This is a genomic window from Mycolicibacterium rhodesiae (assembly GCF_002086695.1).
Taxonomy (GTDB): domain Bacteria; phylum Actinomycetota; class Actinomycetes; order Mycobacteriales; family Mycobacteriaceae; genus Mycobacterium; species Mycobacterium rhodesiae.
The window spans coordinates 286,862-512,193 of sequence record NZ_MVIH01000002.1 but is presented as its reverse complement, the minus strand read 5'-3'; the positions used below and the strand labels follow the sequence as shown (position 1 = coordinate 512,193).

The 225,332-nt window shown below is 67.3% G+C and carries 233 protein-coding genes, 1 tRNA gene and 1 pseudogene (2 of these 235 running past the window's edge); 120 read left to right on the top strand and 115 right to left on the bottom strand.

Annotated features, from left to right (window positions below; all coding sequences use genetic code 11):
- On the top strand, positions 1-387 hold the 3' portion of the coding sequence (locus tag BST42_RS06360) for a peptidylprolyl isomerase (protein WP_083117710.1). The gene continues 141 nt to the left of window position 1, outside the view; only the last 387 of its 528 coding nucleotides appear in the window; its start codon lies beyond the left edge, outside the window; it ends in the stop codon at positions 385-387.
- A gap of 15 nt (positions 388-402) precedes the next feature.
- Here the strand turns inward: BST42_RS06360 and BST42_RS06355 are convergent, their stop codons facing one another.
- Together BST42_RS06355 and crgA are read right to left on the bottom strand one after the other, a co-directional pair.
- Entirely contained in the window at positions 403-822 is a 420-nt protein-coding gene (locus BST42_RS06355; RefSeq protein ID WP_083117709.1) for a PH domain-containing protein, read from the bottom strand.
- A gap of 155 nt (positions 823-977) precedes the next feature.
- Positions 978-1,259, bottom strand: a complete 282-nt coding sequence (gene crgA / locus BST42_RS06350; RefSeq protein WP_036342287.1) for a cell division protein CrgA — start codon at positions 1,257-1,259, stop codon at positions 978-980.
- A 49-nt stretch (positions 1,260-1,308) separates the two neighbouring features.
- Here crgA and BST42_RS06345 point away from each other — a divergent pair, with 49 nt between their 5' ends.
- Positions 1,309-2,100, top strand: a complete 792-nt coding sequence (locus BST42_RS06345; protein ID WP_083117708.1) for a DUF881 domain-containing protein — start codon at positions 1,309-1,311, stop codon at positions 2,098-2,100.
- A gap of 28 nt (positions 2,101-2,128) precedes the next feature.
- Complete coding sequence (locus tag BST42_RS06340) at positions 2,129-2,848, top strand: aminodeoxychorismate/anthranilate synthase component II (RefSeq protein ID WP_083117707.1); 720 nt, start codon at positions 2,129-2,131, stop codon at positions 2,846-2,848.
- On the opposite strand, the gene pknB is transcribed toward BST42_RS06340, so the two are convergent.
- The 7 genes from pknB to BST42_RS06305 form a co-directional block, all read right to left on the bottom strand.
- Positions 2,832-4,712 (bottom strand): Stk1 family PASTA domain-containing Ser/Thr kinase, encoded by a 1,881-nt coding sequence (gene pknB / locus BST42_RS06335; RefSeq protein ID WP_083117706.1) that lies wholly within the window; start codon positions 4,710-4,712, stop codon positions 2,832-2,834. The genes BST42_RS06340 and pknB overlap by 17 nt on opposite strands.
- A complete protein-coding gene (locus tag BST42_RS06330; protein WP_083117705.1) occupies positions 4,709-5,992 on the bottom strand; it encodes a protein kinase domain-containing protein in 1,284 nt (427 codons plus the stop codon). Before BST42_RS06330 ends, pknB begins: the two co-directional genes overlap by 4 nt.
- A 31-nt stretch (positions 5,993-6,023) precedes the next feature.
- Entirely contained in the window at positions 6,024-7,499 is a 1,476-nt protein-coding gene (gene pbpA / locus BST42_RS06325; protein ID WP_083117704.1) for a D,D-transpeptidase PbpA, read from the bottom strand.
- The gene (locus tag BST42_RS06320) at positions 7,496-8,899 is read right to left on the bottom strand and encodes a peptidoglycan glycosyltransferase RodA (protein ID WP_083117703.1); all 1,404 of its coding nucleotides are present in this window, start codon (positions 8,897-8,899) and stop codon (positions 7,496-7,498) included. The genes pbpA and BST42_RS06320 overlap by 4 nt, the downstream gene beginning before the upstream one ends.
- A complete protein-coding gene (locus BST42_RS06315; RefSeq protein WP_083117702.1) occupies positions 8,896-10,500 on the bottom strand; it encodes a PP2C family protein-serine/threonine phosphatase in 1,605 nt (534 codons plus the stop codon). Before BST42_RS06315 ends, BST42_RS06320 begins: the two co-directional genes overlap by 4 nt.
- Entirely contained in the window at positions 10,497-10,964 is a 468-nt protein-coding gene (locus BST42_RS06310) for an FHA domain-containing protein FhaB/FipA (RefSeq protein ID WP_036342296.1), read from the bottom strand. Before BST42_RS06310 ends, BST42_RS06315 begins: the two co-directional genes overlap by 4 nt.
- A gap of 150 nt (positions 10,965-11,114) precedes the next feature.
- Positions 11,115-12,554, bottom strand: coding sequence for an FhaA domain-containing protein (locus tag BST42_RS06305; protein ID WP_083117701.1), 1,440 nt, complete (start codon positions 12,552-12,554; stop codon positions 11,115-11,117).
- 225 nt (positions 12,555-12,779) lie between these two features.
- On the opposite strand from BST42_RS06305, the gene BST42_RS06300 reads away from it, so the two are divergent.
- The 4 genes from BST42_RS06300 (at position 12,780) to BST42_RS06285 (ending at position 14,988) form a co-directional block, all read left to right on the top strand.
- Positions 12,780-12,862, top strand: a tRNA-Leu gene (locus BST42_RS06300).
- A gap of 105 nt (positions 12,863-12,967) precedes the next feature.
- The gene (locus tag BST42_RS06295; RefSeq protein WP_083117700.1) at positions 12,968-13,255 is read left to right on the top strand and encodes a type VII secretion target; all 288 of its coding nucleotides are present in this window, start codon (positions 12,968-12,970) and stop codon (positions 13,253-13,255) included.
- 102 nt (positions 13,256-13,357) lie between these two features.
- The gene (locus BST42_RS06290; protein WP_083117699.1) at positions 13,358-14,554 is read left to right on the top strand and encodes a hypothetical protein; all 1,197 of its coding nucleotides are present in this window, start codon (positions 13,358-13,360) and stop codon (positions 14,552-14,554) included.
- On the top strand, positions 14,551-14,988 hold the full coding sequence (locus BST42_RS06285; protein WP_083117698.1) for a hypothetical protein: 438 nt from the start codon (positions 14,551-14,553) through the stop codon (positions 14,986-14,988). Before BST42_RS06290 ends, BST42_RS06285 begins: the two co-directional genes overlap by 4 nt.
- On the opposite strand, the gene BST42_RS06280 is transcribed toward BST42_RS06285, so the two are convergent.
- The 3 genes from BST42_RS06280 to BST42_RS06265 form a co-directional block, all read right to left on the bottom strand.
- Positions 14,970-15,269: a hypothetical protein gene (locus BST42_RS06280; protein ID WP_083117697.1), complete on the bottom strand. Its 300-nt coding sequence runs from the start codon at positions 15,267-15,269 to the stop codon at positions 14,970-14,972. The genes BST42_RS06285 and BST42_RS06280 overlap by 19 nt on opposite strands.
- 9 nt (positions 15,270-15,278) lie before the next feature.
- Complete coding sequence (locus BST42_RS06275; RefSeq protein WP_083117696.1) at positions 15,279-16,352, bottom strand: GGDEF domain-containing protein; 1,074 nt, start codon at positions 16,350-16,352, stop codon at positions 15,279-15,281.
- Between the two features lie 232 nt (positions 16,353-16,584).
- Entirely contained in the window at positions 16,585-17,685 is a 1,101-nt protein-coding gene (locus tag BST42_RS06265) for a GGDEF domain-containing protein (RefSeq protein WP_083117694.1), read from the bottom strand.
- Positions 17,686-17,837: 152 nt separating this feature from the next.
- Here BST42_RS06265 and BST42_RS06260 point away from each other — a divergent pair, with 152 nt between their 5' ends.
- Positions 17,838-18,107 (top strand): YdeI/OmpD-associated family protein, encoded by a 270-nt coding sequence (locus tag BST42_RS06260; protein WP_083117693.1) that lies wholly within the window; start codon positions 17,838-17,840, stop codon positions 18,105-18,107.
- Here BST42_RS06260 and BST42_RS06255 read toward each other — a convergent pair.
- Positions 18,104-18,709, bottom strand: a complete 606-nt coding sequence (locus BST42_RS06255) for a TetR/AcrR family transcriptional regulator C-terminal domain-containing protein (protein WP_083117692.1) — start codon at positions 18,707-18,709, stop codon at positions 18,104-18,106. The genes BST42_RS06260 and BST42_RS06255 overlap by 4 nt on opposite strands.
- Positions 18,710-18,785: 76 nt before the next feature.
- Between BST42_RS06255 and BST42_RS06250 the strand changes: the two genes are divergently transcribed.
- Genes BST42_RS06250 through BST42_RS06230 form a run of 5 tightly spaced genes read left to right on the top strand, consistent with a single transcriptional unit; the run spans position 18,786 to position 23,779 of the window.
- Positions 18,786-19,769: a nitrilase-related carbon-nitrogen hydrolase gene (locus BST42_RS06250; protein WP_083117691.1), complete on the top strand. Its 984-nt coding sequence runs from the start codon at positions 18,786-18,788 to the stop codon at positions 19,767-19,769.
- Positions 19,766-21,397, top strand: a complete 1,632-nt coding sequence (locus tag BST42_RS06245) for an amidohydrolase (RefSeq protein WP_083117690.1) — start codon at positions 19,766-19,768, stop codon at positions 21,395-21,397. Before BST42_RS06250 ends, BST42_RS06245 begins: the two co-directional genes overlap by 4 nt.
- Complete coding sequence (locus BST42_RS06240) at positions 21,394-22,737, top strand: APC family permease (protein WP_083117689.1); 1,344 nt, start codon at positions 21,394-21,396, stop codon at positions 22,735-22,737. The genes BST42_RS06245 and BST42_RS06240 overlap by 4 nt, the downstream gene beginning before the upstream one ends.
- On the top strand, positions 22,734-23,477 hold the full coding sequence (locus BST42_RS06235; protein ID WP_237159270.1) for a YqjF family protein: 744 nt from the start codon (positions 22,734-22,736) through the stop codon (positions 23,475-23,477). Before BST42_RS06240 ends, BST42_RS06235 begins: the two co-directional genes overlap by 4 nt.
- A gap of 26 nt (positions 23,478-23,503) precedes the next feature.
- Complete coding sequence (locus BST42_RS06230; RefSeq protein WP_083117688.1) at positions 23,504-23,779, top strand: hypothetical protein; 276 nt, start codon at positions 23,504-23,506, stop codon at positions 23,777-23,779.
- Here BST42_RS06230 and BST42_RS06225 read toward each other — a convergent pair.
- The 12 genes from BST42_RS06225 to BST42_RS06170 form a co-directional block, all read right to left on the bottom strand.
- Entirely contained in the window at positions 23,776-24,657 is an 882-nt protein-coding gene (locus BST42_RS06225; protein ID WP_083117687.1) for a MerR family transcriptional regulator, read from the bottom strand. The genes BST42_RS06230 and BST42_RS06225 overlap by 4 nt on opposite strands.
- 1 nt (position 24,658) lies before the next feature.
- A complete protein-coding gene (locus tag BST42_RS06220; RefSeq protein WP_083117686.1) occupies positions 24,659-26,161 on the bottom strand; it encodes a flavin-containing monooxygenase in 1,503 nt (500 codons plus the stop codon).
- Positions 26,162-26,164: 3 nt separating this feature from the next.
- Positions 26,165-27,085 (bottom strand): reductase, encoded by a 921-nt coding sequence (locus BST42_RS06215; RefSeq protein WP_083117685.1) that lies wholly within the window; start codon positions 27,083-27,085, stop codon positions 26,165-26,167.
- Between the two features lie 8 nt (positions 27,086-27,093).
- Positions 27,094-27,912 (bottom strand): SDR family NAD(P)-dependent oxidoreductase, encoded by an 819-nt coding sequence (locus BST42_RS06210; RefSeq protein WP_083117684.1) that lies wholly within the window; start codon positions 27,910-27,912, stop codon positions 27,094-27,096.
- Positions 27,913-27,914: 2 nt separating this feature from the next.
- Positions 27,915-28,874, bottom strand: a complete 960-nt coding sequence (locus tag BST42_RS06205) for an alpha/beta hydrolase (RefSeq protein ID WP_083117901.1) — start codon at positions 28,872-28,874, stop codon at positions 27,915-27,917.
- Between the two features lie 77 nt (positions 28,875-28,951).
- On the bottom strand, positions 28,952-29,725 hold the full coding sequence (locus BST42_RS06200) for a cyclase family protein (protein WP_083117683.1): 774 nt from the start codon (positions 29,723-29,725) through the stop codon (positions 28,952-28,954).
- 9 nt (positions 29,726-29,734) lie between these two features.
- Complete coding sequence (locus BST42_RS06195; protein ID WP_237159269.1) at positions 29,735-30,568, bottom strand: acyl-CoA thioesterase domain-containing protein; 834 nt, start codon at positions 30,566-30,568, stop codon at positions 29,735-29,737.
- Positions 30,569-30,594: 26 nt separating this feature from the next.
- Entirely contained in the window at positions 30,595-30,936 is a 342-nt protein-coding gene (locus tag BST42_RS06190; protein ID WP_083117682.1) for a GNAT family N-acetyltransferase, read from the bottom strand.
- Between the two features lie 8 nt (positions 30,937-30,944).
- Complete coding sequence (locus BST42_RS06185) at positions 30,945-31,910, bottom strand: pirin family protein (RefSeq protein ID WP_083117899.1); 966 nt, start codon at positions 31,908-31,910, stop codon at positions 30,945-30,947.
- Positions 31,911-31,938: 28 nt separating this feature from the next.
- Positions 31,939-32,358 (bottom strand): EVE domain-containing protein, encoded by a 420-nt coding sequence (locus BST42_RS06180; protein WP_083117681.1) that lies wholly within the window; start codon positions 32,356-32,358, stop codon positions 31,939-31,941.
- Between the two features lie 60 nt (positions 32,359-32,418).
- Positions 32,419-32,700: a hypothetical protein gene (locus BST42_RS06175; protein WP_165760790.1), complete on the bottom strand. Its 282-nt coding sequence runs from the start codon at positions 32,698-32,700 to the stop codon at positions 32,419-32,421.
- 49 nt (positions 32,701-32,749) lie between these two features.
- Entirely contained in the window at positions 32,750-33,349 is a 600-nt protein-coding gene (locus BST42_RS06170; protein WP_083117679.1) for a TetR/AcrR family transcriptional regulator, read from the bottom strand.
- Between the two features lie 57 nt (positions 33,350-33,406).
- Between BST42_RS06170 and BST42_RS06165 the strand changes: the two genes are divergently transcribed.
- The gene (locus BST42_RS06165; RefSeq protein ID WP_083117678.1) at positions 33,407-34,546 is read left to right on the top strand and encodes a 3-ketosteroid-9-alpha-monooxygenase, oxygenase component; all 1,140 of its coding nucleotides are present in this window, start codon (positions 33,407-33,409) and stop codon (positions 34,544-34,546) included.
- 3 nt (positions 34,547-34,549) lie between these two features.
- On the opposite strand, the gene BST42_RS06160 is transcribed toward BST42_RS06165, so the two are convergent.
- Positions 34,550-34,960: a WhiB family transcriptional regulator gene (locus tag BST42_RS06160; protein WP_083117677.1), complete on the bottom strand. Its 411-nt coding sequence runs from the start codon at positions 34,958-34,960 to the stop codon at positions 34,550-34,552.
- A gap of 129 nt (positions 34,961-35,089) precedes the next feature.
- Here BST42_RS06160 and BST42_RS06155 point away from each other — a divergent pair, with 129 nt between their 5' ends.
- Genes BST42_RS06155 through BST42_RS06130 form a run of 6 tightly spaced genes read left to right on the top strand, consistent with a single transcriptional unit; the run spans position 35,090 to position 39,099 of the window.
- Complete coding sequence (locus tag BST42_RS06155; RefSeq protein ID WP_083117676.1) at positions 35,090-35,830, top strand: helix-turn-helix domain-containing protein; 741 nt, start codon at positions 35,090-35,092, stop codon at positions 35,828-35,830.
- Entirely contained in the window at positions 35,827-36,615 is a 789-nt protein-coding gene (locus BST42_RS06150; RefSeq protein ID WP_083117675.1) for a C40 family peptidase, read from the top strand. The genes BST42_RS06155 and BST42_RS06150 overlap by 4 nt, the downstream gene beginning before the upstream one ends.
- Positions 36,616-36,662: 47 nt before the next feature.
- Positions 36,663-37,022 carry a DUF4226 domain-containing protein gene (locus tag BST42_RS06145; RefSeq protein ID WP_083117674.1) on the top strand — a complete coding sequence of 120 codons (360 nt, stop codon included), beginning with the start codon at positions 36,663-36,665 and terminating at the stop codon, positions 37,020-37,022.
- 58 nt (positions 37,023-37,080) lie between these two features.
- Positions 37,081-38,478: a DUF4226 domain-containing protein gene (locus tag BST42_RS06140; RefSeq protein WP_083117673.1), complete on the top strand. Its 1,398-nt coding sequence runs from the start codon at positions 37,081-37,083 to the stop codon at positions 38,476-38,478.
- A 1-nt stretch (position 38,479) separates the two neighbouring features.
- Positions 38,480-38,797 (top strand): ESX-1 secretion-associated protein, encoded by a 318-nt coding sequence (locus BST42_RS06135; protein ID WP_083117672.1) that lies wholly within the window; start codon positions 38,480-38,482, stop codon positions 38,795-38,797.
- A complete protein-coding gene (locus BST42_RS06130) occupies positions 38,794-39,099 on the top strand; it encodes a DUF2694 family protein (RefSeq protein ID WP_083117671.1) in 306 nt (101 codons plus the stop codon). Before BST42_RS06135 ends, BST42_RS06130 begins: the two co-directional genes overlap by 4 nt.
- A 6-nt stretch (positions 39,100-39,105) precedes the next feature.
- On the opposite strand, the gene BST42_RS30285 is transcribed toward BST42_RS06130, so the two are convergent.
- Genes BST42_RS30285 through BST42_RS06100 form a run of 7 tightly spaced genes read right to left on the bottom strand, consistent with a single transcriptional unit; the run spans position 39,106 to position 43,055 of the window.
- Complete coding sequence (locus BST42_RS30285; protein ID WP_264046352.1) at positions 39,106-39,231, bottom strand: hypothetical protein; 126 nt, start codon at positions 39,229-39,231, stop codon at positions 39,106-39,108.
- Between the two features lie 37 nt (positions 39,232-39,268).
- On the bottom strand, positions 39,269-40,522 hold the full coding sequence (gene lipE / locus BST42_RS06125) for a lipase LipE (protein ID WP_083117670.1): 1,254 nt from the start codon (positions 40,520-40,522) through the stop codon (positions 39,269-39,271).
- Positions 40,519-41,004, bottom strand: a complete 486-nt coding sequence (locus tag BST42_RS06120) for a peroxynitrite isomerase (RefSeq protein WP_083117669.1) — start codon at positions 41,002-41,004, stop codon at positions 40,519-40,521. The genes lipE and BST42_RS06120 overlap by 4 nt, the downstream gene beginning before the upstream one ends.
- A 24-nt stretch (positions 41,005-41,028) precedes the next feature.
- Positions 41,029-41,436 carry a VOC family protein gene (locus BST42_RS06115; RefSeq protein ID WP_083117668.1) on the bottom strand — a complete coding sequence of 136 codons (408 nt, stop codon included), beginning with the start codon at positions 41,434-41,436 and terminating at the stop codon, positions 41,029-41,031.
- A gap of 48 nt (positions 41,437-41,484) precedes the next feature.
- Complete coding sequence (locus BST42_RS06110) at positions 41,485-41,892, bottom strand: VOC family protein (RefSeq protein WP_083117667.1); 408 nt, start codon at positions 41,890-41,892, stop codon at positions 41,485-41,487.
- Positions 41,893-41,919: 27 nt separating this feature from the next.
- A complete protein-coding gene (locus BST42_RS06105) occupies positions 41,920-42,561 on the bottom strand; it encodes a class I SAM-dependent methyltransferase (protein ID WP_083117666.1) in 642 nt (213 codons plus the stop codon).
- 53 nt (positions 42,562-42,614) lie between these two features.
- Positions 42,615-43,055: an STAS domain-containing protein gene (locus BST42_RS06100; RefSeq protein ID WP_083117665.1), complete on the bottom strand. Its 441-nt coding sequence runs from the start codon at positions 43,053-43,055 to the stop codon at positions 42,615-42,617.
- A gap of 457 nt (positions 43,056-43,512) precedes the next feature.
- On the opposite strand from BST42_RS06100, the gene BST42_RS06095 reads away from it, so the two are divergent.
- The gene (locus BST42_RS06095) at positions 43,513-44,376 is read left to right on the top strand and encodes a rhomboid family intramembrane serine protease (RefSeq protein WP_083117664.1); all 864 of its coding nucleotides are present in this window, start codon (positions 43,513-43,515) and stop codon (positions 44,374-44,376) included.
- Position 44,377: 1 nt separating this feature from the next.
- Here BST42_RS06095 and BST42_RS06090 read toward each other — a convergent pair whose 3' ends face one another.
- The 4 genes from BST42_RS06090 to BST42_RS06075 form a co-directional block, all read right to left on the bottom strand.
- Complete coding sequence (locus BST42_RS06090; RefSeq protein ID WP_083117663.1) at positions 44,378-44,830, bottom strand: hypothetical protein; 453 nt, start codon at positions 44,828-44,830, stop codon at positions 44,378-44,380.
- Positions 44,831-44,906: 76 nt separating this feature from the next.
- Positions 44,907-45,527, bottom strand: coding sequence for a LutC/YkgG family protein (locus BST42_RS06085; RefSeq protein WP_083117662.1), 621 nt, complete (start codon positions 45,525-45,527; stop codon positions 44,907-44,909).
- Entirely contained in the window at positions 45,524-46,981 is a 1,458-nt protein-coding gene (locus BST42_RS06080; protein WP_207569447.1) for a lactate utilization protein B, read from the bottom strand. Before BST42_RS06080 ends, BST42_RS06085 begins: the two co-directional genes overlap by 4 nt.
- Entirely contained in the window at positions 46,978-47,718 is a 741-nt protein-coding gene (locus tag BST42_RS06075) for a (Fe-S)-binding protein (protein WP_083117898.1), read from the bottom strand. Before BST42_RS06075 ends, BST42_RS06080 begins: the two co-directional genes overlap by 4 nt.
- A 97-nt stretch (positions 47,719-47,815) precedes the next feature.
- Between BST42_RS06075 and BST42_RS06070 the strand changes: the two genes are divergently transcribed.
- Both BST42_RS06070 and BST42_RS06065 read left to right on the top strand, forming a co-directional pair.
- Positions 47,816-49,717, top strand: coding sequence for a potassium transporter Kup (locus BST42_RS06070; RefSeq protein WP_083117660.1), 1,902 nt, complete (start codon positions 47,816-47,818; stop codon positions 49,715-49,717).
- 36 nt (positions 49,718-49,753) lie between these two features.
- Entirely contained in the window at positions 49,754-50,962 is a 1,209-nt protein-coding gene (locus BST42_RS06065) for an FAD-dependent oxidoreductase (RefSeq protein WP_083117659.1), read from the top strand.
- Positions 50,963-51,004: 42 nt separating this feature from the next.
- On the opposite strand, the gene BST42_RS06060 is transcribed toward BST42_RS06065, so the two are convergent.
- A complete protein-coding gene (locus BST42_RS06060) occupies positions 51,005-51,625 on the bottom strand; it encodes a TetR/AcrR family transcriptional regulator (protein ID WP_083117658.1) in 621 nt (206 codons plus the stop codon).
- A gap of 97 nt (positions 51,626-51,722) precedes the next feature.
- Positions 51,723-52,475 (bottom strand): SDR family NAD(P)-dependent oxidoreductase, encoded by a 753-nt coding sequence (locus BST42_RS06055; protein WP_083117657.1) that lies wholly within the window; start codon positions 52,473-52,475, stop codon positions 51,723-51,725.
- A 125-nt stretch (positions 52,476-52,600) separates the two neighbouring features.
- On the opposite strand from BST42_RS06055, the gene BST42_RS06050 reads away from it, so the two are divergent.
- The gene (locus BST42_RS06050; RefSeq protein WP_083117656.1) at positions 52,601-53,611 is read left to right on the top strand and encodes a zinc-dependent alcohol dehydrogenase; all 1,011 of its coding nucleotides are present in this window, start codon (positions 52,601-52,603) and stop codon (positions 53,609-53,611) included.
- On the opposite strand, the gene BST42_RS06045 is transcribed toward BST42_RS06050, so the two are convergent.
- Both BST42_RS06045 and BST42_RS06040 read right to left on the bottom strand, forming a co-directional pair.
- Positions 53,608-54,504: an LLM class flavin-dependent oxidoreductase gene (locus BST42_RS06045; protein WP_083117897.1), complete on the bottom strand. Its 897-nt coding sequence runs from the start codon at positions 54,502-54,504 to the stop codon at positions 53,608-53,610. The two genes, BST42_RS06050 and BST42_RS06045, sit on opposite strands and share 4 nt — an antisense overlap.
- A gap of 35 nt (positions 54,505-54,539) precedes the next feature.
- Positions 54,540-55,085: a TetR/AcrR family transcriptional regulator gene (locus BST42_RS06040; RefSeq protein ID WP_237159267.1), complete on the bottom strand. Its 546-nt coding sequence runs from the start codon at positions 55,083-55,085 to the stop codon at positions 54,540-54,542.
- A 105-nt stretch (positions 55,086-55,190) separates the two neighbouring features.
- Between BST42_RS06040 and BST42_RS06035 the strand changes: the two genes are divergently transcribed.
- The 5 genes from BST42_RS06035 to BST42_RS06015 are packed head-to-tail and all read left to right on the top strand — an operon-like array spanning position 55,191 to position 59,339.
- A complete protein-coding gene (locus BST42_RS06035) occupies positions 55,191-56,432 on the top strand; it encodes a cytochrome P450 (RefSeq protein WP_083117896.1) in 1,242 nt (413 codons plus the stop codon).
- A gap of 14 nt (positions 56,433-56,446) precedes the next feature.
- On the top strand, positions 56,447-56,641 hold the full coding sequence (locus BST42_RS06030) for a ferredoxin (RefSeq protein WP_083117654.1): 195 nt from the start codon (positions 56,447-56,449) through the stop codon (positions 56,639-56,641).
- 3 nt (positions 56,642-56,644) lie between these two features.
- Positions 56,645-57,349: an NIPSNAP family protein gene (locus tag BST42_RS06025; RefSeq protein ID WP_083117653.1), complete on the top strand. Its 705-nt coding sequence runs from the start codon at positions 56,645-56,647 to the stop codon at positions 57,347-57,349.
- Complete coding sequence (locus BST42_RS06020) at positions 57,349-58,572, top strand: cytochrome P450 (RefSeq protein WP_083117652.1); 1,224 nt, start codon at positions 57,349-57,351, stop codon at positions 58,570-58,572. The genes BST42_RS06025 and BST42_RS06020 overlap by 1 nt, the downstream gene beginning before the upstream one ends.
- Before the next feature lie 53 nt (positions 58,573-58,625).
- The gene (locus BST42_RS06015) at positions 58,626-59,339 is read left to right on the top strand and encodes a TetR/AcrR family transcriptional regulator (RefSeq protein ID WP_083117651.1); all 714 of its coding nucleotides are present in this window, start codon (positions 58,626-58,628) and stop codon (positions 59,337-59,339) included.
- Here the strand turns inward: BST42_RS06015 and BST42_RS06010 are convergent.
- The 3 genes from BST42_RS06010 to BST42_RS06000 all read right to left on the bottom strand — a co-directional run bounded on the left by BST42_RS06010 (position 59,287) and on the right by BST42_RS06000 (position 63,273).
- Complete coding sequence (locus tag BST42_RS06010; RefSeq protein WP_083117650.1) at positions 59,287-60,255, bottom strand: enoyl-CoA hydratase/isomerase family protein; 969 nt, start codon at positions 60,253-60,255, stop codon at positions 59,287-59,289. The genes BST42_RS06015 and BST42_RS06010 overlap by 53 nt on opposite strands.
- 127 nt (positions 60,256-60,382) lie before the next feature.
- The gene (locus tag BST42_RS06005; RefSeq protein ID WP_083117649.1) at positions 60,383-62,644 is read right to left on the bottom strand and encodes a molybdopterin-dependent oxidoreductase; all 2,262 of its coding nucleotides are present in this window, start codon (positions 62,642-62,644) and stop codon (positions 60,383-60,385) included.
- Positions 62,645-62,673: 29 nt separating this feature from the next.
- Positions 62,674-63,273: a TetR/AcrR family transcriptional regulator gene (locus tag BST42_RS06000; protein WP_083117648.1), complete on the bottom strand. Its 600-nt coding sequence runs from the start codon at positions 63,271-63,273 to the stop codon at positions 62,674-62,676.
- Between the two features lie 119 nt (positions 63,274-63,392).
- Between BST42_RS06000 and BST42_RS05995 the strand changes: the two genes are divergently transcribed.
- Complete coding sequence (locus BST42_RS05995; protein ID WP_083117647.1) at positions 63,393-64,178, top strand: thioesterase family protein; 786 nt, start codon at positions 63,393-63,395, stop codon at positions 64,176-64,178.
- Between the two features lie 3 nt (positions 64,179-64,181).
- Here BST42_RS05995 and BST42_RS05990 read toward each other — a convergent pair whose 3' ends face one another.
- From BST42_RS05990 to BST42_RS05980, 3 genes are all read right to left on the bottom strand, one after another.
- Positions 64,182-64,565, bottom strand: a complete 384-nt coding sequence (locus BST42_RS05990; protein ID WP_083117646.1) for a PaaI family thioesterase — start codon at positions 64,563-64,565, stop codon at positions 64,182-64,184.
- Between the two features lie 26 nt (positions 64,566-64,591).
- On the bottom strand, positions 64,592-66,718 hold the full coding sequence (locus tag BST42_RS05985) for an elongation factor G-like protein EF-G2 (protein WP_083117645.1): 2,127 nt from the start codon (positions 66,716-66,718) through the stop codon (positions 64,592-64,594).
- A 93-nt stretch (positions 66,719-66,811) separates the two neighbouring features.
- The gene (locus BST42_RS05980; RefSeq protein ID WP_083117644.1) at positions 66,812-68,290 is read right to left on the bottom strand and encodes an adenylate/guanylate cyclase domain-containing protein; all 1,479 of its coding nucleotides are present in this window, start codon (positions 68,288-68,290) and stop codon (positions 66,812-66,814) included.
- Positions 68,291-68,387: 97 nt separating this feature from the next.
- On the opposite strand from BST42_RS05980, the gene BST42_RS05975 reads away from it, so the two are divergent.
- Together BST42_RS05975 and BST42_RS05970 are read left to right on the top strand one after the other, a co-directional pair.
- A complete protein-coding gene (locus BST42_RS05975; RefSeq protein WP_083117643.1) occupies positions 68,388-69,236 on the top strand; it encodes a TIGR03619 family F420-dependent LLM class oxidoreductase in 849 nt (282 codons plus the stop codon).
- A gap of 4 nt (positions 69,237-69,240) precedes the next feature.
- Entirely contained in the window at positions 69,241-70,041 is an 801-nt protein-coding gene (locus BST42_RS05970; RefSeq protein ID WP_083117642.1) for an SDR family NAD(P)-dependent oxidoreductase, read from the top strand.
- Here the strand turns inward: BST42_RS05970 and BST42_RS05965 are convergent, their stop codons facing one another.
- Positions 70,042-70,710, bottom strand: coding sequence for a YoaK family protein (locus BST42_RS05965; protein ID WP_083117641.1), 669 nt, complete (start codon positions 70,708-70,710; stop codon positions 70,042-70,044).
- On the bottom strand, positions 70,707-71,501 hold the full coding sequence (locus BST42_RS05960; protein WP_083117640.1) for an SDR family NAD(P)-dependent oxidoreductase: 795 nt from the start codon (positions 71,499-71,501) through the stop codon (positions 70,707-70,709). The genes BST42_RS05965 and BST42_RS05960 overlap by 4 nt, the downstream gene beginning before the upstream one ends.
- Before the next feature lie 73 nt (positions 71,502-71,574).
- Between BST42_RS05960 and BST42_RS05955 the strand changes: the two genes are divergently transcribed.
- On the top strand, positions 71,575-72,399 hold the full coding sequence (locus tag BST42_RS05955) for a mycofactocin-coupled SDR family oxidoreductase (RefSeq protein ID WP_237159266.1): 825 nt from the start codon (positions 71,575-71,577) through the stop codon (positions 72,397-72,399).
- Between the two features lie 80 nt (positions 72,400-72,479).
- Here BST42_RS05955 and BST42_RS05950 read toward each other — a convergent pair whose 3' ends face one another.
- Complete coding sequence (locus tag BST42_RS05950; protein ID WP_083117638.1) at positions 72,480-74,147, bottom strand: acyl-CoA synthetase; 1,668 nt, start codon at positions 74,145-74,147, stop codon at positions 72,480-72,482.
- A 183-nt stretch (positions 74,148-74,330) separates the two neighbouring features.
- Between BST42_RS05950 and BST42_RS05945 the strand changes: the two genes are divergently transcribed.
- Entirely contained in the window at positions 74,331-75,047 is a 717-nt protein-coding gene (locus BST42_RS05945) for a TetR/AcrR family transcriptional regulator (RefSeq protein WP_237159265.1), read from the top strand.
- The gene (locus BST42_RS05940) at positions 75,040-75,948 is read left to right on the top strand and encodes an LLM class F420-dependent oxidoreductase (RefSeq protein ID WP_083117637.1); all 909 of its coding nucleotides are present in this window, start codon (positions 75,040-75,042) and stop codon (positions 75,946-75,948) included. Before BST42_RS05945 ends, BST42_RS05940 begins: the two co-directional genes overlap by 8 nt.
- Before the next feature lie 7 nt (positions 75,949-75,955).
- Here BST42_RS05940 and BST42_RS05935 read toward each other — a convergent pair whose 3' ends face one another.
- Together BST42_RS05935 and BST42_RS05930 are read right to left on the bottom strand one after the other, a co-directional pair.
- Positions 75,956-77,197, bottom strand: a complete 1,242-nt coding sequence (locus BST42_RS05935; protein ID WP_083117636.1) for an MCE family protein — start codon at positions 77,195-77,197, stop codon at positions 75,956-75,958.
- Positions 77,198-77,372: 175 nt separating this feature from the next.
- Positions 77,373-78,176 (bottom strand): SGNH/GDSL hydrolase family protein, encoded by an 804-nt coding sequence (locus BST42_RS05930; protein WP_083117635.1) that lies wholly within the window; start codon positions 78,174-78,176, stop codon positions 77,373-77,375.
- A 69-nt stretch (positions 78,177-78,245) separates the two neighbouring features.
- Here BST42_RS05930 and BST42_RS05925 point away from each other — a divergent pair, with 69 nt between their 5' ends.
- Positions 78,246-78,890 carry a TetR/AcrR family transcriptional regulator gene (locus BST42_RS05925; RefSeq protein ID WP_083117634.1) on the top strand — a complete coding sequence of 215 codons (645 nt, stop codon included), beginning with the start codon at positions 78,246-78,248 and terminating at the stop codon, positions 78,888-78,890.
- On the opposite strand, the gene BST42_RS05920 is transcribed toward BST42_RS05925, so the two are convergent.
- A complete protein-coding gene (locus BST42_RS05920; protein WP_083117633.1) occupies positions 78,880-79,104 on the bottom strand; it encodes a hypothetical protein in 225 nt (74 codons plus the stop codon). The genes BST42_RS05925 and BST42_RS05920 overlap by 11 nt on opposite strands.
- Positions 79,105-79,249: 145 nt before the next feature.
- Between BST42_RS05920 and BST42_RS05915 the strand changes: the two genes are divergently transcribed.
- Positions 79,250-80,656 (top strand): cytochrome P450, encoded by a 1,407-nt coding sequence (locus BST42_RS05915; protein WP_083117632.1) that lies wholly within the window; start codon positions 79,250-79,252, stop codon positions 80,654-80,656.
- Here BST42_RS05915 and BST42_RS05910 read toward each other — a convergent pair.
- A complete protein-coding gene (locus BST42_RS05910) occupies positions 80,612-81,616 on the bottom strand; it encodes a VWA domain-containing protein (protein ID WP_207569446.1) in 1,005 nt (334 codons plus the stop codon). The genes BST42_RS05915 and BST42_RS05910 overlap by 45 nt on opposite strands.
- Positions 81,617-81,680: 64 nt before the next feature.
- Here BST42_RS05910 and BST42_RS05905 point away from each other — a divergent pair, with 64 nt between their 5' ends.
- Genes BST42_RS05905 through BST42_RS05895 form a run of 3 tightly spaced genes read left to right on the top strand, consistent with a single transcriptional unit; the run spans position 81,681 to position 83,218 of the window.
- Positions 81,681-82,715, top strand: a complete 1,035-nt coding sequence (locus BST42_RS05905) for a VWA domain-containing protein (protein ID WP_237159291.1) — start codon at positions 81,681-81,683, stop codon at positions 82,713-82,715.
- Between the two features lie 51 nt (positions 82,716-82,766).
- Positions 82,767-82,973: a DUF3072 domain-containing protein gene (locus BST42_RS05900; protein WP_083117892.1), complete on the top strand. Its 207-nt coding sequence runs from the start codon at positions 82,767-82,769 to the stop codon at positions 82,971-82,973.
- Positions 82,973-83,218: a hypothetical protein gene (locus BST42_RS05895; protein WP_435406012.1), complete on the top strand. Its 246-nt coding sequence runs from the start codon at positions 82,973-82,975 to the stop codon at positions 83,216-83,218. The genes BST42_RS05900 and BST42_RS05895 overlap by 1 nt, the downstream gene beginning before the upstream one ends.
- On the opposite strand, the gene BST42_RS05890 is transcribed toward BST42_RS05895, so the two are convergent.
- A complete protein-coding gene (locus BST42_RS05890) occupies positions 83,215-84,021 on the bottom strand; it encodes a HugZ family pyridoxamine 5'-phosphate oxidase (protein WP_083117891.1) in 807 nt (268 codons plus the stop codon). The two genes, BST42_RS05895 and BST42_RS05890, sit on opposite strands and share 4 nt — an antisense overlap.
- 120 nt (positions 84,022-84,141) lie before the next feature.
- On the opposite strand from BST42_RS05890, the gene BST42_RS05885 reads away from it, so the two are divergent.
- The 4 genes from BST42_RS05885 to BST42_RS05870 all read left to right on the top strand — a co-directional run bounded on the left by BST42_RS05885 (position 84,142) and on the right by BST42_RS05870 (position 87,987).
- Positions 84,142-85,260 carry an ABC transporter substrate-binding protein gene (locus BST42_RS05885; protein WP_083117630.1) on the top strand — a complete coding sequence of 373 codons (1,119 nt, stop codon included), beginning with the start codon at positions 84,142-84,144 and terminating at the stop codon, positions 85,258-85,260.
- 8 nt (positions 85,261-85,268) lie between these two features.
- Positions 85,269-86,132, top strand: a complete 864-nt coding sequence (locus tag BST42_RS05880) for an ABC transporter permease (protein WP_083117629.1) — start codon at positions 85,269-85,271, stop codon at positions 86,130-86,132.
- A 65-nt stretch (positions 86,133-86,197) separates the two neighbouring features.
- Positions 86,198-86,914, top strand: a complete 717-nt coding sequence (locus BST42_RS05875) for an ABC transporter permease (protein ID WP_276009759.1) — start codon at positions 86,198-86,200, stop codon at positions 86,912-86,914.
- The gene (locus BST42_RS05870; protein WP_083117627.1) at positions 86,911-87,987 is read left to right on the top strand and encodes an ABC transporter ATP-binding protein; all 1,077 of its coding nucleotides are present in this window, start codon (positions 86,911-86,913) and stop codon (positions 87,985-87,987) included. Before BST42_RS05875 ends, BST42_RS05870 begins: the two co-directional genes overlap by 4 nt.
- Here BST42_RS05870 and BST42_RS05865 read toward each other — a convergent pair.
- Positions 87,984-88,661, bottom strand: coding sequence for a Crp/Fnr family transcriptional regulator (locus BST42_RS05865; protein ID WP_110918484.1), 678 nt, complete (start codon positions 88,659-88,661; stop codon positions 87,984-87,986). The two genes, BST42_RS05870 and BST42_RS05865, sit on opposite strands and share 4 nt — an antisense overlap.
- Before the next feature lie 90 nt (positions 88,662-88,751).
- Here BST42_RS05865 and BST42_RS05860 point away from each other — a divergent pair, with 90 nt between their 5' ends.
- The 4 genes from BST42_RS05860 (at position 88,752) to BST42_RS05845 (ending at position 93,306) form a co-directional block, all read left to right on the top strand.
- Entirely contained in the window at positions 88,752-89,240 is a 489-nt protein-coding gene (locus BST42_RS05860) for a GreA/GreB family elongation factor (RefSeq protein ID WP_083117625.1), read from the top strand.
- Positions 89,241-89,247: 7 nt separating this feature from the next.
- On the top strand, positions 89,248-90,222 hold the full coding sequence (locus tag BST42_RS05855) for an NADPH:quinone oxidoreductase family protein (RefSeq protein ID WP_083117624.1): 975 nt from the start codon (positions 89,248-89,250) through the stop codon (positions 90,220-90,222).
- Positions 90,223-90,302: 80 nt separating this feature from the next.
- Positions 90,303-91,577, top strand: a complete 1,275-nt coding sequence (locus BST42_RS05850) for a maltokinase N-terminal cap-like domain-containing protein (protein ID WP_083117890.1) — start codon at positions 90,303-90,305, stop codon at positions 91,575-91,577.
- A gap of 49 nt (positions 91,578-91,626) precedes the next feature.
- Positions 91,627-93,306: a sulfatase-like hydrolase/transferase gene (locus BST42_RS05845; RefSeq protein WP_165760800.1), complete on the top strand. Its 1,680-nt coding sequence runs from the start codon at positions 91,627-91,629 to the stop codon at positions 93,304-93,306.
- Positions 93,307-93,325: 19 nt separating this feature from the next.
- Here BST42_RS05845 and BST42_RS05840 read toward each other — a convergent pair whose 3' ends face one another.
- The 4 genes from BST42_RS05840 to BST42_RS05825 all read right to left on the bottom strand — a co-directional run bounded on the left by BST42_RS05840 (position 93,326) and on the right by BST42_RS05825 (position 98,681).
- Positions 93,326-93,613 carry a DUF3618 domain-containing protein gene (locus BST42_RS05840; RefSeq protein WP_083117889.1) on the bottom strand — a complete coding sequence of 96 codons (288 nt, stop codon included), beginning with the start codon at positions 93,611-93,613 and terminating at the stop codon, positions 93,326-93,328.
- Complete coding sequence (locus BST42_RS05835) at positions 93,600-94,010, bottom strand: phage holin family protein (protein WP_083117622.1); 411 nt, start codon at positions 94,008-94,010, stop codon at positions 93,600-93,602. The genes BST42_RS05840 and BST42_RS05835 overlap by 14 nt, the downstream gene beginning before the upstream one ends.
- Positions 94,011-94,024: 14 nt before the next feature.
- Positions 94,025-94,816, bottom strand: coding sequence for an SDR family NAD(P)-dependent oxidoreductase (locus BST42_RS05830; RefSeq protein WP_083117621.1), 792 nt, complete (start codon positions 94,814-94,816; stop codon positions 94,025-94,027).
- A gap of 73 nt (positions 94,817-94,889) precedes the next feature.
- Entirely contained in the window at positions 94,890-98,681 is a 3,792-nt protein-coding gene (locus tag BST42_RS05825; protein ID WP_237159263.1) for a Calx-beta domain-containing protein, read from the bottom strand.
- 659 nt (positions 98,682-99,340) lie between these two features.
- Here BST42_RS05825 and recC point away from each other — a divergent pair.
- The 3 genes from recC to recD are packed head-to-tail and all read left to right on the top strand — an operon-like array spanning position 99,341 to position 107,630.
- Positions 99,341-102,601 carry an exodeoxyribonuclease V subunit gamma gene (gene recC, locus BST42_RS05820; protein WP_083117888.1) on the top strand — a complete coding sequence of 1,087 codons (3,261 nt, stop codon included), beginning with the start codon at positions 99,341-99,343 and terminating at the stop codon, positions 102,599-102,601.
- Complete coding sequence (gene recB, locus BST42_RS05815) at positions 102,601-105,900, top strand: exodeoxyribonuclease V subunit beta (RefSeq protein ID WP_083117619.1); 3,300 nt, start codon at positions 102,601-102,603, stop codon at positions 105,898-105,900. Before recC ends, recB begins: the two co-directional genes overlap by 1 nt.
- Positions 105,897-107,630 (top strand): exodeoxyribonuclease V subunit alpha, encoded by a 1,734-nt coding sequence (gene recD / locus BST42_RS05810; protein ID WP_083117618.1) that lies wholly within the window; start codon positions 105,897-105,899, stop codon positions 107,628-107,630. Before recB ends, recD begins: the two co-directional genes overlap by 4 nt.
- Here recD and sigI read toward each other — a convergent pair.
- Positions 107,608-108,480 carry an RNA polymerase sigma factor SigI gene (gene sigI, locus BST42_RS05805; protein ID WP_083117617.1) on the bottom strand — a complete coding sequence of 291 codons (873 nt, stop codon included), beginning with the start codon at positions 108,478-108,480 and terminating at the stop codon, positions 107,608-107,610. The two genes, recD and sigI, sit on opposite strands and share 23 nt — an antisense overlap.
- Positions 108,481-108,585: 105 nt before the next feature.
- Here sigI and BST42_RS05800 point away from each other — a divergent pair, with 105 nt between their 5' ends.
- Positions 108,586-109,431 carry an NAD(P)H-binding protein gene (locus BST42_RS05800; protein WP_083117616.1) on the top strand — a complete coding sequence of 282 codons (846 nt, stop codon included), beginning with the start codon at positions 108,586-108,588 and terminating at the stop codon, positions 109,429-109,431.
- Entirely contained in the window at positions 109,428-109,874 is a 447-nt protein-coding gene (locus tag BST42_RS05795) for a nitroreductase family deazaflavin-dependent oxidoreductase (RefSeq protein WP_083117615.1), read from the top strand. The genes BST42_RS05800 and BST42_RS05795 overlap by 4 nt, the downstream gene beginning before the upstream one ends.
- Here BST42_RS05795 and BST42_RS05790 read toward each other — a convergent pair.
- From BST42_RS05790 to BST42_RS29555, 5 genes are read right to left on the bottom strand one after another with little or no spacing between them, the layout of a single operon-like run.
- Positions 109,863-110,687, bottom strand: a complete 825-nt coding sequence (locus tag BST42_RS05790) for an ABC transporter permease (protein WP_083117614.1) — start codon at positions 110,685-110,687, stop codon at positions 109,863-109,865. The two genes, BST42_RS05795 and BST42_RS05790, sit on opposite strands and share 12 nt — an antisense overlap.
- A complete protein-coding gene (locus BST42_RS05785; RefSeq protein ID WP_083117613.1) occupies positions 110,677-111,486 on the bottom strand; it encodes an ATP-binding cassette domain-containing protein in 810 nt (269 codons plus the stop codon). The genes BST42_RS05790 and BST42_RS05785 overlap by 11 nt, the downstream gene beginning before the upstream one ends.
- Positions 111,483-111,899, bottom strand: coding sequence for a MarR family transcriptional regulator (locus BST42_RS05780; RefSeq protein ID WP_083117887.1), 417 nt, complete (start codon positions 111,897-111,899; stop codon positions 111,483-111,485). Before BST42_RS05780 ends, BST42_RS05785 begins: the two co-directional genes overlap by 4 nt.
- Positions 111,900-111,955: 56 nt before the next feature.
- Positions 111,956-112,456, bottom strand: a complete 501-nt coding sequence (locus BST42_RS05775) for a metallophosphoesterase family protein (protein WP_083117612.1) — start codon at positions 112,454-112,456, stop codon at positions 111,956-111,958.
- A 21-nt stretch (positions 112,457-112,477) separates the two neighbouring features.
- Positions 112,478-112,648: a hypothetical protein gene (locus BST42_RS29555; protein WP_165760789.1), complete on the bottom strand. Its 171-nt coding sequence runs from the start codon at positions 112,646-112,648 to the stop codon at positions 112,478-112,480.
- 76 nt (positions 112,649-112,724) lie between these two features.
- Here BST42_RS29555 and BST42_RS05770 point away from each other — a divergent pair, with 76 nt between their 5' ends.
- From BST42_RS05770 to BST42_RS05760, 3 genes are read left to right on the top strand one after another with little or no spacing between them, the layout of a single operon-like run.
- Positions 112,725-113,030 (top strand): hypothetical protein, encoded by a 306-nt coding sequence (locus BST42_RS05770; RefSeq protein WP_083117611.1) that lies wholly within the window; start codon positions 112,725-112,727, stop codon positions 113,028-113,030.
- A 25-nt stretch (positions 113,031-113,055) separates the two neighbouring features.
- On the top strand, positions 113,056-114,270 hold the full coding sequence (locus tag BST42_RS05765) for a CoA transferase (protein ID WP_083117610.1): 1,215 nt from the start codon (positions 113,056-113,058) through the stop codon (positions 114,268-114,270).
- A complete protein-coding gene (locus BST42_RS05760) occupies positions 114,267-115,067 on the top strand; it encodes an acyl-CoA thioesterase (RefSeq protein WP_083117609.1) in 801 nt (266 codons plus the stop codon). Before BST42_RS05765 ends, BST42_RS05760 begins: the two co-directional genes overlap by 4 nt.
- On the opposite strand, the gene BST42_RS05755 is transcribed toward BST42_RS05760, so the two are convergent.
- Together BST42_RS05755 and BST42_RS05750 are read right to left on the bottom strand one after the other, a co-directional pair.
- Positions 115,037-115,702 carry a TetR/AcrR family transcriptional regulator gene (locus tag BST42_RS05755; protein ID WP_083117608.1) on the bottom strand — a complete coding sequence of 222 codons (666 nt, stop codon included), beginning with the start codon at positions 115,700-115,702 and terminating at the stop codon, positions 115,037-115,039. The two genes, BST42_RS05760 and BST42_RS05755, sit on opposite strands and share 31 nt — an antisense overlap.
- An 11-nt stretch (positions 115,703-115,713) precedes the next feature.
- The gene (locus BST42_RS05750) at positions 115,714-117,009 is read right to left on the bottom strand and encodes an acyl-CoA dehydrogenase family protein (RefSeq protein WP_083117607.1); all 1,296 of its coding nucleotides are present in this window, start codon (positions 117,007-117,009) and stop codon (positions 115,714-115,716) included.
- A 111-nt stretch (positions 117,010-117,120) separates the two neighbouring features.
- Between BST42_RS05750 and BST42_RS05745 the strand changes: the two genes are divergently transcribed.
- From BST42_RS05745 to BST42_RS05720, 6 genes are all read left to right on the top strand, one after another.
- On the top strand, positions 117,121-117,945 hold the full coding sequence (locus tag BST42_RS05745; protein ID WP_083117606.1) for a magnesium transporter: 825 nt from the start codon (positions 117,121-117,123) through the stop codon (positions 117,943-117,945).
- Positions 117,942-119,180 carry an NRAMP family divalent metal transporter gene (locus BST42_RS05740; RefSeq protein ID WP_083117605.1) on the top strand — a complete coding sequence of 413 codons (1,239 nt, stop codon included), beginning with the start codon at positions 117,942-117,944 and terminating at the stop codon, positions 119,178-119,180. Before BST42_RS05745 ends, BST42_RS05740 begins: the two co-directional genes overlap by 4 nt.
- 320 nt (positions 119,181-119,500) lie before the next feature.
- Positions 119,501-120,304 carry an enoyl-CoA hydratase/isomerase family protein gene (locus BST42_RS05735; RefSeq protein WP_083117604.1) on the top strand — a complete coding sequence of 268 codons (804 nt, stop codon included), beginning with the start codon at positions 119,501-119,503 and terminating at the stop codon, positions 120,302-120,304.
- Positions 120,301-121,185, top strand: coding sequence for an SDR family NAD(P)-dependent oxidoreductase (locus tag BST42_RS05730; protein ID WP_083117603.1), 885 nt, complete (start codon positions 120,301-120,303; stop codon positions 121,183-121,185). The genes BST42_RS05735 and BST42_RS05730 overlap by 4 nt, the downstream gene beginning before the upstream one ends.
- A 9-nt stretch (positions 121,186-121,194) precedes the next feature.
- Positions 121,195-121,800, top strand: a complete 606-nt coding sequence (locus BST42_RS05725) for a GNAT family N-acetyltransferase (RefSeq protein ID WP_083117602.1) — start codon at positions 121,195-121,197, stop codon at positions 121,798-121,800.
- Between the two features lie 46 nt (positions 121,801-121,846).
- Entirely contained in the window at positions 121,847-122,170 is a 324-nt protein-coding gene (locus BST42_RS05720) for a hypothetical protein (protein WP_083117601.1), read from the top strand.
- Between the two features lie 222 nt (positions 122,171-122,392).
- Here BST42_RS05720 and glgX read toward each other — a convergent pair whose 3' ends face one another.
- From glgX to BST42_RS05695, 5 genes are all read right to left on the bottom strand, one after another.
- Positions 122,393-124,522, bottom strand: a complete 2,130-nt coding sequence (glgX, locus tag BST42_RS05715; protein WP_083117600.1) for a glycogen debranching protein GlgX — start codon at positions 124,520-124,522, stop codon at positions 122,393-122,395.
- A 101-nt stretch (positions 124,523-124,623) separates the two neighbouring features.
- Positions 124,624-125,049: a hypothetical protein gene (locus BST42_RS05710; protein WP_083117599.1), complete on the bottom strand. Its 426-nt coding sequence runs from the start codon at positions 125,047-125,049 to the stop codon at positions 124,624-124,626.
- The gene (locus BST42_RS05705; RefSeq protein WP_083117598.1) at positions 125,046-125,789 is read right to left on the bottom strand and encodes a pyrimidine reductase family protein; all 744 of its coding nucleotides are present in this window, start codon (positions 125,787-125,789) and stop codon (positions 125,046-125,048) included. The genes BST42_RS05710 and BST42_RS05705 overlap by 4 nt, the downstream gene beginning before the upstream one ends.
- 41 nt (positions 125,790-125,830) lie before the next feature.
- Positions 125,831-126,496, bottom strand: a complete 666-nt coding sequence (locus BST42_RS05700) for an HAD family hydrolase (RefSeq protein WP_083117597.1) — start codon at positions 126,494-126,496, stop codon at positions 125,831-125,833.
- Between the two features lie 94 nt (positions 126,497-126,590).
- Positions 126,591-127,283 (bottom strand): TetR family transcriptional regulator, encoded by a 693-nt coding sequence (locus BST42_RS05695; RefSeq protein ID WP_083117886.1) that lies wholly within the window; start codon positions 127,281-127,283, stop codon positions 126,591-126,593.
- Between the two features lie 70 nt (positions 127,284-127,353).
- Here BST42_RS05695 and BST42_RS05690 point away from each other — a divergent pair, with 70 nt between their 5' ends.
- Positions 127,354-128,400 carry a ferredoxin reductase gene (locus BST42_RS05690; RefSeq protein WP_083117596.1) on the top strand — a complete coding sequence of 349 codons (1,047 nt, stop codon included), beginning with the start codon at positions 127,354-127,356 and terminating at the stop codon, positions 128,398-128,400.
- Between the two features lie 16 nt (positions 128,401-128,416).
- Positions 128,417-129,514, top strand: a complete 1,098-nt coding sequence (locus tag BST42_RS05685) for a fatty acid desaturase family protein (protein WP_083117595.1) — start codon at positions 128,417-128,419, stop codon at positions 129,512-129,514.
- Here BST42_RS05685 and BST42_RS05680 read toward each other — a convergent pair whose 3' ends face one another.
- The gene (locus tag BST42_RS05680) at positions 129,515-131,416 is read right to left on the bottom strand and encodes an ArnT family glycosyltransferase (RefSeq protein WP_083117594.1); all 1,902 of its coding nucleotides are present in this window, start codon (positions 131,414-131,416) and stop codon (positions 129,515-129,517) included.
- A gap of 134 nt (positions 131,417-131,550) precedes the next feature.
- On the opposite strand from BST42_RS05680, the gene BST42_RS05675 reads away from it, so the two are divergent.
- Positions 131,551-132,243, top strand: a complete 693-nt coding sequence (locus BST42_RS05675; RefSeq protein WP_083117593.1) for a hypothetical protein — start codon at positions 131,551-131,553, stop codon at positions 132,241-132,243.
- Between the two features lie 166 nt (positions 132,244-132,409).
- Positions 132,410-133,081, top strand: a complete 672-nt coding sequence (locus BST42_RS05670; RefSeq protein ID WP_083117592.1) for a DUF305 domain-containing protein — start codon at positions 132,410-132,412, stop codon at positions 133,079-133,081.
- A gap of 13 nt (positions 133,082-133,094) precedes the next feature.
- Here the strand turns inward: BST42_RS05670 and BST42_RS05665 are convergent, their stop codons facing one another.
- The gene (locus BST42_RS05665; protein ID WP_083117591.1) at positions 133,095-134,273 is read right to left on the bottom strand and encodes a sensor histidine kinase; all 1,179 of its coding nucleotides are present in this window, start codon (positions 134,271-134,273) and stop codon (positions 133,095-133,097) included.
- Between the two features lie 126 nt (positions 134,274-134,399).
- Between BST42_RS05665 and BST42_RS05660 the strand changes: the two genes are divergently transcribed.
- On the top strand, positions 134,400-135,917 hold the full coding sequence (locus BST42_RS05660; RefSeq protein ID WP_083117590.1) for a multicopper oxidase family protein: 1,518 nt from the start codon (positions 134,400-134,402) through the stop codon (positions 135,915-135,917).
- A 15-nt stretch (positions 135,918-135,932) separates the two neighbouring features.
- Here BST42_RS05660 and upp read toward each other — a convergent pair whose 3' ends face one another.
- The 6 genes from upp to BST42_RS05630 form a co-directional block, all read right to left on the bottom strand.
- On the bottom strand, positions 135,933-136,562 hold the full coding sequence (upp, locus tag BST42_RS05655) for a uracil phosphoribosyltransferase (RefSeq protein ID WP_083117589.1): 630 nt from the start codon (positions 136,560-136,562) through the stop codon (positions 135,933-135,935).
- The gene (locus tag BST42_RS05650) at positions 136,562-137,779 is read right to left on the bottom strand and encodes a URC4/urg3 family protein (protein WP_083117588.1); all 1,218 of its coding nucleotides are present in this window, start codon (positions 137,777-137,779) and stop codon (positions 136,562-136,564) included. The genes upp and BST42_RS05650 overlap by 1 nt, the downstream gene beginning before the upstream one ends.
- Positions 137,779-139,053 (bottom strand): GTP cyclohydrolase II, encoded by a 1,275-nt coding sequence (locus BST42_RS05645; protein WP_083117587.1) that lies wholly within the window; start codon positions 139,051-139,053, stop codon positions 137,779-137,781. The genes BST42_RS05650 and BST42_RS05645 overlap by 1 nt, the downstream gene beginning before the upstream one ends.
- An 84-nt stretch (positions 139,054-139,137) precedes the next feature.
- Positions 139,138-139,785, bottom strand: a complete 648-nt coding sequence (locus BST42_RS05640; protein ID WP_083117586.1) for a TIGR03085 family metal-binding protein — start codon at positions 139,783-139,785, stop codon at positions 139,138-139,140.
- Positions 139,772-140,635: an SAM-dependent methyltransferase gene (locus BST42_RS05635; protein WP_083117585.1), complete on the bottom strand. Its 864-nt coding sequence runs from the start codon at positions 140,633-140,635 to the stop codon at positions 139,772-139,774. Before BST42_RS05635 ends, BST42_RS05640 begins: the two co-directional genes overlap by 14 nt.
- Positions 140,632-141,672 carry a zinc-binding dehydrogenase gene (locus BST42_RS05630; protein WP_083117584.1) on the bottom strand — a complete coding sequence of 347 codons (1,041 nt, stop codon included), beginning with the start codon at positions 141,670-141,672 and terminating at the stop codon, positions 140,632-140,634. The genes BST42_RS05635 and BST42_RS05630 overlap by 4 nt, the downstream gene beginning before the upstream one ends.
- A 69-nt stretch (positions 141,673-141,741) precedes the next feature.
- On the opposite strand from BST42_RS05630, the gene BST42_RS05625 reads away from it, so the two are divergent.
- Complete coding sequence (locus BST42_RS05625) at positions 141,742-142,197, top strand: PPOX class F420-dependent oxidoreductase (RefSeq protein ID WP_083117583.1); 456 nt, start codon at positions 141,742-141,744, stop codon at positions 142,195-142,197.
- On the opposite strand, the gene BST42_RS05620 is transcribed toward BST42_RS05625, so the two are convergent.
- The 3 genes from BST42_RS05620 to BST42_RS05610 are packed head-to-tail and all read right to left on the bottom strand — an operon-like array spanning position 142,145 to position 144,471.
- Positions 142,145-143,068 carry a ferredoxin family protein gene (locus tag BST42_RS05620; RefSeq protein ID WP_083117582.1) on the bottom strand — a complete coding sequence of 308 codons (924 nt, stop codon included), beginning with the start codon at positions 143,066-143,068 and terminating at the stop codon, positions 142,145-142,147. The genes BST42_RS05625 and BST42_RS05620 overlap by 53 nt on opposite strands.
- Positions 143,065-144,273, bottom strand: a complete 1,209-nt coding sequence (locus tag BST42_RS05615; protein WP_083117581.1) for a cupin domain-containing protein — start codon at positions 144,271-144,273, stop codon at positions 143,065-143,067. The genes BST42_RS05620 and BST42_RS05615 overlap by 4 nt, the downstream gene beginning before the upstream one ends.
- 12 nt (positions 144,274-144,285) lie before the next feature.
- The gene (locus BST42_RS05610) at positions 144,286-144,471 is read right to left on the bottom strand and encodes a hypothetical protein (RefSeq protein ID WP_083117580.1); all 186 of its coding nucleotides are present in this window, start codon (positions 144,469-144,471) and stop codon (positions 144,286-144,288) included.
- Positions 144,472-144,635: 164 nt separating this feature from the next.
- On the opposite strand from BST42_RS05610, the gene BST42_RS05605 reads away from it, so the two are divergent.
- Both BST42_RS05605 and BST42_RS05600 read left to right on the top strand, forming a co-directional pair.
- Positions 144,636-145,091, top strand: coding sequence for a hypothetical protein (locus tag BST42_RS05605; RefSeq protein ID WP_237159288.1), 456 nt, complete (start codon positions 144,636-144,638; stop codon positions 145,089-145,091).
- A gap of 52 nt (positions 145,092-145,143) precedes the next feature.
- On the top strand, positions 145,144-146,322 hold the full coding sequence (locus tag BST42_RS05600) for a zinc-dependent alcohol dehydrogenase (protein WP_083117885.1): 1,179 nt from the start codon (positions 145,144-145,146) through the stop codon (positions 146,320-146,322).
- On the opposite strand, the gene BST42_RS05595 is transcribed toward BST42_RS05600, so the two are convergent.
- Entirely contained in the window at positions 146,312-146,929 is a 618-nt protein-coding gene (locus tag BST42_RS05595) for a TetR/AcrR family transcriptional regulator (protein ID WP_083117578.1), read from the bottom strand. The two genes, BST42_RS05600 and BST42_RS05595, sit on opposite strands and share 11 nt — an antisense overlap.
- A 109-nt stretch (positions 146,930-147,038) precedes the next feature.
- On the opposite strand from BST42_RS05595, the gene BST42_RS05590 reads away from it, so the two are divergent.
- Positions 147,039-148,370, top strand: a complete 1,332-nt coding sequence (locus BST42_RS05590; RefSeq protein ID WP_083117577.1) for a cytochrome P450 — start codon at positions 147,039-147,041, stop codon at positions 148,368-148,370.
- 76 nt (positions 148,371-148,446) lie between these two features.
- On the opposite strand, the gene msrA is transcribed toward BST42_RS05590, so the two are convergent.
- Together msrA and msrB are read right to left on the bottom strand one after the other, a co-directional pair.
- Positions 148,447-148,956, bottom strand: coding sequence for a peptide-methionine (S)-S-oxide reductase MsrA (gene msrA, locus BST42_RS05585; RefSeq protein WP_083117576.1), 510 nt, complete (start codon positions 148,954-148,956; stop codon positions 148,447-148,449).
- Positions 148,953-149,426 carry a peptide-methionine (R)-S-oxide reductase MsrB gene (msrB, locus tag BST42_RS05580; RefSeq protein ID WP_083117575.1) on the bottom strand — a complete coding sequence of 158 codons (474 nt, stop codon included), beginning with the start codon at positions 149,424-149,426 and terminating at the stop codon, positions 148,953-148,955. The genes msrA and msrB overlap by 4 nt, the downstream gene beginning before the upstream one ends.
- Before the next feature lie 202 nt (positions 149,427-149,628).
- On the opposite strand from msrB, the gene BST42_RS05575 reads away from it, so the two are divergent.
- The 9 genes from BST42_RS05575 to BST42_RS05535 all read left to right on the top strand — a co-directional run bounded on the left by BST42_RS05575 (position 149,629) and on the right by BST42_RS05535 (position 156,454).
- Positions 149,629-150,594: a GGDEF domain-containing protein gene (locus BST42_RS05575; RefSeq protein WP_083117884.1), complete on the top strand. Its 966-nt coding sequence runs from the start codon at positions 149,629-149,631 to the stop codon at positions 150,592-150,594.
- Between the two features lie 79 nt (positions 150,595-150,673).
- Positions 150,674-151,099, top strand: a complete 426-nt coding sequence (locus BST42_RS05570; RefSeq protein ID WP_207569444.1) for a hypothetical protein — start codon at positions 150,674-150,676, stop codon at positions 151,097-151,099.
- A 42-nt stretch (positions 151,100-151,141) separates the two neighbouring features.
- Positions 151,142-151,642 (top strand): nuclear transport factor 2 family protein, encoded by a 501-nt coding sequence (locus BST42_RS05565; protein WP_083117573.1) that lies wholly within the window; start codon positions 151,142-151,144, stop codon positions 151,640-151,642.
- The gene (locus tag BST42_RS05560; protein ID WP_083117572.1) at positions 151,639-152,658 is read left to right on the top strand and encodes an NAD-dependent epimerase/dehydratase family protein; all 1,020 of its coding nucleotides are present in this window, start codon (positions 151,639-151,641) and stop codon (positions 152,656-152,658) included. Before BST42_RS05565 ends, BST42_RS05560 begins: the two co-directional genes overlap by 4 nt.
- 42 nt (positions 152,659-152,700) lie before the next feature.
- On the top strand, positions 152,701-153,060 hold the full coding sequence (locus BST42_RS05555) for a cupredoxin domain-containing protein (protein WP_083117571.1): 360 nt from the start codon (positions 152,701-152,703) through the stop codon (positions 153,058-153,060).
- Positions 153,061-153,099: 39 nt separating this feature from the next.
- Positions 153,100-154,470 (top strand): NAD(P)/FAD-dependent oxidoreductase, encoded by a 1,371-nt coding sequence (locus BST42_RS05550; RefSeq protein WP_083117570.1) that lies wholly within the window; start codon positions 153,100-153,102, stop codon positions 154,468-154,470.
- A gap of 60 nt (positions 154,471-154,530) precedes the next feature.
- On the top strand, positions 154,531-154,908 hold the full coding sequence (locus BST42_RS05545) for a DUF427 domain-containing protein (RefSeq protein WP_083117569.1): 378 nt from the start codon (positions 154,531-154,533) through the stop codon (positions 154,906-154,908).
- A gap of 4 nt (positions 154,909-154,912) precedes the next feature.
- The gene (locus BST42_RS05540; RefSeq protein ID WP_083117568.1) at positions 154,913-155,824 is read left to right on the top strand and encodes a DNA-3-methyladenine glycosylase family protein; all 912 of its coding nucleotides are present in this window, start codon (positions 154,913-154,915) and stop codon (positions 155,822-155,824) included.
- Positions 155,825-155,902: 78 nt separating this feature from the next.
- A complete protein-coding gene (locus BST42_RS05535; RefSeq protein ID WP_083117567.1) occupies positions 155,903-156,454 on the top strand; it encodes a Dps family protein in 552 nt (183 codons plus the stop codon).
- Here the strand turns inward: BST42_RS05535 and aqpZ are convergent.
- Both aqpZ and BST42_RS05525 read right to left on the bottom strand, forming a co-directional pair.
- Positions 156,451-157,215, bottom strand: coding sequence for an aquaporin Z (gene aqpZ / locus BST42_RS05530; protein WP_083117566.1), 765 nt, complete (start codon positions 157,213-157,215; stop codon positions 156,451-156,453). The two genes, BST42_RS05535 and aqpZ, sit on opposite strands and share 4 nt — an antisense overlap.
- A gap of 104 nt (positions 157,216-157,319) precedes the next feature.
- Complete coding sequence (locus BST42_RS05525; protein ID WP_083117565.1) at positions 157,320-158,768, bottom strand: chloride channel protein; 1,449 nt, start codon at positions 158,766-158,768, stop codon at positions 157,320-157,322.
- 204 nt (positions 158,769-158,972) lie between these two features.
- On the opposite strand from BST42_RS05525, the gene BST42_RS05520 reads away from it, so the two are divergent.
- A complete protein-coding gene (locus BST42_RS05520) occupies positions 158,973-160,724 on the top strand; it encodes a chloride channel protein (RefSeq protein WP_237159261.1) in 1,752 nt (583 codons plus the stop codon).
- Between the two features lie 121 nt (positions 160,725-160,845).
- A complete protein-coding gene (locus BST42_RS05515) occupies positions 160,846-161,721 on the top strand; it encodes a sulfite exporter TauE/SafE family protein (protein WP_083117883.1) in 876 nt (291 codons plus the stop codon).
- 75 nt (positions 161,722-161,796) lie between these two features.
- Here BST42_RS05515 and BST42_RS05510 read toward each other — a convergent pair whose 3' ends face one another.
- From BST42_RS05510 to BST42_RS05495, 4 genes are read right to left on the bottom strand one after another with little or no spacing between them, the layout of a single operon-like run.
- Positions 161,797-162,054 (bottom strand): HPr family phosphocarrier protein, encoded by a 258-nt coding sequence (locus tag BST42_RS05510; protein ID WP_036342539.1) that lies wholly within the window; start codon positions 162,052-162,054, stop codon positions 161,797-161,799.
- A 35-nt stretch (positions 162,055-162,089) separates the two neighbouring features.
- Positions 162,090-164,084: a PTS fructose transporter subunit IIABC gene (locus BST42_RS05505; RefSeq protein ID WP_083117563.1), complete on the bottom strand. Its 1,995-nt coding sequence runs from the start codon at positions 164,082-164,084 to the stop codon at positions 162,090-162,092.
- 16 nt (positions 164,085-164,100) lie between these two features.
- A complete protein-coding gene (locus tag BST42_RS05500; RefSeq protein ID WP_083117562.1) occupies positions 164,101-165,078 on the bottom strand; it encodes a 1-phosphofructokinase family hexose kinase in 978 nt (325 codons plus the stop codon).
- Entirely contained in the window at positions 165,075-165,854 is a 780-nt protein-coding gene (locus tag BST42_RS05495) for a DeoR/GlpR family DNA-binding transcription regulator (protein WP_083117561.1), read from the bottom strand. The genes BST42_RS05500 and BST42_RS05495 overlap by 4 nt, the downstream gene beginning before the upstream one ends.
- Before the next feature lie 103 nt (positions 165,855-165,957).
- On the opposite strand from BST42_RS05495, the gene ptsP reads away from it, so the two are divergent.
- The gene (gene ptsP, locus BST42_RS05490; protein WP_110918481.1) at positions 165,958-167,655 is read left to right on the top strand and encodes a phosphoenolpyruvate--protein phosphotransferase; all 1,698 of its coding nucleotides are present in this window, start codon (positions 165,958-165,960) and stop codon (positions 167,653-167,655) included.
- 35 nt (positions 167,656-167,690) lie between these two features.
- A complete protein-coding gene (locus BST42_RS05485; protein WP_083117882.1) occupies positions 167,691-168,662 on the top strand; it encodes a pirin family protein in 972 nt (323 codons plus the stop codon).
- Between the two features lie 49 nt (positions 168,663-168,711).
- Here BST42_RS05485 and BST42_RS05480 read toward each other — a convergent pair whose 3' ends face one another.
- Positions 168,712-170,874, bottom strand: a complete 2,163-nt coding sequence (locus tag BST42_RS05480) for an FUSC family protein (RefSeq protein ID WP_083117559.1) — start codon at positions 170,872-170,874, stop codon at positions 168,712-168,714.
- 4 nt (positions 170,875-170,878) lie between these two features.
- Positions 170,879-171,439 (bottom strand): TetR/AcrR family transcriptional regulator, encoded by a 561-nt coding sequence (locus tag BST42_RS05475; RefSeq protein WP_083117558.1) that lies wholly within the window; start codon positions 171,437-171,439, stop codon positions 170,879-170,881.
- Between the two features lie 136 nt (positions 171,440-171,575).
- On the opposite strand from BST42_RS05475, the gene BST42_RS05470 reads away from it, so the two are divergent.
- The 5 genes from BST42_RS05470 to BST42_RS05450 all read left to right on the top strand — a co-directional run bounded on the left by BST42_RS05470 (position 171,576) and on the right by BST42_RS05450 (position 176,675).
- Positions 171,576-172,976, top strand: coding sequence for an aldehyde dehydrogenase family protein (locus BST42_RS05470; RefSeq protein ID WP_083117557.1), 1,401 nt, complete (start codon positions 171,576-171,578; stop codon positions 172,974-172,976).
- A gap of 309 nt (positions 172,977-173,285) precedes the next feature.
- Entirely contained in the window at positions 173,286-173,921 is a 636-nt protein-coding gene (locus BST42_RS05465) for a TetR/AcrR family transcriptional regulator (RefSeq protein WP_083117556.1), read from the top strand.
- Positions 173,922-174,071: 150 nt separating this feature from the next.
- Complete coding sequence (locus tag BST42_RS05460) at positions 174,072-175,007, top strand: SAM-dependent methyltransferase (RefSeq protein ID WP_083117555.1); 936 nt, start codon at positions 174,072-174,074, stop codon at positions 175,005-175,007.
- A gap of 79 nt (positions 175,008-175,086) precedes the next feature.
- Positions 175,087-175,950 (top strand): SDR family oxidoreductase, encoded by an 864-nt coding sequence (locus BST42_RS05455; protein WP_083117554.1) that lies wholly within the window; start codon positions 175,087-175,089, stop codon positions 175,948-175,950.
- A 2-nt stretch (positions 175,951-175,952) separates the two neighbouring features.
- Positions 175,953-176,675, top strand: coding sequence for a haloacid dehalogenase type II (locus BST42_RS05450; RefSeq protein ID WP_083117553.1), 723 nt, complete (start codon positions 175,953-175,955; stop codon positions 176,673-176,675).
- On the opposite strand, the gene BST42_RS05445 is transcribed toward BST42_RS05450, so the two are convergent.
- The 3 genes from BST42_RS05445 to BST42_RS05435 are packed head-to-tail and all read right to left on the bottom strand — an operon-like array spanning position 176,672 to position 180,509.
- Complete coding sequence (locus tag BST42_RS05445) at positions 176,672-177,523, bottom strand: EamA family transporter (protein ID WP_083117881.1); 852 nt, start codon at positions 177,521-177,523, stop codon at positions 176,672-176,674. The genes BST42_RS05450 and BST42_RS05445 overlap by 4 nt on opposite strands.
- A 27-nt stretch (positions 177,524-177,550) precedes the next feature.
- The gene (gene pntB / locus BST42_RS05440; protein ID WP_083117552.1) at positions 177,551-178,972 is read right to left on the bottom strand and encodes a Re/Si-specific NAD(P)(+) transhydrogenase subunit beta; all 1,422 of its coding nucleotides are present in this window, start codon (positions 178,970-178,972) and stop codon (positions 177,551-177,553) included.
- Position 178,973: 1 nt separating this feature from the next.
- A complete protein-coding gene (locus BST42_RS05435; RefSeq protein ID WP_083117551.1) occupies positions 178,974-180,509 on the bottom strand; it encodes a Re/Si-specific NAD(P)(+) transhydrogenase subunit alpha in 1,536 nt (511 codons plus the stop codon).
- A gap of 164 nt (positions 180,510-180,673) precedes the next feature.
- Between BST42_RS05435 and BST42_RS05430 the strand changes: the two genes are divergently transcribed.
- Positions 180,674-181,159 carry a DUF456 domain-containing protein gene (locus tag BST42_RS05430; protein ID WP_083117550.1) on the top strand — a complete coding sequence of 162 codons (486 nt, stop codon included), beginning with the start codon at positions 180,674-180,676 and terminating at the stop codon, positions 181,157-181,159.
- On the opposite strand, the gene BST42_RS05425 is transcribed toward BST42_RS05430, so the two are convergent.
- From BST42_RS05425 to BST42_RS29550, 3 genes are all read right to left on the bottom strand, one after another.
- Positions 181,148-181,942 carry a tyrosine-protein phosphatase gene (locus BST42_RS05425; protein WP_083117549.1) on the bottom strand — a complete coding sequence of 265 codons (795 nt, stop codon included), beginning with the start codon at positions 181,940-181,942 and terminating at the stop codon, positions 181,148-181,150. The genes BST42_RS05430 and BST42_RS05425 overlap by 12 nt on opposite strands.
- Positions 181,939-183,156: an acyl-CoA dehydrogenase family protein gene (locus tag BST42_RS05420; RefSeq protein ID WP_207569454.1), complete on the bottom strand. Its 1,218-nt coding sequence runs from the start codon at positions 183,154-183,156 to the stop codon at positions 181,939-181,941. The genes BST42_RS05425 and BST42_RS05420 overlap by 4 nt, the downstream gene beginning before the upstream one ends.
- A gap of 200 nt (positions 183,157-183,356) precedes the next feature.
- A complete protein-coding gene (locus tag BST42_RS29550; RefSeq protein ID WP_157838252.1) occupies positions 183,357-183,524 on the bottom strand; it encodes a hypothetical protein in 168 nt (55 codons plus the stop codon).
- Between the two features lie 147 nt (positions 183,525-183,671).
- On the opposite strand from BST42_RS29550, the gene BST42_RS05415 reads away from it, so the two are divergent.
- Both BST42_RS05415 and BST42_RS05410 read left to right on the top strand, forming a co-directional pair.
- Entirely contained in the window at positions 183,672-184,316 is a 645-nt protein-coding gene (locus tag BST42_RS05415; RefSeq protein ID WP_083117547.1) for a response regulator, read from the top strand.
- Entirely contained in the window at positions 184,309-185,514 is a 1,206-nt protein-coding gene (locus tag BST42_RS05410; RefSeq protein WP_083117546.1) for a sensor histidine kinase, read from the top strand. The genes BST42_RS05415 and BST42_RS05410 overlap by 8 nt, the downstream gene beginning before the upstream one ends.
- On the opposite strand, the gene BST42_RS05405 is transcribed toward BST42_RS05410, so the two are convergent.
- The 3 genes and pseudogenes from BST42_RS05405 to BST42_RS30035 form a co-directional block, all read right to left on the bottom strand.
- Positions 185,511-185,978: an acyl-CoA thioesterase gene (locus BST42_RS05405; protein WP_237159259.1), complete on the bottom strand. Its 468-nt coding sequence runs from the start codon at positions 185,976-185,978 to the stop codon at positions 185,511-185,513. The two genes, BST42_RS05410 and BST42_RS05405, sit on opposite strands and share 4 nt — an antisense overlap.
- Positions 185,975-187,123, bottom strand: a complete 1,149-nt coding sequence (locus tag BST42_RS05400) for a low temperature requirement protein A (protein WP_165760788.1) — start codon at positions 187,121-187,123, stop codon at positions 185,975-185,977. The genes BST42_RS05405 and BST42_RS05400 overlap by 4 nt, the downstream gene beginning before the upstream one ends.
- Positions 187,124-187,142: 19 nt before the next feature.
- Positions 187,143-187,250 (bottom strand): annotated as a pseudogene (locus BST42_RS30035) (hypothetical protein); the annotation flags it as partial.
- A gap of 171 nt (positions 187,251-187,421) precedes the next feature.
- On the opposite strand from BST42_RS30035, the gene BST42_RS05395 reads away from it, so the two are divergent.
- Entirely contained in the window at positions 187,422-188,081 is a 660-nt protein-coding gene (locus BST42_RS05395) for a TetR/AcrR family transcriptional regulator (protein ID WP_083117544.1), read from the top strand.
- 18 nt (positions 188,082-188,099) lie between these two features.
- Positions 188,100-188,543, top strand: coding sequence for an SRPBCC family protein (locus BST42_RS05390; RefSeq protein ID WP_083117543.1), 444 nt, complete (start codon positions 188,100-188,102; stop codon positions 188,541-188,543).
- 125 nt (positions 188,544-188,668) lie between these two features.
- Here the strand turns inward: BST42_RS05390 and BST42_RS05385 are convergent, their stop codons facing one another.
- Entirely contained in the window at positions 188,669-189,361 is a 693-nt protein-coding gene (locus tag BST42_RS05385; RefSeq protein ID WP_083117542.1) for a GntR family transcriptional regulator, read from the bottom strand.
- Between the two features lie 170 nt (positions 189,362-189,531).
- Between BST42_RS05385 and fadD5 the strand changes: the two genes are divergently transcribed.
- From fadD5 to BST42_RS05310, 15 genes are all read left to right on the top strand, one after another.
- Entirely contained in the window at positions 189,532-191,157 is a 1,626-nt protein-coding gene (gene fadD5, locus BST42_RS05380; protein WP_083117541.1) for a fatty-acid--CoA ligase FadD5, read from the top strand.
- 230 nt (positions 191,158-191,387) lie between these two features.
- Entirely contained in the window at positions 191,388-192,188 is an 801-nt protein-coding gene (locus tag BST42_RS05375) for an MlaE family ABC transporter permease (protein ID WP_036346725.1), read from the top strand.
- 1 nt (position 192,189) lies between these two features.
- Positions 192,190-193,059 carry an MlaE family ABC transporter permease gene (locus BST42_RS05370; protein ID WP_083117540.1) on the top strand — a complete coding sequence of 290 codons (870 nt, stop codon included), beginning with the start codon at positions 192,190-192,192 and terminating at the stop codon, positions 193,057-193,059.
- Positions 193,060-193,063: 4 nt separating this feature from the next.
- Positions 193,064-194,275, top strand: a complete 1,212-nt coding sequence (locus tag BST42_RS05365) for an MCE family protein (protein ID WP_083117539.1) — start codon at positions 193,064-193,066, stop codon at positions 194,273-194,275.
- The gene (locus BST42_RS05360; protein WP_083117538.1) at positions 194,272-195,312 is read left to right on the top strand and encodes a virulence factor Mce family protein; all 1,041 of its coding nucleotides are present in this window, start codon (positions 194,272-194,274) and stop codon (positions 195,310-195,312) included. Before BST42_RS05365 ends, BST42_RS05360 begins: the two co-directional genes overlap by 4 nt.
- On the top strand, positions 195,309-196,865 hold the full coding sequence (locus BST42_RS05355) for an MCE family protein (protein ID WP_083117537.1): 1,557 nt from the start codon (positions 195,309-195,311) through the stop codon (positions 196,863-196,865). The genes BST42_RS05360 and BST42_RS05355 overlap by 4 nt, the downstream gene beginning before the upstream one ends.
- Positions 196,866-198,494 (top strand): virulence factor Mce family protein, encoded by a 1,629-nt coding sequence (locus BST42_RS05350; RefSeq protein WP_083117536.1) that lies wholly within the window; start codon positions 196,866-196,868, stop codon positions 198,492-198,494. It begins immediately after the preceding gene.
- Between the two features lie 8 nt (positions 198,495-198,502).
- Complete coding sequence (locus BST42_RS05345; protein ID WP_276009777.1) at positions 198,503-199,645, top strand: virulence factor Mce family protein; 1,143 nt, start codon at positions 198,503-198,505, stop codon at positions 199,643-199,645.
- Positions 199,646-199,660: 15 nt separating this feature from the next.
- Positions 199,661-201,223, top strand: coding sequence for a virulence factor Mce family protein (locus BST42_RS05340; protein ID WP_083117535.1), 1,563 nt, complete (start codon positions 199,661-199,663; stop codon positions 201,221-201,223).
- A complete protein-coding gene (locus BST42_RS05335; RefSeq protein ID WP_083117534.1) occupies positions 201,193-201,828 on the top strand; it encodes an Rv1363c family protein in 636 nt (211 codons plus the stop codon). The genes BST42_RS05340 and BST42_RS05335 overlap by 31 nt, the downstream gene beginning before the upstream one ends.
- A complete protein-coding gene (locus tag BST42_RS05330; protein ID WP_083117533.1) occupies positions 201,825-202,820 on the top strand; it encodes an RDD family protein in 996 nt (331 codons plus the stop codon). The genes BST42_RS05335 and BST42_RS05330 overlap by 4 nt, the downstream gene beginning before the upstream one ends.
- Entirely contained in the window at positions 202,817-203,374 is a 558-nt protein-coding gene (locus tag BST42_RS05325) for an Rv1363c family protein (RefSeq protein WP_083117532.1), read from the top strand. Before BST42_RS05330 ends, BST42_RS05325 begins: the two co-directional genes overlap by 4 nt.
- Entirely contained in the window at positions 203,341-204,015 is a 675-nt protein-coding gene (locus BST42_RS05320; RefSeq protein WP_083117531.1) for an Mce protein, read from the top strand. Before BST42_RS05325 ends, BST42_RS05320 begins: the two co-directional genes overlap by 34 nt.
- 21 nt (positions 204,016-204,036) lie before the next feature.
- On the top strand, positions 204,037-204,741 hold the full coding sequence (locus BST42_RS05315; RefSeq protein ID WP_083117530.1) for a YoaK family protein: 705 nt from the start codon (positions 204,037-204,039) through the stop codon (positions 204,739-204,741).
- Between the two features lie 10 nt (positions 204,742-204,751).
- On the top strand, positions 204,752-205,576 hold the full coding sequence (locus tag BST42_RS05310; protein ID WP_083117529.1) for an SDR family oxidoreductase: 825 nt from the start codon (positions 204,752-204,754) through the stop codon (positions 205,574-205,576).
- A gap of 9 nt (positions 205,577-205,585) precedes the next feature.
- Here the strand turns inward: BST42_RS05310 and BST42_RS05305 are convergent, their stop codons facing one another.
- Positions 205,586-206,665, bottom strand: coding sequence for a phosphodiester glycosidase family protein (locus BST42_RS05305; protein ID WP_083117528.1), 1,080 nt, complete (start codon positions 206,663-206,665; stop codon positions 205,586-205,588).
- Positions 206,666-206,903: 238 nt separating this feature from the next.
- Between BST42_RS05305 and BST42_RS05300 the strand changes: the two genes are divergently transcribed.
- A complete protein-coding gene (locus tag BST42_RS05300) occupies positions 206,904-207,182 on the top strand; it encodes a GlsB/YeaQ/YmgE family stress response membrane protein (RefSeq protein WP_083117527.1) in 279 nt (92 codons plus the stop codon).
- A gap of 4 nt (positions 207,183-207,186) precedes the next feature.
- On the opposite strand, the gene BST42_RS05295 is transcribed toward BST42_RS05300, so the two are convergent.
- Together BST42_RS05295 and BST42_RS05290 are read right to left on the bottom strand one after the other, a co-directional pair.
- The gene (locus BST42_RS05295; RefSeq protein WP_110918479.1) at positions 207,187-208,455 is read right to left on the bottom strand and encodes a PQQ-dependent sugar dehydrogenase; all 1,269 of its coding nucleotides are present in this window, start codon (positions 208,453-208,455) and stop codon (positions 207,187-207,189) included.
- Positions 208,436-209,191 (bottom strand): pirin family protein, encoded by a 756-nt coding sequence (locus tag BST42_RS05290; RefSeq protein ID WP_083117526.1) that lies wholly within the window; start codon positions 209,189-209,191, stop codon positions 208,436-208,438. Before BST42_RS05290 ends, BST42_RS05295 begins: the two co-directional genes overlap by 20 nt.
- A 92-nt stretch (positions 209,192-209,283) precedes the next feature.
- Here BST42_RS05290 and BST42_RS05285 point away from each other — a divergent pair, with 92 nt between their 5' ends.
- Positions 209,284-209,733, top strand: a complete 450-nt coding sequence (locus tag BST42_RS05285; RefSeq protein ID WP_083117525.1) for a MarR family winged helix-turn-helix transcriptional regulator — start codon at positions 209,284-209,286, stop codon at positions 209,731-209,733.
- A 72-nt stretch (positions 209,734-209,805) separates the two neighbouring features.
- Here the strand turns inward: BST42_RS05285 and BST42_RS05280 are convergent, their stop codons facing one another.
- Positions 209,806-210,204 (bottom strand): heme-binding protein, encoded by a 399-nt coding sequence (locus tag BST42_RS05280; RefSeq protein ID WP_083117877.1) that lies wholly within the window; start codon positions 210,202-210,204, stop codon positions 209,806-209,808.
- A gap of 489 nt (positions 210,205-210,693) precedes the next feature.
- Here BST42_RS05280 and BST42_RS05275 point away from each other — a divergent pair, with 489 nt between their 5' ends.
- The gene (locus BST42_RS05275; protein WP_083117524.1) at positions 210,694-211,656 is read left to right on the top strand and encodes a hypothetical protein; all 963 of its coding nucleotides are present in this window, start codon (positions 210,694-210,696) and stop codon (positions 211,654-211,656) included.
- A gap of 37 nt (positions 211,657-211,693) precedes the next feature.
- Complete coding sequence (locus BST42_RS05270; RefSeq protein ID WP_083117876.1) at positions 211,694-212,647, top strand: L-lactate dehydrogenase; 954 nt, start codon at positions 211,694-211,696, stop codon at positions 212,645-212,647.
- Positions 212,648-212,674: 27 nt separating this feature from the next.
- On the opposite strand, the gene BST42_RS05265 is transcribed toward BST42_RS05270, so the two are convergent.
- Positions 212,675-213,682: a sigma-70 family RNA polymerase sigma factor gene (locus BST42_RS05265; RefSeq protein ID WP_237159257.1), complete on the bottom strand. Its 1,008-nt coding sequence runs from the start codon at positions 213,680-213,682 to the stop codon at positions 212,675-212,677.
- A gap of 72 nt (positions 213,683-213,754) precedes the next feature.
- Here BST42_RS05265 and BST42_RS05260 point away from each other — a divergent pair, with 72 nt between their 5' ends.
- From BST42_RS05260 to BST42_RS05240, 5 genes are read left to right on the top strand one after another with little or no spacing between them, the layout of a single operon-like run.
- Entirely contained in the window at positions 213,755-214,594 is an 840-nt protein-coding gene (locus tag BST42_RS05260; protein WP_083117522.1) for an alpha/beta hydrolase, read from the top strand.
- A gap of 29 nt (positions 214,595-214,623) precedes the next feature.
- On the top strand, positions 214,624-215,628 hold the full coding sequence (locus BST42_RS05255; RefSeq protein ID WP_083117521.1) for an alpha/beta hydrolase family protein: 1,005 nt from the start codon (positions 214,624-214,626) through the stop codon (positions 215,626-215,628).
- Between the two features lie 49 nt (positions 215,629-215,677).
- A complete protein-coding gene (locus BST42_RS05250; RefSeq protein ID WP_083117520.1) occupies positions 215,678-216,427 on the top strand; it encodes a DUF2786 domain-containing protein in 750 nt (249 codons plus the stop codon).
- Positions 216,424-216,921, top strand: a complete 498-nt coding sequence (locus tag BST42_RS05245; RefSeq protein WP_083117519.1) for a TIGR04338 family metallohydrolase — start codon at positions 216,424-216,426, stop codon at positions 216,919-216,921. Before BST42_RS05250 ends, BST42_RS05245 begins: the two co-directional genes overlap by 4 nt.
- 26 nt (positions 216,922-216,947) lie before the next feature.
- Complete coding sequence (locus BST42_RS05240; protein ID WP_083117518.1) at positions 216,948-217,562, top strand: pyridoxamine 5'-phosphate oxidase family protein; 615 nt, start codon at positions 216,948-216,950, stop codon at positions 217,560-217,562.
- Positions 217,563-217,574: 12 nt separating this feature from the next.
- Here BST42_RS05240 and BST42_RS05235 read toward each other — a convergent pair whose 3' ends face one another.
- The 3 genes from BST42_RS05235 to mspA all read right to left on the bottom strand — a co-directional run bounded on the left by BST42_RS05235 (position 217,575) and on the right by mspA (position 220,709).
- The gene (locus BST42_RS05235) at positions 217,575-218,636 is read right to left on the bottom strand and encodes an FkbM family methyltransferase (protein WP_165760787.1); all 1,062 of its coding nucleotides are present in this window, start codon (positions 218,634-218,636) and stop codon (positions 217,575-217,577) included.
- Between the two features lie 75 nt (positions 218,637-218,711).
- The gene (locus BST42_RS05230; RefSeq protein WP_083117516.1) at positions 218,712-219,869 is read right to left on the bottom strand and encodes a hypothetical protein; all 1,158 of its coding nucleotides are present in this window, start codon (positions 219,867-219,869) and stop codon (positions 218,712-218,714) included.
- Positions 219,870-220,070: 201 nt separating this feature from the next.
- Positions 220,071-220,709, bottom strand: coding sequence for a porin MspA (gene mspA, locus BST42_RS05225; RefSeq protein WP_083117515.1), 639 nt, complete (start codon positions 220,707-220,709; stop codon positions 220,071-220,073).
- Between the two features lie 371 nt (positions 220,710-221,080).
- Here mspA and BST42_RS05220 point away from each other — a divergent pair, with 371 nt between their 5' ends.
- Together BST42_RS05220 and BST42_RS05215 are read left to right on the top strand one after the other, a co-directional pair.
- Entirely contained in the window at positions 221,081-221,734 is a 654-nt protein-coding gene (locus BST42_RS05220; protein WP_083117514.1) for a response regulator, read from the top strand.
- Positions 221,728-222,852 carry a sensor histidine kinase gene (locus tag BST42_RS05215; protein WP_083117513.1) on the top strand — a complete coding sequence of 375 codons (1,125 nt, stop codon included), beginning with the start codon at positions 221,728-221,730 and terminating at the stop codon, positions 222,850-222,852. The genes BST42_RS05220 and BST42_RS05215 overlap by 7 nt, the downstream gene beginning before the upstream one ends.
- Before the next feature lie 17 nt (positions 222,853-222,869).
- Here BST42_RS05215 and BST42_RS05210 read toward each other — a convergent pair whose 3' ends face one another.
- Both BST42_RS05210 and BST42_RS05205 read right to left on the bottom strand, forming a co-directional pair.
- On the bottom strand, positions 222,870-225,092 hold the full coding sequence (locus BST42_RS05210; RefSeq protein WP_083117512.1) for a molybdopterin oxidoreductase family protein: 2,223 nt from the start codon (positions 225,090-225,092) through the stop codon (positions 222,870-222,872).
- Between the two features lie 65 nt (positions 225,093-225,157).
- Positions 225,158-225,332 carry the 3' portion of an IclR family transcriptional regulator gene (locus tag BST42_RS05205; protein ID WP_276009623.1) on the bottom strand. 587 nt of this gene lie beyond the right edge of the window, so 175 of the gene's 762 nt are visible here — the last part of the coding sequence; its start codon lies beyond the right edge, outside the window; the stop codon is at positions 225,158-225,160.

The window sequence follows — 225,332 nt, the reverse complement described above, 5'->3', positions numbered from 1 at the left end:
GAGAACGCGTCGGGCAGTACCTCGGGCCCCTTCTACGACGGCGCCGTCTTTCACCGCGTCATCGACGGATTCATGATCCAGGGCGGTGACCCGACCGGTACCGGCCGCGGCGGCCCGGGCTACAAGTTCGCCGACGAATTCCACCCGGAGTTGCAGTTCGACAAGCCCTACCTGCTGGCGATGGCCAACGCAGGACCGGGCACCAACGGCTCGCAGTTCTTCATCACCGTTGGCAAGACCCCGCACCTGAACCGTCGGCACACGATCTTCGGTGAGATCGTCGACCCCGAGTCGCAGAAGGTCGTCGACGCGATCGCCACCACGGCGACCGATCGCAACGACCGGCCCACCGACGACGTGGTGATCGAGTCGGTCACCATTTCCTGAGCCGTCTCAACACCGTTACTGGCGGCCGGCGAATCCCGCGTCGGTCAATGCGTCCAGAACCTCGACCGGGTCGGTACCCAGATCCCACCGACTGAGCACGATCAACCGATCGGCCGTCGTGTCGATCTCGAGTAGTCGCGTCTTGCGGCCGATGCGGCGGAACTCGGTGATTCGAATCAGCGAGATGTCGGCTCGGCGCAATGTCTGGGCGCGGAACCACCCGCGATACACCAGGGCGTCACCGGTGATAGCCAGCCGGGGTCGCGCTCGCCATGATCCGATCGCGAACGCGATCAGTCCGAGCGCAGCAATCGCGGTGAGAATGCGCCCGGGCACATCTGTGATGGCGGTCACACAGACGATTGCCATCAAAATACCGCCGATCCCCAGAGCTGCGACGGCAGCAGTTTTCGGCGCCCATTCAGTTTGCTGCATAGCTGCCTTCAGTACCTCTACCGCGAGGTATGGAGTTATCCACAGGTGCTATCAACAATGGGGATGAATCACACGCGTGTGATTGGGTGACCAGGAGGTTGCCAGCGTTGGAACGGTGTTCGCACAGCATCGGGCTGCCGAGGGGTCGCCGCCGCTCAGCGCCACCGCATCGTCAGCAACAACCCGGAGATCATGAAGCCGAAGGCGATCGCGTAGTTCCAGGGGCCCAACTTGGCCATCCACTGCAGCGCGCTCGGGGTGTCGTAGCCGGAGGCGGCCAGCTGGAACACCAGCAGCCAGGCCAGGCCGATCAGCATCAAACTGATGAACAGCACCACGAACCACACGCTCGACGGTCCGGCCTTCACCTTGACCGGAGTGCGGCTCACCGGATTGACCGTGAAGTCGTTTTTCTTGCGAACCTTGGACTTGGGCATGGGTACCTTCGGGCCGGGATCTTCTGCGACGATGGTGCGCAGATCGTCTATGAGATTAACGCAGCGGCGCCGTGACCCGACAATTCCGGCGGCAGCAACGACGGGTGCCACGCGCTCGCCGTGGCGGTTCGGTGTCCCGGTGGTGTGCCTGTTGGCGGGCGTTCTGCTGGCCGCCACCCACGGTGTCTCCGGCGGCAGCGAGATCCGCCGCAGCGACTCACCCCGGCTCGTCGACCTGGTGCACGACGCGCAGCAGTCGGTCGACCGGCTCAGTGCCCAGCGCGACGCACTGGCGTCGCAGATCGATTCCACCCACGGCGGCGGGTCCGGCACTGCACTGGCGGCCATGCAGGCCCGCGCCGACGAGCTGGCCGCCGGCGCCGGGCTGAATCCGGTACACGGGCCCGGCTTGGTGGTCACCCTCTCCGATGCCCAGCGCGACGCCAACGGGCGCTTCCCCCGCGACGCCTCCCCCGACGACCTGGTGGTCCACCAGCAGGACATCCAGGCCGTCCTCAACGCCTTGTGGAGCGCCGGCGCCGAGGCGATCCAGATGCAGGACCAGCGCATCATCGGAACGTCCGCTCCGCGCTGCGTCGGCAACACCCTGCTGCTCAACGGACGCACCTACAGCCCGCCGTACACGATCACGGCGATCGGCGACGCGACCGCGATGCAGGCCGCGCTGGCGTCGGCCCCTCTGGTCACGCTGTACAAGCAGTACGTCGTCCGGTTCGGCCTGGGCTACAGCGAGCAGGTCCGCGACGACGTTCAGGTCGCCGGCTACACCGAGCCGGTGCGGATGCGCTACGCCCAGCCGGCGGGCCCGGTGGGCTACTGACCTGCACCACCCCAGGTAACCTGGCCTGATGCAGGTTTTGGTCGTCGACAATTACGACAGCTTCGTGTTCAACCTCGTCCAGTATCTGGGCCAGCTCGGGGTGGACGCGCAGGTCTGGCGCAACGACGATGAGCGCCTGGCCGACGAAGCCGGCGTTGCCGCCCGGTTCGACGGGATCCTGCTCAGTCCCGGGCCGGGGACACCAGAGCGTGCCGGAGCCTCCATCCCGCTGGTTCGCGCCTGTGCCACGACGGGCACGCCGCTGCTGGGTGTGTGCCTCGGACACCAGGCGATCGGTGTGGCGTTCGGCGGGACGGTCGACCGCGCACCCGAGCTGCTGCACGGCAAGACGAGCACCGTCTATCACACCAATATCGGTGTGCTGCACGGACTTCCGGACCCGTTCACGGCGACGCGCTATCACTCGCTGACGATCCTGCCGGAGACCATGCCGGCCGAACTCGAGGTGACCGCGCGCACCGAGGGTGGTGTCGTCATGGCCGTCCGCCACGTCGAACTGCCGATCCACGGCGTGCAGTTCCACCCGGAGTCGATCCTGACCGAGGGCGGCCACCGGATGCTGGCCAACTGGCTTGGCTTCTGCGGACAGGCTCCCGAGGAATCGCTGGTGTGCCGTCTCGAGCAGGAGGTCGCCGACACCGTGCGGCACGCCATCGGCGGGCAGGAGCGCAGCGACCGGGGGATCAATATCGTCGGCGGCGAGTTATCGGCTACGACGCAAAGCTGAGGGTGAGAGAGTCAGTGAACTTGACCGGCGTGCCCGGCGCCGGACTCTGGGTCACCACAGCATGGGACGGCTGACCGCTGTTCTGCACGTCACCGCCCTTGTCGAGTATCCCCGTCCACCCCAACGCCGCTAGCCGCTGTGAGGCGTCGGTCCAGAACATGCCCCGCAGATCCGGCATCACGAACTGATTGCCCTTCGACACCTTGATCTGGATCACGGTGTCCTGAGGGACCGTCTGTCCGTTGGGCGGATCGGTGCCGACCACCTGACCGGACGGCTCCGTGCTGTCCGTCGGAACCGGCAGCGTCTTGACGAAACCCGACGCCGTGAGGATCTGTTGAGCGACGTCGACCGTCTGGCCCGCGACCTCCGGCACCTCGGCGGTCTGCGGCCCGTTGCCGACGACCACCGTGATCTCGTTGGTGATTGCCGACGTCTGGTTGGCAGGCGGAATCGTGGACAGCACCTTGTCCTTGAGGTCCGGCGCCGACGCCGATGCCGTCTGCTTGAACTTGGTGAAGCCGGCGTCCTTGAGTTTCTGGACGCATTCGCCGTAGGTCAGGTTGGTGCAGTCGGGGACTTCGCGCTGCTCAGGCCCGGTCGACACGTTGATGACGACTTCGTCGCCGGCGCTGGCCTGCGAGTTGGCCGCAGGATCGGTGTCGATGACTTTCTCCGGTGGGACGGTGTTGTCCGGCTTCTGCTGGGTGCGGATCTTGAAGCCCTTGTTCTGCAATGCGGCGATCGCGTCGGCCTGACTCTGCCCGCGCACATCCGGGACCTGCAGGTTGCGGGGATTGCCGCTGACCATGTTGATGCCGATGGTCACCACCACGGTCAGGATCGCCAGCACCGCGACGACGATCAACCAGCGACCGATGGAGCCACCTGCCCGGTCGTTCTCGACAAGAGCGCCGTGCCGCGGGATCTCGTCGGTGTCGTCACCGCGCGAGGGCGCCGCCGGCGCCGCGTTGAGCAACGAGGTCCGCTCGGCGGCGCTGAGCACCTTCGGCGCTTCGGGAGCCTCGCCGTTGTGCACCCGCACCAGGTCGGTGCGCATCTCGGCGGCGGTCTGGTAGCGGTTGTCCGGATTCTTGGCCAGCGCCTTGAGCACCACCGCGTCCAGCTCCGGCGAAATGCCCGAATGCTTCTGCGACGGCGGCACCGGATCCTCGCGGACGTGCTGATATGCCACCGCCACCGGCGAATCACCGACGAATGGCGGCTCGCCGGTCAGGATCTCGTAGAGCACGCAGCCCAGCGAGTAGACGTCGGACCGTGCGTCGACCGGTTCCCCGCGGGCCTGCTCAGGCGACAGGTATTGCGCCGTGCCGATCACCGCCGCGGTCTGGGTGACGCTGTTGCCCGCGTCGGCCAGCGCGCGGGCGATACCGAAGTCCATGACCTTCACCGCGCCGGTCTTCGAAATCATGATGTTCGCCGGCTTGACGTCGCGGTGGATGATGCCGTGCTGGTGGCTGAAGTTCAGCGCCTGGCAGGCGTCGGCGATGATCTCGATGGCCCGCCGGTACGGGATCGGGCCGTCAGTGTGGACGATGTCGCGCAGCGTCACGCCTTCGACGTACTCCATCACGATGTACGGCAGCGGACCGTTGGCGGTCTCGGCCTCGCCGGTGTCGTAGACCGCCACGATCGCGGGGTGGTTCAGGGCGGCGGCGTTCTGCGCTTCGCGGCGAAACCGCAGGTAAAAGCTCGGGTCCCGGGCCAGGTCGGCGCGCAACACCTTGACAGCGACGTCGCGGTGCAGACGGGTGTCGCGGCCCATGTGCACCTCGGACATACCGCCGAAGCCGATGATCTCGCCCAGCTCGTAGCGGTCGGACAGGTGCTGTGGGGTGGTCATCGTGGTTTCTCGTCGGTGTGAACAGCCTCGGACAGCGAGCCGACAACATCCATGCTGGCAGCGCTGAATCGGGGTACCCCGATCTGTCCTCCAGGATTACCGGCGATGTGGTGATCCGTCCAACCCGACGGCGCGGCCTGGCTGGTGGGGGTGACGGTGTCGGTGACGGTCTGCTCGACGGGCTTGTTGTCCTTGCGGTCCCGGTCGGCCAGCACGATCAGGATGGCGCTGATGATCGCCAGCGCCCCCAACACGCCGGCCGCCCACAGCAGAGCCCGTTGGCCGGAGGAGAAGGTGCGCCGCGGTGGCGGCGGGCGGTGACTGCCGGTGTTGGCCCGCGGTCGCGTCCCGGTCGGTGGGGCGGCGGCAGGCATCCGCGGCGAACTGCCCGGGATCGACGCCGGGGTGGCGCGGATGGTCGGCGCGGAGTTGGGTCGCGGCGGGCGCCGACCCGCCCGCACGGCGGCGGTCGCGTCGGCGAACTGCCCACCGTTGCGATAGCGCATGCCCGGGTTCTTCACCAGGGTTATCTCGATCAGCTCGCGCACATTGGGCGGCAGGTCGGCAGGCAGCGGTGCAGGCGTCTCCTTGATGTGCTTCATCGCCACCGTCAGCGCACCGTCACCGATGAACGGCCGCTTACCCGAAACTGCCTCGTAGCCAACAACTCCCAACGAGTACACGTCACTGGCGGCGGTGGCGTCGTGACCCAGCGCCTGCTCGGGGGCGATGTACTGGGCGGTCCCCATCACCATTCCGGTCTGGGTGACCGGCGCCGCATCGACGGCTTTGGCGATACCGAAGTCGGTGAGCTTCACCTGGCCGGTCGGCGTGATCAGGATGTTGCCCGGCTTGACGTCGCGGTGTACCAGTCCGGCGGCGTGGGCCACCTGCAGCGCGCGACCGGTCTGCTCGAGCATGTCCAGGGCATGTCGCAGCGACAACCGGCCGGTGCGCTTGATCACCGAGTTCAACGGCTCACCGTTGATCAGTTCCATCACCAGATAGGCGGTGCGGCCTTCGCCGTCCATGTCGGTCTCGCCGTAGTCGTGCACGGCCGCGATGCCGGGGTGGTTGAGCATGGCGACGGTGCGCGCCTCGGCGCGGAACCGCTCGACGAACTCGGGGTCCGAGGAGAACTCCTGCTTGAGGACTTTGACCGCGACCCGGCGTCCCAACCGGCTGTCGACGGCCTCCCACACCTGGCCCATGCCGCCGGTGGCGATCAGTCGCTGCAGCCGGTAGCGGCCGGACAGCGTGACTCCTACGCGGGGGCTCATTGCTTGCCTCGCTTCGCTCGCCTGAGGGGACTCATGACGCCCCCTGCAATGCTGCGGCGATCGTCGCCCGGCCGACCGGGGCAGCCAACGCCCCGCCGGTGGCGTTCAACCGGTCCCCACCATTTTCGATCAGCACCGCGACCGCCACCTTGGGGCTCTGGGCTGGGGCGAAGGCGATGTACCAGGCATGGGGAGGGGTGTTGCGGGGGTCGGTACCGTGCTCCGCGGTGCCGGTTTTGGATGCGATCTGCACGCCGGGGATCGCCCCTTTCTGCTGGGTCATCTGTTCGGCGCCGATCATCAAATCCGTAAGTTTAGCCGCGACCTGCGTCGATACTGCACGCCGTTGCTGAGCAGGTGCTGCGGTGCTGATGCTCGACAGGTCCGGGCCCTTGAGGCTGTCCACCAGGTACGGCTGCATCATCACACCGGAGTTGGCGATCGTCGCCGCCACCAACGCGTTCTGCAAGGGTGTCACCGCCACGTCTTTCTGGCCCATGCTCGACATCCCCAGCGCTGCGGCGTCGGAGACCGGGCCGATGGTCGACTCCGCTACCTCCAACGGGATCGGCGCTGGTGGGCTGTCGAACCCGAACGCCTGCGCGGTGTTGCGCAACGCGTCAGCACCCACCCGGATACCCAATTCCACGAAAGCTGTATTGCACGAGCGGGCAAACGCTTCCCGGAGCGACGCGGTGGGGGCGCTGCCGCACGGTGTGCCGCCGTAGTTCTCCAGCGTGGCGGTGCTGTTCGGGAGCTGGATCCGGGGGGCGCTGGTGAGCTGATCGTTGTCGGTCACCCCGTTCTGCAGCGCCGCCGCGGTGGTGATCACCTTGAACGTCGAGCCTGGCGGGAAGGTCTCGGAGATGGCCCGGTTGGTCAACGGTGAGCCTGGGTCGTCGCGCAGCTGCTGCCAGGCGGCACCCTGTTCCTCGGTGTCGTGGGTGGCCAGCAGGTTGGGGTCGTACGACGGCGAGGACACCATCGCCAGGATCTTCCCGGTGGACGGCTCCAGGGCCACTACCGAGCCGCGGCATCCGCCGGTGCAGCCCCGCTGCATCGCCTCCCACGCGGCTTGCTGGATGCGCGGCACGATCGTGGTGTCGACGTTGCCCCCGCGTGGATCGCGACCGGTGAAGAAGTCGGCCAACCGGCGGCCGAACAACCGCTGATCGGAGCCGTTGAGGATGCCGTCTTCGGCGCGCTCGAGTCCCGTGCTGGAGTAGCGCAACGAGTAGAACCCCGTAATCGGTGCGTAGACAAGGGGATTCGGGTAGACGCGAAGGAATCGATAGTGGCCGTTGGTGGACACCGAGTAGGCCAGCAGCTGGCCGCCCGCGGTGATCTGGCCGCGCTGGCGGGAGTACTCGTCGAGCAGCACACGCTGGTTGCGCGGGTCGGCGCGCAGGCCGTCGGCGCGGAAGACCTGGGTGATCGTCGCGTTGAGCAACAGCAGCACGATCAACGCCATGATCATCACCGAAATGCGGCGCAGGGAAGTGTTCATACGCGCTCGATCACCTCGGTGCTCGACGACGCGATCGACGCATGCGGATTGGTGATGATCGGGCGCCGGGCGGCGTGCGAGATCTTCACCAAGATGGCCAGCAGTAGGTAGTTCGCCACCAGCGACGAGCCGCCGTAGGACATCCACGGCGTGGTCAGGCCGGTCAGCGGGATCAGCCCGGTGACCCCGCCGACGACGATGAACAGCTGGATCGCGAGCGTCGAGGCCAAGCCGGCGGCCAGCAGCTTGCCGAAGCTGTCGCGGACGGCGATCGCGGTGCGGAGCCCGCGCACGATCACGATCGCGTAGAGCATCAGCACTCCGGCCAAGCCGACCAGGCCGAGCTCTTCACCGATCGCGGCGATGATGAAGTCCGTTGACGCGGCGGGCACGGTGCCCGGTTGGCCGTTGCCCAGCCCGGTACCGAAGATGCCGCCGGTGGCAAAACTGAACTGCGACTGCACCATTTGATAGCCGGTGCCCTCGGGGTCCCCGAACGGATCCAGCCAGGTCTGAACCCGCACGCGCACATGCCCGAACAAGTAGTAGGCCACCACGCTGCCCGCGGCGAACAACGTCAGGCCGATGACCACCCAGCTGAACCGCTCGGTCGCGATGTAAACCATCACCAGGAACGAGGCGTACAGCAGAAGTGAAGTGCCCAAATCCTTTTCGAAGACCATGACGCCGACCGAGACGATCCAGGCCACCAGCAGTGGCGCCAGGTCGCGGGGTCGTGGCACGTCGGTGCCGAGGAAATGCTTGCCGGCGCTGGTGAACAGGTCACGCTTGGCTACCAGCACCGCGGCGAAGAAGATCAGCAGCAGGATCTTGGAGAACTCGGCGGGTTGAATGCTGAAGCCGGGGAACCGAATCCAGATCTTCGCACCGTTGGTCTCGGAGAAGTGACTGGGCAGCAGCGCGGGGATCGCCAGCAGCACGAGGCCGACCAGACCGCAGGTGTAGCCGTAGCGGGCCAGGATGCGGTGGTCTTTGAGGAAGACGACCACCAGCGAGAAGCCGAGCACGCCGACCAGCGTCCACAGCATCTGCTGTTCTTCGCTGGGTCCGCGTTGCGGAGCGATGGCGCCGCCGATCAGGTCGAGGCGGTGGATCATCACCAGGCCAAGTCCGTTGAGCAGCGCGACAACCGGCAGCAGGACCGGGTCGGCGTAGGGCGCGAACCGCCGGATAGCCAGGTGAGCGCACACGAACAAGGTGAGGAAGGCCAGCGTGGAACTCGCCAGGTCCCAACTGATGCCCTGCTCTTGGTTGGCCTCGACGATCAGCAGCGCCACCACGGTGATGAAGGTGGCGAAACACAGCAACACCAGTTCGGCGTTGCGGCGGGTCGGTGTCGCCGGCGCCAGCGCGACGGGTGCTTGCGGTTGGGTACTCATGCCGCCGCCCGGCAGTCGGTGCCCGGCTTCTGCGGCGCTGCGGGTAGTTGGGTCACCGTCGGAGCGGGGCTCGGCGCAGGTGCCGGAGCAACCGAAGACGTTGGGGCGGCGCCGCTTTCAGTGGACGACGGGGCCGGGCTCGATGATGCCGACGGCAGCGGTGGCGTGCTCGACGACGGAGCGGGCGCTGACGAGGAGGTCGGTGTGGGCGCCGACGGAGAGGTCGGTGCGACCGTGGGAACGGGCGCCGGCCCCGGCGCGGGAGATGCGCTCGGAGCCGGAGTCGGAGTGGCAGGCGGAGCCGGGGTGGGCGTCGGGGTGCTGGTCGGGGGCGGCGCGCACGGGGGCAGCACCGAGCTGTGCGCCAGTTCCCGCAGTTGCCCGATCGCGTCGTCGAGGGTTCCGGCGGGAAGCCCGGCCGAGACCTGCGCGCGCTCCGAGGGCCGAAGATCCTGTAATCGCATCAGCTGGCAGCCCAGCGAGTCGGTCGGCTGGCCATAACTGATCTGCGACAGCTCGTTGCGGTCGTTGAGGCAGCCCAACAGGTACGGCTCCTGAAGCGGATAACCCAGGATCGAGCCCTGGATACCGCGCATGATCGCCACGGTGCCGTTGTGGGCGCTGACGTAGTAATTACTGCGGATGATCTGCCGGCCGACCGCGAGACCGGCGAGTACCACCAGCAGGACCAGGGCGGCAGCGATGATCATCCGCCGCCGCGAGCGGGGCTTCGGCGGCGGCTCAGGCTCGGCCACAACCCGCTTGGCCGGCGCAGGCCGGGGGTTGAAGGCCGAGGCGCGGCCTGCTGCGGTGTTGGGCGGGGCGACATGGTCGTCGTCCCCCGACACCGCACCGGCCAGGATCGGCTGGGTCTGGCCGCCGTAGTCATGGTCGACGACATCGGCCACCACCACGGTGACGTTGTCCGGTCCGCCGCCACGCAGCGCCAGCTCGATCAGCCGGTCGGCGCTCTCGGCGACGTCGTCGATCTGCAGGGCTTCCAGGATGGTCTCCTGGCTGACCGGATCGGACAGGCCGTCAGAGCACAGCAGGTAGCGGTCGCCTTCCTTGGCTTCCCGCATGATCAGCGTCGGCTCGACCTCGTGACCCGTGAGCGCGCGCATGATCAGTGAACGCTGCGGATGGCTGTGGGCTTCTTCGGCGGTGATGCGCCCCTCGTCGACGAGGGTCTGCACGAAGGTGTCGTCCTTGGTGATCTGGGTCAGCTCGCCGTCGCGCAGCAGATAGCCGCGGGAGTCACCGATGTGGACAAGGCCAAGTCTGTTGCCCGCGAACAGGATTGCGGTCAGCGTGGTGCCCATGCCTTCGAGCTCGGGCTCCACTTCGACGTGTGCGGCAATCGCGGAGTTACCGTCGCGCACCGCGGAGTCGAGTTTGCTCAGCAGGTCGCCGCCGGGCTCGTCGTCGTCGAGGTGTGCCAGCGCCGCGATCACCAGCTGGGAGGCCACCTCGCCGGCTGCGTGCCCGCCCATGCCATCGGCCAGGGCAAGCAGGCGCGCGCCCGCGTAGACGGAGTCCTCGTTGTTGGCGCGGACCAGGCCGCGGTCGCTGCGGGCGGCATAGCGAAGGACGAGGGTCACGGGCGCAACTCGATCACCGTCTTGCCGATATGTACCGGCGTGCCAACCGGAACGCGTACTGCCGTCGTCACCTTCGCCCTGTCGAGGTATGTGCCGTTGGTCGATCCTAGGTCTTCCACGTACCAGTCGGCACCGCGCGGCGACAGCCGGGCGTGCCGAGTCGAGGAGTAATCGTCGGTCAGCACCAGCGTGGAGTCGTCAGCGCGGCCGATCAGCACCGGCTGGGTGCCCAAGGTGATCCGGGTGCCTGCCAGGGCTCCCTCGGTGACCACCAGGTAGCGGGCGGCGTGCCGTTGCTGGCGGGATGGCAGCAGGGTGCCGCGCAGCGCCAAGCCGCGGCGAACCATCACCGCGCCGGTCGGCGCGTAGATGTCGTTGCGCAGGACGCGCAACACAGACCAGATGAACAGCCACAGCAACAGCAGGAAGCCGGCGCGCGTCAGCTGCAGAACTAACCCCTGCATCCGGCGTCCTCTCCGTCCTCGTGCCCCGCTCGCCGTTCCCGCGATACCAGCAGGCACCGGGCCGACTTCGGCACCGTCACGATACTTGGACGCCGGTGGGTACGCGGGTGAAGCCACTCCGCGTCAACCAAGCTGCGACCTTCGCCGACCTCAGTGAACGCGGACGATGATCTCGGAGTGGCCCAGCCGGATGACGTCTCCGTCGGCCAGCTGCCACTCCTGCACCGGGGCGTTGTTCACCGTGGTCCCGTTGGTGGAATTCAGGTCCGACAGCAGCGCGACCTGGCCGTCCCACCGGATTTCCAGATGCCGGCGCGAGACGCCCGTATCGGGCAGCCGGAACTGGGCGTCCTGGCCGCGGCCGATCACATTGGCACCTTCGCGCAGCTGGTAGGTACGTCCGCTGCCGTCGTCGAGCTGCAGGGTGACCGCGTGTCCGGTGGACGGGTAATCACCCTGGGCGGGCGGCTGGGCGTATCCGCCGTAACCGCCTCCGGCGGGCTGGCCGTAGTCGTAGTCCCGCCCGGCGGGTTCGGCGTAGCCGCCCTGCTCATACCCGCGGCCGGCCGGCTGCCCGTAGTCCGGCTGGCCGTATTCCTGGCGGCCGTAGCCGCCGGCCGGCTGGCCGTAGCCCTGCTGCTCATAGCCACCCTGGTCGGGGTAGGCGGGGCGAGGCTCGGGACGGCCGTAGCCGGCGTCTTCGTGCCGGCCCGGACCGCGGCCGTAGTCGTAGTCGCTGGACGGCGGGCCCTGGGGTGCGTAACCGCCACCCTGCGGCGGACCGTAGGAGGGTGCGCCGTATCCGGGCGGCGGGCCCTGCCGGTAGCCCTGGTCGTAACCCTGGCCCTGGTCGTAGCCCTGGCCGCCGTAGCCGCCGGCCGGCGGACGCTGCTCGTGACCCTGGCCGCCGGGATACCCATATCCGCCCTGCTCGGGATACCCCGGCCGCTGGCCGTAGCCCTCGTTGGGCGGGGGGCCATAGCCACCCGGCTCGGGCGGATAGGGGCCACGCTGCTCGGGGGCGCCGCGCTGCTCATCCTGCGGGCGCGGGTAGCGCTCGTCGTAGTAGTCGTCGCCGGGCCGCCCCTGACCCTGGTCGCCTCGGTAGGTGGGGTCGTTGCTCATCGCTGGTACTCCTGGTTCTGCGGTGTACGCCTGGTTCGATTCTGGCGGGGCGGTTGTGGCGAGGGACGGGTGGGGGTCGACGTCCGGGTTGACGACGCCGCGCGCACGGTACTGGCCGGTGTGCAGATTCGGCGACTGCTCGAACCTGACGACCAGATCACCATACGTTTGCCATCCCTGATCACGGATGTAGCCGCCCAAGTGTTTGGCAAAAGTGTCCGTGGTGAGATCGCGATCGGCGCTGACCTTCTCGAAGTCAGCTGGACTGAGCGTAATGACGTACTCATTGGGGGCCAAAAATCGGTCATGTGGAAGCGTTTGCACACCCGCAGAGGCTTCCCGCCGCAGCGCGGCTTCCACCTCTGCCGGGACGATTGATCCGCCGAATACCCGGGCGAACGCGTCGCCCACGGTGTTCTCGAGTTTGCGCTCGATGCGTTGAACCAGACCTCTCTGGTTACTCATCTCACCGCCTAGCTCGAGTACGTGTGCGTGTTGCGTCGACGCTTGTTCACCTTGATGCTATCGGCCCAGGTCGACGCCCCGTCACCATGAGAATTCTGAGAATCGTGTTAGACCAGGTCAGGGCATCGAGGATGGCACCATGACGGGGGCCGCTAGGCTGGTCTGAGCCGCGGGCGCGAGTTGAGGTCCACCCCCTCGACCGTGATACGCTCCCCCGGTTGTTTTGGGCGAGTGGCGGAATGGCAGACGCGCTGGCTTCAGGTGCCAGTGTCCTTCGGGACGTGGGGGTTCAAGTCCCCCTTCGCCCACACAGTGGAGAAAAACCCCGGCTTCCGGCCGGGGCTTTTCTGTTGGCGGCAAGCGCTGCAACAGGCCTATATCCGCGCGGCGCCACAGCCGTTATATTGGCAAGTATGGGTTTGCTGGACGTTGATCCTGCTGGGCTGCAGAGGCTGGTCACCCAGTGTCAGTCATGGTCAGTGGGGGTAGCCGCGAGCGCGCCGTCGACGTCACCGGCTCCGTCGAGCCAGGCGTCGGCGGCAGCGGTCGACCTGGTGCACGCTGATGCTGCGTTGGCGGGAGCTGCCCTGAGTCGGCGCATTCAGTCGGTGGCGACGAGCCTCACCACCGCCGCGGCGGCGTACACCAGGACCGAGGACAATTCCGCGTCCGACCTCGGCGCGCTGAGTAGAAGTCTCTGAACTGGTGGCGGCCACCGCGATGCCCACGTTGTCCCAAGTCCGGAACTGGGACACCGAGCACCTGACGCAGGCCGCAACGCACTGGACTGCGGTGGCCACCGTGTGGGAGGACAACTTCACCCAGCTGTCCCAGCAGATCCGCACCCCGGCGGAACACCGTGGATCGGCAAGGCTGCCGACGCAGCCCAGCAGCAGGCCTACGACGACCGTCTCAAGGTCGTCGGATGGGCCGACCAGCTGCACAACGCGTCGACGGCTGCCAAGACCGGTGCCCAGCGGATCGCCGCGGCACGCAACGCCGTTCTCACCGCGGTGAGCAACGCACAGCAGGCGGGATACACGGTCGGCGAGGACTTCATGCTGTCGAGTCGAGAGACCGGCGACGCCGCATTTCTGGCTGCTCGCCGGGCGCAGGCCGAAGCGCTGGCCGCCGACATCCGCTCCCGGGTCGGCGAGCTGATCGCCGCCGACCAACAGGTCGCGACGACCATCACGACCGCGGCCGACGGCCTCGGCGGCGCGGCCTTCCCCGAGGCGGGTGATGGGAGTGGTGGTGTCAGCGGACTGGACAACCGCACTGGCGCGGGAGACGGCACCGACAAGCCCAAGATCCAGCTGGTCGACCACGAAACCGCCCCTGGTCCGCCGGATGTACCGGGCGTTCCCCCGGACAGCCCTTTTGTCGGTGACACCCGCTACGGGCATTGGCAAGATGTGTCGCCATCTCCCACCGGACCCTATGCCCACGGCGAAACAGGGCGCCTGGCGATCAAGTGGCAGCCGTTCGACGCCGAGAAGCAGGGTGACTTCACCCCGGGTCTCGGGGGCACCACTGGCATGTACACGCCGGGAAAGAACTGGGCCGACCCAGACGCGCCGCCGTGGGCTCAGTATCAGGAGGCCTACCGGTTCCGAGTGGCGGGCTTTCAACCCACCGAGAACACGCGGCAAGTCACCGAGAACGGCCGGACCGTGACCCAGCAGTGGGTGCAGAACACGTACGAATTCCAGCGCAACACCCGGGTGCTGCTGGGCGGTGACGTGTTGGCCGACCGTCCCAGCGATATCGCGGGTCTGAGCCCGCCGCCGCACATCGACCACGACTGGAAGCCGATCACGCTGCCGGAGATCGCCTCGCTGTCGGCGACCAATCCGACGACCACCTATTACGTGCCTAACGAGTGCGGGCCGCAGTCGACCTTCGTCGGTGGACTGCCCGGTGGCGGATACGCCGCACAGCCGACAGTGCCGAGCATGCGGCCCTCGAGCGGCGGCCCGCTGATCCAGGTGCCGGGATGAGCCGGCGCTGGTGGTGGGTCGCGGCAGCGGCCGCCGTGATTGTCGCCGTGGTTGCGGGAACCTGGATCTTTTTGGGCCGCAAGCATTCCGGCGATAGTTGCATCGCCGTCCGCAACATGATCGCGGTTAATCGGGACCACTCGGCGCAGATCGACACTCAGACGAATGCCGGAGTGGAGCCGACGCAGGCCTCCTATGAGCAGTGGGCCAACCGGCTGGATGAACTGGCCCGGGAGATCGACGACCCGACGCTTTCGCCGCATGCGCACCGGATGGCGGATCTGGCCCACCAATCGGTGGCGCTGAACCCGGCGATCCTCGCCGAGCTGTCGGCGCCGCAGCCCGGGGTCGGTCCCGCGGCGACGAAGTACGCCGAACTCAACCAGCAGTTTGTTGCCGAACAGCGCGATCTCGCTCAGGCGTGCCCGGCGTGATTCGTGCCGGACGGCGGGTCGTCGTCGGGATCGATGACGTTGCCGTACTCGTCGACCCACGGGGGCAGAGGCGTTCGGGCGTAGCCGTAGTAGTAGCCGGTCGGCGACCACGGCGGTAGCGGTTCACGCCCGCGCCGTCGGCGCACGAAAGTCACCACGATGGTGACGATTCCCACCACCAGGAATGCGACCAGTGCCGCTTTGGCGACGACGATAAGCATCGTCATCGGCGGCGCGGCCGGAGGGTTGGCACCCGACCACAGTAGCTCCGGGCCGGCCACAACCGAAGGTCACGAGGCTGCGTGACGCACCTGATTTCCGCCGGCGCGCTTGGCGGCGTACATCGCGGCATCAGCGGCCTCGACGAGCTCGTCGAGGAGCCGCAAGTTGACTTGGGAACCGTTTTTCAGCGGCGCGCACGCGGTGCCGATGCTCGCGGTCACCGGGACCGGCAGCTCGGCGATCGCCTGGCGCAGCCGTTCGGCGACCATCTCCGGTGGGTCGGGATGGTCGACGTCGGCGATCACGAATTCCTCGCCGCCGGACCTGCCGATGATGGCGGAAATGCCAGAGTGGTCGGCCAGCGCTGCGCTGATCCTGATCAGTGCGGCGTCCCCGGCTGCGTGGCCGGCGGTGTCGTTGAGTTTCTTGAAGCTGTCCAGGTCGATGACGATGACCATCAGTCGGCTGCCCTCGGTGTCGTTGCGCATGATCAGCTCGTAGGCCGATTGATGGAACGAGCGCCGGTTGTGCAGCCCGGTCAGGGGATCGCGGCCGGAGCTGCGCAGGTCGGACCGCAGCGTCTGGGCCAGCGACAAGACTCCGAACGGCAGGCCCACGTTGAGTGTCGCCACGATCGCCAACGCCGCTGCCATCAGATAGATGTCGCCGGTCGACATCACCATCCGCACGGCCAGGATCAGCGCGCAGACGACGGCGACCGCGCCGTTGGCGATCACCTCGTGGACGGTGTGGAAATAGGCGACGAAGCCACCGATCACGGCGAACGTCGCGCACCCCATCAGGCCCACGTAGTCGTTGGAATAGGACAGCGCGGCGGCGGCGATGGTCGCGGTGGAGGTGAACGAGAACACCAGTGATTGGCGGCGGGTGGGCCAGTGCAGCAGAAACGGCACGGCTGCCGCGAACGCCAGCGCGGCCGCGACAACGCAGATCGTCACCGCTACCGGGCCGTCGGGACCCTGCGGGCTCTTGATCATCAACGCGGTCGACGATGCGAGAGCCAGGGTCGCGGTGAAGATCAGCGTCCGCCAGATCCCCTGCTCGTCGCGGTCATGCAGGTAGACGCTGATCCAGTCGTATTGGTCGGCGTGCCGGGGTGGCAGCGCTCCCCACCGAAGCATGTGTCATCCCCATTCCTACGGGAAGTCTCGCTGTGATTGCGGAATCAATTTTGCCAGCTACGAGCAGAAGTGCTCAGTCCATGGTTCTCGGCTGATCGGGATCAGCCGGTCACCGAGGTTGTGCTGCGCGTTGCCCGACGGAGATCCGACTCGATGGATGCCGTCATTGATGCGACGGACACCAACATGATGGCGCCGACGCTACCGAAGATCGCACCGGCGCACATTGTGTTCAGCGGTCAACCCGGGCGGGCCGGCTGATCCGCGTCTGGTTCCCGCCGGCCCGCTTGGCCGCGTACATGGCGGCATCGGCTGCCCGGATCAGATCGTCCATCTCGGTCACGCTGTCCCAGCGCACGATGGCCGCACCGACACTGGCGGTCACGGGTTGGGGCAGCGCCGCGATCGCCAGGCACAACTGGGCGGGCAGTTCCTCGGCCAACTCGGCGGGCACGGCGTCGACAACGATGAACTCTTCGCCGCCGAACCGCCCGATGATCGCGGAGCTGTTGCTGTTTTCGCGAAGCGCCCAGCCGACGGCAGTCAGAGCCTGGTCGCCGGCGATGTGGCCGTAGGCGTCGTTGAGTTTCTTGAACTCGTCGAGATCGATCATCACGACGATGAGGTGCAGATCGTGTCCGGGCGACGTCAGCAGCAGCGTTGCGCGCTCGTAGAAGGCTCGCCGGTTCAGGACGCCGGTGAGCGGGTCCTGGTCGGAGCGCACGACGTCGGCGCCCATGGTGCGCATCACCGCCTGGATCGCCAAGGGAACCGCGAGGTTCAGTTCGACGACGAGCCACCAGCCGGCGGCGGCGACAGGCCAGCCGAAATTCGGGACCACGCGTAGTGCGCACAGCGCGCCGACGGCCATCCCGAGGACGACGATGAACGTGATCGCCTTCGAGTTGTGGAAGAACGCGGCATAGCCGCCGATGACGGCCATGCCGGTACAGCCCATCAGGGCGACCATGGGATAGGTCTGCATCACGCAGCCGACGGCGATGAGCGAACTGCCGAAGCAGGCCATTCGCAGTGATTGCCGTCGGCTCAACCAGCCCCGCAGCCACAGGGTGGTGTAGGTGATCCCGGTGAGTACCGCGGCGCCGCCGAATGTCCACGCCCACACCGGCGGCACGTTGCGCATGGTGGGGGTGGCTGCGCCCATCAAGATCAAGCCCGCCGAGATCAGAGCCATCAACACCTTGGTCGGCCATGCCAGGCCGCGCGCCCTCAAATACCCGGACAGCCACTCGAACTGGTCGGGTAACCGCCACCATCGCGCGAGCGGCCCCCCGGCCTGGTTGCCCGGTCCGGAGGCCCGCTGGTCAGTCACCGCGCCGTCCCTCCCTGCATGGCGTTCACGGTAGCCCGAGCAAATCGGTAGCGAGGCGAAATATCAACGCTGACAGAAAATAAATCCTGCGTGAGCCGACTCGTGCGGCCGGCTGCCGTCGGTACCGGCGCAGGACTGGCTAACCTATTCGAATGGGCACGCAAACGGTCCCCGGCGGAGTGGTCCACGAGCTTCCGGCAGATTTGCGGACTGCGCTGCTGGACAACGACACTGCGCTGGCGGCCTGGAACGACATCACGCCCCTGGCGCGCAACGAGTTCATCTGCTGGGTCGAGGACGCCAAGCAGCAGAAGACTCGCGAGCGACGGATCCGCCGCACCCAGGAGGAGCTCGAAGAAGGTATGCGCCGGCCGTGCTGCTGGCCGGGCTGCAAGCACCGCGAGCGAACCGGCAAGCCTTAGCCGCGTGGTGTGAGCCCGCGCAGCAGTACCGCCAACCCGTACTCGAATGCGTCGTCGGCCCGCGCGGGCTTGGGGGCACCGGTTGCCAGCGCGGCGGCCAGCTCGGGCCCGACCTCGGCGCCCGATTCCCACGGCTCCTCCGGCGCGGCCAGGTCCAGTGCGGACCCCAGCACGAAGCAGTCCATCAAAGTGATGGCTCGTAGGGTGTCGGCGGCGTCGAACCCGGCGCGGTGCAGGGTCACCGCCAACATGTTGTACATCCGGATGGCGTGGCTGCTGTTCACCGCGTAGGCGGTCAGCAGGGGAATCAGCCGCGGGTACCGGGCGTAACTGCGGCGGTAGGAGCGCAGGATGTCGGCGACGGCGTCAGCCCACGGGCGGTCCGGTTGGTCGTCGGGAAGCTGCACCTCGGACATCGCCCGCTCTCGGAGCAGCTCGACGATCTGGCCTCGACCCGACACGTGGTTGTACAGCGATGACGGACTGACCTGCAATTTCCGTGCCAGATCGGGCATGGTGAATTCGCCGGTGGCACGCACCAGGTCCATCGCGGCCGACGCGATCCGGTCGGTCGACAACAGCGGTGTCGGCGGACGGCCCATCGAAGTCTCTCTTCCTCTTGCGAAGAAGTATGAGCCAGTTCACACTAAAACGAAATAGATTCGTTTTAGGAGTTCGATGATCACCTTGACTGCCCGAGCGGCCGAACCGCTGTCCCGGTCGGCGCCCTCCCAGCGCCCGCCGCTGCGGGTCGGCCTGGTCCAGCACCGGTGGCGACCGGACCGCGTGGAACTCCTCGCCACGCTGCGTGCCGGTATCGACACCGCCGCCGGGGCGGGTGCGTCGGTGGTCTTCCTGCCGGAGATCACCCTGCTGCGCTATCCGGCAGATCGCCCGGCCGGCCCCAACCCCGCGGCACTTGCCGAGGATCTGGAGAACGGCCCCACCTTCGACCTGGCGGCGAGCGCGGCGCGGGACAACGGGATCTTCGTGCACGCGTCGCTCTACGAACGCACTCCCGATGTGAACGACGGCCTGGGCTACAACACCGCGATCCTGGTCTCCCCCGGCGGCGAACTCGTCGGCCGGACCCGCAAGCTGCACATCCCGATCTCGGCCGGCTACTACGAAGACACCTACTTCCGGCCCGGCCCCGACGCCGACCCGTACCCGGTCTACGCGCCGGACGGGCTGGATGCCCGCATCGGTATGCCGACCTGCTGGGACGAGTGGTTCCCCGAGGTCGCCCGGAATTACTCGCTCGCCGGTGCCGAGGTGGTCGTCTACCCCACCGCCATCGGATCCGAGCCGGTCTTTCCCGACTTCGACACCCGGCCGCTGTGGCAGCAGGTCATCGTGGCCAACGGCATCAACAGCGGCTTGTTCATGGTGGTGCCCAATCGGGTCGGCGACGAAGGGACCGTGACGTTCTACGGGTCCTCCTTCATCTCCGACCCCTACGGCCGGGTACTGGTGCAGGCACCGCGCGACGAGGAGGCCGTCCTGATCGCCGATCTCGACCTCGACCAGCGCCGAGATTGGTTGGAGCTCTTCCCTTTTCTGCTGACTCGACGTCCTGACACCTATGCCCCGCTGACCCGGCCCGTCGTAGCCGACGAGCCCTACGGCGCCGGTCACGTCGCGACGGCGGTGGTCAAGTGAGTTCGACGCTGTTCACCGGTGGCGTGGTGTGGACCGGTACGGGGCAGGATTCCGATGCCCTGCTGGTCACGGACGGAGTGGTTCGCGCGCTGGGCGACGCCGCCCGAGCACTGGCCGAGGGCTCGGACTGTGAGCACGTCGACCTCAGCGGCGGGTTCCTGATGTCGTCCTTCGGCGACGGGCACGCTCATCCGCTCTACGGCGGGCTGGAAGCGGTCGGGCCGCCGGTCCGTGGCTGCGGCAGCATCGACGAAATCGTCACTGCAGTCAAGGTTTACGCCGAGGAACACCCGGACGAGGAATGGATCGTCGGCGCGTCGTACGACGGCAGCCTGGCCGAGGGCGGACTGTTCGACGCCCGGTGGCTCGATGCCGCGGTGCCGGACCGCCCGGTGGTGCTGCGGGCCTGGGATTACCACACCGTGTGGTGCAATACCGCGGCCATCGAGCGCGCCGGAATCACCGCCGACACCCCTGACCCGGTGCTCGGTGAGATCCCCCGTCGGCCGGACGGCTCGGTGCTGGGCACGCTGCGCGAATGGGGCGCAACAGATTTGGTGATGAACGTGATGCCACCCCGCGATGAGCGGCAGCGCATCGGCGCGCTCGGCACGGCAGCCGACTACTACCTCGCCCGCGGCGTCACCTGGGTACAGGACGCCTGGGTCGAACCCGCTGACGTCGCGACCTACGTCGAGGCGGCCCGGCAAGGCGCACTGCGGATGCGGTTCAACCTCGCGCTGTACGCCGACCCACGGCACTTCGATTCGCAGATAGCGGAATTCGCGGCTTCGCGGCGAGCGGTCGAGGAAGCGGGCTCACCGCTGCTGACCGCGAACACGGTCAAATTCTTCGCCGACGGCGTCGTCGAGAACGAGACCGGGGCACTGCTGGCACCGTATTGTTCTGGGCTACACAGCCACGGCATGCAGAACTGGGAGGGCGACTCGCTGGCCGAGGCCGCCCGCCGGGTCGACGAGCTCGGCCTGCAGATCCACATCCACGCCATCGGTGACGCGGCCGTCCGACAGGCCCTAGACGCCATCGAATACACAGTGTCCCGCAACGGAATTCGAGACCGCAGGCCGGTGATCGCACACGTCCAGCTGGTGGACGACACCGATATCGGCCGGTTCGCGGACCTGGGGGTGATCCCCAACATGCAACCGCTGTGGGCGCAGATGGATGCGTTGATGACGGTGTTGACCATCCCGCGGCTCGGCGTCGAACGCAGCGACCGGCAGTACCAGATGCAAACGCTGAACCGATCCGGTGCTGCGCTGGCGTTCGGCTCGGACTGGCCGGTGTCCTCGGGCGCCCCGCTCGACGGCATTGCCGTGGCGACGTCCCGGCTCACGGCCGAAGGCCAACCGGAAGGTGGTTGGACGCCGCACGAGATCGTGCCGATCGAGCGTGCGCTGTCGTCGTACACCGGAGCCGTCGCCTACCAGGCCTATGCCGAAAACAGCTGGGGAGCGATCACTCCCGGCGCCAGCGCCGACCTGGTGTGGCTCGATCAGGATCCGCGGAACACGCCGCCGCTGGATCTGCCGGGCGTGGGCATCCACGCCACATACTTGCGCGGTGTGCAGGCCTACCGGGCTGACGAAGGAAAGGTACGACCATGACCGCGGAATACATCACCGGCCCTCACGAGGGACACCTGAAACGAGCGCTGGGCCTGCCGTCGCTGGTGCTGTTCGGCTTGGTGTACATGGTCCCGCTGACGGTGTTCACCACCTACGGGATCGTCACCGAAACCTCAGGTGGCCGACTGCCGTTGGCCTACATCGTCACGCTGATCACCATGGTGTTCACCGCACTGTCCTACGCGCGGATGGCAGCTGCCATTCCGGTTGCGGGTTCGGCGTACACCTACACCCAGCGCACCTTCGGGGCCCCCGTCGGATTCCTGGCCGGGTGGTCGCTGCTGCTGGACTACCTGTTCCTGCCGATGCTGAACTACCTGGTCATCGGGCTCTACCTGAACGCGGCGCTGCCCGCGCTCCCAGCGTGGGTCATCGTCCTTGTGTCGATCGGGATCGTCACGGTGCTCAACATCATCGGCATCGTGTCCGTCGCGAGGGCCAACTTCCTGATCATCGCCATCCAGGCGATCTTCATCGTGGTGTTCGTGGCCCTCGCGATCGCCAAGACCACCGGCTACGGAACCGTCGACCTGCTGGCACCCTTCACCGGTGACGGCACGGCCGGCGGCATGAGCCCGATCCTGGCCGGCGCGGCGATCCTGTGCCTGTCCTTCCTCGGCTTCGACGCCGTCTCCACGCTGTCCGAGGAGGCGCGTGACGCCAAACGCACAGTGCCGCAGGCGATCATGATCGCGACAATCGTCTCGGGGATCATCTTCATCCTGCTGTCCTACGTATCGCAGCTGGTGTTCCCGTCCAACAAGTTCGCCGACGTGGACACCGGTTCGACCGACGTGATGCTGGCCGCGGGCGGGGCGTTCGTCAACACCTTCTTCACCGCGGCCTATGTGGCCGGTGCGCTCGGTTCGGCGTTGACGTCGCAGGCGTCGGTGGCCCGAATCCTGTACGCGATGGGCCGTGACGGCATTCTGCCCCGAAAGGTGTTCGGGCACGTCTCCGCCAAGTACAGCACCCCGGTGTACGCGATTCTGACGGTCAGCGTCATCTCGCTGCTCGCGATCTGGATCGATCTGACGATCCTGGCCTCGGTGGTCAGTTTCGGTGCGCTGGTGGCCTTCTCGGTGGTGAACCTGTCGGTGATCAAGCACTACTTCGTCGACATGCGGGAACGGAACATCCTGCTCAACGTGGTCGCTCCGGTGATCGGCTTCCTGCTCACCGCCTGGCTGTGGACCAGCCTGTCGGGTACCGCACTGACGATCGGATTGATCTGGCTGGCAATCGGATTCGTCTGGCTGCTGGTCGTCACTCACGGCTTCCGTCGGCCCACTCCGGTGTTGGACCTGGAATACGAGTGAGCCCGCAGGGCTGCGACCCACTGGCCGGCTACCCCGTCGCCGCGCCGGCGCTGCGGGGGCGGGTGTGGTTCGACCAGAGCTGGTTGGATCTCACGTTCCTGCACTGGCCGGTGCGCCCGGCCGACGTCGCGGACCTCTACCCCGCCGGCACGCGCCCGGATGTGTTCGACGGCGTGACGTATGTCGGGTTGGTGCCGTTCCGAATGGGTTACACCGCAGTCGGTCCCGGCCCGCGGGTGCCGTACTTCGGTTCCTTCGCCGAGACCAACGTTCGGCTCTATTCGGTGGACGACGGGGGACGGCACGGCGTGCTGTTCCGGTCGCTGGAGGCCGCCCGACTGGCGGTGGTTCCGGCGATCCGCATCGCCATGGGTATCCCCTACACCTGGGCCCGGATGCGGATCGACCGGACAGCGGATCAGATCAGCTACGACAGTGTCCGGCGCTGGCCGCAGCGGGGGCTGCGCAGCCGGGTGACGGTGCGCCCGGGCGAGCCGGTCGAGCCGACCGCATTGGAGACCTGGCTGACCGCGCGCTGGGGGGCCCACACCCGCAAGGCAGGCCGGACCTGGTGGGTGCCCAACTATCACGCCCCGTGGACTTTGCACTCGGCGCTGATGGTGGACCTCGACGACGAACTGGTGGCCGCCGCCGGGGTACGCACCGCCGGAGAACCGCTGCGGGCGCTCTACTCCCCCGGCATGCAAACCCAGTTCGGCCGCCCGATCGTGGTCGGCTGAGAGCCACTCGCAGTAAGCTCACAGCCATGGCTGTGCGGGTGCGGATCTCGAGGGCGCTGATGGCCGGCGCCTGCGGCGCGCTGTTCGTGGCCGCCCCGGTCGTGGTCGCCGCCCCGGCCAATGCCTGCCCGACCGGGCATCTTGCCGACCCGATCACCGGACAGTGCTACGTGGCCAACGGTGTGCCGAGTGTCGGTGGCATCCCGTGCATTCCGGGCAAGTCGATGGGTACCTGCCTGGGGATTCTGCAGAACCAATCGCCACGAGGCGGCGGCCCCCCGGTCGGCGGGCCCTGGCCCTAGGGCCGGTCGTCTGGTGCGTTGCCGCCGCCGGCGACGTCGACGGCCTGCGCCAGGATGTTGGCCACCACCGACTCAACGCTCGACTCGATCGAAAACGCCAGCGTGGAGCTCACGGCGGCCACCGCCTGGGTGCGGAACCGGACGAGCATCGTGATCATCTCAGTGACCTCGGGATCCGCCGGCAGCGGAGATCCGGGATTGAGCCGGTCGCCGACGTGATTCACTCCCGCCCGCACCAGGATTGCGCTGATCTGGTTGATCAACGGAGCGATCTGCTCGTGGAGGTCAATGAGCGTTCCGATGGCGACGCCGTACTGTCGGATCTCGTTGAACGCCTCGACCAGTTTGGGCCGCACCACTGTGGCGTCGTGGCCGTCATCCTCGAGCCGGATCAGGTCTAGGCCGACCATCCGGTCGAATCCATCATCGTCGTCGACGAGTCGCCGCGCTTCGGTGACCGACATCCGCTCGGGCTTCTCCGTGGCCCAGCTGCCCGCGATCGCTGATTCCAACCCCAGCATGTCCCCGACGTTCTTGCCTTGTTCCCACGCGGAGAGCATCTCGTGGACGTGAGCGAGGTTGTAGCCGCGGTCCAGTAGCGAGGTGATCATCCGCAGTCGGGTGAGGTGGGTGTCATTGAACAGCGCGATCCGCCCGACTCGCAGCGGTGGGTGCAGCAGTCCCCGGTCGCGGTACACGCGAATATTGCGAGTCGTGGTCCCGGCGAGCCGCGCCAATTCGTCGATGCGGTATTCGCCCGAGGCGGCCACGCCGTGCGGCTGCACCGCGGCGTCGAACAGTTGCGACACCGCGGCTTCGACGACATCGCGAGACCCGCGGCGCAGCCGTCGCAGGATACTCGGGATCGGACCGGTCATCTCATGCCAATGCGGAGACCACATGCGGCGGGGCGTCGGATGCCACCGCCTCGTAGTCCTGGAACCGGAACTGTCGCATCTGTCGAAGATACTGTGTCGCGAAGCCCGGATACATCGAGGCATTGAATCCGTCGTCGGTCAGATACCAGCTGTTGCAGCCCGACATCCATGTGGTCCTGGTCAGACGCTTCTGCATGCGGTCGTTGTAGCGACGCTGCACATCGGCACGAACGTCGAGGTATCGCAGGTTCCGGCGCAAGATGGTGGTGACGCCGGCGACCGCATAATCGATCTGGCCCTCGACGTAGACCAGCAGCGAATTGTGGCCGGGCCCGGAATTCGGGCCGGTCATGAAGAACAGGTTGGGGTAACCGTGTGCGCTCGCACTCTTGTATGCCTCGGCGTGCCCGCGCCAGTCCTGTTGCAGCGAACGGCTATCGAGCCCGGTGACCGGGAACGGAGGACCTGAGAGGTGCACGTCGTATCCGGTGGCGAACACGATGGCATCGACGTGGTGTTCGATGCCGTCACTGGTTCGGACACCGACCGGACTCAGAGTGGCGATGGGCCAATCGATCAGCTTGCAGTTGTCGCGCTGTAGCGCCGGGTAGTAGTCACTGGAGACCAGCATGCGCTTGCAGCCTGGGATGAAGTCGGGGGTGAGCTGGCGGCGAAGCCACGGGTCGGCGACAGCGCGGCGCAGATGCGCCTTCCCGAGCCGGGCGACAAGTTGGCTGGCGGGTGTGTTCCAGACCAGCGCCGCGGCGCTGGCCTCGTGGCCCCAGTACAGGGCCTGGCGGGCAAGTGCCTGGGTTGCAGGCACTTTCGCGAAAATTTCGCGCACGGCGGTCGGCATCGACACGTCCAGCCTTGGTAGCACCCAGCCGGGAGTCCGCTGGAACACCTTGACGGCTGCAGCGGTCTTGACCAGTTCGGGAACGATCTGCACCGCACTGGCGCCGGTACCGATCACCGCGACCCGCTTGCCTGCGAAGTCGTAGTCGTGATCCCAGGCGGCGCTGTGGATCTTGTGTCCACGGTAAGTGTCGATGCCGCGGATGTCGGGAAACTTGTGGTCGGCCAGCGGTCCGGAGGCCAGAATGACCGTGCGGGCCTGAATCTGCTTGCCGCCGTGCGTGTTCACAGACCAGACCCCGGCCTGCTCGTCGAAGCTCAACCCGGTGACCTCGGTGTCGAATCTGATCAGCGACCGCAGTCCGTACTGGTCGGTCAGATCTTCGATGTGGTCACAGATCTCGGCGCCCGACGGGTAGGCGCGCGACCAGCTGGGGTTCTTGACGAATGAGAACGAGTACAGCAGCGACGGGATATCGCAGGCCACGCCGGGGTAGGTGTTGTCCCGCCAGGTACCGCCGACGCGGCTGTTGCGCTCGACGATGACGATGTCGTCGACGCCGGCGTGTTTGAGCTTGATGGCGGTGCCCAGCCCGGTGAATCCCGCGCCGACGATCAGAGTGTCGTGGATGTGCTTGACAGCGGACATGTTTCAGGCCGCCGGTTCGTGGGTCAGTTCCTTGAACCAGCTGGGAATCGGACTGAGCAGTGTGCGCGGTATCCGGTCGGACACCCATACCATCGGGTTGGCCACCCAGTGATAGGGGTTGTCGGGCTTGATCACCATGCGCGCGTGCAGTTTGAGGATCTGGTAGGTCGGGACGCGGTGCGTGTACTCGCCGCGCTCGCCGAGGGTGCGGAATCGTTTGACGGCGTTGTAGAGCCGCTCGGGCTCCAGTCCCATCCCGACGATCTCGTTGCGTATCCGGTTGAGCAACGGAACGTACATGATCGCGCCGATGATCAGCCCGGGGGTGGCGACGCTGCCGACGAACTCGATCAACAATCGCCGCAGATCGGCCTGCCCGATCATGTTCAGCACCTCGAAATCGACGGCGAGGTGGCGGGATTCGTCGTTGTTGATTTTTTCGAAGACCTGATGGCAGACGGGATCGTCGACCTCCTCGAGCAGGAACTTGAGCAGGGCGCCGTCCAGTGCCACTTCGAGCATCGGGATGACCGTGCCCAGGATCGACAGCGACATGGAGTCGGCGTATTTGTCCAGCCAATCCATCGACAGGCGGATGTTGACATTGGGTTCAGGCATCTCGCCGTCGTCGAGCATGCCCCAGCGCTTCATCAGCGCGAGTTCGGCGTTGGCGTGTCGCTGTTCCTCGGCGTGGAAGTAGCGGTATATCTCGGCAATGGTCGGGTTGGGCGCCTTCTTGGCCAGCGCGGCGAATCCGCGTGCGCCGATGTTCTCGATCCAGCACAGATCCGCCATGAACGCCTTGAGTTTCGGGCGTTGTTCGTCGGTGATGCGTTCGGCGCCGGGTGCGTTCCAGTCGATGTCGCCCAGCGCCCACTGCCGGTCCTTGATCTTCGCCAGCATGACGTCCATATCGATCGCCATCGATCCTCCTAGGTGGTGACGCGGGTGACGAGCCCGGCGGCGCGGGTGTACACCGTCGGGGTGAACCGTTTGATGCTCCAACCGATTCGGGCTTCAGGCTGCGGCATGCAGTAGAGGCCGCCGCGATCGAGCGTGTCCAGGCACATGCGGGCGACCCGGTCAGCGGAGAATCCGGTCCACCGCATCAGCTGCTCGGCCCGCAGTGTCGTCTTTGTTGGGATGCGACCGGATTCGAGGATGTTGGTCTTGACGAAGGTGGGGCACAGAACCGTGACATTGACGCCGGTACCGGACATTTCGGCCGCCAGGGTCTCCGACAAAGACAGCGTGCCCGCTTTGCTGACGTTGTAGGCGGCCATCCCGGGGGCGGCACCGAACGCCGCCGCCGACGCCACGTTGATGATTCCGGCGGGACGGCCGGCGTCGCGCAGGATCGGGGCGAAGACGTGGCAGCCGTGGATCGGCCCCCACAGGTTGACGTTCAGCACCCACGTCCAGTCGGCGAGGTCAATAGCGCCGATGGTCTGCCCGCCGGCACCTACCCCGGCGTTGTTGACGACGAGCGTGGGTGGGCCGTCGAACCACGACTGTGCCTCCTCGGCAAGGCGATACATATCGTCGATCCGGCTGACATCACAGCCCACCGCCAGCGCGCGGTCGCCGATCGCCGCGGCGGTCTTATGCGCGGCCCCCTCGTCGATGTCGCTGCACACCACGCGGCCACCTCGGGCGGCCAGTTCGGCAGCGAATGCAGCGCCGATGCCGCTGCCTGCGCCGGTGACGACCGCGTCGGCGTCGTGGCTGCGTTTCGTCCCGAAGATACCCATGTTCAGCCGACCTCTCCGATGCTGCTGTCGTACAGCGAGTTTGCGATGAATGAGGCGATTTCACGCATCGCTGGGGCAGCTGAAGGGCTGATCCGGGGCAGGGCCTGGAAGACGTGCGCCTGATCGGGCCAGATGTGCAGATCGCAGTCACCACCGGAACGGCGCATGTCCTCGGCGAGGGCGATCGCGTCAGCCGCCAGCATCTCCGCGCCACCGGCGTGGATCAATGCCGGTGGGAGCGGCCGTCCACCAGAGACGTCGAGCGCCAGCCGTGGGTGTCCGGGTTCGACACCGGCACAGTACAACTCAACCAGACGCGCGGCATCGCGGGATCGGATGGCCGGGTCACGCCGGCTGCGCTCCCAGGTCCGGGCGAGCTCGAACGTCAAGTCCAGCAATGGCGACAGCAGCACGAGGGCTGCGGGATGCGGAACTTCGGGCTGCAGCAGCAGGTCGACTGCGAGGTGTCCGCCCGCCGAGTCGCCGGCGATTGCCAGGTCTTTGGGCGACTTCCCGCAGTCATCGATCAGCCAGTCCCAGCCGGCGCGCACATCGTCTGCGGCTGACGGGAACCGGTGCCGCGGCGCCAGTCGGTAGTCGATGCTGAATACGGGCAGACCTGTCAACTGCGACAGCCACGCGGTCAGGCGGCGGTGGGTGCGTGGCGAGCAAAGCGCATACCCGCTGCCATGCACGAAATAGATCGCCCGAGCCGTAGCGTCGTGCCCGACACCTCGGCCGTACACCCATTCCCCGACGACGCGACGCCGGTCGGAGGTCCGAGTGTCGACGGGAACGGTTGTCGTGCCGGACAGGGACGGCCCGAAAGTGTCCATGATGCGAGCCACGATCTGGCGCGCGGCCCACAGACCCCACGCCTGCTCGGGCGGGAGGACGGCGCTGATCTGACGCAAGGTCAGGATGCTCGCGGCGTTCGCGCTTCGACTTCGCCACTCGGTCATCGATCCGCTGAACACCCGATGGATACAACGCCCAATGGTGCCATTTGTCAATGGCATCATTGGAGAATGTCGTCGCCTCAGTCGTCGAAGATGGCGACGGCGCGGGTCCATCCCGCCGACGCCGCGTGGACCTTCACCGGGAAGCAGGACACCTCAAAGCCGTTGGGCGGCAATGACTCCAGGTTGTGCAGCTTCTCGATGTGGGAGTAACCGACGGTACGTCCGGCGCGGTGGCCTTCCCAGATGATCGATGCATCGTGGTCCTGGGCGTAGCGCCTGGCGGTGTAGGAGAACGGGGCATCCCAGCTCCAGGCATCGGTTCCGGTGAGCCGAACGCCGCGCTCGAGCAGGTACAGCGTGGCATCGCGGCCCATGCCGCAGCCGCTCCCGACGTAGTCAGCGTGTCCGTAGCGGGTGCCTGCGCTCGTGTTGACCAGCACGATCTCCAGCGGCGACAGGCTGTGACCGATGCGGTCCAGCTCGGCTTCCACATCGGCTGCGGTCACCACGTAACCGTCTGGGAAGTGGCGGAAGTCGAGCTTGACCGCAGGTTGTAGACACCATTCGAGCGGGACCTCGTCGATGGTGATGGCGCGCTTGCCGCCGTCCATCGTCGACGCGTAGTGGTACGGGGCGTCCAGATGTGTGCCGTTGTGGGTGGTGATCCGCACCCGTTCGATCGCCCATCCTTCGCCGTCGGGAAGATCGTCGACGGTCGCGCCGGGGAAGAACGACACCACCTCGGCGGCGGTCTGCTTGTGGTCGTAGTAGTCGATCTCCGGGAGATGGCCCGGCGGGTCCGAGGCTATGCCGGCTTGCAGCGGAACCGAGATGTCGACGAACCTTCTCATCGCACCTTTCTACGCCCTGGGGTGGAACGATTCGATCGGGTTCACCAAGCCGACGGTGATCGCGTTGCCGATCTGCCCGTGTGCGTCGAACACCGCGACCGCACCGCAGGCGATCCCGTCGTTGCTGTTGTGCGATGTGGCCGCCAGGCCGATGTAGTCCCCGACCGGCTCGCGAGCCAGGGTCAGGGTGTAGTCGGCGTTGATGTATCGCAAACCGCCTGTGCCCCAATGCGATGTCGCACTGGCAGCGTCGGCGGCCATCGCAACGGTGACGAACGGCGACGTGGTTTCCCCGTCGACCAGCGGGCGGACCTGCCGGATCCAGGCGTACTTGGGGCCGGTGGCGTCGTGCCATTCGGTGAAGGCCATCGCACCGCCGGACTCGCCCTGTCCGCCATAGCCCCAGACGAACATCATCAGGTCATCAGGCAGCGGACCGGGATCCGGCGGCAGCGGCGGCATCGTGATCGGCGAGGACCAGATGTCGCCGGCCGGGTGCTCGCCGCGGCGCAGGAACATCGCACTGGCCCGGGACACCACCGTGTCGTTCTGGATCAGTTCGGCGTCGACCAGCCGGATGCGACGGCCGTCGCGGCGCATCGTGGTCCGCACTTCCAGGGGTGTGATCGCGGTGGGCCGCAGCAGGTCGACGGTCAGGCGAGCCGGCACGAATCCAGGGGCGCCGCCCACCTGTTCCAGCGCCCGCGCCAAGATGCCGCCGACTACGTGACCACTGATCGTCGGACCCCAGGGCCCCTGCGATGCCGGGCCGGGCAAGAGCACGTCGCCGTCGGACACCAGATACGCCCGCGATGCGCCAGCCGAGTCGCCCAGATCCGTCACGAGCTCACACGATAGCGGCGCCGGAGTCAGCTACTGAGGACCTGCTGCAGGTAGCGCTCGGTATCCGCGGAGACGGGGTCTGCCACGTTCTGGAATTCCGGATGTTTCTCGATGTACTTCGCGACCATCGGACACACCGCCACGATGCGCAGCCCGGCATCGCGGGTGGCGGCCAGCGACTCGCCGACCATGATGCTGGCCAGTCCGCGTCCTTCGAATGCGTTGTCGACCTCGGTGTGGTGGAAGATGCGCTGACCGTCGTGGTCGACGTAGTCGGCGACGCCGACCTGCCTGCCGTCGACCTCGACGGTGAATTGGTTCTTGCCGGCGGTGACGGTGGTTTCGGCGCCGGTTTTGTCTTGTGTCATGGAACTCCTCAGGGTCGGCGGCGGGGGCGCAACCGGATGGCGGGTAGCCCGGGTGCCGGTAAACGCTGGACGGAACCCGTGTACCCACTGACGGCGCCGAAACGATCGTCGCCGCTCTCCCACTGCCGGCGGTATTCGACGATCTCGTCATGGCTGCGTCCGACGAAGTTCCACCACATCAACAGTTCCTCGGTGAACGGCGGCCCGCCGAGCAGCAGTACCCGGGCGGCCAGGCCCGCCGCATTGTGCAGCCGCAGCCTCGTGGACCCGGTTCCCAGGTAGGCCAGCTGCCCTGATTGGAGCACCCGCCCGGCGACTTCCACCTGGCCGAGGTCGAGCAGGACGCCGTGCTCGAAGCCGGGGTCGACGTCGAGGTCGAGGGTGCACCCGGCGGCCAGGTCGACCTGGGCGCCGAGCAGCGGCGTGAAGGTGTGCACCGGCGAGCGCTGTCCGGCCAGCTCACCGAGGAACACCCGAATGGATGCGTCCCCACGTGAAAATGGCTCAGGGACATAGTGATCGAAATCCCGGAAGGTGTTGCGAGCCGAATCCGGCAGCGCCACCCACAGCTGCGCGCCATGCAGGATCGTGCTCGACGGCGTCGACACTTCCGAGTGGCAGATTCCCGCCCCGGCAGTCATGAGATTCAGTTCACCGGGGCGGACGATCTGGTGCACACCGGCGCTGTCGCGGTGCTCGATCTCGCCGCGGAACAACCAGCTGACGGTCTGCAGCCCGGTGTGCGGATGCGGGGGCACATCCATGCCGGCGGCCTCGCGTACGTCGTGCGGACCGTAATGATCAGCGAAACACCAGGCCCCGATCAGCGAGCGCTCCCGTTGGGGCAAGGTCCGGCGGACCGGAAGCGCGCGCGGACCGCCGAGCGGGACCTCACGGGGCTCGAGAATCTTGACGCCATCGAAACTTGTTGCACTGCAGGGCACTTCACGCGGAGCGGTCTCGAGGTTGCTCACCACCCCGAGCTTACCCGCGGAGCGTGGCTCAGGCCGCGAGCTGCTGCTTGGTCATCGCCGAACGGATGAGCAGGAAGTCCGGCTCCTCGATACGGAACACCCCGAACCGGAACTTGTAGCCCCAGCGTTGCGGATCGACGACGAACTCCAGCTGGTCCAGCAGGGGCCGGATGGGTGTCGCGGTGCAGGGCAGGAACTCCATGGCGCGCCGCCATGGGTGCGACGGATGTTCCTGGTACGGCTCGTCGTCGGCGACGCGCCCGATCGCGGTGAATGCCTGCAGCGACTCCCCATGCTCGAGTGCGGTTTTCGGCGAGTAGAAGATGATCCAATCGCCACGGGCCATTCTGCGCAGCATGTGCGGCTTGCCATGGTTGGCCTGAGTGAAACCGCCGGCGACACCCCGTTGTACGTGGTCGGCGCTGACGGTATTGATCCAGTACGTCATGGGCTCACACTAGGTCGGGGGTCAGACAGGTCTGGCGCCTCTGCCGCTCGGCGGGATCGGTCAGTCCGCGCGGGCATCGGACGACGGGCCGCGACCGTCGGCCGAGATGTCCGGCGCGAACAGCTCCGGGCTCATCGACGGGTCGACCGGCTCGTCCTGCGGCACCCTCGTCGCCTCACCGGCGGCGACTCGGTTGTGATCAGCGCGCCAGTCGCGCAACAACAAGACGATGCCGGCGACCGCGAGCACGACCACCGCGACCGCGGCGTAGGTGCTGTCGGTCAGGACCGCCACCAACAGCGCGATCAGCCCGGCCAGAGCCACCACCACGACGATCCGCACAAACACAGTTCTATCCGCATCCCGCTCCCCTGCCGGGGAATTGCCGCAGTCAGCGAGTCGCGGGCGCCGGCACCGGCGCGGCGGTCAGCATCGCGGCGAGCATCGTCACGATCTCCTCGAGACTGTCGGCATCGGTGTCACCGGATTCCACCCGCCGCTCGTGGTCGGCGAGCAGGGCGAACATCGCGGTGGCGACGGCGCCGACTCGGTTCTCCCGGGCACTGCGGTCCTTCAGTGGGACCAACCTGGCCAGCGCGTCAAGGATCCGTGGCCAGGCCGACTCCGCCGGGCTCTGCGGTTCCCGGTTCAATCGGATCCGGACCACTTCGAGGAACCGCGCGTAATGGGTGCCTTCACTGTGGAAAAACGGCCCGACCAGGACTCGCAGCACAGCGTGTGCGTCGACCATTTGTTCGTCGGACATGCGGTCCAGCAGGGCTTGCCGCTCGACCTCCATCGGGGTCAGGCGCCGGGCGACGACTGCGTCGATGAGGTCCTGCCTGCTGCGGAAGTAGTAGTTGACCGCGGAGTTGTTGCGTTGGCCTGCGGCCACGGCGATCTCTCGTAGCGGCACCTCGAATCCGTGCTCGGCGATCAGCCGTTCGGCGGCGTCGAGCAGTACTTCCCGGGATCGGGCACCGCGGTCCACGGCAAGCAGTGTAAATCAGTGCTAGGCAGGTTTAAGCACATGTGCTTAAATGAGCGCATGAACCAGATCCGGGAGATCGACCCCGGCACGCCGATGACGCGTTACGCGCGGGGTTGGCACTGCCTGGGCCTGGCAGAAGATTTCCGCGATGGCAAGCCGCACGGCATCAATGCGTTCGGCGGCAAGCTGGTGGTGTACGCCGACTCGCACGGCGACATCCATGTGCTCGACGGCTACTGTCGGCACTTGGGTGCCGACCTCGCCATGGGCACGGTCAAAGGTGACAATCTGGCCTGTGCGTTCCACGACTGGCGCTGGAACGGTGCGACCGGACGCTGTGTCGAAATTCCTTATGCGCGAAGGGTTCCCAAGCTTGCACGCACCCGCAAGTACCAAACCCTCGAGGTCAACGGGCAGCTGCTGATGTGGCATGACCCGGAGGGCTCCACGCCACCGGCGGAACTCACCCCGCCGACGATCGAGGGCTACGACGAGGGCCAGTGGTCGAAGTGGGCGTGGAACTCGATGGTCATCGAAGGCGCGCACTGCCGCGAGATCGTCGACAACAACGTCGACATGGCGCACTTCTTCTATATTCACTACGCCTACCCGACGTTCTTCAAGAACGTCTTCGAGGGCCACACCGCCAGCCAGTACATGGAATCCAAGGGCCGCCAGGACTTCACCGAACATCCGGAGCGGCTGTGGGAGGGCACCAAGCTGCGTTCGGAGGCCACCTACTTCGGGCCGTCGTACATGATCAACTGGCTGCACAACGACCTCGGACCGGACTTCACCGTGGAATCGGTGCTGATCAACTGCCATTACCCGATCGACCAGAACTCGTTCATGCTGCAGTTTGGGGTCTCGGTGCAGAACATGCCGGGGCTGTCCGACGAGAAGGCGGCCAAGCTCGCCCAGTCGTATTCGAAGATCTACGAGGTCGGCTTCCTGCAGGACGTCGAGATCTGGAAGCACAAGACACGGATCGAAAACCCGCTGCTGTGCGAGGAAGACGGGGCGCTGTACCAGTACCGGCGGTGGTACGAGCAGTTCTACGTCGACGCCGCCGACGTCACCGTGGACATGACCGACCGATTCGAGCTCGAGGTCGACACCACGCACGCCTACGACGTGTGGCAGCGCGAGGTCGACGAGAACATGCAAAAGCGTTCTGAGGCAACAACAGCGAGCTGACAGTCACGCCGCGGTACGCGGCCGGCTCAGAGGTAGGTGGACGATGGTTGCCACCTGGGCGGGCAGCGGTTCGCTGCGGGACAGCAGTTCGGCACTCTCCGGCAACTCGCGCGGATTGAGTTCACCGTCGGCGATGCGCCGCAGGACCTCGTGCGCGTGCGCCAATTGATGGCGCTTGCGGTACTGGCCGCCGGGCAACTTGATGCCGGCCCACACGCCGTATTCCTCGCCGCTCTCCACCGCGCTTCGGGCGCAGGCCCGCTGCTGGGCCAGCGGGCACCGGCGTAGGCAGATGGTCCGGGCGCGGGTGGCGGACTGTTCGTAGACGCGCGCCTTGGCCGCACCGTCGCTGGCGTCGTCGTCGGCGTAGCCGAACCACAGATCGGGCTCGACCGAGCATGGGCGGTAGTTCATCGGAGCCTCCTTGGCCGGATTCAATGACGAAAGCGTATAGGCGGCACTTCGGATGCGCAAGAGGAACGTAGAAAAAAACGTATAAATCGATACGGCTGTGTACGATCCGTATATGGCTGGAGCCCCACCGTGAGCCGAGAGGCGGCGGGTGCGGCCATCCGGACTCTGCGCGAGGCGAGGGACTGGTCGCTGGCCGAACTGGCCGCGGCGACCGGGGTCAGCATCATGGGCCTGAGCTTCTTGGAGCGCGGTGTCCGCAAGCCGCACAAAGGCACAGTTCAGAAGGTTGAGAACGGACTAGGGCTGCCGCCCGGCACCTACGCGCGGCTCGTCGTTGCCGAGGATCCAGCCGCTGAGATCGCCCCATTTCTGACCAACGCCCCAGCCGAATCCACGCCGCCACGAGCCGCCACCGGCATCGTCGTCAGCCGGCATAGCGACGCCGATGTGCTCGAGGCGCATGCCGAAGCGCACCTGGAATCGTTGAACTCGTTGATAGCCCGCCTGCCAGCGGAGACGTCAAACGAATATGAAACGTATATTCAATCCGTGATCGAGCAATGCGTGAAGGCCGAGCTGCTGGCGGCCAACTCCTGGCGCGTCGCGGTCAACGCCGGGGCCGAATCGGTGGACCGCCTGATGAGTCACCTCAAAGCCCTGGAGGCGATTCGGACCGGGCTGCTGGCCCGCATGCCCGGCAGTATCAGCGCCCGCTTCGACCAGGCGTGTGCGAGCTCGGAGCTGCCCGAGCCGGTGATCGCGACCTTGATCGGAGTCGACGTCGAGCAGCTGTGGGACATCCGCAACCGCGGGGCCGTCCCGCCGGGAGTCCTGCCCCGGGTGCGGGCGTTTGTCGAGGAGCGGTCGTGACCGCCCCCGAGGTGGAGATCCTGAGCCGCGCCCACGCGCTGTTCGCCGGCCGGCCGGCCGTGGGAATGCTCGATGCGGCACCCGCTGTGGCGCCGTTCCCAGGCGAGGGGTTGCCCACGGCCTACCACCGTGCCGCCGAACGTCGACGCACCGAACTCGAGGGCGCCCGCCGGGTCGACGCCGAGGTGTCGGCGATCCTGGCCCGTGTTCAGCGCGATCACCGGGAGGCCCGACGGCAGACCCGTGCTGTGCTCGACGCCGCCCATACCGATGCCGCTGCCGCCCCCGACAACCCGGTCGCTCAACGAGAGCTGTTGCGGCGCAGGGCTGCCCGCCTGCGCGCCCAGCACGCGCACGTTCTCGCCGCCCGTCGCCGAGCCCGGCGCCGGCTCGCGCTGTTGCGCGCCCTGGGATATCGGCGGGGGCACCGTCGGCTGCCTGCACCGAATTCGCGGGCCGGCCTCGCGGTGCGCGCGGCGCTGTCGCGGCTTGGCTGTCCGTACGTGTGGGGAGCGACCGGCCCGGACCGCTTCGACTGTTCCGGCCTGGTGAAGTGGGCGTACGCCCAGGCGGGGGTGTCGCTGCACCGCACCACCTACGACCAGATCAACGACGGGGTTCCGGTTCCTCGTTCGCAGGTTCGTCCCGGCGATCTGGTGTTCCCGCATGCCGGGCATGTCCAGATGGCGATCGGCAACGGCTTGGTGGTCGAGGCACCGCACGCCGGTGCGAACGTCCAGATCAGTCGACTGGGTTCCGACGTCGCGATCCGTCGGCCGGCATAGCCGAGTGGTGAGTTGTTCGGCGAAATATCGCTCAGTACCGTCGACCCATGGCAGAGCACGCCGGAGCGTCGGCCGAGGCCCTCGAGTCGGCCCGATCGCTGCTCGCCGCCCGCGACCGCGACCTGGCCGACGCCGACGCCGAGTTGGCCGAGGTGGTGTCGGCCGCGCATGCCGCCGCGACCGAGGCGATCCGCAAGCTCGACGCGATCAACGCCGAGATCGAAACGGCCGTCGCGCAGAGCACCGTCACCGCACCCGTCGAGGGGCGTGAGTTCGCGCGCTTCCTGCTCACCAAACAGCGCGAAATCAGCGAGGTGCTGATCTCAGCCCGCGCCGAAGCCGACGCCAAAACCGTGGTGCTCCAGCGACTTGCGGACCGCTACCGGGTGTCGTCCACACCCGCCTGACGGGTGAATTGTCACCTGAACACCGCCTGGATACAGTCGCCGGCATGAGAGGGCACCGGTGGCGAGTTACCAAGACCTGCTGGACGTGATTGCGCGCGTCGGTGCGGTCACCGGTGACAACCGGGCCTGGCTGACGGGGCTCTCGGATAGCGACCTCGCCACGATCACCAGCCCGGTCAGTGTGGTGTCGCCGAGCGCAATCGACAACGTAGTGGCCAAGATTCGCGCGCAGCATCGCGCGGCCCTCGATCCGGCGGCATCCACCGACCAGGCGCCGGGCCCGGGGGAGGGGTTGGCCGCCGAGGCCATCCGCACCGCCGAAACGTCGTTGGCGCACCAGAATTCGATGAGTGCGCAGCTCGACCTGCAGGTGATCACCGCGGTGCTCAACGCGCATGCCGTCCACTCTGCGGGTCGCGAAGCCCTCGATGGTCTGCAGAGGGACATCGAGGCCGCCGTCGCGGCCCGCACCGACCTCGACACCCCGGCCGGCGCCCGCGCGTTCCAGCGGTATCTGATCGACAAGTTGCGCGATATCAAGACCGTCGTCGAGACCGCGGGGCTGGACGCCACCTCGAAGGCATCGTTGGCCGCGGCGCTGGCATCGCTGTACGTCGGCGCCACCCCGGACTCCGCGGCCGACACCGCACCCGACGCCAGTCCGGCAGCCTCGAGGCCGGCTGAGCGGGCCGTCGACATCCCGGCGGACGTCGGCCCGGATCCGTTCATCGATGACCTGATGCCCGACGACGTCGTCCCTCCGCCGGCCGACCCACCCGCCGCCGGTCAGCCGGTCGCCGCACCGATGATTCCGCCGATGGCCGCGATCCCCGCGACGGGCGGCGGATCCGGTGTGGGTGTGCCGGCCGGCCCCGGCCCGGTGCCGCCGGCGTTCGACAATCTCACCCCACCGCGGGTGCCGTCGGCAGACACTTCCGACCTACTGGACGACCCGCTGCCGGACGAGTTGATCGACGACGCTCCAGCCGAGCCGGTGCGCGACGAAAACGACAGCGCGGGGGACGAGTCCGATGCGCCGCCGCCGGACGACTCGACCGTCGTCACCCTGCCCAACGGTGAAACGGTGACCGCGCCGACCCCTCAGCTTGCGGCAGCGATCACCGCCGCGGTGGCCGGAACACCCATCCCGGAGGCGTTCCGTCAGCAAGGCATCACGATCCCGCCGCCGGGCACCGCCGTGTCGCATCCCGTCGACGCTGCCCGGGTGTTGCCCGGTGACATCGGGATGCTGACCGACCGGCACGCGTTGGCATTGGGCAACGGCAAAGCCGTGCTCAACAATCAGATCCAGCCCATTGCGAGCGTCAGCGGCCCGAGCTTCCTAGGGTGGGAGCATCCGCCCGAGGCGGGCGCCGGAGCCATTACCCCGAAACCCGACCAACCGGCTCCCACCCGGCCGGCGGTGACAGCCGGCCCGCCGGCGATAGGAGAGTGACATGGCAGAGCGCATCCACGTGGTGCCCGATGAGCTACGCCGTGCGGCCCGCGACCACCAGGACACCGCCGAGCAGCTGAGCACGATGCCGGCCGGGCACGCCGACATCCTCGCCAGTCTCGACTCGCTCGGCCCGATCTTCGGTGAGCTGCGCGACGCCGGCCGCGAGCTGCTAGACCAGCGGCGTGCCTGCTACGAGCAGCAGGCCGCAGCCCATGCCGAACTCGCGACCAACCTGCGCCACGCCGCCGACGTCTGGGAACACCAGGACAGCGCAGCCGCCGCCGAGCTCGGCAGCATCACCCAGGACGGTTCATGACCGAACCCGATCCCGAGTTCGACGCCGTCCATCCCAGCGGGCACATCCTGTTCCGGTCGTGCCGGGGCGGTTATCTACACAGCGTCGCCCTGGCCGAACCCGCGATGGACTCGGACGCCCAGACCCTGGCGCAGGGCATCCTGCTGACCGCGGACGTGTCGTATCTGAAAGCGCTGATGCAGATTCGCGCCGAAATCCTGGCGGCTGGGCACACCCCGTCGGACGATGTGCCAGGCAGCCGCGATCTCGAGCTGGCCGCCGATTCGCTGCGGCAGCATCAGCTGCGGCGAGAAGAATCCTGAAAGCGGCTACCGGTCGCCGTCGGACGAGACAACCTCCGGCGGCGCAACGGGATTCGGGCCGAACAACTCCCGCGCCCGCTGCAGCAGGGCACGCACCTCGTCGAGTTGTTGCTGCAGCAGCGAATCACCCATGGCCGCTACGCTATCGGCCGTGCCGGGTGGGCACAATTCACCCGCGGACGCGGCGGATCTCAGCGTTGATGCGGTCCAGCACGTCGGTGTAGCGGCCGGCTTCGCGATGCTGTCCCGGCTTACCGCTGCTGACCAGTCCGACCGACAGCTGCCGTTCCGGATCCGCCCAGACCGCGATGTTGGTCAGCCCGGTGTGGCCGACGGCGGCCGGAGCGTCGCGTCCGAACGGCCCGAATCGGGTGGACCCGAGCATGTAGCCGGTGCCCCAGCGCATCGGTGCGAACCCTGTCGCGATATCGGGTCGCAGCCGCCGCGCGGGTGCCGCAGCCGCGCGTAGCGTCTCCGGCCGCATGACCCGAACGCCGTCGAGTTCACCTCCGCGGCGGAGGATTTCGGCAAAGCGGGACAACTCGTCGGCGTTGGATATGGTGCTGGACGAGGGAACGACACCGGTCAGGAACAGCGGGGTGTTGGAGAACGGGATGATCTGCTGCGGGGTCCCGCCGACGGCGGCCCGGAACGCCTTGGCGATCGGCGCAGGCAGTGGTTTACCCGTGACGTGGCTCGGCGCGACCAGCGGGACATCCTGTTCTGCCACGCCGTAATTCGTCCACCTGAAGCCGAGCGGATCCAGAATGTCCTCAGCGAGGATGTCGCGGATGTTGCGCCCGGTCGCGGCCGAGACGATTTCGCGGACCAGCGGACCCCAGGTCAGTCCGTGGTAGATGTGCATCAAGCCCGGTCGGTGGATGGGCTTGAGCTCACCGAGTTTCTCGCGGGCGTAAGCACTCTCGTTCATCCGCTTGAGGTCCGGCCGAGGTCCGGTGGCGAACGGCACGCCGGCGCTGTGGGTGATGACGTGCCGGATGGTGGTGCGGTCCTTGCCGTGGCTGGTGTAGTTCGGCAGGTAGTCGCAGACCCGGTCCTCGAGGGAGAACTCGCCCCGCTCGACGAGCATGTGCACCACCGTCGTGCTGATCGCCTTGGCCGCGGAGTACACACAGAACGGGGTCTCGACGGTGACCGGCACCTTCTCGGCGTCCGGTGGGTCGGCCGGGCCGTTGCCCCAGCCGTGGCCGATAGCGCGGTTGAGCACCACTTTTCCGTTGTGCCGCAGGCACAGTTGGACGGCGGGGTGCATGCCCGCCGCATACCAGTGCCGCACCGATTCCCAAATCCGGTCGGCGGTCGCCGCCGAGATGTCGGCGTGGTCCTCGGTGCCGACGTCGGTGACGGCATCAAGGTCGGCCGGGACGCGTATCCGCCCGTCGCCGGTGGGGGAGTGGCTCACCGCTGCTGCCTGTGCAGGGTCGCGGCCAGATGGTGGGTCAGCGGCACGCCGACAGCGGCCATTCGCACGGTGTAGCTGAGCTCGTCACCGGCAAGCTGAAACGAACGGCTCAGGGCGGTAACGTTTTTCGCCGAACCGGTGAGTCCGATCGAGGTGGAGTCGAGCTCGATGGCCAAGCCGTTGTCGGTCACCGACAGTGTGCCTTCGTCGATCTCGGTGACCCCGGTGGGGTGGGCGACGACCAGCTCGATCCGGCCGGGCGATGGCACCCGGAGATAGCCGGTCTCGGCATGCAGGGGCCGACCGTCGTCGGCGGCGCGGGTGCGCTGTGAGTAGGTCAGGAAAGGCTTGCCGATGTGCCCTATCGCGATCTCTTCGACGTAGCCGAACGTCTCGATGGTCGGGTACTCGCCGGTGCCGGTGCCGGTCCAGGTGCCCAGCAGGGGCGCCAAGACCGCGAGGTCGGGATGAAGCTCGGGCACGGTGCCCAGGGTACGGGCCGCGATCTACATCGGGCCGACGAGCTCGACCCAGTTGCCGTCCGGGTCGGCGACGAACATCCAGCCCATGCCCGGCACCGGCGCGAACTCGGCGAGCTCCTGCGCGATCTCGTACCCGGCGGCCTTGACCTGCTCGGCGGCCGCGGTGGTGTTGGCCACCACCACGGTGTAGTAGCGGATACCGGCGGCGGCCGGCCCGCCGCCCGGCGTCGCAGGTGCGGCCGGCGGCTGGTCGAGGGTGATCAGCTTGAGGACGTTGTCACCGAGCGCATAGCGCTTCATCGTTCCCCCGGGAAAGTCGAGGTCGCCGGTGAAGGGCAGGCCCAGGAAGTTCTCGTAGAACTCGACCATCGGACCCAGGTTGGTGGTGACCAAACCGACTTCGATGTTCTTGGCGAGCAGCTCGATGGCCATAGGTGTTCCTCTGCGTTGAGTGGGTGACGTCGGAAAAATAAATGGTGCTCAGATCGGGCCGGCGAGCTCGACCCAGTTGCCGTCGGGATCAGCCACGAAGAACCACCCGATGCCTGGCAGTGCGGTGAATTCGGTGAGCGGTTCGACGATTTCGTAACCGGCGGCCGTGACCTGTGCGGCCGCCTCGGTGACGTTGGTGACCACCAGCGAGATGTAGCGGACCCCGGTCTGCGCGCGCCCACCGCCGGGGGTCAGTGCCGCGGGAGGCGGCTGGTCGTAGGTCACGAGTTTCAGGGTGTTGTCACCGATCAGGTAGCGCTTCATCGTGCCGCCGGGAAAGTCGAGGTCGAGCTGGAACGGCAGCCCGAGGAAGTTCTCGTAGAACTCCACCATCGGAGGCAGATCGGTGGTCACCAGACCGATCTCGACACTGGGGGCGAGCAGCTCGACGGCCATGGTGTCGAAGGATACGGCCCGAATCGGTCAGGACGCGGGCTTCGTCCCGATCGTGATGAGGTCGAACACGGCTTTGGTCCACAGCGGCCGGTGCACCCGGTGCTGGTCGGTGATCGTGAAACCGGCGTCGGTGAACAGTGTGCGCATCTCCTGCGCCGACGGGTTGTGCGCGGCACTGGCCGGGGAGTTGGTCAGCTGGCCGAGGAGCGGAAGTTGCGGCGGGCTGATCGTCGCGACCGCCGCCAGACCGCCGGGCCGCAGCACCCGGTGGAATTCGCGCATCGCCGCCGGCTGGTCGAAGAAGTGAAAGGCCGATGTCGAGACGACGGCATCAAGCGCGTCGTCGTCGAACGGCAGTTGTTCGGCAGGCCCCTTGCGCCACTGCACCTTCGGGTCGCGCGCCTTGGCCTGTTTGAGCATGCCGTCGGACATGTCCACCCCGTAGACTTCGTCGGGGTGCAGCTCGGCGTCGATGCGAGCGGGGAGAATGCCTGTGCCGCAGGCAATGTCAGCAATCCGGCGAGCCCCATGGGCGCGCAGCTCGTCGATCACCTCGTCTTGGGCAGGCTGGTAAACCCACTGCTGCAGACGGGGATGGTCGTAGAGCGGCGCGGCAATGCTCCAGAACCGTGTTACCAGGTCGTTGAGATTGCGACCGTGTGTCGCCATGGCTGCTCGCCTTCGCTAGAACCGATCCAACCAGTCTAGGAAGGCGCGGCCGGCTACTTCGGCAGCGGGGCCAGCTGCAGGTGGGTGTGCGGGCCGCGGGCGAGAGCGGCGACCGCCGAGACGATGTTGCCCGCCGTGGTGACCAGCCCTTCCGGATCGCAGACCCGCAGCACGCGGGCAACCGCCGGGCCCGGGACCAGCACCCAGTCGATCCCGCGTCGGGAGCACCGCACGGTGAGGGTGTGCAGTGCCGAGAACCCGTCCGTGGCGAAGAAGTCGAGCTTCGACAGGTCGATCACGAGCTGCTGGTATCCAGTGACGTTGTTCTCGACGTAGCCGAGCATGTCACTGGCGTTCGACGCGTCGACCTCTCCGACTGCGGCGATGAGCAGGGTGGTCGCGCTGAGCTCTCTCGATCGGAAGGCTCCACGATCCGTGCGGTCGCGGCCCGGGCGGGTGACAGCCAAGGGTGCCGCGGTGATGGCTGAAGTCATGGCGCCTCCATCAGTGGTACTCCGCGATGCCGGATTTGCCTGCCTGAGCTGTTGGTCTCGAAGCTTCGCTGCGAAAGTTCTCAAGCCCTCGCGCGGTGGCGTCTCCGGGCGGCTGTGAACTCAACCTGGGGGAAATGTACTACGGAATCAGTTGCATGGCTACAAATTGTTGGGCATAGCTATATCGGCACTTCAGCACCAATTCACCCATCCCGAGAACCGCACGCGGCACTGCGGATATGGCAAATATTGACGCATCCCGAAATTGAATCCGAAGGTTAGCTGCCGGCCAATCCCGTCACAGCAGTGGAGCCGGTGCCCACTGGCACTGGTCGACCAGGTCGCGCTCGTGCCGGTCGGGTGCCGAACGACGGAATCCGTACCGCCTGCGTGGCGTCCGCAAGGCGTCGCGGGTGCGGCGCCACCGGCTCGGCACAGTATCTTCGGTGGCAGGACTATGAGCATCCCTTACACACCGCAAACTCCGGCGGGCACACCGACGTGTTATCGCCATCCCGACCGCCCGACCTATGTGCATTGCACGCGGTGTGGGCGCCCGGTCTGCCCCGAGTGCATGCGCAGCGCCGCGGTCGGCCACCAATGCGTCGACTGTGTGGCGGCCGCCGGCCAGAGTGTGCGCCCAGCGCGCACCGGGGCCGGTGGCATCCGGCGATCCGGCCTGCCGTTGGTGACCTATGCGCTGATCGCGGTCAACATCGTGATGTTCGTGCTGCAGATGACATCGAAGGACCTTCAGCGCGAGCTCGTGCTGTGGGCCCCCGGGGTAGCCGGAGGCGAGTACTTCCGCCTGGTCACCTCGGCGTTCATGCACTACGGCGCCATGCATCTGCTGTTCAACATGTGGGCGCTGTATGTGATCGGCCCCCCACTCGAGGCCTGGCTGGGCCGGCTGCGCTTCGGTGCGCTGTACGGCCTCAGCGCGCTGGGCGGTTCGGTGCTGGTGTACCTGCTGGCCCCGATCGGGGCGGCGACCGCAGGTGCGTCGGGTGCGGTCTTCGGGTTGTTCGGAGCGACGTTCGTGGTGGCCAAGCGGCTCAACCTCGACGTGCGGTGGGTGGTCGTGCTGATCGGGATCAACCTGGTGCTGACGTTCACCGTGCCGTCGATCAGTTGGCAGGGCCACGTGGGTGGCTTGATCACCGGGTCGCTGATCGCGGCGGTCTACACCTACGCGCCACGGGAACGTCGCAACCTGGTGCAGGGCGGCGTCTCCGCGGCTGTGCTGGTGGTGTTCGCGGCGCTGATCTACTGGCGCACCGCGGAGCTGATCGGTCAGTACGGCGCGCTGATCACCGGCTGACCTACAGGCGCGTCAGCCAGAACGGGTAGGTGAAGGTGCCACCCGGCGCGCCGTCGCAACCAGCGTCGAACGACGACTCCATGGTTCCCGACAGCGTCTTGGCATCCCAGGTGAAGACATCCCGGGTGGGGATGACCGGGCCGTAATAGATGTCGCCGCACCGTAATCCGTCCGGATTGTCGACGGTCATCGTGTACTGACCGTTGTTCAGCGTCGCGATCCCGTACCAGGGGTACGCCTTGGCGATCGGCATCGGGTTCGCCGAGACGCGCACGCAGGTCGGGTTGAACACGATCTCTCCCGGGCACGGCGCAGCGCCCCACGCCCAGGTGTGGAAGTCCCGGCGGTCCGGGATGATGAAGTTGTAGTTGCCGGGCCACAGCTCCGCCGAGGCAGGCGGGGCCAACGTCACCGCCGCCGCCGTGAGCGCAATGCCTATCGCCAACGTCCGCATCGCCGGAGCTCCCTTCGTAGCTTCGCCGTAGAAATCTATGTCGTGCGGCCAAGAGAAATAACTGGATTCCGCAATGTCACCTGCTGACCAGCAGCACGTCAAGTCTGCGGGGGCCGTGCACACCTTCGACGCGGTTGAGTTCGATGTCGCTGGTGGCGCTCGGCCCGGAGATGAAGGTCAGCGGCCTGCCGGGGTCGAGTGCGGCGAACGCCTGCGGGACGGTGTCGACGATCTGGTCGGTGAAGACGACGCAGATGTGATGGTCGGGGACCAGCGTCAGCACTCGCCGGCCCTGGGTGGGCCCGGCGTCCAGGACGATGGTCCCGGTGGCCGCGATGCCCAGGGCGCAGCCGGTGACGACAGCGGCCACGGTGTCGAGTTCGGTTACGGCCAACCGATTTTCGGGGTCGTCGACGGCGGTGTCGATACCGTCGACCCACTCGGTGGGCAGCCCGGACGGTATCGCCACCCGGGCGCCCCGACCCGTCAGGTCGGCGATGGTGGCCGCGATCGCGGCGACCTCGACGGCCAGCACCTGCGCCTGGTATTCGGCAACCGTCATCGCGAAGCGCTCGGCGTCACCAGGTCCGTGCGAGGCCGCGTGTTCGTAGTCGCGCGGTACCTGAACGGGTTCGGGCGGAGCCGCCGCGAGCGCACCGCGGATCCGGTCGAGGACGATGCGACGTGTCCCGTTCATCGGGACGTCTCGTCGTGGGTGCGGGTCCACCACTGGCGGAACGTTTCCGCGGGCGGCGCGGGCACGTCACGGCTGGTGGTCCAGCGCGACGCCGGCCAGGGCAGTGCGGTGATGCGCTGATCCGCACCCGCGACCAACCGCCCGGCGGCGAGCAGCTTCTCGGCCGCGGCGAATCGTCTTGGCGAGGCCATCGCCCACGCGGCGGCTCCCATCGCCAGGTCCTGACCGAGCGCCCGATGGCCGTCGATCTGTGCGGCCCGCAGGTGCACCAGGATCGAGGGGATGTCGATGCGCACCGGGCACGCGTCGAAACACGCGCCGCACAACGACGATGCGTACGGCAGGGAGGCGTTGGGGTCGTCGTGCCCCTGCGTGCCGGTCAGCTGCGGGCTCAGGATCGCACCGATCGGGCCGGGATAAATCGAGCCGTAGGCGTGCCCACCGGTGCGTTCATACACCGGGCAGACGTTGAGGCAGGCGCTGCAACGGATGCAGTGCAGCGCGGCCCGTCCCACCGCATCACCGAGCACCGCGGTGCGTCCGTTGTCCAGCAGCACCAGATGAAACTCCTGCGGCCCGTCGGCGGGATGCACACCGGTCCACATCGAGGTGTACGGGTTCATCCGTTCAGCGGTCGACGACCGCGGCAACAGCTGCATGAACACCTCGAGGTCGGTGAACCGGGGCACCAGCTTCTCGATGCCCATCACCGTGATCAGCGTCTCCGGCAGGGTCAGGCACATCCGACCGTTGCCCTCGGATTCGACGACGGCAAGTGTCCCGGTCTCGGCGACCGCGAAATTGGCGCCGCTGACGGCGACCTTGGCGGACAAAAACTTTCGGCGCAGATGCGCGCGGGCCGCCATCGCAAGTATGCGCGGCTCGTCGGTCAGTTCGCCGGCATCGGGCATCTCGCGGGCGAATATCTCGCGGATCTCGGCACGGTTGCGGTGGATCGCCGGAACCAGAATGTGACTGGGTGTGTCGTGCCCGAGTTGCACGATCAGTTCGGCGAGGTCGGTCTCGATCGCCGCGATGCCTTCGGCCGCCAGGTGCTCGTTGAGCCCGATCTCCTGGGTGGCCATCGACTTGACCTTGACCACCTCATCGGCGCCCGTCTCGCGGATCAACCCGGTCACGATCCGATTGGCTTCGGCGGCGTCGCGCGCCCAGTGCACCACGCCGCCCCGGGCCACCACATTGGCTTCCAGCTCCTCGAGCAATTCCGGAAGCCGGGCCATCACGTCTTGCTTGAGTGCGCTGCCCGCGGCCCGCAACTGTTCCCAGTCCGCGCATTCGGCAACGGCCCCAAGGCGTTTGGTCCGGATGGTCCGGGTGGCGTGGCCGACATTGCGGCGCATCTGGGTGTTGGCCAGCTCCCGTCGCGCAGCCTGCGGGAACGGTTCGGTGCCGCGCAGGTTGCCGATGCCGGGTACGCCGAGGAAGGTCATCAAGGCGTCTCCGTCGATGCCAGGATCTCGGCGAGGTGCACGGTGCGCACCGCCGAGCGCATCCGGCTCAGGCCGCCGCCGATGTGCATCAGGCACGAACTGTCCCCGGCGGCACACACTTCGGCGCGGGAAGCGATGACCGCCGACATCTTGTCGGCCAGCATCGCGGTGGAGGTGTCGGCGTTCTTGATCGCGAAGGTGCCACCGAATCCGCAGCAGGTGTCCGCCTCGGCAAGATCCACCAACGTCAGCCCCCGCACGTGGCGAAGCAATTGCAGGGGCTTGTCACCGACGCGCAAAAGGCGCAGCGAATGACACGTCGGGTGATAGGTGACCCGGTGCGGGTAGTAGGCACCGACATCGCACACATCGAGCACGTCGACCAACAATTCGGACAGTTCGTAGGTGCGAGCCGCCATCGCCTCTGCGCGCTGTGCCAGCGCGGTGTCACCGGCCCGGCGGGCCACCATCGCATGCTGGTGGCGTACCGAGCCGACACACGATCCGGACGGCGCGACCACCACGTCGCAGCCGCTGCTCTCGAACACCTCGACGTGGTGGCGGACCACGCTGGTCGCCTGCCCGAGATAGCCGGTGTTGATGTGCATCTGACCGCAACATGTCTGGCCGCCAGGGAAGATCACCTGATGCCCGAGCCGCTCCAGCAACTCGACAGTCGCGATCGCGGCCCGGGGGAACATCGCGTCGGCCAGACATGTCGCGAACAGGGCGATACGCATCTGTTCCACCGTACGTCGGGACGGCATCCCGGCAGCTACCATTGGCCTCCACGTCGCCGGGGACCGACGCCGGGCGCGCCAGGAAGCGGGGTGAGCAGTGAGCACGGCGACCAAGGCCCGCACCGGCATCGTCATCGGTGCCCTGGGCGTGGTGTTCGGCGACATCGGCACCAGCCCCATCTACACCGTGCAGACGCTGTTCAACCCGGGTGACCCACACCCGGTCCCGATCACGCCCGCCAATGTCTACGGCGTGGTCTCGTTGATCTTCTGGTCGGTGATGATCATCGTCACGCTCACCTACGTCACCCTGGTCATGCACGCCGACAACGACGGCGAGGGTGGCGTGATGGCGCTCATCACGCTGGTCCGCAAGCTCGGGCGCAGGTCCAGCCCGCGGGTCATCGCCGCGCTGTCCGCGCTCGGAATCCTGGGCGCCGCACTGTTTTTCGGTGACAGCATGATCACCCCCGCCATCTCGGTGCTGTCCGCGGTGGAAGGCCTCAAGGTCGTCGACCCCTCGTTGTCGGAGTTGGTGGTACCGATCACCGCGGTCATCATCGTCGGCCTGTTCGCGGTACAGCGGCGCGGCACCGCGGCGGTGGGACGGTTCTTCGGCCCAGTGATGATCGTCTGGTTTCTCGTCATCGGCGCGTGCGGGGTGCGGGGCATCTCCGGGCATCCGCAGATTTTGAAGGCGCTGTCGCCGACCTACGCGCTGGAGTTCATCTTCGGCCACTTCCACATCGCGTTCTTCGCCCTCGCCGCCGTCGTGTTGTCGGTCACCGGTGCCGAGGCGCTGTATGCCGACATGGGCCACTTCGGCCGCAAGGCGATCACCTGGGGCTGGCTGGGGCTGGTACTCCCGGCTCTGGTGCTCAACTATCTCGGCCAGGGGGCTCTGCTGCTGGGCAACCAGAGCGTGGTCAATGCGCCGTTCTTCTTACTGGTCCCGCCCGGGTGGGAGCTCCCGATGGCGATACTGGCCACCGCGGCGACGGTGATCGCGTCGCAGGCGGTGATCACCGGCGCGTATTCGGTGGCCTCGCAAGCCGCGCAGCTCGGTTACCTGCCGCGGCTGCGGATCGCCCACACTTCGGCGTCGTCGATCGGCCAGATCTACGTGCCCTGGATCAACGGGATGTTGATGGTGGCGGTGCTGATCCTGGTGTTCGCGTTCCGCAGCTCGGCGGCACTCGGCTACGCCTACGGGATGGCGGTCACCGGCACGATCACCATCACCACCCTGTTGTTCCTGTACATCGCCCACACCCGGTGGCGGTGGCCGCTGTGGATGGTCGTCATCGGGGGCGGTGCGTTGCTGAGCGTGGACCTGATGTTCTTGGCGGCCAACCTGACCAAGCTCGTGCACGGCGCGTGGCTGCCGCTGCTGATCGGTCTGATCACCTTCACGGTGCTGATCACCTGGCAGCGGGGCAGCGCGATCGTGGTCAGCGCCCGCGACAAGGCCGAAGGACCGCTGCAGCCATTCATCGACGAGATCAACGGCCACAGACCGCCCTACCCGCGGATCCCCGGTACCGCGGTGTTCCTCAACCGCGAGAGCGAGACGGCGCCGTTGTCGATGCGGGCCAACGTGGACCACAACCACGTCGTGCCCGAGCGGGTGATCATTCTGTCGATCGTCGTTCCGCCCGCGCCCCGGGTGCCCGACGGCGAGCGGATCACCGTCGATGACCTCGGCGACCCCGATGACGGTATCTATTACGTGGCAGCTCAATTCGGCTACATGGAGCGACCCGACGTGCCGGCCGCACTGCGCCTGGTCGACCCGGCCGACGTCGGTGGTGACATCGATCTCGACAGCACGTCCTACTTCCTGTCCAAAATCGAACTGGTTCCCGGCGACCAGCCGACGATGGCGCCGTGGCGCAAGCGGCTGTTCATCGCCACGTCGTTTATGGCTGCAGATTCAGTCGGATACTTCGGGCTGCCGACGTCTCAGACGGTGCTGATCGGCTCCCGAATTCAGGTTTAGCTCCACGCGTTCACCTGCCGTGACTACGGTGTGCCCATGACCGACTCCACGACTGTGGCGATCGTCGGCGGCGGCCCCGCCGGCATGGTGCTCGGACTGCTGTTGGCCAGGGCGGGCATCGAGGTTACGGTGCTGGAGAAGCACGCCGACTTCCTGCGTGACTTCCGCGGCGACACAGTGCATCCCACGACCCTGCGACTTCTCGATGAGCTCGGCTTGGGCGAGCGTTTCGCGGCGTTGCCGCACAGCAAGGTCGACCACGCCGAATTCAACGTGGGCGACACCTCGTTGACGATGGTGGACTTCCGCCGGCTGCGCCAGCCCCACCCGTACATCGCGATGGTGCCCCAGTGGGACCTGCTCAACCTGCTCGCCGAGGCCGGTCAGGCGGAGCCGACGTACACGCTTCGGCTCTGTCACGAGGTGACCGGGCTGTTGCGCGACGGCGCCCGGGTCACCGGGGTGACCTACACCTCGCCGGACGGCGACGGCGAACTGCGAGCCGACCTGACGGTGGCCTGCGACGGCCGGACGTCAGTCGTGCGGCAAAGCGCTGGTCTGCTAGCCCGGGAATTTCCAGTCCCGTTCGACGTGTGGTGGTTTCGGCTGCCGCGGGACAGTAGCGCCGAGTACACCCTGATTCCCCGGATCACCGCCGGACGTATGTTGATCATGATTCCGCGGGAGGGTTATTTCCAGCTCGCCTACCTGATCCCGAAGGGCAGCGATGCGCAACTGCGGGCACGCGGGCTCGATGCGCTGAAAGCCGAACTGGCCGAACTGGTTCCAGAGGCCGACACCCACAGCCTGACGTCCTTGGACCAGGTGAAGTTCCTCGACGTGCGGCTCAACCGGCTCAGTCGCTGGCACACCGACGGACTGCTGTGTCTTGGCGATGCCGCCCACGCGATGTCCCCGGTCGGTGGCGTCGGCATCAACATGGCCATCCAGGACGCGGTTGGCGCGGCGATTCTGCTGGCAGACCCGTTGCGTCGCGGGGCCGTCACCGACCGCGACCTGGCCGCCGTCCGTAAGCGCCGGTTACCGCCCGCCGCAGTCACCCAGGCCGTGCAACGCCTGCTGCACAAGCGGTTGGTGGCGCCGATCCTGAACGGACAGAACGCTGACCCGCCGGCGGCGATCACGGCGTTGATCCGGCGGTTGCCGTGGCTCTCGGTGATCCCGGCCTATCTGGTCGGGGTCGGGGTGCGGCCGGAGCACGCCCCTGCCTTCGCCCGTCGCTAATCGACTATTCGACGAGATATCGTGCTCGGCAAAGGGTTTCGTTCACGCGAAGTTCGGCACCAGGGCGCGCAGCAGGTACTGCTCGACGAAGAGTCTCTTGGCGTCGACGGGCCGATGCCGCCACACGGGAGCAAGCAGGAACAACGACGCGGTGTGCAGCCAGCGCGCCGTCTCCCGCGGATCGAGATCGGAGTGCAAGAGGCCGGCCGCCTGCCACCGTTCGAACAGCGGGCCGTAGTGCCGTAGCACGACGTCGACGATCTGCTCGGAACCGATCTCGAGTGCCGTCGCCACCGCCGTGCTCTCGCCTGACATCAAGGCCTCGTTCAGCGCGTTGCCGACCACGGATTGAACAGGAACCAGCATCAGTTCCTGGATCGAGGCCGATGCGTCGTCGGGCTGCGGTAGCGATGCGACGTGCGCAGCCAGCGCGGCGTCGATCCGGGTCAGCAGTAGCCCCAGCAGAAGGTCGTCGCGGGACGGGAAATAGCGGTACACGGTCGAGCGGACCACACCGGCTTCGGCGGCGACCTCGGCCATCCGGATCTGGGTGTTGCCCCGGCGCACGATGCACCGGCTTGCGGCTTCGAGCAGCCGGTGGCGCGCCTCATCGCCGGCAAGCACTGCCCGTTCGGTGCGCAGGGGACGACCCGTTGTTCCCATTCGCCAGATCGTACGACGCGGTGCAAGGACGCTTCGGCGGGTTTTGGGCGCGAAAACCGGCGTTCAGCGCCGGAAAACGCGCCCATTCACCGACGGCTCAGCCGCCGACCATGATCAGCCCGCCATCGACCGGCAGCAGTTGGCCGGTGATGAAGTGCGAGCCCTCGCCGGCCAGGAACACCAGCACGGGTCCGAGATCGCGGTCGGGATCGCCGAGTGCGCCACCCAGCGGGATGGTGGCTTTGATCTGCTGATCGATGAACGGCGCCGCATCCGGGCCGAGGAATTCGCGGAGCCGGTCCGCACCGCGCGTCTGCATCGCCGGCGCCAGCGCATTGACCGTCACGTTGTCCGCCGCCCAGGCCTTGGCCGCCGAGCGGGTCCAGGCCTGCACCGCACCCTTGGCCGCGGCGTACACCGCGGAGATCGGACTGCCCATCACCGCCTCGGCCGAGCCGAAATTGATGATGCGCCCGCCGGATTTGCGCATCACCGCGTACGCGGCCTGATTGGTGAGGATCGTGGTCTTGACGTTGGTGTCGAGCACGAAGTCGATGTCGGCGGTGGTGATCTGGCCTGGCACGCCCTGATGCCACAGGCCCGCCGCGTTGACCAGGACGTCGAGGCCGCCCATCGCCGCCACCGCGGCGTCGATCATCGCGTTCACCGAGTCGGCGTCCCGGGCGTCGCACGGCACCCAGATGGCGTGCGAATCATCGGCGGGTTCGGTCTGGTGATAGGTCGCGACGACGTCGGCACCGGCCTTGGTCAGGGCCCGGACTGCCGCGGCGCCCAACCCGCTGGCCGCGCCGGTGACTACCGCGCGGCGCCCGGCGAGCGGCTTGCTCATCGGGCGAACCGGGACGACCCGGCGGCCGTGTGCCTTACCATGACGGTCACGGTAGGGTGCGGCACCGCCGGTGTCAACCGTCGATTATTCGAAAAGCATTGTGCGAGTTGATCTGTGAGGAACCGATGAGAGCAGCGATGATCACCGGGCCGGGCCAGACCGACGTCGTCGATGTCGCCGATCCGGTGGTGGGGCCAGCCGATGTCCTGGTGAAGATCAGAGCCTGCGGCATCTGCGGCTCGGACGCGCTGTACATCTCGATGGGTGGGCTGCCCCCGCGTCAGGGCCGCATGCCGCTCGGGCATGAACCGGCGGGCGAGGTCGTCGAGGTCGGCCGCGACGTCACCGGCGTCACCGTCGGCGACCACGTGGTGATCAACCCGATCGGCGCACCGAGCGGAATCATCGGCAACGGCGGCGCCACCGGAGCGCTGGCCGAATACCTCATCGTCGAAAACGCCGTGCGCGGGCAGAGCATCGAGGTGATCCCGGCGGACATCCCGTTCGAAGTCGCCGCCCTCAACGAACCGATGGCCGTGGCCCGGCACGGCGTCAACCAGACCAGACCCGCACCGGCGGACAAGGTGGCGGTTTTCGGTGCCGGGCCCATCGGCCTGGGCGCCACCATCGCCTACAAGGCCCTCGGTGTCAGTCACGTGACCGTGGTGGACCTGATCGGCTCGCGGCTGGACAAGGCGCTGGCCGTCGGCGCCGACTCGGTGATCAATGCCGGCGATGAGGACGTGGCGCGGCGCCTGGTCGCGTTGCACGGCAAGGGCAAGGCGATGTGGCCGGGCAAGTCGGGCACCGACATCTACCTCGACGCCGCCGGCGCACCCGCGGTGATCAACACGGCGCTGGCGGCGGCACAGATCGGCGCGCGACTGGGGGTGGTCGCCGTGCACAAGGAGCCGGTGGGAGTGGACTTCGTCAACATCATGGCCAACGAGATCACCATCGTCGGATCAATGGGCTATCCCACCGAGATCTTCGACGTGACCAAGGATCTGATCGCCAACTGGGAGAAGTACGCGGTGATCGTCAGCCACACCTTCGATTTCGGCGATGTGCAGGACGCGCTACAGACCGCGTTGACGCCGGGTGCCGCCGACAAGGTCGTCGTCACCTTCGCCTAAAGCTGCGGCAGGACCTCGGCGGCAAGCAGTTCCAGGGTCGCGTCCGACGCCCGGTCGTGGGTGAAGAACACCACCTGCCCGAAGCCCATTTCCCTAAGTGCACCAAGTCGGTCGACGATCGCGGCAGGCGTGCCGACCAGGCCGCCCTCGTGCAAGCCGAAACCCGGCCCGCCGAACCGCTTCTCGGCGACCTGACGCACGCCCTCCAACGCGGCGGAATCCGGTGCCAGGGCCAGCACGGCCTCCACCGACATCACGATCGAGTCAGGATCCCGGCCGACGTCCTCGCAGATCCCCCGCAGGACGGAAAGTTTGTGCTCCATCTCGCCGAGGGCATAGGTGGGAACGTTCCAGACGTCGGCGTAGCGGGCGACCAGCGGCAGGGTGTACTTCTCTCCGGATCCGCCCACCACGATCGGCGGTCGTGGCTGTTGAACCGGTCCTGGTTCGATCGGCATGTCGCGAACCGTGAAATAGGTTCCGCTGTAATCGATCCGTCGCTCGGCGAACGCCTGGGTGAGGATCTCCAGCGTCTCCTGCAGTCGCTCGGAGCGCTCCGCGAACGTGCCCCAGTCCAGTCCGAGCCGGTGGTGTTCGTCCTCGATGGATCCGCTGCCGATACCCAGCTCCAGCCGACCGCCCGAGATCTGGTCCAGGGTGGTGGCCATCTTCGCCAGCACGGCGGGATGACGAAACTGGTTGCACAGCACCATATGCCCCACGCGCAGGCGCTCGGTGCGGCTCAGCAGAGCGGTGGCCAACGTCCAGGCCTCCAGCGAGTCGATGCCGGGGACACCGGGGCCGTACATGTGGTCGTAGAGCCACAACGAGCCGATGCCGAGTTCCTCACAGCGTTGCGCGCGGTGCACTACCTCGGCGTAGCTGAATCCCATCTGCGGGACGTAGATCCCGATGTCGAGGGGTGGGGTCACTGTTTGATGCCGACGGCATGGCGCAGCTGGGCCAGGAACTGGTCGGCGTCGTCGCTGCGAACCACGTAATGCGATATCGCGACCCGAATTGCAGTGGCGGCCTTGATCTCCGCGTTCGGTCCGCTCAGCAGCCGCAGCAGCCGGGTCCGCATCAGTGGCAGGATGCGGTCCAACTGGGCGATCACCACCTCGGGTTCGATGTCGATCAGCCGGACCCCGGAATAGGTCTGCTGGTAGGAGACGATGAACTGCAATGCCGCGTCGAGTTTGTCGGTTCCCCTCAGCCCGGCGGTGGCCCGGCTGATGCCGGTGTCGAACATCTCCCGCTCGTAGGCGCCGAAAGCGTCGAGCAACTCGGTCTTGGAGGCGAACCAGCGGTACAGGGTGGGCCGGGACACCCCGGCCTGCAGAGCAACCTCGGACAGACTGAGCTTGGTCTGCCCGCTTCGAGCGAGCACTTCGGCGGTGGCGTTGAGGATGCGCCGCCGCGACGAGGTTTCGTCATCGTCGGGGATCACAGCGGTGGTTCCTGCCGGGCTCACGTGTACAGGATTACAGGTCGCGGCCCGGGTGTCACGCGGAGTTCACACATCCGAGAGCGAAAACACTGTCTTTACAAATACTGGGCAAAGTGTCACGCTGTGCACGTGTCGGCGGACCAGCGTGGGTACAGCCCCCACGACATCACGTCGCGGCGATTCTGGGGCCAGACCTTCGACGTCCGCGACCAGACCTTCGCCGCTTTGCGGGCCACCGACGGACTCACCTGGCATGAGCCGTTCCCCTCGTTGTTCCCGATGGACGAGCCCGGCTTCTGGGCGTTGACCCGGCGCGCCGACATCGTCCACGCCAGCCTGCACCCCGAGCTGTTCAGCTCCGCGCAGGGCATCGCGCTGGACCCGATGCCCGCCGACATCCAGCGGATCGCCACGTTCTTCCTGATGATGGATCCGCCGCAACACACGGTGTATCGCCGGCTCATCAGCTCGGCATTCACTCCGCGCAACGTCGCCCAGATCGACGAGCAGGTCCGCAAGAACGCTGCCACCGTGGTCGACGAACTCGTCGGCGCCGGTGAGGTCGATTTCGTCGCGGCCTGCTCGGCACGACTGCCGATGATGACGATCTCCGAGATGCTGGGCGTACCCAACTCCGACCGCGAGGCGGTGGCCAAGGCCGCCGAGAAGCTGTTCTCCATGAGTGATGACGAGTACGCCACGATCGAGGAGCGCGCCGAGGCGACCGTCAACGAGATGTTCCTGTTGGCGGGCACCGGCATCGAGTTGGCCAAGTTCCGCCGCAGGCACCCGGGCGATGACTTGATGACCAGCATCGTCAACGCCGAAGTCGACGGGCACCGGCTCACCGACGAGGAGATCGGCGCGTTTCTGGTGCTGCTGGCCTCGGGAGGCAACGACACCACCAAGCAGACGACCTCGCACGCGATGCTGGCGCTCGCGGCGAACCCGGACCAACGCGCCTGGCTGATGGCCGATTTCGACGGCCGGATCGGACCCGCGGTCGAGGAGTTCATCCGCTGGGCGACGCCGGTGCTGCAGTTCGCCCGGTTCGTCGCGCAAGACACCGAACTCGCCGGCCAGCAGCTCAAGGCGGGGGAGAAGGTCGGCTTGTTCTATTGCTCGGCGAACCGGGACGAGGCCGCCTTCGACCGGCCGGGCGCGTTCGACCTGAAGCGCTCGCCGAACCCGCACCTGGGCTTCGGTGGCGGCGGCCCACACTTCTGCCTCGGCAACCAGTTGGCGAGGACGGAGCTGCGGAATCTGTTCCGCGAGTTGTTGTTCCGGGTCGACGTCGAGCTCGGTGAGCCAGACTATCTGTTGAGTAGTTTCGTGCACGGGATCAAGCGACTCCCCGCGTTCGTGCGGTGAGCGTGAGGCGGGCTATGCGTATCGAAGTGGACCTGACCAAGTGCACGGGGCACGGTGTCTGCGAGACGATCGCCGAGGACGTGTTCGAAGTCGACGACGACGGCAGCGTCCGTATTCACGGCGACCAGCGGCCCGAAGCGGACCGGACGCGGATGCTGCAAGCCGTCACCCAGTGTCCGGCCGCGGCGCTCACCCTGATCGAGGACTGACCCGTGAAGAAGTACTTCAGCCACACCCTGCTGTACCTACACGAGACCATCGCGCTGGGCTCCGAGCGTAGCGATCGGTTCACCGAGAAGTTCACCAGTGTGTATCAGCCGATGATGGAACAGCTTGGGGCGCGGCTGTTCTCGATCTGGGAGACCACTCCGTACAACGGACACTGGCCGCAGGTGACGATCATCTGGGAGATCGACGCATTCGCCGACTATGCCCGGATCGGACGGGCGCAGGCGCCCGGCGGCAGCCATCGCGAGGCCGCCGCGCAGTGGTCGGACTACCTCGCCGCTGCCGGAGCATCGGGGGAGGGCCGGATCATGTACGCCGGACGCAGCAACCGCACGCTGGCGGAGCTCAAGGACTCGCACTTCACTGCGGGGCTGGTGATCCAGGAGATCATGCAGACCAAACCGGGCAAGCAGGACGACTACATCCGCGAGTTGGAACGCCTCTACGTCCCATGGTCGGAGCGCACCGGCAAGCGCTGGCTCGGGTCCTTCATCACGACGTTCCGCTTCAACGAGGTGATCCACTACTGGGCTCTCGACGGCGACTGGGACTGCTTCGAAAACCATTACCCGTCGTGGAAGGACAGCCCACCGGCCGAGATCGTCACGTGGATGTCCGTCGCGCCGGCGCTGCGTGACGGATGGGAGGACTCCATCCTGCAGGCTCTACCGCCGTCGCCACTCCGATAATGACCGTGCCGCAGGACTTCTCGTACAGCCCGTTCGATCCGGCGGTGATGGCCGATCCGCGCCCGTTTTACCGGACGCTGCGTGGTCATCACCCGGTGTACTACGTCGACGAGCTCGACACCTTTGCACTGTCCCGGTTCGACGACGTCTGGAACGTGCTGGCGATCAACGACGGCACCTTCGTCGCATCCGAGGGAACCCTGCCCGCAGCGACGGTACTGGCACACCGCAATCATGGGCCGGTTGCCGACCCGCCATTGCATCCGTTGCCGTTTCACGCGAACTTCGACGCGCCGCTCTATGACGACGTTCGGCGTTGCACGGCGGCGCCATTCCGGCCGAAGTCCGTCGCGGCATGGCAGGACCGCATCCGCGCACTGGCCAACGAGCGTCTCGACGAGTTGCTGCCACGCGGCAGCTTTGACCTCACCCAGGACTACGGCGGAATCGTCGCCGCCTCCGTGGTGTGCGAACTGGTGGGACTGCCAACAGATTTGGCTGCCGACGTGCTGGGCACCGTCAACGCGGGCAGCCTGGCAGAGCCGGGCACCGGCGTCGAGGTGGCCAACGCCAGACCGGGGTACCTCGAGTACCTGATTCCGGTGGTGCAGCAGGTCCGGGCCGGGACGTTCCCCGGCCCACTGCCGATCGTCGAGAACCTGCTGGCCTACCGGCTGCCCGACGGATCGGCACTCACCGACAGTGAAGTGGCCGTCCAGATGTTGGGCGTGTTCATCGGCGGCACCGAGACCGTCCCCAAGATCGTCGCGCACGGGTTGTGGGAACTGCTGCGCCACCCCGATCAGCTCGCGGCGGTGCGCGCCGATCCGGTGGCCAATGTCCCGGTCGCCCGTGAGGAGATCATCCGCTACTGCGCCCCAGCACAGTGGTTCGCCCGAACGGTGCGCAAGCCCTTCACCATTCACGACACCACGATTCAGCCGGGCCAGCGGATCATCACGCTGCTGGCGTCGGCCAACCGCGACGAGCGGGAGTTCGACGAGCCGGAGGCGTTCCGCTGGGACCGTCCGATCCAGCGGTCGTTGGCGTTCGGCCGGGGCCAGCATTTCTGTTTGGGCTATCACATGGCCCGCTTGGAGATCGCGGTGATGCTGCAGGAGTGGCTGCGCCGCGTGCCGGACTACCGCATCGACGCCGACGGCGCCCTGCGGCCACCGTCGAGTTTCCAGTGGGGTTGGAACAGCATCCCGGTGTCGGTCTAGGCGTGCCAGTAAACACCTTGATTTACTTTCCAGCTGTGTGTTGACTGACTGCGGTGAGCTCTGCCAAAGACCCTCGCACTGACCGGTCGTCGATCACGCGCGACGCGCTGCTGGTGGCCGCCGAGCGCCTGTTCGCCGAGAACGGTCTGTATGCGGTGTCGAACCGGCAGATCAGCGATGCCGCCGGCCAGGGCAACAACGCTGCCGTCTGTTACCACTTCGGTTCTCGATCGGATCTGCTGCGTGCGATCGAGGCTCGGCACCATGCCGCGATCGATGAGATCCGTCGAGGCAAGCTGGCTGATATGCCGCCGAACCCTGAGTTGCGGGATTGGGTCGGCGCCTTGGTCCATCCGTTGACCGAGCATCTGCACGGCCTCGGAACAACCACCACCTATGCCAGGTTCGCGGCCCAGGTGATGGCCGACCCAGCCTGTCGGGAGCTGGTCGGATCGTATGCGATGACCTCGGAGCGGATGCTCAAGACGGTGCGCGGGATCAACCGGTGCCTTCCGGCCCGCCCGAGACGCGTTCGGGTCATCCGGTGGACGATGGCGCGAAACCTGTTGATGCACACCTGCGCCGAGATCGAGGGTGAGCGGGCGACCGGCGCAGCGTCAGCGAGTTCCGGTTGGCTGGTGGTCGGTGAGGAGTTGGTCGACGCGCTGGTGGGCCTCTGGTCCGCCCCCGACGTGGCGCCGCGCGCCGGACAGGTCAGGGTTTCTTCCGCCCGGAGTGGCTCAACCGCCACTCTGGCGGGAAGTTGAGGTCGTTGTCCTTGACCACGTTGTTGAGGCCCTTCTCGAAGGTGCCCTCGGTCAGGTCCGGGTAGTTGTCCCGGTCGTTGGTCATCATCGGCAGCATGCCCTCGACCACACCGGTGAGAAGGCTGCCGAAGTACTCGCCCTTGTGCTGCTTGTAGAGCTCGAGAAACGTCTTCTGCACGACGACGGTGTCGGTGGGGCGTGTCTTCGAGCACGCCATCGCATACTTCAGGGTTTCCGCCTCGAGTTGCTCGCGCGGGACGACACTGTTGATGAAGCCGCAGTCGTACATCTCGGCGGCGGTGAAAGGCCGTCCGGTGAAAAGCATTTCGGAGAACTTCCGCAGGCCCATCGTTTCGGCCCACCACCACAGGCGGGGCCCCCAGCCGACGTAGCGGAACGCCGGGTGACCGAACAGGGCATCGTCGGAGGACACCACCAGGTCGGCGTCACCGGCCTGGTAGAAGTGCCAGCCGTAGCAGTACCCCTTCGCTTCCACGATGGTGATCTTCTTGCACTCCTGCAGCGGCCGGTTGCCCGCGCGCGCCTTGGCGTAGTGGTCGGTGAGTGTGTACAGGTAACGGTAAGAGTCGCCGGGCGGGTACTTCACGCTCTCGTCGCTGATCGAAAGTTCGTGCAGCAGAGATGTTCCCGGGTTCTCCAACATCTCGCGCTGTTCCGGCAGGTCGCCACCGCTGCCGAAGTCGTTGCCCTCCCCGCGGATGACCACCACCTTCACGTCGTCGTCGACATTGCATTTGTGGATCATGTCGGCGAAGTTCTGCCGCATCCCCATGGTGGTCGAGTTGAGTTCGGCGGGCCGATCAAAGGTGATGTAAGCAATGCGATTAGCGAGATCCTTCTCGAACTTGATGTAAGGCTCCGCTTCGCGCTTCATCTGCTCGTAGTCGTGCTCCATGGTGCGCAGCTCCCGTCATGCACGCAATGATGCTGCCGACACCGACTGGCAGCGCTACGGGTGCAACATAACGGGATTCACGCGCCGGCCGCAATAAATCACGCAATTTACTTTGCGATGATGCCGCTTATCTGGCCGTGACGAGCTCCGACGACACCGCTTCCAGCCGGGCCGGGACGTGTTTGTGCCAGGGCGTCCCGGCGTAAGGATCGCGCCAATCAGTGGAGGTGAGCGCATTGGGTGCGACACCGGGAACCCGGCGCTGCCCGTCGGCGTCGACGTAGTCGAGACCGAAACCGTTGGGCAGTGCGGCGTGCCCGGCCATCATGGTCTCGCTGATCTCCACGGTGGCCTCGGCGCTGCCCGCGGCGGTGGTGATCCGGACGCGCCCGCCGTCGACCAGACCGAGTGCCGCGGCGTCTTCGACGCTGACACGCAAAGCACCGTCGGCGTCGCGCTTGCGCCAGGACGGATCCCGCAGGATGTCGTTGGCGGTGAAGGCCCGGCGCTCGCCGGCGGACAACACGATCGGGAACTCCGGGTCGGTCAGCTCCGGGCGCTCGTCGGCCAGCGCGCGGATGTCGTCGAGCATCTCCGGGATCACCAGAGCGATCTTGCGGTCGGGGTGACTGATCAACGCCCAGTCGTCGGCGTACTCGTGCACGCTGAACGTCACCCCGGACTTGCCGGCCAGGATCGCATCGAACAAGGCGTTACCGTCTGCGTGCCCGGCCCGGCGAACCGCCTCCGGATACGTGACCGCCGCCTTCTGCGCCAACCCCCACAGTGCGGCCGCACCGGCCAACCCGTCGGGCAGCGTTGGTCCGAGCGTTTCGTACAGCACAAAGGGCAACGCCTTGCCCAGCGCCGGGTTCGCGGCGAGCTCGGCGAAGAAGGCTCGGGTGTAGGCGTCACGGCCCTGTCTGGCGGCCTCGCGCAGCGGGCGCAGGTCGTCGCCGTTGATCACGCCGAGCGCGCGAACCAGCCGCGCCCAGATCTCAGGCTCGGGCAGCGTGCCCGGGGTCGGCTCGAAAAGCCGGTGACGCAGATGAAACTCGTTGCGCGGGAACTCGAAATTGAAGAAGGTGGCTTCCGGCTTCTCGAACTGGTTGGCTGCGGGCAGCACATAGTGGGCGAGCCGCGCCGTCTCGGTCATCGCCACGTCGATCACCACCAGCAGTTCCAGCGATTCGAACGCGGCGCGGCAGTTCTCCGAGTCGGCGATGGAGTGTGCCGGGTTGGCGCTCTCGACGATCATCGCGCGGAAGCGGTCGGGATGGTCGGTCAGGATTTCCTCGGGTACCACGTTGGACGGCACCAGCCCGGCGATGATCGGCGCACCGGTCACCGGGGAGCGTCCGACGCCACTGAGGCTGAATAACGGCGCGAACGACGAATGCAGATGCTGTCCACCGGGTTTGGCGAAGCTACCGGTCAGAATCCACAGCAGCTTGTTGAGGTAGGAGCACAGGGTGCTGTTGGGTGCCTGTTGCACGCCGAGGTCTTCGAAGACCGCGACCGAATCGGCTCCGGCGATGCGACGGGCCGCGGCGCGCAGGAGCTCCTCGTCAACCCCGCTGCGTTCGGCGTACTCGGCGATCGGCACCGTCGCCAGCACCGCGTGCACCTCGTCGGCACCGTGCACATGCTCGGCGAGAAACGCGTCATCGCAGAGGTTTTCCTGCACGAGCACCGCAGCCAGCGCTGCCAGGCACCAGGCGTCGGTGCCGGGCCGAACCCGGAGGTGGAAGTCCGCCATCTTGGCGGTGTCGGTGAGCACCGGGTCGATGACGACCATCGAGCGGGCCGGATCCTTGGCGATGTCGTTGAGTACAGTACGAGCGCGCGGAAAGCTCTGCGACATCCACGGGTTCTTGCCGACGAACACCGAGACCTCGGCGTGCTCGAACTCGCCGCGGGTGTGCCCGCCGTACAGCTGGAAGTCCACCCAGGCCTCGCCGGTCTTCTCCTGCGCAAGGGCATTCGACCGGTACCTCGAACCGAGCAGCTTGAGGAAGGCGCCGCTGTAGGCGCCACCGAGGTGATTGCCCTGACCGCCGCCACCGTAATAGAAGATCTTCTCCCCGCCGTAGGCGTCGGCGATCCCGCGGAAACCCTCCGCGATCTCGGTGATCGCGGTGTCCCAATCGATTTCCTCGTAAGTGCCGTCGGGCCTGCGCCGCATGGGAGACGTCAGCCGCGCCCGGTTGTTCTGATAGTGGTCAAGTCGCAGCGCCTTGTTGCAGGTGTAGCCCTGCGAGGCGGGGTTGTCCTTGTCACCGCGGATGCGGGCCAGGGTGCGGACCCCGTCCTGGACGCTGGTTTGCACCACGATGCCGCAGTTGCATTCGCAGAGGATGCAGGCGGTTGGTTGCCAGTCAGCGGACATCGGATCTCCTAGGTCCATGGTCGAACTCCTCATCGCGGCTGCGCCGCTTGATCGGTCGTTCGACGGGTGGGCAGTTCGGCTTCGAGTAGGTCGCGCAGTTGCCGATGGACGATGTCGAGCGGTTTGGTGTCGCGCGCCGCGCGGGCGAGCACGATGGCACCTTCCAACGCGGCGGTCGTGGTCACCGCGATCTCCTCGGCGCGGTCCTTCGCGATTCCGTCGGCGATCAAGCGCTGGGCGATCAGGTCGTTCCAGCGGGTGAACGCCTCGGCGGCTCGCTCGATCACCGGGTTGGCGTTGCCCGGCTCGCCGGATTCGACGGCGACGGCCACCACCGGGCAGCCGGCGCGGTAATCGGTCTCGAGCAGGTTCTTGCGATAGAAGCGGGTCAGCCCGTCGAGCATCTCGAGGCTGCTGGAGGCCTTGGCCAACTTGTCTGCGACAAAGTCCGCGACGTAATCGACTGCCTCACCGAGCAATTGGGCGCGTCCGCCGGGGAAGTAATGGTACGCCGAGCCGCGAGGTGCCCCGCTGTGTGCCAGGACGTCGGCGATCGCCGTGGACTGTGCTCCGCGCTCGCGGATCAACAGTGCGGCCGAGGCGACCATCCGCTCGCGGGGGCTCGTCATGCCTATGTATGTAACCATACATAATCGCTCGGCACCAGAGGTTGGTTCTCGACTCTGCGCTGAGTGGATAACCGGAGCACGGAGATCTCCTCGACGAGTAGGGCGGTACCGTCGCGCGAATGTCGTACTTCAGCCGAGTGTCCGATCACTCCTACCGGGCCAGCGAGCATGCCGGCGGCGCGTGGAACCTCGCCGAACAGCACATCGCCCCGTCGTTCGGACTGCTAGCGCACGCCATCGAGACCGACCGCGACGCCCGAGGCAACGACCACCTGGTGGTGGCGCGGCTCAGCTACGACATCCTCGGCACGGTGCCCGTCGATGCCGTCGCCCAGATCAGCGTTCGGGTGCTGCGGCCGGGCCGCACCATCGAGCTCGTCGAAGCCACCCTGACCCACCAGGACCGTGCGGTGGTGCTGGCGCGAGCCTGGCTGATGAAGAGCTACGACACGTCGGCGCTACGCGGCAGCGGCCTGCGGCCGATCCCGCCGGCGGCGGACTTACCGCGATGGGATCCGAGTGCGGTGTGGCCGGGCGGCTTCATCGCGTCGGCCGAGGTGCGACGTGCCCAGGAGCGGCCGAGCCGAGCCGTCTACTGGGTGCGCACCGCGGTACCGCTGCTCGACGGCGAGCAGGTGAGTCCGCTGGCCCGCGTGGCGGGACTGCTCGACATCGCCAACGGCATGACGGTCCTGGTGGATCCGCGCGAGGTGGCTTTCCCGAATCTGGACCTCACCGCCCACTTCTTCGCCGAGCCGGCCGGCGACTGGGTGGGTTTCGACACCGCGGTGTCGATCGGGCCGAGTGGAATCGGCCTGACGCACAGCATCATTCACGACAAGACCGGCCCGATTGGTGCGGTGTCGCAGAGTTTGACCGTGCGGCCCGGCGCCGGCATCGGGTGACCCTCAGACCGCGGCGAAGTTGATCGTGCTGGTGGCGGCCAGTTCGTTGTCCTCGCCGCGATGGATGTCCACCTGCACCACCACCGAACGCTTGCCGGTGCGCAGGATCTTTGCGACCGCGCGGGCCGGGCCGACCTTGATCGGCCGCAGATAGCGGACGAACAAGTCGGTGGTCGCGATGCCGAACCCGAACGGGGTCGCGCGCGATGCCAACTGCCCCGCGGCCACATCAGCCATCGTGGCGATGAGACCGCCCTGCAACCCACCCGCGGTGTTTGTCGTGCGCTCGTCCACCGGCATCTCCAGCACGACGGTGTCGTCCGTGGCTTCGACGACCCGCAGCCCGAGCTGGTCGAACAACTCCCGAAGCGAACGCGGTGCGGTCATGGAGAACGACGTTACCGCGCGCGAGGCTAGACCTGGACCTTCGCCGCAGCGGTTTCCGGCATCGGCTCGTAGCGGGCGAACGACCGGGTGAACGATGCGGCGCCGTGGCTGAGGCTGCGCATGTCGATCGCGTATCTGGTCAGCTCCGCCTGTGGCACCTCCGCCCGGATCAGAGTGTGGTTCTCCCGGGCCTGCTCGGTGCCCAGCACCCGGCCCCGCCGGGCGGACAGATCGCCCATGACCGCACCGACGAGATCGTCGGGCACGTCGATGGTGACCTCGTCGACCGGTTCGAGCAGATCGATGCGGGTCGCCGCGGCTGCCTCCCGCAGCGCCAGCCCGCCGGCCATCTGGAACGCCATGTCGGAGGAGTCGACGCTGTGCGCCTTGCCGTCGACCAGCGTCACCCGGATGTCGACGACCGGGTAGCCGCCGTGCACGCCGCGCTCCATCTGTGCGCGCACACCCTTCTCCACGCTCGGGATGAACTGTCGGGGAACCGCGCCGCCGACGACCTTGTCGACGAACTCGAAGCCACCGCCCTGCGGCAGCGGTTCCACTTCGATGTCGCACACCGCGAACTGGCCGTGTCCGCCGGACTGTTTGACGTGGCGGCCGTGGCCCTTGGCCGGGCCGGAGAACGTTTCGCGCAACGGGATGCGAACCTCGACGGTGTCGACGTTGACGCCGTAACGGTTCGCCAGCGCGTCGAGCACCACGCTGGAGTGTGCTTCGCCCATGCACCACAACACGATCTGGTGGGTTTCCGGGTTCTGCTCGATGCGCAGCGTCGGGTCCTCGGCGGCGAGCCGCTGCAAGCCGACGGAGAGCTTGTCCTCGTCGGTCTTGGCGCGCGCGGCGATCGCCACCGGCAGCAGCGGCTCCGGCATCGTCCACGGCTTGAGCAGCAGCGGATCGGCCTTATCCGACAACGTGTCTCCGGTCTCGGCACGGGTGAGCCGCCCGATTGCGCAGATGTCACCCGCCACGACCTGCGCGGCTGGGCGCTGCTGCTTGCCCAGCGGGAACGACAGTGTGCCGATGCGTTCGTCTTCGTCGTGGTCGGCGTGGGTGTTCGCCTCGAAGAAGGCCGAAAAATGGCCCGACACATGCACTGTCGTGTCGGGCCTGATGGTGCCGGAGAACACCCGAACCAGGCTGACCCTGCCGACATAGGGGTCCGACGTCGTTTTGACCACCTCGGCCAGCAGCGGTCCGTCCGGATCGCAGGACAGTCCATTGCGGGCCGCACCGTGGGTGGTGTAAACCTCGGGCAGAACATGCTCGGGTGGCGACGGGAACCCGCGGGTCGCGACTTCCAGCAGCTCGACGGTCCCGACCCCGGTGCCGCTGCACACGGGGATGACGGGGAAGAACGACCCACGCGCGACGGCCTTCTCCAAGTCGGAGATCAGCACGGCCTCGTCGATCACCTCACCACCGAGATAACGCTCCATCAGCGATTCGTCCTCGGACTCCTCGATGATGCCTTCGATCAGGGTGCCGCGATGCTCCTCGATCCGGTTGGAGTAGCCGTCGTCTGGGGGGTGGACGGTACGCGTGCCGTCGCGGTAGTCGTACTGGCTGCCCGACAGCAACCCGACCAGACCTGTCTCGGTGGGCAGGTACAGCGGTAGAACCTTGTCGCCGAAGGCATCCTGAGCGGCACGCAGCGCGGTGTCGTAGTTCGCGCGGGCGTGATCCAGTTTGGTGATCGCCACCGCGCGTGGCATTCCGACGTCGTCACATTCATGCCACAGCCGCTTGGTGGCCTCGTCGACGCCGTCGTTCGCGGCGATCACGAACAATGCGCACTCGGCGGCGCGCAGGCCGGCCCGCAGTTCACCGACGAAGTCGGCGTAGCCCGGGGTGTCGATCAGGTTGACCTTGATGCCGTCGTGCGGGATGGGTGCCAGTGCAAGCACAACCGAGCGTTGTTGGCGGATGGCCGCGTCGTCGAAGTCGCACACCGTGGTGCCGTCGACCACCGACCCCGCCCGCGGCAGCACGCCGGAGGCGACCAGGAGGCTTTCGACGAGGGTGGTCTTGCCTGCGCCGGACGGGCCGACGAGCACGACGTTGCGTATGGCGGCCGGACTGTCCGCGGCGGGAGCCGGTCGAGCGGCCTGCGAAGTGTTCGTCTTGTCTGCCATGACAAACCTTCCCCCGCGCGCGTAGGCGCGCAAATCGGACTACAGCCCCACCATTCACCCGATGCCGCGGTCGGCACAAGGGATCGGCGGAATTCAGGCTGCGGGCGCCGACATTCGGGTCGGCTCGAAGCGGCCGCGCAGCACCTCCGAGGCGTATTCGACCCAGTGCGCGCGCTCGGCCTGGTCGGCCTCGGCCAGTGCGACATCCGAGCACAACGCGCGTTCGCCGGTGGTCTTGGCCCGATCGGCAAGGCGTGCAGCCTCGTTGACCGGATCGCCGATCACCGTGTACTCGTAGCGGTGTTCGGCGCCGATGTTCCCGGCGAACACCCGCCCGGCCGACACCCCGATTCCGAAGTCCACGACGGGAAGCCGGCGCAGCGCGACCGTCAGCGCGCGGGCGGTCGCCAGTGCATCGGACGCCGCGCGGGCACTCGGCAGGGGCGCACCGAAGACCGCCAGCACCGCGTCGCCCTGGAACTTGTTGATCAGCCCGTGCCGTTCGTCGACGGAATCGACGACGATCTGGAAGAAGTCGTTGAGCACCCCGGCGACCTCGGCCGGCGAACTGCTTTGCGCCAACTGCGTCGAGCCGACCAGGTCGACGAACAGCACCGCGGCCTCCCGAACTTCACCCGTGAGTGTGTCGGCGTCGCTGACCGCGCGGATGGCCACATCGGTCCCGACGTGGCGCCCGAAGAGATCGCGCAGCCGATCACGTTCTGCGAGTCCGGCCACCATGCGGTTGAAACCGCTTTGCAGCCGGCCGATTTCAGAGCGCTCGTACACGTCGACCGCCGTCGTCATGTTGCCGCGTTCGACCTCGGCCATGGCGGCGACGAGATCATGCACCGGATCGGAGATGGACACCGCGACGATGGCCATCCCGCGCAGCCCGACGAAAATCGAGATCACCGCGAGCACGATCACCGGGATCTCCAGCGACGCGGACTTCTGGATGATCCAGCCGTTGGATCGCATGATGACCACGACGGCGATGCCGATCGTCGGCAGCGCGCTGCTCATCAACCACATCAGCAGCAACCGCGACAGCACCCCTGGTGCGGTGTCCCGGCCGGTGAGGTTGACGGTTGCGGCGGCGGTGATCGGGCGCATGGGGCGCTGGATGAACAGCAGCGCCGCACCGGTTGAGGTGGTGGCACCCAACAGCACCGACATCCCGATCAGCCAGCCGGCCACCGCGCCGCCGTCGCGGTTGACGACGAACAGTGCCGTGCCACTGACCATCCAGATCGCCGCCAGAAACGCGGACTGGTTGCGCAGAAACCGGCGGACGAACAGGAGGTCGACGGCGTCGGGCTGCTCGCCGGCAGTGAACCAGCGCAGCTTGCGGTCTACGACCAGGGCGGCGTAGGCGATGGTGCTGGCGAAACCGAGAACCGACAAGATGAGGGAGGCGATCAAGGTATCGGTCCCGAACACCGTCTCGGCGGCGTCGACCAGATCGTGGCGCAGCGGCAACACCAGCGCGGTCAGTTCGACGGCCGCCAGCATCTGGGCCAGGACGAGCGCGGAGGCGTAGCGGACCTTCCACCTGCTCGCCGTCGTCATAGGCCCAAACGGTACTGGGACGACTTCGCAGAATCACGCTCTCCGAAACTGAGAGTAATACTTCCGAGGACGCTGTCCGCTGCGTAACATCCGCGCTGTGAAGTTCGGGATCCCACTCGGTGGCGTTCACCCCGGCCTGTGGCGGGACCTGACGGTGCGGGCCGAAGAACTGGGCTACGAGTCGGTGTGGCTGCCCGAGCACCTCGTGCTGCCCGCCGACATGTCCGGCAGCCCGCACCACGGCGACACTCATCCGCCGATTCCGCCGCATACGCCGATGTTCGACGCAATCGCCTACCTGTCGTATCTGGCGGGCCAGACCAGCACGATCCGCCTGGGCACCTACGTCTACAACATCGGGCTGCGCCACCCGTTCGTCAGCGCCCGCGCTGCCACCACGCTGGACGTCATTTCGGACGGCCGGTTCGACTTCGGTATCGGCGCCAGTTGGCTGCGCGAGGAGTGGGACGCCGCCGGGCTGGACTTCAGCACCCGCGGTGCCCGCGTCGACGAGGCACTGGAAGTGTGCCGGGCGCTGTGGATCGAGCCGACCATCTCCCATCACGGGCGCTTCTTCGATTTCGACGCCGTCGCGTTCGAGCCCAAGCCCGTCCAGCCGGGCGGCCCGCCGGTCCACGTCGGCGGTGACGGAATGCCCGCTCTGCGCCGAGTTGCGCGGTTCGGGTCGGGCTGGATTCCGATGAATCACAACCTCGACCAGATCCCCGGATCGGTGCGGAAGCTCTCGGCGCTGTGGGCGGAGCACGGCCGCGACGGCAAACCGGAGGTGACCACGTCCGCGCCCGCCGATTCACCCGGAGACGTGCACCGGGCGGCCGATGCGGGGATCGACCGGATGATCGTCATGCCATGGCGGCGCACCCGGGAGGCGCTCGACGGTATCGCCCGCTTCGCCGATGATGTGCTGAATCCGTCGCGGAGTTGAGGTCGTGACGATCACGCCGTCGGACGTCCTGCTGACCGGCCGGGTGGCGGTGGTGACCGGCGGCGGGGCGGGCATCGGCCGCGGGATCGCCGACGGGTTGGTGCAATTCGGGGCGACCGTAGCAATCTGGGAACGCGACGCGCAGAGCTGTGCAGCGACCGCGGACGAGCTGGGGGTGCTCGGCGTCGTGGCCGATGTCCGTGACAGCGGACAGGTCGATGCCGCACTGGCGCGCACCCGCGACGAGCTCGGGCCGGTCAGCATCCTGGTCAACAACGCCGGCGGGGTATTCACCTCGCCGCTACTCGACACCACCGAAAACGGCTGGGACGCCTTGTACCGGGCGAATCTTCGACACGTCCTGCTGTGCACTCAGCGCGTGGCCAGGCAGCTGGTCGACGAGCGCTGCGGCGGCAGCGTCATCTCCGTGACCTCGATCGAGGGAGTCCGTGCGGCACCCGGCTACGCGGCCTACTCCGCGGCGAAGGCCGGGGTCATCAACTACACCAGGACCGCGGCCTTCGAACTGGCGCCGCACAATATCCGCGTCAACGCCATCGCACCCGACATCACCGTCACCGAGGGCCTGCTGGCGCTGTCGCCGGACGGGATCCGCCCCGAGCTCGGCCAGGCCGTCCCACTGGGCCGCCTTGGCCATGTCGACGAGATCGCTTCGGCTGCAGTCTTTCTCGCCTCCGACATGTCGCGCTATATCACCGGCCAGACACTGCACGTCGACGGCGGGACTCAGGCTGCGGGTGGGTGGTACCACGCCGACGGCGGCGCGCGGTTCGGCCCGACCTGATCAGCTGACCCGGCGGTCCAGGCCGAGCAGGGCCGCGGCCGTCAGCACACACACGGCGGCGACCGCGATGGTCAACGGCACCGACACCTGCACCAGCAGCGCCCCCGCGACCGCACCGGCCAGCATCGTGGTGATCGAAGCGAACCGGCGGACGGGTTTGGCGCCGGGCCCGCCGGCAACGCGACTGTCGGCGGCCAGCCCCGTCACCGTCAAGGTGAGCACCGTGGTGGTCAGGTCGGCGACCGCCATCCGCCTTGCCGTGCTGTTCTGCAGGCCGAAGGCGAACGCCAGCGTCGCCACGACGACCGGGCGGCCCAGCGTGGAGACGCCGAAGGCGGCGGCCGCCGCTGCGACGACGCCGAGAAGCGCCCCTTGCGCCAGCAGCACCGACATCGGCCACGTCGGCGACGCCGCCATCCGGTGACCGACCGCGCCACCCACCAGCGCGCCGAACATGAACGCGCCCAACGCGATCAGCGCCATCCACGCCGACAGCCCGGAACTGGGGTTTGCCGCAAAGCCGAGAAAGACGATATTGCCGGTCATATTGGCGACGAAGACGTGGCCGAGGCCGAGGTAGGACACGGCGTCGATCACGCCCGTGCCAGCGGTGAGACTCAACAACGCCGCGATGGTGCGCCGCGACGTGGTGGGTGCAGCGCCGGTCACGGCAGGATGGCGTCGACGTAACCGCCGTCGACGCGCAGCGCGCCGCCGGTAGTGGCCGAGGCCATCGGTGAGCTGAGATACACCACCATGTTCGCGATCTCTTCTGGCTCGATCAGCCGTTGCAACAACGACTGCGGCCGGTGCTCGACCATGAACTGCCGCTGCGCCTGATCCCACGGCACGCTCTTGTCGACGAGCTGGTAGACGAAATCCTCGACACCTTCGGTGTGCGTCGGTCCGGCGATCACCGAGTTGACAGTCACTCCGGAACCGGCCGCGGCCTTGGCGAATCCGCGCGTCACCGCCAGCAGCGCCGTCTTGGACATGCCGTAGTGGATCATCTCGACCGGTGTCACGACCGCAGAGTCGCTGGCGATGTTGAGGATTCGGCCCCAGGACCGCTCGGTCATCCCGGGCAGATAGGTCCGTGTGAGGCGTGCCGCGGACAGCACATTGACCTCGAAGAACCTGCGCCATTGTTCGTCGTCGATCTCGAGCGCGGGCACCGCCTCGAAGATGCCGAGGTTGTTCACCAGGATGTCGAGCTCCGGAAGCGCGGCGCGGAGGGCGGCCGTACCGTCGTCGGTGGTGACATCGGCGGGCACCGCGACGAGGTCGGCACCCTCGACAGTGTCGGCTATCTTCTCGATGGCCCGCTGGACCGATGCCTGCGACCGTCCGTTGATCGCGACCCGGGCACCGGCGCCGGCCAAGCCCGTGGCGATGGCCAGGCCGATGCCTTGGGTCGAACCGGTCACCAGTGCGGTCTTGCCGCTGAGGTTGATGTGCATAGCGTGCACAAGCGCTCGCAACGGTTCCCGAATTCCCGACCATCCATCAACCATGCAACCGTATGGTGAGGCCGTGACAAGTGATCGCCCGCTCGAGGGCAAAGTTGCGTACGTGACCGGCGGGGCCAGGGGACAGGGTCGCGCGCACTGCGTGCGGCTGGCCCAGGCCGGGGCCGACATCGTCACCATCGACGCCTGCGGGCCGGTCGGCAAGCACATCGGGTACCAGCCGTCGACACCGGAGGACCTCGCAGACACCGTCCGCCTGGTGGAGGACGAAGGCGTCAAGATCAGCGCCGAGCGGGTCGATGTGCGTGACCACGACGGTCAGAAGCGAGTAATAGCCTCTGCCATTGAGCAATTCGGTCGCCTCGACGTCGTCGTCGCCAACGCGGGAGTGATGAGCTGGGGTCGGGCCTGGGAGATCCCGCAAGAGCAGTGGCAGGAGATCATCGACGTCAACCTCACCGGGTTCTTCAACACCGTGCAGGCATGCGTGCCGGCGATGATCGAAGCGGGCAACGGCGGTTCGATCATCGCGATCAGCTCGTCAGCGGGTATCAAGGCCGTGCCGGGCGCCGGGCATTACTGTGCCAGCAAGTTCGGCGTTGTGGGACTGGCGAATTCGCTGGCGCTCGAGGTGGGCGAGTACGGGATCCGGGTGAACTCGGTGCACACCTACGGCGTCGACACCGCGCTGGGCAACGACCTGTCGATGTACTCGACGTTCGAGAAGCACCCGCACTACGTCTACAGCTTCTCGCCGGGCGCGCTGCCCACCGAGTCGCTGATCGCGCCGAACCAGGTCAGCGAAGTCGTGCTGTTTCTCGCGAGCGACGCGTCGGCATTGTTGACGGCCGCCCAGATTCCGGCCGACAAGGGCTACATGAAGGTGTGATCCGCGCCGAGAGTAACGCCAGGGCGGCAGTCGGCCGGATTTTCCGCCCTCGCGTTACTGTCGCGCCGGCGAGAGGCGATCTAGGCTTGGGCGCCAAGGCTTTCCACGGCGAGCTCCTTGGCCCAGCGGTAGTCGGCCTTGCCGGCGGGGGAGCGCAGCACCTTCTCGGTGCGGATGAACGCCTTCGGCAGCTTGTAGTGCGCGATGTGCTCGCGGCAGGCCTCGGCGAGCTCGGCATCGGTGGCGCTGCGCCCCTCGGCGAACTGCACGATGGCCACCACCTCGCTGCCCCACCGCTCCGACGGGCGCCCGGCTACCACCACGTCGTACACCGCGGGATGGCTGGCGACCGCGCGCTCGACCTCCTCGGCGAAGATCTTCTCGCCGCCGGAGTTGATCGTGACCGAGTCACGGCCGAGCAGTTCGATCTGGCCGTCGTCCAGGAACCGGGCGCGGTCACCCGGCACCGACCAGCGCACGCCGTCGATGGTGGGGAAGGTGCGCGCCGACTTCTCCGCGTCGCCGAGGTAGCCCAGCGGGACATAGGCCCGTCGCGCCAGCCAGCCCTCACCTTCGCCGGGCGCCAGTACCCGGCTGAAATCCGTTGAGATGATGGCGGTGTCGTGCTGTGGGGTGAAGGTGGCGGCCTTCTGCTCGACGCCCTTGGCGGCCATCGTCGTCATCTGCATGCCGGTCTCCGACGCTCCGACGGCGTCGAGCACCATCAGGTTGGGCAGCGCGGCCAGAAGTCGTTCGCGAACCGTCGGCGACAGCGGCGCACCGCCGTTGGTGATGGTCACCAAGCCGGACAGGTCGTAGTTGCCGGTCTCGATCTCGTCGAGCAGCGGCCGGGCGATCGCGTCGCCGACGACCGGAATGCTCAGCACGCGTTCACGTTCGGCCAGCCGCATCACGGCGGGGGCGTTGAGCCGGTCGACGTCGTCGGGCAGCACCATCCAGCCGCCGGTGCTGAACATGTTGAACGCCGCCCACTGCGCAGCGCCGTGCATCAGCGGCGGGATCATCAGCACGGAGCGGAAGCCGGCGTTGGTACGGACCTGCTCGGCCAGGTCGTCATAGGTCGACAGCGACGTGTCGGATCCGAACGGCCGGCCCCCCATCGCCGACATGAAGATGTCGTGCTGGCGCCACAGCACACCCTTGGGCATCCCGGTGGTCCCGCCGGTGTAGAGGATGTAGAGGTCGTCCCCGCTGGGGGTGGGCATGCCACCCGCCGGAGCGGGAGTGCTGACGATGGACTCGTAATCGACTGCGCCGGGCAGCAATTCGTTGCCGGAAGAATCGGCGACCTGGATCAGCACCCGCAGCTCCGGAAGCCGGTCGCGGATGGCGGCCACGCACGGCGCGAACTCGGCGCCGTAGACCAAGGCCTTGGCGCCCGAATCGGTCAGCAGGTAGAGGAGCTCTTCCTCCACGTAGCGGTAGTTGACGTTGAACGGCGCGACCCGGGCCCGGTAGCCGGCCACCATGGCCTCCAGGTATTGGTTGCCGTTGCGCAGGTACAGCCCGATGTGGTCCTGACCGGATTCGTGCGGCGCCAGCTGATCGCGCTCGGTGTGACACCCCAGCCCCTGGGCGACCAGGTAGTGCGCGACGCCGTCGATGCGGGAGTCGAGCTGCGCGTAGGTCAGGCGTTGACCGCGCCAGATGAGCGCCTCGTGATCCGGCAGCGTCGTGGCGACGGTGTGAAAGACCGACGAGAGGTCGAAGCTGGCGGCGCTGCTCATGGGCGGTCCTCCGGGGTGGCCGAGACTAGAACGCGTTCTAGTCTGCCACGGGTGCAGGCGCTCTCTCGGGGCGGAACATCACCTAGCGGGACCGGCACACGTCGACAGTGCCCCGGTGCGTCGCGGCCCGACCCACAGCCATAAATGGTGGTGCGCCTCCACTTCGGCGAGTAGTCTGGCCTGGTGATTCCGGGCGCACAACGGGGTGTCGAGCGGTCCAAGCCACTTCGGGCCGACGCCGAACGCAACCGGGAGCGGATCGTCTCCGCTGCCGCCCGGCTTTTCGCTGAGCAGGGTCTGTCGGTTCCCCTGGAGGACGTGGCCCGCGCCGCTGAGGTGGGGGTGGCGACGCTCTATCGGCGCTTCCCGACCCGGACCGACCTGGCGATCGCGGCGTTCGAGCGGAACATGACCTCCTACGAGGACGCGGTCGACAAGGCTCTGACCAACCCGTGCGCCTGGGACGGCTTCCGCGACCTCGTGTACGACGTGTGTGCGCTGCAGGCCTCCGACCCGGGACTGCGGGCCCTGCTCACCACGGCGTTCCCGGCGAGCTCGGTCATCGAACAGCGTGCCGCCGGAGCCGTCGAGAAACTCGGGCAGGTCATCGCTCGGGCGCAACAGGACGGGACATTGCGTCCGGATATCGGCGTTGGCGACATCGTGGTGATGCTGCTGGCCAACACCGGTGTCCTGGAAGCGACCCGCGAACACGCACCGGACGCATGGCGCCGATTCGCCGCGCTGATGGTCGACTCGTTCCGGGTCGGGCCGCAGCACGCGCTGCCGCCGCCGACCCCGGCTGAAGAGCTCCGCAGTTCGATCGCCATGCTGACAGGCGACACCTTGCGTATCGAATCCCTTCCCCCGACCGAACCCCTGAGGAGCGACCTTGACTGACCGCCCGACCATCGACTTTCCGGCCCGAATCGGTGTGTGGTGGGCGAGCGAGAGTTGGTCGATGCCCGCAGCCGTCGAAGTGGCGCAGGAGATCGAGGCGCTCGGCTTCGGATCGCTGTTCATCCCGGAGGTCGGTCTGAAGGACTGCATGGTGCAGTCCGCGGTGTTCCTGGCCGGAACGCAACGCCTGGTGCTGGGCACCGGGATCGCCAATATCCACGCCCGGCTGGCGACGATCGCCGAGGGTGGCGGCCGCAGCCTGACCGCCACCTACCCGGGCCGTTTCGTCCTCGGCCTGGGCGTCAGCCACGGACCGCTGGTCGAGAACATGCTCGGCGGAACCTACGACAAGCCGCTGGCCACCATGCGCGGCTATCTGGACCGGATGGCCGGTCTGCCGGACTTCGTGGAACCGGGCTCCGGGCGTCCGACCCGTCTGCTCGCGGCTCTGGGCCCGAAGATGATCGAGCTGTCCGGCACGCACGCCGACGGCGCGCATCCCTACCTGGTGCTGCCGGAGCAGACCGCGACCACCCGCGAGATCCTCGGGCCGGACAAGTGGGTGGTGTCCGAGCAGGCCGTCGTCGTCGGGGAGAGTGCCGAGGAGCAGATGCGTCGGGCCCACCTGCATCTCGAGGTCTATTCGGGCCTGCCGAACTATCGCAACTCGTGGCTGCGGCAGGGCTTCGACGAGTCCGATCTGGTGCGCGGCGGTTCGGACCGGCTGGCCGAACGCATCGTGGGGCAGGGGTCTGTCGAACAGGCCGCCGCATCGGTGACAGCGCACCTCGACGCCGGCGCCGACCACGTGGTGGTGCAGGTACTCGGCGATGGCGACCCGAGCTGGGATCCGCGGCCGGCACTGCGCGAACTGGCGTCGGCACTCGACCTGAAGGGCTGATCGACTCTCAGGGGTTGATCGTGTTCTCGCCGACCTGACGTCCCCACACATACTCGGTGAGGATCGGCTGGCCGAGTTCGAAGTGGTTGTAGGGCGCAAGCGAGGCGCCGTAGTCGGCGACCAGGAACGGCGCCGGCCAGAAGTCGTGAGTGATGGGCTGCCAACAGCCGGGCGCTCCGCCGGGACCGCCCTGGGCGTTCACCCGGGGCAGGTTGTCGGGGTACACGTACGGGTTGGGTGCGCCGGTCAGGCCGATGTGAAAGTCGATGGAGTAGCCGTTGCCGCCGGCGCTGTCCTTGGCGTTGGACGTCGCGTAGTTGCGCACGGTGCAGAGAATTTCGGGGCTGTAGGTGTCGAACAGCTGGGCGGTCGGGATCAGGTCGGCTTGGCCGCGCACGAAGTACGGGCCGCCGCGCTCGAAGATGTCGGCGCCGGTGTTGCCGAATCCGGTGGAAGCCAACAGGGCGGCGTCGAGGTCCTTCTGCTGGGCGTTGAGGGTGCTGGCGGTGGTGACCGCATGGTCGAGGGAGTCCCAGAACTCCGGACTGGCCTTGATGTAGACGTCGGCCAGGTTCGACAACTGCCGGATGTTGCTGCGGATCTGCGGCATCTGCGGGTTGACGTCGTCGAGCACCGCGTTGCCGTTGACGAGCGACTGGCCGAACTTGGTGCCCAGGCCATTGAGCGCCTCGGCGGCCGCGCTCAGCGTCATGTTCAGCTTGACCGGATCGACCTTCTCCGAGATCGAGATCAGCGTCTCGAACAACGTGTTGAACTCCGTTGTCACGTGGGACACGTCGATCACGTCGCCGCTGGAGATCCGCTGCTTCGACGGATCGGGCGGGCTACGGAACGACACGTACTTGTTGCCGAAGACGGTGCTGGCCTTGACCTCTGCAATGGCGTTGGCCGGGATCAGCGCGACGTACTTCGGGTTGACGTTCAGCGACAGCTTGGCCTTCGTGGTCCCGTCCCGTTCGACGGCGTCGACGCCGGTGACGCGACCGATCTCGACGCCGTTGTAGGTCACTTTCGACCCCGGGTCCATCACCAGGCCGGCCCGCTGCGAAATGAGGGTCAGCTCGGTCTTCGGTGTGAAGTCGCCCCGGAACTGCATGTAGACGACCACGACGATGATCGTGAGCAGGATGGCGGTCACCGCGAATGCGGTCTTCAGCGGAGGTGAGAACTGCCAGTGCCGGGCGCGCGACTCGAGCCACCCCGGCGCAGCGCCGTCGCGGTCAGCCATGTCCGCGCCTACCCATCTCGGGTCCCCTCCACCGACTGCGGTTCACCCGCAGATCGCCATTCATTGCCCTGCCACTATCCCACGCAGGCCGCTGACGTCGGGGTTTTCAGACCAATCGATACCAGTGATGAACTCCGGGTGCGGGGCGCTGCGTGACGTGGCTCACACAGCGGAGTCAGGCGGTCAGGTGGGTCTCCCGCACGAGCTGGGAAACAGGCTGCAAGACACCGTATTTCGGGTCCCTGCCGTCACCTGAGGACCGGCCGCGCGCGTGCCGCCACAGCCATGGGATCAGCAGACCCCGTGTCCATTGCCCTTGCGCGTACATCCGCTGCCAGAAGCCGTCCTGGATCTCCTCGCCGCTGGGCTGCGCCCAATCATGGTTGCTGCCGGGCAGTTCCAGCGCTTCGGCGGCGGCCTCGGCAAACAGGATGTGACCTCGGGTCGAGGCGTGCATACGGTCGTGACTCCAGTTCGACGTCTCGTTCATCGACTCGGCGTCGTAGAGATCGACCAGACCGAACCCGTGCCGGTCGGCGGCCTGGCGGATGACGGCATTCACCTCCCGGATGCGCGCCCCGATCAGCCGGCCCACCGGCAGCATCTTCGCGACGTCGGGAAATGTCGTCGTCACCACGGTCGCCCCGGATTCCGCCAGCTGGCGGTAGACGTTGTCGAGATCGTCCATCGCTTTTGCGAACGTGCGGCCGGGCCGCGTGACGTCGTTCATCCCAATGCAGACGGTGACCAGATCGGGGTCCATCGACAGTGCTCTGGGCAGCTGATCTTCCAGGACGTCGATCACCCGTTTGCCCCGGATCGCGAGATTGGCATACAGCAATCCGGGGTGGCGGTTGTCGAGGGTGGCGGCGAGCCGGTCGGCGAAGCCGATCAGACCCCGTGTGTCGTCGCCGTCCCACAGACCTTCGGTCTGACTGTCGCCGATCGCGACATAGCGAGAGAAGCCGATGTCGGACATGAACCTCGACTTTAGCGCCGTACACCGCAGTACGATCGGCAGGCGAATGGAAGCTGGGGTGTACAAAAGGTGAAGTCGTCGGCGTCGGTCGAATCCACGGCACCGCAGTCACATCCCGCTCCGTCGACACCTCGCCAGCGATTGATCGATGCGCTGGCCGCCTCGATCACCGACGTCGGATACTCGGCGACCACCGTCGCCGACATCGTGCGCCGCGCGCGGACCTCACGACGGACCTTCTACGAGTACTTCACCGACCGGGAAGCGTGCTTGGTCGCGTTGCTTGCCGATACGAACCGCCGGGCTGTGGAGACGATCTCGGCCGCCGTCGACCCGGCCGCGCCCTGGGAAACGCAGATCAGGCAGGCCGTCGAAGCCTGGGTCGCCAATGCCGAATCGGAACCGGCGGTGATGTTGAGTTGGATTCGCGACGTCCCGGCCCTCGGGATGGCGGCCAGGACGCTGCAGCGGGAGGTCACCGAGTCGTTCATCGTGATGGTCCGGACGCTGTCCGACACCGAGGAACTGCGGGCCGCCGGCATTCCGATGGTGTCCCGTCAGCGGGCGATCATGCTGATCGGAGGATTGCGGGAGCTGACGGCCGTGACGGTCGAGAGCGGTGGCCGGATGAAGGACGTCACCGACGAGGCGGTCGCCGCCGCGATCGCCCTACTGGGCCCTCATCGCGGCGGCGCGGGCGAGGCTACTTCTTGAGCCAGGCGCGAACTTTGGCCAGGTCGCGGGTGTAGGTCTCGTACATCTCGTTGTCGAAGAACGACGCGCCGCTGATGACTTCGTTGCCCTGCCAGATCACTCGGATCCGGTACCTGTCCCGCAGGTAGATGTCGACGCGACCGCTTTCGCGGCGCTGCCAGCCCTTGTCTTCGCCGGCCTCGGACAGGGCCAGCCGCTCGTCGGTGCCAGACATCAGTGACTTCTCCTCTTGGGCGGTGGTACAGGCGCCCGGGGGTCAACAGTACTGGGACGGCCACGGGCCGCCGCCGTTGTGCCGCCCGGTACAGCGGCGTACCGTGGCCGGTACAGTGACGTACCGACGGCGGAGGATGGGACCCATGGCGCACGCGACGACCGATCCGGTTCGACTCCCACCCGGCCCCAAAGCCCCACGTCTGCTGCAGGGTGTCCGCTTTCTCACCGCACGACGCGCGGTGGTGGGCGACCTCGGCCGTCGATACGGCTCGGCGGTCACCCTGAATCTGCCGATCTTCGGCAGAACCGTGTTGATCAGCGACCCCGCCCTGATCAAAGATCTGTTCACCACCGGCAGCGACCTGGTGGGGCGGGCCACCAATCTCGGCGAGGTATTGGGCCCGGGCTCGACGTTCAGCCTCGACGGCGAGGAACACCGCGAGCGCCGCAAACTGCTGGTACCGCCGTTCCACGGCAAGCGCATGCACAGCTACGAGGCCATCATCGAAGAAGAAGTGCTGCGCGAGGTCGCGACTTGGCCCGAAGGCATCGAATTCGACACGCTCCCGTCGATGATGAGGATCACGCTCAACGCGATCCTGCGTGCGGTGTTCGGGGCCGAGGGTGCCGCCTTCGATGAGCTGCGCGAGCAGCTGCCCCGCCTGGTGGCCGTCGGATCGCGACTTGCCTTGCTGCCCAGGATCTTTCGGCGTGACTTCGGCCCCCGCAGCCCCGGCGGCGCCCTGCTGCGACACCGCCGGCGCTACGACGAGATCGTTGACTCGCTGATCGCCGACGCCCGTCGCGACCCGGCCTTCGACGAGCGCTCGGACGTCTTGTCGCTGATGCTGCGGGCGAGCTATGAGGACGGCTCGGCGATCCCGGACCGGCATATCGCCGACGAGTTGTTGACCCTGCTGACAGCGGGACACGAGACCACCGCGACCACCCTGGCCTGGCTGGTCGAACGGGTGCGTCGGCACCCGCAGCTGCTCGAGCGTCTGACCGCGGAAGCCGACGCCGGTGGCTCGGAACTTCAGCAGGCGACGATCTGGGAGGTGCAGCGGCTACGGCCCGTCATCGACGGCACATCGCGACGGGCGTTGCGGCGAATCCGCCTCGGCGAGTGGGTGATTCCCGAAGGGCATGTGGTCATCGTCAGCATCCCGATGGCGCACGCCAACCCGGAACGGTTCCTCGGCCCGTCGGTGTTCGACCCGGACCGGTTCGTCGGGAGCCCGCCGGACAACTACGCCTGGATCCCGTTCGGCGGCGGGATCCGCCGCTGCATCGGCGCTGCGTTCGCCAACATGGAGATGAACGTCACCCTTCGAACCATGTTGCGCGAGTTCACTTTCGCGCCCACCGATGCGCCGGGAGAGGCGTACCACTCGCGTGGGATCGCCAACGCCCCGGCTGACGGTGGACGGGCGGTCGTCTACCGGCGGTCCGACGTCGGGACGCCGACCGGCTGGGCGGCTGCTGGGAGTCTGCTGGGAATCGCGTCAGGCGGGGAGCCGGCGGTTCAGCAGAACTCCCGCACCGATTGACAACGCCAGTGCCAGGGCACCGAGTGCCACCCAGCCCGCACTGGCGTCGCCGCGCACCACCTGGTATCCGATCTGCTCGTCGAGAGTCGAGTAGACCCGGTTCAGCTCGCCGAGGCTGGCGGCGCGGAAGGCTTGGCCGCCACTGAGATCGGCAATCCTCGCCAGTGAGGCGTCATCGGTCGGAACCGGAATCGGTTGGCCGTCGACCTGTACCACGCCGTCCGGTGTGCCGAACGAGATCGTCGAGATCGGCACCCCCTGCTCTTTGGCGGCCTGCGCGGCGGTGAACGCCCCACGCGGAGCATCCAGGTTCGGTGGCACCGTCTCCTTGCCGTCGGACTCCAGCACGATGCGGGCCGGCGGTGGCCCGTCACCACCGCCCATCACGGCTCCGGTGGTCGCAATCGCTTGCAGCGCAGTGAAGATGCCCTCGCCCGTCGCGGTGCGCGGCTCGGGAACCAACTTGTCGATCGCGCCCTTGACCTGCTCCCGATCGATCGTCGGCGCGACCAGCAGCGTGGCCCCCGACGAGAACTTCACCAGCCCGAGATTGATGCCCGGGGTGAGCATGTCGGCGAAATGCTTGCCCGCCTCGCGGGCCGCCTCGATGCGGCTGGGCGCAACGTCGGTGGCCGACATCGATTCGGAGACGTCGATGACGAGCATGACGACGGCCCGGTTGCGGGGGATCCGCACGTCGTGGGTGGGCCCGGCCATCGCGGTGGTGAGCAAGGCAAGGGCGGCCACCAGCAGGGCCGCGGGCAGATGCCGCCATCTGCGGGGCTTCTGGCCTGCGGCGACCTGCTCCAGCAGCGCCAGGTTCGCGAAGCGCAACACGCGTCGGCGCCGGCTCCGCTGAACCAGCAGGTAGGCGGCCACCGCGGCGCCGACGACAACGAGGTAGCAGAACAACCACGGGGTTGTGAAGCCCGAAAGTGACAGCGATTTCACAGCATCCACGCCGGCGGGACCACCTCTCAACTAACCCCGGTACAAAGGACACGTTAGCCACAGTTTCTTGGGGCTGGCCGACAGTGATGACAGGAGTGGGTTGTTGCCCGGTATCGGTTCGTTGACCCTGGGCGGGCTGGCGCATCCCGGCCTGCTGGTGCTGGCCGTGATACCTGCACTGCTGCTGGGCCTATACGTCCTCGGGCAACTCCAGCGACGGCGGCGCCTGCAGCAGTTCGGCGAGACGGCGGCTCTGCAGCGGCTGACGCCGAAGCGGCCGCATCGCTTGCGGCACTTGCCTATTGCTCTGTCGATCTGTGCACTGCTGCTGCTCATCGTCGCGCTGGCCGGCCCCACCCATGAGGCCCGCATCCCACGCAACCGGGCGGTCGTGATGCTGGTCATCGATGTCTCACAGTCGATGACAGCCAAAGATGTCGCCCCGACCCGCCTGCGGGCCGCGCAAGATGCGGCCAAGACCTTCGCCCAGCAACTGACCCCCGGGGTGAACCTGGGCTTGGTGTCGTTCAGCGGCAATGTGAATCTGCTGGTGTCGCCGACCCCTGATCACACGGCCACCGTGACCGCATTGGACAAGTTGCAGCCGGACAACTCCACCGCGACCGGTGAGGCGCTGTTCACCTCGCTGGAGGCGATTCAAACCGTGAGCACCGTGCTCAGCGCCGGCGATGCGACGCCACCACCGGCGCGCATCGTGCTGCTGTCCGACGGTGGCGAGAACAAACCCGCGAACCCGGACAATCCGCGCGGGGACTACACCGCCGCGCGATCCGCCAAGGACCAGGGGGTGCCGGTCTCGACGATCACGTTCGGTACCCAGAACGGGGTGGTGACGCTCAAGGACGACACCATCCCGGTGCCGTCGGACGGCACGCAGATGAAGCGGATCGCCGAACTGTCCGGCGGACAGAACTACACCGCCACCAACATCGACGAACTGAACAAGAGCTACGGGGCGGTCCTGCAGCAGGTCGGCTACCAGACGATCAGCGCGCCCGCGACCACCGGCTGGCTGCGGCTCGCCGTCGTTCTGCTGACCGTCGCGGCGTTCCTCGCGCTGGCGGTCAACCGGAATCTGCCCGCGTAGATGTCGGCTCGGCGGGGCATAGCTAGGGCGACAGCAGAGGAGATCCAGCCAATGAGTGACGACACCGCGCCCCGGGAGAACCCCACCAAGGACCAGTCGGAGTGGGTGACCGGCGACGAACCGATGACCGGTCCGCAGCGCAGCTATCTCGGCACCCTGGCCCAGGAGGCCGGCGTCGAAGTGCCCGAACAGCTGACCAAGGCACAGGCATCGGAGATGATCGACGAGTTGCAGAAGAAGACCGGACGAGGTGCCTGATGATCACTCCCGACGATGTTCGCCTGCTTCTCGATGCTGACGCCGACGCCGTGCTGATCCTCATCGAGGGCCGCACCGAGGTGGTCGGCCCCGCTGCGGTGGATTCCGATGACTACCGCGGGGCACTACAGGTGATAACCCGCGCGGAACTGGTCGAGCAGGCCGGCGGCGAACAACTCTCGGATCGGGAACTGTCCGAGCAGGCCGCGGCTCTGGACACCGCGATCTCCGAACTGGGCGGTTAGGTTTGCGCGCCGCGGGCGCGTTTGACCAATTCGACTGAGGCCGAGCGTAATTCGTCGGCCGAGGACAATGGTCCACCGAATCCGACCCGGGTGTACCCGGCACCACGCGGAGTGTCGACCCGAAGATCGAGCCCGTAGCGGTCGACGCCGGTGCACACCGCGGCAGTGGTGTCCGGGTAGCCGCCGAGTGCCCGTGCCATCTCCACCAGAGATTCGGCGTGATCGGCGTTGAGGTGGGCGATGGCACCGGCGGACTGCGGGCGAACCGGGTCGGCGGTCGCCGCCGCGTAGTCCTCGGCCGTCGCCGAATCCATCCGGCCGTAGCCGCCCACCCAGCGCACCCGGTGCACGCGCAGCACCCACAGGGTGAAGTCGGAGTAGTCGACGTAGTACTTCGCCGCCGCAACGGCGGCCAGATGCGCGTCGCGCGCAGCGCGGGCTTCGTCCCCGGTCGGACGTTCCGCGACGCCGGCGAGCGTGATCCGCCCGCTGGCCAGCGGGTCGGTCTCCGTGGTCGGCGCGACGATGGCAAGGCTGGCCCGGGGATCGCCGGCGAGGTTACGACCGTGCTCGGCCATGTTCGACACGCACAGCACCGGCTGACCGTGGAGGAGCCCGTAGGTGACGAACGACGCCCACGGATCACCGGCGGCGGTCAGGGAAGCCAGCGTTGCGGTGTTGGTCGACGCCGCGATACTGCGAGCCTCCTCGGCCGCCGAAGGCCGGGTCGCGTCGACCACGGCGGTCAGCGGCGGCGGAACCGAGGGTGCGTCGCCGGGGTCGCCATGATCGCGTGATGCCACGTCGGCACGATACCGCGCAGGTAATGTCACAGCCGTCGTGACGATCCCGTTCACCGTCGCGAAACACCGCGTACCCCGCGGCGCCACCGGTTCGCTTCGAAGTCATAAGAAGGTTCGGTCATGAGGAACGTACGTCTGATCGCTGTTGTCGCGGCCGCTGTCGTGGTCGCCGGTGTCGCCTGCGCGCCACCGGAGAAGAAATCCGACCGAGGCGGCAACGGCGCCGCGGCAGGCCAAGCGACGTCGCTGGCCGACTTCGGCGGCATGGATGGGCTGATCGCGGCGGCGAAGAAAGAGGGCGAGCTCAATGTGATCGCCCTGCCGCCGGACTGGGCCAACTACGGCGCCATCATCAAGGCGTTCGGCGACAAGTACGGCATCAAGGTGAACTCCGCTCAGCCCGACGCTGCGAGCCAGGACGAGATCAACGCCGCCAATCAGCAGAAGGGCCGCAGCACCGCCCCCGACGTCTTCGACCTCGGTCAGTCGGTGGCGCTGGCCAACAAGGCGATGTTCGCGCCGTACAAGGTCGCGACCTTCGACAGCATCCCCGCCGACCTGAAGGCGGCGGACGGATCGCTGGTCAACGACTACGGCGGATACATGTCGATCGGCTACGACTCCGCGAAGGTTCCCGACCTCAGCACCGTCAACGATCTGTTGAAGCCGGACTACAAGGGCAAGGTCGCCCTCAACGGTGACCCGACCCAGGCGGGCGCCGCCTTCTCCGGTGTGGCCATGGTGGCGCTGTCCCAGGGTGGTTCGGCCGATAATGTCGCGCCCGGCGTCGACTTCTTCGCCAAACTGAAGCAGGCGGGCAACTTCCTGCCGGTCGACCCGACGCCGGCGACCATCGAGTCCGGTCAGACGCCGATCGTCATCGACTGGGACTACCTGAACGCCGCCGAGACCAAGAAGCTGCCCAGCTGGAAGGTGTTCGTGCCGCAGGACGCGGTGCTGGGCGGTTATTACTTCCAGGCGATCAACAAAGACGCGCCGCATCCGGCGGCCGCCCGGTTGTGGCAGGAGTTCCTCTTCAGCGACGAGGGCCAGAACCTCTACCTCGCCGGCGGCGCGCGGCCGGTGCGTGCCGACGCGATGGTCAAGGCCGGGACCATCGACACCGCCGCCTACGAGAAGCTGCCACCGATCAGTGGCAAACCGGTCATCATGACCCAAGCCCAGACCGACGCCGCGACCCGATACCTGGCCGACAACTGGGCCAAAGCGATGGGCTGACGCCGCGCGTGCTCCGCCATCAGTCGCCGGCCCAGCTTCTCCGGCAAGCACTGCCGTTGGCGCCGTTCGGAGTGTTCGTCACGGTCTTCTTGATCATCCCGACGGTGACGGTGATCGTGTCCGCGTTCTACTTGGACGGGGTGTTCTCGCTACAACGAATCGGATTGCTGTTCTCCGGTACCGCGCTGGCCGCGCTGGGCAAGAGTGTGCTGCTCTCGACGGTCACCGCCGCGATCGGAGCTGTGCTGGGTGCGGTGCTGGCGTGGCTGGTGGTGACCAGTTCACCGACGTCACCGATGCGCCGGGTGGTGCTGTCGTTGTGCAGCGTGCTCGCCCAATTCGGCGGCGTGGCATTGGCATTCGCGTTCCTGGCGACGATCGGCCTCAACGGTGTGCTGACGGTCTGGGTGTTCGACCGGTTCGGGTTCAACCTGGCCGGTGACGGTTGGCTGTATTCGTTGCGCGGCCTGATCCTGGTCTACACCTACTTCCAGATCCCGTTGATGGTGATCGTGTTCACCCCGGCACTGGAAGGGTTGCGAGCGGAGTGGCGTGAGGCCGCGGTCAGTTTGGGCGCCTCCCGGTGGGCGTACTGGCGTGAGGTGGGTTTCCCACTGTTGACGCCGGCGTTCCTCGGCTCGGCATTGTTGCTGTTCGCCAACGCCTTTGCCGCCTACGCGACCGCCGCGGCGTTGGTCAGCCAGGGTAGCCCGATCCTGCCGTTGCTCATCCGCTCGGCGCTGACGTCGGAGGTGGTGCTCGGGCAGTCCGGGTTCGCCTACGCGCTGGCACTGGAGATGGTGGTCGTGGTCGCGGTGGTGATGGTCGCCTACAACGTGCTGGTGCGACGGACGTCGAGGTGGCTGCAGTGAATCGGGTCGGGAGGGCCGTGCTGCTGACGCTGTTCGGGGTGTTCTTCCTGTTCCCGCTGTATGCAATGGCGGACTTCAGTACCCGCAACCTCATTCACGGCGGACGCACGCTGCAGGCGTGGAAGAACCTGATACAGAACGAGATGCTGTACCAGGCGATCATCGTCTCGTTGTTGCTTGCGGTGTTCACCGTCGCGCTGATGCTGGTGATTCTGGTCCCGACGATGATCTGGGTGCGGCTGCGCGCACCGTGGGGCAAACGGCTGATCGAATTCCTCTGCCTGCTGCCCTTGACCATCCCCGCGCTGGTGATCGTGGTGGGGCTGCGCAACGTCTACCTGTGGGTGGTCTACTTCCTCGGGGAGTCGGCGTTGACGCTGACGTTCGTCTACGTGGTCCTTGTGCTGCCGTTCGCGTACCGGTCCCTCGATGGTGCCTTGTCGTCGATCGACCTGAAAACCCTTGCCGAAGCGGCACGTTCACTCGGCGCAGGTTGGACTACCACGATCCTGCGGGTGGTGGTGCCCAACATCTGGTCGGGCATTCTCTCGGCCGCGTTCATCTCGATCGCTGTGGTGCTGGGCGAGTACACCATCGCGTCGTTGAGCGGATACCAGAACCTGCAGGTGGTGATCGTCGCCATCGGCAAGAGTGACGGGCCGACCTCGGTGGCGGCGTCGCTGGCGACACTGCTGTTCGGTTTCGTCCTGCTGCTGATCCTCTCGCTGGTGACCCGCCGTCACCGGCACGCAGGCGTCGCCAACGGGAAAGGAAGCCGATGACCGGAAACGGTGTGGCCGTCGATTTCACCGATGTGACAAGGATCTACGGCGGAGCCGGCGGAAGAGACGGTACCGGGACTGTTCACGCTCTCGACGGGCTGACACTGCACCTGGAGCCCGGCGAGATGGTCGCACTGCTCGGTCCGTCGGGATGCGGCAAGACCACCGCGCTGCGGATCCTGGCCGGGCTCGACGAGCCGACCGCGGGCCGGGTCGCTGTCGGCGGCGCCGACATCACCGGTGTGCCGCCCAACAAGCGGGACATGGGCATGGTGTTCCAGGCTTATAGCCTGTTCCCGCATCTGACCGTTCTCGACAACGTCGCGTTCGGGCTCAAGCTGCGCGGCAAGAGCAAAGCCGACCGCACCGCCAAAGCCGCCGACATGCTCGATCTGGTGGGGTTGTCCGAACACAAGCAGAAGTACGCCAGCCAGCTGTCCGGCGGCCAGCAGCAGCGGGTGGCGCTGGCGCGTGCCCTTGCCATCGCGCCGCGGGTGCTACTGCTGGACGAGCCGTTGTCGGCCCTCGACGCGAAGGTGCGCGCGCAGTTGCGCGACGAGATCCGGCGGGTCCAACTCGAAGTCGGGACGACGACGCTGTTCGTCACCCACGACCAGGAGGAAGCACTGGCCGTCGCCGACCGGGTCGGCGTGATGAACCAGGGCCGGCTGGAACAGATCGCCGCGCCCGCCGACGTCTACGCCCATCCGGCCACCCCGTTCGTCGCCGAGTTCGTGGGCTTGAACAACAAGGTCGACGTCCAGGTCGTCGACGGGCGGGTCCGACTGATGGGGGCCACACTGCCTGCCGCCGCCGGCTCGGTGGCGACGGGCGCCGGCGTCGCGCTGGTGCGGCCGGAGTCGGTGCGGATCGACGCCGACCCCGACGGTTCGGCCGTCGTCGCCTCGGTCTCGTTCCTGGGCCCGATCTCGTTGATCCACTGCACATTTGACGACGGCACCCGACTGGTCGCCCAGAGCTCGAGCGCTCATGCCGCGGCGCTTGGCTCGGGCGATCGGGTCGCCGTGCGCGTCGAGCAATCGGAGGTGCTGGTGATTCCGGCGGCTGCCTAGACCTGGGCCCGCCGCGCCAGGCGCTCGGTGTCGGAGATCAGTAATCCCTTGGAGCGCAGCTCAATCCAACCACGGTGGGTGAAATCGTTGAGTACCTTGTTGACGGTCTCGCGCGACGAGCCCACCAGCTGTGCGATCTCATCCTGGGTCAGATCATGGTCGACCAGCACCGAGCCGTCGCGTTGCACGCCGAACCGCTGGGCCAGCCGCAACAGCAGCTTCGCCACTCTGCCGGGCGCGTCATTGAACACCAGATCCGTACGGCTTGACGTCATCCGGCGCAGTTGGCGGGCCAGCACGCGCATGAGTTGTTCGGCGACTTCCGGCCGCGGGGCCATCCATGCGCGCAGCACCTCCCGGTCCATCGCCACGGCCTCAACGTCGGTCAGAGCCCTGGCACTGGAGATCCGCGGGCCGGAATCCAATATCGCCAACTCGCCGAACATGTCCGACGGACCGAGGATGTGGAAGAGGTTCTCCCGACCGTCGTCGGCGGAGCTGCCGATCTTCACCTTGCCGTTGACGATGATGTAGAGGAATTCCCCGTGCTCGCCCTGCTCGAATATCACCTCGCCGGAGTCGAACCGCTGGCTGACCAGGCTGTCGCACAGTTCAGCGACGTCGCGTGGGTCGGCGCCGCGGAACAGCGCGGCATTGGCCAAATTCGGGTGCACGTGAGTGCCGGTACCCGCCGTCGTGCCGCCCAAACGGAAAGTCCCCGAAGACAGCATCTTCGGGGCAGGCACACAGGTACGTTGTCGGGCATGGCTCAGGATGAGGGAACGCCGAATTTTGCCGCGCAGGAACGCGACCGGATCGAAGAGGAGCTCGCCGAGTTGCGTAGCCGCCGAGATCAGATGCGTGCTGAACTGCAGGGCGACGCCGACACGGTCGGAGACCGCGGCGATGCCGCCGACGCGCTGCAACGGTCGGAGGATCTGGCCGGCATCGACGAACAGATCAACCGGTTGACCTGGCTGCTCGCCGGGGGAAATGCCGACGCCCCAGGGCAACTGCCCAACGGCACGGAGGTGACCGTGCGCTTCCCGGGTGATGACGCGCCGGTGCGCATGCGGATCATCCACTTCCTCGAGGAGACGCCGGCCGGCGAAGAGGACACCACGCTGACCTCCGACAGCCCGCTCGGTCTAGCGTTGTTCGGGCGCCGGGCGGGTGAGACCGTCACCTACTCGACGCCCCGGGGCGAGCTGCAGGTGGAGCTGCTGGCCATCGACATTCCGAACGAGCGATAGAGGTGTGATGCGGGCGATACGGGTGACCGAACTGGCCGGTCCGGAGTCGGTGCGGCTGGTCGAGATCGACGAGCCGACCGACCAGAGCGCGATCCTGGTCGACGTCCACGCCGCCGGGGTGGCCTTCCCGGACGCGTTGCTCACCCGTGGGCTCTATCAGTACAAGCCGGAACTGCCCTTCACGCTGGGAGCTGAGGTCGCGGGCGTCGTGCGGTCCGCCCCCGCCGACGCGCCGGTGAAAGCCGGCGACCGGGTCGTCGGTCTGACGATGATCACCGGTGCGATGGCCGAGACCGTGGTGCTCACCCCGGACCGGGTGTTCCCGCTGCCGGACAACGTCAGCTTCGAGGCCGGCGCCGGTCTGCTGTTCAACGACCTGACCGTGTACTTCGCTCTGACCGTGCGCGGCAGGCTGGCCAAGGGCGAGTCGGTGCTCGTGCACGGCGCGGCCGGCGGCATCGGCACCTCCACACTGCGCCTGGCGCCCGCGCTGGGCGCCAGCCGGGTGATCGCGGTGGTCAGCACCGAGGACAAGGCGGACGTGGCCAGGGCGGCCGGCGCCACCGACGTCGTGCTCGCCGACGGGTTCAAGGATGCGGTCGCCGAGCTGACCGGCGGCAAGGGTGTCGACATCGTCATGGACCCGGTGGGCGGCGCCCGGTTCACCGACTCGCTGCGCTCGCTGGCGCCGGCCGGACGGCTGCTGGTGGTCGGATTCACCGGAGGTGATATCCCGACCGTCAAGGTAAATCGGCTGCTGCTCAACAATATCGACGTTGTCGGAGTCGGCTGGGGGGCGTGGACCATGACGCATCCCGGAGCGCTGACCGAGCAGTGGGACGGATTGGCCGAGTTGCTGACCTCCGGTGCGCTGGCCGCGCCGCAGCCCGAGGTGTATCCGCTGGAGCAGGCCGCCGCGGCGGTGGCCTCGCTGGAGAATCGCACCGCCAAAGGCAAGGTCGTGGTCCGCGTCAGAGACTGACCTGCGGACGGTTCGGTTCACCCGGCGGCGGGTAGTGAAACCTTGATGCGCCCGTCCGAGGAGAAGCAATGAGCTCACCGGTGACCCTGCCCTGGACCGAGTGGCTGCCGACCCAGCGGTGGTATGCCGGTCGCAACCGAACCGTGGTGTCCGCCGACACCGCCGACGTGGTACCGCTGCGTCCACACCTCGACCTGATGCTGGTCGACGTCACCTACACCTCTGGGGCCGCTGAGCGGTATCAGGTTGTCGTCCAATGGGATTCGACCCCGCCGTCAAAAGAAGGCGCCATCATCACCGACGGCGCCTTCGACGGCCTGCACGACCCGTCCTCGGCGCAGTTCCTGCTGTCGCTGATGGACTCGGGCACCACGATCGGCAACGTCACCTTCACCAAGGAGCCCGGTGTCAGTCTGCCGCTCGACGTCACTCCGCGGGTGTCGACCGCCGAGCAGAGCAACACCAGTGTGGTGTTCGCCGACCAGGCGATCTTCAAGCTGTTCCGTCGGCTCGCCGCGGGCATCAACCCCGACATCGAACTGAACCGGGTGCTGGGCCGGGCCGAGAACCGGCACGTTGCCCGGCTGCTGGGCTCGTTCGACACCACGATGGACGGCCAGCCGTGCCCGCTGGGGATGGTGACGGCCTTCGCCGCGAATTCGACCGAAGGCTGGGACATGGCCACGGCGAGCACCCGCGCGTTGACGGCCGACGGCGCCGGCGACGGGTTTTCGGGGGAGGCCTACGAATTGGGCAGGGCGGTGGCGTCGGTGCACGCGACGCTGGCTGCGGAGCTGGGGACGTCGACCGATGTGCTGCCCGTCGATGTGATGCGTGAGCGGTTGGCGGCGGCTGCGTCGGCCGTGCCGGAGCTCGCCGAGTATCGGGCCGCGATCGAGGAGCGCTACGCCAAGGTTGCCGAGGAGCCTGTGGTGGTACAGCGTGTCCACGGCGACCTGCATCTGGGTCAGGTGCTGCGCACGGCGGACGGCTGGCTACTGATCGACTTCGAGGGTGAGCCGGGGCAGCCGGTCGAGGAGCGGCGCAGGCCCGACTCGGCGATGCGCGACGTCGCGGGCATGCTGCGGTCGTTCGAGTATGCGGCGTATCAGCAACTGGTGGATCGGACCCCGGATCCCGAGCTCGCGGCCCGAGTGAAGGACTGGGTGGACCGCAACTGCGCGTCGTTCTGCGACGGGTACGCCGCCGAAGCCGGTACCGACCCGCGTGATCATGCCGCGGTGCTGGCCGCCTACGAGTTGGACAAAGCGGTGTACGAGGCCGGCTACGAGGCGAGGTTCCGGCCCAACTGGCTCAACATTCCGATGCGTTCGATCGCTCGCCTGGTCGGCTGAGCTGCCTTCGCGGTCCCGAGCCAGTTCTTAGATCGGCTAGTAAGTTGGGCTGATGGCAGTCAAGCGCAGGACAGCACTCGGGACCGCGGCAGTGGTCGGAGCCGCCGCGGCCGGGCTCGGCGGCGTCGAACTCCTCACCCAGGCGCAGCGACCGCGAACCGGGACCTCCGCCGAGGGCAAACCCAACATTCTGGTCGTCATCGTCGACCAGATGCGCACCCCGCAGTGGTTTCCCGACGCCGCAGCGTTGGATGCCCGCCTGCCCCACCTGAGCGCACTGCGCCGTGCCAGCGTGTCCTTCGAACGGCACTACACAGCGTCGAACATGTGCACTCCGGCCCGAGGGACGCTGACCACGGGCCTGTATTCACACCAGACCGGTTGTCTGTTCACCGGTGACGGGGCCACCGAGTCGACGCTGGCACCGCAGTTTCCGACCTGGGGCACGCTGCTGCGTGACCGCGGCTACCGCACCTGGTGGTGGGGCAAGTGGCACCTGGGCGCCGAAGCGGACAACACCCCTGATGGTCTGGATGCGCACGGCTTCGCCGGCGGTACCTACCCGTCCCCGAACGGCGGGCCGAGCCAGGGTCTGCACCAGGATCCCCACATCACCGACCAGTTCGTCGAGTGGTTCGACCAGCATGCGGCGGACGGGCCGTGGTGTACGACGGTGTCACTGGTGAACCCGCACGACATCATGTGGTGGCCGAGAAGCCCGCTGCCCGAGGATGTTCCGCGGGTCTTCACCGACCTGCCAGTCAACTTCGAAACGCCCGAGGACATCCGTCGCCGCAACAAGCCGCAGTTGCAACTGGACTACATCGACTTCATGAGCCCGCTCATCACCGGCGCGTTGCCCTACACGGGTCCCGACGTCACCAGGCAGTGGGCGCGGGGCCTGGACATGTACCTGTGGCTTCAGCAGCAGGTCGATGCCCAGATTGGGCGCGTGACGCAGACTTTGGCATCGCGCCCCGACATCGATCGCAACACGATCGTGGTGTTCACATCCGACCACGGTGAATACGCTGGATCACACGGAATGCGCGGTAAGGGCGCGAGCATGTACGAAGAGGGCATCAGGGTGCCTCTCTACCTCCGCGACCCGTCCGGCCGGCTCACCCCCAGGCCCGGTGCGACGCGGGACCAGTTGACCTCGAGCGTCGATCTGGCGCCGCTGCTGCTGACGATCGCCGATGGCGGCAACGGCTGGCGGACCGACCCGGGATGCGAACATCTGGCGCGCCGGGCCGACCTGGCCGCGATCGCCGCCGATGCCACCGCCCCCGGTCGGCCCTGGATAGCACACGTCACCGACGACGTGTCGGTCGAGGAGATGGCTGCCTTGATGACCTCCGACCGGGTGCGAAATATGCTGGGTATCAACGACAATCCCACGCACATTCCGACGACGGCCCCGAGTCACCTCGTCGCGGTCCGCACCCGTGACGCGAAGTTCGGTAGCTACGGGTACTGGCGGCCCGGCGGTATGCAGATCGACACCTCGCGCCCGATCGATCACGAGCTGTATGACTACGCGACCCCGGAGGGTCTGCGCGAGATCGACAACCAGGCGGGGCGCAACGCCAAACAGGCTGCGCTACAAGCATTGCTGGACAATGAGGTCATTCCCGAAGTTCAGGAGCCGCTTCCGCAGGCGCTCCGCGCGGCCCAGGAACTGGGGCTGGCCAACCTCCAGCAGGTCGCCGCCGCCCGCGGGGCCTGAGCCGGCCGGGCCGAACCGCTCAGTGTTGCCCACCGCGGTGCCGGCGCCAGGCGATCACGCCGACGATCGCGCCGCCGAGCGCAATAGCGATCGGCACCGCTCTGGATCGGATCGGCTGGGTCTTCTCCGCGAACAGCTGTTTGGATTCGTCGACCTTCCGCCGGGCCTGCTGCGGGACATCGAGTTTGGCGGCCAGCGCGGATGCGGTCTCGCCCAGAGCTGCTCGCGTCTGCTCGATGTCAGCCTCCAGCTCGTCCTTGTCTGCGCGCGGGCCAGGGTCCGGTCGTGCGCCATCAGCCACGGACATGTGCTGCACCTTTCACCTCGTGGATGTCTTTCTTCACGCTGGCAACGGCTTCTGGAGCGGCCGGAGTCACTTGCTCGAGTTGCGCACGACTCAGCAGTGCCGTCATCCCAGCTATGACCAGCAAAACCGCTCCCGCGATCAACGCCGCCGCCCACACCGGCAATACAAGTGCCAAGGCCGCGATCGCGGCGGCCAACAACGCCAGCGCGCCGAACAGCGCGAGTAGCCCGGCCATGCTGATCAGACCGGCACCCACCCCGGCATGACGTGCGGAGTCCTGAAATTCCTTCTGCGCCAAGCGCAGTTCGTCGCGCACCAACCGCGACGTCTGTGCCGACAACTGGGAGACCAGCTCGCCGAGTGGGGCGTCGGCCGCCTGGCCGGTTTCGGAACTCATCTCATATCCTCCTGTCATCGGGGCACCGGGGCCGAAAGCAACCGGTTTGCCACCGCCTTGGCCGAATCAGGCAGCACCTTGTTGGCCAACCCGATCATCTTGGTACTCAACGACTCTGCGACAACCTTCTCATCACCGCGCATCAGCGCTTCGAAACCTTGCCTCGCAACCTCGGCGGGGTCATCCTTGTATCTCATCCGGCCGATCGGCGTGTCGGCCATTTTTGCGCGGTGGAAGAAGTTGGTGTCGGTAGGGCCGGGCATCAACGAGGTGACGGTGACATCGGTGTCGCCGAGCTCATCGCGCACCGCTTCGGCGAGCGATTGGATGAACGACTTGGAAGCGTTGTACACCGGCTGGTACGAGCCAGGCATGGTCGAGGCTATCGACGAGGTGAACAGAACCTTGCCCGAATTGCGGTGGGCCATGTCGCGCAGAACGAGCTTGGCCAGTTGCACCGTGCCGCGGACGTTGAGGTCGACGATGTCGAAATCGTCCTCGATTTCCGTGTCGACGAACTTTCCTCCACGACCAACCCCGGCGTTCAGGGCTGCTGCAGCCAGTGGCTGGTCGGAGTCGGTCACCATGTGGTAGAGCTGCGCGACGCCCTCGGCGGTGCGCAGATCCACCTGCACTGCCTCGGCAGACGCGCCATCGCGGGCGAGTGTGGCGGCCGCAGCTACGATGCCGTCGTCCTCGGCGGCTACGACCACGTCGTAGCCATGGGTGGTGAACTGCTGTGCCAGCTGATAACCGATTCCACTGGACGCGCCAGTGATCAGGGCGAGCGGCCTTGGAGCTGTCATGTTGCGACGGCTACCCCGCGAAAGCCCGGTCAAACGGCCCAGCCGGCGCGGACGTCCGGCGAATCGCGCTAACTCACAGCGACACAGGCGCCGAACGGTCAAGGGCGGTCAGGTTGTTGCCGAGCGGATCGCCGAGGGCCACCATGCTCTGGAAATACTCGATCACCCGCTTGTCTGAGACGTCCAGTGCGGGCCATTGCGGCCAGTCCCAGGTGTCGTTCATGAACGGTTGCATCTGATCGTGGCTGAGAACCGTCAAATGGTTGACGTCGTGGGCGGTGGCGGAACCCTCGAGGACGAGGCGGCCGTTCGCCCGATCGTGCATCCATCCGCCGTAGTGCGGCTCCATTTTCAGGGTGTCGATGAAGGCCGTCTCACCACCGGTGTCCATGAGGTACTCGGCGAAGCCGGGATGGCCGTACTGCGCCACCATGGCCATCACATCGGCCGCCGAACCGAGTCGCGCTGTCCGTTCGATGTCCGCCACGATCTGCGGGGTGTACTTGTCGTCGGCTATCCAGCCGACTTTGGCGCCCTGCATGGCGTAATACAGTCCGACGCCCTGCAGATCCTGGTTCCAGGCCTGCGCGTTGTTGGTCAGCTTGTTGGCGAACGCCCAGTTGCCGACATCCTCGAGGGCCACTGTGCCCAGGCCGGCGAACGTGCGCTGGTCGTTGTAGGCGACCAGCGCCTCGGTCGTGATCGCCGTCCGGCCACCCGCGAGCGCGTCCATGCCGGTGTGGCTGCTGCCGTGGAACATGCCAAACGACATGATGTCGGTGTACTGGCCGCTTGCCGGGGGATCGGGCATCGGCATCCCGGGGTCGGTCGGCGGAGTCTGCGTGCCGCCCCCGGGTGTTGTGCCCACCGGACGATCGAGGATGGTTCCCATGCCGGCCGTGTCGGTGAGCGTCGCGCCCGAGGGATTCGACAACATGACGGTGAACGTCTCGCTGCTTTCCGCCAGGGAATCGCTCTTCACCGGAACGGTGATCACCTTCTGGGTCTCGCCGGGCGCGAAAGTGACTGTGCCCGTGACGCTGACGTAGTCGAGCCCTGCGGTCGCGGTGCCGTTCGACGTTGCGTACTGCACCGTCACGTTCTGGGTTGACGGCGAGGCCAGCGTCACCACGAACGACGCCACCGACGTGCCACTTCCCCCGGTGAATTCGATGGGCGTCAGGTAGGCCATCTTGTTCTGGTTGATCGTCTTCCAGTCGTCGGCCAGGATGCCCCCGGTATCACCGGAATTCGGGTTCCACGACCAATACGTCCAACTCATGTCTTCGGTTCCGGCGGCGATGTCGACCGTGCCGTTGTTGTCGAAATCGCCCGACAAGTAGGACGTCAGCGCCTCGAACCAGACGGCATCCTTGGGATCGGTGAGTTTGGTGCCGAACTCACCGACGTAGATCGGCGCGATGTTGTCCTCGTAGATGTAACCCCAGGCTTTCCGGAAGACGCCGGGCAGGCCGGCCCCGAAGTTGGCGGTCTGGAACCAGGGTTGGGCGTATACGGAGTTCGGATAGTCGTGCGGCGAGTAGACGACCCGGTTGGGCACGTCGAGCACGATCGGGCGGTCCTTGACTCCCATCAGATTGCCGCCCCACCAATAGTTCTGGCCTTGATAGGTTCCGACCCCTTCGACGAAGATCAGAAGGTTCGGATTCGCCTGCAGGACAGCGTTTCCGGCTCGTTCCGCCGCGCGCGCCCAGTCGTTGGCCCCGCCGCCGCCCCAGGTCCCGTTGTACGGCTCGTTGTGAAGATCGAAGCCGATGACGGTCGGATTGTCCTTGTAGCGGGTGGCCAGCGTCTGCCAGTCGGAGACCCATTGGTCTTCGGAGTATGCGCTGTTGTACCAGAGCCCGTTCTCACTTGTTCCAGCACCGGCGGTGCTGCGGTGGTGGTCGAGGATGACCCGCATCCCATCCTGGCCGGCGTAGGCGATGATCTGATCCAGCACCTGCATACGGGACAGTCCTTGCAGGTCCGGGTTCAGGTTGTAGTTGATACCGGACGGCGCCGCGGAGGTGTGCAGCATCTCGCTGGAGTACGGGATGCGAATGGTGTTGAAGCCCTGGGCCGACATCTGGTCGATCATGTCTTTGTAGTTGCGGGTCCACAGACCGTCCGGCACCCCGTTGGAGCCCTCCGCGCCGAACCAGTTGACGCCCGAGATCTGGACGGGTTTGCCCTGGGAATCCAGGATCTGGTTGCCCGAGGTGTGTAGGAATCCTGCCGCCATGCCGGTGGAGCCGGGTTCCGTCGCCGATGCATCGGAGATGCTGAGGCCGGGCGTTGTCGCCACGTCGTCGTTGGTGATGGTGCCGGTGGCGGTGCCGCGGGAGATGGTCGCTCCGGAGGGGTTGGACAGCGCGACGGTGAAGGTTTCGTCTGCTTCGACGGTCGTATCGCCGGTGATCTTGACGGTGACGGTCTGGGAGGTCACGCCGGCTGCGAAGGTGAGAGTGCCTGTGGTGCTGGTGAAGTCGGCTCCAGCGGTGGCGGTGCCGTTACCGGTGGTGTAGTTGACGGTGACGGGTGTCGTCGCGGCCTTGGACAGCGTGACGGTGAAGGTGGCGTTGCTCGAGCCGCTGTTGCCCTCGGCGACCGTCACATCGGCGATCGAGATGGTGGGGGTGGTCGGCGGGGTGCTGACGGCGACGCCGTTGACCGTGAGGTTGGTCGGCGCCGAGCCGACGGCGCCCGGGGTGGCTTGATAGCCGAACGATGTGGTCTGGCCTGCGGCGACGGTGGCGTTGTAGGACATGTTGCTGATCACGTAGTGGGTGCCGACGTGGCTGGTGATCTGGCCGTTCCAGATGTTGGTGATCTGGGCGGGCGTATCGAATTCGACCGTCCAGCCGTTGAGGTTCTGGCCTGCGGTCACCGTGATGTTCGCGTTGTGCCCTGAACCCCAGTCGCTGGCCACGCTGTAGGTGACCGAGTTGGTGCCCGGGTTCGACGCGACGTCGTCGTTGGTGATGGTGCCGGTGGCGGTGCCGCGGGAAATCGTCGCTCCGGAGGGGTTGGACAGCGCGACGGTGAAGGTTTCGTCTGCTTCGACGGCCGTGTCGCCTGCGACTTTGACGGTGACGGTCTGGGAGGTCACGCCGGCTGCGAAGGTGAGAGTGCCTGTGGTGCTGGTGAAGTCGGCTCCGGCGGTGGCGGTGCCGTTGCCGGTGGTGTAGTTGACGGTGACCGGTGTGGTGGCTGCCTTCGACATCGTGACGGTGAGGGTGGCGTTGCTCGACCCGCTGTTGCCCTCGGTCACCGTCGTATCGGCGATCGAGATGGTGGGGGTGGTCGGCGGGGTGCTGACGGCGACGCCGTTGACCGTGAGGTTGGTCGGAGCCGAGCCGACGGCACCTGGGGTGGCTTGATAGCCGAAGGTGGTGCTCTTGCCTGCGGCGACCGCACCGTTGTAAGACATGTTGCTGATCACGTAATGGGTGCCGACGTGGCTGGTGATCTGGCCGTTCCAGATGTTGGTGATCTGGGCGGGCGTATCGAACTCGACGGTCCAGCCGTTCACGGCGGCCCCGCCAGCGGTGACGGCGATGTTGGCGGTGTGACCCGAGCCCCAGTCGGAGACCACGCTGTAGGTGGCGGTCGGCGTCGAACTCGTGAGCGCGGCCGCTTTCCCGGTGGCCTGAGGCATCCCCAGCAGCGACTGGGTCTGCCGGTACAAGCCGACAAGCAGATCGTTGATCGGGTTACCGACCGGCAGGGCCGGAATGACCGGCGCGATCCCCAGTGAGCGCAGTACCTGCGCCGGCGACGGAAGTGTCAGGGGGATCTGCAGCAGACTCGGCGGCGCGAATGCCACCTTTCGAGCCGCGGCCGGCGGTGCGATGTCCGTCATGGCGCTGCTGAGCGTCTCGGCCGACGCTGCTAGCGCGTTGCTGTCCGATTCGACCGTTCGGACCGGTACGGGCGTGGAGGCGCCCGCCGTCTTGTTGCCAGACGAGGGTCGAGGCGTGAGGCGAGAAGTTAGCGTACTAGCGGTCTTCGATGAGTCGGTGCCCGACGAAGGTGAATCGGCGGCCCGTGGCTTGGGCGCCTGCTGCCGAGCCGTGTGACCGCCGGGAGACTTGCCCGACGCAGCATTGCGCGTCGCGCCACCCGTCGACGATGCACCGCCCCCGTCGGCGGTATCGGCATGTGCCAGCCCTGAGCCCGTGGTCAGAGCTGCGCCGACGCCCAGGCTCAGCGCCCCCACACCCAGCCAGCCGTACGGTTGCCTGCGCCGGCCGCGACGCGACCCCCGCTTGGGACCGTCGACGTTGATCTTGGCCGCATCCTCAGCATGACCTGCCGCAGCATTCATTGCTCTGCCCTTCCTCCACGAGAGTTCACAGCGTTGCTGAATGACCCAGACATGTCACGTATTTCAGCAAAAGTCGAGGCAAAAAAGTCTTTGCTGTGTCCAACCCCTGGACAAATTTGCCGGAGGCGTCAAAGCCCTGGACACAGCCGGGGCTTGCGGCGGTGATGTCCCCCGGCGCGGCTACGGTGATCCCGATGGCCCTGCACCTGCACCGCGCCGAGCGGACGGACCTGCTCGCCGACGGTCTCGGCGCGCTTCTGGCCGTCCCGCAATCCGACCCGTTCGCCGCCGAACTGGTGGTGGTGCCGGCCCGTGGCGTCGAACGGTGGCTCAGTCAGCGGCTGTCACACGTCCTCGGCGGTGGGGACGGCGCCGGGGGCGTCTGCGCCGGGGTGTCGTTCCGGTCGCCGGCGTCGTTGATCGCGGAGATCGCGGGAACCGGTGACGACGATCCATGGTCGGCGGACGCCATGGCCTGGGCGCTGCTCGAGGTCATCGACGCCAGCCTCGACGAGCCGTGGTGCCGGACTCTGGCCACCCACCTCGGACACTTCGTGGCCGGTGAGGAGAGGGACCTGCGGCGCGGCAGGCGCTACGCAGTGGCCCGCCGGCTCGCCGCACTGTTCGCGTCCTACGCCCGCCAGCGCCCCCGGCTCCTGATCGAGTGGCTGGCCGGTGAACCCGGCGGTCTGGACAACGACCTGCGCTGGCAGCCACACCTCTGGCGTGCCCTGGTCGCCAGGATGGGCATCGACCCGCCCCATGAACGTCACGCGAAAGCCCTTGCCCGGCTGAGTGAGTCAGGAGCGGATCTGCCCGCCAGGTTGTCGCTGTTCGGGCATACCCGGCTGCCGAGCACCGAGATCGAACTCGTCGGTGCGCTGGCCGAACACCACGAGGTACATCTGTGGCTGCCGCATCCCAGCGCCGCCCTGTGGACCGCGCTCAGCGGCGTGCGGGGCACCGTGACGCGCAGCGAAGACACCAGCCACCGATTGGCCGCTCACCCGCTGCTGGCCACCCTCGGCCGCGACGTGCGCGAGCTCCAGCGAGGCCTGCCCGCCTCGGTGGCCACCGACGAGTTCCTGGGCGCCGAACGTCTTCCGGACACGCTGCTGGGCTGGCTGCAGTCCGACATCGCCGCCAATGCCGAACGGCCGCAGGGTCGTTCGTATTCCGGTGACCGGTCGGTGCAGGTGCACAGCTGCCACGGCGCAGCCCGCCAGGTCGACGTGTTGCGGGAGGTGCTGCTCGGTCTACTCGCCGAGGACCGCACGTTGGAACCGCGCGACATTCTGGTGATGTGCCCGGACATCGAGACCTACGCCCCGCTGATCGTCGCGGACTTCGGCCTCGGCGACGTCGTACCGGGTGCGCATCCCGCCCACCAGCTTCGGGTGCGCCTGGCCGACCGCGCGCTGATCCAGACCAACCCACTGCTCGGGGTGGCGGCGAAGCTGCTGGCGCTGGCGGGCAGCCGGGTGACGGCGACCGAGGTGCTGGACTTCGCCCATCTCGAGCCGGTGCGGTCGCGGTTCGCCTTCACCGACGACGACCTGGAGACCATCACCCGCTGGGTGCAGCAGGCCAACATCCGGTGGGGCTTCGATGCCGAACACCGCGCCCCGTTCGGAATCCCGTTCATCCAGAACACTTGGCGGTTCGGCCTGGACCGGGTGCTGGCCGGGGTGGCGATGTCCGACGACTCGAAAGACTGGCTGGATGTGACGCTGCCTCTCGACGATGTGGGCAGCAACAGTGTGGAGCTGGCGGGCCGCCTTGCCGAGTATGTCGACCGGTTGCAGCGCATCGTCGACTCTTTGAGCGGAGTCCGGCCGTTGGGGCACTGGCTGACCGCCGTGCAGGACGGCGTCGGCATGCTCACGGTCACCACCGGTGACGACGCCTGGCAGGCCAGTCAGCTGCAACGCGAGTTCGGCGATGTGCTGGCCTCCGCCGGGCATCGGGTCGACACCGAGCTGCGACTGCCGGACATCACCGCGCTACTGGGTCGGCACCTGTCCGGACGGCCGACCCGGGCGAACTTCCGCACCGGCACGCTGACGGTGTGCACCATGGTTCCGATGCGCTCGGTGCCGCACCGAGTGGTGTGCCTGGTCGGCTTGGACGACACCGTGTTTCCCCGGATCGGGGTGGTCGACGGTGACGACGTACTGGCCCGCGATCCGAGGACCGGTGAGCGTGACATCCGCTCCGAGGACCGTCAGCTGTTGCTCGACGCGATCTGCGCCGCGACCGACAAGCTGGTGATCACCTACACGGGAGCCAACGAGTACTCCGGACACGCCCGGCCGCCGGCCGTTCCGCTTGCCGAGTTGCTCGACGCGCTCGACCGCACCACCGAGGCGCCGGTACGCGACCAGATTCTCATCCGGCATCCGTTGCAGCCCTTCGATGTTCGCAATGTGACGCGCGGGGCCCTCGGGGTGCCCGCCGAACCGTTCACCTTCGATTCGAGCGTGCTCGCCGCGGCGTCGATCACCGGCGGCCCCCGTCCCGAACAGCCGGACCTGCTGGCGAATCCGCTGCCGGCACCCGGCCCCGACGACGTCACGCTGGCCGATCTGTCGAAGTTCTTCGTCAACCCGGTCAAAGGTTTCTTCACCGCCCTCGACGTGACGCTGCCGTGGGACGTCGAGGGCGTCGAGGACGCCATGCCTGTCGAGATCGACAACCTGCAGCAATGGACCGTCGGCCAGCGGCTACTCACCGACATGCTCGCCGGAATGGATCCCGACCGGGCCGGGCAGGCGGAGTGGCGGCGCGGTACGTTGCCGCCGGGACGACTGGGTTGGCGGACCGCCAGCGAATTACGAGATCAGGCAACGGAACTGGCGCGGGCGGCGCTGGCACTGCGAACAGGCAACCCGCAGGCCTACGACGTGGACGTTGATCTTGGCGGGGGCCGTCGTCTCACCGGCACCGTCTCGGGCGTGTACGGCAAGCGGCTCCTTGAGGTGACATTCTCCAAACTGGATGCCCCACACCTGCTGCGGGCGTGGATCCCGATGCTGACCTTGTGCGCGGCGTATCCGGGCCAGTGGTCCGCGGTGTGCATCGGCAGGCAACGACGGCGCGGTGTGGCAGAGCGCGCGCTTGGGGCGCCGCACGAGGATCCCGTCACACTGCTGCGGGATCTGGTCGCGATCTACGACGCGGGTCGTCGCGAGCCGATTCCGCTGCCCATCAAGACCTCTCACGCGTGGGCGGTCGCGCGCCTCAGCGGAGCGGACGCCCGAAGCGAGGCCTGGAAGAAGTGGCGGTACGAACGCGACGACCGCGCCATCGAACGGGTGTGGGGCCGGGAGCCCGACCTGGACCCACTGCTGACGGAGCCGCATCCCGGGGAGGAAGTGCCCGGTGAGCTGACCCGGCTGGGCGCCTATGCGGCACGGCTGTGGGCACCGCTGCTGCGCGCCGAGGACGGTGCGTGATGGAGCAGTTCGATCTGCTGGGCCCTCTGCCGGAGCACGGCTCGACCACGGTGCTGGAAGCCAGCGCCGGGACGGGCAAGACTTTCACGCTTGCCGCGCTGGTGACCCGCTATGTGGCCGAGGGCCGGGCCACGCTGGACCAGATGTTGTTGATCACGTTCAGCCGCGCGGCCACCCAGGAGCTGCGGGAGCGTGTACGTCACGCGCTGCAGGAGGCGTTGCGGGCGTTCGACGACCCTGAACTGGCTCAGCGCAACGACGTTCTCGCCGCCCTCACCCGCGGTGCGCAGGCCGAACTGGTCGAACGTCGACACCGGCTGCGCGACGCGCTGGCCGGGTTCGACGCCGCCACAATCGCCACCACCCACCAGTTCTGCCACCTGGTGCTGAAATCCCTTGGTGTGGCCGGAGATACCGATTCCCACGTGACGCTGGCCGAGAGCTTGGACGAACTGGTTGCCGAGATCGTCGACGATCTGTACCTGGCCCACTTCGGCCAGGAGCGCGAGCACCCGCCGATCAGCCGCAGCGAGGCACTCAAGCTGGCGCGCGAGGTGGTCGCCAATCCGGGCACGGAGCTGCGACCGCTGGATCCGACCCCGGGTTCGCAGCCCGCCGTCCGGGTCGGTTTCGCCAAGGATGTGCTGGCCGAATTGGACCGGCGCAAGCGCCGGCGCGGGATCCTCAGCTATGACGATCTGCTCGGCCGGCTTGCCGATGCGCTGGAATCGGCCGAATCGCCGGCGGCGACCCGGATGCACCAGCGGTGGTCAGTGGTGATGGTCGACGAGTTCCAGGACACCGATCCGGTGCAGTGGCAGGTGATCGACCGCGCGTTCAGCGGCCAGTCGACGCTGATCCTCATCGGCGATCCCAAGCAGGCGATCTACGCATTCCGGGGTGGGGACATCTTCACCTACCTGCATGCGGCCAGGACCGCGGGGCAGCGCCGCACCCTCGGCACGAACTGGCGCAGCGATTCGGTGTTGGTCGACCGCCTGCAGAACGTGTTGGGCGGGGCCGAACTCGGCGACCCCGACATCAAAGTCCTTCCGGTACAGGCCCACCATCGCGGACACCGATTGGCGGGAGCCCCTCACAACGACCCGTTCCGGCTGCGCGTGGTCAGCAGGGAGAACTTCGGGCAGCGGGGTACCCGCACCATCCGAATGGACGTTCTGCGCGCCCACATCGCCGCCGACCTGGCGGCCGATGTCGCCGTGCTGCTGGCGAGCAAGGCCACCTTCGACGGCGATCCTCTGCGGGCCAACGGCATCGCCGTCATCACCGAAAGTCACGCCGACGCCAGAGCGTGCTTCGACGCGCTGGTGGCCGCAGGTGTCCCGGCCGTCTACACCGGTGACACCGACGTGCTCAAGTCTGCGGCCGCCGACGACTGGCTGAGCCTGCTGGAGGCGTTCGACCAGTTGCACCGGCCCGGTCTGGTGCGCGCCGCCGCGACCACGATGTTCTTCGGCAAGACCGCCGAGGACCTCGCCACTGGTGGTGACGCGCTGACCGACCGGATCGCGGATACCCTGCGGCAGTGGGCAGATCATGCCCGTGAAGCCGGCATCGCGGCGGTTTTCGAGGCGGCGCAGCTGGCGGGTATGGGCCGCCGGGTGCTGTCCTGGGCCGGCGGCGAACGCAACATGACCGACCTCGCCCACGTCACTCAACTGCTGCACGAGGTGTCCCACCGGGAGCGGCTCAGCCTCACCGCATTACGCGATTGGCTGCGCACCCAGCGCGAGGAGCGCAGCGGTGCGCCGGAGCGAAACCGCCGCCTGGACAGTGACGCCGCCGCGGTGCAGATCATGACGGTGTGGGTGAGCAAGGGGCTGCAGTTCCCCATCGTCTATCTGCCGTTGGCGTTCAATCGCTATGTGCGCAGCGAGGATCTGGTTCGTTTCCACGACCAGGAACGGCGCTGCCTGCACGTCGGCGGCGACCAGAGTGCGGAGCTCGCGACCGCGCAGCGGCTCGGCAGGCAGGAAGCCGCCGGTGAGGAGACCAGGCTGACCTATGTCGCGATGACGCGTGCCCAGTCGCAGGTGGTGGCGTGGTGGGCGCCATCGTGGGATGAACCCAACGGCGGCCTGTCGCGGCTGCTGCGCGGCCGCCGTCCGGGGCAGAACGCGGTTCCGGACCGCTGCGATCCCGAACGGGTCGACGACGCCGACGCGATGGCACTGCTGCGGGAATGGGAGACCGCGGGCGGCCCGGCGCTGGAAGAGTCGATCGTCGCCGAGCCTGCCGAGTTGGCCGCGCAGCAGATCCGAGAAGACCTCGGAGTCAGGCACTTTCATCGCGGTATCGACACCACGTGGCGGCGGACCTCCTATTCGGGTCTGATTCGCGCCGCCGAGGTCAGCGGGGTCGGCAGCGAGCCCGAGGTGATCCAGCTCGACGACGAGGTAGCCGACATCGCGGTGAGCGCACCGCCGTCGGGGGCGGACGTGCCCTCCCCGATGGCCGACCTGCCGACCGGCGCCACGTTCGGCAGCCTGGTGCACGCGGTCCTCGAAACCGCCGACCCGTTCGCCGGTGACCTGGCGGCCGAACTGCAGACCCAAATCGACCGGCACTCGGTGTGGTGGCCGGTGGACGTCGGCGCTGCGGAACTGGCCGCCGCTCTGGTGCCGATGCACGACACTTCTCTCGGGCCGCTGGCCGGTGGGCTCACTTTGCGCCAGATCGGGTTGCGGGACCGCTTGTGCGAGATGGACTTCGAGTTCCCGCTGTCCGGCGGCGATCGGGGAGCGGGCCGCCCCGAGACCCGGCTGGCTGACGTCGGGAGGCTGCTGTACGAGCACCTGCCTGCCGACGACCCGCTGGCGCCCTACGTCGAGCGGCTCAGCGGCGGTCCACTCGGTGCGCAGTCGTTGCGCGGCTATCTGTCCGGGTCTGTCGATGCGGTGCTGCGGATACCCGACGGTGCGGGGCATCGCTATCTGGTGGTCGATTACAAGACCAACTGGCTGGGGGAGGCCGACCGCCCGCTGTCTGCCGCCGACTACGACCGCGAGCGGATGGCCGAGGCGATGCTGCATTCCGACTATCCCCTGCAGGCCTTGCTGTACAGCGTTGTGCTGCACCGGTTCCTGCGGTGGCGACAACCCGGGTACCAGCCGGAGCAGCACCTCGGTGGTGTGCTCTATCTGTTCGTCCGCGGCATGTGCGGCCCGGACACGCCCACCGTCGGCGATCACCCCGCCGGGGTGTTCAGCTGGCGTCCGCCCGCGGCGCTGGTGACGGCGGTGTCCGACCTGCTCGACGGACCGCGGGTGGCGGCATGACCGTCGAGGTGACCGACGCCGCAGACTGGCGGATGTGTGCCGGCGCCACCGGTCTGCTGCGGGTGTTCAACGAAGCGGGCGCGATCGAAGCGTCCGATGTCCTTGTCGCCCAACGGCTGACGACGCTGGGCAAGGAGCCCGACGAGCGGGTTGCGCTGGCGATCGCGTTCGTGGTGCGTGCGGTGCGCGGCGGATCGGTGTGCGTGCAACTCGCGGCGGTGCAGGAGCAGGTCGACATCGAGGACTTGCCGTGGCCGGAGCCGGGGGAGTGGCTGGCGGCCGTCGCGGCCAGCCCACTGCTGCGCTCACCGGCGGTGTTGCACCTCGACGAAGACCTGCTGTACTTCGACCGGTACTGGCTGGAGGAGCGCCAGGTCGCCACCGATGTGCTGGCGCTGACCGCCCCCCGGCCCCAGCGTCGATTACCCGACATCGCCCGGCTTTTCCCTGCGGGATACGACGAACAACGCCGCGTCGCGGAGGTCGCCCTGGCCCGGGGGCTCACGGTGCTGACCGGCGGGCCGGGCACCGGCAAGACCACGACCGTGGCGAGGCTGCTGGCGCTGCTGGCCGAGCAGGCGGAGCTGGACGGCACACCGGGGCTGCGCATCGCACTGGCCGCGCCGACGGGCAAGGCGGCCGCCCGGCTGCAGGAGGCGGTGCAGGCTGAGGTCGACGAACTGACGCCCGCTGATCGCGACCGGCTGACGGGGCTGCGCGCGACCACGCTGCACCGGCTGCTGGGTCCACTACCGAGGACCTCGGCACGGTTCCGGCATCACCGGGAGAACCGGCTGCCGCACGACGTGATCGTCGTGGACGAGACGTCGATGGTGTCTCTGACCATGATGGCGCGTCTGCTCGAGGCGGTCCGGCCGGATTCGCGGCTGCTGCTCGTGGGCGACCCCGACCAGCTGGCCTCGGTGGACGCCGGTGCGGTGCTGGCCGATCTGGTGGAGGGGCTCAGCGCGCGCGGCGATACGCCGGTGGCCAAGCTGATCACGTCGCACCGGTTCGGCGCATCGATCGGGGCGCTGGCGCTGGCGATCCGGGTCGGCGAGGCCAACCGCGCGGTCGACGTCCTGAATGCCGGTGGTGAGCACATCGAATGGATCGACACCGAAGAGCCCACCGCGGCACTTCGTCAGGTGCTGGTTCCGCATGCGATCCGGCTGCGCGAGGCAGCGGTGCTCGGCAATGGGCAGGGAGCGCTGGCCGCCCTTGAGGAGCACCGGCTGTTGTGTGCTCACCGGCACGGGCCACACGGGGTGACGTACTGGAATCGCCAGGTCGAGCGGTGGCTGACCGAGGAAACCGATGCGCCCCAATGGGCTTCGTGGTACGCCGGCAGGCCGGTGCTGGTGACCGCCAACGACTACGGACTGCGGCTCTACAACGGTGACATCGGGGTGACCGTGCTGCGCGACGGGGTGCTGCGGGTTTCGATGGCGGGGGCCGACGGCACCACCGAGTTCGCCACCAGCCGGCTGGCCGACATCGAGACCATGCATGCGATGACGATCCACAAGAGTCAGGGCAGTCAGGTCGAGGAGGTGACGGTGCTTCTGCCGCCGACGGATTCGCGATTGCTGAGCCGGGAGTTGTTGTACACCGCGGTGACTCGGGCCAAGACGAAGGTGCGAGTGGTGGGCTCCGCCGAGCAGCTGCGCGCCGCGGTGGGTCGACGGGCGGCGCGGGCGAGCGGGCTCAGCCGCCGTTTGACGGAGTGACGCGCGCCGACGGATCGGCCGTCGCCTCGATCTTGGCGACCAATCCATCGCGGACGGTGAGGACGACGACGGCGAACAGCCGTCGCTCGCTGAATGCCAGCACGACGGGGCGACCGACCGGACCGCTGACCAGCGTCGCGCCGGTGAGGTAGCGCAGCAGGTTCACCCCGACAGCCTGCCGGCCGTGGTTCACCTGCGGCGGAGGCGCCGGATCGGCAAGGATCGTGCCGGAGCCCCACACGTCGGGTGCCAGAACCTCGGTCAGGGCCGCCAGGTCGCCGCCCGCGCAGGCGGCGATGAACCGCTCGGTGACCAGGTGATGTTCGGTGTCGTCGACCGCGGCAGCGACCGGGGCGGCGGCGTGGATTTTGATCCGTGCCCGGCGGGCGAGTTGACGGCACGTCGCGGCGGGACGCCCGACCGTCTCGGCGATGTCGTCGAACGGCACCCGGAACACGTCGTGCAGAACGAACGCCACCCGCTCGGGCGGAGTGAGCCTGCCCAGCACCTCGAACAGCGCATCGTGCACCTCGTCATCGAGAGTCACCCGCTCACCCGGGTCGGACATCGCGGTGTGGTGCAGCGGTGTGTGGCGTTCCATCCGCTCGGGTTCGGTGGTGGTCACCCGCCGGTGCCGGGCCGACCGAACGTGGTCGAGACAGAGTCTGCTGCTGACCACCGTGAGCCAGCCACGCGGGTCATCGATGCCGTCCAGATCGGTCTGTGACAGCCGCAGGAATGCCTCCTGCACAATGTCTTCCGCATCGCCGACGTCGCCGACCATCTGGTAGGCGAGGTTGACCAGGTACGGGCGGTGGGCGTGCAGCAGGCCCGCAACAGGATCGCTCATGTCATAGACGACGAATCGGCATGCTCAGAAGTTACCGCTGTGCGGTGTCACTTTTGCGCTACTTATCCCGTCCTTGTCTGTAACCCACAGAAGAAAGGACTCGACATGATCGTCGTGGTAACCGGAGCGACCGGCAACGTGGGCCGGCCGCTCGTCGAACACTTACTCAAGGCAGGCGCCCGCGTGCGTGCGGTGACCCGTCGCCCCGGCCAGGCCGGGTTGCCGCCCGGGGTCGAACAGATGCCCGACACGACGGAGGCGTGTAAGGGTGCCTCGGCGGTGTTCCTCAATTCCCGCGCGCTCGGGTCCACACTGGCCGATGTGGTGTCGTCGGCGCACCGCCGCGGCATCGGCAAGCTGGTGGCGCTGTCGGCTATCAACGCCGACGATGCCGACGATCGGCAACCGTCGCGGTACCGCGGCGACCGCAACCGGGAGTGCGAGCAACTCGCCGCCGGATCCGGTGTGCCGTGGGTCAGTCTGCGTCCGACGGTGTTCGCGACGAACTTTCCGGGGATGTGGACGGCGCAGATCCGGTCCGGTGATCTCGTCGCCGGGCCGTATGCCACGGCGTCCACAGCGCCGATCGCCGAAGCCGATATCGCGGCGGTAGCGGCCCGTGCGGTGCTGACCGATGAGCTTGATGGGCAGCGGGTTCCGTTGACCGGACCGCAGTCGCTGACCAACGCCGAGCTCGTCGAGATCGTCGGCGCGGCCCTGCACCGGCCGCTGCGCTATCAGGAAGTGCCTGCCGAGTTCGTGCGAGCCCGGTTCATCGACAACGGGTTCTCCGCGGAATTCGCCGACGCCTACATCGCCCTGCTCGCCGCGACCGCGACGTCACCGGCCTTGGTCACCCATGACGTCGAGAAGATCCTGGGCCGCCCCGCGACCCCGTTCGCGCACTGGGTGCACGACCACACCGCACTGTTCACCGAGGAGATGTCATGACCACCCCACAACCACCGCGCTGGCTCAAACCGATGAACCGCTTCATGATGGCCGTGCAGAAGCTCGGGCTGCACACCGGACCCGCCTACGTGCTGACCGTGCCCGGCCGAAAATCGGGAAAGCCGCGCAGCACTCCGATGACTCCGTTCGAATACGAAGGCGGGCTGTACACCGTCGCCGGCTATCCGGGGGCGGACTGGGCGCGCAACGCCAAGGCGGCCGGCGCCGGAACATTGAGCCGCGGACGGCGATCTCGACGGGTCACGATCGTCGAACTCGGCATCGAGGAGGCCAGACCTGTGCTGCGGGCGTTCCCCGAACAAGTGCCGGTCGGCGTGATGTTCGCCAAGCGGTCGGGTCTGGTGCGCAACGGCACTCCCGACGAATTCGAAGCATTGGCAGGCACACTCGCGGTGTTTCGGTTCGACGAGCTACCGCACTAGCCTGCGCAGCAGTGCCGACGCCGCCCCGATGCCGACCACTGCCGCCAGCGCGAGCACGCCGAGATCGAGCCACGGATGCGGCGACGGGATGCCCACCAGCAGTAGCCGAAGTGAATCCACTTCGTAGGACAGCGGATTCACCCGAGACAGCCAGCGCAGCCACTCCGGCATCACCGCCACCGGATACAAGGCGTTCGAGGCGAAGAACAGGGGCATGGTGATGGCCTGCCCGATGCCCATCAGCCGGTCCCGGTTGCGTACCAGCCCGGCCAGCGTCATCGACAGACAGGCGAAGAACGCCGACCCGAGCATCACCACGCCCATCGCCGCCACGATGCGCAGCGGGTTGTGCGTCATCCCAATGCCCATGAGGTAGGCCAAGACCAGCACCCCGATCACCTGCGCGACCGACCGCACTCCCGCGGCGAACGCCTTACCCGTCACCAACGCCGATGCGGGCGCCGGGGTCACCATCAGCTTGGCCAGGATGCCGGCGTCGCGATCCCAGATGATCTGGATGCCGTAGAAGATCGAGATGAACAGCGCCGACTGCGCGATGATCCCCGGCGCCAGGAATTCCAGATATGGCACCGAACCGGTGTCGATGACGTGCAGCCGGTTGAACGTGGTCCCGAAGATCAACAGCCACAACGCCGGCTGCACTGTGCGGGTCAGCAGCTCGGTGCGGTCGTGACGCAGCTTCTGCAACTCGACCCAGGCGAAGGTCTGCATCCGGGCGGCCATGCTGGGCACCCGCCGCCAGCCGCGGGGCGCCCGCAGCAGCCGGGTGCCGGCCGTGGAATCAACCGGCATTGCGGGCCGCCTTCCGTCCGGCCCGGATCCCGCCGAGGCCGTTGTGCTCGACAGCATCATCGAGCCCGGATCCGGCGTAATGCCGGAACACATCTTCCAGGGATGCCTGCGGGCCGACTTTCGTCTTGAGTTCGGCCGGTGTGCCCACCGCCCGTAGCCGGCCGTGATGCATCAGCGCCACCCGATCGCAGAGCACGTCGGCTTCTTCCATGTAGTGGGTGGTCAGCAGGACCGTCATGCCGAACTCCTGTTGCATGCTCTGGACCTGATCCCAAACACTGTCGCGGGCAATAGGATCCAGGCCCACGGTGGGTTCGTCGAGAATCAGCAGCGATGGCTGGTTCACCAGGGCCTGGGCCAGCTCGAGCCTGCGGACCATGCCCCCGGAGTAGGTGTTGGCCAGCCGGTCGGCGACGTCGACCAGTTGCATCGCCGCCAGCGCCTCGTCGACCCGCCGCTTGCGCACCGCGCGCGGGACGTCGTAGAGCCGGGCGAACCATTCCACGTTCTGCCTGCCGGTCAGCGCGGGTTCAATTGAAAGCTGTTGGGGGACATAGCCGAGGTTGTATCGGATGTCCATGGTGTCGCGTCGCGAGTCGAGCCCGAAGATGTGGACCTGACCGTGCTGAACCGGAGTCAACGTGGTCAACACCCGAACGACAGTGGTCTTGCCTGCTCCGTTGGGGCCCAGTAAGCCCATCGTCTCGCCGGGTTGTACCTGCAACGTCAGGTCGTCGACGGCGGTGAAGTCGCCGTAGCGGTGGGTCAGGTTCTGGCAGTCGATTGCGGGCGCGGTCATGTTCGCTTCTCCTGCAGTGTGGCGGTGAGGGCGGCGAGCACCCGCATACCCTCGGCCAGGGCTCGGGCGTCGTCGTCGTCGAGTTGGTCGAGGGCGTTGGCCAGTGCAGCTCGCCGCGCGGCCCGGGAGGCGTCGGCGAGCTTCTGCGCCGGCGGAGTGAGGGTCAGGCGGCCGACGCGGCGGTCGCCGGGATCGGGGGTCCGGGTCAGCAGCCCATCGGATGACAGCTTGGACACCAGCGTGGACGCGGAGTTGGCGGCCAGCCCGAGCTCGGCGGCGGCTGCGCTGACCGAGATCCCCGGCTGCCGGCCAACCAGCCGTAACAGCTCGGCCTGCGATTCGGTCAGTCCGGCGAAGGAGGCGCCGCCGGTTCGCCGGACCGTACGCCGGAACCGGCCGACGGTGCCGAACATCTCGGCGACGAGATCAGTGCGCAGGGTCACGCAAACAGGTTAGCTCTGTTTCAGAGCTAAGTCTTCTCGATGCGGTGCTGCTGCACGTCGGTCAACTTCCCCGACCGGGTGGTCACCGTCATGTACGTGCAGAACGGCTGGCGACGACGGTCGGTCGGCGAGCCGGGATTCAGCAGCCGCAGGCCGGTCTTCGCGGTGGTGTCCCACGGGATGTGGCTGTGGCCGAACACCAGAACGTCGGTGTGCGGATATTGCTGCGCCATCCGGGCTTCCCGACCCGACGCGGCCCCGGTCTCGTGCACAACGGTGAAGCGCAGGCCGTCCAACGTCACGTCGGCGCACTCGGGTAACCGGGAGCGCAGTTCGGGCCCGTCGTTGTTGCCCCAGCATGCGATCAAGCGGCGAGAGCGTGCCGACAACTGGTCGAGCAGTCCCACCTCGACCCAGTCGCCGGCGTGAATGACCACATCGCACTGCTCGACCTCATGCCATACCTGCACGGGCAGATCGCGGGCACGCTTCGGAATATGGGTGTCGGCCAACAGCAGCAGACGCATGGACCGATCCTTGCACGAACCTCAGCCCTCGCTGCGCGCCTCGGCTCCGGTCTCGCCGGCGTCGAAAGAATCGTCGGGGCCGGCCTCACCGACGTAGCTGCCGTCGTCACCGTCCTTGCCCGCCCGCGACGAGGCGACCTTCGGGTCCTCCTGGACATCCTCTTCACTCTGGTCGTCTGTTGGGTTCGTCATGGTCGGCGGACTACCCCGGGACTGGGGGCGCCAACCGCTCGCACCGTTGTTTATCTCGTCCTACGCTGGAAATGCGATGAACATGAACCGCAACGACGTAGAGAAGCGCTGGCGCGATCCCGCGGCCTTCCGGGCCGCGGTTACCTACGTGGTGGCGGTCGTGGCGGTGGCCGGTGTGGCGCTGGCCGCGGCATTGCTGTGGCACTCGCGGATTGCGGGCGTGCTGGTGCCGGTCATCCTGTTCACCGGCGGGGTCGGCGCCTTGGTCCAGACCTATCGGGTCTGGCGCGCCGAGGGCACGTGGCCGATCTGGCAGGGTGCGGGCTGGTTTCTGCTGGCCCTGACGCTGCTGTGTTTGGGCGTCCCCGTCGCGGTGTGGTGAGTCGGTCACCCGCCATACTCGTCGGGTGACCGATACGCCTGACCTGCCGCTGGCCGGTGTCCGCATCGTCGAGATCTCCAGCTTCGTGGCCGTACCGCTGGCCGGTATGACGCTGGCCCAGCTGGGCGCCGAGGTCATCCGGGTCGACCCGGTCGGTGGGGCCGCCGACTACAAGCGCTGGCCCCTCACCGAGGGCGGGGACAGCATCTACTGGGCCGGGCTGAACAAGAGCAAGCGGTCGGTGGCCGCCGACATGCGCTCCGAGGTTGGGCAGCGGCTGGTGGCCCGGCTGATCGCCGACGCGGGTGTACTGATCACCAATGTTGCCGGACGGCAATGGCATTCATACGAAGAGCTGAGCGCTGCCCGCCCCGACCTCATCCATCTGGAAGTGGTAGGCCGCGGCGACGGGTCCACCGGGGTGGACTACACCGTCAACGCCGCCACCGGATTTCCTCTGGTCACCGGATCGCCGAGCCAGAGCGGTCCGGTCAACCACGTGCTGCCGGCCTGGGATGTCAGCTGCGGCCTGTATGCCGCGCTGGCGATCCTGGTGGCCCTGCGCCGAAGGGATGCGACAGGAGCAGGCAGCCGTATCCGGCTTCCGCTCGACGATGTCGCGCTGGCCACCGCGGCCAATCTCGGGTTCCTCACCGAACCGATGATCAACGGCACCCAGCGTCCGCGCCTTGGTAATGCGATCTACGGCCAGTACGGCCAGGACTACACCAGCAGCGACGGAGCCACCTTCATGCTGGTGGCGCTGACCAACCGGCACTTCCGCGATCTCACCGAGCTCACCGGGACGACGAAAGCCGTTGCCGCCGTTGCCGAAGCGCTGGGCGCCGACTTCACCGACGAGGGCCAGCGCTACGAGCACCGAGCGGTACTGACCGGCCTGTTCGCGCCATGGTTTCGAAGCCACACCGCCGACGAGGTGAGCGCGGCGCTGTCGGCCAGCTCGGTGCTGTGGGACCGCTACCGCGACTTCGCCGACGTGGCGCACGACCCGCGCGTGACGGCGAATCCGTTGTTCAGCGCGTTGGAGCAGCCCCGGATCGGCACGTACCTGGCGCCGGGGCTGCCGATGTCGGTCGACGGTGCGCACGTTGCCGCCCAGCCCGCACCCGCGCTCGGTGATGACACCGCAGCCGTCCTCGCCGAGCTTGGACTCACCGACGGCGAGATCACCGCGCTGGTCGAATCCGGCACTGTCACAACAGGAATGGGACCGGCGTGAGCACGCTGTCGCGGTTGCTGACCGTCACCCCGGACCAGTCCGGCGCGTTTGTCGGAGAGGCGAGCGGACCGCAGGACAAACGCGCCTACGGCGGCCACCTGGCGGCGCAGGCCATGGCCGCGGCCTGCCACACCGTCGACGCCGACAAGGCACCGACCAGCCTGCACGTGCAGTTCCTGCGCGGCGGGGACGCGGGCGCGCCGGTCAACTACGAGGTCGACCACGTCTACGACGGCCGCACGACGGCGTCGCGGCGGGTGCTGGCCCGACAGGATGGTCGGCTGCTGACCACCGCCACCATCTCGTTCTCCGCGCCGGCGGACGGTCCCGAGCACGCTGCAACGGCGACAACGTCCGGTGATCCCGAGCAGCTGCCCGCCACCGGTCCGATCGGGCCGGCGCCGTCACTGCCGCTCGACGAGATCGACTTTCGCTACGACGATGACCGCAGCACAGGCGAATTCGTGCGCCGGCTGTGGTGGCGGGTCACGGTGCCGCTGGACGGTCCGGCATGGCTTGGCGCCTGCGCGGCGGTCTACGTCACCGATATCTACGGCATCGATCCGGTACTGCAGGTGCACGGCCACTCGATGGTCGACCGCAGCCACCGCACCGCCACCACCGACTCGTCGATCTGGTTTCACCGGCCGATCGACGCCGGGCAGTGGAATCTCCTGGAATCGCGCTCACCGGCCGCCGCGCGGGGCCGAGGTCTGGTGACGTTGAATCTCTACGACGCAGACCGGGTGCTGACCGCCACGCTGGTTCAGGAAGGGCTGGCGATCGTCCGGTCCTGAGGCCGCGACCGCCGGGCCTGCCGTTCCGTCGCCAACGCCCGGGTCTCGTCGGACAACGGCGCGCCCAGCATCGCGGCGACGGTGTCGACCAGATGGCTGCTGAACAGCCGGTCGTCGGCATGCGGCGCGGTGGCCGCGCGGCGCCCCAACTCCACCGCGGCGTACACCAGCGCACCCAGCCGCGGGTGCAGGGTGACGGCCACCGGATCGAGCATCGGCTCCAACAGCGCCCGCCAGCGCTGCAGGCTGCCGGAGCGCCCGGTCAGGTCGAACGACGGCACCGGCCGGTTCAGCAACTCCGCGTGGATGCGCAGGAACTCCGGGCCCCCGTCAGGGTCGGCCAGCTTGGCGGCCAAGGGGCGGACCAGCGCCGAGGCCATCGCCCGCATCGACGGCGCGGCCTCGCCCTCGATCGCGTCCAACAGGGCATCTCGGCGCGCGTCGACGACCCGGAGATGCTTGTCTGCGATCGCAGCCAGCACCCCGGCGCGGTCGGTGAAGTGGTACTGCACCGCCATCACATTGCGGGCGCCCGCCTCGCGGGCGATCTCCCGCAGGCTGACCGCGTCGACGCCGCGCTCGGCGAACAACCGCTCGGCGGTGGCCACCAGATTGGCCGACGTGTCGGCGGCCATCTACCGCGCCGTCACAGCTGGGCGACCTCGTGTTCGAGCAGTTCGGCCAGCTTGGCCGCAGCCGCCGCACGCCGGGTCGGGATGTGCTGCGACGGGAACAGCGTGTGGACGGGCTCGTACTCCTTGAGCGTGCGGCGGGCGACCGTCAGCTTGTGCACCTCGGTCGGGCCGTCGGCGATCGCCAGCGACTCCGCGCCCACCAACATCTTCACGAACGGCATCTCGTCGGAAACCCCCAGTGCCCCATGCAGATGCATGGCGCGCTGCACCACGTCGTGCAAGACCTGGGGCATGGCGACCTTGACCGCGGCGATGTCGCGACGCACCTTCTGATAGTCGTGGTACTTGTCGATCTTCCACGCGGTGCGCAGCACCAGCAGCCGGAACTGCTCGATCTGGATCCAGCTGTCGGCGATCTTCTCCTGCGTCATCTGGTAATCGCCGAGCGGGCCGCTGCGGGTCTGACGTGACACGGCCCGCTCGCACATCATGTCGAATGCCTTGCGGGCCAATGCGATCGTGCGCATGGCGTGGTGTACGCGGCCGCCGCCGAGCCGGGTCTGCGCGATCGCGAACGCCTGGCCCTCGCCGCCGAGCACATGGTCGGCAGGCACCCGGACGTCGTTGTAGCGGATGTAGCCGTGGCCGGCGCGGTCGTCGGACTCGCCGCCGACGCCGACGTTGCGGATGATCTCGATGCCGGGGGTCTCGGCCGGCACGATGAACAGCGACATCTTCTGATGCGTACGGGCGTCCGGATTGGTGACCACCATGACGATGAAGAAGCTGGCGTTGCGGGCGTTGGAGGAAAACCACTTCTCGCCGTTGATGACCCACTCGTCACCGTCGCGCTCGGCATGGGTGGTGAACAGCCCGGGATCCGAACCACCGTGCGGCTCGGTCATCGAGTAACACGATGAGATCTCACCGTCGAGCAGCGGCTGAAGGTAGCGCTTCTTCTGCTCCTCGGTGCCGAACATCGCGAGGATCTCCGCGTTTCCGGAGTCGGGTGCCTGCGAACCGAAAACCGAAGGCGCCCAACGGGAGCGGCCGACGATCTCGTTGAGTAACGCCAACTTCACCTGCCCGTAGCCCTGGCCGCCGAGCTCCGGGCTCAGGTGCGCCGCCCACAGGCCTTGCTCGCGCACCGCCTGTTGCAGCGGACGCAGCACCCGCAGCACCTCCGGGTTGGTCTTCTCGTAGGGGTCCAGGGGGGCGAAGTCCAGCGGCTCGAGTTTGTCCTGCATGAACTCTTCGACCCAGTCGAGCTTCTTCTGGTACTCGGGGTCGGTTTCGAAATCCCACATGGTGACGTCCCTCGGGTCGGCGGCGTTAAGGCGCCGCGATCATAACTTCATGCATCTGCATTAATCAACGACCGGCGATCACCGGCCCACCCGATCAGGCATGCTTCCACCGTGCTGTTGCTCAGCCGGATCACCGGTCAGGACGTGCGGACGGCCGGTGACCAGGTCATCGGCCGGCTGGCCGACCTGACCGTGATCCTCAGCCAGCCGTCAGGGCGCCATGTCGTCGAGCGGTTGCTGATCACCCGTCGCCACGACGTCCCCCTGCTGGTGCCGTGGGAACAGGTCATCGTCTTCGATCGCGACCAGCTCACGATCGCCGAGGGCGGCCAGTACGCCGACTGCCGGCTGCGCGAGCACGAAATCCGTTTGGTGCGAGACGTGTTGGACACCCAGGTCGTCGACGTCGTCGGGCAGCGGCTGGCCCGCGTTGCGGACGTGGTGCTCACCCGAACGGATGCCCACCGCCTCGAACTCGTCGGCGTGGAGGTCGGTTTCGGCGCGGTGCTGCGGCGTCTGCGGCTGGAACCGCTCGGTGTTCGCGTCGGTCGCGACATCGTCGACTGGGCCGATATCCACCTGACCTCCGAGCGTGGCCACGCCGCCCAGCTCGCCTGCCCACGCTCGGCCGTGCACCATCTCGACGCCCGGGGGCTGGCCGAACTGGTCAGCCGCGTGGACACCGAATCGGCCACCGAGATACTCGCGGTCAAGGATCCCCGGCTGGCCGCCGACGTCGTTCGCGCCGCCCACCCGTCGGTGGCTGAACGCGTCCTGCGGGCGATGCCGGGCACCCACTCCGCCCAGATCGTGGCGGCCATGTCCGACGAACACGCGGGCCGCTGGCGCGAGCGGCTCAGACATGCGCCCGGCCGCCACTTCCTGCGCTCGCGGGTGTGGCCGCGGCGCCGGCACGTCGGTGATGTGGCGCCATGACCGCGGCGGGCCGCACCACCACCAGGATCGGCGCCCTGCTCGCCGTCCTCGGACCCGGACTGCTGGCCGGGCTGTCCGACGACGATCCGGCGGGCATCACCACCTACTCGGTGCTCGGCGCCGACCACGGTTACCAGCTGCTGTGGGTACTGCTGCTGTCCACGGTTGCGTTGATCGTGTTCCACAGCCTGGCCGCCAGGATGGGTGTCGTCACCGGTCAGGGGTTGATCGGGTTGGTGCGCCAGCGCTACGGCGTACGGGTGGGCGCGGCCATCCTGGCCGCCCTGGTGATCGCCAACGTCGGAACCACCTGTGCCGAATTCGCCGGTATCGCAGCCGGATTCGAGCTCTTCGGCATCAGTCGATACATCAGCGTTCCCGTCGCGGCGGTCGCCGTCTCGCTGCTGGTGTTGCGTGGCAGCTTCCACCGTGTCGAGCGGCTGCTGCTGGCGCTGTCCACGGTCTTCCTGGCCTACGTCGCCTCCGGCTTTCTGGCCAAGCCGGACTGGGGGGCCGCACTGCACGGGACGTTCGTGCCGACGATGCCGATGACCGCGCCCGCGATCGCAATCGTGACGGCCACGCTGGGCACCACGTTGGCGCCGTGGGGGCTGTCGTTCATGCAGTCCTACGCCGTCGACAAGAAACTCCGCACCGACGACCTCCCGCTGGAGCGGGTGGACGTGATCACCGGCGCGGTGCTGACCGGTGTGATCGGGTTCTTCGTGGTGGTCGCCTGCGCGGCGACCCTGCACCGCGACGGGCGGGGCATCACCGACGCCGCCGATGCGGCCGTCGCCCTACAACCACTGGCCGGCGAGGCGGCGGGCACGCTGTTCGCCGTCGGACTTATCGGCGCGGCGTTCCTGGCCGCCTCCATCCTGCCGCTGTCGACGGCGTACGCCGTCTGCGAATACGCCGGCGTGGAGGCCGCGATCGACGATCCCTATCGCGAAGCCCGCACGTTCTACCTGACGTACGGCATCGTCACCGTCGTGGGTGCTGTCATCGTCCTGGCCCCCAATGCGCCGCTGGTGCCGATCCTGGTCGGCACCCAGGTGCTCAACGCGGTGCTGTTGGTGCCGCTGATGGTCGCGATGATCGGCCTGGGCCGCGATCGAGAACTCATGGGCCGATTCGCGATGCGCCGGGCAGGCACGATCGTCTACGGCGTCACCACCGTCGTGGTCGTGGTCTGTGTGGCGGCTCTGGGCATCACGACGGCCTTCGGCTGACGGGGCGGCGTGCGCGGACGAGGCGTCGGCACCCCTCGCGCCGTCCCCGCACCTGCCGCCTGCGCCGCGACCATCGCCGCCCCGCCGCTGCTCACGTCCCGGCGCACCGGCCGCGCAGCAGTGCTGCTTCGATGCCCGGACATAGTGAGCCCCTCCGGCCCGGATACCCCGTGCGGTATCTCAGATCATCGACGCTAAGGCGCTACCACCGGGTGTGGGCACAGTCTCCAGTCACCGGTAGCGAGGGACATTTGTCCTCGGCGGCGGTGGCGAATGACTCGCCTCGAGGGCCTGTCGCGCAGGTATGTCAGGATCGCGGCGTGAGCAACGATGCCACGACAGTCGCGGTCGACGTCGACGACTCCGGCGTCGCCCTGATCACTCTGGACGGGCCGGAACGGCTCAACGCCTTCTCGGCCGACACCGCGCGCCAACTCGGTCAGGCCTACCGCCGGTGCGACGCCGACGATGCCGTGCGCGCGGTGGTGGTCACCGGCGCCGGGCGGGCATTCTGTGCCGGAGCCGACATGACAGCCGCCGCGGCGGCGTTCGACGCCCCCGGCGAGGGCTTCAGCGCCTCGCCCATCCAGCCGCCGGCCTGGCGGGTGCGCAAGCTGGTGATCGCCGCGATCAACGGCCCCGCGATCGGTATCGGGTTGACCATGGCGCTGCAGTGCGACATCCGGCTTGTTGCCGAGGACGCCAAGCTCGCGATCCCGCAGGTGCGCCGCGGCATGATCGGCGACTGCACGGTGCACGCCACCCTCAAGCGCGCGGTCGGCCTGGCCGTGGCCGCCGACATCCTGCTCACCGGTCGGATGTTCACCGGCCGGGAGGCGGCCACCCTCGGGATCGCCAGCAGGGCACTGCCTGCAGGCGAGGTGCTGCCCGCCGCGCTGGAGTTGGCCCGCGACGTGGCGGTCGCCGCCAATCCGGCCTCGGTGGCATACAGCAAGCGACTGCTGTGGACCGAGACCGATCTCGACGCGGTGGCCGACGAGGAGACTACGGTGCACCTGAAATTGATGGGCGGCCCGGATGCGGCCGAGGGCCCCGCCGCCTGGCGGGAGAACCGGCCCCCGGTGTGGCGGTCCACGGCCGGCGAGACGGGAGACCCCGCATGACCACCACGGCCGAGGTCCTCTCGGGTGTCGACCTGACCGGGCGCACCGTCGTCATCACCGGCGCCTCCACCGGGCTCGGATTGCAGACCGCCCGCGCCATGCAGTCCGCCGGCGCCGAGATCGTCGCGGCGGTCCGCGATCTGGACAAGACCCGCTCGGTGATCGACTGCGAGGCCGTACACCTCGAACTCGGCGACCTGCGGTCGGCGCGCGCCGCGGCCGAGGCGATCGCCGCCCGTCACGACCGCATCGACGTGCTCATCAACAACGCCGGGGTGATGGCCCCGCCACTGACCCGCACCGTGCAGGGCTACGAAATGCAGCTCGGCACCAACCATCTCGGCCACTTCGTGTTCACCACAGAGATGGTGGGTTTGTTCGGGTCCGGCACCCGCATCGTCAACCTCAGCAGTCGCGGGCACCAGCTCGGCGGGATCCGTTGGGAGGATCCGAACTACGACGACGAGAGCGCCTACGACAAGTGGCAGGCATACGGGCAGAGCAAGACCGCCAATGTGTTGTTCACCGTCGAATCAGAACAACGCTGGGGACCGCAGGGAGTGCATTCGTTCGCCGTGCACCCGGGGGTGGTGTTGACCGATCTGGCCCGGCACATGACCCGCGATGATTTCAGTGCGGGCGGCACCCTGGCCAACCTCGAGGTGACCGATGTCGAACACGGGGCCGCGACCACGGTGTGGGCGGCCACCAGCGGTGAGCTCGACGGGCGAGGCGGTCTCTATCTCGAGGACTGCCGAGTCGCCGACCCGATGGTCGACGGTGTCGAGGGCGGGTACGCGCCCTGGGCGGTCGACCCCGGGCAGGCTGCCCGGTTGTGGGAGTGGTCTGCGCGCCAGGCCACGCTTAATTTCGGTGACTAGCCTGCAGTGATGTCCATCGACGTTCGTCCAGCCCGCAAGGCTGACATCCCGGCCCTGGCGCGGGTTCTTGGTCGGGCGTTTCACGACGACCCGGTGATGGCCTGGGTGCAACCCGACGCCGACCGTCGCAAGGCTGCGCTGCCCGGGTTGTTCAGCGCCCTGACCCGGCACCACTTCCTTGCGGGCCGCGGCACCGAGGTGGCGATGTCGGACGACGGGGTTGCCGCGGCCGCTCTGTGGGATCCGCCCGGTCGGTGGGAACAGTCACCGCGCGAGCAGCTGGCGATGCTGCCCGGAGTCCTGCGCGCATTCCGGGGCCGGCTCGCCGCCGGGCGAGCGGTCACCGACCTGATGAAGGAACACCATCCGGAGGAGCCGCACTGGTACCTGGGCATCATCGGCAGTGATCCGACGGTGCGCGGCGGTGGCTTCGGTCATGCGCTCATGCGTTCGCGGCTGGATCGCTGCGACGCCGAATACGCCCCGGCATACCTCGAGTCCAGCAACCCCGACAACATCCCGTACTACCAACGGTTCGGCTTCGAAGTGACCGGCGAGATCACGCTGCCTGAGGGCGGCCCATCGTTGTGGCCGATGTGGCGGTCACCGCGTTGACCGCGCAGACGGTTTAGCTGCCCCGACCGCAGGGCACGCCGTTCGGATGACCGATCCAGTGGACTTTCCCGAAGAAGGCGGCCCCGGCGACACTCTGAGCGGTTCAGAGTCGCTCGACTCCGACGAGGTGCGCAACAACGACGGCGACGATGTCGTGGACCCGCCCGAAGGCTGGAGTGGGGCAACCAAGTTCGGCATCACGGCGCGAGAGGAACGCGAGGGCGAATCGCTCGACGCCCGGCTCAGCGAAGAAGAACCCGATGTGATCGCCGACATCGAGCCCGACGAGACCGCACCGGATCGTGCGCACCGCGGCCAGACCAGTGGCACCCCCGAGGACGGTGAGCCGATCTACCCCGTGGCGGACTGACGGCCCCGGAATGCCCGGTAGGTCGTAACCGCTTCACGCAAAGCGGAATTGACATTCCCGACGGCCTGGCCTGAACGTTTGCTGAGTACCGGAAAATTATGAATTCAAGTTGGTGAAAACTGCGCATCGCGCGTTTCTCATTGTGATAATCGGGCCAGCGGTGCCACGGACCATGGCGGTCCCCCGGAGGGGAGGGGATCGGCCATGGTCCGTTGGCTTTTCCTACTCTGTCGCCTGCAGCACCACCATCGAGCGGGATTCGACTCGCACCGGTGTGGACGCTTTAACGACCGTCGCCTCGTCGATTTCGCCGGCACCCGCCGACGTGTCGACGACAGGTTGCCAAGCCTTACCAAACTCGGCCGGTGGCAGGACGAATTCGATCGGTTCGTGGTGGGCATTGAAGCACAGCACGAACGAGTCGTCGGTGACGCGCTGTCCGCGGGCATCGAGATCAGGTATGCCGTGGCCGTTGAGGTACACGGCCACCGACTTGCCGAAGCCGGAGTCCCAATCCTCGTCGTTCATCTCCGAACCGTCCGGGCGGAACCAGGAGATGTCCGGCAGGCCTTCGCTGCCGCGGCGCCGCACCGGCCGTCCGTTGAAGAACCGTCGGCGGCGGAACACCGGATGGGCGGCGCGCAGCGCCGACACCGACGCCACGAAGCCGAGCAGCTCGTCGTTGGCCGAATCCCAGTCGATCCAGGTGATCTCGTTGTCTTGGCAGTAGCCGTTGTTGTTGCCGCCCTGGGTGCGGCCCAGCTCGTCGCCATGGCAGATCATCGGAACACCCTGGGACAGGATGGTGGTGGCAATCAGGTTGCGCTGCTGACGCGCGCGCAGGGCATTGATCTCCGGATCGTCGGTCGGCCCCTCGACGCCGCAATTCCACGAACTGTTGTTGCTCTCGCCGTCGTTGTTGTCCTCGCCGTTGGCCTCATTGTGTTTCTCGTTGTAGGACACCAGGTCTCGCAATGTGAAACCGTCGTGGGCCGTGACGAAGTTGATCGATGCGACCGGGCGGCGGGCGGTGTGCTCGTAAAGGTCGGCCGAACCGGTCAAACGCGAGGCGAACTCGCCGAGGCTGGCATCTTCACCGCGCCAGAAATCGCGGACGGTGTCGCGGAACTTGCCGTTCCACTCCGTCCACTGTGGCGGGAAGTTGCCCACCTGATAGCCACCGGGGCCTACGTCCCACGGCTCGGCGATCAACTTCACCTGGCTGACGGTCGGATCTTGTTGCACGAGTTCGAAAAACGCGCTCAGGCGATCGACGTCGTAGAACTCGCGGGCCAGCGTGGAGGCGAGGTCGAAGCGGAAGCCGTCGACGTGCATCTCGGTCACCCAGTACCGCAGCGAGTCCATGATCAACTGCAGCGAGTGCGGGTGCCCGACGTTGAGGCTGTTGCCGGTGCCCGTGTAGTCCATGTAGTACTGCTTGTCGTCATCGACGAGCCGGTAGTAGGCGGCGTTGTCGATACCGCGGAACGACAGTGTCGGCCCCATGTGGTTGCCCTCGGCGGTGTGGTTGTAGACCACGTCGAGGATCACCTCGATGCCGGCTTCGTGCAGAGCCCGCACCATCGCCTTGAACTCCTGCACCTGACCACCCGGCGTCGAACTCGCCGAGTACTTGCTGTCCGGGGCGAAGAAGCCAATTGTGTTGTAGCCCCAGTAGTTCGACAGGCCTTTGTCGATCAGGGTGGAGTCGTTGGCGAAGTGGTGCACGGGCATCAACTCGATGGCCGTTGCACCGATCGCCTTCAGGTGATCGATGATCGCCGGATGCGAGATCGCGGAGTACGTGCCGCGAATGGCATCCGGGATATCGGGATGGGTTTGGGTCAGGCCTTTGACGTGTGCTTCGTAGATGACGCTGTCGGCGTATTCGCGCTGCGGCGGCCGGTCGACGCCCCAGTCGAAGTACGGGTTGATGACGACAGACTTGGGCATGCTCGCCGCCGAATCGTCGTCGTTGCGGCTGTCCGGGTCGCCGAAGTTGTAGCCGAACAGCGACTGGTTCCAGTCGAAATGGCCGTCGATGGCCTTGGCGTACGGGTCCAGCAGCAGCTTGTTGGGGTTGCAGCGGTGCCCCTCGGCGGGATCGTGCGGGCCGTGCACCCGATAGCCGTAGCGCTGGCCGGGTTCGATGGCGGGCAGGTAGCCGTGCCAGACGAATCCGTCCACTTCGGGCAGGGCGATGCGGGTCTCTGCACCGTCCTCGTCGAACAAGCACAGCTCCACCCGCTCGGCCACTTCGGAGAACAGCGCGAAGTTAGTGCCGTAGCCGTCGTAGGAGGCGCCCAGTGGGTAGGCCTTTCCGGGCCATACCTCAGTAGCAGCGTTGGTCACGTGGGACTCCCTAAATAGGCGGGGTGGACTGTGGCGTGTACCCCAGAATGGGCCGCGCCAAATCAGTCAGAACGGGTTTGTGACAGGGGTGACAATTGACGTCACGGAACTGCTTCGTGACCAGGCCGACCGCTGGTCCGGCGTCGCTCTTTCATCTCGGCTTCGAACACATGGCGATGCCCGTCCATCAACTGATCGCGCACGGCCCGCTCGTGTTCGCGCAGCACCGACCAGTAGTCGTCGTCGAACTCCTCGACGATCTGGAAGGTCCAGCGACCGTGCAGCACATTGCGGCCGACCATCTCCTCGGTCAGGCGGTCGGCGATGTCGGCGTGACCGGCATCGCGCAGCTTGTCGCAGGCCTCGCCGAGCAGCAGGTCCGCGTGGCCCATCAGCTGGTGGAAGGAGTACAGGTGGCCGCGGGCGCGCTCGACGTACTCCAGCGCCTCGGACAGCGATCCGACCGCCTCGACGGTGTCGTCGTCGACCCCCTGAGGCCGACGGCTCAGCAATTCGTCGCCGCTCATGTGCTGGCCTGCCTTTCCTGGTCCCGGACATAGCGCAGATAGACGTAGTTCTCGAGGGTCACCGCGTGTCCCAGCGTGAGGCGGGCCGGCACCGCGAGCGCCGGCGCGCCGGGGCGGGCGGTGGTGGCGCTCGCGACGAGCGTGGGTGAGATCGTCAGGCACATCTCGTCGACGAGGTCGCCCGCGACCAGCTCGTCGAGCAGGGTGGGCCCGCCCTCGCACAGGATTCGGCGCATGCCGCGAGCCTGCAGAGTGCGCAGTGCGGACTCCAGGTTGACCGCGCTGTCACCGGCGATCAGCAGGTCGGCGTGCTCGGCCAGCTGCGGGCGCTCGCGGGCGGCAAGTGCTGTGGTGATCAGGATGGGCCGCTGGGCGGGCTCGGCGAACAGCGATACCGGGACTCTGCCGGTATGAGTGACCACCGCGATCGGCGGGATGACGTCGGTGCCCCACCGCTGCCTGCGTTCGGCGACCTGAGCCGCCGTCAACCGCACCGGGCCATAGCCTTCGGCGCGCACCGTGCCCGCGCCGACCAGCACGACGTCGGAGTAGGCACGCAGCGCTAGCAGCAGACTCTGGTCATTGGCGTCCGAGAGTGGACCGGCGACGCCGTCGAACGCCGCGGCGCCGTCGAGCGACATGATCATGTTCGCGCGCAGCCCGTCGGGCGGATCACGGTAGAGCGCTACCAGTTCGTCCGGTGCGGTGGCCCGTTTCGGCTGTTGCACCGCCTGAGTCATGGGCAGTCTCTACCCGGCGGTGGATAGGGCAAAACCCCACCTCAGAGCAGCGCGGCGATCGGTGAACCGTCGAGGTTGTCCAGCAGCTCCTCGGCGTCGTCGAATATGGCTGCAGCCCCGGCCTTTTCGAGCTCGCCTCTGCCCACGCCGCCGGACAGCACCGCGATGCACGGCACCCCGGCGCGGGAACTGGCCTCGACGTCCCACACGGTGTCGCCGATGAACACCGCGTGCTGCGCCGACACCCCGGCCTTCTCCAGTGCGACGTTGACGATGTCCGGGCGGGGCTTAGCCTCTTCGACGTCTTCGGACGAGGTGATGGCCGACACGAGGTCGTCGCACCCCAGCGTTTTGCGCAACATGGCCAGCTCGTTCTCCGGCGCAGAGGTGGCCAGCACCACCTGCAGTCCGAGGTCTGCGACGCGCTGCAGCAGTTCGCGCGCCCCGGGCAGCGCGGTCAGCAGATCGGCGCTGGCCTCGTAGTGGCGGGTGTGGGAGTCCTTGAGCCGCTTCTGCACATCGTCGTCGGCGCCGTTGGACAGCTCCTCGACCAAAGTGGATCCATCCATGCCGATCGAGCGATGGACATGCCAGGCCTGGACCGGCAGGCCGACCTCATGGAAAGCCTGCTGCCAGGCGTGGACGTGAAGGTAATTCGAGTCGACGAGGGTGCCGTCGATGTCGAAGAGCACTGCGGGCTTGTCCATGGGGGTGGTGTACCCGGTTTTGGCCGGTGCGCCCGCACTGCACTTGTTGACACCGCCACTCGGGCGATGCGTACAACAACTGCAGTGTGGGCGCTCAGGCCTCGTCGTCGACGACCGGGGCCGGCTCCCAGGCGTTGACACCCACTGTGATCATGCGCAGCTGCTTGACCGCCGTGCGCTTGATCTCGGCGAGCGCGGCCGCGTCATGGGCGTCCTCGATGGCCTCGGCGATGATGATCATCGAGTTGACGAACAGGCTGGCCAGGATGTTGAGGTCCTCGGTGCTCCACTCATTGAGCCCGGGGAATCGGGCGAGGTCGGTGGCCAGCTCCGAGGTGATCAGCCGGATCTCGGTGCGGATCGCATAGCGCAGCACCGTCACACCGCTGGAGCGTTCGCGCCCGATGAACCGCCAGTGCTCGCGCTGTTCGGCCACCCCGGCGACCAGGATGTCCACCGTCGACTCGATGACGCGGTTCGGGTCCAGCTTGCCCGCGCGGGCGCTGCGCAGCATCTCGCGCAGGGTGCGGAACGACTCGTCGATAAGCACCAGGCCGAGGGCGTCCATCGACTCGAAGTGGCGGTAGAACGCGGCAGGCACGATCCCGGCCTCACGGGTGACTTCACGCAGGCTCAGACCACTGAAGCTGCGCTCGTCGAGGAGCTTCAGCGCGGCTGCGATGATGGCCCGGCGGGTGGCCTCTTTGCGCTCTTCCCGCGATGGTGTCTCGCGGGAGCGTGACTTCCCTGAACGCTCGCGACGTGAGCTGGGCGTACGACTGTTCACTGGTGTGAACCCTACCACAGACTGCTCGGATTCCTTGACGACGTGCACTTTCACGACCCAGAGTGTACACATGTTCACTCAAACTTTGACCAAGAAGGTGCTTCGCTCGCCGCTGGTCGATCTGCTCACCGGCCCGCATGGCGTGGACCGCTACACCGAGCTGGTGGACCCGACTTGGACCTCCGACGCCCGGGCCAGGGTGGTCGACGTACGCCGCTCCACGCCGCGCAGCGTCACCCTGCTCCTCGACCCGAACTCGGCTGTCACCGGCTACCGCGCCGGCCAGCATCTGAACCTGACGGTGGAGATCGACGGCCGTCGGCACACCCGCTGCTACTCACCGGCCAGCGCCGAGGGGTCCCCGCTCATCGAATTGACGATCGGAGCCCACGACGGCGGCCTGGTGTCCAATCACCTTTTCCGGCACGCCCGCCCCGGCATGGTGGTCGACCTGTCCGATCCGGCCGGCGACTTCGTGCTCCCCGATGAGCGGCCCCGCCGCATCCTGTTCGTGTCCGGCGGCAGCGGCATCACCCCGGTGATGTCCATGCTGCGCACCCTGCAGGCTGAGGGCTTCGACGGCGAGATCGCCTTCGTCCACTACGCCCGCACTCCGGACGAAGCCTGCTACCGAGCCGAACTCGCCGCGATGGACGTTCGGGTGCTGCACGGCTACACCCGCGCGCCCGGCGGCGAGCTCGACGGGCGCTTCGGGGCCGAGCACCTTGACGTCGCGATGCCCGATCCCGACGCCGTCTACGTGTGCGGGCCGCCCGCACTGGTCGAGGCGGTACGCGAACACTGCCCGGACGCGCTGTCGGAGAGTTTCGTCCCGGTGCCCTTCGTGATTCCCGACGCCCCGTCGGGTGGCCGAATCAGCTTCCGGGACAGCGGCATCGACGCCGAAGATGACGGCCGTCCGCTGCTGGACCAGGCCGAGGACGCCGGACTCAACCCGACCAGTGGATGCCGAATGGGCATCTGCCACACCTGCACTCGTCGCAAGCACCGCGGCGCTGTGCGCAACCTGACCACCGGAGCGGTCTCCACCGCCGACGAGGAGGACGTGCAGATCTGCGTCTCCGTGCCCGTCGGTGACGTCGAGATCGCGCTCTGAGCAGAAAGGGACGACCATGAACGCTCAACACATCACACTGACCCGCGAGCAGGCCGACGAGTTCGGCCGGGAACTCGACGCCATCCGCGACCGCGTGATCGCCGACCTCGGCCAGACCGACGTCGACTACATCCGCCGGGTCATCAAGGCCCAGCGCGCCATGGAGATCGGCGGCCGTGCGCTGCTGATGGCCGGCATCTTCCCGCCGGCCTGGCTGGCCGGCACCGCGCTACTCGGGATCTCCAAGATCTTGGACAACATGGAGATCGGCCACAACGTCATGCACGGTCAGTACGAGTGGACCGGCGACCCGGCCCTGCGCGGCCGCACCTTCGAGTGGGACACCGCGTGCCCGGCCGACCAGTGGCGGCACTCGCACAACTACTCCCATCACACCTTCACCAACATCGTCGGGATGGACCGTGACATCGGCTACGGCATCCTGCGGATGAGCCCCGATCAGCGTTGGCACCCTTACTACCTCGGCAACCCGGTGTACGCCTTCTTGCTGATGGTGCTGTTCCAGTACGGTGTCGCGCTGCACGAGCTGGAGACCGAACGCATTCGTTCCGGCGAGATCTCGCTGGACGACAAGCGTGACGTGCTGCGCGAGATCTGGCGCAAGACCCGTCGCCAGCTGCTCAAGGATTACGTGGCCTTCCCGCTGCTGGCCGGACCGATGGCGCCGTTCGTGTTCACCGGCAACCTGACCGCGAACCTGATGCGCAACGTGTGGTCCTACGCGATCATCTTCTGCGGCCACTTCCCGGACGGCACACAGGAATTCACCGTCGAAGAGACCCGTAACGAGTCGCGCGGACAGTGGTATTTCCGGCAGGTGCTCGGGTCGGCCAACCTGACCGGCGGAAAGCTGTTCCACCTGTTGTCCGGGAACCTGTCACATCAGATCGAGCACCACCTGTTCCCGGATGTGCCGGCGCGGCGGTACGCCGAGATGGCGCCGCAGGTCCGCGAGGTGTGCGAGCGGTACGGCATCCCCTACAACGCGGGGCCGCTGCCCAAGCAATTTGCGACCGTGGTGCGCAAGATCGTCAAGCTGGCATTGCCCACCCGCCAGCGCAGTGCGGACGCCGCGCTGGTCGAGGCGGCCTGATCACTTGGACCGGGACAGGTCGTAGACGTCGTCGTCGCCGACCTGGGTGACCGGGAACGTTGCGCTCACCCAGTCGGTGATGCCGGTGTGGTTGCGGTTGATGCCCGGCCACCCGCCGGCGTGACCCCGCCAGTCCCGCTCGACGATGTAGTACCCGACCTCGCCCGCCGCGACATCCGCCTTGAACTGCCCCAGACTCGGGGCGGGGTCACTGCCGAGGAAGCCGCCGATAGCCATCACCGCTGTGCCCGTAGACAATTCGAGCGCAGCGGCAGCGGATGACCCCGAGATCGCCGCAGACCACCGCGTGGTGGTCGCGCGCAGGAGGGCGTCCAATCTCGGATTGTCCTTCGACACACCGAAACCCGCACCGAAGCCGGTGGCCGATCGGACCGGACCAACGGTGGGCCCGCCGCCACGATGTGGTGCGCCGATCGTGGCGACGGCGTATGCGGTCGGACCGGCCAGCACCGCTACCGCTCCCACTGCCGCCGCGGCCACCGCGACACGGCGTCTGCGCGGTGCCGACATCGCCAGCGCGACGGCCGCCAGCACGGTGACGACCAGGATTGTCCACCGCAAGGCGGGCAGCCAGTCTCCGTTGCGGCCCAGTACCCACCAACTCCAGATGCCGGTCACGGCGATCAGTCCCGTCAACCCGGCCCGGCCGAACCAGGACTGTCTGCGCGTCCACATCTGTTGTGCACCAAGGGCAACCGTGCCCGCCACCGCAGGGGCCAGTGACAGGCAGTAGTAGGGGTGCACCATGCCCTTCATATAGCTCAGCACCACACCGTCGATCACCAGCCACCCGCCGAACAGAAGGACGCCGGCCCGCACCGGGTCGGTACGCGGTGCGCGCCCGCGGGCGATCAGCACCAGAACCAGGCTGAGCAGGGCTGCCGGGATCAACCAGCCGACCTCGAAACCGAACTCGCCCGCGAACAGCCGGCCAAGGCCTTCGTTCTGACTGCCCATACCGCCGAAGCCACCGAGGTGGCGGAGCTCGTCACCGGCCGAGTTGCCGAGCGGATCGGCAGGCCCGAAACTCATGTGATTGCGGCCGAGCACGCGCGCGAAGCCGTTATAGCCAAGCACCAGATTCATGAAGTTGTCGTCGGTCGACCCGGCGATGTAGGGCCGCGACGACGTCGGCCACACCAGCGTCAGGATCACGAACCAGCCGGCCGACACCACGAATGCGGCCGCGGCTCCCAGCAGGTGCAGCAGCCGGCGACGCAGCGGTGTCGGTGCCGCGATCAGATAGGCCAGACCTACCGCCGGCGCAATCATCAGGCCTTCGAGCATTTTGGCCAGGAATGCGAAGCCGAGCGCGACACCCGCCCAGGCCAGCCACTTGCCTTCTGCCCGTTCGAGCGCCCGCACCGTGCAGTACGCCGAGGCCATCATCAGCAGCACCATCGCGGCGTCGGGGTTGTTGAACCGGAACATCAGCGCAGCGACCGGAGTCAGCGCCAGCGCGGCGCCGGCAAGCAACCCGGCCCGCGGGCCGCAGATGCGCGCGACCGCGGAGTAGAGCAGCCACACCGTCGCCACGGCCATCAACGCCTCGGGCACCAGCATGCTGGCGCTGCTGAAGCCGAACAGCTGACCAGACAGGCCCATCACCCACTGCGACACCGGAGGTTTGTCGACGGTGATGAAATTGGCCGAATCGAGCGAGCCGAACAGCAGCGCCTCCCAGTTCTTGGAGCCCGCTTGAGCGGCGCCGGCGTAGAACTGGTTGCCCATCCCGTTGACGGTGATGTTCCAGAGGTACATGACCGTGGTCGCGACGAGCAGCACCACCAGTCCGATGCGGTCCGATCGCGTCGGTCGGGTCACCGCAGAGGCGACTTCGGCGGATTCCTCCGGGGCCGTTGCCGGAAACGTCGTTGTCACAAGGACTATTGACCCATCTGCGGCTGACCGTTGCCTGAACAGTGGCTGGGAGCCGGTGGGTGTTGCGGATTTGGGACTCGACCGTTACGGCTCACTGCTCGCCGCCGCCCAACCGCTGTGTCACCGTCGACGCTGTGACGGCGAACGACGCGGGAACAACCGACAACCGACTGGGCGCTCGATGTGCGGCGGTGGCGTCGATCGGTGCTGCGGTCATCCACTTCGCCGTCGCGCCCATGCATTGGAACGACTGGGTGCCATCGGGGGTGTTCTTCGCGGCGATCGGGGTGTTCCAACTCGCGTGGGGATTCTTCGCCTGGTCCCGGCCGACGCGGCTGCTGTTGGCGGCCGGGATTGCCGCCAACGTCGGTCTCGCCGCCCTCTGGGTGATATCCAGAACTGCCGGTGCGCCATTCGGTCCCAACGCAGGTGAGGCGGAAAGCGTGGAGGCGGCAGGCATCTGTGTGCTCTTGCTGCAGTGCTATGTCGTCATGGGTGCCGCGTGGGTGTTGCGCGGGCGCTATCGCGCGCACATGGTTTCGGGTCTCGGCCGGACGTTGGTGCTCGTGGGCGCCAACACGGTGATGGCGCTCGCGGTCACTGCCGGCCTGGCGTCCGGCCTCAACGGTCACCAGCACCACCATGGCGCACCCGTCGACGCCGAGGCCGGAGGCGGTTCGGCGCAGGAGACCCACGCGGTCACTGGCCACGGCTCGGGGCCGGCCGCCACCGAGCAGGGCCGTCCGGTGACGGACATGAAGCTGAACACGGGCGCCGATCACGCTCCGTCGAGCCCGGACGGGCACCAGCACGCTCATCACGGCTGACGGCACCTCTACGCACACGAATCAACACGGCACATCGGCACCGGTTCTGCGCTTTCGCGAATTGGATCCTTTATCGAATCTTCACAGAACCACTACGCCACACCTACTGGAGTCTGGCGAAGCTGGGCGGGGATCGACTGATCCGACGCGACGAAAGGGATGTGCTGTGAACAAAGCGAGGACTGTGGTGACCGGGGTGGCCGCGTTGGCTGCGGTCGCCGCCATCGGCGCGTGTAGCAACTCGGGCACCAAGGATGCGGCGTCGTCGTCGGCGCCGTCCACTGTCCAGAGTTCGACCGTGGCGTCGCTAGCCGCGCACAATCAGGCCGACATGATGTTCGCCCGCATGATGATTCCGCATCACCGGCAGGCCATCGAGATGAGCGACATGATCCTGGCCAAGCAGGGCATCGACGGACGGGTGGTGGACCTGGCCAAGCAGATCAAGGCGGCGCAGGGCCCCGAGATCGACACCATGCAGGGCTGGCTGAACCAGTGGGGCATGCCCGGTATGCACGGCTCGGATACCGCCACAGCGTCACCGACGACCATGCCGAGCAGTTCGATGATGCCGGGTATGCCCGGAATGGATGGCATGCCAGGGATGGACGGGATGATGTCACCGGCCGATATGGACGCACTGCGCAACGCCCAAGGGGTTGCGGCCGGCAAGTTGTACCTGACCCAGATGATCAAGCATCATCAGGGTGCAATCACCATGGCGCAGAACGAGATCAAGGGCGGCCAGTCCGCCGACGCCATCGCCCTCGCCAAGTCGATCGCCACCAGCCAGCAAAAGGAGATCGACACCATGAACCAGATTCTGAGCTCGCTGTAGTCGGCGCGTAAGGTCACGCGTATTCGCGTTGATCGCCGCGGCGAGCTCCGGCTGCCGGCAGGCTGGGCACTGTCACCGTGAAGGTGGTACCGGCTCCAGGGCCGGGGCTGGTCGCGGTGATGGTGCCACCGTGCGCCTCTGTCAGTGCCTTGGCGATGGCGAGGCCGATGCCGGAGCCGCCCCGGTCGCGATTGCGCGCCGAGTCGGTCCGGTAGAAGCGCTCGAAAACGTGCGGAAGGTGCTCTGCCGCAATGCCCTCACCGTCGTCGCTCACCGTGAAGACGACCTCGCTGCCCATCGGCGTCGCGGTGAGCCGAACGTGACCGCCGGGCGCGGTGTGACGTAATGCGTTGTCCAGCAGGTTGTTCAACACCTGTGCCAGGCGTTGACGGTCAGCCCAGAACTGTTTCCCCACAGCCACCTGAATACTCAGCGCGACGTTCTTCGCGGCGTAGCGGTCGGCCAGCGCGGCACCGACGGAGCGGGCGATCTCGTCGGCCTCGACCCACGCCGGGGTGATCGTGGCATGCGCCTCTTCGGCCTGGGCCAGGGCGGCGGCATCGGCCGAGAAGCGCACCAGACGGCCGGTCTGCTCCCTCAACATCGCGATGGTCGGCTGGTCGAGGACCTTCACGCCGTCCTCAACGGCTTCCAGATAGGCCTCCAGCACAGCCACCGGTGTCCGGATCTCGTGAGCAAGATCGCCGAACAGCTGGCGGCGGCTGGATTCCACAGCTTGCAGCCGATCCGCCATCTTGTTGAACGCTGTTGCCATCTCGTCGAATTCACGGCCCAGCCGGGGTGGTGCGACACGGATGTCGTAGCGACCCTCGGCCACCGCTGACGCGGCTGCCGAGACCTCGGCGATGGAATGCTGGAGCCGCCGGCTGAGGTAGACGGTGGCGATCAGCGCGGTGAGTGCGGCCACCGTGATCGCGACCCCGATCGAGAGCGCGGTGGCGTGCTGGTAGGCCTGCTCGGCGTGATACTGCTCATTGGAATCGTGGGCGACGCCGGCCATGTGTAGGTGCTCACGGAACAGCGGTGGCCCCACCACTGTTGCGACGACCCACGTGGTCACCCCGCCGGCGAGCAGGACCACTGTCTGTGCGAGCAGCAGTCGCCGGCGCATGCCGAATCCGCTGAGCACGGCCCCCGACACCCGCGGCGATGCCTGCGACGAGAGATTCATGCCTTCATCGTGCCGCGCCGGTGCCGCGGGATCGGGTCTTGAGCGAATCTTCACAGAACCAACACCAAACCCGCTGTGGGTCCGCCGCAGTCTGAACGACGAACCCTCGAGGAGACAGGATTGGTGATGAGTCGACCGACGCTCACCCGGCGCGGCTTTCTGGCGGCAGGGGTCCTCGGAGGCGCGGCGTTGGTTGCCTGCGGCCGGTCGACCAACCCCGTGGCCACCGGTGGCTCCCCGTCGCCGGGTGCGATCGCCGCGGCGGAGGCGGCGCGGCCGCACACCGGCAGAACGGTGACCGCGCACCTGACCCCAGGCCCCGCCGACATCGACCTCGGGGGGACCACGGCACGCACGCTCGCCTACAACGGACAGGTCCCGGGCCCTCTGATCAGGGCCAACGTCGGCGACGAGATCGCGGTCACCGTCGACAACGGACTCGATCACCCGACCTCGGTGCACTGGCACGGGATCGCGTTGCGCAACGACATGGACGGCGCCAGCCCGGCCAGTCCGAACATCGCCCCGGCCGCCGGCTTCACCTATCGGTTCAGCTCCCCACATCCCGGAACGTACTGGGCGCACCCGCATACCGGACTCGACACCGACTTCGGCTTGTATATACCGGTCATCGTGGACGATCCATCAGAGCCGGGACGCTACGACGCCGAGTGGATCGTGATGCTCGACGACTGGACCTCCGGCGTCGGACCCAGCCCGGAGCAGATCTTCACGGGGCTGACGTCCATGGGCGGCATGGGACAGATGCCCATGCCGGGGATGGGCGGCATGGGATCGATGCCGCGCGGTCCCGGCGTCCGCGGTGTGGGAACAAGTGACCTGCTCGGCGGCGACGCCGGTGATGTCAGCTACCCGTACTACATCATCAACGGCCGCATCCCGTCGGCTGCGACGACATTCAGCGCGAAACCCGGAAACCGCGTTCGCATCCGAATCATCAATGCCGCTGCCGATACCGCATTCCGGGTCGCGCTTGCCGGGCATCGTATGACCGTCACCCACACCGACGGGTTCCCCGTCCGGCCGCAGGATGTCGATGCGCTCCTGGTGGGTATGGGCGAGCGTTACGACGTCATCGTGACCGCGGGTGACGGAGTGTTTCCTCTCGTTGCCGCCGCCGAAGGTAAGAACGCCGTCGCACGTGCGCTGCTGTCGACCGGAGAGGGGAGCGCTCCGGACGCCGGGTTCCGGCCGCCGCAACTCACCGGGCGGGTCGGAACTGTCGACACCTTCACTGCCGCAACGGAAGTGCAGTTGCCGTCGCTCAGCGATCGCACGCTGCAGGTCCGGTTGTCGGGCATGATGATGCGCTACGACTGGATGATCAACGGCAGGCCCTACAAGCAGACGGTTCCACTGACGGTCCACCAGGGCCAGAACGTGACGCTGACGTTCGTCAACGACTCCATGATGTGGCATCCGATGCACCTGCACGGCCACACCTTCCAGGTGCTCAAGCCCGATGGCAGCGCAGGGCCGCGCAAGGACACCGTGATCGTCCAACCGATGCAGACAGTGGCCGCGCGGCTGGTCGCGGACAACCCCGGCGACTGGATGCTGCACTGCCACAACGCGTATCACATGGAGGCCGGGATGATGACCACGTTGAACTACACCGGCTAACCCGGTGCGGCCCGGCTATTTCGTGCCGAACAGCCGATCGCCGGCGTCGCCAAGACCGGGCACGATGTAGCCCTGATCGTCGAGTCCGCGGTCCACCGCCGCGGTGTAGATCGGCACTTCCGGATGGGCGTCGTGTAGGACGGCGATCCCTTCGGGGCAGGTGAGCAGGCAGACGAATTTGATGGACCGGGGCCGGAACTCCTTGAGGCGATCCACGGCGGCCACCGCCGAGTTGCCGGTGGCCAGCATCGGGTCGACCACGACCACCTCGCGTTCGTGCAGGTCGCTGGGCATCTTGAAGTAATACTCCACGGCGACGCGGGTTTTCGGATCGCGGTACAACCCGATGTGTCCGATCCGGGCGCCGGGCACGACGGTCAGCATCCCGTCGAGGATGCCGGTGCCGGCTCTCAGGATGGAGACGAACACCAACTTCTTGCCGTCGATGACCGTGCCGGTGGTGGTCTCCAGTGGGGTCTCCACCTCGATGTCGTGGGTCGGGGTGTCGCGTAGCACCTCATAGGCCAGCAGCGTGGCCATCTCATTGGCCAGTCGGCGGAACGTGTTGGTGGACGTGACCTTGCGGCGCATCAGGGTCAGCTTGTGCTGCACCAGCGGGTGGTCGATGACGTGGACGTCGCGCATCAGAATACTGTGCCATCGCTGACGATGGACAGCGGCGGAAGGCTGCCGCGCAGCTGCTGAGCCAATGCCCTGCCCGCCGCCCAGGTGCCGCCCTCCAATACTCGGGCCAGTGGCATCTGGTCGGCGTCGACGCCGAGCCGCCGACGGACCAGGGGAGCGATCTCGTCGAGCAGCGTGATCGTCAACGCGCGCCACTCGACCACCAATTCGTCTGCGACGGTGACACTTCGGCTGGAGTCGGCACTGTCGCGCAACCGGAGAACCCCGGCGTCCAGCAGCAGCCCGCCGTTGCGATATTCGGGCAGTCCGGTCAACCCGTCGAGATCGGTCACATCCACTCCGGCCCACCCGAACGGCTCCAGCAACGAGTACGTGAGCCACTGCGAGAGTTTGTGAAACGGCATCCACCCCGCGGTCAGGCCGGGACCGTCCAGCGCGGAATGCCGCCAGCAGTCCCCAAGCGGTTGGTCACCGATCATGCTGCCGCCCGGCCAGATTGGCGCCAGCGAGCTCAGCACCAGGGACAGCAGCTCGGATGCGCGCACGGATCGCCCGCCCACGGTGTCGACCAATCCGCAAGGGCGGCCCTCGGCACCGAAGACCGCCGGGTTTGCGGCAGTGACCGCACCCAGCCGATGCAGAATCGCCACGCGGCCGTCGAGCCCGACGAGCGGGTTCGCGCCGTCGACCTGAAACGCTTCGGCCAACTGCTGCTCGGTGAGCCCCGCCAGCCCGGCGGCGTCGACCCGCAGCGGGTCGTTAGGGTCGGCGGAGAACAGTCCCGAGGTGAACGCGTGAAAGCTCGCCACCCCCAAGCCTTCTGAGCGGCTCAGCCGCAGCGCCGTCTCCGCTTCGACATAGGACCAGGATGGGCCGGCGCCGGCGTCGAGCAGCACGCTGACCACGGTGAGGTCGACCAGCGCCCTGGCCTCGGCGCCGCGGAGTAGCGCGGCCTTGCGATCGACACCACCGGCCTCGAAATGGCGCCACCGGCTGTGGAACGGGACCTGAAGATCCGGGTAGTTTCGCCGGGTGACGTCGGCGACCAACTGGGCGGTCGCGTCCAGTGCATCGTCGTGCACGGTGAACCACCGTGAGTCGCCGCAGCGGGCCCGTTCGGTCAACACTGCGGCCCGCTCCCGGACGGCGCGAGTGCTGCGCAGTGCAGCGGCCGCCCCCGCCGGGTTCTCGACGTCGACCTCGATGGCGGCGGCCATCAGTGCTCCAGCCCGCGGCCCTTGGCCTTCTTCAACTCGGCGGCATCGGGGACCGGGCCCGGCGTGAAATACCCTGCGGCCATCTTGGCGTCGATCTCCACCCGGGCGTCGGCCGGGATCAACTCGTCGGGGATGTTGACCCGCTCGCCGACCTCGATGCCGGAGCCGACGATCGCGTCGTACTTCATGTTGCTCATCGACACCAGGCGGTGGATCTTCTGGATGCCCAACCAGTGCAGCACGTCGGGCATCAACTCCTGGAACCGCATATCCTGCACGCCCGCAACGCATTCGGTGCGGGCGAAGTACGCCTCGGCGGTGTCGCCGCCCTGCTGGCGCTTGCGGGCGTTGTAGACCAGGAACTTGGTCACCTCACCGAGCGCGCGACCTTCCTTGCGGGAGTAGGCGACCAGCCCGACCCCGCCGCGCTGGGCGCCGAGGATGCACTCCTCGATCGCGTGCGTCAGATACGGCCGGCAGGTACAGATGTCGGAGCCGAACACATCAGAGCCGTTGCATTCGTCGTGAACCCGGGCCGTCAACTCCACCGAGGGGTCGGCGAGGTCATGGGGGTTGCCGAAGATGTAGAGGGTCTGCCCGCCGATAGGGGGAAGGAACACCTCGAGATCGCTGCGCGTGACCAACTCGGGATACATGCCGCCGGTCTCTTCGAACAGGACCCGGCGAAGATGTGCCTCGCTGCACCCGAAACGCTCGGCGACACCGGGCAGATACCAGACCGGCTCGATCGCGGCCTTGGTCACCAGCGCCGCGCCGCCGGGCAGCAAGAACCGGCCGTCCGGGACCAGCCGACCCTTGTCGATGGCGTCGGCGATCTCCGGAAGTATCACGTGAGCTTTGGTCACCGCGATCGTCGGGCGGATGTCGTGGCCTGCGGCCAATTCGGCGGCGAACGCGTCGGCCACCATCGCCCCCCACGGGTCCAGGCTGACGATCGCTTCAGGCCCGCTCCACTGCGGGTACGGGCCGATGCTGTCGGTAGGCGCGGTATTGGTGAGGTCCGCCCGGTGCTCCCGCGACAGCGCTCCGGCAGCCACCGCCAGCGCGCGGTACACGCTGTAGGAACCACTATGCGTTCCAACGACGTTGCGGTGGCTGCGGGTGCTGGTGGTGCCGATCAGCGGACCGCGCTCGGCCGGGGTGGCCGCACCCCAGGTGATCGGCGGGGCGTCGTCGGCACCGTGATGCGATGTCAGCCGGATATGCCCGGGCTGGCCCTTCGGCGCGGCCGGCGACGGTGCTTCGGCGGACATGTGCGCTCCTTCCGCAAGACGCCAGCCTAGCCACCATCGGAGGTTTCTGCCGAGCGTCAGGCTTGCGCCCACAGGTCGTGGGGCTCACATCCCGAAACGGGTGTGTCTTACCGCCGCGACGGCGTCTGGTGGCCCGAGGACGTCGACGCGTGCGGCGGCCTGACGCCCGAACAGGTACAGCAGCAGTTCACCGGAGGCCCCCCTGAGCTCGACGACGGGGCTGCCCGTGCGGGCGTGACAGCGGTGCGTGCCCCAGACCAGGTCCACTCCGATTTTGCGCACCCGACGCGTCAGGAAGCCGCTGCCGCGCTCCACATTTCGCCAGAGCGCTGCCTGCAGGTCGGCAGCCATGTCCTCCCGGGGACCGAGGCCGTTGGCGCGCCGAACGTCCTCGTGATGGACGAAGAACTCGTTGAGGCTGGGGAAGTCGCGCACCCAGCCCAGCCGGAAGAAGCCGAAGGGTGGACCGGACCGCAGCCGGTCCACGAGCCAGTCGAACTCCCGGCGTTGCGCCATGGCCGCGGTGCGCCGCTCGGCGAACCGAGCGGGCGGTCCAGGCAGAACCAGGCACGGCGCGGCGACGGGGTCGCGCTCGCGCAGCAGCAGATGAGCGGCGAGGTGTTTGGTGGTGAACCCGTCGAGCAGGGTGGGCGCATCCGGGCCGAGTTCCTCGAGCAGATCGCACAACGCGACCCGCTCCCGGGCGTCGAACGGCGGATCAGCGCTCGGCATATACAGCTCGTTCGATCTCGGACACCGCGTCGGTGCGTCCAGCCGGGCGCAGATAGCGGGCCGTGTACTCGGCCGGCCCGACTTGATCGATCTCACGCCAGCCGTACTCGGCCAACAACGGCCCGACGTCGGTGGGGTTGAGCCCGAACCGCCACAGCCTGTCCTTCACCACGAACTGCTGACGGGCCCGCTGCGCGCCATACAACTTCCTGCCGGCCAGAAAGTCCTCGCGGACGAACGTGAACGCCAGGCCGCTACCGGGGGCCGTCTGCGCCAGGTAGTCGAACGTGCGCCGCACGGCGGCATCGGTCAGGTACTGGGTGACCGCCTCCCACACGTAGAACGTGCGATGGTGGGGGCCGAACCCGTTGCGCTGCAGCATGTCTGCCAGGTCCTCGGTCTCGAAGTCCACCGGCAGCAGCGTGACGTCGTCCGGGACGCGGCCGAACGTACGGCGCACTGCCGCGGCCTTGCGCGCGGTATTGCGTGGCAGGTCGACTTCACACACGGGAACTCCGGCAAGTGCGGGCAGCCGGTAGGCGCGGGTGTCATACCCGGCACCCAGGATCACGACAGCCTCAATTCCTTCGGCGACCGCCGCGTCGAGCCGGTCGTCGATGAACCGTTTGCGGCACAGGAAGCCCGCCCACCCGCCGTCGATCTGCCTGTCGGTCGCCGACCGCAACGCACGGCGAACCGGCGACCATCGGGTGGCTGCTGCGATGAAGCGGGTCGGAGCGGGCAGCAGTGTGCCCGCCCACGGGTCGTGCACCAGTGGCCTCGGCTCGTGCTGATCGGCCGCCACGACCACCATCGGGCCGAGAGCGGTCGCAGCGGCGGCGGTGCTCAAGGCTGTACGAGCACCCTGATCGGATTGCCTTCGGCGTGCTCGAGAATGCGAATGCCGTCGGCGATGTCCTCGAGCGGGATGATCTGGCTGATCGAGCGCGACAGGTCCAACCTGCCACGGGATACCAGCGCAGCGAGTGTCTCGATGTCCTTGTTGTGGTAGCCGAGATGGCCGAGCACCTGGCGTCGGGTCAGACCGAACATCGACGTCGGCCCGACGGTCGGGGATTCGGCGCTCATGCCGACCCCGACGAGCCGGCCACCGCCGGTCAGCGAGTTCAGCGCCTGTTCGAAGGTGACCTTCAATCCGACGGCGTCGAACGCGACGTCGAGCCCACGCCCGCCAGTGGCTTGCGCCAGCTTGTCGGCGAAATCCGGGTCACGCGAATCGAATGCGTAATCGGCGCCGAGTTCCAGCGCGCGCTCGCGGACGGCAGGGTTCAGGTCGACCGCGATGATCGGCACCGCTCCGACCAGCCGCGCCAATTGGACGATGTGCGTGCCGATGCCGCCGACGCCCCACACGCCCACCGATTCGCCGATGACGACTTTGCCGGTGTTGACCACCGCGCCGAACGGGGTGGACACCGCGTCGGCGAGGATCGCGGCCTGCTCCAGCGGCACGTTGTCCGGTACGCGGGTCAGGCCCGCGGCCTGCGCGACGGTGTACTCCGCCCAGGCGCCGTCGTAGGCGAACGCCATGAGCTGCATCCGCAGGCAGGTCGCCAACTCGCCGCGGCGGCAATTGGGGCACTGCCCGCACGGGCGGCCCGCGGCGACGACCACCCGGTCACCCTCGGACCACCCGGTTACACCGGGCCCGAGTTTGGCGATGGTTCCGGACGCTTCGTGTCCCTGGATCACCACCGGACGCTGGGCGGGGAAAGTGCCGTTGATCAGGCTGAGGTCGGAGTGGCAGATGCCGCAGAACGCCACCTTGACGAGAACTTCGCCCTCACCGGGCTCGGGGATCGGGACATCCTCCAGCACAACGGTTCTGGTGTCTGCATAGAAGCGTTCGGCCCGCATCGTGCTCATGGTGTCCTCCTGAGGTCGAAAGACAAACGTACGCCCGGTGCCGCCTGGACCAGGCCTAGAGTGGGGAATATGTCGCCCAAGATCGCCACCGCCGACTCCGTGGACCTCGATCAGCTGCTCGAGTTCGTCCGACCCCGGCATCGCATGGTGTTGACCACCTTCCGCGCCGACGGCTCGCTGCACAGCTCCCCGGTGACCGGCGGCGTCGACGAGCAGGGCCGCCTGGTGATCGCCAGCTATCCACGTCGCGCCAAGTCGGTGAACATCCGCCGCACCCCGCGCGCCAGTGTGGTGGTTCTCTCCGACGAGTTCAACGACGCTTACGTGCAGATCGACGGGTCCGCCGAGGTGATCGATCTGCCCGACGCCGTGGAACCGCTGGTCGACTACTTCCGCGCGGTCGCGGGTGAGCACTCGGATTGGGACGAGTATCGGGCGGCGATGGTCAAGCAGGGCAAGTGCCTGATCCGGGTCACTCCGCAGCGCTGGGGCCCGGTGGCGACAGGCGGCTTCCCGCCGTCGTGAGCGAGGCGAGCGTGTAGATCCGCACTCGGCCCGGCACGGTGGCGTCGCATTGCGACAGCAGTGGCTCCGAGAGCTCTTCGTTGAGCACCACCTCGACCGGGTCGGGTTCGGCGTCGAGCACTACCCGGACGGTGCCGTCACCCGGCTCGACGCTCAACGGCGGGAACGCGGCGATCCGGTCGTCGTCGAACGCCTCGCGGGCGAAATGTTGTGCGGCCTGGACGGCGTGGGGAAGCGACGTGCGCCCGCGCAGGAACCGGTCGACCAGCCGACCGTCGAGATACCGGCTCACCAGCTCGGGCGCGTCGGCCTGGTCCGCCCGCCCGTAGCACAATCCCTCAGGCAGCACGAGCATGGTCGCCGCGAACCGGTCGCCACCCAGATGTGAGCATTCCCAGGCGAATTCGGGATACGCGGCGGAGATCGCCGCGGTGGCCGCCCGGCCGCGCACCGCGCAGCACATGTCGTGGCGGCCGTGGGCGCAGACCGCGACGAGCGGGTCGGTCGAGGCGGTGCCGTCGGAACCGTCCAGTGCGAGGTCGAGGTACTCGCGCGGGCCTGCGACCTCGCCGCTGTACAACGCTTCGCTGCCGACGGCGCAGTGCGCGACGAACCAGCGCCACCGTGGCGTGGCCTCCCGGCGGCCGTGCTTTCGGATCGCCGCGATCCGCATACCTGCCGCCTCGGCGCGCCGCACGACGGCCAACCCCAGCGCCGGGTCGATACAGGCCGGCGAATCCAGGAAGGCCGAACGTCCCCAGCCGCCTGCCAACTCGAGCAACAGCCACGACGTGCCCGCCGACGCCGTCCCGTACATCGGGTCGTTGCGGGCCAGCGACTGGTCGCTGCAGCCCTGGCCGGCTCTGCTCATCGCGCAGGCGCGGGGACGACGACCGCTTCGGTGAGCAGGCGCCGGATCAGAACCGCGCCGTCAGCGGGGTCGAGCCCCGGCAGGGTGGCGGCCCGCATCACCTGACCGCGGTGCAGCGCGTAGAGCGCCTCGCCGCAGGACGCGGGGAACGTGATGGTCCGGTCGGGAAGTCGCAGCACAACCCGGCCGTCGGAACTATCCAGGCCGGCCACCAGGCCCCGGCGCCAACACACGTCGCCGTCAGCGTCGGCGGCGGCGCTCAGGGTGGCCAGTGGTCGGACCGCGATGGGCCGGGTGAGACCGGCATACCGGTCGGACAGCCGCGCGGCCGCCCCACCGCTCAGGGTGGCCGCGTTGTCCCGCAGGGCCGACACCACCTCGGCCATCACCTTGTTGACCGTGGCGAGAGTCTCGTCCTGATCGGCGGCCGCGATGCCCATCGGCAGCGATCGGCGGAAGGCCTCGACAGTGGACAGCTCGTCGAGCACCGCGCGTGCCACGTCGAGACCGGTGGTGGCCGAGACACCGATGGTCAGGTGAATCGAGGTGGAGTCGAGGGCCTGCGCGGCGTGCACCCAGCCTCTGGGCAGGTATAGCGCATCGCCGGCGGTCAGCACGGTGTCGATCACCGGCTCGCCTTGGACCCGGTCGTCGATGGCCGCCCGGTGCTGTGTCCATGGCTGGGACGGCAGTGGATGGGCGTGCACCGGCTCGTGCACCACCCAGCGCTTCTGTCCGGATATCTGCAGCACGAATACGTCGTGCACGTCGTAATGCGGGTCGAAGCCGCGGTTGCCCGGCGGCGTGATGTAGGCGTTGGCCTGCACGGGATGTCCGAGATCGTCGACGGCGTCGCGGACGAAGTCGATCAGCGGCGGCCACAGCCGGTGCAAACCCTGCAGGACAACCGTTGCGCCCGCGGACATTTCGGCGAGGACCTTGGCCGAGTCGACCTGATCGCCGATCTCCGCGCCGAACCCGGCCGGCCCGAGATAGCAGTCCTTGGCGAGGATCTCACCGTCGCGAGCCAACCTGATGAACGGTGCCCGAACGCCGCGCTCGGCAAGCAACTCGTCGACCGCCCCGGGAGACAGCAGATCGCTGAAGTCCCGGGGCAGGTCGACGGCTGTGCTGAGGAGCGGCCTGCGGCCCCAGTACTGGTCGGCGAACGTCTGCGCGTCGACCGCACTGCAGCGGCTCAGCATGAATCCGGCGGGTCAGGCCGAGCCGTCGGCGCCGCCGTCGTGGCCTTCGGGGTTCGAGCCGCCATCGGCGGGACCCTCACCGCTGCCGCCGGCTGTGCCGTCGGCGCCGCCGTCGTGGCCTTCGGGATTGGAGCCACCGTCGGCCGTGCCTTCGCCGCCCGGGGTGGAGGTGGTCATGTCGTCGTCGTCGAGCGCCATGAGAGATCCTTTCTCGAACCGCACAAGCGCGGCACAGTGTGTGCAGGGATAGGTGCGAACGGAGTTGCCGCGCCGACACCGAATGAAACCGTCGGAAGCGAGTGGATGTGTCCGGGTGGCCTCGCCAGCGTGACGGCGTGAGTTGCGGGCCGAGTGTGGCCGTGATGGCGGGTGCATTGCTCGACGCAGAGTACGGCGCCGCCCTGCACACCGAGCAGCCGCAACGGTGGTTCGACGCCGAGCAGGCTCGGGTGCACCGCGCGATCAACGTGGTGTGGCCATACGCGCTGGGCGCCACCCCGGCCGGTGTGGCACGGGCGATGACCGAGCACAGCATCGCTCGCGGCGTGCGCTACCGCTGGCGAGCGGCCCGGTGCGACGACCGGCTGGCCGACGTGTGCGATGCGGTGGCCGCGGGCTGGCCGGTGGCGATGCTGATCGGCGCGGTGCTGCCGCGCCATTGGGTGCTGCTGGTCGAGATCGACGGCACCGCCCTGCGCTGTTACGAGCCGTCCTCCGGGGCAGTACTGGACATCGCCATCGACGACATCCGTCGCAGTCGGTTGGCGCCGCTGGGTTTTGCGCGACCGTTCGCGTTCGTCACTCCGCGCTGTGTTTGAGGACCTACCGAACGGGCATGCGGGCACCTGACCCCAAGTGGAGGAGGATCCCATGCGCGCAGTGACCTGGCACGGCCGCCGCAACGTCTCGGTCGACACCGTCCCCGATCCGCAGATCAAGGAGCCGACCGACGCGATCATCCGCGTCACGAGCACCAACATCTGCGGCTCCGATCTGCACCTGTACGAGGTGCTCGGTGCTTTCATGTCGCCCGGAGACATCCTCGGCCACGAGGCCATGGGTGTGGTCGAAGAGATTGGCGACCAAGTCTCCGAACTCAAAGTCGGTGACCGCGTGGTGATTCCGTTCAACATCTCCTGCGGCCACTGCTTCATGTGTGGACAGGGCCTGCAAAGCCAGTGTGAGACAACACAAAACCGCGACCAGGGCACCGGCGCGGCGTTGTTCGGGTACTCCAAGCTATACGGCGAAGTGGCCGGTGGACAGGCCGAGTATCTGCGGGTACCGCAAGCCAACTACACCCACATCAAGGTGCCGGTCGGCGGCTCCGACGACCGGTACGTGTATCTGTCCGACGTATTACCCACCGCCTGGCAAGGTTTGGAATACGCGGACGTGCCGGACGGGGGCACCCTGGTGGTGCTGGGACTGGGACCGATCGGGTCGATGGCATGCCGAATGGCCGCGCACCGCAACCGGCACCGGGTGATCGGCATCGACCTGGTGACCAATCGGTTGGAGCGGGCCCGCCCCTACTGCGAGGAGGTCATCGACCTACGCGAGGGCGATGTGGTGGAACGCGTGCTGGATCTGACCGACGGCCGCGGCGCCGATTCCGTCATCGACGCCGTCGGGATGGAGGCACACGGGTCTCCCGTTGCCGAATTCGCCCAGACCGCAGCAGGATTCCTCCCGTCTCCGCTGGGTCGGGCGGTCATGCGCAATGCCGGCGTGGACCGGCTGGCCGCCCTGCATACCGCGATCGCGGTGGTTCGCCGCGGCGGGACGGTGTCGCTGTCGGGTGTCTACGGCGGTGCTGCGGATCCGATCAATCTGATGGTGATGTTCGACAAGCAGATTCAGCTCCGCATGGGTCAGGCCAACGTGAAGCGCTGGATCCCCGACATCATGCCGCTGCTCACCGACGACGATCCGCTGGGCGTGGACACCTTCGCCACCCATCGGCTTCCGCTGTCCGACGCACCGAAGGCCTACGAGACCTTCCAGAAGAAAGCCGATGGCATGTTCAAAGTGGTTCTCAAACCGTAGGTCTCGGCCCCAGTAACGCGAGCGAGACGGCCAGCGCAGGCTCGATGATGTCGCCGGCCGGATCGCCGTCCTCCATGGTTTGCGCGGTGAGTTCACGCAGGCCGCCCACCAGGATGACCGCGATTGCATGGGAGATCGGCGGAAGCCCGGCGGTTCGGAATCCGTCGTTGGCGGACAGATCGACGATCATTGTGGCCAGCCGCGAGAAGCCGCGGCGCAGGGTGGGCCGGGCGTACTCACCCAGCGCGGGAAGTTCGCGGATCCAGCTCAGCGTGATGGCCCGCCGCTCGTCGATGTGCTCGACGTAGGTCACGACGGCCTGTCGGATCTGCTCGTGCCACGGCGCGTGCGGATCGACCGCAGCGCTGATGGCCTCGACCAGTTCGTCGTTGTTGGAGGTGAGCAACTCGGCGAAACAGTCTTCTTTGGTGGCGAACTCGCTATAAAAGGTGCGCTTGGAGGTGCGGGCGTACCGGACGATGTCGGCGACGGTGGTGTCGCGGTAGCCGCGTTCTTCGATAGATGCGGCGAGCCCGTCGAGCAGCCGCCGCCGGAAGTCGTCGCTACGGCCGACGGCAGGAGCTTCGAGAACGGCCGTCGTGGTCACTTGACCTCCTTTCGCACGCCACTCTTGTCAGGGCTGGTACCGAAGGGTACCGTACCCCACAAGCCGGTGGTACAACGCGGTACCACGCAATGTCTGGGAGGCCTCACCGATGAGCCAAGCGTCAACCGTCGCCGCGCCGATCCGTGCCGAAACGAAGTTGCCGCCATCGCCGGGGTTGCCGAATGCACTGGTCAGCCTGGCGTTCATGGTCGCCCGCCGGCCCACGACCGAGTGGATGACCCGGCGCTACGGGCGCTGCGTCACGGTGCGGATCCCGGTCTTCGGCAACACCGTCGTCGTCTCGGACCCCGCGCTGACCAAGCAGATCTTCACCACCAGCCCGGACATCCTCTACAACATCCAGCCCAACCTGAGCCGGCTGCTGGGCCCGGGCTCGGTCTTCGCCCTCGACGGAGTCGAGCACCGGGCGCGGCGCAAGCTGCTCACCCCGCCGTTCCATGGAAAGAGCATCCGGGCCTACGAGCAGATCGTGGTGGAGGAGACCCTGCGCGAGATCGAATCCTGGCCGCAGGGAACCGAATTCGAAACGCTCGAGCCGATGATGCACATCACGCTCAACATCATCCTGCGTGCGATCTTCGGTGCCGACGGTGTCGAACTGCAGCGCCTGCGCGAGCTGATCCCGAAGTGGGTGACGCTGGGTTCGCGGCTGGCCGTGTTGCCCTCGCCGAAACGCGAAATGCCTTGGACGCCTTGGGGAAGACTCGTCCAATACCGCCGGGAGTACGAGAGCCTGGTGGACACGTTGATCAGCCGGGCGCAGAGCGACCCCAACCTCGAGGATCGCACCGATGTGCTGTCGCTGTTCCTGCGCAGCACCTACGAGGACGGCTCGGCGATGACGCGCGGAGAGATCGGCGACGAACTGCTGACTCTGCTGGCCGCCGGCCACGAGACCACCGCGTCCACGCTGGCGTGGGCCTTCGAGCGGATCTCCCGCCACCCCGAGGTGCTGAGCCGGTTGGTCGCCGAGGCCGACACCGAGGACAACTCCTACCGGCAGGCCACGATCCTGGAAGTCCAGCGCAATCGGACGGTGATCGACTTCTCCGGCCGGCATGTCCAGGTGCCGAGCTATGAACTCGGCGAATGGGTGGTGCCGCAAGGCTATTCAGTGATGGTCAGCCTGTGCCAGCTGCACGAGAACCCGGAGATGTTCGAAGATCCGGAGCGCTTCGACCCGCTGAGGTTTCTCGACAGCAAACCCAACACGTTCGCCTGGGTCCCGTTCGGCGGTGGAACCCGGCGCTGCATCGGCGCGGCATTCGCCAACATGGAGATGGACGTCGTGTTGCGTACGGTGTTGCGGCACTTCACGATTGCGACCACCAGCGCGCCCGGGGAGAAATGGCACTCACGGGGCGTAGCGTTCACCCCGAAAAAGGGTGGGCGCGTCGTGGTACACCGCCGCGTTTCCTAGCGCGAGCAGACGCAAAGTGCCGGCGACACGCCGGATTTCGGAGTGCTTTGCGTCTGCTCGGCGGAGAGCGCGAAGGCTAGACCTGAGCCCGCTTCGGTAGCTTCCAGCCCGCCCGCGGGAAGTGGCAGGTGTAGCCGTTCGGGTAATGCAGCAGGTAGTCCTGATGCTCGGGCTCGGCCTCCCAGAAGTCGCCGGCCGGCGTCACCTCGGTGACCACCTTGCCCGGCCACAGCCCGGAGGCGTCCACGTCGGCGATGGTGTCCAACGCGACCTGCTTCTGCTCGTCGTCGAGGTAGAAGATCGCCGACCGGTAACTGGTGCCGACGTCATTGCCCTGCCGGTTCTTCGTGCTCGGATCGTGGATCTGGAAGAAGAACTCGAGCAGCGCGCGGAAATCGGTCTGCGCCGGGTCGTACTCGATCTCGATGGCCTCGGCATGGCCGGGATGGTTGCGGTAGGTGGGGTGATCGTTCTGGCCACCGGTGTAACCAACGCGGGTGGAAACCACACCGGGTTGTTTGCGGATCAGGTCCTGCATGCCCCAGAAGCAACCGCCCGCCAGGATCGCCCTCTTGGTTTGACTCATGCGTCCTCCTTGGAAGTCTCGAACAAACGTCGGTATTCGCCGTAGCCCTGCGCCTCGAGGTCGTCGAGGTGGATGAATCTCAGCGAAGCGGAGTTGATGCAGTAGCGCAACCCTCCCTGCGCCCGGGGGCCGTCCTTGAACACGTGGCCCAGATGGCTGTCGCCACCGGCCGAGCGGACCTCGGTGCGGACCATCAGATAGCTGAAGTCCCGTTTGGTGACGACGTTCGCTTTTCCGGGGGACGTCTCGATCGGCTTGGTGAAACTGGGCCACCCGGAGCCGCTCTCGAACTTGTCGATCGAGGCGAACAACGGCTCGCCCGAGACGACGTCGACGTAGATGCCCGGCTCGTGGTTGTCCCAGTACTCGCCGGTGAAGGGCCGCTCGGTTCCGTTTTCCTGAGTGACCCGGTATTGCTCGGGGGACAGCGCGGAGACGGCAGCGGGATTGCGGTGGTAATCGCGCGACATGCACCTATCAACCTCAATGGTCGTTCGGATAGTTCCCACGTCAGAGATCCGTCAGAACCGACGCGTACTGCGGCGTGCGCGCCTCGGTGTCACAATTTGGCAGTCGGCACCGGGGCCGGTTCTGAGCAGGAAAGTTTGACGCGATGCGGCTTCGCCAGATCTGCATTCCCATGCACGTTCGACGCCGGGCCTCATGTACCGGGTGAGGCTGCTGGACTTCACCGGCAGTGACTTCCACGGCGCGCAGCAGATCCGGTTGCTGCGCATCTATCTCGCGCTCACGACATTCCTCTACGTCTACGGCGTCGTGTTCACCATCTGGCCGCTGCGCCCGGAACTGACCTACGCGAACCCGCTCGGAGGTGTGCTTGCGATCGTGCTCGGCATCGCCGCGCTGATCTGGCTGGCCGTCAAGCCGAACCACCCGGGACCGGCCACTCTGGCCGCCATCGTTGCGACCCCGCTGGTGATGGCGTTCCACATCGCGATCACCGCCGAGCTCGCCTGTCTGATCGCGCCGATGTTCCTGGCGATGTATTTGCGGGCGTTCTATCCGCCGCGGCGCGCCGCCGTGCTCATCGGTTTCCTGACGTTGGCCGCGGTGGCAGGGCTGGCGGTCGCGCCGCTGCCCAAGCTCTACATCGACTACCTGATCTGGGTCATCGCGATCGTCGGCGCGGGGGAGTCCTTCGGGCTGGTGATGCGGGCCTTGGTCACCAGTGCGTGCACCGATCCACTGACCGGTCTGCTGAATCGGGCCGGCTGGGAGATCGCCACGCGGAACCTGTTGGCGCGCAGGCGATCACCGAAGTCGACGATCACGGTCGTTGTGATGGACCTCGACGGCTTCAAGCAGCTCAACGACACCCGCGGGCATCTCGCGGGTGATGAGCACCTGACCGGCCACGCGCGCCGGTGGCGCGACCTGGTGCCGCGCAATGCCGTGTTGGCGCGGCTCGGCGGTGACGAGTTCGCCGCCTGCATAGCCGACCGTGATGCGTCATTGGCACAACGGTTCGTCGCCGACGTCGGGCGGCACACCCCCGACACCAGCGTCGGGGTGGCGTCGCAGCCCGGCGATACCGCCGACATCGCGGCGTTGTACGCCCTGGCCGACGCCGAGTTGTACGCCGCCAAGGGTCGCAACCGCCGCAAGACCGACCGCTGAGCCGCAACCGCGTGGGCAGTGGCGGCAGTAAAGCGCCGCCGTGGGGCGTGAAGCCGGCGGGAGCGGGTAGGGCACAAACATGATTACTCGGTGGATCGTTCTGTTTGTCGGTGTGGCGGCGTTGATCGTGGGCATCGCAGGGCTTGTCACTCCCGTCTCCGCGGGGCCCGGGAATCGCGGTCCCACCGTTGCGGAACCTCTGAGCGTCGACTGTGGCATTGCGGTCTCCCCCGACCTCTCAGCCGCCCGCGAGGCGACTGTCCTGGGTGGAAAGAACATGCCCAGCCCGCCCGGTGCACCGGGAACGCCAGGTCTCGCCCAACCGCATGACGACATCATCGTCAACACCGACTACGTGTCGTTGTGTCGCGAAGAACTCACGGATCGACGGATCTGGACCGTCACCCTTGCCGCGCTGGGAGTCGTAGCGGTCCTCGGAATCGGACTGGCAGCCGTAATCTTCCGTCGACCGAGTGCGGGCGCCGACGCGTCGTCCTCATCGTGAGATTCTCGACATGCGCACTAGAACATGTTCTAGTTTGACTCTGTGGCGCGATTCTCTCGTGAAGAACTGACGGAAGCTTTTGCAACGTTCGAGCAGACGGTCGCCGACGCGGCCCGCTCGCACGACTGGGACGCCTGGGTGAGTCACTACACCCCCGACGTCGACTACATCGAGCACGCGATGGGCACGATGAAGGGCCGCGAGGAAGTGCGCGCCTGGATCACCAAGACCATGGGCAGCTTCCCCGGCAGCTACATGACCGAGTTCCCGTCGCTGTGGGCCGTGTTCGACGAGGAGACCGGGCGAGTCATCTGCGAGCTGGACAACCCGATGCGCGACCCCGGCGACGGCACGATCATCAGCGCCACCAACATCTCGATCGTCACCTACGCCGGCGACGGCCTCTGGTCGCGCCAGGAGGACATCTACAACCCACTGCGGTTCCTGCAGGCGAGCATGAAGTGGTGCAAGAAAGCCGAGAAGCTCGGCACCCTGGACGATGAAGCCGCCGCCTGGATGCGCGCCAACGGCGGCTTCAAGTGAGCGGTCCCAAGCTCGTCATCGGGGCCAACGGGTTCCTCGGCTCGCACGTCACCCGGCAGTTGGTCGCCGACGGACACCAGGTGCGAGTCATGGTGCGGCCGAAGGCTTCCACGATCTCCATCGACGACCTCGACGTGCAGCGCTTCGTCGGCGACATCTGGGACAACGACGTGCTGCGCGAGGCGATGGCCGGCGTCGACGACGTCTACTACTGCGTGGTCGACGCCCGCGGTTGGCTCCGCGATCCGGCACCGTTGTTCCGCACCAACGTCGAGGGCACCCGCAATGTGCTCGACATCGCCAGGGATGCGAACCTGCATCGCTTCATCTTCACCAGCAGCTACGTCACCGTCGGGCGCCGTCGCGGCCGGACGGTCACGGAAGCCGACATCATCACCGACCGTGGACTCACCCCGTACGTCCGGTCCCGGGTGCAGGCCGAAGAACTGGTACTGCGCTACGCCCGCGAACATGGCCTGCCCGCGATCGCGATGTGCGTGTCCACGACCTACGGCGGCGGCGACTGGGGGCGAACCCCGCACGGCGCCATCATCGCCGGGGCTGCGTTCGGCAAGCTGCCGTTCGTGATGGGCGGTATCGAACTCGAAGCCGTCGGCGTCGACGACGCGGCCCGCGCGATGATCCTGGCCGCCGAACGCGGCCGGGTCGGTGAGCGCTACCTGATCTCGGAGAAGATGATCAGCAACGCCGAAGTGGCGCGCATCGCGGCTCTGGAGGCGAACATGCCGCCGCCGACGAAGACGATCCCGCTGCCGGTCGCCTACGCGCTGGCCGCGTTGGGCACCGCCAAAGCTCGGCTGCAGAAGACCGACGAGAAGCTGTCGCTGGGCTCGCTGCGGCTGATGCGTGCCGAGGGGCCGCTGGACTGCAGCAAGGCCGTCCAGGAATTGGGTTGGCAGCCGCGCCCCGTCGAGGAATCCATTCGGGAGGCCGCGCGCTTCTGGGTCGGGCTGCGCGAGGCGAAACGGCAGGCGAAGGCAACCCGGTCGGAGTGATCAGGCGCTGAACCCGCCCGCGGGCGAATACGTGTCCCGCGTATGACGCCACGCATCTTTGCCCTGTCCCTCGCCATCGCGTTCGCTGCTGTTCTCCTGGTGGCGGCGTGTTCGGCGGGAACCAAAGCCTCACCGTCGTCCGCTCCGTCCGCGGCCGGCCCGACGATCAGCATCGCGGACATGAAATTCAGCTCACCGGCCCCGGTGTCGCCCGGGGCCACCGTCACCGTCACCAATGCCGACGGGGTCGAGCACACCGTCACCGCCGATGCCGGCGCCGCGTTCAACGTGGAGGTCGGCGACAAGGGCACAGCCACGTTCACCGCGCCCAGCAAGCCGGGAACCTACCCCTACCACTGCACCTATCACCCGGCGATGCACGGACAACTCGTCGTCCAGTGAGGGCGATCAACGTTCGTCGGGTGCGGCTAGATTCTTGCCATGGCCACAATCAACGGCGCCGTGTCGCACTGGTTCACCGAGCTTCCCCGGCCGCGTCCCGCCCTGCCCGGTGACCGCGACGCCGACGTCTGCATCGTCGGCGCCGGCTACACCGGGCTGTGGACCGCCTACTACCTGAAGAAGGCGGACCCGTCATTGCGGATCGTGGTGCTGGAGGCCCGGTTCGCGGGGTTCGGCGCCTCCGGCCGAAACGGCGGCTGGCTGTCCGGCCTGGCACCGGGCCACCGCGGGCTGCTGGCCAAGAAATACGGCCGCGCCAACGTCGTCGCCTGGCAGCAGACCCTCAACGCCGCCGTCGACGAGGTGATCGACGTGGCCGCCCATGAAGGCATCGAGGCCGACATCGTCAAGGGCGGCAACCTCGAGGTGGCCCGCAACCCCTCGCAGGCCCGCAGGCTGCGCGCCGAGGCCGACGAGGATCGCGAGTGGGGCACCGACGGCATCGAACTATTGACCGCCGCCGAAGCAGCCGAGCGGATCCGGGTTGACGGCCTGGTGCTGGGGATGTTCAACCCGCACTGCGCCCGCATCCAACCCGCCAAGCTGGCCCGCGGACTCGCCGACGTCGTGGAACGACTCGGCGTCACCATCTACGAACAGACCCCGGTCACCACGATCAGCCCGGGCCGGGCGGAGACTCCGCGGGGCGTGGTTCGCGCGCCGATCGTGCTGCGGGCCACCGAGGGCTTCACCGCCCGGATGCGTGGGCTGCGGCGGCGCTGGCTGCCGATGAACAGCGCGATGATCGCCACCGAGCCGATGTCTGACGACCTCTGGGCGACCATCGGCTGGGCGGGCCGGGAAACGCTTGGCGATCTGGCGCACGGGTTCTTCTACGCCCAGCGCACCGCCGACAATCGCATCGCGATCGGTGGCCGGGCCGTGCCCTATCGCTATGCCTCCCGCATCGACAACGACGGCGCGGTCGGCGCCGACACCATCACCTACCTGACCGGGGTGCTCAACACCGCGCTGCCACAGACCCGCGGGGTGCCGATCGCCCATGGTTGGTGCGGCGTGCTGGGCGTCCCCCGGGACTGGTCGGCCGGTGTCAGCCTCGATCCGGCCACCGGACTCGGCGAGGCAGGTGGCTACGTCGGCCACGGCGTCACCGCGACCAACCTCGCCGGCCGGACGCTGACCGACCTGGTGCTCAAGCGGTCCACTCCGTTGACCGCGCTGCCCTGGGTCGGTCACCACTCGGCCACCTGGGAACCCGAGCCGCTGCGCTGGCTCGGGGTACGCGGCATGTACACCGCATACAAACTCGCCGATCGGCACGAGGACGGCGGGCGGGCGTCGACCTCCCCGATCGCGGTGATCGCGGACGCGATCGCCCGGCGGCCGTAGCGTGGGAATCATGAGTGCGTGACGGTGTTGCACCCACTACGCCTTGAGGAGGGACACCCGATGACCACACGTGAGATCAAAGAGCCCACCGCCGACCATCCGATCACGATCACCCCGACCAATGGGCGGGTGCAGGTGCGGGTCAACGGCGAGGTCGTCGCCGACACCCGCGCCGCGCTCGGCCTGGCCGAGTCCAGTTATCCTGTCGTGCAATACATCCCGCTCGGTGACGTCAACCCCGCGGTGCTGACCTGCACCACCACCCGGACGTACTGCCCGTACAAGGGCGAGGCGAGCTACTACAGCGTCACCACGGGCGACGCGACGGTCGAGGACGCGATCTGGACCTACCAGGAGCCCTACCCGGCGGTCGCCGCGATCGCGGGACACGTTGCGTTCTACCCGAACAAGGCCGACATCAGCGTCGTACCGGACTGACCAGGTGCCGGTCGAGCGTGTCCTGACCTTTCCTGGCCCCGCCAGCCCGGGACAGACGTTGTCGCCGCAACGCCGCGGCCCCGGCGACCCCTGCTATCAGCTCGACGGCGAGCGTGCGATCTGGCGCACCAGCCTGCAACCCAGCGGGCCGGTGACGGCCCGGATCTTCCGCATCGCTCCCGACACCGTGGGGTGCCAGGCGTGGGGCGACGGCGCCGACGAGTTCGTCGAGGCGCTGCCCGCGCTGCTGGGCCTCGACGACGACCCCGCCAGCTACCGTCCGCAGCACCCGGTCATCCAGGCCGCCGCCAAACGCGTGCCACATCTGCGCCTCGGCCGCACCGCACGGGTACTCGAGGCGTTGATCCCCGCGGTGATCGAACAGCGGGTCACGGGCGCCGATGCGTTTCGCGCCTGGCGGCTGCTGGTCACCAAGTTCGGCAGCCCAGCGCCCGGCCCCGCGCCCGCACGGATGCGGGTGCCGCCGCCGGCGGACGTCTGGCGTCGCATCCCGTCATGGGAGTTCCATCGCGCCAACGTCGATCCGGGCCGCGCCCGCACGATCATCGGCTGCGCGCAACGCGCGGATGCGCTCGAACGGTTGTCGGGCCGGATTGCGACCGATGCCCGCGACGCGCTCACCACGCTGCCGGGCGTCGGGGTCTGGACGGCGGCCGAAACCGCGCAGCGCGCATTCGGTGACACCGACGCGCTGTCGATCGGGGACTACCACATCTCGAAGATGATCGGTTGGACACTGATCGGCACCCCGGTCGATGACGCCGGCATGGTGGAGTTGCTGGAGCCGGAGCGCCCGCACCGGTACCGCGCGGTGCGCCTGCTCGAGGCCAGCCGGCTGGCGTACAAGCCGCGTTTCGGCCCGCGGCTGCCGGTGCAGCAGATCAGCAATATGTGACGCGGCTCTTACATCCGGTTACCCGCGCGACAACCCGGGTATGTGGCGGTCGAGATTGAAACGCGGAAGGAGCGATCAATGGCTGCGAAATTCACTGTTCCCGGATTGACCGAAGCTAAGGCCCGTAAGGTGACCGATCTCCTGCAGAAGCAGTTGAGCACCTACAACGACCTGCACCTAACTTTGAAGCACGTGCACTGGAATGTGGTCGGCCCCAACTTCATCGGCGTGCACGAAATGATCGACCCGCAGGTCGACCTGGTCCGCGGCTACGCCGATGAGGTTGCCGAACGGATCGCCACGCTGGGCGCGTCGCCCCAGGGCACCCCGGGTGCGATCCTCAAGGACCGCACGTGGGACGACTACAGCGTCGGCCGCGACACGGTGCAGGCCCATCTCGCCGCAGTCGATCTGGTGTACGACGGCATCATCGAGGACCTGCGCAACAACATCGAGGCGACCGAGGAACTCGACCCGGTGACCCAGGACATCCTCATCGGCCACGCCGCCGAGCTGGAGAAGTTCCAGTGGTTCGTGCGTGCCCATCTCGAAAACGCCGGTGGGACTTTGGCACACGAGGGCAAGTCGACGGAGAAGGGCGCAGCCAAGGCGGCGAAGTCGAAGAGCTAGCCTTTCGAGTCCAGCGCGTCGTCACGGACCGGACGGTCCGCTAGCTCCTCGGCGCGGCCGAACAGCAGTGGGTAAAGAGCACCCGCCACGGCCGCGCCGGCGAGCGGTGCCAGCCAGAACACCCACAGTTGCGCGGGTGCACCGTCTCCGTTGAAGAATGCGACACCCATCGAACGGGCCGGGTTCACCGACGTGTTCGAGATCGGGATAGAGATCAGATGGATCAGCGTCAGCATCAAGCCGATCGCCAAGCCGGCGAAGCCTTTTGGCGCGCGATCGTCGGTGGCACCCAGGATCACCAGTAAGAACAGGAAGGTCAGAAGAGCCTCGGCGATCACCACGGCCGCCAGCGAGTAGTGAAACGGTGAGTGCGCACCGAATCCGTTGGCGGCCATGTGGCCGGTCGGGGTGAAACCTTCTCTGCCTTTGGCGATCCAATAGATCACCGCACCGGCAGCCAGCCCGCCGACGACCTGTACCACCCAGTACGCCGGCAGCGCTTTCCATTCCACGCGCCGGGCCACGGCGGCGCCGAAGGTGACCGCCGGGTTGAAGTGGCCACCCGAGATCGTCCCGAAAGCGTAGACGCCGGCGAGCACGGTGAGGCCGAAAGCCAAGGCGACGCCGAGGAATCCGATCCCCACCGAACTGTCCTCGGCAGGGTTGGCGGCGAATACCGCTGCGCCGCAACCTCCCAAGACCAACAGGAATGTGCCGATGAATTCTGCGGCCAGTCGATGCGCCATCGTTGGAGCTCTCACTGGGGAACCCTTCTCGTCGGACGGGTCGATCTCCGCTGATGATCGCAGAGCGGCGCCCACGAAAGCACCGAACTTTGCTGAATCGTGTTGAGACGGTGACCTGTTTAGCCCGCGAAGTCGTCGCGCGGGCGTGGCACCTCGTGCGCCGAATCGGCCACCCGTTGGGCGCCGGCGCTGTCTCGATTGAGTCGCTGTGCCTTGTAGATCGATACCGGCGTGCGTGAGATCAGAAGGTAGGCGATCCCGACTGCGACGAGTGCGCACGGGATGACCGAGAAGGAACCGGTCATTTCCGCAACCATGATCATTACGGCCAGTGGTGCGTGAGCCACGCTTCCGAAGCACGCCATCATGCCGACCACCACGAAGAGGCCGGGCCCGGCGGGCAGGCCCGGCAGCCCGATGTCGTGCCCCAGCCGCCAGATCGCTGCGCCCACGAACGCACCGATGACCACACCGGGGCCGAAGATGCCTCCGGAACCTCCGGTGCCGATCGACAACGACGTAGCGACGATCTTGGCGAGCGGAAGCAACAGGACTATCCACAGCGGGATGGACAGCAGAGTGCTTGTGTCGGAGGCTTTTTGCGCCCACCCGTATCCGCTGGCAAGTACCTGCGGGATGGCGAGTGCGAGGACACCGACGAGGAGACCGCCGAGTGCCGGCTTTATGACCTTGTTGCCTGGCAGCTTGGCGGTCACGGAGACGGTGCCATAGAAGATTCGCGCGTACAGATATCCGAACGCCGCGGCGACGATGCCCAAAACGACGAACCAGATGAGGATCGCCGGTTGTTGGAATCGGAAATCGGAGGCCACGTAGCCGAACAGCGGCTCGAATCCCAGTATCGATCCGAACACGGAGAACGCAGTGGCCGAGGTAATGAATCCGGGGACCAGCACCTTGTAGTCGAAGTCTTCGCGATAGACGATCGAGGCCGCGAGTACCGCGCCCCCGAGCGGCGCCCCGAAGATCGCGCCGATGCCCGATCCGATGCCCAGCGATACTGCGATCCGTCCATCGTCATCGGTGAGGTTGAGCCAACGCGTCATCAACGAGCCGAAGCCGGCCGAGATCTGTGCCGCGGGTCCTTCCCGCCCACCCGAGCCTCCAGAACCGATCGTCAACGCACTGGCGATCGTCTTGACCACGATCGTCCGGCCCCTGATCGCCCGGGGGTCGCTGTGAACCGCCTCGATTGCAGAATCTGTCCCGTGGCCTTCAGCTTCGGGGGCGAATTTGGCCACGATCCACGCCGAGACCAGCGCGCCGCCGAAGGTCACCAGCGGTATGGCCCAAGGACGGACGAAGCCTGGTGACCCCGGCTGGCCGCCGTCGCCGACCGGCTTGGGGATTTGATAACCGCCGACGTAGCCGAGCAAAAATTGGCCGGTGTAGTCGAGCGCGAGATAGAAGGTGACGGCTCCCAGTCCGGCGATGATGCCGATGGAGATGCCGAGGATCAGCCATTTTCGCAGATAGCCGGACCTGCGAATGAAAGCGCCCAACCGGCCGCCCTGTTCGACGTCATGATTCTGACGCGGCCGCGGCATGGTGTGAGGCTAGCAGGATTGGTGGATCGCTGATGTCAATCCAGGACCGAGATCCCGAATGATATTGCAGATCAAGAGATATCGAGCACACCGCGTCGTCGTCGAGAGACCGCTCACGACGAGCAGGCCCATCCCGGGGCGATCGGCGGGCCGCCTGCGGACGCTCGATTAGGAAGCAGTGTGCAACTATTCCATACTGCAGTAGTGCCCGATGGACTCGGAATGCCCCGGAGAATCCCGTTGGCCAGTCGCAACCTGGTCGTCGGCTGGCTGCGGGACAGCCCGTCGGCGCTGGTGGCCCTTGCGGTCGCCGTCGGCGCGGTGACGGGTTTGGGCGCCGTTGGCTTCCGATACCTGATCACTTTTTTCACCAGGGTGTTCACCGGTTACGACGACTATTCCGGGCTGGGGCGGATACCAAGCGCGCACTGGCCGGCTCTGGGAGTTTGGTTCCTCCTGCTGACACCGGTGATCGCGGGGGCGATCTACGGACCCATCGTGCACAAGTTCGCGCCGGAGGCTCGGGGGCACGGTGTACCCGAGGTCATGTACGCCGTCAGCCATAAGGGTGGCCGGATTGCGCCCCAGGTCACCCTGGTCAAGGCGTTGGCTTCGGCGCTGTGCATCGGCGGCGGAGGCTCGGTCGGACGGGAAGGGCCGATCGTGCAGATCGGTTCGGCGGCCGGGTCCACGATTGCGCAAATCCTTCGGCTCGACACCCCACGGGTCCGGCTTCTGGTTGCGTGTGGGGCCGCGGCCGGAATCTCGGCAACGTTCAACGCCCCGCTGGCCGGCCCCTTCTTCGCCATGGAACTCATCCTTCGGGACTTCGCCGCCCAGTCTTTCGGCGCCGTCGTGTTGTCGAGTGTCACCGCTGACGTCGTGGGGCGGGCAATGCTGGGCAACCAGCCGTTTCTCTCGCTGCCGTCGTTCGCCGTGCACAACGTGGCCGAGTACTTCCTCTATGCGGTGCTCGGCGTGGCGGTAGGCGTGGTCGGGGTTGCCTTCTCGAAGATCCTCTACCGGGTGGAAGACCTGTGCGACTGGCTGTGGCGTGGGCCGGAATGGGCCAGACCCGCGGTTGGTGGGTTGCTCCTCGGCGGCGTCCTGCTGGCTCTGCCCCAGATGTACGGTGTCGGCTATCCGGTCCTGGAGAACGCAGTCGAGGGTCGGTACGTGATTGGCATGTTGTTGCTTCTCATGGTGGGCAAGATGTTTGCCACCAGCCTCACTATCGGGATCGGCGGCTCCGGCGGAGTTTTCGCGCCGACGTTGTTCGTCGGCGCCATGGCGGGAACCGCGTTCGGCACCGTAGCCCATGGCCTGTTTCCCACGATCACCGAAACCGCGGGGGCATACGGGTTGATCGGGATGGGCGCGGCGCTGGCCGGTGCGACACGAGCGCCGATCACCGCGGTGGTGATCCTGTTCGAACTCACCGGCGAGTACTCGATCATCCTGCCGTTGATGGCAGCTGTGGTGATGGCTGCCGGTACTGCGCATCTGCTGTCGAAAGACACCATCTATACGGCCAAGCTGTGGCGTCGGGGGGTTGACCTCGACAAGCCGCCGGTCGAATTGCCCGACCTGCGTGCTGCCGATCTCGCTGTGCCTGCGCCAGAGCCCCTGTCGGTGGACAGTTCGATGACCGCCGCCGCCAGGGCACTGGCGCAGACGACGTTCGGCATGTTGCCGGTGGTGACCAAGGACGGGCAGTACGCCGGGTGCGTCACGGCCCAGGATGTGGCCGAGGCGCTTGATGAAGTAGACGTCCCGAGCACGGTGTCGGACTTGGTCAAGCCGGTTGCCGCCATCGCATCTGACGCCGATGTCCGCCGTATCCTCGACGCGCTCAAGGGCCGGGGAGGCAGTGGTCTGCCGGTGCTGAATCCAGACCGGAGCTGCCTTGTCGGATGGGTCACCTATGAAGCGGTGCTGGCCAGGCTGCACCCGTAAACGGGCTGCCGAGCGACCTCCATTCATGTGACGTAGCCCTCTTGCGCATACCACCCGGGGTATATACCGTTGATCGGTAGATACCCCCCACGGTATGGGTTTGGAAGGGCCGGTGAATGCGATGGTGGCGTTGACGGTGGCGCTGGCGATTGCGGTCGGCATCTCTTTGGGCCTACTCGGAGGTGGCGGCTCGATCCTCACGGTGCCGCTGCTGGCCTATGTGGCCGGCATGGACGCCAAACATGCGATCGCGACGTCACTACTGGTGGTCGGCGTGACCAGTGCCGTGGGTGCGATCTCACACGCCCGCGCCGGGCGGGTGCAGTGGCGGACCGCCCTGCTGTTCGGCACCACGTCCATGGTGGGCGCATACAGCGGCGGCCAGCTGACTCGATTCATCCCCGGCGACGCGCTGCTCGTGGCGTTCGCGGTGATCATGGTGGTCACCGCGATCGCGATGCTGCGCGGGCGCAGAACTCCGACCGGTACAGCGCCCACCGGCGCAGCGCTGCTCGCCAAGACCGCTGCCCTGGGTCTCGCGCTGGGTCTGGTCACGGGAACCGTCGGTGCCGGTGGCGGATTCCTGGTGGTTCCCGCCCTCGTGCTGCTGGGCGGGCTGGCGATGCCGGCCGCCGTGGGGACGTCGCTGGCGGTCATCGCGATGAACTCGTTCGCGGGCTTCGCGGGCTACCTGTCGGTTGTGCAGATCGACTGGGCTACGGCGCTGATGGTGACCGCCGCGGCTGTGGTCGGCGCATTGATCGGATCGAGGTTCGCCGCCAGGGTCAACCCCGAGGTACTCCGCAAGGCATTCGGGTGGTTCGTCCTGATCATGGCCTCGGTCATCCTCGGCGAACAACTCGATCCGATCGTCGGCTACGTCGGCGTTGCGCTGACAGGTCTTGTGCCCGCATTCATGTTCGCGTGCAACCACATTGACGCGTGTCCTCTGCACAGCATGCTGGCCCGGCCCCCCGCCGCGGCCCGGACAACCTGATCATCCCGGGGTGCCGCCGCAGTCGGCGCCGGATTTGGTCAGATCCTGCCAAGGCCTTGTCTGACAGCAGCAGAATCAGGCGTCGAGGTCTTGCTGCACCAGCTCGGCGATCGCCTTGCAGGCTGCCTCGTCCTCGGAGGCGACGGTCACCTGGGCGCCGTTACCCGCGCCCAGGGTCATGATCATCAGTGCCGAACCGGCGTCCACCGGCTCGCCGCCGTCCACCGCCAACGTCACCGGAACCCCGGCGTTGACAGCAGCTTCCGAAATGATCGCGGCGGGGCGGGCGTGCAATCCGATCGCCGAGCCGACGATGACGGTCTTGGTGTGCATGAGACTCCTTTGTTTCGTTTCTCGAACTGCGTTGACTAGGCGGTCACCGGAGTGGTGGCCGTCTTACGGACGAACTGCTTGGCGGCGACGACGGCGAACCCGCCGACGGCGGTGCCCGCGGCCAGCGCCACCAGGAACCAGACCAGGTTGCCGATCGCGAAGAACACGAAGATGCCGCCGTGAGGTGCCTTCAGTGTCACATCGAAGGCCATGATCAGCGCACCGGTGACGGCACCGCCGGCCATCATCGACGGGATGACCCGCAGTGGATCGGCAGCCGCGAACGGGATGGCGCCCTCGGAGATGAACGAGGCGCCCAACAGCCAAGCGGCACGGCCGTTCTCACGCTCCGGCTCACTGAACAGGCCGGGCCGGATGGTGGTGGCCAGCGCCATCGCCAGCGGGGGCACCATACCGGCGGCCATCACCGCGGCCATGATCCGCAGCGAGGCCGGATCGGCGACGTTGAGCCCGGCGGTCGCGAAGGCGTACGCCGCCTTGTTGACCGGGCCGCCGAGGTCGAAGCACATCATCAGGCCGAGGATCACGCCGAGCAGAATCACCGAGGCGCCGGTGAGGCCGTTGAGCCAATTGGTCAGCCCCGAGGTGATCGCGGCCAGTGGGCGGCCCAGCAGCAGGAACATCAACAGGCCGACCACCAGGGACGCACCCAACGGGATGATCACCACCGGCATCAATCCGCGGGCCCACTGCGGCACGTTCGCCTTGCTGATCCACAGTGCCGCGAAGCCTGCGATCAGACCGCCGACGATACCGCCGATGAAGCCGCCGCCGACGAACACCGCGACTGCGCCTGCGGTGAATCCCGGTGCGATACCGGGACGATCGGCGATGGCGAACGAAATGTAGCCGGCCAATGCGGGGACCAGAAAGCTGAACGCCAGCCCGCCGAGGGTGAACAACACCGCACCGAGGTACTGCGTGAAACCCCCGCTGGGCAGGTTGGTCAGCGAGTTGGTGGTGGCGATCAGATTACCCAGCGACTTGGTCGCCCCGTCCGGGGTGTTGGCGATGTCGTAGCCGGCGAACAGGAAGCCCAGCGCGATCAGCAGACCGCCGGCGGCGACGAACGGGATCATGTAGCTGACGCCGGTCAGCAGGATCTGCCGGATCCGGGTGCCCCATCCGACCCCGCCGGCAGGTGCATCGCTGTCGGCGGTTGCCGCGCTGCCCTCGACTCGAGCGGCCTTCGGATTGTCCGCGGCAGCAACAGCTTCCGCGATCATGGTGTCGGGTTCGTTGATGGCCCGTTTGACGCCGGAGGCGATCACCGGTTTTCCGGCGAACCGCTGCCGGTCCTTGACGCCGACGTCGGTGGCGAAGATGACGGCATCGGCGCTGCTGATGGTCTGCGCACTCACCGGGGTGCTGCCCGAGGAGCCCTGGGTCTCCACCGTCAGGTTCACCCCAGCGCGTTCGGCGGCCAGCTTGAGCGCATCGGCGGCCATGTAGGTGTGGGCGATTCCGGTCGGGCATGCGGTGATGGCGATGATCGACTTCGACTGTGTAGCAGGCGCGGTAGCGGCCGGTGCGGCCGCAGGCGTGGCGCCGTCGGGGTTGACCACACCGTCGACCAGGCCCACCACATCGTCAGCTGACTTGGCCTCGCGCAACGACTGCACGAACTCGGGGCGCACCAGCGCACGAGCCAGGCTGGACAACAGCTTCATGTGCTCGGCCCCGGCACCGTCCGGCGCGGCGATCAGAAACACCAGATCCGCCGGACCGTCGGGTGCGCCGAAGTCGACTTTCGGTGCCAGCCTGGCGAATCCGATCGACGGCGTGGACACCGCGGCCGATCGGCAGTGCGGGATCGCGATACCGCCGGGAAGTCCGGTGGCCGACTGCGCCTCACGCGCCATGGCCGCGGCCTGAAGTGCCGCACCGTCATTGACACGGCCACTTTCGGCCAGCCGGGTGGCGAGCCGCCCGATCACCGACTCCTTGTCCGAGCCGGCGTCGACGTCGAGCAGCACCAACTCGGTGCTGATGATCGTGGAGTTCGTCATGGTGGCCTTTCGGGGTCTAGGGATGCGCGGGGTAGGGCGATATCGAGGTGACCGCCACCTCGTCGAGATCGATCTGGGCCGGTGACGGCAGCGCCGAACCGGGAAGCGCCGCAGCGGCGCTGCCGTAGGCGACGGCCATCTGCAGCCGCCCCGGTGCCTCGGCACCACCGACGTCGGCGCGGATGTAACCCGCCAGGGACGAGTCGCCGGCGCCGACGGTGCTCCGTGGTGTGATCGGCGGCGGCGTGGCCAGCCAGCTGCCGGTGTCGTTCACCAGCAGCGCGCCCGCGGCGCCCAACGTGGCGAGCACGGTCTTGGCGCCGCGGTCGATCAGCAACTGAGCGGCGGCAACCACCGGGTCCGGATCACCATGGGCCAGAGCATCTTCCAGAGCCTGCGCGTCGACACCGGTCAGACTGGCAAGCTCTTCGGAGTTCGGCTTGATCACGTCGGGGGCGGCGGTGCCGAAGCCGGCGGCCAGTGCGGCCAGCGGCGCGTCGGAGGTGTCCACTGCCACCTTGCAGTCGTAGGGCTGCAATTGAGCCACCACGTCGGCGTACCAGCCGTCGGGGACACCGGGCGGCAGCGATCCCGACAGCACCACCCATCGCGCCTCGGCGGCGTGATCGAGGATCGCCTGGGTCAACGCGGCGAGCGTGATCTCGTCGATCACCGCGCCGGGTTCGTTGATTTTGGTTGTGGTGCCGTCTGATTCGGTGATCGCGAGGTTGGTGCGGACCGCGCCGTCGATCGGCACCGCGTAGAACGGCACAGCGCACGACAGCAGCGCCGTGACAAGCGGATCGTGGCGGGCGGCGGGCAGCACGGCGAGGGTGTCGAGCCCGGCCAGTGTCAGTGCCCGCGCGACATTGACGCCCTTACCGCCCGGTTCCGTGGTCACCGATTGCACCCGGTGCACGGCGCCGCGGACCAGGGTCGTCGGCAGCGTCACCGTCCGGTCGATGCTCGGGTTGGGCGTGACGGTGACGATCATGATTCCCCTCCTGCCAGGACGACTTCGACGCCCTGCTCGGTCAATGCGGCCCGGTCGGCGGCGGTGATCTCCGGGTCGGTGATGAGCGCGTCGACGTGGTCGATCGAGGCGAAGCTGACGAACTCCTCCCGGCCGATCTTCGAGGAATCGGCCAGCACCACGACGTAGTTGGCGCAGCGCACCATCGCGCGTTTGACCGCGGCTTCCTCGCTGTCGGGGGTGGACAGGCCGTGCCGCACGGTGACCCCGTTGGCGCCGATGAACGCGATGTCCACCCGGAGCGTGTCGAGGGTGCGCAGAACCGGTTCCCCGACGGCGGCCTGGGTCAGGCCGCGGACCCGCCCGCCCAACAGCTGCAGATTTACCGACGGCATTCCGGCCAGCCGCGCGGCGATCGGCACCGAATTGGTCACCACCACCAGTTCTCGGTCGGCAGGCAGCATTGCCGCGACCCGTGCGGTGGTGGTGCCGGCGTCGAACAACACGGTGGCGCCCGACAGCGGGAGGAAATCGGCGGCGGCCCTGGCGATGGCCTCCTTGTGGTCGGCACGGGTGGTCTCCCGTTCGTCGACCCCGGGCTCCACCACGTGTAGTGCGCGCACCGGGACCGCGCCGCCGTGTACGCGTCGCAGCACACCGGCCCGGTCGAGCGCAGCGAGATCTCGGCGGACGGTCTCGGTGGTGACGTCGTAGGCCTGGGCGAGTTCTGCGACCGACACTCGTCCCTGGGACAGCACTCGGTCCGCGATCGCCTGCTGACGTTCCTCCGGGTACACGATTCTCCGTTTGTGTGGGCTAAGCGCCGTATTGAATGTTGATATGTGTTGTTTTACTCCCGATCGTGTTGACTTGTCAATGATTTGTTGTAACGTAGTTCACATGACCGTCTCCTCTACGCCTACCTCACTCGGTGCCGGACAGGTGCTGCGCGGCGTTCCGGTTGTCCCCGGTGTCCGCTACGCACCGGTCATCCGGCCCGGCCGGCTGCCCGCGATCTCCGAACTCGACTCCGGCGAACAGATCGGTGAAGGACAGCGCGATTCTGAGGCCTCTCGGTTCGGCGCCGCCGCGTCTGCCGTCGCCGACCGACTGCGCGCGCGTGCCGCTCTCGCGACGGGGGCCGCCTCGGAGGTGCTGGCCGCCACGGCGATGCTGGCCCAGGATCGGGCCTGGCTGGGTGCGGCGGAGAAACGCATCAAGGAGGGCACGCCTGCGGTGCGCGCCACCGCCGAGGCCGTTGCGCAGTTCGTCGACCTGTTCACCAAGATGGGCGGGTTGATGGCCGAACGTGTCACCGATCTACGCGATATCCGCGACCGGGTGATCGCCGAACTGAGCGGACTGCCCGAACCCGGAGTGCCGGTGCCGGATCATCCCGCCATCCTCTGCGCAGAAGACCTGGCCCCGGCCGACACCGCGGGACTGGATCCCGCTCTCGTTGTCGGCTTGGCCACCACGCTGGGCGGGCCGACCAGCCACACCGCGATCATCGCCCGCCAGCTCGGGATTCCGTGTGTGGTCGCGGTCCATGGCCTCGACGACCTCGCGGCCGGTACCGACGTCCTGATCGACGGGACCCGCGGCACCATCGCGGTCTCACCCGACCCGGCCGAGGCTGCCGCCGCGGTCGAGGCCGCCGATGCGGCGAACGCCGCAATGGCGGGCTGGAGCGGTCCCGGTGCCACCTCCGACGGCCATCCGGTGTCGATCCTGGCCAACGTGCAGGACGGTTCGGCCGCGCGCGCCGCCCGGGAGACCCCGGCGGAAGGCATCGGCCTGTTCCGCACCGAGCTGTGCTTCCTCAACCGCGACACCGAGCCGACCGTCGAGGAGCAGGCCGGCATCTACGGCGAAGTGCTCGACGCGTTCGCCGGACACAAGGTCGTCATCCGCACCCTGGACGCCGGATCCGACAAGCCGCTGAAGTTCGTCGGCCATCCCGACGAGGCCAACCCGGCGCTGGGCGTTCGGGGTATCCGCATCGAGGCGATTCAGCCTGACATCCTCGAGCGCCAGCTCGACGCGATCGCGCTGGCGGCCGAGCAGACCGGTAATGCCCCGTGGGTGATGGCGCCGATGATCGCCACGCCGGAGGAGGCCGAGCGGTTCGCCGACCGGGCCCGCCGGCGGGGCCTCGTGCCCGGCGTGATGATCGAGGTGCCGGCCGCCGCGCTGCTGGCCGAGCACATCCTGGACCACGTCGAGTTTCTCTCGATCGGCACCAATGACCTTGCCCAGTACACGATGGCGGCCGACCGGATGTCGGCCGAGCTGGCGACGCTGACCGATCCGTGGCAGCCGGGAGTGCTGGCCCTGGTTGCCCAGACCGCCCGCGCCGGGGCCAACCGCGGCAAGCCGGTGGGGGTCTGCGGCGAAGCGGCCGCCGATCCGCTGCTGGCGTGCGTACTGGCCGGCCTCGGGATCACGTCGCTGTCCGCGGCGGCCGCCGCAGTGACGGGAGTCGGCGCCAAGCTCGCCTCGGTTACGTTGCAGCAATGCCGTGACGCCGCCGCCGCGGTGCTGACCACGGCAAGTGCCGCCGACGCGCGGGCCGCGGCGTTGGGAGTGCTCGACTGAGGAATTAATCGGACTGTAGTCCGGTTATGCCGACCATGCCAGCAGTAACCGCAGACACCTTGTCGCTACCGCGCCTGCGCGCGGCCGCTCCGTCCGACACCGAACGGCCCGTCCGGTCCGTCACCACCGGGCCCCGCGGGTACGAAGGCGAGGGCTTTCCCGTCGTGCGCGCGTTCGCCGGAGTCAGCGCCGCCGACCTCGACCCGTTCATCCACATGGATCAGATGGGTGAAGTCGAGTACTCACCCGGCGAGCCCAAAGGCACCGACTGGCACCCGCACCGCGGTTTCGAGACGGTCACCTACATGCTCGACGGGCGCTTCGCCCACCAGGACTCGCACGGTGGCGGCGGCCTGATCGCCGACGGCGCCACCCAATGGATGACCGCGGGCGCGGGCATCCTGCACATCGAGACACCCCCGGCCGAGCTCGTCGAGAGCGGCGGGCTGTTCCACGGCATCCAGCTGTGGGTCAACCTGCCCCGCGCGGACAAGTTCGCCGAGCCGCGCTACCAGTCGATCGAGGGCCAGGCTGTGCGCCTGCTGTCGTCCGACGACGGCGGGGCACTGGTGCGTGTGATCGCCGGTGAGGTCGACGGCTGGGCCGGACCGGGGATGACGCATACCCCGATCACGTTGGCCCACACCACTATCGAGGCCGGCGCGCAGCTGAATCTGTCCTGGCCGCGCGAGTACAACGCACTGGTCTACGTGCTCTCCGGGCGTGGCACTGTCGGTCCGATCGGACACCCGATCCAGCAAGGCCAGCTCGCGGTGCTCGGCCCGGGCGACCGCATCACGGTGGCTGCCGCGGCGTCCCAGGACTCCAACCGGCCGGCCATGGAGGTTCTCCTGTTGGGCGGCAAGCCAATTCGCGAGCCGGTGTTCCACTATGGGCCGTTCGTGATGAACTCCAAGTCGGAGGTCATCCAGGCACTCGAGGACTTCAACGCAGGCCGGTTCGGCACGGTTCCGCCCGGCGCGCTGATGCCGCACCGAGCCCGGTAGGGACGACGAGATCGACCTGGTGGTCGTAGATCGCGCCGGACGGCAACCCTCAGGTCGATCTCGACGCCACCTTCGCCAGCTCCGGCGGATAGGTGAGCTCCAGTTCGCCGATATTGGCCGCGGCGGTCACCAGCGGTAGTGCTGCCGACACCGCCAACCCGTCCGTGCCCGCCTCGGCTCGCAACGCGGGGACCAGGTCGTCGCTGATCGGTGCGGTCAATCCCATCGAGCCGCCGGGGGAGCCGTCGAATCGGGAGCAGATCGCCGCGGCGTGCGCCTCGAGCACTGCCCGCGCCCGCGGGTAGACCGCCAGCGGTGGCGGCACGATGTCGGCGATCAGGTCGGCGGCCGCGCGTAACCGAACAGCACGGCTGGACGCCCGCACGACCGGGGCACGGGAATCCGTCGGGCCACCGTTCTCCGAAAGATATTGGCGCACAGCATCATCGAGCGTTCGGGACACCGTCAACGCCTCGTGGCTCAGCGCGTTCACCTGATTCTCGGCCTGCTCGAAGGCGCCGCGAGTGACCCGCAGGACCGCCGCCCGCAGGTAACGCGACCCCACCTCGCGGGCCGCGTCGATGGCCTGCTGCACGGCGGTCTTGACCCCGCGCGGCCACAGCAGCAGCGACACCACGACGCCCACCGACGCGCCGACGACGACGTCCTCGATCCGGATCAGGCCGACGGCCCAACCGCTCGGCACGATCAGGTTGAACACGATCAGCACCATCATCGTGAACGCGGCCTGAGTGGCGGTGAACGAGCCGATCTCGGGCACGTACGCCGACCCGAAGGCGACCATCGGCAACAACACCCACAGCACGATCGGGTCGACGCCGAGCAGTTCGATGACGACGGCGCCGATGAGGAAGCCGATGACGGTCCCGATCACCGCACGCACGACGGTGGTGCCGGTGGTCAGCGCGCTGCTGCGCAGCACCGACAACGCGCCGAGCACCACCCAGAAGCCGTGCTGGACCGGGAACACGAACGTGACGAGCACGGCCAGCGCCAGGCCGAGTCCGGTGCGCAGGCTGTTGCGGGCGGTCACCGACCGGGTGGCCAGGTGCCCGCTGGTCAGGGCGGTGACGGCCTCGGTCTCGGAGTACACCCGGTCGGCGATCCCGGTCTCAGGCAGCCGGCGGCCCAAGACGCGTGCCCACACCGGCCGCGCGTCGGCGGCCGCGGCGCTGGCGATGAGCCGCCCGGTCACGCCGGTGGCCGCGCCGATGGTGCGCCGGGTGAGCAGGGTGCGGCCCAGCGCGATGGCGGCCTCGTCATCGGGTTCGGCGAGGAGGTCGACGATGTCCTGGCGGTACGTGCCGACCGCGATGGTTCGCAGGTCGATCAGCGCGGCGGCCAGCAGCGCGCGTTCGTCGGCCCGCGCGCCGGGACGGGTGATCAGCAGGATCTGCGCGCAGTCGCGCAGCACCCGCACCACCGGCTCGCCGATCGGCCCGAGCAGTTCGCCGGTATCGCCGGTGACGCGATCGCAGAGCCACTGCAGGTCGTCGACCACGCGGACCAACGCCCGGCTGCCCGCGGTCAGGGCCACCGGCCGGTAGGCGGCGCCGAGGAAGTTGGCCCGCAGCGCGTCCATCGCGGTGGTGACGTCGACAGCCGATGCGGTTCCCTCGATGCGGTCGGCCAGCACCGCGCAGACGGCCGCGGCGTGGCGGCGCAACTCGCCGTGATGGCGTGGCGGAAAGAGGAACAGTGCAGCCGGGACGCAGATCGCCAGCGCGATCAGCCAGCCGAGCAGCCGCTCACCGAGCGGGCCTGCCGGCGTGCACACCGGCAGCACGAAGGTCAGCAGGGTGGCCCGCTGGCCGGCCGCGATGATTTCGCTGAGAACCCCGGAGAACGTGACGGCCACCCCGATGAGGAATGTCAGCGTGATCGCCACCCACGGGATCGGTGCGGCCAGCGTGCCCAGGCAGATCAGTACCGCGCCGTTGAAGCCCAATCCGCCGTAGGCCAGCGCCCGGGCGTTCATGTTGCCCGGGAAGTCGACCACGATCAGCAGCGCGATCGACCCGAAGATGGTGAACAGGGGCGTCTGCGACCCGCCGCCGACCGCGAAGCTGACCGCGGCGGCGATCGGGATGACGATGGCGGCCCGCGCGGCACGTCGTGCGCCGTCGTTCTCGGGGTCGCGCGTCCGGATCCGATCGGCCGCCCGACGCCACAGGACAACCGGGGTCAACACCCTGTCACTGGGGCACGCTGGCGAAACTGCCCGAATCCAGTGCGTCGAGCATGTAGCGGGCGATCCAGCCGAACGTTCCGGGCTCGCGCGGCAGGATCGCCTGCTCATAGCCGATGAAGACGTAGACCGCCCACGCGGCGTACACCTCGGCTTGCCGCGCATCGCCGACGATTTCGATGGCCGAGTCGTAGAGGATCTTGTACCGCGCCCGGTCGACCTCGCTCTGGACGGCCAGCACATGGGGATCGACCGAACTCCACGACCGGATCGCAGCCTCGGCGCGGTGCGGCAGCGACAACCCGACTTCGATGATCGCCTCGATGCGGCTGCGCGGGTCGGACACCTCGCGGATGGCCTCGATCAGCCGGACGGTCCGGTCCTGCACCCAGTAGCCGACCAGGTCGCGGGTGAAGGCCGGCCAGCTGGCGAAATAGTGATAGAACGACCCGGTCGTAACGCCGAGTCGATTGCATACCTCGGCCAGTTTGAGTCCGCCGTAACCGACGTCGGCGAGTACTTCGAGACCGGTCTCGAAGTACGCCTCTCGGTTGGCAACGGTTGCCATGGGTCAAACGATAATGCGCGGGCCCCGCCAAGACAGAGGTGACGGGCGGGATCGTGACCAAGTTGCGCAGGCGGCTTGTGACCGCGGATCGATATTGGGGCAAGCTGGAATCACGCGATCGAATCGAGGAGTTGGCATGACCGTTCAGATCACAAGTGACCACGCGACCGAAGGCGGCGCCGCCGGCGTGCTCGCTGACGTGCGCCGGGTATTCAACAGCGGCCGCACCCGCTCACTGGCGTGGCGCTCCGAGCAGTTGCTCGCCGTGGAGCAGATGTGCGACGAACGGGAGCCGGAGATCGCCGCGGCTCTGGCCAGTGACCTGGGCCGATCTTCGTTCGAAGCCTGGCTTGCCGATATCGGCTCGACGAAGGCGGAAGCCGCTTTCGCCCGCAAGCAGCTGAAGAAGTGGGTGAAGCCCCAGAAATCCAGGCTTCCGCTGGCGCAGCAGCCCGGCCGGGCGTGGGTGCAGTACGACCCGCTCGGCGTGATCCTGGTGATCGGACCGTGGAACTACCCCTTCTATCTGTGCATGGCGCCGCTGGTCGCCGCGATCGCCGCCGGCAACGCCGCGGTGATCAAGCCGTCGGAGCTCGCGCCGGCCACCTCGGCGCTCATCGCGCGGCTGGTCCCGGAGTACCTCGACTCCGAGGCTGTCCGCGTGGTCGAGGGCGACGCGGCGGTCACCCAGGATCTGTTGGCCCGGGGATTCGACCACGCGCTGTTCACCGGTGGCACCGAGATCGGTCGCAAGATCATGGCGGCGGCCGCGCCGACTTTGACGCCGGTGACTCTCGAGCTGGGCGGCAAGAGCCCGGTGGTGGTGCTTCCCGACGCCGACCTGGACGTGGCGGCCCGCCGGATCGCGTGGATCAAGCTGATGAATTCGGGACAGACCTGCATCGCCCCGGACTACGTGTTGGCCGACCGCACGATCGTCGGCAAGCTGACCGACAAGATCGTGGCGACGATCGCGGAGTTCCGCGCCGAGGAGCAGGACCCATCGCTGCGCATCGTCAACGAGCGGCAGTTCGACCGGCTGGCGTCGTTGATCAGCGCGACCAGCGGGACCGTCGTCACCGGTGGCAGGTCGGACCGCTCGACACTGCGGATCGAGCCGACGGTGATCGTCGACCCGCCCGCCGACGACCCGGTGATGTCGGACGAGATCTTCGGCCCGATCCTGCCGATCCTCTCGGTGGATTCGGCAGATGCCGCCGTCGCCTTCGTCAACGCCCGGCCCAAGCCGCTGGCGCTGTACGTCTTCAGCGGGTCGCAGGCGGCGGCACGGGAGCTCGTTGACCGGGTGCCGTCGGGCGGGGCGGTCATCAACCACGTGGCGGTGCACTGCCTGGTTCCGCAACTGCCGTTCGGCGGGGTCGGCGCCAGCGGTATGGGTGCGTATCACGGCAAGTGGGGCTTCGAGACACTCAGTCACCGACGGGCCGTGCTCGCCAAACCTACAAAATTCGACCTCAAACTGATGTACCCGCCCTATACTGATCGTGCGATCAGGCTAATGCGCAGGGTCCTCTGATGCCCCGAAAACGCCACTAGCAAAGTCCACACAAATGTTCAGCAATCACTCGACGGCGAACATGCGCGCGATCGTAGAGATTTAGCGAATAGTCGTGCGAATTGCGTCCCGGGAAAATATGACGCTTCTGTCATCGTCCGATAACCGAACCGGAAACCGCATGTCAGGCGCGGATCACAGGTGAAACGACTGCTGTGGCAACGGAATCCGAAGGTCGAGCAAAACATGAACACATTTCTAATTTTGTTGACCTGAGCAAATGTCGTTCGCCGTCAAAAATATGCGCAAAGGTGTGGCACAATTTTGACTGTGCCGCATACAGCCAGTCGGGGCCCGGGTCGCCCCCCAGCAGCTAAGGCAGCGGAAACGCGCGAGCGCATCATGCGCGCTGCCCGTGAGGTGTTCAGCGAATTGGGGTATGACGCTGCCACCTTCCAGGCAATCGCCATCCGGGCCGACTTGACCCGACCTGCGATTAACCATTACTTCGCCAGCAAACGGCTGCTCTATCAAGAGGTCGTCGACCAGACGAACGCCTCGGTGATCGAGTCCGCCGTACATCAGTCCCAGCGGGAGAGCACTCTGGCGGGCCGGATCCGCGTGTTCATCGAGGCGGCCGTCCATGCCCAGGGTCAGGACCGCTCGGTGGCGGCCTTCCTGGTTACCTCGGTGCTGGAGTCCGAGCGACATCCCGAATTGGCCGAGTCCAACCACGACTCGCGGGAGTTCACCCGCGGGTACGTGAAAGCGGCCATCAAGGACGCCGTCGAGTCGGGCGAGGTTCGCGCGGACGTCGACATCGAGGCCGCTGCCGAGATGTTGATGGCCGTGATGTGGGGACTGGGCTTCTATGCCGGGTTCGTCGGCGATCAGGATCGCGTGACCGCGATCACCGACCAGTTCCTGCAGCTCCTCGACGGCCAGGGCTGGCGCACCGTCTCCTGAGCCGGTGACGTGGGCCACAGTCGCATAGCGTGGCTAAGTTTCTCGGTACCCTTGACGTATCAATCTGGCTGACCTGGGTTGATATCCGCCCCGGTGGGGCTTCACCCAGTGTCCAGCCGTCAAGCGACACCGAATGGGATACCGCTGCCGATGAGCACTACGCGTACTGACGACGACACCTGGGACATCGCGACAAGCGTGGGATCGACCGCTGTACTGGTGGCCGCCGCGCGGGCTCGTGAGACCGAGCAGTCCGATCCCCTGATCCAGGATCCGTACGCGCGAATCCTGGTCGAGGGGGCCGGGACCGGGATGTGGGAGCACTTCCTGGACGACTCGCTGGCCGACAAGCTCGAGAACGCCGAGCCTGAGGCCGCCGCGATGTTCGGCCACATGCTGAATTATCAGGCGGTTCGCACCCACTTCTTCGACGCATTCTTCGCCGACGCGGTGGCAGCCGGCATCCGGCAGATCGTGATCCTGGCGTCGGGCCTGGATTCCAGGGCCTACCGGCTGGACTGGCCGGCGGGTACCCGGGTCTTCGAGATCGACCAGCCGCTGGTCCTCGAATACAAGGCGGACAAGCTGGCCGCCCACGACGTGCGGCCCGTGGCCGAACGCCACGAGGTTCCCGTCGACCTGCGTCAGGACTGGCCGGCCGCGCTGAAGGAGCAGGGCTTCGATCCGTCGCAGCCCACCGCCTGGCTGGCCGAGGGACTCCTGATGTATCTGCCCGCCGACGCCCAGGACCGACTGTTCGAACTGGTCACCGAATTGAGCGCGCCCGGCAGCCGGGTGTCGGCCGAAGCGGTCGGACACCACTCCGAGGAGCGGCGCCAAGAGGTGCGGGAACGCTTCGAGAAGTTCGCCGACCAACTGGGCATCGAGCGCACCATCGACATGCAGAACCTGACCTACAACGATCCGGACCGTGCCGACCTCACCGAGTGGCTGAACGCGCACGGCTGGCTGGCCACCGGGCAGCACGCCGTCGACGAGATGCGCAAGCTCGGGCGCTGGATCGACATCCCGATGGCCGACGATCCGGACGCGTTCGCGACCTTCGTCGTCGCCCAGAAGGTCTGACGCCAACCCGGGTGCCCGCAGCTCCGGCGGCCCACGTATACAAGAGTTACGTTCCGTCAGCCGCAGGAGAGGAAGGCCCATGCCCGGAGTTGTTGATCGAGTCATCGTCGTCACCGGAGCCGGTGGCGGTCTGGGTCGTGAGTACGCGCTGACACTGGCCCGCGAAGGCGCCAGCGTCGTGGTGAACGACCTCGGCGGCGCGCGCGACGGAACCGGTGCCGGCCACAACATGGCCGACCAGGTCGTCCAGGAGATCAAGGACGCCGGCGGCCGCGCGGTCGCCAACTACGACTCGGTCGCCGAGCCCGAGGGCGGCGAGAACATCGTCAAGACCGCGCTCGAGGAGTTCGGCAAGATCGACGGCATCGTCAGCAACGCGGGCATCCTGCGCGACGGCACCTTCCACAAGATGCCGTTCGAGAACTGGGATTCGGTGCTCAAGGTCCACCTGTACGGCGGGTACAACGTGATCCGTGCCGCCTGGCCGCACTTCCGCGAGCAGAGCTACGGCCGGATCGTCGTCGCCACCTCCACCAGCGGCCTGTTCGGCAACTTCGGTCAGGCCAACTACAGCGCCGCCAAGCTCGGCCTGGTCGGCCTGATCAATACGCTGGCCCAGGAAGGCGCCAAGTACAACATCAAGGCCAACGCGCTGGCACCCATCGCCGCGACCCGCATGACCGAGGACATCCTGCCGCCGGAGGTGTTCAAGAAGCTCACTCCGGAGTACGTCGCCCCGGTGGTCGGCTACCTGTGCACCGAAGAGGTGCCGGACTCGGCGTCGGTGTTCATCGTCGGCGGCGGCAAGGTGCAGCGCGCGGCGCTGTTCCAGAACGAGGGCGTCACCTTCGACCATGTCCCGAGCGTCGACGACGTGGCCGCACAGTGGTCGACGATCGACGATCTGTCGGCCGCCGAGCACGCCTCCTTCAAGCTCGGCTGAACATGACTGCGTCGTCGGCCGGTGCGCGAGTGATTCGCGTGCTGGCCTTCGACGTGTTCGGCACGGTCGTCGACTGGCGGTCCAGCATCATCGGCGAACTCGAACGGTTCGGGAACTCTCAAGGCCTTCAACGCGATTGGGGTGCATTCACCGACAGCTGGCGGGGCGGCTACGTGCCTGCGATGAATCTGGTCCGCCGCGGCGAGCTGCCCTGGACGCGCCTGGACGATCTGCACCGCAGGATCCTCGACGAGTTGCTCCGCGACGCCGACATCGAAGCCAACGAGGACGACGTCGATCACCTCAACCGCGCATGGCACCGGTTGTCTCCGTGGCCAGACGCCGTGGAAGGCCTCTACCGGCTCAAGGAACGATTCACCATCACCACGCTGTCGAACGGCAACGTCTCGCTGCTGACCGATATGGCCAAACACGCGGGCTTGCCGTGGGATTGCGTGCTGTCGGCCGAGATTTTCGGTCACTACAAGCCCGATCCCGAGGCCTACCTGGGCTGCGCGCAGATCCTCGACGTGGCACCCGATGAGGCCATGCTGGTGGCCGCGCACCCCAGCGACCTGCGCGCCGCCCGCGATGCCGGGCTGCGGACCGCCTACGTCGACCGGCCCTTGGAATGGGGACAACCGGGACGCTATCGGGTGCCGTTCGAGGCCGACGAATTCGACGTCACCGCAACGGATCTCCTCGACCTGGCCGACAAGCTCTAATTGCCGGTGTCCTCCGCAACCGAGTCGTCCGCACTGATGATCAGTGCGGTCATGACCAAGGCGATGCCCGCGAGTTCGGCGGGCGTCAGCCACTGATGCAGCATGACCGCGCCGATACCGGCCGCGGTGGCCGGCAGCAGGGCCAGAAGCAGGGCGAAGCGTGCTCGGGTGATGAGCGTCAGGACGAACTGATCGAGCGCGTACGGCACCGCCGTGGACAGCACACCGACGCCGAGACCCACCAACCAGATTCGCGGATCACTGAGCAACCGTGCATCGGTGTGCAGCTGGCCGGCCAACAAGGGTGCCGCCAGCAGCACTGCCGCGACAGCCATCCCGATGGCCAGGGAACCCAGCCCCGAACCCGCCTCGGCGACCCGCTTGCCGAGCAGGATGTAACCCGCCCACAGCGCCGCGGCGGCCAGCGCGAAGAACACACCGACGGCGTCGGCACCGGCCTGCACTCCGGCGAGGAGCGCCACCCCGGCCGCCGCGAGTACGACGGCCAGGACATCACGTGGACGCCGCGTTCCGAGCGTCGCCACCGCGACGGGTCCGATGAATTCGATCGCCACCGCGGTCCCGAGCGAGATACGTGAAATCGCCTCGAAGAACGCCACATTCATGCCGACCGTGACGACTCCGAAGCCAGCGGCGACGCCAAGACCACGACGCGTCCACCCCTGGCGCCACGGTCTGCGCCAGGCGAGTAGCACGACAGCGGCCCCCGCGGCACGTAGCCAGGCCACTGCGGCCGGGTTGGCCGTGGCGAACAGGAACACCGCCAGCGCGGCACCGACATACTGCGATACGGCGCCGACGATGAAGAACATCGGCACCGACCACATCGGGACGCGGCTGGTCACCGCACGGTCTTACAGCGCGGCGTTGATGTCGTCCACCCGGTCGCGCGCATCACCGAACAGCATCTGGGTGTTCTCCCGGAAGAACAGCGGATTCTGCACGCCGGCGTAACCGGAGGCCATGGACCGCTTGAACACGATGACGTGCTCGGCATTCCAGACCGTCAACACCGGCATACCGGCGATCGGGCTGCCCGGATCCTCCGACGCCGCCGGGTTCACCGTGTCGTTGGCGCCGATCACCAACACCACCGACGTGTTCTCGAAATCGTCGTTGATCTCATCCATTTCGAGCACGATGTCGTAGGGCACCTTGGCCTCCGCGAGCAGCACGTTCATGTGTCCGGGCAGACGGCCCGCGACGGGGTGGATGCCGAAGCGCACCGTGACACCACGCTCGCGCAGCTTGCGGGTGAGCTCGGCCACGCCGTACTGGGCCTGGGCCACGGCCATTCCGTAGCCCGGGGTGATGATGACCGAACTCGCCGACGACAAGAGTTCGGCGGCTCCCTCGGCGGTGATCTCGCGGTGTTCGCCGTAGTCCTTGTCCTCGGCAGGCCCTGCTTCGATGCCGAAGCCGCCGGCGATGACCGAGATGAACGAGCGGTTCATGGCTTTGCACATGATGTAGGACAGGTAGGCACCCGAAGATCCGACCAGGGCGCCGGTGACGATCAACAGATCGTTGGACAGCAGGAAGCCCGAAGCTGCTGCAGCCCAACCGGAATAGCTGTTGAGCATCGACACCACGACCGGCATGTCGCCACCGCCGATCGAGGCGACCAGGTGCCAGCCCAGCAGCAGCGCCAACACCGTGACGACGATGAGCAGCCACAGCTGCGGGTCGATGACGAACCAGACGGTGAACACGACGAACAACACCAGGGCACCGACATTGAGGAAGTTCTTGCCGGGCAACATCAGCGGGGCCGATTTGATTCGCGCCGACAGTTTCAGGTTGGCGACGATGGATCCGGTGAAGGTCACGGCGCCGATGAACACGCCGATGAAGACCTCGGCGGAGTGGATGCCGAGCATGCCCTCGTTGCTCAGCACCGCGGCCTCGGCGCCGGCCAGATCGTGTTCGACGTGCAGGTAGCCGTTCCAGCCGACCAACACCGCGGCCAGGCCGACGAAGCTGTGCAGCAGGGCGATCAGCTCGGGCATACCGGTCATCTCGACGACGCGGGCGCGCCACAGCCCGATCGCGGCACCGATCGCCATGGCGGCGATCAGCAGGCCAAGACCGAGCGGCTCGATATGGCGGGCCAAAGCCAGCGCGATGGTGGCGACCAAGGCCACGACCATGCCGGCCATACCGAATGTGTTTCCGGCCCGCGATGTTTCGTGCTTGGACAGCCCGGCCAGCGCCAGGATGAACAACAGGGCCGCGACGACGTAGGCCGCGGTGGCGGCCGTCTCCAATGTGAACAACTCAGCTCCTCGAGAACATCGCGAGCATGCGACGCGTCACCGCGAAGCCACCGAAGATGTTGATACTGGCAAGCAGGATGGCGACGGCGGCCAATGTGGTGACGATGACGTCACCGTGGCCGATCTGGAGCAGCGCGCCGACGACGATGATGCCCGAGATGGCGTTGGTCACCGACATCAACGGGGTGTGCAGGGCGTGGTGCACGTGGCCGATGACGTAGTAGCCGATCACGATCGCCAGTGCGAAGACCGTCAGGTGCACCTGCAGTGCGGCCGGGGACAACGCGATGAGTAGGAACAGCACGGCGGCGGCGGCGAAGGTGATGCCGAGTCGGCGGCCCATCGTCATCGGTTGTTTGGTCTGCTGCACTGCCGGGGCGGCCGCCGTGGCGGCCGGTGCCGGGGCAGCGGATACCTGTACCGGCGGTGGTGGCCACGTCGTCTCCCCGTCGCGGACCACGGTGACCGATCGCTGCACGACGTCGTCGAAATCGAGTACGAGCGTGCCGTCTTTGTCCGGGGTCAGCAGTTTGAGGAGGTTGACCAGGTTGGTGCCATAGAGCTGCGATGCCTGGGTGGGCAGCCGACCGGCCAGGTCGGTGTAGCCGATGATGGTCACGCCGTTGTCGGTCAGGACGGCCTGGTCTTTGACGGTGCCCTCGACGTTGCCGCCGTTGGCTGCGGCCATGTCGACGATCACACTGCCCGATTTCATCGAGGCGACCATGTCGGCGGTGATGATGCGCGGTGCGGGCCGGCCGGGAATCAGCGCCGTCGTGATGATGATGTCGACGTCTTGGCTCTGATCGGCGTACAGCTGCGCCTCGCGGGCCTTGTAGTCGTCACCCATCTCCTTGGCATACCCGGTAGCCGAAACCTCAGCCTCGGGGGACTCGATGGAAAGATATTCACCACCAAGGGATTTGACCTGATCGGCGACCTCGGGGCGCGGGTCGGTGGCGCGCACGATGGCGCCGAGGCTGCCTGCGGCCCCGATCGCCGCCAGCCCGGCCACACCCGCGCCGACCACCAGCACCTTGGCCGGCGGGACCTTGCCTGCGGCCGTCACCTGGCCGGTGAAGAACCGGCCGAACGTATGTGCCGCCTCGACGACCGCGCGGTAGCCGGCGATATTGGCCATCGACGACAGGACGTCCAGAGACTGGGCTCGCGAGATCCGCGGTACCGCGTCCATGGCCAGCACGGTGATGGGCCGGGTGGACAGTTCTTCGACGAGTTCGGGCTTCAGGGCGGGGGAGATCAGGCTGATCAGTGTCGCGCCGTCGCGCAGTGCGGCGATCTCGGCACTGGTGGGTGCATTGACCTTGAGGACGATATCGGCGCCGAGGGCCTCCGCGGTTGTCCCGATACCTGCACCGGCCTCGATGAATGCCTCGTCGGAGAAGCTCGCCGCGACACCCGCACCGGACTCCACCAGTACCTCGTAACCGAGTTTGATGAGCTGTCCGACGGTCTGTGGTGTGGCGGCGACACGTGTTTCCCCAGGTAGAGACTCACGGGGAATCCCGATGATCATCAGTGCGATCCGATCTGGTTGGTCATGGGCGAGGCGGGCTGGAAGATGCAAGTGTATGGAACGGCAGCTTCCCCGCTTCGTGATGGTGCGGTCGGCGCCAATCTGTTCGATTGCGGGACAGGTGTCCAGTTGATCCGGGGGATGTGGGTCCTAGGCTCGAGCGGGTGAGCACCGGTGGAATCGTCCTGGTGGGGCTGGCCGTCGCCATCGGGTTGGTCGGCGTCATCGTGCCGCTGTTGCCGGGCACTCTGCTGGTCTACGCGGCCATCGCGGTGTGGGCCATCGTCGAGCACACCCTGGTGTCCTGGGTGGTGCTCGGCGTGGTCACCGTGGTGCTCGGCGCGAGCCTGTTGATCAAGTACCTCCTGCCGGCCCGGCGGATGCGTGCCGGCGAGGTCGGCAGGTGGACGCTGGCCGCAGGCGCGGTACTGGGCGTCATCGGCTTTTTCGTGGTGCCGGTGATCGGCCTGCTGTTCGGCTTCGTGCTCGGCGTGTACCTCGCCGAGCTGGCGGCCCGGCGAGATCAGCGGCGCGCCTGGGCGGCAACGGTGCTCGCGCTGAAGGCCGCGGCGCTCTCGGTCGGTGTCGAGCTCATCGGCGGGCTCATCGCCACCGCGGTGTGGGTGGCCGGTCTGCTGCTAACCCAGTAGTTCTTTGCGCGTGCGCGCGACGTCCTCTTCGGACACCCCGGCGGTACGCAGGAAGCCGTCCAGGTCACCGTAGTTCTCGGCGATCACCCGGTGCGCGGTCTCCAGATAGCCCTCCCGCACGCCGAGCACCCCGTTGGTGAGGCGCGCCTCGGCGAACGTGGCGATCTCCGGTGTCTCGCCGGCCCGGCTGACGATCGACTCCATGATCCGCTCACGCAGCGACTCGACGGCGTCGTTGCTGCGCAGGAAGTCCGACAGCACCTTCTCGCGCGGCACCCCGATGGACTCCAGCACGACCGCGACGGTGAAGCCGGTGCGGTCCTTGCCCGCGAAGCAGTGCGTGATCACCGGGCGTCCCGCGCTCAACAGCGAAAACACCTGGCGCACAGCGCGTTGCGCGCCGGCAAGGACCGGAAACTTCTCGTATTCGCCGGTCATGAAGCGTTCGGCGGCGTCCTCGACGTCTTCCTCGTCGACCTTCTCGGTCATCATCTTCTGCCAGCTGGTCTCGTGTGGCGCCTCGGCAGTCGTGTTCGACAGATCCGGGAACGGCAGCAGATGGATGGCCACGCCGTCCGGCACCGCACCCGAGCCGCGGCGCTCCAACTCCTGCGGTGAGCGCAAGTCGGCGACATCGGTGATACCGAAGCGGCGAAAGGCCTCCCGGCCCTCGTCATCGAGTCGGCTGAGCTCACTGGACCGGAAGAACTTGCCCGGGCGGATCCCTGTGGTGTCGGCGATATCGCGGAAGTTCCACGCACCCGACAGTGCGGTATGGCTCACGCGCCGGTCACCGCCGCCGCGAAAGCACTTGGCTCGGCGCCGATCTCGGCCCTGGCGATGCTGCGCATGTGAACCTCGTCGGGGCCGTCGAAGATCCGCATGGCCCGCTGCCAGCCGTACATCCGGGCCAGCGGGAAGTCATCACTGACCCCGCCGCCGCCGTGCACCTGGATCGCCCGGTCGATGACGTTGCATGCCATCTGCGGCGCGACGGCCTTGATCTGCGCGACCAGATTGCGGGCCTCTTTATTGCCGTGCTGGTCGATCGTCCAGGCGGCCTTCTGGCAGAGCAGTCGCGCCTGGTCGATCTCGTTGCGGGACAGCGCAATCTGCTGCTGCACCACACCTTGGTCGGCCAGCGGCTTGCCGAACGCGATGCGGGTGCGGGCGCGATGGGTCATCAGCGCGAGCGCGCGCTCGGCGACACCGATCGCCCGCATGCAGTGATGAATCCGGCCCGGGCCCAACCGCGCCTGCGCGATCGCGAAGCCCATGCCCTCCTCGGCCAGCAGATTCGAGGCAGGCACCCGCACGTTGTCGTAGATCACCTCGGCGTGGCCGTGCTGGTCCTGCCAGCCGAACACCGACGTCGAGCGCAGGATCTGCACGCCAGGGGTGTCGGTGGGCACCAGGATCATCGACTGCTGCTGATGCGAGGCAGCGTCGGGGTTGGTGCGACCCATCACGATCAGCACCTTGCAGCGCGGGTCGTTGGCGCCGGAGGTCCACCACTTGCGGCCGTTGATGATGTAGTCGTCACCGTCGCGGACCATCTGGGTCTGGATGTTGCGGGCATCGCTGGAGGCCACCGCAGGCTCCGTCATCGAGAAGGCGCTGCGGATCTCCCCGGCCAGCAGCGGTTCCAGCCACGTCTTGCGCTGCTCCTCGGTGGCGAACAGGTGCAGCGTCTCCATGTTGCCGGTGTCGGGCGCCGCGCAGTTGATCGCCTCGGGCGCGATCTCGGTGCTCCAGCCGGTCAGCTCGGCCAGCGGCGCGTACTCCAGGTTGGTCAGCCCCGACTCCGGCGGCAGGAACAGGTTCCACAAACCCTGCTTCTTCGCCAGGACCTTCAGCTCCTCGACCACCGGCGGCACAGTGAAGTCGCCGGGGCCTGCGGCCTCGCGGTATTCGTCGTAAGACTTCTCGGCCGGGAAGACGTGTTCGACCATGAACTCGGTGAGGCGTTTGTGGTAGTCAGCACCCTTGGCAGACATGGCGAAATCCATGACCGTCACGATATGACACCCGTCTAAACAACAACGAGGCCCTCCCTTATGACCATAGGGAGGGCCTCGTTGTCATGTGGAGTAAGAGGGTTAGCGACCAATAAACCTCCGGGATCTCGTGGACGGGTGACCGGTAGTGCTCATCTGACCTCCTCGCTTTCGCGCAGTTTCGCGGCTGCTGAGTGGAGTTACAGGTGGATGTCGACCAGTCCGGCCGAGGAGGCGGAGGCCAGGCTCAGGCCCATGGTGTCGGTCGCGGCGGGGGTGTCGACGATCAACGTGCCGGCCAGCACGCCCACCGCGAGCGTGGGACCCGCCAGAGCGGTGGTGAAGCGACGAGTGAATGTGCGGTCCATGTCCGTCTCCTTGCTTCTGCGGCCGATGGTTTCGGCGATGAATCGACTATCCCGCGCAGGTCGGAAGCTGTCTGTCCGCTGATAGGCCCCCACAGGGGATGAAGTGTTTGTCCCCCGATCGGCGGACCCCTGTGGGAAGCTCCTGGCATGTCCGATAACCGAAAGGTGCGCGTCGTCGTCGGCGACGACCACCCGCTGTTCCGCGACGGACTGGTCCGGGCGTTGTCGGGCAGCGGCGAGGTCGAGGTGGTCGCCGAAGCCGAGGACGGCACGTCGGCGCTGGCGGCGATCAAGGAACACCAGCCCGACGTCGCGCTGCTCGACTACCGGATGCCCGGAATGGACGGCGCCGAAGTGGCTGCCGCCGTGCGCCGCGACGAACTGCCGACCCGGGTGCTGCTGGTCTCCGCGCACGACGACGCCGAAATCGTCTATCACGCGCTGCAACAGGGGGCGGCCGGCTACCTGCCGAAAGACTCCAGCCGGTCCGAGATCGTCAACGCGGTGCTGGACTGCGCCAAGGGCCGCGACGTTCTGGCGCCGCGGCTGGCGTCCGGGCTGGCCGTCGAGATCCGACGACGCGCCGAGCCGAGCGGGCCGGCGCTGAGCTCGCGGGAACGCGAAGTGCTCGGCATGATCGCCGGGGGACGCAGCATCCCGGCGATCGCCGAGGCATTGTTCCTGGCGCCCTCGACGGTGAAGACCCACGTGCAGCGGCTGTACGAGAAGTTGGGTGTGGGGGACCGGGCGGCTGCGGTCGCCGAGGCGATGCGGCGGGGACTGCTTGAGTAATCTGCCGGCCCCGCTGAGCCGCGCGGCCGATTTCCTGGGCACCGAGCCGGTCCGGGTCGCGGCCGTCCTGCGGCTGCCGCTGATCGTGCTGATCGGGCTGCTGGTGTGGATCGAAGGCGTCGACCACTGGCTGCCCGCCGTCTATTGGTCGGTGCTGATCGTCTACACGCTCACCGCCGCGGTGTGGCTGACCGTCGTGGTCCGCAGGCCGCTGCGATGGTGGTTCGGCTGGGCGTCGACAGCCATCGACGTGGTGGCGGTGCTGGCGATGTGCGTCGCCTCCGGGGGTGCGACGAGCTGGCTGCTGCCGATCTTCTTCCTGATCCCGATCACCGTCGCGTTCCTGGACCGCCCGGAGATCACCGCGCTGATCGGCGCCAGCACGGCGGTCGGCTACCTGATCGCCTGGATCATCTACTCCAAGCGCGACGACACCATGGGCCTGCCCAACGTCGTCTATGTGCAGGTGGGTTGTCTGGCCTGGCTGGCGCTGGCCACCACTGCGCTGTGCCTGGTGCTGGCCCGCCGCCGTGCCCGGGTCCGCTCGCTGCTCGAGGTACGGCGCAGGCTGGTCTCGGAGTCGATGCAGGCCGACGAGCGCAACAACCGGCAACTGTCCGAACAACTCCACGACGGGCCGTTGCAGAACCTGCTGGCCGCCCGGCTGGATCTGGAGGACCTACGCGAACAACCCTCTGCCATCGGGTTCGAGCGGGTCGACACCGCGTTGCAGGACGCCATCAACATGTTGCGCAGTGCGGTCTCCACGCTGCATCCCCAGGTGCTGGCCCAGGTCGGCCTGGGCGCGGCCTTGCGTGAGCTGGTCGGCCAGTACGAGCGGCGCTGGAACGTCACCATCGACTGCGCGGTCGAAGAAGTGGGCAAGCCGGCAGCCCAGGCCCTGCTCTACCGCGCGGCCCGCGAGCTATTGGCCAACGCGCACAAGCACTCTCGGGCCACCCGACTGCGGGTGGAACTGGATCACGAGGCCGATTCGCTGGTGCTGCGCGTGGTCGACAACGGCGTCGGCTTCGACCCGGCTGTTCTGAACCAGAAGGTCGCCGAGGGGCACATCGGCTTGTCGTCCCTGGTGGTCGGTGTCGAAGCGATGGGCGGTTCGGTGCGGCTGATCGAGACGCCGGGCGGCGGTACGACGGCGGTCGTCACGGTGCCGGAAAGAGCTGTAGCGCCCGACTAATTCGGCGACTTCAGCCGGACGGTCTCCAGCGCGGCCAGCGCGTCGTCGGGGATCGGTACCGGACCGTCGTCGCCGAGCAGCACCAGCACGGTGTCACACACCCCGACGCAACGACCGTCGACGAACAATCCGGTCGACGCGACGAACGAGGTGCGCCCGATCCGTCCGACGCCGGCGCCGGTCTCGATGGTCCCCGGCCAGTGCGCCTCGGCGAGGAAGTGCACGGCGTTCTGTGAAGTGACCAGGCGCAGCCGCCTGGTGGTCACGTCGTAGATATCGGGAAATAGGCTGCGGTTCATGGTCGCCCGGGCATTCTCGTGCATCGCTTCCAGCGCCAGGTTGTTCAGGTGGGCGTTGGAATCCATGTCGCCGTAGCGCGCCTCGACGGCGCCGATGACGGGGTAGGAGTCCAGCCGCAGCCGCATCTCGTGCGGACGGGCCGCGGTTGTTGTCCAGTCGCTCACAAGTGCGCAAGCTTATCGGCCGCGTGCCGCCAACTGACCAGCGCCGCCGCCGCGACCATGATCAGCGCCGCCGCGACCGCCGGCGCGGGCAGCAGCGCCGAAGCCACCATCGCGACAGTCAGCAGCACCACGCCGACGGACTGGATCGCATCGCGGCGTCCCGCGTCGAGGACCAGCCACGTCGTCAGGAGGAACACCGCCAGCGGGACGGTCAACGTGAGCCCGGCGACCGTGTGGGGCAAGTGGCCCTCGCCGAGATGCTCGGCGACGATGACCTCCACCCCGGCCGAGAACGCCGCGGCTGAGGCGAAAATGAAGTAGTGCAGGTAACCCCAGTAGAACGAGCGGCGCCTGGTTGCGGTCTGGTGGTGCTGCGGACGGTCGAAATAGATCCACCACATCGAGGCCACGATCGCCAGTGAGCAGACGGCAACTCCGATCAGTCCGATGCGGGCGTCGTCGTTCGACAGCCCGCCGATGATCGAATTGGCCGCCGCCAGAATCGATTCGCCGAGAACGATCAGGGTGAACAGCCCGTACCGCTCGGCGATGTGATGGTGGTGGTAGGCCGTCGCGCGGTACCGCTCGGCGATCAGCGCCACCGACAGGTCGGCCAGCGCCAGGAGCGGGAACAACCAGACCGGGCCGTCGAGGAACCACCAGGACACCCACAGCACCTGCACGACGACGATGCCGACCGCGTACCGCACGCAGGTACCGCGGTACTGCGGATCGCTGACCGCCGCCCGGATCCACTGCGCCGCGGTGGCCACCCGCATGATCACGTACCCGGCGACGATCGCCCCGAAATCGTTGGACAGCATCGCGCTCTGCGCGCCCGCGGCGATCACCAGGGCGCCGGCCATCTGAACGAAGACGGTCAGCCGGTAGAGCCAGTCGTCGGTGTCGTAGGCACTGGCGAACCAGGTGAAGTTCATCCAGGCGTTGAAGATCGCGAAAAACACCATCGCATAGGCCGCTATGCCTGAGACGAAGTGCTGTTCCTCCCAAAGATGGTGCAACGCACCGGAAGACTGGGATACGGCGACCACGAAAACGAGGTCGAAAAGCAGCTCGAGCGAGCTCGCCGCGCGGTGCGGTTCATCGGGGTCGCGGGCGAGCATCGCCCGCAGGCCGGCCGGCAAAGGTGCGGTTCAGCGGTGATTAAACCGGCGGATAGGCGGGCGGCGGATAGACACCGCGCAGCGCCCAGGGCAGCCAGCTGAAGAAGTACTCGACCTCGTCGCTGGCGTCATAGTCCGGGTTCGGATCCATCCCTCGCACCTCCCTGAGCGTCACCGCAATAAACCGGAGTCTAGTCCGCGGGCCCCAACCGCGACACCGGTCATTAAACTATCCAACCAGTTGATAGAGAGCCGGCGTCGTCGGCGAACAACATGACGCCGTGCCGGCCGGCGCCGGCACAGGACAAGCGAGGACATCATGGCATCCGAGAACGGGATGACCCGGCGCGAAGAACTGCTGGCCGTCGCCACCAAGCTCTTCGCCGCGCGCGGCTATCACGGAACCAGGATGGATGACGTCGCCGATGTCGTCGGCCTGAACAAGGCAACGGTCTACCACTATTACGCGAGCAAGTCGCTGATCCTGTTCGACATCTACCGCCGCGCCGCCGAGAACACCCTGGAAGCCGTCCACGACGATCCGTCCTGGACCGCCCGCGAAGCGCTCTACCAATACACCGTGCGCCTGCTGACGAACATCGCCGAGAACCCCGAGGGTGCGGCGGTGTACTTCCAGGAGGCGCCCTACATCACCGAGTGGTTCACCGAGGAGCAGGTCGCCGAGGTCCGGGAGAAGGAAACCCAGGTCTACGAGCACGTGCACGGTCTGATCGACCGCGGGATCGCCAGCGGCGAGTTCTTCGAGTGCGATACGCACGTGGTGGCCCTCGGCTACATCGGCATGACGCTGGGCGCCTACCGGTGGCTGCGGCCGGACGGCCGGCGCACCGCCAAGGAGATCGCCGCCGAGTTCAGTACCGCGTTGCTGCGCGGCCTGATTCGGGACGAGACGGTGCGGGTGGAATCCCCGCTGGGTGTGCCCGACGTGGCGGGCGCGGCCAAGAAGGCGCCCGCCTGAGGCCGATATGATCGGCCGATGCCGCTCGTCAGCAAGACCGTTGAAGTCAACGCCGATGCCGACACGATCCTTCGGATAGTCGCCGACTTCGAGACCTATCCGGAATGGAACCCCGAGGCCAAGGCCGTCTACGTCTTGGCCCGTTATGACGACGGCCGGCCCAGCCAGCTGCGGCTCGACATGGAGATCCAGGGCCAGTCGGGCACCTTCATCCAGGCGGTCTACTACCCCGGCGAGGGTCAGATCCAGACCGTGCTGCAGCAGGGCCAGGTGTTCACCAAACAGGATCAGCTGTTCTCGGTGGTCGCGATGGGGCCCTCGAGCCTGCTGACCGTAGACCTCGAGGTCGAGGTGTCCCTGCCAGTGCCTGCCGTCATGGTGAAGAAACTGACCAACGACGTGCTCGACCACCTGGCCGACAACCTCAAGAGCCGCGCCGAGCAGCTGTCCGCGAGCTCGTAGCCAGCTCGCCGCGCAGGTCGGAGCCGCCGCGAGCAGACAGAAACTCGCATCGATCCGGGGCAAATCGTGCGATTTTGTGTCTGCTCGCGAGTGAATGCGGCAGCAGGGAGGGCCGCGCCGACCGGCTAGCGCCACATCCCGTTGCGTTCGAGCTGTTCCAGCAGCCGGTGCACGCCGTCGTTGAACTCCGCGGCGGACAACTCCGCGAGGGTGGCCTTGTCGCGCCGGCGCAGCGCCTCGATCAGCCGGCGATGGGTGTCCACCGCGGCCGCACCCCAGGACGGATCGGTGACATAGATCTGTGGCGGCATGTACCGCGCGGCATGGAGTAGGAACCAGGCCAGTTTGATCCGGCCCGCCCCGCGGTTGAGCAGCCGGTGGAAGGCGAACTCGGCAGCGCCCACGATTGCCGGATCGCCCCCGGCGACCGCTGCCTCCAACGCCTCGTTCGCGCGTTCGAGTTCGTCGATCTGCTCGTCGGTCAGCCGGTCGGCCGCACTGCTCACCAGTTCCTTGGCGATGGTGGCCTGTAGCCAGTAGATGTCGGCGATGTCTTGGCGGCTCAGCGGCTGCACCACGTAGCCGCGCCGGGGTTCGAGGGCGACCATGCCCTCACCGCGCAGCGTCAGCAGTGCCTCCCGCACCGGGGTGATGCTGACCTCGAGCCGGGCCGCCGTCTCGTCGAGCCGGATGAACGTCCCGGGCCGCAGGACACCGGTCATGATCGCTTCGCGAAGGTGCGCGGCGACCTCGTCGGACAGTTGGGATCGACGGCTTCCCCGGCGGTTGCCGACCCGTGTGGAAGCCGGTGCGTTCACGTGACCTCCGGGGACTTGTGTGGCGAACGGCCAAGCAATAGTGTGACCCAAGCAACAACAGATTTGATCAAATATAACGATTCCTGCGTTCTCCAGCCACCGGGTTCACGCATCCTTTACGACATAGGAACTGTCGCCATTCGGAACTGTTGAGAGGGCAACGAAGACCAGTGACCAGCCAGCTGACCACGACGACCGAGCAGCCGTATCTGGCGCGCCGGCAGAACTGGACCAACCAGCTGGCGCGTCATGCTCTGATGCAGCCCGACGCCACCGCATTGCGCTTCATGGGCCGCACAACGACCTGGGCCGAATTCGATCACCGGGTCACCAGGCTCGCCGACGCGTTGAGCCGCCGCGGGGTCGGCTTCGGCGACCGGGTGATGATCCTGATGCTCAACCGCCCGGAGTTCGTCGAGGCAACCCTGGCCGCCAACCAGCTCGGAGCGATCGCGGTTCCGGTCAACTTCCGGCTCACCCCGCCGGAGCTGGCGTTCCTGGTCCAGGACTGCGACGCGGCCGTGGTGGTCACCGAATCGGTGCTCGCCGACGTCGCCAAGGCCGTACGCGACCTCGCGCCCGGGCTGTCCGCCGTGATCGTCGCCGGCGGCGCGACCGAGGACGGTGCGCTCGGTTACGAGGACCTGATCGTCGAAGAGGGTGAGCAGCACCAGCCGGTGGACATCCCCAACGACAGCCCGGCCCTGATCATGTACACCTCGGGCACCACCGGCCGGCCCAAGGGCGCGGTGCTGACCCACACCAACCTCGCCGGTCAGGCGATGACCGGGATGTACACCACCGGCCCCGACATCAACAATGACGTCGGGTTCATCGGAGTTCCGCTGTTCCACATCGCCGGCATCGGCAACACCCTCGGCGGCCTGATGCTCGGTACGCCGACGGTCATCCACCCGCTGGGCGGATTCGACCCGGGCCAACTGCTCGACGTGCTCGAGGCCGAGCGGGTCACCGGTATCTTCCTGGTGCCCGCCCAATGGCAGGCGGTCTGCGCGGCGCAGAAGGCCAAGCCGCGCGACATCCGGTTGCGGACGCTGTCCTGGGGTGCGGCCCCCGCCTCGGACACACTGCTGCGCGAGATGTCGGAGACGTTCCCGGACAGCAAGATCCTCGCCGCGTTCGGCCAGACCGAGATGTCTCCGGTGACGTGCATGCTCCTCGGCGACGACGCGATCCGTAAGCGCGGTTCGGTGGGCAAGGTGATCCCGACCGTGGCCGCGCGCATCGTCGACGAAGACATGAACGACGTCCCGGTGGGAGAGGTCGGCGAAATCGTCTATCGGGCACCAACTCTGATGGCCGGCTACTGGAACAACCCGCAGGCCACCGCAGAGGCGTTCGCGGGAGGCTGGTTCCATTCCGGTGACCTGGTCCGCGCGGATGCCGACGGCTACATCTGGGTGGTCGACCGCAAGAAGGACATGATCATCTCCGGCGGCGAGAACATCTACTGCGCCGAGGTCGAGAACGTGCTGGCCGCCCACCCGGCGATCGTCGAGGTGGCGGTCATCGGTCGTGCGCACCCGAAATGGGGTGAGGTGCCGGTGGCGGTCGCCGCGATCAATGCCGCCGCGCTGCGGCTGGAAGAACTTGACGAATTTCTGACCGAACGTCTGGCACGGTACAAACACCCCAAGGGACTTGAGATCGTCGACGCGTTGCCCCGCAACCCTGCGGGCAAGGTGCTCAAGACCGAACTGCGAATTCGGTTCAGCGGCAGCTCCTCGGCGGATGCGAGTGATGAAACCGGTTCGGATGCACCGGATCCCAGCTAGCGGAACAACGCATTACGGATGCGACAAAAATCGAGTAGTGGGGATGGAGGGTCAATAGTGCAGATGCGGTGCACGGCCCGTCAGGCATCGGGTACATTCCTGTGGTCCGCCTTACTACTGAGTAGTAGGGAGACGACACTCACTCACTGCGGGTCGGGGCAAGGAGGGTACGTGCCAGTCGGACTGCCGCCACGCGACGACCGACGTGGTCCCGTCATGTGGGTGAACCGGTGACCGCCGCGACCACTGGCGTCGGCGGCTACCTCCAGGACAAGGCCCGTCCGGCGCTGACCGCCATCGGCGGCTTCTTCCGCATGTGCGTGCTCACCGCCAAGGCGACCACCAAGTGGCCCTTCGAGTGGCGCGAGTTCATCCTTCAGGGCTGGTTCCAGTTCCGGGTGACCTTCCTGCCGACCATCGCCGTGGCGGTCCCCAACACCATCCTCATCATCTTCACGATCAACATCCTGCTGGTGGAGTTCGGTGCGGCCGATGTTTCCGGTGCCGGTGCGGCACTGGCCGCGGTGACCCAGCTCGGCCCGATCGTGACCGTGCTGGTCGTCGCCGGCGCCGGGTCGACGGCCATCTGCGCCGACCTCGGTGCCCGCACCATTCGTGAAGAGATCGACGCCCTCGAGGTCCTCGGCATCGACCCGATCCACCGCCTCGTGCTGCCCCGGGTGGTTGCCGCGACGTTCGTCGCCGTGCTCCTCAACGGCGCGGTCATCACCGTCGGCCTGGTCGGCGGCTTCATCTTCGGCGTCTATATGCAGAACATCTCCGCCGGCGCCTATGTCTCCACGCTCACCCTGATCACCGGATTGCCGGAGGTCATCATCTCGATCGTCAAGGCGCTCACCTTCGGACTCATCGCCGGCCTGGTCGGCTGCTACCGCGGCCTGACCGTCTCCGGCGGTGCCAAGGGGCTCGGCACCGCGGTGAACGAAACGCTCGTGCTGTCCGTGGTCGCTTTGTTCGCCGTCAACGTCGTCCTGACCACCATCGGTGTTCGGTTCGGAACGGGGCACTGAAATGAGTACTGCGGCAGTCCTTCGGTCTCGCTACCCCCGCGCGTACACCAGCGCGACAAAGTGGGCGTCGGCCCCGAGCCGATTCGTCGAGCGGGTTGGTGACGTGGCCTGGTTCACCGTCACGGCGGTCGGCCAGATCCCGCACGCTCTGCGTTACTACCGCCGCGCCACCCTGCGGCTGATCGCCGAGATCGGAATGGGCACCGGCGCGATGGCCGTCATCGGCGGCACGATCGCGATCGTCGGTTTCGTGACCCTGTCCGGCGGCTCGCTGATCGCGATCCAGGGCTATGCGTCGCTGGGCAACATCGGTGTCGAGGCGTTCACCGGATTCGTCGCGGCGCTGGTCAACGTGCGCGTCGTCGCACCACTGGTTTCCGGGCACGCACTGGCCGCCACCGTCGGTGCCGGGGCCACCGCCGAGCTCGGCGCCATGCGCATCGCCGAGGAGATCGACGCCCTGGAGGTGATGGGCATCAAGTCCATCAGCTACCTGGTGTCCACCCGCATCCTGGCCGGCATGGTCGTGATCATTCCGCTGTACGCGATGGCGCTGCTGCTGTCGTTCCTGGCCGCGCAGCTCACCACGACCGTGTTCTACGGCCAGTCGACGGGCACCTACGACCACTACTTCCGGACATTCCTGCGGCCCGATGACGTGTTCTGGTCGTTTGTCGTCGCCATCATCATCGCGGTCTTCGTGATGATCAATCACTGCTATTTCGGCTACAACGCCAGCGGCGGTCCGGTCGGCGTCGGCGAGGCGGTCGGCATCTCGATGCGCGCCTCGCTGGTCGCCGTCGCGACCGTGGTTCTCCTTGCCTCGTTGGCGCTCTACGGCACCAACCCGAACTTCAACCTCACGGTGTAGCGGTATGACGACGCCGCTCAACTCATCTCGACGCCCGCCGCTCAAGCTCGCGGGTGTGGTGTTCCTGCTGTTGGCCGTTGTGCTGGCCACGCTGGTGTACCTGCAATTCCGGGGCGACCTGACCCGCAAGACCACCCTGACGATGGTGTCCGACCGCGCCGGTCTGGTGATGGACCCGGGCTCGAAGGTCACCTACAACGGCGTCGAGATCGGTCGCGTCACCAAAGTCTCCTCGGTGAACCGCGATGGCAAGTCGGTCGCCGAGCTGACGCTCGAGGTTGTCCCGCACTACATCTCGCTGATCCCGGCCAACGTCGACGCGCAGATCAAGGCCAGCACCGTCTTCGGCAACAAGTACGTGGCCTTCACGAGCCCGAAAGATCCGGCCAAGGCCCGGATTTCGAGCAGTGACGTCATCCAGACCTCGGGGGTCACCACCGAGTTCAACACGTTGTTCGAGACGCTGACCTCGATCTCGGAGAAGGTCGATCCGGTCAAGCTGAACATGACGCTGAGCGCGGCCGCCGAAGCGCTCAATGGCCTGGGCACCAAGTTCGGCCAGTCGCTCGTCAACGGCAACGCGGTGCTCGACGACGTCAACCCGCAGATGCCGCAGATCCGCAGCAACATCCGGCAGTTGTCGAACCTGGCCGACGTCTACATCAAGGCCAGTCCGGAGTTCTGGGACTCCCTCGACCATGCGGTCAGCACCGCCAGCACCCTCAACGCCCAGCAGAAGGACCTTGACGCCGCCCTGTTGGCTTCCACCGGATTCGGCAACACCGGCGCCGACATCTTCGAACGTAGTAAGCCCTTCTTCGTGCGCGGCCAGGCCGACTTCGTGCCGACCGCCCAGCTGCTCGACACGTACAGCCCGCAGCTGTACTGCCAGATCAAGGGTGAGGCTGAGGCCCTGCCGCAGGCCCTGGATGCGTTCGGCGGCAACGGCTATTCGCTGGACACCGTGACCGAATTCCTCGGTGCCCCCAACCCCTACGTCTATCCGGACAACCTGCCCAGGATCAACGGGCACGGCGGCCCCGGCGGTGCGTCGGGTTGCTGGCAGAAGATCGATCGAAACTTCTGGCCGGCGCCGCATCTGGTGGTCGACGACGGTGCTTCTCTCGCGCCGTACAACCACTTCGAACTCGGCCAGCCCATCCTCACCGAGTACGTGTGGGGTCGCCAAGTCGGGGAGAACACGATCAACCCATGAGAATCACTGGCACAGCAGTCAAACTCGCGGCATTCTCGTTCGTGCTGCTGCTCTTCACGGCGGTCATCATCGTCGTGTTCGGGCAGTTCCGGTTCGACCGAACGACCTCGTACACAGCCGAATTCAGCAATGCGAGCGGTTTGCGGGACGGGCAGTTCGTCCGCGCCGGCGGCGTGGAGGTCGGCAAGGTGTCCGACATCAAGCTCATCGGAAACGGCGACCGGGTGCAGGTGACGCTCAACGTCGACCGGTCGTTGCCGCTGTACCAGTCGACCACCGCCCAGATCCGCTACCAGGATCTGATCGGCAACCGCTACGTCAATCTCGACCGCGGCACCGGTGAGGGCGCCGACCGAATCCTTCCTGCGGGCGGCTTCATTCCGATGTCGCGCACGCAGCCTGCGCTGGATCTCGATGCACTCATCGGCGGATTCAAGCCGCTGTTCAAGGCATTGGATCCGCAGAAGGTCAACACCATCGCCTCCTCGTTGATCACTGTCTTCCAGGGGCAGGGCGGCACCATCAACGACATCCTGGATCAGACGGCTCAGCTGACCTCCGCGCTGGCCGATCGCGATCAGGCCATCGGTGAGGTGATCACCAATCTGAATACCGTGCTGGACACCACGGTCAAGCACGAGAAGGACTTCGACCAGACGGTCAACAACTTCGAGGTGCTGATCACCGGTTTGAAGAACCGCGCCGACCCGCTCGCCCAGTCGGTTGCCGATATCAGCAATGCGACAGGAACGTTGGGAGATCTCCTGGCCGACGACCGCCCGCAGCTGCAGAACACCATCGCCAAGCTGGAGACCATTCAGCAGCCGCTGGCCGACGGTCAGGACCGGTTGGACGACCTGCTGACCAAGCTGCCCGCAGCCGTGAAGATGATCGGCCGTGCCGGCGGTATCTACGGTGACTTCTTCAACTTCTATCTGTGCGACATCAACCTGAAGCTCAACGGCCTGCAGCCGGGTGGACCGGTCCGCACCGTGAAGATCACTCAGCAGCCCACGGGTAGGTGCACGCCGCAATGAGGACGCTAGAGGGTTCCAACCGCATCAGGAATGGCCTGGCGGGCATGCTGATCGTCATCCTGGTCATCGGGGTGGGTCAAAGCTTTTCCGGCATTCCCCAGCTGTTCGCCCAGCCGGCCTACTACGGCCAGTTCACCGACAGCGCCGGGCTGAACCCGGGCGACAAGGTCCGTATCGCCGGTATGGATGTCGGCCAGGTGAAGTCGCTGAAGATCGACGGCGACAAGGTGCTGATCGGATTCAACTTGGGCGCCAGGCAGATTGGCACCGAGAGCCGGCTGGCCATTCGCACCGAGACCATCCTCGGCAAGCGGGTACTGGAAATCGAGCCCCGCGGCAGCAAGATGCTGCAGGCCAGCGGTGTGCTGCCCACCGGGCAGACCACAACGCCGTACCAGATTTACGACGCGGTGTTCGACGTCACCAAGGCCGCGTCCGGCTGGGACATCGACACCGTCAAGCAATCGCTGAATGTGTTGTCGGAGACCATCGATCAGACCTACCCGCACCTGAGTGCGGCGCTCGACGGGGTGGCCCGATTCTCCGACACCATCGGCAAGCGCGACGAACAGTTCAAGCAACTGCTGGCCAACGCCAACAAGGTCGCCGCCGTGCTGGGCAACCGCAGCGAGCAGATCAACCGCCTGGCGGTGAACGCCCAGACCCTGCTGGCCGCGGTCAACGAACGCCGCGCCGAAGTCGACGCGCTGCTGTCCAACATATCGCTGATCTCCCAACAGTTCACCGGCTTCGTCAACGACAACCCGAACCTCAATCACGTTCTGGAGCAGCTGAAGACGATCAGCAATGTGCTCGTCAAGCACAAGACGGATCTGTCCGACGTGCTGATCACCGCCTCGAAGTTCATGGGCGCACTGGCCGAGGCGATCGGTTCCGGCCCGTACTTCAAGGTGCTCGTGGTCAACCTGCTGCCGTACCAGATCCTGCAGCCGTGGGTGGACGCCGCATTCAAGAAGCGCGGCATCGATCCCGAGGAGTTCTGGCGCAACGCGGGTCTGCCTGCCTTCCGCTTCCCGGATCCCAACGGCCAGCGCCAGCCCAATGGTGCGCCGCCGCCTGCCCCGATCCCGCTGGAAGGCACACCGGACCATCCCGGTCCCGCGGTCGGACCCGGCTCGCCGTGCTCGTACACCCCACCGCCGGACGGCATTCCGACGAACGGCAACCCGCTGCCGTGCGCCCACCTGAACAACCTTCCGTTCGGGCCGGTGGCAGAAGGTGACTACCCGCCGCCGGATGTGCCGATCTCGGCACCCAACCCGGCCGCCGGCTACAGCCCGGGTGTCCCGAGTGCGGCCTTCCCCGGCGAGCTCTCACCGGCCATCCAGGGTGTGCCCGCCCCGCCGCTGGCGCCCGGTCCGCCGGGAGCCCGCACGGTGCCGGTATCCCCGACACCGGGCCCGGCCACCGACATCCCCGGATACGCCCCGCCGCCCAACGCCTTGATCGGTCCGATCCCGCCGCCGGGACCGGGACCGCAGGTGCCGCCGGTCGGTGACCTGGCGCCCGTCGACCAGGGAGGGGGAGCGTAAATGTCGACAGTCTTCAACATCCGTAATCTGGGCCTGCCCAAGATGTCTCGGACGTCGGTCGTGGTCGGCACCCTCGTGGTGGTCATCGCACTGGTGGTGGCCGTGGTCGGCTACAAGCTGTACGAGAAGCTGACCACCAACACCGTGGTCGCCTACTTCCCCGAGGCGCTGGCGCTCTATCCGGGTGACCGGGTGCAGATCATGGGCGTGCGGGTCGGCGGTATCGACAAGATCGAGCCGGCCGGCGACAAGATGAAGGTCACCTTCCACTACGACAACAAGTACAAGGTGCCCGCCAACGCGACCGCGACGATCCTCAACCCGAGCCTGGTCGCCTCCCGCGTGATTCAGCTGGCACCTGCCTACACCGGCGGCCCGGTCATGGCGGACAACGCCGTCATCCCGATCGACCGCACCCAGGTGCCGGTGGAATGGGACGACCTGCGCAACCAGATCTCCGACATCATCACCAAGCTCGGCCCGACACCCGAACAGCCCAAGGGGCCGTTCGGCGATGTCCTGGAGTCCTTCGCCAACGGACTCGAGGGCAAGGGCCAGCAGATCAACACCACGTTCAAGGCCCTGTCCGACGCGGTGAGCGCGCTCAACGAGGGTCGCGGTGACTTCTTCGCCGTCCTCAAGAGCCTGGCGTTGTTCGTCAACGCGCTGCACAAGAGCGATCAGCAGCTGGTCGCGCTCAACACCGACCTCGCCACGTTCACGAACTCGTTCTCCAACTCCGATCAGGAAGTGGCCAAGGCGGTCAAGGACATCGACACCTTGCTGACCACCGCGCGCAAGTTCGTCAACGACAACGGTTCGGTGCTGACCAAAGACATCCAGAACCTTTCCGACGTCACCACTCAGGTGCTGCAGCCGGAGTCGCGCAACGGTCTGGAGACGGTGTTGCACGTCTACCCGAACCTGGCCGCCAACCTGCAGAACATCTACCACCCGACACACGGTGCGCTGGTGGCCATTCCGACGATCGCGAGCTTCGCCAACCCGATGCAGTTCATCTGTAGCGCGATCCAGTCCGGCAGCCGGCTGGGCTACCAGGATTCGGCGGAGATGTGCGCGCAGTATCTGGCGCCGATCATGGATGCGATCAAGTTCAACTTCCCGCCGTTCGGTGTGAACCAGTTCTCGACCGCCGAGGTGCTGCCGAAGTACGTCGCGTACTCCGAGGAACGGCTGCGGCCGCCCCCCGGATACAAGGACACGACGGTCCCGGGCATCTGGTCGCGTGACACGTTGTTCTCGCACGGCAACCACGAGCAGGGCTGGATCGTGGCGCCCGGCATGCAGGGTGTCGACGTCCAGGCGTTCACCGCCAACATGCTGACCCCGGACTCGCTGGCCGCGCTGATGGGCGGGCCCGACCCGGTGAACTACCCGCCGGGTGGTCCGCGTGGTGGCGCGCCGTCGAACTCCTATGACCAGACCAACCCGCTGCCGCCGCCGTGGTACCCGGGAGCGATCCCGCCGCCGCCGCCGGGTCCGGACGTGGTCCCCGGACCGCTGCCGGTCTCGCAGCAGATCAACGGCGGGGCTCCGCCCCCGGCCGGGCCTGCACCGGCAGCACCCGCGGGTCCTGCGCTGCCCGCTGAGATGGGAGGTGGACAGTGAGCACGATTCTGAGCACCACCCGTCGGTACGGCTGGCGTGGGTTCGTGCTGGTTCTGACGGCGATGATCCTGACGTCATGCGGCTGGCGCGGTATCGCCAACGTGCCGATCCCGGGCGGTCCGGGCACCGGTGACAAAGCCATGACCGTGTATGTCCAGATGCCGGATACGTTGGCGCTCAACGTCAACAGCCGCGTCCGGGTCGCCGACGTCTTCGTCGGTACGGTGCGTGCCATCGAACTGAAGAACTGGATCCCGACGCTGACGCTGGGCCTGCAGCCGGGGGTCAAGCTCCCCGCCAACGCGATTGCGCGCATCGGCCAGACCAGCCTGCTCGGCACCCAGCACGTCGAGCTGGATCCGCCGCCGAACCCGTCGCCTGAGCCGTTGCGCAACGGTGCGACCATTCCGCTGAAGAACTCGCAGTCGTTCCCCACCACCGAACGCACCCTGGCCAGCATCGCCACCGTGCTTCGTGGCGGCGGCATCTCCAACCTGGACGTCATCCAGACCGAGGTCGCGAACATCCTGGACGGCAACGGCGAACAGATCCGCGACTTCCTGACCAAGCTGGACACGTTCACCGATCAGCTCAACCAGCAGCGCGACGACCTGACCCGGGCGATCGACAAGACCAATGAACTGGTCTCGATCGTGGCCGCCCGCAACAACACGCTGGACCGCGTGCTGACCGAATTCCCGCCGCTGATCAAGTATTTCGCCGACGCACGGGATCGGTTCACCGGTGCCGTCGAGGCGCTCGGCCGGTTCAGCAAGGTCACCGCCGACACCTTCTCGGAGGCGCGGGCCAACTTCGACACCAACCTTGCGCTGCTGCAGCGGCCGTTGAAGCAACTCGGCCGGGCGGCGCCCTACCTGATCGACTCGCTGAAGCTGGTCATCACAGCGCCGTACCCGATCGACAACATCCCGAAGGTGATCCGGGGTGACTACATCAACACGTCGGCCACCTTCGACCTGACGCTGAGCTCGATCGACAACGCGTTCCTCACCGGTACCGGTGTGTCCGGAATGCTGCGCGCACTCGAGCAGGCATGGGGTCGCGATCCGCAGACGATGATCCCGGATGTTCGGTTCACGCCACACCCGAACATGACCGACGGGGGACCGTATGTCGAGCGCGGCGAGTGAAGGGGTGACGGCTAGATGTTGACCCGTTTCATCAAGACGCAGCTCGTCATGTTCGGCGTGCTGACCGTGATCGCGCTGCTGGTGCTGGGCTGGTACTTCCTGCGCCTGCCCACACTGGCGGGCATCGGACAGTACGAGCTGAAGGCCGACCTGCCGTCCTCGGGCGGTTTGTACGCGACCGCCAACGTCACCTACCGGGGCATCACGATCGGGCGCGTCACCGAGGTGGAGCCCACCGAGAACGGTGTCCGGGCGACGATGAGCATCAGCGACAAGTACAAGATCCCGGCCAACGCCACCGCCAACGTGCACTCGGTGTCGGCGGTCGGCGAGCAGTACCTGGACCTGGTGTCGGACGGGAATCCCGGTCAGTACTTCTCCGCCGGGCAGACGATCACGAAGTCGACGGTGCCGGAGGAGATCGGCCCGGCGCTGGACGCCGCCAACAAGGGGCTGGCGGCGCTCCCGGCCGACAAGATCCCGGTGCTGCTGAACGAAACCGCGCAGGCGGTAGGCGGTCTCGGGCCTGCGCTGCAACGCCTTGTCGACGGCACGCAGGCGATCGTCACTGATTTCAAGACGAACATCCAGGACGTCAACGACATCATCCAGAACTCGGCGCCCGTCGTCGACAGCCAGGTCAACTCCGGCGATGCGATCCAGCGGTGGGCGGCGAACCTCGACACCATCACCACCCAGACCGCCGCGCAGGATCAGGCGCTGCGCAACGGGTTGAGCCAGGCTGCGCCGACCGCCGACGCGGTCAACGCGGTGTTCAGCGATGTGCAGGAAGCGCTGCCGCAGACGCTGGCCAACCTCGAGATCGTGCTGGACATGCTCAAGCGCTATCACAAGGGCGTCGAGCAGTCGCTGGTGCTCCTGCCTCAGGGCGCATCGGTCGCCCAGTCGGTGTCGGCGCCGTATCCGCACCAGGCCGCACTGGACTTCGGCTTGACGATCAACCAGCCGCCGCCGTGTTTGACCGGCTTCCTGCCGGCCAGCCAGTGGCGTGCTCCGGCGGACCTGCGGCCGATGCCGGTGGAGAACAACCTCTACTGCAAGATCCCGAAGGACACCCCGGCCAACGTGGTCCGCGGTGCGCGTAACTTCCCGTGCGCCGACGTGCCCGGTAAGCGCGCCGCCACGCCGATGGAGTGCCGCAGCACCGAGCCCTACACCCCGTTGGGCAACAACCCTTGGTACGGCGACCCCAACCAGGTGCTGAACTGCCCCGCGCCCGGTGCTCGATGTGATCAGCCAGTAAACCCCGGTACCGTGATACCGGCACCGTCGATCAACAACGGGATGAACCCGTTGCCGGCCGATCTGCTGCCGGGCCCGACACCGCCGACGAGTGACCCGCTCACTCCACCGGGGACCGGCACCGTTCAGTGCAACGGTCAACAACCGAACCCCTGCACCTACACCCCGGCAGCAGGTAGCCCGGCAGGTAATACGGCCGTCTACACCCCGCAGAACGGGGAGTTGACCGGTCCCGATGGCGTGAAGTACGACGTCAAGAACTCGAGCAGTACAGGAGACGACGGATGGAAGGAGATGCTGGCTCCGGCCGGCTGACCCCACCGCCGACCGACGACGCCGAACTCAGTGCGGCGCAGGAGTCGGCGAACCCGACCCCACCGGTCGACGAGACCGAACCGAGCGACGCCGCCGTGCCACGCGGGTCACGGTTGAGCGGCCGCCCTCTGGCCGTGGTGTGTGTCGCGCTGGTGATCGCCGGCCTGCTCGTCGCCACCGGCGGGTTCTTCGCACTGCGGTCGCACCAGAAGAGCGCCGCCGCGGCGCGGGCCGAAACGGTCGCGCTGGCCGCGGCCAAGGATTGCGTCACCGCGACCCAGGCGCCGGATGCCACCGCGATGGCGGCCAGCCAGCAGAAGATCATCGAATGCTCGACCGGCGACTTCGCCGCGCAGGCCAGTCTGTACAGCGGGCTGCTGGTCGACGCCTACCAGGCCGCCAAGGTCCAGGTTCAGGTGTCCAACATGCGCGCGGCCGTAGAACGGCACAACGACGACGGTTCGATGGACGTGCTGGTCGCGGTGCGGGTGAAGGTGTCCAACTCCGCGGCGCAAGACCAGGAGCAGGGGTACCGGCTGCGGGTGAAGATGGCGCCTGAGGGAGGCACGTACAAGATCGCCAACCTCGACCAGGTGAGCAAGTGACGGTGACGGTCCCCGAAGCGGACACCGGCGCCGAGGCCGACGTCGACGCACCGGAGGTCGCCCACGAGGTTCCCGCCGGGGTGCCGGCCGGCTGGTGGGCTCGGGCCGGTGCGTTCACCGTCGACGTGTTCTTCGGTATCGGTGTGGTGATCACCTGCCTGCTGGTGGCGTGGACCGCGCCGCTGCGCGGATGGCTGTGGTGGGTCGCGGTCGCACTGGCCGGGGTGGTGTTCCTGGCGGTCGCCGTCAACCGGTTACTCCTGCCTGCGATCACCGGGTGGACGCTGGGCCGCTCGCTGGCCGGCATCGTGGTGGTGGGCAGGGACGGCACGCCGGCCGGGCCGTGGCGGCTGCTGGTCCGCGATCTGGCGCATCTGCTCGACACCGCCGCGATCTTCCTCGGCTGGCTGTGGCCGCTGTTCGACTCGCGCGGTCGCACCTTCGCCGACCTGCTGACCCGCACCGAAGTCCGCCGGGTCGAGGGCGAGCGCCCCAACCGGCGACGGCTGGCCGGTGTGGTGGTGGCGCTTCTCGCCGCGGTGGCCGCCTGTGCCACCACGCTGGCGTACTTCGCCGTGTACCGACCGGAACTCGCGGTCGAACAGGCCCGCCAGCAGCTGGCGGTGGACGGCCCCCGGATCGTCGCGCAGATGCTGAGCTACGACGTGGCGTCGATCGACAACGACTTCGCGCGGGCCCGCGGCCTGGCCACCGACGCGTACCGGCCGCAGCTGGTCGCACAGCAGGACGCCGTGCGCAAGGCCGGACCCGTCGACAACGACTACTGGGTGACCAACAGCGCCGTGCTGACCAACACCCGCGACAAGGCCGTGATGTTGCTGCTCATGCAGGGCCAGCGCGGTGAGGCGCCCAAGCAACGGCTGATCACCGCCACCGTCCGGGTGAACTTCGAGAGGTCGGCGGCCGGCCAGTGGCAGGTCGCCAACCTGTCGGTGCTGGCCAAGCCCAACCCGGCGGGGGAGCCGAAGTGAGCCCACGCCGCAAACTCGACGCCGACCACCGGGACCTGTTCCGGTTGCCTGACCCGCAACCGCGCCGCTGGGTCCTGCCCCTGGTCGCCGGGCTGGCGGCGGTGCTGATCGTCGCCGCGATCACCGCAAGCACACTGCTGCTGGTGAAACGCGAAACCCAGCGACACGACGCGGTCCGGGATGTGGCCGTGCTCAGCTTCGTTCGCGGATTCGTCACGCACTACACGTCCATCGATCCGTTCCACGCCAACGACTACGCCGACAAGGTGCTGGCGCAGGGCACCGGACAGTTCGCAAAGCTGTACCAGGACAAGATGAATGAGGTCGTCATTCAGGTGGCGCGGGCCGAACCGACGACCGGAACGGTCCAGGACCTCGGTATCGAGCGCTGGAACCGCGACGGCAGCGCCGACGTGGTGGTGGCCGCGACGACGAAAACCCGTATGCCCGACGGCAAGACCATCGAAAGCGGCAGCCGCTGGGTGGTCACCGCGACCCAAGAAGGAGGTGCAGGAGGTCCGTGGAAGATCAGCAACCTGCTGCAGGTGATCTGACCGACGCCGCACCCGAGGCCACGCCCGAGGACGAGGCGACCGAAGCCGAAGCCGAATCCGAGACCGAGACCGAGACCGAGACCGTCGAACAGGCTCCCGCGGAATCGCCGAAGCGGCCGAACTGGTTGAGTCGCAACAAAACTGCGCTCGCCGTGGGGGTTTCGGCAGTCGTCTTCGTCGCGGGGGGCGCCTTCGCCGGCGCCGCCGTCCAGCCGTACCTGATGGACAAGGCGACCGTCGACACCAAGCTCGCGATCGCCCGGACGGCCGCCGATGCGATCACCACGCTGTGGACCTACACCCCCGAGGACATGGACAAACTGCCTGACCGGTCGGCGAAGTACCTGTCCGGCGATTTCGAGGACCAGTACCGCAAGTACGTCGACGCGATCGTGCCGACCAACAAGCAGGCCAAGGTCACCAACAGCACCGAGGTGGTGGGCGCGGCCGTCGAATCGCTGACCGGTTCGGAAGCCACCGCGCTCGTCTACACCAACACGACGTCGAAGAGCCCACTCACCAAGGACATTCCCGCCACGAAGTATCTGTCGTACCGGGTGCAGCTGACCCGCGACGGCTCGCGCTGGCTGGTCACCAAGATGACGACAGTCACCTCACTGGACCTCACGCCCAAGCTGTAAGTCGTTGGCGATACTGGGCTGATGGCCGTCGCCTCGCCCGTCTCGCAACGATCCACCGTCGTCGCGCTGCTGCTGCTGACCTTCGCGACCGGATTGGTCGACGCGATCAGCGTGCTGATACTGGGGCACGTGTTCGTGGCGAACATGACCGGCAACGTGATCTTCCTCGGGTTCTGGTTTGTGCCACATTCCGGGGTGGACATGACCGCCGCGGTCGTCGCCTTCGTCAGCTTTCTCACCGGCACGGTGCTCGGCGGACGCTTCGCGCGCCACCTCGACCATGAAGTGGCGGTGCGGACCTGGCTGACCGCCGCGCTGGGCTCCGAGGTGGTGCTGCTGGCCGCACTGGCCGCACTCGCAGGCAGCGGTGTCGTCAACTATCACGACGACGGCAAGCTGATCCTGATCGCCGGACTGGCGTTGGCATTCGGTGGACAGAACGCCGCGGCCCGGCAGTTCGGCATCCAGGAACTGTCCACCACGGTGCTGACGACGACGCTGGTGGGGATCGGCTTCGACAGCCGACTCGCCGGCGGCACCGGGCAGCGGGAAAAGTTGCGCTACACCGTGGTTCTGACGATGTGCGCCGGCGCCACCGTCGGCGCGACGATGTCGCGGTTCATGGTCGCGCCGGTGATCGCACTGGCGGCGGTCGTGGTGGCAGCCGGCCTCGCCGTCTTCCGATACGGTCCGCAACCCGTGACGGCATCGGGCGAGGATCACTAGAGTCGCGGCTATGCCCACTGTCCTGGTCACCGGCGCCGCCCGGGGAATCGGCAAGTCGATCGTGAATTACCTGGCCGCTGCGGGCTGGGACGTCATCGCAGGGGTGCGCAGCGCCGCCGATGCGGAAATCCTGTCGAAGCTGCCGCGGGTCAGTGCGGTCATCCTCGACGTCACCGATGACGCGCAGGTCGCCGCGCTTGCCGACGCGCTACCCGCCCGGCTCGATGCGGTGGTCAACAACGCAGGCATCGCGGTCAGCGGACCGCTGGAAGGGCTGACCACAGCCGAGATCCGCAGGCAATTGGACGTCAACGTCGTCGGCCAGCTCGCCGTCACGCGGGCGGTGCTTCCGCTGCTGCGTGAGTCGCACGGCCGGATCGTGTTCATTTCCAGTGTGAACGGCCAGCTTTCGGCGCCGATGATGGGCGCCTACAGCGCCTCGAAGTTCGCACTCGAGGCGGCCGCCGACGCCTTGCGAATCGAGTTGCGGCCGTGGGGTATCGCGGTCAGCGTGGTCCAGCCGGCCCAGACCGATACCGACCTGTGGCGCGATGCCGACCGCAGTGTCGTCGAGATGGCGGCCGCGCTGTCGCCGCAGCATCGGGCGTTGTACTCCAAACATGTTGCGGGCATGCGCAAATCGATCCCAACGTCGCAGCGCCTGGCTGTGGACCCGGAGAAGGTGGCCAAGGTGGTGCTCCAGGCGCTCACCGCCGCCAAGCCTCGGGCGCGGTACCCCGTGGGCCTACCCGCCGCGCTGCAGATGACCCTGATGACCAAGCTGCCGACCCGCGCCCGCGACGCGGTGCTTCGCCGGGTGCTCGGCCAGCCCTGAAGTCGCTGATCAGTTGAAGGCGAGCCAGGCGGGCAGGGCGCGCTCACGCGAGTCGCACAGGACAGCCATCGTGTCGCACGAACCCTTCGGCACCCCGGCGCCGGCCCACATTCCGCCGGTGTCGCGGCGAAGCACGATCGCCGACGAGCCCCCGCCGTCGAGCAGGATCGCGGTGTCGCTGCCCAAACCCCGGAACAGATCCTGAATCTGGTCCGGGGTGTAGCTGCCGCCCTGGAACACGTACATCTCGTCCTTGTCGCGGGCATACGCCAACGCGGTGCGGGCGGCGCTGGGGCCGCCGTCGTTCATCTGCCCGGTATCACCCGGGGCCAGCAGTCCCAGCCCGCTGACCGCGACGAACCGAGTGCCCTTGTCCAGCAAGCCCTGGATCACCGGGGTCGCGGCGTCGTAGTCGTCGGGTGATTTGGGCGTCACGACAAACGGCGCCCCGGCGACGGGAAGAATCATCGTAGTCAGCGCCGTCCACACTTCGTCGCCGCCGGACAGCGCCTGCTTGCCCGCATACGCGATGGTCCCGGTCACCGCGGCATTGGCCCGGCCCTGCCCCTGGGTGTTGTCGACATAGGCGCCCAGCGGGGAGCTGCAGCCCGTCGACTTCCACGAACCTGCTTGCTGCCCACGGACATCGAAGAAGTTGGCGTTGATCGCGATGGTGGGCTGGCCGAGCGCCTGCCAGGCCTGCAGCGGGGTGTAGGTCTCCGAGGCCTGCACCAGGCCCTCCCGCGTTCGGGTGCCGGCGGTCCGTTCGCAGCGCGCCTGATAGCCGGAGTGGCTGTCCACGAGCAGGCGTGGCGTCAGCCGACTCGAGGCCGCCTTGATGATCATCAGGTGCCCGCCGTTGGTGAGCTCGTACCAGTTGCCGCCGGCATTGAGCATCGGTGCGGGAAAGCCGCTGCCGAAGTTGTAGACCAAATAGCTTCCGCGCGTAGTGGCGATGGCCTGGGCCAGCTGCGCGCGCGCGTCGGCCGACGCCACCGGGGTACCGGTTGTGGCCGCCAGGGTCAGGCAGCTCACCGCAGCCATACTGCCCGCGGCCAGGCGGCGCAACGTTGCGGCGATGGTTGGCACAGTTGCCCTTTCATGACGGTCGGGTCCCTTACGGCACGTACACCATCATTCTCAGCAACCACACAGTCAACTTAGGTAACAGTCCCGCGGCGGTTCGGCACCGGCGTCGTCACGACCAGCGGCGATGATGCGGCCGGCGGCAAATTTGTTCAGCGAATGGTTATCGACGGTGTGAGTTGGGAACTACTCCTTCGCGCGGCGCTCGCCCGGGCCCGCCGGAACATCATGAGGAGCAGCAATGATCGGAACGATTATCGGAGCCATCGTCGTCGGACTGATCGTCGGCGCGCTGGCGCGACTTGTTATGCCGGGTAAGCAGAACATCGGCATCATCATGACCATCCTGCTCGGCGCGGTCGGGTCCTTCCTGGGCTCCTGGATCTCCTATCAGGTCGGATACTCGAACTCCAACGGCGGGTTCGCGATCATCCCCTTCCTGGTCGGCATCGTCGTCGCCGCAGTGCTGATCGCGATCTACGTCGCGGTCACCGGACGCAGCAACCGAGTTCACCACTAAGAGGTCAGCGGCCCGGCGGCGCGAGCCGGTACACCGCGCCGGCGTAGTCGTCGGTGATGTACACCGCGCCGTCCGGGCCCGCGACAGCAGCCACGGGACGCCCCCAGCGCGTCCCGTCCTGGCTCTGAAATCCTCCGACCAGGGTCTGCTGAGGACCCAAAGATCCTGCGCGCCAAGCGAAGAACGAGACCTCCGGCGCTCTGGGCGGGGTACGGTTCCACGAGCCGTGCACCCCGACCAGGGCGCCGGAGTCGTATGGAGCGGGCAACGATCCCTCGGTGAAACTCAATCCCAACGGCGCGGAGTGCGCGCCGAGAGTCTGCTCCACGGGCGGCAGAGCCGCGCAATCGAGGTTGCTTCCGTCGGCGTTGGTCTGGACGTCGCGCGCATACGGCCGCCCGTCGGCGTCGGGATTGCAATAGGGCCAACCCAATTCGCGTCCGGGCGTCAGCCGCGCCACCGACTCCGGCGGGTGGTCGTTGACGTACTCGGTGACTTTCGAGTACGACGGTCCTGGCCGCGGGTCGGCAACCTGGTCGCGATTGTTGACCGCGGTCCACACCGCTCCGTCCGGTGCGGTGGCGAGGCCGGTCCCGTTGCGCACGCCTGTGGCGAAGGGCGCCGCCGGACCGCCCCCGGGCGGGACCCGCATGATCGTGGCTCGCGGCGGTTGCGCCGTCCGGTCGTCCGCGGTGATGTTGCCGGTGGAGCCGATCGAGAAATAGACCGCCCCGTCGCGGCCGACAGCCACACTCTTGAGGGCATGGGCGTACGCCCCACCGAGATCCGGACTGCGGGCATCGGGCAACCCGTCGGCGACGACGCGAGGGCCGTCGGCCCGGGTGCCGTGATAGTCGAAGGCGTCCACCTGGTCGCTCTCGGCCACATACAGCGTGCCGCGATCGAAGGCGAGGCCATGCGGCTGGTCCAGCCCGTCGAGCAAGACTGTGCTCTGTGGTTGAGCCTGGCCAGGCGCCAGGCGCAGTACTTGGCCCGCCGCGGGCACCGACACCAGCAATGCCCCGTCCGGTGCCCACGCCGCCAATCTGACCCGCGGCACCCGAGCCCACACCGACATGGTCCAGCCCGGCGGGACGAGGGCCCGGCGCGGCGTGTCGAACGGCGCGGTGTCGAGTCCGGCCGGCACGGTGACGACGACCGGTGCCAGTCCGGTGGGAGCCGAGGCCGGGGGAGCCGGCGGCGCGGAATGTCCACACGCCGCCGTCAGCGCCGCGGCCGCCGCGCAGGCCGCCTTAGCCCGCCAGCCCGGCATGCATCTCCCACACGAGGATCTCTGACGGTGCGGTGGCGGTGACCCGCTGACCGCCGGCGGCGGTGAACCGCACCGCATCGCCTTCGTGCAACTCGCCTGCGCCTTCGAGCGTCACCTCGCCGCGCGGGACGAACAGGTGCAGGTAAGGAGCCTCGGGCAGCTCGACGGCCTCACCGGGCTGCAGCCGGGCGCCGTGCAGTGCCGCATATCGGTTGCGGATCGCGATCGCGCTCTGGCCATTGTGCTCAGGCATTCCGGAGGCGATCGTCACCAGGCCGCCACGCAGCAGCTCGTCGTCGATCTCCAGTTGCTGATAGCCCGGATCGATTCCCGATTCGTCGGGCACCACCCACATCTGTACGAAATGCACCGGCTCACTGTGGTTTTCGTCGCCGGTAAGGGTCCAGGAGTCGTTCTTCTCCGAGTGCAGGATCCCGCGGCCCGCCGACATCCGCTGCGCCAACCCCGGGTAGATCACCCCGGAGTGCCCGGTGGAGTCCTGGTGGACGAGGGATCCCTGCAGCACCCAGGTGACGATCTCCATGTCGCGGTGGGGATGAGTGTCAAATCCCATGCCGGGCTTGACGATGTCGTCGTTGTTCACCAGCAGCAGGCCGTGGTGAGTGTTGTCGGAGTCGTAGTGGTGCCCGAACGAAAACGAGTGCTTCGAGTCCAGCCAGCTGATCTTCGTCGCAGCGCGGTCGGCGGCACGTCTGATGTCGACGGTTGCGGCCATGTCATCACCCCTTGGGTCGTTGCCAGCCTAGGTGGCAGGCTTGCATGCGACAACATGGATGACGTGTCACGTATTCCGGTAGGGTGAGCGGTATGGCTCAGCGCTGGTTGACCCGCGACCAGCAGCGAATCTGGCGCAACTACCTGGCGCTGAACGGCCGTCTGCAAGCCGCGATGAACCGCCAGCTGCAGGCGCGGTGTGGGCTGTCGCTCGCCGATTACGAGGTGTTGGTGACGCTTTCCGAGCGAGGCCCGGCCCGGGTGCTCGAACTGGCCGAGGCGCTGGACTGGGAGCAGAGCCGGCTTTCGCATCACCTCGCGCGGATGCGGGGCAGGGGACTGATCGAGCGTCACAACACCGAACAGGACCGCCGGGGCGCCAGTGTCGAGATCACCGCAGACGGCATGGACGCCCTGCGCGCGGCGGCACCCGACCACGTCGCGCTGGTGCGGTCGGTGCTCTTCGAGGGAATGACGCCGACGCAACTACGCGCCTTCGACGCGGTGATCACCGCTGCGCTGGACCGGCTCGAGAGCACCTAGTTGTCGCATCGATTCAGAACTCAGAGCGAGTTTTTCACAAAATTCTCGCTCTGAGTTCTGTCTCGATATCAATCAGCCGGCCATGAACATGTCGTAGGCCGACGCCAGATCCGGCGGCAGCACCGTGACGTTGCACGCGCGCTGGGTGTCACCGATCGGGGCCAGGATGCCGCGCAGGTCGTAGTACTCCCCGGGATTGGCGGTGAAGTACCCGCGCACATTGGCTTCGGCCTGCGGGCGGGGCTGGTTGTAGGCCGCTGTCAGAACCTGATTGGCGCCGGGGTGTCCGGCCAGGTACTGGTGCGCCGAACCGGTCACCGAGCTGACGGTGCTGGCGACGCCGGCACTGCTGCAATCCGGTGCTGCCGAGGCCATCGGTGCAGCCATCGTGGCCACCGCCATGCCCCCCATGAGCAAACCGGTACCCACGGCCGCGACCCTCTTGCTTGACGCGATACCGCTGAACTTCATGATCACTTCTCTCTCCAACATGGTGATTGGTTCCCCCTTCCTGAAACCCAAAGTACCCATGAGGTTTTGCGGCAAACCCGTGCGCAGCGGCCGGGAGATAGCCGAATTGCGAAGCGTTACAGGCCAACCCGGTGACATGCCTCTCAAAGAGAGCGATATCGCGTCACGGACGCTGCGCGCTCTCTGAGAAGTCTTAACGGGCGCGGCGATCTCTTAACTGATTGTGACGAACGGTGTTATCGAACTGTGACTCGGGCAAACGCGCCATTGCGGGCGGATGAATTGCCAAGGGAATTGACGGTTTTGGAAATTGCTGGTGGCCGGTGGTGCCGGTGTGGCCAGCGGGTCTCAAAAGTGTGAGATGGCTTGCAGAAACCTGTCGACCCGCGCCCAACGCGCATACCGACCGGGGGGATCGGGTAGAGGCCATTACGAGGTGCAAAACCCCGCGCCGGCACAAATCCGTCAACGCACTAGGGGAGAAACACAATGACCCAACCCGATACCACTACTCTGCTCGCCCAGCTGCGGGCCATTCTCGATCTGACCAACACGGAAGTTCAGATCGCCGAGACCAGGGTGACCCAGGCTCGCACCGACGCGGTGCGCACCGAGCTCACCCAGAATGCGGCCAACGGCCGCGAACGGGCGGAAGCCATCGAGAGCGCGATCCGCGACCTCGGCGGATTCCCGGACGTCATCGGCCCGTTCTTCGGACGCGCCGCCGCGGCCGTCAAAGCGCTGACCGAGCAGGCGCAGCCGTTCGACGAAGCTCTGCTGGGTGATCTCGCGCTCGAGGGCCAACTGCTCGACCGCGCCCGCTACATCAAGGCGCTGGCCGTGGCTGCTCGCAAGCCCGACATCGAAAGCCTGGCCAACCGACTGATCACCGCGCACTCCGCGACCGTCGACTGGCTGACCACCGTGCTGGCCGAGGACGCGCTCGGCGGCCCGGCAGCCCTGCGGCGCACGCCGTTGCAGATCCTGACCGGCCTGACCGTTCGGGTGGCCAACTGGCCGATGATCTCGTCGGCTCGCGGTATCGACCGCGCGCTGGAGGCGCTGCGCAACACCCGCCCCGCAATGGACCAGCTGGTCAACCGCGGCGCCCACGCCGGTGAGGTTGCCGTCAAGGCCGCGGCCGGCGCCCGGGATGCGGCGCTGGAGTCCGCCGAGAAGGTGGCCCGCCGCGAAGGCGCCGACGGCGCTGCGGATGCGATCCACTCGCTGCGCAGCTCCACCGGCATCCTCTCGCCGGAGGAACTGCCGATCGCCGGTTACGACGAGTTGAACCTCAACGAGGCCGTTGCAGCGGTGAAGGAACTCGAGGACGCGGCCGACATCCGGGCGATCATCGCCTACGAAGAGGCCAACAAGAATCGTCAGCGGCTGGTCTCGGCCGCCCAGACCAGGGTGGCCGCCATCGCTCAGGAAATCGTCGGTATCGACTGACCGCACAGGGCCGCGCGCCGTGCCCGATGATGGTGAGGTGTTCGTACACCGGAACCGCAAGGTCGCCATCATCGGGGCCGGCAGCGTCGGAACCGCTATCGCCTACGCCTGCCTGATCCGCGGATCGGCAGGCGTTTTGGCGCTCTATGACACCAACCCGAAGAAGGTGCGGGCCGAGGTCCTCGACCTCAACCACGGCAGCCAGTTCGTTCCGCATTGCACGGTGACAGGCTCCGATCAGATCGACGTCACTGCCGGGTCCGCGGTCGTCGTGGTCACCGCCGGAGCCAAGCAACATCCCGGGCAGAGCCGGCTGGACCTGGCCGCCACGAATGTGGCGATGGCGCAAGAGCTCACACCGCAGTTATTGGAGTTCTCCCCGCACGCGGTGATCGTGTTCGTCACGAACCCGGTCGACGTCGTCACCTACGCCGCCGCACGATCCGTCGACGCGCCGGCCGGACGCATCTTCGGATCGGGAACTGTGTTGGACAGCAGCCGATTTCGGTATCTGATCGCTCAGCGGGCGGATCTTGCTGTCGGCAACGTACACGGGTTCATCGTCGGTGAGCACGGCGACTCCGAGATTTCGCTCTGGTCGGGCGTCTCGATCGGCGGGGTGCCTGCCGCGCAGTTTCGCGCCGGCGGCGCGGTGATTTTCGATGAGGCGACCCAGACCGAGATCTCGGCTGCGGTGGTCAACGCCGCGTACGAGATCATCGAAGGCAAGGGCGCGACCAATCTGGCGATCGGCCTGTCCACAGCGCGCATCATCGAAGCGGTGCTCGGGGACCAGCACCGGGTGCTGCCGATCTCCACCGTCCAGCACGGTGCGTACGAAATCACCGATGTGGCACTGTCATTGCCCACCGTCGTCTCAGCTGCCGGTGCGGGCGAGGTCTTGCAGGCTCCGCTCGCGGTTTCCGAACTTCTCGGGCTGCAGGCGTCGGCGACCACATTGCGACAAGCCCAGAATTCGCTGGGGCTGTAGCGGCCACGGTGTGCCACGGTCGGAGAGCTAAAGCACTTCCGGCAGGCCGAATTTCGCGAACAAGCTGGTATCCAGGAACGCCACCACGTGCGAGACGCCGTCGGCGCGCATATCGAGGACGTGCAGCTGGAACGGCACATGCCTGCCGCCGGTCTCCGGTAGCCGCATGTACATCGCCGCGGCCGGCTGGCCGTTGGCGGTCAGCGGGAGCAGCCGCATGTCGCCGGCTTTCTCCGCGGGGCAGTTCTGGTGGATGAGCGCCCCGATGACCGGGCCACCCTGATACCAGCCGTCGAACGGCGGCATCTCCCAGATCGCTTCGGCGGTGAACATTTTCACCAGCCGATCGATGTCGTAATCCTCGAACGCCGAGATGTAGTGGGCCAGCTTTTCGCGCGCCTCATCGGACTCCGGCGGCGACAGTTCGTCGTCCTGGCTGGGCCCGACGGCCTCGAGCTGGGCGCGCGCCCGCTGCAACAGGCTGTTGACGGCTGCCACCGAGGTGTCGAGGGCGTCAGCGACCTCGGCGGCCCGCCATTGCAGCACATCCCGCAGCACCAGCACGGCGCGCTGACGCGGGGACAGGTGTTGGAGCGCCGCCACGAACGCCAGCCGGACCGATTCCCGGGACCCGACGATCACCGACGGATCGGCCGGGTCGTCGTACAGCGAATCGGGCAGTGGCTCCAGCCAGGGCACCTCGGCACGCTCGACGAGATCGTCGTTCGGATTGGAGCTCGGTGCACCGAGTCCGGTCGGCAACGGCCGCCGCTGCCTGCCCTCCAGCGCCGTCAACGAGGTGTTGGTGGCGATACGGTGCAACCAGGTGCGGACCGAAGACTTGCCTTCGAAGCGGTCATACGACTTCCACGCGCGCAGGAACGTCTCCTGCACCAGATCCTCGGCGTCGTGCAGCGAGCCGGTCATCCGGTAGCAGTGGGCCAGCAGTTCCCGCCGGTACGGCTCGGCCTGAGCCAGGAAATCGCCCCGGCCGGGGTCCAGCCCGTCGTCGAGATTATGGGCGAGCACGCTCACCGTGCCGAGCTTACGCACGAGCACCGACAGCCGGAACCGGCGTGCGCGAGAGCACCCCGTTACGCTCCCCTGATGGTCACAACACGTACCGAGCGGACGTTCGACGGCGTCGGGGGCGTCCGCATCGTCTACGACGTGTGGACACCGGACACCGAACCGCGCGGCGTGGTCGTGCTCTCACACGGCCTCGGTGAACACGCCGGCCGCTACCACCACGTCGCCGAGCGGTTCGGCCAGGCCGGGCTGATCACCTACGCCCTCGATCACCGCGGGCACGGCCGTTCCGGCGGCAAGCGGGTGATGGTGCGCAGCATCGACGAGTACACCGGGGATTTCGACACCCTGGTCAAGATCGCCGCCGCCGAGCATCCGGACCTGCCGCGCATCGTGCTGGGGCACAGCATGGGTGGCGGCATCGTCTTCACCTATGGGGTGGAGCACCCGGGAGACTTCGACCTGATGGTGCTGTCCGGGCCCGCGGTCGCCGCCAACGTCGGCGTACCGCCGGTCAAAGCATTTCTGGGCAAGGCGGTCGGCTCGCTACTGCCGAACCTGCCGGTCGAGGAGCTCGACGCCAGCGCAGTCTCCCGCGACCCCGCGGTGGTGGCCGCCTACAACGCCGATCCGCTGGTGTGGCACGGCAAGGTTCCCGCCGGCATCGCCAAAGCGCTGCTGAAGGTCGGAGAGACTATGCCGCAGCGGGCGCGCCGACTCACCGCACCCCTTCTCGTCGTCCACGGCGGCGCCGACCGCCTGGTTCCCGCCGCCGGTAGCGAACGGCTGGTCGAGTGTGTCGGCTCGACCGACGTGAACCGCAAGGTGTATCCGGAGCTCTATCACGAGGTGTTCAACGAGCCCGAGCGCGATCTGGTGCTCGACGACGTGACCGCCTGGATCGAAGCCAGGCTGTGAGTCTGCGCCGTCGCCTCGCCCTTGCGGCCATGGCAGTGTTGCTGGTCGCCGGGTGCTCGTCGAACAGCCAGTCGGCCAACGCCTGGGTCGAAGACGAGGTGACGTTCGACGCCGGCGGGCTGACCGTGCACGGCACCTACCGCCACCAGCACGGTGACAAGCAAGCACCCGCGGCCCTGCTGATCTCGGAGAGCGGACGCACCGACCGCAACGGCGACAACAACGTCGCCGGGCCGATCGGAAACATGCGTCAGCTCGCCGAATACCTGTCCGACCACGGAGTGGCCTCGCTGCGCTACGACAAGGTCGGCACCGGGAAGACCGGCCTGGGACCGTACGCCGACCACCCGGCCGACGTCGGCAGCGCCGTCTACACCACCGGGGCGAAGGCCGCGGTGCGGTTCCTGGCCAGCGAGGCCGCCACCGACAAGAACCACATCTCGGTGTACGGCCTCGGCGAAGGAACCGTGCATGCGATGACGCTGGCCGACGACACCTCCGCCGGTGCCCCCAAGATCCACTCCGTAGGTCTGCTGCAGCCGCTGGCGGGCCGCTACCTCGACCTGATCACCAACCGGGTCAGGGCCGATGTTGCGGCCGCCGTCAAGGCAGGCCAGAAGAACCAGCAGCAGGCGGACCAGACGATCGCCGCGTGGACCGCCGCCGTCGAGCAGGCGCGTAAGACGACCACCGTGCCCGCCAAACTCCCCGACGGTTTGAGCGCGATCCTGAACCCCGGCAACGTCAAAGCTGTCGTCGAGTCCGACGCTATCGACCCGCTGAAACTGGCGGCCGCCATCCCTGCCGCCACCCCGGTGTTGCTCACCTGCTCGGACTCCGACGGTCAGGCCAACTGCGCGGACATCACTCCGCTCGCCGACGCACTGGAGCACACGTCGTTGTCGCTGGTCGCGCTCAAGGGCGTCAACCACGTGCTGCGCGACGACCCAAGCGACAACGTCGCCAACTACTCGAAGCCGGGCCCGCTGTCCCCGCAGCTGACCGCGGCGCTGAACGGGTTCATCAACAGTTGACTCCGGTACGGGCACACCTATGTCGTGACGCTCGGCTAGGTTGCCAAGCGTGACCGACGACAAGATGCTGTCGCGCATCGCCGCGCTGCTGCGCCAGGCCGAGGGCACGGACAACGCACACGAGGCGGAGGCATTCATGGCCGCCGCCCAGCGGCTGGCCACCGCCACATCGATCGATCTGGCCGTGGCACGGTCGCATTCGGCCACCCGCAGTGCCGCGCAGGCGCCGACCCAGCGCACGATCACCATCGGCGAACCGGGCGCCCGCGGTCTGCGCACCTATGTGCAGCTGTTCGCCGGCATCGCCGCGGCCAACGATGTGCAGTGCGATGTCGCCTCGAACTCGGCCTTCGTCTACGCCTACGGGTTCGCCGAGGACATCGACGCCAGCCACGCCCTGTACGCGAGCCTCGTGGTGCAGATGGTGCGCAGCTGTGACGCCTACCTGGCCACCGGTGCGCACAAGCCGACGCCCACGATCACCGCACGGCTGAATTTCCAACTGGCATTCGGTGCACGCGTCGCCCAGCGGCTGGCACAGGCGCGGGAAGAGGCCCGCCAGGACGCCACCCGGGATCGCGCGACCGCGCCGGGAACCGCTGTGGCACTGCGCAACAAAGAACTCGAACTGCGCGAGCACTACCGCCAGACGTCCAAGGCGCGCGGCACCTGGCAGGCCAGCCGTGCCTCGGCAGGGTACTCGTCGGCAGCCCGCCGCGCCGGTGACCGCGCAGGCAAGCAGGCCAGGCTGGGCTCCAGCCCCGAGTTGCCGGGGGCGCGGACCCGGCTGCCGCGGTGACGGCGCGCGACAGTCAGCGCTCCCGCGTCTACGCGGCCGAAGAGTTCGTCCGGACACTCTTCGACCGTGCCGCCCAACACAGTTCACGCACCATCGACTTCTTCGGCACGCAGCTCACCCTGCCCCCGGAAGGACGGTTCGCCTCGATGCCGTCGGTGCAGCGTTACGTCGACGAGGTACTCGCGCTGCCCGCGGTGACCGCACGATGGCCCGCCCCGGGACCGCTGCGTGTGCGTCCTCGCCGCGCCGCAACCGCCGCCCACTACGAAAGCGCGGACGGCACAGGCGTTATCGCCGTTCCCGACCGCTCGGCCGCCGACTGGGCCATGCGCGAGCTGGTGTTGCTGCATGAGATCGCCCACCATCTGACCCCGCAGGGTCCCGCCCACGGTCCGGGCTTCGTCGCGACATTCTGTGAGCTGGCTGCTCTGGTGATGGGGCCGGAGGTCGGCCATGTGCTGCGCGTGGTGTACGCCAAGGAAGGCGTCCGCTGACCGGTGCGGTGGAGGATACTGAGGCGATGCACCGTGAAGTGACGACCGTCGCCGAACTCCGGGCGATCGTGGGCGAACCCGACCACTACGTGGCGAACAAGGTCAAAGACCGGCTCTCGCCAGTGCAACGGGACTGGTTGGCGCATTCACCGCTGGCGTTTGTGGCGACCACCGATGCGCAAGGCCGCGTTGATATTTCGCCGAAGGGTGATCCGGCGGGCTTCGTCCACGTGATCGACGACAGCACCATCGCCATCCCGGATCGGCCGGGCAACAAGCGCGTCGACGGGTATCTCAACGTGCTGCAGCGTCCCGGCATCGGAACCCTCTTCGTGATCCCGGGTCGCGGCGATACGCTGCGGATCAACGGCAAGGGCCGAATCCTGGCCGACGCCGACTACTTCGATGCCATGGCGGTCAACGGTAAGCGGCCGCTGCTGGCGTTGGAGGTCGCCATCGACGAGGTGTTCTTCCACTGCTCCAAGGCATTCCTGCGCTCGGACACCTGGAAGCCGGAGACCTGGAATCCGACCGCGCTGCCCAGCGTCGCCCAGATGGCCAAGGCATTGCGGCACGACTGGTCCGAGGCCGAACTCGAAGAACGCTACTGCGAGGACAACATTCGCAAGGTGTTGTACTAGCCGGCTATGTGCTCAAACGTCGGACACCCGCGCGCGGTGAGATCGTTCGTCTCGGCTTGCGACGGATGCGACCATCGGTAACCGGTCGGCGTCACGACGGGACAGCACAAGGTCGAGGCGTCGTGTCCGACGATCGATGGTCCCACGAATCCGGACCGCGTAGGATGCGTCGTCGAGCCACAGGTAGCGCCACGGTGAGTAGTCGTTACCCATCGCGTACATGTGAAAGCCACTGTCGAGGAAGGGCTTCAAGATGGCTGCGGGATTTCTGCCGCGCCGAGGCCACCACCGGGGGGACAGCTCGACGACGATCTCGGCATCGGCACGTAGCAGCGGGATCATCGTGGTCATACCCGCCAGGACGTCAGGTTCGGCGCCTTCGACGTCAATCTTGATTATCCGTGCCGACGCAATCTCCGAGGCAGACAGCATCTCGTCGAGCCGGTGCGCGTCGATCGTCGCCTCGGCCCGCAGCTTTCGTGTGGGGACCGTTGTCGACATACCCAGGTTATGGTTTGGGCCGGCATAGATCGTCAGAGTGCCCGATGCCGCACTCGCGGCAGCATTCACCAGCCGGATCCGATCGGTGAGCCGGTTGGCCGTCACGTTGTCGCATAGCTCGGCGAAGACTGCGGGGGACGCCTCCACTGCCACAACGCCACCGTCGGCGCCCACATGGCGGGCGGCGAGCAGGGAGTAGTAGCCGGCGTTGGCACCGACGTCGACGAAGACGTCACCCCCGCTCAGACGGCTGGACACGAATCGTGTCAGGTCGGGTTCCCATTCGCCGAAAAGCCAGACGTACCAGCCGATGAGATCGGTGAGCCGGCATGTCATTGTAGCGCCGAACGAGGTGCGGGCTGTAGCGACCACAGCCACGCCGACGTATGCGGCCGCCCTCAGGAGGAGCGCCACCGGAACGTAGAGGGGCATGAATAGCGCAGCGCGGGTGAGCTTCTCGAGCGTACGGATCTCGCGATTCGAGGTCCGTAGCGGTGCGATCGCCGCACGGGTGAGCTGCGTCAGCGTCGACGCCCGGCCGATGGCGCCGGGATTCAATTTGGGCAAGACCATCTGTTGAACCCCCATTTTGTTGACGATCACCCTCGGAGGATCCGAGGCACTGCGCTGAGAGGAGATGGCCCGCTGTCAGTCCTTCTTGCCGGAATCGCCGGTGTGCTGACCGTCGTGAGTGTCGGCGTGCGCGCCGGCGGCGGTCGAGGTGCTTTCGGATTTGTTGTCAAGACTCCCGGCCGCGGCGTGGTCTGCCACGCGTGCGCTACGGCCCTTCGGCGACGGCGTGGAGTGTGAGATCTCGCTTTCGGACGTGCCTTCGGTGTCGCTAGTGTCGGCATGAGTGGCAGGGAATGACGTGGAGGCACTGACCTTGCCGCCGGTCGGTGCCTTCGACGGGATCACTGCGGCCGAACTGGTGGCCGGTGCGGCCAGTTCTCCAGTGGAACCGTGTGTGCGGTTGCCTGATCCCTTGGCTATGTCGGAAGTGTCGCCGTGTTCGTCCTGAGTCGACTTCGTGGCGGGGCCGGCACTGGGCGGCGATGAGACCGCGCCGTTGTCGGCCTGCGCTGCAGGATGATTGACCCCGACGGCACTCGCGGCGGCGGCGCCTTTGGGTAGAGCGTCGGAGATTGATGTTGTGATGTATCCGAGGACGGCGGACAGTCCAGGTGTGCCGAAGCTGTACTTTCCGTCGGGAGTCTGGCCGGTGAAGTAGAGGCTGGCCAAGATTCCGCCGCCGACCTTGACGGGTCCGATCTTCGTAGGGGGTATCAGTGTCGCGAGCTGCGTGATAGTCGCCCGGACGAGGTTGGGCACTCCGTAGTAGAAAACTGACTTGGCCAGTTGCGCGATGGGCGACGCGGTGCCGAACAACTCGCTGGCGCCGACGTAGATCAAGGCACCCACGGCGCTGCCTGCGGTGTTTTTTCCGGCGCCGTAGTAGGCGCCGGCTTCGAAGAAGTAGTTGTCGAGATCGACCTTGCCGAACTGATCGAGGGCCTCGTCGATGACGTAGTACGCGACACCGGAGAGTCCGGACACGTAGACCGGACTGCTCCCGGTGGGGTTGATGTTGGGGTAGTACTTGTCCGGCTTGCCGTTGGCCGGGCCGATGTAGCCGCCCCACCCGCTGACGTAGGCATCAGTGATGCCCTTGATCGTGATGTCGGCCAGAGCCGCCAGTTCGACGGTGGCAGTCCGAACGGTCAGCACCCCTGGCAGCCCAGCCGCATGCAGGTCGGTGCCGGAGAACACCGGAGGCGTCGTCGCGACGATGGCGACGGCACTCATCAATGCCAGACCGGAAGCGGCGGATGAACGACTCCAAGCCTGCATCGTCGGTTCCCTCTCGTTTGACTGTGCGAGCAAGCCTGACCGGGCGGGCGTGCCGGAGGAATCCGCCAACCGGCCAGAGCCGGCAACCAATCGGCTGGAGATGGTGCGACGCAGGCGCGCGTGTCGTCGCCGTCAGCGGTCGCCGGCATCTGCCCGTCAGTTCATGTTCCACGGATCGCCGTAGGTGGTGACGCTGTCGCCGGTCTTCGACGTGAGCCGCGCGAATGGGCGTAGTAGAACGCCGCCTGAGGCACCGGTCACCGTGCCGTGCGCGTTGGCCACCGCCACGGTGCCGGTGGCTCCCTTGACATCGACCGAGAGCGTGTTCACTTCCTGGATGCCAGGGCCGTTGCCGAGATTGGCTTTGATCGACGCTCCGGGAAAGAGATTCGGGGTGATGACCGATCCCAACGGGTTGAACGCGCGCGGAGAAATCGAGGCCTTGTCCAAGAGGACGTTCGGGGTGGTGTAGCTGAAATTGATGCCGATACCCAATGACCACGGGAACCCGATCTGATAGCCCAGCTGAAGGGTGCCGGTGAAGTCGTCGGCGTGTGAACCGCTGACTGAGTACTCGGCCTTTCCTGAATGGAACCACTCGCGCGTCAACCGGTTACGGTCAAGGGGGGCAACGCCGTTGAGGAACGTGTCCCATTGCTGGACGGTCAGGGTGCGGCCTCCGCCGTCGACGATGCTCAGCTGGTTGTCCAGGCCGGCGTTGGCGACACCCCGACTCGGAGCCAGGGCGGCGATCGCCGCGACTGCAAGAGCAAGCGCGCGCACGGGGGTCTTCATGGGCTCTCCAGCGGAATCAGGTGCGACCAACAACGGCCGCACCAGACTGGCCCGCGGGTCAGGCCGCGGTCATCCCCCCTGTGTCGTCAGCTCGTCGCCATCTGGCTGGAAGTCGGGAGTTCAGCTCCGCACATGTATTGGGGGTGTGACACGCGTACGGCATCACCACGGTTGCGGTCTTATCGGCGGCATGGCAAATCCGCCATCCCCCATATGGCTGGTTCTGCCAGCCAGGTGTGGGATGTTGTGCCGACGCGCTGGGCCGGAGTGGTTCGAGCGCGCTCGCTGTCGTCTAATCGGATCGACGCTCGCAACCCGGCCGGCGGAAATAAACTCGGCACCCGCGCACCGCGGCGGGAGGAGGAGGCCCCATGACACGGGTTGTCATCGTCGACGACGAGGCGCTGATCCGATCGGGGTTCAAGATGATCCTGTCGGCGGCGGAGGACATCGAAGTCGTCGCCACCTGTGACGGCCGCAACGCCGTGCAGACCATCGCAGAATTGCGGCCGGACGTTGTACTGCTCGACATTCGGATGCCCGGCAAAGACGGACTGACCGTGCTCGCGGAGCTGCAGACGCTCGCGCCACCGCCCACAGTGGCCGTTCTCACCACATTCGACGCCGACGAATACATCGCCTCCGCCCTGCGGATGGGCGCCGCGGGGTTTTTGCTGAAAGACACTGATCCAGAACAGCTTCCGTACATGGTTCGCAGTCTGGCCGGCGGTGGACTCGTGCTCTCCGAGAAGGTGAGTCCGCGAGTCGTCGCCGGCTACCTCGGCGACCACGCCGATGTAGCCGCTGTCCACGCGTTGCGTGCGCTGACAGAGCGAGAGACCCAGGTCCTCAAGCTACTCGCGCAAGGACGGTCGAACGGCGAGATCTCCGCGACGCTGTATTCCAGCGTCGGCACGGTCAAGGACCAGGTGAGTTCGATACTGGCCAAGCTCGGTGTCAAGTCACGGGTGGAAGCCGCGATTGTGGCCCAGCGCGCTCGCCTCCTGGACGACGACTCATGCTGACCCGGTTGACTCCGCGCGGGCGTCGGCTGATTCTCGACGTCCTGACGATCGTCCTCGCCGGTGCCGACGCCGCCGCCTCGATCATGTCCGACGACCACGTCACCACCATCGAAATCGTGCTTGGGGCGGTGGCGGTGGCGGCGCTGCTGATACGACGGCGCGCACCGTATTTGGCGCTCATCTTGACGCTGCCCGCACTGATAGTCAGCACCATGGCCATCGCAGGACAGATAGCCCTGTTCACCGTCGCTCAGCGCAGTAAGCGGTTGTATCTGATCGTGCTGAGCGCGTTGGCCTTCTTCGTGTGCTTCACAGCCCTATGGCGCACACCGTATTCCGGTGTGGACACCGTATTGGACCTCGTGTATGCGACCGTATTCACCGCCGCGCCGGTGTGGTTGGGAATGCTCGTCACCGCGCGGGCCGATCTGTCGGAGAAGCTGGCCGAGATCGAACGGGCACGCCGCGATCAAGAGGAACTGGTCATCGAGAAGGCGGTTGCTGCCGAACGTTCCGCACTGGCCCGAGAGATGCACGATGTGGTGTCGCACCAGGTGAGTCTCATTGCGGTGCAAGCCGGCGCGCTACAGGTCACAGCCAGTGATCGCGCGTCGGCCGAGGCGGCGCGCACCATTCGGACGTTGAGCGTGCGCACCCTCGACGAGCTACGCGAAATGGTGGGGGTGTTGCGTCCGTCGTCCGGCCCCAGCGTCGAACTGGCGCCGCAGCCCGGGATCGATGATTTGGACTCGCTGGTGGCGGCGTCACAGGTGCCCACAGTCATCCAGATTGTGCGCACCGACCCGAGGGATCCGTCGGCGGCAGTCCAGCGCGCGATCTATCGGGCTGCGCAGGAAGGGCTGACCAACATCGCCAAGCATGCTCCCGGTGCCAACGCTCGGCTGAGTCTGCGTCTCGATGATCGGCAAGCCTGTTTGACGCTGACAAACACCAAGCCCACTCGGGCGCCGGTCCGGCTCCCGAGCGCTCAACACGGGCTGCTCGGTTTGTACGAACGCGCGGAATTGCTCGGCGGCTCCTTACATGCCGGCCCACACGGAGACGGCGGCTTCGAACTCACCATCACCCTGCCGTTCCATGGAACGCCGTCGAGGTAGGGCTGTCCCAGCCGCACCTATCCGGCCGGCGCCACCTCCACCGGGAGCGCGTTCAATACCGCGGTGCCCGACAACGGATCCAGCAGCGTGCCGTCGTTGAGGTTGTTGACGTTGACGCCCGGGTGCTGCGCCGCCACCCTCATCCGGGTGCCCGGCTCGGTGTGTCCCCACCCGTGCGGCAGTGACACCACGCCAGGACGGATCGCGTCGGTGATCTCAACCGGCACTTCGAGTTTGCCGCCCGGACCGGTGACGAGAGCCATCTCCTCGAGACCGAGCCGCGCGGCGTCGTCGGGATGGATCTGCAGCGTGCAGCGATTGGTGCCGCCGGACAGGGCGGGCAGGTTGTGCATCCAGCTGTTGTTGGACCGCAGGTGCCGACGGCCGATCAGCAGGAACCCAGGTCCCGACGTGAGCGCGGCGAGCAGGCGCGGGACGTCGGCGAGGATCGGCTCGGGATCCAATTCGATTGTGCCCGAGGGGGTCCGAAGAATCTCGGGAATCCGCGGGGTCAGCGCGCCGAGATCAATCCCGTGTGGGGTGTCCTTCAGCCGCTGCAGGGTCAAACCCTCCGGCCTGGCCCCGAACCCGTCACCGAACGGGCCGAGCCGCAGCATCATGTCCAGCCGTCGTTCGTAACCGCGCCCCTCGGGCAGCATCGCGGTCAGTTCCTCGACGGACCGGCCTGCCACCGGGGAGTGCTCGTCGGCGACCTCCTTGCTCAGCGTCGTCGCGATCACCTGCTCGTCCACCAGCGTCGGGTCGGCGTCGGGGCCCATTCCCAACACGATCAGCGCCAGCCGCGCCAAGATCTCGCACTCGTCGGGCCGTCCGTCCGGCAGCGGCAGGACAGGAGGCGAGTACCTGGCGTTGTTGCGTACCGCCGCCCCGCTGAGGGCGAGGTCGTAATGCGCTGCGCGAGAAGGCGGAGGCGGCGGCAGGATCACGTCGGCGTGCCGGGTGGTCTCGTTGAGATAGGGGTCCACCGACACCATGAAGTCGACGCGGTCGAGGGCCTCGGACAGCCGGGCGCCGTCGGGCGCCGACAACACCGGGTTGCCCGCGATCGTGATCATCGCCCGGACCTGGCCCTCGCCGGGGGTCTCGATCTCCTCGGCAAGCGCGACCGCGGGCAACTCGGACAGTGCCTCCGGGTGACCGGACACCCGGCTGCGCCAGCGTCCGGTGGCGAATCCCCGGCCCGGGCGCGGCGGGCGCGGCGCCCCGGCGATCGGCGAACTGGCGAACATCACCCCACCCGGGCGGTCCAGATTGCCGGTCAGGATGTTGACCACATCGACCAGCCAGCTGGTCAACGTGCCGAATTCGACCGTCGAGGTGCCGATGCGGCCGTACACCGCCGCACTCGGGGCCGCGGCGAGTTCGCGTGCCAGTGTTCGGATTTCGTTGGCGTCGACCCCGCAGTGCTCGGCCACCGCCTCCGGCGGGAAGTCCTGCGCCGCCGCCCGCACCCGCTCCAGCCCGGAGACGTGCTCGGCCAGCCGGCCCAGATCCACCAGGTCCTCGTCGAAGAGCACATGCGTGACCGCGAACAGCAGTGCGGCGTCGGTGCCGGGGCGCGGCGCGATGTGACGGTCGGCCAGTTCGGCGGTGCGGGTCCGGGTGGGATCTATCACCACCAACGTGCCGCCGCGACGGCGCAACGCCTTGAGCTTGCCCGGAAAATCGGCAGCGGTGGCTAGAGAACCGTTGGATACCAACGGGTTTGCGCCCATCACGACGAGGTAATCGGTGCGGTCGAGGTCGGGCAGGGTGAACGCCAGCGGATTGCCGAACAGGTATCCGCAGGACACGTGCTTGGGCATCTGGTCCAGTGTGCTGGCTGAATACACCTGCCGGGTGCCCAGCGACTTGATGACGACCGGCCCGTAGAGCGAGCCGGCGATGGTGTGCGCGTTCGGGTTGCCCAGGTACACCGCGACCGACGAGCCGCCGGTATCGGCGATGACGCGCTGCAGTCCCTCGGCCGCCGCGGCGAAGGCGTCCGCCCACGAGGTCTCGACCAACTCGCCGTCGCGGCGCACCAGGGGCTTCTGCAGCCGGTCGGGATCGTTGTCCAGCTCGGGGAAGCTGGCGCCCTTGGGGCAGATGAAGCCGTGACTGAACACGTCGTCACGATCGCCCCGGGCCGCACTGACCCGGTCGTTGTCGTCGATGGTCAGGACCATCCCGCAGGTGGCCTCGCAGAACGGGCAAATTCGCAAAGCGGTGCGGCTCATCTGGCCACTGTGCTCTGCGACCGACCCCCGTGGCAAGCCCAACCAACCGGATGGTCAGATTTGATTCAGCCGGTCCACACCGGTGACTCCAGTGCCTCGCGCAGGGCGGCGACGATGCGGTCGGAGTGAGCAGTGAAACGCCCGGTCGGGGCGGGCACCGAGATCGCGACGATGTTTCCACCGGCCGCGCGGCCCGCGACCCCCGCGGCCGAGATGCCGTCGGTGTGTTCATCACGGTCG

Bases quoted from the DNA above. Each gene is read 5' to 3' on its own strand.
- BST42_RS06275 (WP_083117696.1), bottom strand. From the start codon at position 16,352: ATGCTTCGGTGGGGAGCGCTGCCACCCCGGCACGCCGACCAATACGAC.
- BST42_RS05570 (WP_207569444.1), top strand. From the start codon at position 150,674: ATGATTACTCGGTGGATCGTTCTGTTTGTCGGTGTGGCGGCGTTGATC.
- BST42_RS06100 (WP_083117665.1), bottom strand. From the start codon at position 43,055: ATGACTTCAGCCATCACCGCGGCACCCTTGGCTGTCACCCGCCCGGGC.
- BST42_RS06065 (WP_083117659.1), top strand. From the start codon at position 49,754: ATGACCGACTCCACGACTGTGGCGATCGTCGGCGGCGGCCCCGCCGGC.
- BST42_RS06160 (WP_083117677.1), bottom strand. From the start codon at position 34,960: ATGAACTACCGCCCATGCTCGGTCGAGCCCGATCTGTGGTTCGGCTAC.
- BST42_RS06255 (WP_083117692.1), bottom strand. From the start codon at position 18,709: ATGGGCCGTCCGCCGACACCGCTGTTGTCGACCGACCGGATCGCGTCG.
- BST42_RS05935 (WP_083117636.1), bottom strand. From the start codon at position 77,197: ATGGCTGACCGCGACGGCGCTGCGCCGGGGTGGCTCGAGTCGCGCGCC.
- BST42_RS06095 (WP_083117664.1), top strand. From the start codon at position 43,513: ATGAGCATCCCTTACACACCGCAAACTCCGGCGGGCACACCGACGTGT.
- BST42_RS05505 (WP_083117563.1), bottom strand. From the start codon at position 164,084: ATGACGAACTCCACGATCATCAGCACCGAGTTGGTGCTGCTCGACGTC.
- BST42_RS05755 (WP_083117608.1), bottom strand. From the start codon at position 115,702: ATGGCCGCCGACACGTCGGCCAATCTGGTGGCCACCGCCGAGCGGTTG.
- BST42_RS05665 (WP_083117591.1), bottom strand. From the start codon at position 134,273: ATGAATCTCTCGTCGCAGGCATCGCCGCGGGTGTCGGGGGCCGTGCTC.
- BST42_RS06210 (WP_083117684.1), bottom strand. From the start codon at position 27,912: ATGGGTATCTTCGGGACGAAACGCAGCCACGACGCCGACGCGGTCGTC.
- BST42_RS05825 (WP_237159263.1), bottom strand. From the start codon at position 98,681: ATGACGGACATCGCACCGCCGGCCGCGGCTCGAAAGGTGGCATTCGCG.
- BST42_RS05870 (WP_083117627.1), top strand. From the start codon at position 86,911: ATGACCGGAAACGGTGTGGCCGTCGATTTCACCGATGTGACAAGGATC.
- BST42_RS06330 (WP_083117705.1), bottom strand. From the start codon at position 5,992: ATGAGCCCCCGCGTAGGAGTCACGCTGTCCGGCCGCTACCGGCTGCAG.
- BST42_RS05415 (WP_083117547.1), top strand. From the start codon at position 183,672: ATGTCCGATAACCGAAAGGTGCGCGTCGTCGTCGGCGACGACCACCCG.
- BST42_RS05310 (WP_083117529.1), top strand. From the start codon at position 204,752: ATGCCCACTGTCCTGGTCACCGGCGCCGCCCGGGGAATCGGCAAGTCG.
- BST42_RS05255 (WP_083117521.1), top strand. From the start codon at position 214,624: ATGGCAGTGTTGCTGGTCGCCGGGTGCTCGTCGAACAGCCAGTCGGCC.
- msrB (WP_083117575.1), bottom strand. From the start codon at position 149,426: ATGTCGCGCGATTACCACCGCAATCCCGCTGCCGTCTCCGCGCTGTCC.
- BST42_RS05515 (WP_083117883.1), top strand. From the start codon at position 160,846: ATGGTGGCGTTGACGGTGGCGCTGGCGATTGCGGTCGGCATCTCTTTG.
- BST42_RS05830 (WP_083117621.1), bottom strand. From the start codon at position 94,816: ATGACAGCTCCAAGGCCGCTCGCCCTGATCACTGGCGCGTCCAGTGGA.
- BST42_RS05795 (WP_083117615.1), top strand. From the start codon at position 109,428: ATGACCACCCCACAACCACCGCGCTGGCTCAAACCGATGAACCGCTTC.
- BST42_RS06295 (WP_083117700.1), top strand. From the start codon at position 12,968: ATGGGTTTGCTGGACGTTGATCCTGCTGGGCTGCAGAGGCTGGTCACC.
- pbpA (WP_083117704.1), bottom strand. From the start codon at position 7,499: ATGAACACTTCCCTGCGCCGCATTTCGGTGATGATCATGGCGTTGATC.
- BST42_RS05300 (WP_083117527.1), top strand. From the start codon at position 206,904: ATGATCGGAACGATTATCGGAGCCATCGTCGTCGGACTGATCGTCGGC.
- BST42_RS06005 (WP_083117649.1), bottom strand. From the start codon at position 62,644: ATGTCCGCTGACTGGCAACCAACCGCCTGCATCCTCTGCGAATGCAAC.
- BST42_RS05420 (WP_207569454.1), bottom strand. From the start codon at position 183,156: ATGTCTGCCAAGGGTGCTGACTACCACAAACGCCTCACCGAGTTCATG.
- BST42_RS05700 (WP_083117597.1), bottom strand. From the start codon at position 126,496: ATGGACAAGCCCGCAGTGCTCTTCGACATCGACGGCACCCTCGTCGAC.
- BST42_RS06320 (WP_083117703.1), bottom strand. From the start codon at position 8,899: ATGAGTACCCAACCGCAAGCACCCGTCGCGCTGGCGCCGGCGACACCG.
- BST42_RS06085 (WP_083117662.1), bottom strand. From the start codon at position 45,527: ATGAACGGGACACGTCGCATCGTCCTCGACCGGATCCGCGGTGCGCTC.
- recB (WP_083117619.1), top strand. From the start codon at position 102,601: ATGGAGCAGTTCGATCTGCTGGGCCCTCTGCCGGAGCACGGCTCGACC.
- ptsP (WP_110918481.1), top strand. From the start codon at position 165,958: ATGACCGTCTCCTCTACGCCTACCTCACTCGGTGCCGGACAGGTGCTG.
- BST42_RS06215 (WP_083117685.1), bottom strand. From the start codon at position 27,085: ATGGCGATCGATATGGACGTCATGCTGGCGAAGATCAAGGACCGGCAG.
- BST42_RS05780 (WP_083117887.1), bottom strand. From the start codon at position 111,899: ATGTTCGGCACCGTCGGCCGGTTCCGGCGTACGGTCCGGCGAACCGGC.
- BST42_RS05800 (WP_083117616.1), top strand. From the start codon at position 108,586: ATGATCGTCGTGGTAACCGGAGCGACCGGCAACGTGGGCCGGCCGCTC.
- BST42_RS06075 (WP_083117898.1), bottom strand. From the start codon at position 47,718: ATGCGTATCGCCCTGTTCGCGACATGTCTGGCCGACGCGATGTTCCCC.
- BST42_RS05500 (WP_083117562.1), bottom strand. From the start codon at position 165,078: ATGATCGTCACCGTCACGCCCAACCCGAGCATCGACCGGACGGTGACG.
- BST42_RS05445 (WP_083117881.1), bottom strand. From the start codon at position 177,523: ATGTGGTCGGTGCCGATGTTCTTCATCGTCGGCGCCGTATCGCAGTAT.
- BST42_RS05615 (WP_083117581.1), bottom strand. From the start codon at position 144,273: ATGCTGAGCCGCTGCAGTGCGGTCGACGCGCAGACGTTCGCCGACCAG.
- BST42_RS06130 (WP_083117671.1), top strand. From the start codon at position 38,794: ATGACCGAACCCGATCCCGAGTTCGACGCCGTCCATCCCAGCGGGCAC.
- BST42_RS06180 (WP_083117681.1), bottom strand. From the start codon at position 32,358: ATGACGTACTGGATCAATACCGTCAGCGCCGACCACGTACAACGGGGT.
- BST42_RS05960 (WP_083117640.1), bottom strand. From the start codon at position 71,501: ATGCACATCAACCTCAGCGGCAAGACCGCACTGGTGACCGGTTCGACC.
- BST42_RS05230 (WP_083117516.1), bottom strand. From the start codon at position 219,869: ATGAGTGCCGTCGCCATCGTCGCGACGACGCCTCCGGTGTTCTCCGGC.
- BST42_RS06030 (WP_083117654.1), top strand. From the start codon at position 56,447: ATGCGTATCGAAGTGGACCTGACCAAGTGCACGGGGCACGGTGTCTGC.
- BST42_RS06000 (WP_083117648.1), bottom strand. From the start codon at position 63,273: ATGACGAGCCCCCGCGAGCGGATGGTCGCCTCGGCCGCACTGTTGATC.
- BST42_RS05485 (WP_083117882.1), top strand. From the start codon at position 167,691: ATGCCAGCAGTAACCGCAGACACCTTGTCGCTACCGCGCCTGCGCGCG.
- BST42_RS06115 (WP_083117668.1), bottom strand. From the start codon at position 41,436: ATGGCCATCGAGCTGCTCGCCAAGAACATCGAAGTCGGTTTGGTCACC.
- BST42_RS05980 (WP_083117644.1), bottom strand. From the start codon at position 68,290: ATGACGACGGCGAGCAGGTGGAAGGTCCGCTACGCCTCCGCGCTCGTC.
- BST42_RS05900 (WP_083117892.1), top strand. From the start codon at position 82,767: ATGAGTGACGACACCGCGCCCCGGGAGAACCCCACCAAGGACCAGTCG.
- BST42_RS06010 (WP_083117650.1), bottom strand. From the start codon at position 60,255: ATGGAGCACGACTACGAGCAGATGAAGCGCGAAGCGGAGCCTTACATC.
- BST42_RS06225 (WP_083117687.1), bottom strand. From the start codon at position 24,657: ATGACCGGTCCGATCCCGAGTATCCTGCGACGGCTGCGCCGCGGGTCT.
- BST42_RS05600 (WP_083117885.1), top strand. From the start codon at position 145,144: ATGCGCGCAGTGACCTGGCACGGCCGCCGCAACGTCTCGGTCGACACC.
- BST42_RS06050 (WP_083117656.1), top strand. From the start codon at position 52,601: ATGAGAGCAGCGATGATCACCGGGCCGGGCCAGACCGACGTCGTCGAT.
- BST42_RS06110 (WP_083117667.1), bottom strand. From the start codon at position 41,892: ATGGCCGTCGAGCTGCTCGCCCCCAGTGTCGAGATCGGTCTGGTGACC.
- BST42_RS05705 (WP_083117598.1), bottom strand. From the start codon at position 125,789: ATGACTCAGGCGGTGCAACAGCCGAAACGGGCCACCGCACCGGACGAA.
- BST42_RS05220 (WP_083117514.1), top strand. From the start codon at position 221,081: ATGACACGGGTTGTCATCGTCGACGACGAGGCGCTGATCCGATCGGGG.
- BST42_RS06020 (WP_083117652.1), top strand. From the start codon at position 57,349: ATGACCGTGCCGCAGGACTTCTCGTACAGCCCGTTCGATCCGGCGGTG.
- BST42_RS06045 (WP_083117897.1), bottom strand. From the start codon at position 54,504: ATGGGATTCAGCTACGCCGAGGTAGTGCACCGCGCGCAACGCTGTGAG.
- BST42_RS05995 (WP_083117647.1), top strand. From the start codon at position 63,393: ATGTCGTACTTCAGCCGAGTGTCCGATCACTCCTACCGGGCCAGCGAG.
- BST42_RS06190 (WP_083117682.1), bottom strand. From the start codon at position 30,936: ATGACACAAGACAAAACCGGCGCCGAAACCACCGTCACCGCCGGCAAG.
- BST42_RS05740 (WP_083117605.1), top strand. From the start codon at position 117,942: ATGACCGCGGCGGGCCGCACCACCACCAGGATCGGCGCCCTGCTCGCC.
- BST42_RS06260 (WP_083117693.1), top strand. From the start codon at position 17,838: ATGGGCACGCAAACGGTCCCCGGCGGAGTGGTCCACGAGCTTCCGGCA.
- BST42_RS06090 (WP_083117663.1), bottom strand. From the start codon at position 44,830: ATGCGGACGTTGGCGATAGGCATTGCGCTCACGGCGGCGGCGGTGACG.
- BST42_RS05775 (WP_083117612.1), bottom strand. From the start codon at position 112,456: ATGCGTCTGCTGCTGTTGGCCGACACCCATATTCCGAAGCGTGCCCGC.
- BST42_RS06240 (WP_083117689.1), top strand. From the start codon at position 21,394: ATGACCGCGGAATACATCACCGGCCCTCACGAGGGACACCTGAAACGA.
- BST42_RS05950 (WP_083117638.1), bottom strand. From the start codon at position 74,147: ATGAGCAGCGCCGCCAGCTTCGACCTCTCGTCGGTCTTTCACACCGTC.
- BST42_RS30285 (WP_264046352.1), bottom strand. From the start codon at position 39,231: ATGGGTGATTCGCTGCTGCAGCAACAACTCGACGAGGTGCGTGCCCTG.
- BST42_RS05930 (WP_083117635.1), bottom strand. From the start codon at position 78,176: ATGTCCGACATCGGCTTCTCTCGCTATGTCGCGATCGGCGACAGTCAG.
- BST42_RS05550 (WP_083117570.1), top strand. From the start codon at position 153,100: ATGGCCACAATCAACGGCGCCGTGTCGCACTGGTTCACCGAGCTTCCC.
- recD (WP_083117618.1), top strand. From the start codon at position 105,897: ATGACCGTCGAGGTGACCGACGCCGCAGACTGGCGGATGTGTGCCGGC.
- BST42_RS29555 (WP_165760789.1), bottom strand. From the start codon at position 112,648: ATGACGAACCCAACAGACGACCAGAGTGAAGAGGATGTCCAGGAGGAC.
- BST42_RS05650 (WP_083117588.1), bottom strand. From the start codon at position 137,779: ATGGCCGCCGCCATCGAGGTCGACGTCGAGAACCCGGCGGGGGCGGCC.
- crgA (WP_036342287.1), bottom strand. From the start codon at position 1,259: ATGCCCAAGTCCAAGGTTCGCAAGAAAAACGACTTCACGGTCAATCCG.
- BST42_RS05460 (WP_083117555.1), top strand. From the start codon at position 174,072: ATGAGCACTACGCGTACTGACGACGACACCTGGGACATCGCGACAAGC.
- BST42_RS05555 (WP_083117571.1), top strand. From the start codon at position 152,701: ATGACGCCACGCATCTTTGCCCTGTCCCTCGCCATCGCGTTCGCTGCT.
- BST42_RS05455 (WP_083117554.1), top strand. From the start codon at position 175,087: ATGCCCGGAGTTGTTGATCGAGTCATCGTCGTCACCGGAGCCGGTGGC.
- BST42_RS06250 (WP_083117691.1), top strand. From the start codon at position 18,786: ATGATCACCTTGACTGCCCGAGCGGCCGAACCGCTGTCCCGGTCGGCG.
- upp (WP_083117589.1), bottom strand. From the start codon at position 136,562: ATGCGCGACGTCCACGTCATCGACCACCCGCTGGTGCAGCACAAGCTG.
- BST42_RS05725 (WP_083117602.1), top strand. From the start codon at position 121,195: ATGTCCATCGACGTTCGTCCAGCCCGCAAGGCTGACATCCCGGCCCTG.
- BST42_RS05620 (WP_083117582.1), bottom strand. From the start codon at position 143,068: ATGAGCAGAGCCGGCCAGGGCTGCAGCGACCAGTCGCTGGCCCGCAAC.
- BST42_RS05295 (WP_110918479.1), bottom strand. From the start codon at position 208,455: ATGCCGGGCTGGCGGGCTAAGGCGGCCTGCGCGGCGGCCGCGGCGCTG.
- BST42_RS05875 (WP_276009759.1), top strand. From the start codon at position 86,198: ATGGCGGACTTCAGTACCCGCAACCTCATTCACGGCGGACGCACGCTG.
- BST42_RS05860 (WP_083117625.1), top strand. From the start codon at position 88,752: ATGGCTCAGGATGAGGGAACGCCGAATTTTGCCGCGCAGGAACGCGAC.
- BST42_RS05690 (WP_083117596.1), top strand. From the start codon at position 127,354: ATGTTCACTCAAACTTTGACCAAGAAGGTGCTTCGCTCGCCGCTGGTC.
- BST42_RS05210 (WP_083117512.1), bottom strand. From the start codon at position 225,092: ATGAGCCGCACCGCTTTGCGAATTTGCCCGTTCTGCGAGGCCACCTGC.
- BST42_RS05365 (WP_083117539.1), top strand. From the start codon at position 193,064: ATGACGACGCCGCTCAACTCATCTCGACGCCCGCCGCTCAAGCTCGCG.
- BST42_RS05280 (WP_083117877.1), bottom strand. From the start codon at position 210,204: ATGAAGTTCAGCGGTATCGCGTCAAGCAAGAGGGTCGCGGCCGTGGGT.
- BST42_RS05275 (WP_083117524.1), top strand. From the start codon at position 210,694: ATGACCCAACCCGATACCACTACTCTGCTCGCCCAGCTGCGGGCCATT.
- BST42_RS05660 (WP_083117590.1), top strand. From the start codon at position 134,400: ATGAGTCGACCGACGCTCACCCGGCGCGGCTTTCTGGCGGCAGGGGTC.
- BST42_RS05895 (WP_435406012.1), top strand. From the start codon at position 82,973: ATGATCACTCCCGACGATGTTCGCCTGCTTCTCGATGCTGACGCCGAC.
- BST42_RS05290 (WP_083117526.1), bottom strand. From the start codon at position 209,191: ATGGCCGCAACCGTCGACATCAGACGTGCCGCCGACCGCGCTGCGACG.
- BST42_RS05315 (WP_083117530.1), top strand. From the start codon at position 204,037: ATGGCCGTCGCCTCGCCCGTCTCGCAACGATCCACCGTCGTCGCGCTG.
- BST42_RS05855 (WP_083117624.1), top strand. From the start codon at position 89,248: ATGCGGGCGATACGGGTGACCGAACTGGCCGGTCCGGAGTCGGTGCGG.
- BST42_RS06165 (WP_083117678.1), top strand. From the start codon at position 33,407: ATGAACCAGATCCGGGAGATCGACCCCGGCACGCCGATGACGCGTTAC.
- BST42_RS05785 (WP_083117613.1), bottom strand. From the start codon at position 111,486: ATGACCGCGCCCGCAATCGACTGCCAGAACCTGACCCACCGCTACGGC.
- BST42_RS05260 (WP_083117522.1), top strand. From the start codon at position 213,755: ATGGTCACAACACGTACCGAGCGGACGTTCGACGGCGTCGGGGGCGTC.
- msrA (WP_083117576.1), bottom strand. From the start codon at position 148,956: ATGAGTCAAACCAAGAGGGCGATCCTGGCGGGCGGTTGCTTCTGGGGC.
- BST42_RS05915 (WP_083117632.1), top strand. From the start codon at position 79,250: ATGGCGCACGCGACGACCGATCCGGTTCGACTCCCACCCGGCCCCAAA.
- BST42_RS05610 (WP_083117580.1), bottom strand. From the start codon at position 144,471: ATGGCGCTCGACGACGACGACATGACCACCTCCACCCCGGGCGGCGAA.
- BST42_RS05750 (WP_083117607.1), bottom strand. From the start codon at position 117,009: ATGTGGGATTTCGAAACCGACCCCGAGTACCAGAAGAAGCTCGACTGG.
- BST42_RS05355 (WP_083117537.1), top strand. From the start codon at position 195,309: ATGAGGACGCTAGAGGGTTCCAACCGCATCAGGAATGGCCTGGCGGGC.
- BST42_RS05545 (WP_083117569.1), top strand. From the start codon at position 154,531: ATGACCACACGTGAGATCAAAGAGCCCACCGCCGACCATCCGATCACG.
- BST42_RS06220 (WP_083117686.1), bottom strand. From the start codon at position 26,161: ATGTCCGCTGTCAAGCACATCCACGACACTCTGATCGTCGGCGCGGGA.
- BST42_RS05395 (WP_083117544.1), top strand. From the start codon at position 187,422: ATGGCATCCGAGAACGGGATGACCCGGCGCGAAGAACTGCTGGCCGTC.
- BST42_RS05370 (WP_083117540.1), top strand. From the start codon at position 192,190: ATGAGTACTGCGGCAGTCCTTCGGTCTCGCTACCCCCGCGCGTACACC.
- BST42_RS05790 (WP_083117614.1), bottom strand. From the start codon at position 110,687: ATGCCGGTTGATTCCACGGCCGGCACCCGGCTGCTGCGGGCGCCCCGC.
- BST42_RS05390 (WP_083117543.1), top strand. From the start codon at position 188,100: ATGCCGCTCGTCAGCAAGACCGTTGAAGTCAACGCCGATGCCGACACG.
- BST42_RS06305 (WP_083117701.1), bottom strand. From the start codon at position 12,554: ATGAGTAACCAGAGAGGTCTGGTTCAACGCATCGAGCGCAAACTCGAG.
- BST42_RS06200 (WP_083117683.1), bottom strand. From the start codon at position 29,725: ATGAGAAGGTTCGTCGACATCTCGGTTCCGCTGCAAGCCGGCATAGCC.
- sigI (WP_083117617.1), bottom strand. From the start codon at position 108,480: ATGAGCGATCCTGTTGCGGGCCTGCTGCACGCCCACCGCCCGTACCTG.
- BST42_RS06345 (WP_083117708.1), top strand. From the start codon at position 1,309: ATGAGATTAACGCAGCGGCGCCGTGACCCGACAATTCCGGCGGCAGCA.
- BST42_RS06230 (WP_083117688.1), top strand. From the start codon at position 23,504: ATGGCTGTGCGGGTGCGGATCTCGAGGGCGCTGATGGCCGGCGCCTGC.
- BST42_RS06340 (WP_083117707.1), top strand. From the start codon at position 2,129: ATGCAGGTTTTGGTCGTCGACAATTACGACAGCTTCGTGTTCAACCTC.
- BST42_RS05640 (WP_083117586.1), bottom strand. From the start codon at position 139,785: ATGCCGAGCGCTGATCCGCCGTTCGACGCCCGGGAGCGGGTCGCGTTG.
- BST42_RS05590 (WP_083117577.1), top strand. From the start codon at position 147,039: ATGAGCCAAGCGTCAACCGTCGCCGCGCCGATCCGTGCCGAAACGAAG.
- BST42_RS05435 (WP_083117551.1), bottom strand. From the start codon at position 180,509: ATGATCATCGGGATTCCCCGTGAGTCTCTACCTGGGGAAACACGTGTC.
- BST42_RS05360 (WP_083117538.1), top strand. From the start codon at position 194,272: ATGAGAATCACTGGCACAGCAGTCAAACTCGCGGCATTCTCGTTCGTG.
- mspA (WP_083117515.1), bottom strand. From the start codon at position 220,709: ATGAAGACCCCCGTGCGCGCGCTTGCTCTTGCAGTCGCGGCGATCGCC.
- BST42_RS05450 (WP_083117553.1), top strand. From the start codon at position 175,953: ATGACTGCGTCGTCGGCCGGTGCGCGAGTGATTCGCGTGCTGGCCTTC.
- BST42_RS06060 (WP_083117658.1), bottom strand. From the start codon at position 51,625: ATGGGAACAACGGGTCGTCCCCTGCGCACCGAACGGGCAGTGCTTGCC.
- BST42_RS05285 (WP_083117525.1), top strand. From the start codon at position 209,284: ATGGCTCAGCGCTGGTTGACCCGCGACCAGCAGCGAATCTGGCGCAAC.
- BST42_RS05335 (WP_083117534.1), top strand. From the start codon at position 201,193: ATGGAAGGAGATGCTGGCTCCGGCCGGCTGACCCCACCGCCGACCGAC.
- BST42_RS05990 (WP_083117646.1), bottom strand. From the start codon at position 64,565: ATGACCGCACCGCGTTCGCTTCGGGAGTTGTTCGACCAGCTCGGGCTG.
- BST42_RS06205 (WP_083117901.1), bottom strand. From the start codon at position 28,874: ATGACCGAGTGGCGAAGTCGAAGCGCGAACGCCGCGAGCATCCTGACC.
- recC (WP_083117888.1), top strand. From the start codon at position 99,341: ATGGCCCTGCACCTGCACCGCGCCGAGCGGACGGACCTGCTCGCCGAC.
- BST42_RS05510 (WP_036342539.1), bottom strand. From the start codon at position 162,054: ATGCACACCAAGACCGTCATCGTCGGCTCGGCGATCGGATTGCACGCC.
- BST42_RS05340 (WP_083117535.1), top strand. From the start codon at position 199,661: ATGTTGACCCGTTTCATCAAGACGCAGCTCGTCATGTTCGGCGTGCTG.
- BST42_RS06105 (WP_083117666.1), bottom strand. From the start codon at position 42,561: ATGGCGACACACGGTCGCAATCTCAACGACCTGGTAACACGGTTCTGG.
- BST42_RS05525 (WP_083117565.1), bottom strand. From the start codon at position 158,768: ATGCCGCGGCCGCGTCAGAATCATGACGTCGAACAGGGCGGCCGGTTG.
- BST42_RS05630 (WP_083117584.1), bottom strand. From the start codon at position 141,672: ATGAGCACGATGCGGGCCGAACGCTTCTATGCAGACACCAGAACCGTT.
- BST42_RS06135 (WP_083117672.1), top strand. From the start codon at position 38,480: ATGGCAGAGCGCATCCACGTGGTGCCCGATGAGCTACGCCGTGCGGCC.
- BST42_RS06145 (WP_083117674.1), top strand. From the start codon at position 36,663: ATGGCAGAGCACGCCGGAGCGTCGGCCGAGGCCCTCGAGTCGGCCCGA.
- BST42_RS05920 (WP_083117633.1), bottom strand. From the start codon at position 79,104: ATGTCTGGCACCGACGAGCGGCTGGCCCTGTCCGAGGCCGGCGAAGAC.
- BST42_RS05645 (WP_083117587.1), bottom strand. From the start codon at position 139,053: ATGTCCGCCGAAGCACCGTCGCCGGCCGCGCCGAAGGGCCAGCCCGGG.
- BST42_RS05625 (WP_083117583.1), top strand. From the start codon at position 141,742: ATGTCGCCCAAGATCGCCACCGCCGACTCCGTGGACCTCGATCAGCTG.
- BST42_RS05350 (WP_083117536.1), top strand. From the start codon at position 196,866: ATGTCGACAGTCTTCAACATCCGTAATCTGGGCCTGCCCAAGATGTCT.
- BST42_RS05885 (WP_083117630.1), top strand. From the start codon at position 84,142: ATGAGGAACGTACGTCTGATCGCTGTTGTCGCGGCCGCTGTCGTGGTC.
- BST42_RS05475 (WP_083117558.1), bottom strand. From the start codon at position 171,439: ATGGCAACCGTTGCCAACCGAGAGGCGTACTTCGAGACCGGTCTCGAA.
- BST42_RS05720 (WP_083117601.1), top strand. From the start codon at position 121,847: ATGACCGATCCAGTGGACTTTCCCGAAGAAGGCGGCCCCGGCGACACT.
- BST42_RS06310 (WP_036342296.1), bottom strand. From the start codon at position 10,964: ATGCAGGGGTTAGTTCTGCAGCTGACGCGCGCCGGCTTCCTGCTGTTG.
- BST42_RS05840 (WP_083117889.1), bottom strand. From the start codon at position 93,613: ATGTCCGTGGCTGATGGCGCACGACCGGACCCTGGCCCGCGCGCAGAC.
- BST42_RS06355 (WP_083117709.1), bottom strand. From the start codon at position 822: ATGCAGCAAACTGAATGGGCGCCGAAAACTGCTGCCGTCGCAGCTCTG.
- BST42_RS05985 (WP_083117645.1), bottom strand. From the start codon at position 66,718: ATGGCAGACAAGACGAACACTTCGCAGGCCGCTCGACCGGCTCCCGCC.
- BST42_RS05770 (WP_083117611.1), top strand. From the start codon at position 112,725: ATGAACATGAACCGCAACGACGTAGAGAAGCGCTGGCGCGATCCCGCG.
- BST42_RS05470 (WP_083117557.1), top strand. From the start codon at position 171,576: ATGACCGTTCAGATCACAAGTGACCACGCGACCGAAGGCGGCGCCGCC.
- BST42_RS05605 (WP_237159288.1), top strand. From the start codon at position 144,636: ATGGCGGGTGCATTGCTCGACGCAGAGTACGGCGCCGCCCTGCACACC.
- BST42_RS05240 (WP_083117518.1), top strand. From the start codon at position 216,948: ATGCACCGTGAAGTGACGACCGTCGCCGAACTCCGGGCGATCGTGGGC.
- BST42_RS05535 (WP_083117567.1), top strand. From the start codon at position 155,903: ATGGCTGCGAAATTCACTGTTCCCGGATTGACCGAAGCTAAGGCCCGT.
- BST42_RS06285 (WP_083117698.1), top strand. From the start codon at position 14,551: ATGAGCCGGCGCTGGTGGTGGGTCGCGGCAGCGGCCGCCGTGATTGTC.
- BST42_RS05685 (WP_083117595.1), top strand. From the start codon at position 128,417: ATGAACGCTCAACACATCACACTGACCCGCGAGCAGGCCGACGAGTTC.
- pknB (WP_083117706.1), bottom strand. From the start codon at position 4,712: ATGACCACCCCACAGCACCTGTCCGACCGCTACGAGCTGGGCGAGATC.
- BST42_RS06055 (WP_083117657.1), bottom strand. From the start codon at position 52,475: ATGAGCAAGCCGCTCGCCGGGCGCCGCGCGGTAGTCACCGGCGCGGCC.
- BST42_RS05730 (WP_083117603.1), top strand. From the start codon at position 120,301: ATGACCACCACGGCCGAGGTCCTCTCGGGTGTCGACCTGACCGGGCGC.
- BST42_RS05835 (WP_083117622.1), bottom strand. From the start codon at position 94,010: ATGAGTTCCGAAACCGGCCAGGCGGCCGACGCCCCACTCGGCGAGCTG.
- BST42_RS29550 (WP_157838252.1), bottom strand. From the start codon at position 183,524: ATGGACCGCACATTCACTCGTCGCTTCACCACCGCTCTGGCGGGTCCC.
- BST42_RS05710 (WP_083117599.1), bottom strand. From the start codon at position 125,049: ATGAGCGGCGACGAATTGCTGAGCCGTCGGCCTCAGGGGGTCGACGAC.
- BST42_RS05215 (WP_083117513.1), top strand. From the start codon at position 221,728: ATGCTGACCCGGTTGACTCCGCGCGGGCGTCGGCTGATTCTCGACGTC.
- BST42_RS05235 (WP_165760787.1), bottom strand. From the start codon at position 218,636: ATGGTCTTGCCCAAATTGAATCCCGGCGCCATCGGCCGGGCGTCGACG.